This window comes from Flavobacterium sp. 316 (assembly GCF_000967805.1).
In the GTDB taxonomy this organism is placed as follows: Bacteria; Bacteroidota; Bacteroidia; order Flavobacteriales; family Flavobacteriaceae; genus Flavobacterium; species Flavobacterium sediminilitoris.
The window spans coordinates 177432-408117 of sequence record NZ_JYGZ01000001.1; the positions used below are offsets into that span (position 1 = coordinate 177432).

General features: G+C 28.8%; 197 protein-coding genes, 3 tRNA genes and 2 pseudogenes (2 of these 202 only partly in view). 83 read left to right on the plus strand and 119 right to left on the minus strand.

The features are described from left to right. The 5 genes from SY27_RS00820 to SY27_RS00840 form a co-directional block, all read left to right on the plus strand. On the plus strand, positions 1-2349 hold the end of the coding sequence (locus SY27_RS00820) for a T9SS C-terminal target domain-containing protein (protein ID WP_045966539.1). 3930 nt of this gene lie to the left of the window's left edge; the window shows 2349 of its 6279 coding nt (coding positions 3931-6279); its start codon lies off the left edge, out of view; it ends in the stop codon at positions 2347-2349. 72 nt (positions 2350-2421) lie between these two features. Continuing rightward, positions 2422-3357, plus strand: coding sequence for a type IX secretion system membrane protein PorP/SprF (locus tag SY27_RS00825; protein WP_045966541.1), 936 nt, complete (start codon positions 2422-2424; stop codon positions 3355-3357). A gap of 19 nt (positions 3358-3376) precedes the next feature. Beyond that, on the plus strand, positions 3377-5251 hold the full coding sequence (locus tag SY27_RS00830) for an OmpA family protein (protein WP_045966546.1): 1875 nt from the start codon (positions 3377-3379) through the stop codon (positions 5249-5251). Between the two features lie 100 nt (positions 5252-5351). Further along, the gene (locus tag SY27_RS00835; RefSeq protein ID WP_082084277.1) at positions 5352-9422 is read left to right on the plus strand and encodes a T9SS type B sorting domain-containing protein; all 4071 of its coding nucleotides are present in this window, start codon (positions 5352-5354) and stop codon (positions 9420-9422) included. A gap of 131 nt (positions 9423-9553) precedes the next feature. Next, entirely contained in the window at positions 9554-10306 is a 753-nt protein-coding gene (locus SY27_RS00840; RefSeq protein ID WP_045966550.1) for a sulfite exporter TauE/SafE family protein, read from the plus strand. Positions 10307-10308: 2 nt separating this feature from the next. On the opposite strand, the gene ribB is transcribed toward SY27_RS00840, so the two are convergent. The 6 genes and pseudogenes from ribB to tpx all read right to left on the minus strand — a co-directional run bounded on the left by ribB (position 10309) and on the right by tpx (position 17485). Next, complete coding sequence (gene ribB, locus SY27_RS00845) at positions 10309-11442, minus strand: 3,4-dihydroxy-2-butanone-4-phosphate synthase (RefSeq protein ID WP_152640668.1); 1134 nt, start codon at positions 11440-11442, stop codon at positions 10309-10311. Between the two features lie 573 nt (positions 11443-12015). Then, positions 12016-13446, minus strand: a pseudogene (locus SY27_RS00850) (LptF/LptG family permease); the annotation flags it as partial. A 7-nt stretch (positions 13447-13453) separates the two neighbouring features. Further along, positions 13454-14098, minus strand: coding sequence for an outer membrane lipoprotein carrier protein LolA (locus SY27_RS00855; protein ID WP_235270873.1), 645 nt, complete (start codon positions 14096-14098; stop codon positions 13454-13456). Positions 14099-14102: 4 nt separating this feature from the next. Beyond that, complete coding sequence (locus tag SY27_RS00860; RefSeq protein WP_045966556.1) at positions 14103-16574, minus strand: DNA translocase FtsK; 2472 nt, start codon at positions 16572-16574, stop codon at positions 14103-14105. 32 nt (positions 16575-16606) lie between these two features. Next, entirely contained in the window at positions 16607-16981 is a 375-nt protein-coding gene (locus SY27_RS00865; protein ID WP_045966558.1) for a diacylglycerol kinase family protein, read from the minus strand. 6 nt (positions 16982-16987) lie between these two features. Continuing rightward, the gene (gene tpx / locus SY27_RS00870; protein ID WP_045966560.1) at positions 16988-17485 is read right to left on the minus strand and encodes a thiol peroxidase; all 498 of its coding nucleotides are present in this window, start codon (positions 17483-17485) and stop codon (positions 16988-16990) included. Positions 17486-17628: 143 nt separating this feature from the next. Between tpx and SY27_RS00875 the strand changes: the two genes are divergently transcribed. Next, positions 17629-18198 (plus strand): fasciclin domain-containing protein, encoded by a 570-nt coding sequence (locus SY27_RS00875; protein ID WP_045966562.1) that lies wholly within the window; start codon positions 17629-17631, stop codon positions 18196-18198. A 102-nt stretch (positions 18199-18300) separates the two neighbouring features. On the opposite strand, the gene SY27_RS00880 is transcribed toward SY27_RS00875, so the two are convergent. The 16 genes from SY27_RS00880 to SY27_RS00960 form a co-directional block, all read right to left on the minus strand. Continuing rightward, the gene (locus tag SY27_RS00880; RefSeq protein WP_045967426.1) at positions 18301-18945 is read right to left on the minus strand and encodes an alpha/beta hydrolase; all 645 of its coding nucleotides are present in this window, start codon (positions 18943-18945) and stop codon (positions 18301-18303) included. 335 nt (positions 18946-19280) lie between these two features. Beyond that, positions 19281-19694, minus strand: a complete 414-nt coding sequence (locus tag SY27_RS00885; RefSeq protein ID WP_045966564.1) for a hypothetical protein — start codon at positions 19692-19694, stop codon at positions 19281-19283. Positions 19695-19761: 67 nt separating this feature from the next. Then, positions 19762-20208: a hypothetical protein gene (locus tag SY27_RS00890; RefSeq protein WP_045966566.1), complete on the minus strand. Its 447-nt coding sequence runs from the start codon at positions 20206-20208 to the stop codon at positions 19762-19764. Between the two features lie 4 nt (positions 20209-20212). Then, the gene (locus SY27_RS18050; RefSeq protein ID WP_052705049.1) at positions 20213-20899 is read right to left on the minus strand and encodes a BRCT domain-containing protein; all 687 of its coding nucleotides are present in this window, start codon (positions 20897-20899) and stop codon (positions 20213-20215) included. A 158-nt stretch (positions 20900-21057) separates the two neighbouring features. Then, complete coding sequence (locus tag SY27_RS00900) at positions 21058-22053, minus strand: hypothetical protein (RefSeq protein ID WP_045966568.1); 996 nt, start codon at positions 22051-22053, stop codon at positions 21058-21060. A 550-nt stretch (positions 22054-22603) separates the two neighbouring features. Further along, the gene (locus SY27_RS00905) at positions 22604-23206 is read right to left on the minus strand and encodes a hypothetical protein (protein WP_045966570.1); all 603 of its coding nucleotides are present in this window, start codon (positions 23204-23206) and stop codon (positions 22604-22606) included. A gap of 388 nt (positions 23207-23594) precedes the next feature. After that, positions 23595-24773 (minus strand): MvaI/BcnI restriction endonuclease family protein, encoded by a 1179-nt coding sequence (locus SY27_RS00910; RefSeq protein ID WP_045966572.1) that lies wholly within the window; start codon positions 24771-24773, stop codon positions 23595-23597. Beyond that, positions 24770-26977: a DNA cytosine methyltransferase gene (locus SY27_RS00915; protein ID WP_045966573.1), complete on the minus strand. Its 2208-nt coding sequence runs from the start codon at positions 26975-26977 to the stop codon at positions 24770-24772. The genes SY27_RS00910 and SY27_RS00915 overlap by 4 nt, the downstream gene beginning before the upstream one ends. An 830-nt stretch (positions 26978-27807) precedes the next feature. Then, positions 27808-29106 (minus strand): hypothetical protein, encoded by a 1299-nt coding sequence (locus SY27_RS00920; protein WP_152640669.1) that lies wholly within the window; start codon positions 29104-29106, stop codon positions 27808-27810. Positions 29107-29296: 190 nt separating this feature from the next. Beyond that, positions 29297-29809, minus strand: a complete 513-nt coding sequence (locus tag SY27_RS00925) for a HEPN family nuclease (RefSeq protein ID WP_045966575.1) — start codon at positions 29807-29809, stop codon at positions 29297-29299. Between the two features lie 309 nt (positions 29810-30118). Beyond that, positions 30119-30874 (minus strand): hypothetical protein, encoded by a 756-nt coding sequence (locus SY27_RS00930; RefSeq protein ID WP_045966576.1) that lies wholly within the window; start codon positions 30872-30874, stop codon positions 30119-30121. A gap of 240 nt (positions 30875-31114) precedes the next feature. Next, positions 31115-32059, minus strand: coding sequence for a serine hydrolase (locus SY27_RS00940; RefSeq protein ID WP_082084279.1), 945 nt, complete (start codon positions 32057-32059; stop codon positions 31115-31117). 269 nt (positions 32060-32328) lie between these two features. Continuing rightward, complete coding sequence (locus SY27_RS00945; RefSeq protein WP_082084280.1) at positions 32329-33222, minus strand: toxin-antitoxin system YwqK family antitoxin; 894 nt, start codon at positions 33220-33222, stop codon at positions 32329-32331. 161 nt (positions 33223-33383) lie between these two features. Then, positions 33384-33734: a hypothetical protein gene (locus SY27_RS00950; RefSeq protein WP_052705051.1), complete on the minus strand. Its 351-nt coding sequence runs from the start codon at positions 33732-33734 to the stop codon at positions 33384-33386. A gap of 2 nt (positions 33735-33736) precedes the next feature. Further along, complete coding sequence (locus SY27_RS00955) at positions 33737-34015, minus strand: hypothetical protein (RefSeq protein WP_152640670.1); 279 nt, start codon at positions 34013-34015, stop codon at positions 33737-33739. A 154-nt stretch (positions 34016-34169) separates the two neighbouring features. Next, positions 34170-35015 (minus strand): hypothetical protein, encoded by an 846-nt coding sequence (locus tag SY27_RS00960; RefSeq protein WP_045966580.1) that lies wholly within the window; start codon positions 35013-35015, stop codon positions 34170-34172. 1126 nt (positions 35016-36141) lie between these two features. Here SY27_RS00960 and SY27_RS00965 point away from each other — a divergent pair. Next, positions 36142-36321, plus strand: a complete 180-nt coding sequence (locus SY27_RS00965; protein ID WP_045966581.1) for a hypothetical protein — start codon at positions 36142-36144, stop codon at positions 36319-36321. A 315-nt stretch (positions 36322-36636) separates the two neighbouring features. Then, on the plus strand, positions 36637-37239 hold the full coding sequence (locus SY27_RS00970) for an NAD(P)H-dependent oxidoreductase (protein WP_045966582.1): 603 nt from the start codon (positions 36637-36639) through the stop codon (positions 37237-37239). Between the two features lie 488 nt (positions 37240-37727). Here SY27_RS00970 and SY27_RS00975 read toward each other — a convergent pair whose 3' ends face one another. The 9 genes from SY27_RS00975 to SY27_RS01025 form a co-directional block, all read right to left on the minus strand. Then, the gene (locus tag SY27_RS00975; RefSeq protein ID WP_045967430.1) at positions 37728-38663 is read right to left on the minus strand and encodes a BsuBI/PstI family type II restriction endonuclease; all 936 of its coding nucleotides are present in this window, start codon (positions 38661-38663) and stop codon (positions 37728-37730) included. A 4-nt stretch (positions 38664-38667) separates the two neighbouring features. Next, on the minus strand, positions 38668-40242 hold the full coding sequence (locus SY27_RS00980) for an Eco57I restriction-modification methylase domain-containing protein (RefSeq protein ID WP_045966583.1): 1575 nt from the start codon (positions 40240-40242) through the stop codon (positions 38668-38670). A 770-nt stretch (positions 40243-41012) separates the two neighbouring features. Next, on the minus strand, positions 41013-43343 hold the full coding sequence (locus SY27_RS00990; protein ID WP_082084281.1) for an outer membrane beta-barrel family protein: 2331 nt from the start codon (positions 43341-43343) through the stop codon (positions 41013-41015). A 100-nt stretch (positions 43344-43443) separates the two neighbouring features. Further along, positions 43444-44148 carry a response regulator transcription factor gene (locus tag SY27_RS00995; RefSeq protein ID WP_045966585.1) on the minus strand — a complete coding sequence of 235 codons (705 nt, stop codon included), beginning with the start codon at positions 44146-44148 and terminating at the stop codon, positions 43444-43446. A gap of 251 nt (positions 44149-44399) precedes the next feature. Continuing rightward, positions 44400-44996: an HNH endonuclease signature motif containing protein gene (locus SY27_RS19240; protein ID WP_045966586.1), complete on the minus strand. Its 597-nt coding sequence runs from the start codon at positions 44994-44996 to the stop codon at positions 44400-44402. Next, positions 44997-45320 (minus strand): DUF4870 domain-containing protein, encoded by a 324-nt coding sequence (locus SY27_RS01005; RefSeq protein ID WP_045966587.1) that lies wholly within the window; start codon positions 45318-45320, stop codon positions 44997-44999. Then, a complete protein-coding gene (locus SY27_RS01010) occupies positions 45320-46588 on the minus strand; it encodes a dihydroorotase family protein (protein WP_045966588.1) in 1269 nt (422 codons plus the stop codon). The genes SY27_RS01005 and SY27_RS01010 overlap by 1 nt, the downstream gene beginning before the upstream one ends. Then, positions 46585-48513 carry a BatA domain-containing protein gene (locus tag SY27_RS01015; RefSeq protein WP_045966589.1) on the minus strand — a complete coding sequence of 643 codons (1929 nt, stop codon included), beginning with the start codon at positions 48511-48513 and terminating at the stop codon, positions 46585-46587. Before SY27_RS01015 ends, SY27_RS01010 begins: the two co-directional genes overlap by 4 nt. Positions 48514-48839: 326 nt before the next feature. After that, a complete protein-coding gene (locus SY27_RS01025; protein ID WP_045966592.1) occupies positions 48840-49262 on the minus strand; it encodes a DUF1456 family protein in 423 nt (140 codons plus the stop codon). A gap of 69 nt (positions 49263-49331) precedes the next feature. On the opposite strand from SY27_RS01025, the pseudogene SY27_RS01030 reads away from it, so the two are divergent. Beyond that, positions 49332-49739 (plus strand): annotated as a pseudogene (locus tag SY27_RS01030) (TerB family tellurite resistance protein); the annotation flags it as partial. Between the two features lie 47 nt (positions 49740-49786). On the opposite strand, the gene SY27_RS01035 reads toward SY27_RS01030, so the two are convergent. Further along, complete coding sequence (locus tag SY27_RS01035; protein ID WP_045966596.1) at positions 49787-50422, minus strand: peroxiredoxin-like family protein; 636 nt, start codon at positions 50420-50422, stop codon at positions 49787-49789. A gap of 285 nt (positions 50423-50707) precedes the next feature. Here SY27_RS01035 and SY27_RS01040 point away from each other — a divergent pair, with 285 nt between their 5' ends. Further along, entirely contained in the window at positions 50708-51142 is a 435-nt protein-coding gene (locus tag SY27_RS01040) for an Hsp20/alpha crystallin family protein (RefSeq protein WP_045966598.1), read from the plus strand. A gap of 145 nt (positions 51143-51287) precedes the next feature. Here SY27_RS01040 and SY27_RS01045 read toward each other — a convergent pair whose 3' ends face one another. From SY27_RS01045 to SY27_RS01055, 3 genes are read right to left on the minus strand one after another with little or no spacing between them, the layout of a single operon-like run. Beyond that, entirely contained in the window at positions 51288-51665 is a 378-nt protein-coding gene (locus tag SY27_RS01045; protein ID WP_045966600.1) for a DUF3703 domain-containing protein, read from the minus strand. A 56-nt stretch (positions 51666-51721) separates the two neighbouring features. Further along, on the minus strand, positions 51722-52378 hold the full coding sequence (locus SY27_RS01050; protein WP_045967432.1) for a suppressor of fused domain protein: 657 nt from the start codon (positions 52376-52378) through the stop codon (positions 51722-51724). Between the two features lie 13 nt (positions 52379-52391). Next, complete coding sequence (locus SY27_RS01055; protein WP_045966602.1) at positions 52392-52910, minus strand: GNAT family N-acetyltransferase; 519 nt, start codon at positions 52908-52910, stop codon at positions 52392-52394. 466 nt (positions 52911-53376) lie between these two features. Between SY27_RS01055 and SY27_RS01060 the strand changes: the two genes are divergently transcribed. From SY27_RS01060 to SY27_RS01070, 3 genes are read left to right on the plus strand one after another with little or no spacing between them, the layout of a single operon-like run. Beyond that, the gene (locus SY27_RS01060; RefSeq protein WP_082084282.1) at positions 53377-54345 is read left to right on the plus strand and encodes a multicopper oxidase domain-containing protein; all 969 of its coding nucleotides are present in this window, start codon (positions 53377-53379) and stop codon (positions 54343-54345) included. Between the two features lie 17 nt (positions 54346-54362). Further along, complete coding sequence (locus SY27_RS01065) at positions 54363-54791, plus strand: hypothetical protein (protein ID WP_045966604.1); 429 nt, start codon at positions 54363-54365, stop codon at positions 54789-54791. A gap of 42 nt (positions 54792-54833) precedes the next feature. Continuing rightward, on the plus strand, positions 54834-56294 hold the full coding sequence (locus tag SY27_RS01070) for a tyrosinase family protein (RefSeq protein ID WP_045966606.1): 1461 nt from the start codon (positions 54834-54836) through the stop codon (positions 56292-56294). Positions 56295-56390: 96 nt separating this feature from the next. Here SY27_RS01070 and SY27_RS01075 read toward each other — a convergent pair whose 3' ends face one another. The 7 genes from SY27_RS01075 to uvrB all read right to left on the minus strand — a co-directional run bounded on the left by SY27_RS01075 (position 56391) and on the right by uvrB (position 61934). Then, complete coding sequence (locus tag SY27_RS01075; RefSeq protein ID WP_045966608.1) at positions 56391-56768, minus strand: PH domain-containing protein; 378 nt, start codon at positions 56766-56768, stop codon at positions 56391-56393. 218 nt (positions 56769-56986) lie between these two features. Continuing rightward, the gene (locus SY27_RS01080; RefSeq protein WP_045966610.1) at positions 56987-57613 is read right to left on the minus strand and encodes an FMN-dependent NADH-azoreductase; all 627 of its coding nucleotides are present in this window, start codon (positions 57611-57613) and stop codon (positions 56987-56989) included. 70 nt (positions 57614-57683) lie between these two features. Beyond that, positions 57684-58253 (minus strand): Crp/Fnr family transcriptional regulator, encoded by a 570-nt coding sequence (locus SY27_RS01085; RefSeq protein WP_045966611.1) that lies wholly within the window; start codon positions 58251-58253, stop codon positions 57684-57686. Between the two features lie 51 nt (positions 58254-58304). Beyond that, complete coding sequence (locus tag SY27_RS01090) at positions 58305-59000, minus strand: GNAT family N-acetyltransferase (RefSeq protein WP_045966613.1); 696 nt, start codon at positions 58998-59000, stop codon at positions 58305-58307. 37 nt (positions 59001-59037) lie between these two features. Next, complete coding sequence (locus SY27_RS01095; RefSeq protein WP_045966615.1) at positions 59038-59403, minus strand: DUF2200 domain-containing protein; 366 nt, start codon at positions 59401-59403, stop codon at positions 59038-59040. Positions 59404-59469: 66 nt separating this feature from the next. Continuing rightward, the gene (locus SY27_RS01100; RefSeq protein WP_045966617.1) at positions 59470-59934 is read right to left on the minus strand and encodes a DUF4375 domain-containing protein; all 465 of its coding nucleotides are present in this window, start codon (positions 59932-59934) and stop codon (positions 59470-59472) included. Positions 59935-59945: 11 nt separating this feature from the next. Then, the gene (gene uvrB / locus SY27_RS01105; protein WP_045966619.1) at positions 59946-61934 is read right to left on the minus strand and encodes an excinuclease ABC subunit UvrB; all 1989 of its coding nucleotides are present in this window, start codon (positions 61932-61934) and stop codon (positions 59946-59948) included. A 124-nt stretch (positions 61935-62058) separates the two neighbouring features. On the opposite strand from uvrB, the gene SY27_RS01110 reads away from it, so the two are divergent. Further along, on the plus strand, positions 62059-63237 hold the full coding sequence (locus SY27_RS01110) for a M28 family peptidase (protein WP_045966622.1): 1179 nt from the start codon (positions 62059-62061) through the stop codon (positions 63235-63237). 40 nt (positions 63238-63277) lie between these two features. Here the strand turns inward: SY27_RS01110 and SY27_RS01115 are convergent, their stop codons facing one another. The 3 genes from SY27_RS01115 to SY27_RS01125 are packed head-to-tail and all read right to left on the minus strand — an operon-like array spanning position 63278 to position 67208. Continuing rightward, complete coding sequence (locus SY27_RS01115; protein ID WP_045966624.1) at positions 63278-63940, minus strand: thiamine diphosphokinase; 663 nt, start codon at positions 63938-63940, stop codon at positions 63278-63280. A 58-nt stretch (positions 63941-63998) separates the two neighbouring features. Then, positions 63999-64826 (minus strand): DUF4249 domain-containing protein, encoded by an 828-nt coding sequence (locus SY27_RS01120; RefSeq protein WP_045966626.1) that lies wholly within the window; start codon positions 64824-64826, stop codon positions 63999-64001. Positions 64827-64829: 3 nt separating this feature from the next. Continuing rightward, positions 64830-67208, minus strand: a complete 2379-nt coding sequence (locus tag SY27_RS01125) for a TonB-dependent receptor (protein WP_045966628.1) — start codon at positions 67206-67208, stop codon at positions 64830-64832. Positions 67209-67323: 115 nt separating this feature from the next. Here SY27_RS01125 and SY27_RS01130 point away from each other — a divergent pair, with 115 nt between their 5' ends. After that, a complete protein-coding gene (locus SY27_RS01130; protein ID WP_052705055.1) occupies positions 67324-68025 on the plus strand; it encodes a hypothetical protein in 702 nt (233 codons plus the stop codon). 86 nt (positions 68026-68111) lie between these two features. Here the strand turns inward: SY27_RS01130 and SY27_RS01135 are convergent, their stop codons facing one another. Then, positions 68112-70334 (minus strand): NADP-dependent isocitrate dehydrogenase, encoded by a 2223-nt coding sequence (locus SY27_RS01135; protein ID WP_045966630.1) that lies wholly within the window; start codon positions 70332-70334, stop codon positions 68112-68114. A 303-nt stretch (positions 70335-70637) separates the two neighbouring features. On the opposite strand from SY27_RS01135, the gene SY27_RS01140 reads away from it, so the two are divergent. The 5 genes from SY27_RS01140 (at position 70638) to SY27_RS01160 (ending at position 77706) form a co-directional block, all read left to right on the plus strand. Beyond that, on the plus strand, positions 70638-71936 hold the full coding sequence (locus SY27_RS01140; protein WP_045966632.1) for a hypothetical protein: 1299 nt from the start codon (positions 70638-70640) through the stop codon (positions 71934-71936). 139 nt (positions 71937-72075) lie between these two features. Further along, a complete protein-coding gene (locus SY27_RS01145) occupies positions 72076-73368 on the plus strand; it encodes an anthranilate synthase component I family protein (protein WP_045966634.1) in 1293 nt (430 codons plus the stop codon). A gap of 5 nt (positions 73369-73373) precedes the next feature. Beyond that, complete coding sequence (locus tag SY27_RS01150) at positions 73374-74267, plus strand: hypothetical protein (RefSeq protein ID WP_045966636.1); 894 nt, start codon at positions 73374-73376, stop codon at positions 74265-74267. A gap of 41 nt (positions 74268-74308) precedes the next feature. Beyond that, the gene (gene tilS / locus SY27_RS01155; protein ID WP_045966638.1) at positions 74309-75616 is read left to right on the plus strand and encodes a tRNA lysidine(34) synthetase TilS; all 1308 of its coding nucleotides are present in this window, start codon (positions 74309-74311) and stop codon (positions 75614-75616) included. Beyond that, positions 75616-77706, plus strand: coding sequence for a protein-disulfide reductase DsbD (locus SY27_RS01160; protein ID WP_045966640.1), 2091 nt, complete (start codon positions 75616-75618; stop codon positions 77704-77706). Before tilS ends, SY27_RS01160 begins: the two co-directional genes overlap by 1 nt. Positions 77707-77796: 90 nt before the next feature. On the opposite strand, the gene SY27_RS01165 is transcribed toward SY27_RS01160, so the two are convergent. The 3 genes from SY27_RS01165 to SY27_RS01175 are packed head-to-tail and all read right to left on the minus strand — an operon-like array spanning position 77797 to position 81280. Continuing rightward, a complete protein-coding gene (locus SY27_RS01165; RefSeq protein WP_045966642.1) occupies positions 77797-78774 on the minus strand; it encodes a tetratricopeptide repeat protein in 978 nt (325 codons plus the stop codon). A 53-nt stretch (positions 78775-78827) separates the two neighbouring features. Then, the gene (locus SY27_RS01170; protein ID WP_045966644.1) at positions 78828-80648 is read right to left on the minus strand and encodes a chloride channel protein; all 1821 of its coding nucleotides are present in this window, start codon (positions 80646-80648) and stop codon (positions 78828-78830) included. Positions 80649-80695: 47 nt separating this feature from the next. Then, complete coding sequence (locus tag SY27_RS01175) at positions 80696-81280, minus strand: ACP phosphodiesterase (RefSeq protein ID WP_045967435.1); 585 nt, start codon at positions 81278-81280, stop codon at positions 80696-80698. A gap of 119 nt (positions 81281-81399) precedes the next feature. Here SY27_RS01175 and glmM point away from each other — a divergent pair, with 119 nt between their 5' ends. Then, the gene (glmM, locus tag SY27_RS01180; RefSeq protein ID WP_045966646.1) at positions 81400-82788 is read left to right on the plus strand and encodes a phosphoglucosamine mutase; all 1389 of its coding nucleotides are present in this window, start codon (positions 81400-81402) and stop codon (positions 82786-82788) included. Here glmM and SY27_RS01185 read toward each other — a convergent pair. Beyond that, positions 82785-83177 (minus strand): hypothetical protein, encoded by a 393-nt coding sequence (locus tag SY27_RS01185; RefSeq protein WP_052705057.1) that lies wholly within the window; start codon positions 83175-83177, stop codon positions 82785-82787. The genes glmM and SY27_RS01185 overlap by 4 nt on opposite strands. Before the next feature lie 152 nt (positions 83178-83329). Here SY27_RS01185 and SY27_RS01190 point away from each other — a divergent pair, with 152 nt between their 5' ends. From SY27_RS01190 to SY27_RS01205, 4 genes are all read left to right on the plus strand, one after another. After that, the gene (locus tag SY27_RS01190; protein WP_045966648.1) at positions 83330-84328 is read left to right on the plus strand and encodes a glycosyltransferase family 2 protein; all 999 of its coding nucleotides are present in this window, start codon (positions 83330-83332) and stop codon (positions 84326-84328) included. A 1-nt stretch (position 84329) separates the two neighbouring features. Further along, positions 84330-84917, plus strand: a complete 588-nt coding sequence (coaE, locus tag SY27_RS01195) for a dephospho-CoA kinase (RefSeq protein ID WP_045966650.1) — start codon at positions 84330-84332, stop codon at positions 84915-84917. Between the two features lie 71 nt (positions 84918-84988). Beyond that, complete coding sequence (locus tag SY27_RS01200) at positions 84989-86572, plus strand: sensor histidine kinase KdpD (protein ID WP_045966652.1); 1584 nt, start codon at positions 84989-84991, stop codon at positions 86570-86572. Positions 86573-86579: 7 nt separating this feature from the next. Beyond that, on the plus strand, positions 86580-87278 hold the full coding sequence (locus SY27_RS01205; protein WP_045966655.1) for a response regulator transcription factor: 699 nt from the start codon (positions 86580-86582) through the stop codon (positions 87276-87278). A 119-nt stretch (positions 87279-87397) separates the two neighbouring features. Here the strand turns inward: SY27_RS01205 and SY27_RS01210 are convergent, their stop codons facing one another. Genes SY27_RS01210 through SY27_RS01220 form a run of 3 tightly spaced genes read right to left on the minus strand, consistent with a single transcriptional unit; the run spans position 87398 to position 91299 of the window. After that, positions 87398-87943: a PepSY-associated TM helix domain-containing protein gene (locus SY27_RS01210; protein ID WP_045966657.1), complete on the minus strand. Its 546-nt coding sequence runs from the start codon at positions 87941-87943 to the stop codon at positions 87398-87400. 13 nt (positions 87944-87956) lie between these two features. Continuing rightward, positions 87957-89075, minus strand: coding sequence for a PepSY domain-containing protein (locus SY27_RS01215; protein WP_045966659.1), 1119 nt, complete (start codon positions 89073-89075; stop codon positions 87957-87959). A gap of 58 nt (positions 89076-89133) precedes the next feature. After that, positions 89134-91299, minus strand: a complete 2166-nt coding sequence (locus SY27_RS01220; RefSeq protein WP_045966661.1) for a TonB-dependent siderophore receptor — start codon at positions 91297-91299, stop codon at positions 89134-89136. Between the two features lie 189 nt (positions 91300-91488). On the opposite strand from SY27_RS01220, the gene prfA reads away from it, so the two are divergent. Further along, on the plus strand, positions 91489-92562 hold the full coding sequence (gene prfA, locus SY27_RS01225) for a peptide chain release factor 1 (protein ID WP_045967437.1): 1074 nt from the start codon (positions 91489-91491) through the stop codon (positions 92560-92562). A gap of 73 nt (positions 92563-92635) precedes the next feature. Continuing rightward, the gene (locus tag SY27_RS01230) at positions 92636-93934 is read left to right on the plus strand and encodes a DUF5723 family protein (protein ID WP_052705058.1); all 1299 of its coding nucleotides are present in this window, start codon (positions 92636-92638) and stop codon (positions 93932-93934) included. 72 nt (positions 93935-94006) lie between these two features. Here SY27_RS01230 and SY27_RS01235 read toward each other — a convergent pair whose 3' ends face one another. From SY27_RS01235 to SY27_RS01285, 12 genes are all read right to left on the minus strand, one after another. Further along, positions 94007-94657, minus strand: coding sequence for a hypothetical protein (locus tag SY27_RS01235; RefSeq protein ID WP_045966663.1), 651 nt, complete (start codon positions 94655-94657; stop codon positions 94007-94009). Positions 94658-94763: 106 nt separating this feature from the next. Beyond that, entirely contained in the window at positions 94764-95300 is a 537-nt protein-coding gene (locus tag SY27_RS01240; protein ID WP_045966665.1) for a hypothetical protein, read from the minus strand. Positions 95301-95310: 10 nt separating this feature from the next. Next, positions 95311-95643 carry a hypothetical protein gene (locus SY27_RS01245; RefSeq protein WP_045966667.1) on the minus strand — a complete coding sequence of 111 codons (333 nt, stop codon included), beginning with the start codon at positions 95641-95643 and terminating at the stop codon, positions 95311-95313. Next, positions 95627-96010 (minus strand): phage holin family protein, encoded by a 384-nt coding sequence (locus tag SY27_RS01250; RefSeq protein ID WP_152640671.1) that lies wholly within the window; start codon positions 96008-96010, stop codon positions 95627-95629. The genes SY27_RS01245 and SY27_RS01250 overlap by 17 nt, the downstream gene beginning before the upstream one ends. Continuing rightward, positions 96010-96276, minus strand: a complete 267-nt coding sequence (locus tag SY27_RS01255) for a YtxH domain-containing protein (protein WP_045966669.1) — start codon at positions 96274-96276, stop codon at positions 96010-96012. The genes SY27_RS01250 and SY27_RS01255 overlap by 1 nt, the downstream gene beginning before the upstream one ends. 13 nt (positions 96277-96289) lie before the next feature. Continuing rightward, entirely contained in the window at positions 96290-96445 is a 156-nt protein-coding gene (locus SY27_RS18630) for a lmo0937 family membrane protein (RefSeq protein ID WP_152640672.1), read from the minus strand. Positions 96446-96476: 31 nt separating this feature from the next. Next, entirely contained in the window at positions 96477-97106 is a 630-nt protein-coding gene (locus SY27_RS01260) for a porin family protein (RefSeq protein WP_082084283.1), read from the minus strand. 194 nt (positions 97107-97300) lie between these two features. Then, entirely contained in the window at positions 97301-97852 is a 552-nt protein-coding gene (locus tag SY27_RS01265) for a DUF4142 domain-containing protein (protein WP_045966672.1), read from the minus strand. A gap of 166 nt (positions 97853-98018) precedes the next feature. Then, on the minus strand, positions 98019-99788 hold the full coding sequence (locus SY27_RS01270; RefSeq protein WP_045966674.1) for a CHASE3 domain-containing protein: 1770 nt from the start codon (positions 99786-99788) through the stop codon (positions 98019-98021). After that, entirely contained in the window at positions 99788-100237 is a 450-nt protein-coding gene (locus SY27_RS01275) for a response regulator (protein ID WP_045966676.1), read from the minus strand. The genes SY27_RS01270 and SY27_RS01275 overlap by 1 nt, the downstream gene beginning before the upstream one ends. A gap of 14 nt (positions 100238-100251) precedes the next feature. Continuing rightward, complete coding sequence (locus SY27_RS01280; protein WP_045966678.1) at positions 100252-100815, minus strand: AraC family transcriptional regulator; 564 nt, start codon at positions 100813-100815, stop codon at positions 100252-100254. Between the two features lie 168 nt (positions 100816-100983). Continuing rightward, on the minus strand, positions 100984-101184 hold the full coding sequence (locus SY27_RS01285) for a hypothetical protein (protein ID WP_045966680.1): 201 nt from the start codon (positions 101182-101184) through the stop codon (positions 100984-100986). Between the two features lie 133 nt (positions 101185-101317). On the opposite strand from SY27_RS01285, the gene pyrF reads away from it, so the two are divergent. The 3 genes from pyrF to SY27_RS01300 are packed head-to-tail and all read left to right on the plus strand — an operon-like array spanning position 101318 to position 103462. After that, on the plus strand, positions 101318-102148 hold the full coding sequence (gene pyrF, locus SY27_RS01290) for an orotidine-5'-phosphate decarboxylase (RefSeq protein ID WP_045966681.1): 831 nt from the start codon (positions 101318-101320) through the stop codon (positions 102146-102148). Positions 102149-102152: 4 nt separating this feature from the next. Beyond that, positions 102153-102653 (plus strand): hypothetical protein, encoded by a 501-nt coding sequence (locus SY27_RS01295; RefSeq protein ID WP_152640673.1) that lies wholly within the window; start codon positions 102153-102155, stop codon positions 102651-102653. A gap of 8 nt (positions 102654-102661) precedes the next feature. Then, the gene (locus SY27_RS01300) at positions 102662-103462 is read left to right on the plus strand and encodes an ABC transporter substrate-binding protein (protein WP_045966685.1); all 801 of its coding nucleotides are present in this window, start codon (positions 102662-102664) and stop codon (positions 103460-103462) included. A gap of 184 nt (positions 103463-103646) precedes the next feature. Here the strand turns inward: SY27_RS01300 and SY27_RS01305 are convergent, their stop codons facing one another. Beyond that, entirely contained in the window at positions 103647-104357 is a 711-nt protein-coding gene (locus SY27_RS01305; RefSeq protein WP_045966687.1) for a DUF4197 domain-containing protein, read from the minus strand. A 134-nt stretch (positions 104358-104491) separates the two neighbouring features. Between SY27_RS01305 and SY27_RS01310 the strand changes: the two genes are divergently transcribed. Continuing rightward, on the plus strand, positions 104492-107917 hold the full coding sequence (locus SY27_RS01310) for a methylmalonyl-CoA mutase family protein (RefSeq protein WP_045966689.1): 3426 nt from the start codon (positions 104492-104494) through the stop codon (positions 107915-107917). A gap of 438 nt (positions 107918-108355) precedes the next feature. On the opposite strand, the gene SY27_RS18055 is transcribed toward SY27_RS01310, so the two are convergent. Beyond that, positions 108356-111094 (minus strand): choice-of-anchor I family protein, encoded by a 2739-nt coding sequence (locus tag SY27_RS18055; protein WP_052705060.1) that lies wholly within the window; start codon positions 111092-111094, stop codon positions 108356-108358. A 271-nt stretch (positions 111095-111365) separates the two neighbouring features. On the opposite strand from SY27_RS18055, the gene SY27_RS01320 reads away from it, so the two are divergent. The 6 genes from SY27_RS01320 (at position 111366) to SY27_RS01345 (ending at position 119514) form a co-directional block, all read left to right on the plus strand. After that, positions 111366-114341 carry a T9SS type A sorting domain-containing protein gene (locus SY27_RS01320; protein WP_082084284.1) on the plus strand — a complete coding sequence of 992 codons (2976 nt, stop codon included), beginning with the start codon at positions 111366-111368 and terminating at the stop codon, positions 114339-114341. A 429-nt stretch (positions 114342-114770) separates the two neighbouring features. Beyond that, a complete protein-coding gene (locus tag SY27_RS01325) occupies positions 114771-115235 on the plus strand; it encodes a hypothetical protein (protein WP_045966693.1) in 465 nt (154 codons plus the stop codon). Then, positions 115226-117001 (plus strand): sensor histidine kinase, encoded by a 1776-nt coding sequence (locus SY27_RS01330; protein ID WP_045966695.1) that lies wholly within the window; start codon positions 115226-115228, stop codon positions 116999-117001. Before SY27_RS01325 ends, SY27_RS01330 begins: the two co-directional genes overlap by 10 nt. Then, positions 116998-117609, plus strand: a complete 612-nt coding sequence (locus SY27_RS01335; protein ID WP_045966697.1) for a response regulator transcription factor — start codon at positions 116998-117000, stop codon at positions 117607-117609. The genes SY27_RS01330 and SY27_RS01335 overlap by 4 nt, the downstream gene beginning before the upstream one ends. A 342-nt stretch (positions 117610-117951) precedes the next feature. Beyond that, on the plus strand, positions 117952-118917 hold the full coding sequence (locus SY27_RS01340) for a hypothetical protein (protein WP_045966699.1): 966 nt from the start codon (positions 117952-117954) through the stop codon (positions 118915-118917). Positions 118918-118989: 72 nt separating this feature from the next. Then, positions 118990-119514 (plus strand): hypothetical protein, encoded by a 525-nt coding sequence (locus SY27_RS01345; RefSeq protein ID WP_045966701.1) that lies wholly within the window; start codon positions 118990-118992, stop codon positions 119512-119514. 48 nt (positions 119515-119562) lie between these two features. Here SY27_RS01345 and SY27_RS01350 read toward each other — a convergent pair whose 3' ends face one another. After that, positions 119563-120123 (minus strand): DUF1543 domain-containing protein, encoded by a 561-nt coding sequence (locus tag SY27_RS01350; RefSeq protein WP_045966702.1) that lies wholly within the window; start codon positions 120121-120123, stop codon positions 119563-119565. Between the two features lie 194 nt (positions 120124-120317). Here SY27_RS01350 and SY27_RS01355 point away from each other — a divergent pair, with 194 nt between their 5' ends. From SY27_RS01355 to SY27_RS01400, 10 genes are all read left to right on the plus strand, one after another. Then, positions 120318-122507 carry a glutamine synthetase III gene (locus SY27_RS01355; protein ID WP_045966704.1) on the plus strand — a complete coding sequence of 730 codons (2190 nt, stop codon included), beginning with the start codon at positions 120318-120320 and terminating at the stop codon, positions 122505-122507. A 6-nt stretch (positions 122508-122513) separates the two neighbouring features. Next, a complete protein-coding gene (locus SY27_RS01360; RefSeq protein ID WP_045966706.1) occupies positions 122514-122966 on the plus strand; it encodes a GNAT family N-acetyltransferase in 453 nt (150 codons plus the stop codon). A gap of 262 nt (positions 122967-123228) precedes the next feature. Continuing rightward, on the plus strand, positions 123229-124056 hold the full coding sequence (locus SY27_RS01365) for an OmpA family protein (RefSeq protein ID WP_045966708.1): 828 nt from the start codon (positions 123229-123231) through the stop codon (positions 124054-124056). A 2-nt stretch (positions 124057-124058) separates the two neighbouring features. After that, positions 124059-124502 (plus strand): hypothetical protein, encoded by a 444-nt coding sequence (locus SY27_RS01370; RefSeq protein ID WP_152640674.1) that lies wholly within the window; start codon positions 124059-124061, stop codon positions 124500-124502. 101 nt (positions 124503-124603) lie between these two features. After that, positions 124604-125782, plus strand: a complete 1179-nt coding sequence (locus SY27_RS01375) for an AIR synthase related protein (RefSeq protein ID WP_045966712.1) — start codon at positions 124604-124606, stop codon at positions 125780-125782. Between the two features lie 101 nt (positions 125783-125883). Further along, complete coding sequence (gene guaA, locus SY27_RS01380; RefSeq protein WP_045966714.1) at positions 125884-127416, plus strand: glutamine-hydrolyzing GMP synthase; 1533 nt, start codon at positions 125884-125886, stop codon at positions 127414-127416. A 94-nt stretch (positions 127417-127510) separates the two neighbouring features. Then, positions 127511-129217 (plus strand): LysM domain-containing protein, encoded by a 1707-nt coding sequence (locus SY27_RS01385; protein ID WP_045967442.1) that lies wholly within the window; start codon positions 127511-127513, stop codon positions 129215-129217. Positions 129218-129285: 68 nt separating this feature from the next. After that, complete coding sequence (locus SY27_RS01390; RefSeq protein ID WP_045966716.1) at positions 129286-131181, plus strand: LysM peptidoglycan-binding domain-containing protein; 1896 nt, start codon at positions 129286-129288, stop codon at positions 131179-131181. Further along, positions 131182-131586 carry an OsmC family protein gene (locus SY27_RS01395; protein WP_045966718.1) on the plus strand — a complete coding sequence of 135 codons (405 nt, stop codon included), beginning with the start codon at positions 131182-131184 and terminating at the stop codon, positions 131584-131586. Between the two features lie 80 nt (positions 131587-131666). Continuing rightward, positions 131667-131894 (plus strand): DUF3820 family protein, encoded by a 228-nt coding sequence (locus tag SY27_RS01400; protein ID WP_045966720.1) that lies wholly within the window; start codon positions 131667-131669, stop codon positions 131892-131894. A gap of 45 nt (positions 131895-131939) precedes the next feature. Here the strand turns inward: SY27_RS01400 and SY27_RS01405 are convergent, their stop codons facing one another. Next, positions 131940-132320, minus strand: a complete 381-nt coding sequence (locus SY27_RS01405) for an RDD family protein (RefSeq protein ID WP_045966722.1) — start codon at positions 132318-132320, stop codon at positions 131940-131942. A gap of 237 nt (positions 132321-132557) precedes the next feature. Between SY27_RS01405 and SY27_RS01410 the strand changes: the two genes are divergently transcribed. Genes SY27_RS01410 through proC form a run of 3 tightly spaced genes read left to right on the plus strand, consistent with a single transcriptional unit; the run spans position 132558 to position 136968 of the window. Continuing rightward, complete coding sequence (locus SY27_RS01410) at positions 132558-134174, plus strand: CTP synthase (RefSeq protein ID WP_045966723.1); 1617 nt, start codon at positions 132558-132560, stop codon at positions 134172-134174. A 36-nt stretch (positions 134175-134210) separates the two neighbouring features. Then, the gene (gene yidC / locus SY27_RS01415) at positions 134211-136112 is read left to right on the plus strand and encodes a membrane protein insertase YidC (protein WP_045966725.1); all 1902 of its coding nucleotides are present in this window, start codon (positions 134211-134213) and stop codon (positions 136110-136112) included. Positions 136113-136158: 46 nt separating this feature from the next. Beyond that, a complete protein-coding gene (gene proC, locus SY27_RS01420) occupies positions 136159-136968 on the plus strand; it encodes a pyrroline-5-carboxylate reductase (protein ID WP_045966726.1) in 810 nt (269 codons plus the stop codon). 49 nt (positions 136969-137017) lie between these two features. Here the strand turns inward: proC and SY27_RS01425 are convergent, their stop codons facing one another. Further along, entirely contained in the window at positions 137018-138019 is a 1002-nt protein-coding gene (locus SY27_RS01425; RefSeq protein ID WP_045966727.1) for a fasciclin domain-containing protein, read from the minus strand. 122 nt (positions 138020-138141) lie between these two features. Here SY27_RS01425 and SY27_RS01430 point away from each other — a divergent pair, with 122 nt between their 5' ends. Genes SY27_RS01430 through SY27_RS01470 form a run of 9 tightly spaced genes read left to right on the plus strand, consistent with a single transcriptional unit; the run spans position 138142 to position 147041 of the window. Continuing rightward, positions 138142-138912 (plus strand): toxin-antitoxin system YwqK family antitoxin, encoded by a 771-nt coding sequence (locus SY27_RS01430; RefSeq protein ID WP_045966728.1) that lies wholly within the window; start codon positions 138142-138144, stop codon positions 138910-138912. 9 nt (positions 138913-138921) lie between these two features. After that, positions 138922-140109, plus strand: a complete 1188-nt coding sequence (gene mnmA, locus SY27_RS01435; RefSeq protein WP_045966729.1) for a tRNA 2-thiouridine(34) synthase MnmA — start codon at positions 138922-138924, stop codon at positions 140107-140109. An 8-nt stretch (positions 140110-140117) separates the two neighbouring features. Further along, on the plus strand, positions 140118-141053 hold the full coding sequence (locus SY27_RS01440; protein ID WP_045966730.1) for a calcium/sodium antiporter: 936 nt from the start codon (positions 140118-140120) through the stop codon (positions 141051-141053). Positions 141054-141105: 52 nt separating this feature from the next. Continuing rightward, the gene (locus tag SY27_RS01445; RefSeq protein ID WP_045966731.1) at positions 141106-142719 is read left to right on the plus strand and encodes a S8 family serine peptidase; all 1614 of its coding nucleotides are present in this window, start codon (positions 141106-141108) and stop codon (positions 142717-142719) included. Further along, complete coding sequence (locus tag SY27_RS01450; protein WP_045966733.1) at positions 142719-143663, plus strand: nitronate monooxygenase family protein; 945 nt, start codon at positions 142719-142721, stop codon at positions 143661-143663. The genes SY27_RS01445 and SY27_RS01450 overlap by 1 nt, the downstream gene beginning before the upstream one ends. 9 nt (positions 143664-143672) lie before the next feature. After that, complete coding sequence (locus tag SY27_RS01455) at positions 143673-144083, plus strand: hypothetical protein (protein WP_045966735.1); 411 nt, start codon at positions 143673-143675, stop codon at positions 144081-144083. A 60-nt stretch (positions 144084-144143) separates the two neighbouring features. Then, positions 144144-145751 (plus strand): alkaline phosphatase PafA, encoded by a 1608-nt coding sequence (pafA, locus tag SY27_RS01460; RefSeq protein WP_045966737.1) that lies wholly within the window; start codon positions 144144-144146, stop codon positions 145749-145751. Further along, positions 145752-146393 carry a hypothetical protein gene (locus SY27_RS01465; protein WP_045966739.1) on the plus strand — a complete coding sequence of 214 codons (642 nt, stop codon included), beginning with the start codon at positions 145752-145754 and terminating at the stop codon, positions 146391-146393. After that, a complete protein-coding gene (locus SY27_RS01470; protein WP_045966740.1) occupies positions 146394-147041 on the plus strand; it encodes a M48 family metallopeptidase in 648 nt (215 codons plus the stop codon). Between the two features lie 15 nt (positions 147042-147056). On the opposite strand, the gene lysA is transcribed toward SY27_RS01470, so the two are convergent. After that, complete coding sequence (gene lysA / locus SY27_RS01475) at positions 147057-148283, minus strand: diaminopimelate decarboxylase (RefSeq protein WP_045966742.1); 1227 nt, start codon at positions 148281-148283, stop codon at positions 147057-147059. Positions 148284-148516: 233 nt separating this feature from the next. Here lysA and sucC point away from each other — a divergent pair, with 233 nt between their 5' ends. Continuing rightward, entirely contained in the window at positions 148517-149710 is a 1194-nt protein-coding gene (gene sucC / locus SY27_RS01480; protein WP_045966744.1) for an ADP-forming succinate--CoA ligase subunit beta, read from the plus strand. Positions 149711-149811: 101 nt separating this feature from the next. Here the strand turns inward: sucC and SY27_RS01485 are convergent, their stop codons facing one another. The 30 genes from SY27_RS01485 to SY27_RS01625 all read right to left on the minus strand — a co-directional run bounded on the left by SY27_RS01485 (position 149812) and on the right by SY27_RS01625 (position 184858). Further along, the gene (locus tag SY27_RS01485) at positions 149812-150213 is read right to left on the minus strand and encodes a hypothetical protein (protein ID WP_152640675.1); all 402 of its coding nucleotides are present in this window, start codon (positions 150211-150213) and stop codon (positions 149812-149814) included. A 398-nt stretch (positions 150214-150611) separates the two neighbouring features. After that, on the minus strand, positions 150612-152780 hold the full coding sequence (locus tag SY27_RS01490) for a peptidase domain-containing ABC transporter (RefSeq protein WP_052705066.1): 2169 nt from the start codon (positions 152778-152780) through the stop codon (positions 150612-150614). Next, complete coding sequence (locus tag SY27_RS01495; protein WP_045966748.1) at positions 152777-153094, minus strand: hypothetical protein; 318 nt, start codon at positions 153092-153094, stop codon at positions 152777-152779. Before SY27_RS01495 ends, SY27_RS01490 begins: the two co-directional genes overlap by 4 nt. A gap of 10 nt (positions 153095-153104) precedes the next feature. Continuing rightward, on the minus strand, positions 153105-153281 hold the full coding sequence (locus SY27_RS18755; RefSeq protein WP_161794108.1) for a hypothetical protein: 177 nt from the start codon (positions 153279-153281) through the stop codon (positions 153105-153107). A gap of 7 nt (positions 153282-153288) precedes the next feature. After that, positions 153289-154551 carry a radical SAM protein gene (locus tag SY27_RS01500; RefSeq protein ID WP_082084285.1) on the minus strand — a complete coding sequence of 421 codons (1263 nt, stop codon included), beginning with the start codon at positions 154549-154551 and terminating at the stop codon, positions 153289-153291. Between the two features lie 74 nt (positions 154552-154625). Next, positions 154626-154808, minus strand: a complete 183-nt coding sequence (locus SY27_RS01505) for a hypothetical protein (protein ID WP_045966752.1) — start codon at positions 154806-154808, stop codon at positions 154626-154628. Positions 154809-154950: 142 nt separating this feature from the next. Next, positions 154951-157335 (minus strand): TonB-dependent receptor domain-containing protein, encoded by a 2385-nt coding sequence (locus tag SY27_RS01510; RefSeq protein WP_052705067.1) that lies wholly within the window; start codon positions 157333-157335, stop codon positions 154951-154953. Positions 157336-157543: 208 nt separating this feature from the next. Continuing rightward, positions 157544-159433, minus strand: a complete 1890-nt coding sequence (locus tag SY27_RS01515; protein ID WP_045966754.1) for a DUF349 domain-containing protein — start codon at positions 159431-159433, stop codon at positions 157544-157546. Between the two features lie 86 nt (positions 159434-159519). Further along, the gene (locus tag SY27_RS01520) at positions 159520-159996 is read right to left on the minus strand and encodes a hypothetical protein (protein WP_161794109.1); all 477 of its coding nucleotides are present in this window, start codon (positions 159994-159996) and stop codon (positions 159520-159522) included. A 151-nt stretch (positions 159997-160147) separates the two neighbouring features. Continuing rightward, on the minus strand, positions 160148-160909 hold the full coding sequence (locus tag SY27_RS01525) for a shikimate dehydrogenase (RefSeq protein WP_045966758.1): 762 nt from the start codon (positions 160907-160909) through the stop codon (positions 160148-160150). A 6-nt stretch (positions 160910-160915) separates the two neighbouring features. Next, positions 160916-161884, minus strand: a complete 969-nt coding sequence (locus SY27_RS01530; protein ID WP_045966760.1) for a DUF368 domain-containing protein — start codon at positions 161882-161884, stop codon at positions 160916-160918. Positions 161885-161960: 76 nt separating this feature from the next. Then, positions 161961-163355, minus strand: coding sequence for a tetratricopeptide repeat protein (locus tag SY27_RS01535; RefSeq protein WP_045966762.1), 1395 nt, complete (start codon positions 163353-163355; stop codon positions 161961-161963). 152 nt (positions 163356-163507) lie between these two features. After that, positions 163508-164689 (minus strand): aspartate aminotransferase family protein, encoded by a 1182-nt coding sequence (locus SY27_RS01540; RefSeq protein ID WP_045967445.1) that lies wholly within the window; start codon positions 164687-164689, stop codon positions 163508-163510. 2 nt (positions 164690-164691) lie between these two features. Further along, on the minus strand, positions 164692-165696 hold the full coding sequence (locus SY27_RS01545; protein WP_052705070.1) for a S9 family peptidase: 1005 nt from the start codon (positions 165694-165696) through the stop codon (positions 164692-164694). Between the two features lie 40 nt (positions 165697-165736). Next, on the minus strand, positions 165737-167425 hold the full coding sequence (locus tag SY27_RS01550) for an OstA-like protein (RefSeq protein WP_045966764.1): 1689 nt from the start codon (positions 167423-167425) through the stop codon (positions 165737-165739). Between the two features lie 108 nt (positions 167426-167533). After that, on the minus strand, positions 167534-168805 hold the full coding sequence (locus SY27_RS01555) for an adenylosuccinate synthase (RefSeq protein ID WP_045966766.1): 1272 nt from the start codon (positions 168803-168805) through the stop codon (positions 167534-167536). A 39-nt stretch (positions 168806-168844) separates the two neighbouring features. Beyond that, positions 168845-169285 (minus strand): Fur family transcriptional regulator, encoded by a 441-nt coding sequence (locus tag SY27_RS01560; protein ID WP_045966768.1) that lies wholly within the window; start codon positions 169283-169285, stop codon positions 168845-168847. Between the two features lie 131 nt (positions 169286-169416). Beyond that, entirely contained in the window at positions 169417-171636 is a 2220-nt protein-coding gene (locus tag SY27_RS01565; RefSeq protein ID WP_045966770.1) for a bifunctional (p)ppGpp synthetase/guanosine-3',5'-bis(diphosphate) 3'-pyrophosphohydrolase, read from the minus strand. Positions 171637-171752: 116 nt separating this feature from the next. Continuing rightward, positions 171753-172544 carry an RNA methyltransferase gene (locus SY27_RS01570; RefSeq protein ID WP_045966772.1) on the minus strand — a complete coding sequence of 264 codons (792 nt, stop codon included), beginning with the start codon at positions 172542-172544 and terminating at the stop codon, positions 171753-171755. 133 nt (positions 172545-172677) lie between these two features. After that, positions 172678-173967: an amidohydrolase family protein gene (locus tag SY27_RS01575; protein ID WP_045966773.1), complete on the minus strand. Its 1290-nt coding sequence runs from the start codon at positions 173965-173967 to the stop codon at positions 172678-172680. A gap of 19 nt (positions 173968-173986) precedes the next feature. Further along, complete coding sequence (locus SY27_RS01580) at positions 173987-177007, minus strand: amidohydrolase family protein (protein WP_045966774.1); 3021 nt, start codon at positions 177005-177007, stop codon at positions 173987-173989. Positions 177008-177215: 208 nt separating this feature from the next. Continuing rightward, positions 177216-177953, minus strand: coding sequence for a DJ-1/PfpI family protein (locus tag SY27_RS01585; RefSeq protein ID WP_045966775.1), 738 nt, complete (start codon positions 177951-177953; stop codon positions 177216-177218). A 13-nt stretch (positions 177954-177966) separates the two neighbouring features. Beyond that, positions 177967-178407, minus strand: a complete 441-nt coding sequence (locus tag SY27_RS01590; protein WP_045966776.1) for a carboxymuconolactone decarboxylase family protein — start codon at positions 178405-178407, stop codon at positions 177967-177969. Positions 178408-178472: 65 nt separating this feature from the next. Then, complete coding sequence (locus SY27_RS01595) at positions 178473-179048, minus strand: Crp/Fnr family transcriptional regulator (protein ID WP_045966778.1); 576 nt, start codon at positions 179046-179048, stop codon at positions 178473-178475. A 129-nt stretch (positions 179049-179177) separates the two neighbouring features. Further along, positions 179178-180203 carry a TQO small subunit DoxD gene (locus SY27_RS01600; RefSeq protein ID WP_045966780.1) on the minus strand — a complete coding sequence of 342 codons (1026 nt, stop codon included), beginning with the start codon at positions 180201-180203 and terminating at the stop codon, positions 179178-179180. A 35-nt stretch (positions 180204-180238) separates the two neighbouring features. Beyond that, complete coding sequence (locus tag SY27_RS01605; RefSeq protein WP_045966782.1) at positions 180239-180601, minus strand: hypothetical protein; 363 nt, start codon at positions 180599-180601, stop codon at positions 180239-180241. A 256-nt stretch (positions 180602-180857) separates the two neighbouring features. Then, positions 180858-181916, minus strand: coding sequence for a nucleoid-associated protein (locus SY27_RS01610; RefSeq protein WP_045966784.1), 1059 nt, complete (start codon positions 181914-181916; stop codon positions 180858-180860). 91 nt (positions 181917-182007) lie between these two features. Continuing rightward, complete coding sequence (locus SY27_RS01615; RefSeq protein WP_045966786.1) at positions 182008-182538, minus strand: hypothetical protein; 531 nt, start codon at positions 182536-182538, stop codon at positions 182008-182010. An 84-nt stretch (positions 182539-182622) separates the two neighbouring features. Beyond that, entirely contained in the window at positions 182623-183537 is a 915-nt protein-coding gene (locus SY27_RS01620; RefSeq protein WP_045966787.1) for a glutaminase, read from the minus strand. A gap of 94 nt (positions 183538-183631) precedes the next feature. Next, positions 183632-184858 (minus strand): PKD domain-containing protein, encoded by a 1227-nt coding sequence (locus tag SY27_RS01625; RefSeq protein WP_045966788.1) that lies wholly within the window; start codon positions 184856-184858, stop codon positions 183632-183634. 151 nt (positions 184859-185009) lie between these two features. On the opposite strand from SY27_RS01625, the gene SY27_RS01630 reads away from it, so the two are divergent. From SY27_RS01630 to SY27_RS01660, 7 genes are all read left to right on the plus strand, one after another. Beyond that, a complete protein-coding gene (locus SY27_RS01630) occupies positions 185010-187163 on the plus strand; it encodes a TonB-dependent receptor (protein ID WP_045966789.1) in 2154 nt (717 codons plus the stop codon). A gap of 239 nt (positions 187164-187402) precedes the next feature. Next, positions 187403-188029, plus strand: a complete 627-nt coding sequence (locus SY27_RS01635; RefSeq protein ID WP_045966790.1) for a hypothetical protein — start codon at positions 187403-187405, stop codon at positions 188027-188029. 4 nt (positions 188030-188033) lie between these two features. Next, positions 188034-189368: a 2TM domain-containing protein gene (locus SY27_RS01640; RefSeq protein WP_045966791.1), complete on the plus strand. Its 1335-nt coding sequence runs from the start codon at positions 188034-188036 to the stop codon at positions 189366-189368. Continuing rightward, positions 189359-189691: a 2TM domain-containing protein gene (locus SY27_RS01645; protein WP_045966793.1), complete on the plus strand. Its 333-nt coding sequence runs from the start codon at positions 189359-189361 to the stop codon at positions 189689-189691. Before SY27_RS01640 ends, SY27_RS01645 begins: the two co-directional genes overlap by 10 nt. Positions 189692-189693: 2 nt before the next feature. Further along, positions 189694-189924 carry a 2TM domain-containing protein gene (locus tag SY27_RS01650; protein WP_235270875.1) on the plus strand — a complete coding sequence of 77 codons (231 nt, stop codon included), beginning with the start codon at positions 189694-189696 and terminating at the stop codon, positions 189922-189924. Positions 189925-189998: 74 nt separating this feature from the next. After that, a complete protein-coding gene (locus SY27_RS01655) occupies positions 189999-190361 on the plus strand; it encodes a 2TM domain-containing protein (RefSeq protein WP_082084286.1) in 363 nt (120 codons plus the stop codon). A 232-nt stretch (positions 190362-190593) separates the two neighbouring features. Continuing rightward, entirely contained in the window at positions 190594-191349 is a 756-nt protein-coding gene (locus SY27_RS01660) for a LytTR family DNA-binding domain-containing protein (RefSeq protein ID WP_045966795.1), read from the plus strand. Positions 191350-191375: 26 nt separating this feature from the next. On the opposite strand, the gene SY27_RS01665 is transcribed toward SY27_RS01660, so the two are convergent. Further along, on the minus strand, positions 191376-191771 hold the full coding sequence (locus SY27_RS01665) for a DUF1573 domain-containing protein (RefSeq protein WP_045966797.1): 396 nt from the start codon (positions 191769-191771) through the stop codon (positions 191376-191378). Positions 191772-192099: 328 nt separating this feature from the next. Between SY27_RS01665 and SY27_RS01670 the strand changes: the two genes are divergently transcribed. The 4 genes from SY27_RS01670 to SY27_RS01685 all read left to right on the plus strand — a co-directional run bounded on the left by SY27_RS01670 (position 192100) and on the right by SY27_RS01685 (position 201229). After that, entirely contained in the window at positions 192100-194727 is a 2628-nt protein-coding gene (locus SY27_RS01670; protein WP_045966798.1) for a valine--tRNA ligase, read from the plus strand. 160 nt (positions 194728-194887) lie between these two features. Next, a complete protein-coding gene (locus SY27_RS01675) occupies positions 194888-197968 on the plus strand; it encodes a GEVED domain-containing protein (protein WP_045966800.1) in 3081 nt (1026 codons plus the stop codon). Between the two features lie 159 nt (positions 197969-198127). Continuing rightward, positions 198128-199612 carry an aminotransferase class V-fold PLP-dependent enzyme gene (locus SY27_RS01680; protein ID WP_045966802.1) on the plus strand — a complete coding sequence of 495 codons (1485 nt, stop codon included), beginning with the start codon at positions 198128-198130 and terminating at the stop codon, positions 199610-199612. Positions 199613-199969: 357 nt separating this feature from the next. Then, complete coding sequence (locus tag SY27_RS01685) at positions 199970-201229, plus strand: pyridoxal phosphate-dependent aminotransferase family protein (protein ID WP_045967448.1); 1260 nt, start codon at positions 199970-199972, stop codon at positions 201227-201229. A gap of 74 nt (positions 201230-201303) precedes the next feature. On the opposite strand, the gene SY27_RS01690 is transcribed toward SY27_RS01685, so the two are convergent. Next, entirely contained in the window at positions 201304-202428 is a 1125-nt protein-coding gene (locus SY27_RS01690) for a hypothetical protein (protein WP_045966804.1), read from the minus strand. A gap of 3 nt (positions 202429-202431) precedes the next feature. Further along, entirely contained in the window at positions 202432-203400 is a 969-nt protein-coding gene (locus tag SY27_RS01695) for a transporter (RefSeq protein ID WP_045966805.1), read from the minus strand. A 110-nt stretch (positions 203401-203510) separates the two neighbouring features. Here SY27_RS01695 and SY27_RS01700 point away from each other — a divergent pair, with 110 nt between their 5' ends. The 5 genes from SY27_RS01700 to SY27_RS01720 all read left to right on the plus strand — a co-directional run bounded on the left by SY27_RS01700 (position 203511) and on the right by SY27_RS01720 (position 212081). Beyond that, the gene (locus SY27_RS01700; protein WP_045967449.1) at positions 203511-203783 is read left to right on the plus strand and encodes a DUF4834 family protein; all 273 of its coding nucleotides are present in this window, start codon (positions 203511-203513) and stop codon (positions 203781-203783) included. An 88-nt stretch (positions 203784-203871) separates the two neighbouring features. After that, the gene (locus SY27_RS01705) at positions 203872-206379 is read left to right on the plus strand and encodes a YfhO family protein (protein ID WP_045966807.1); all 2508 of its coding nucleotides are present in this window, start codon (positions 203872-203874) and stop codon (positions 206377-206379) included. 27 nt (positions 206380-206406) lie between these two features. Next, on the plus strand, positions 206407-207708 hold the full coding sequence (locus SY27_RS01710; RefSeq protein WP_045966809.1) for a glycosyltransferase family 4 protein: 1302 nt from the start codon (positions 206407-206409) through the stop codon (positions 207706-207708). 183 nt (positions 207709-207891) lie between these two features. Continuing rightward, positions 207892-210462 carry a T9SS type A sorting domain-containing protein gene (locus SY27_RS01715; protein WP_045966811.1) on the plus strand — a complete coding sequence of 857 codons (2571 nt, stop codon included), beginning with the start codon at positions 207892-207894 and terminating at the stop codon, positions 210460-210462. A 155-nt stretch (positions 210463-210617) separates the two neighbouring features. Then, positions 210618-212081, plus strand: a complete 1464-nt coding sequence (locus SY27_RS01720; RefSeq protein ID WP_045966814.1) for a lipopolysaccharide biosynthesis protein — start codon at positions 210618-210620, stop codon at positions 212079-212081. Positions 212082-212173: 92 nt separating this feature from the next. Here the strand turns inward: SY27_RS01720 and SY27_RS01725 are convergent, their stop codons facing one another. From SY27_RS01725 to SY27_RS01735, 3 genes are all read right to left on the minus strand, one after another. Further along, positions 212174-212854, minus strand: coding sequence for a hypothetical protein (locus SY27_RS01725; RefSeq protein ID WP_045966815.1), 681 nt, complete (start codon positions 212852-212854; stop codon positions 212174-212176). Positions 212855-213056: 202 nt separating this feature from the next. Next, positions 213057-213383, minus strand: coding sequence for a CCC motif membrane protein (locus SY27_RS01730; RefSeq protein WP_045967450.1), 327 nt, complete (start codon positions 213381-213383; stop codon positions 213057-213059). A 14-nt stretch (positions 213384-213397) separates the two neighbouring features. Then, on the minus strand, positions 213398-213673 hold the full coding sequence (locus tag SY27_RS01735; protein ID WP_045966817.1) for a DUF2752 domain-containing protein: 276 nt from the start codon (positions 213671-213673) through the stop codon (positions 213398-213400). 93 nt (positions 213674-213766) lie between these two features. Here SY27_RS01735 and SY27_RS01740 point away from each other — a divergent pair, with 93 nt between their 5' ends. Both SY27_RS01740 and SY27_RS01745 read left to right on the plus strand, forming a co-directional pair. After that, positions 213767-213946 (plus strand): hypothetical protein, encoded by a 180-nt coding sequence (locus SY27_RS01740; protein ID WP_045966819.1) that lies wholly within the window; start codon positions 213767-213769, stop codon positions 213944-213946. Then, positions 213936-214493, plus strand: a complete 558-nt coding sequence (locus SY27_RS01745) for a Smr/MutS family protein (protein ID WP_045966821.1) — start codon at positions 213936-213938, stop codon at positions 214491-214493. Before SY27_RS01740 ends, SY27_RS01745 begins: the two co-directional genes overlap by 11 nt. Positions 214494-214523: 30 nt before the next feature. On the opposite strand, the gene SY27_RS01750 is transcribed toward SY27_RS01745, so the two are convergent. Continuing rightward, the gene (locus SY27_RS01750; protein ID WP_045966823.1) at positions 214524-215057 is read right to left on the minus strand and encodes a hypothetical protein; all 534 of its coding nucleotides are present in this window, start codon (positions 215055-215057) and stop codon (positions 214524-214526) included. 109 nt (positions 215058-215166) lie between these two features. On the opposite strand from SY27_RS01750, the gene SY27_RS01755 reads away from it, so the two are divergent. After that, entirely contained in the window at positions 215167-216921 is a 1755-nt protein-coding gene (locus SY27_RS01755) for a glucose transporter (RefSeq protein ID WP_045966825.1), read from the plus strand. Positions 216922-216939: 18 nt separating this feature from the next. Here SY27_RS01755 and SY27_RS01760 read toward each other — a convergent pair whose 3' ends face one another. From SY27_RS01760 to SY27_RS01785, 6 genes are all read right to left on the minus strand, one after another. After that, a complete protein-coding gene (locus tag SY27_RS01760) occupies positions 216940-217512 on the minus strand; it encodes a hypothetical protein (protein WP_235270876.1) in 573 nt (190 codons plus the stop codon). 2 nt (positions 217513-217514) lie between these two features. Then, positions 217515-218696 carry a hypothetical protein gene (locus tag SY27_RS01765; RefSeq protein ID WP_045966827.1) on the minus strand — a complete coding sequence of 394 codons (1182 nt, stop codon included), beginning with the start codon at positions 218694-218696 and terminating at the stop codon, positions 217515-217517. Next, a complete protein-coding gene (locus SY27_RS01770) occupies positions 218696-219784 on the minus strand; it encodes an AI-2E family transporter (RefSeq protein WP_045966829.1) in 1089 nt (362 codons plus the stop codon). The genes SY27_RS01765 and SY27_RS01770 overlap by 1 nt, the downstream gene beginning before the upstream one ends. A gap of 68 nt (positions 219785-219852) precedes the next feature. After that, a complete protein-coding gene (locus tag SY27_RS01775) occupies positions 219853-220803 on the minus strand; it encodes a zinc metalloprotease (protein WP_045966831.1) in 951 nt (316 codons plus the stop codon). A 347-nt stretch (positions 220804-221150) separates the two neighbouring features. Beyond that, complete coding sequence (locus SY27_RS01780; protein WP_045966833.1) at positions 221151-221912, minus strand: C40 family peptidase; 762 nt, start codon at positions 221910-221912, stop codon at positions 221151-221153. Positions 221913-221973: 61 nt separating this feature from the next. Next, a complete protein-coding gene (locus SY27_RS01785) occupies positions 221974-223152 on the minus strand; it encodes an acetyl-CoA C-acyltransferase (protein WP_045966835.1) in 1179 nt (392 codons plus the stop codon). A gap of 265 nt (positions 223153-223417) precedes the next feature. Between SY27_RS01785 and SY27_RS01790 the strand changes: the two genes are divergently transcribed. From SY27_RS01790 to SY27_RS01800, 3 genes are all read left to right on the plus strand, one after another. Next, positions 223418-223501, plus strand: a tRNA-Ser gene (locus tag SY27_RS01790). 13 nt (positions 223502-223514) lie between these two features. Continuing rightward, positions 223515-223589: transfer RNA gene (locus tag SY27_RS01795), tRNA-Pro, on the plus strand. Between the two features lie 14 nt (positions 223590-223603). Continuing rightward, positions 223604-223677: transfer RNA gene (locus tag SY27_RS01800), tRNA-Arg, on the plus strand. A gap of 60 nt (positions 223678-223737) precedes the next feature. Here the strand turns inward: SY27_RS01800 and SY27_RS01805 are convergent. Both SY27_RS01805 and SY27_RS01810 read right to left on the minus strand, forming a co-directional pair. Beyond that, on the minus strand, positions 223738-224157 hold the full coding sequence (locus SY27_RS01805) for a thiol-disulfide oxidoreductase DCC family protein (RefSeq protein ID WP_045966837.1): 420 nt from the start codon (positions 224155-224157) through the stop codon (positions 223738-223740). A 13-nt stretch (positions 224158-224170) separates the two neighbouring features. Further along, entirely contained in the window at positions 224171-226339 is a 2169-nt protein-coding gene (locus SY27_RS01810; RefSeq protein WP_045966840.1) for a DNA mismatch repair protein MutS, read from the minus strand. 77 nt (positions 226340-226416) lie between these two features. On the opposite strand from SY27_RS01810, the gene SY27_RS01815 reads away from it, so the two are divergent. Further along, the gene (locus SY27_RS01815) at positions 226417-227085 is read left to right on the plus strand and encodes a uracil-DNA glycosylase (RefSeq protein WP_045966842.1); all 669 of its coding nucleotides are present in this window, start codon (positions 226417-226419) and stop codon (positions 227083-227085) included. A 249-nt stretch (positions 227086-227334) separates the two neighbouring features. On the opposite strand, the gene SY27_RS01820 is transcribed toward SY27_RS01815, so the two are convergent. The 3 genes in view from SY27_RS01820 to SY27_RS01830 are tightly spaced (at most 3 nt apart) and all read right to left on the minus strand, a layout consistent with a single transcriptional unit that may run on beyond the window. Beyond that, positions 227335-228513, minus strand: a complete 1179-nt coding sequence (locus tag SY27_RS01820; protein WP_045966844.1) for a serine hydrolase — start codon at positions 228511-228513, stop codon at positions 227335-227337. Then, positions 228503-228949 carry a PH domain-containing protein gene (locus tag SY27_RS01825; protein ID WP_152640679.1) on the minus strand — a complete coding sequence of 149 codons (447 nt, stop codon included), beginning with the start codon at positions 228947-228949 and terminating at the stop codon, positions 228503-228505. Before SY27_RS01825 ends, SY27_RS01820 begins: the two co-directional genes overlap by 11 nt. A gap of 3 nt (positions 228950-228952) precedes the next feature. Next, positions 228953-230686, minus strand: partial view of a GH92 family glycosyl hydrolase gene (locus SY27_RS01830; RefSeq protein WP_045966846.1) — the 3' portion only. Its footprint extends 579 nt past the window's final position; the window shows 1734 of its 2313 coding nt (coding positions 580-2313); the start codon falls outside the window, past its right edge; the stop codon is at positions 228953-228955.

Consider the following 230686-nt stretch of genomic DNA (forward strand, 5'->3'; position numbering starts at 1 on the left):
GAATCAAGTGAGTGGTCTGGACCAATTGAATTTACGACTAAATGTAGTTTTGCTAATCTTTGTGAGTATACCATTACTTTAGATAATGGTGCCCCTAATAGACCTGCTACTTCCATTGATTTAATTCAAAATGGTGAAATTGTTCAACAGCTAGTGTTCCCAACTGTAACATCTCCAGGAGTTACACCTCCACCAGCAACATACACAGTATTTTTATGTGATGGAGTAGAGTTTTCATTATTCTGGAATTCATTAGGATTTGCTCCTAATCAATATCCGAATGCTCAAGTAACAATGACTAATTCTTCAAGCGCTATCGTTTATCAAAGTCCGTTAGGTATTGGAGCAACTCAGTCAACAATTTTCACAGGAGTTACTTCATGTAGCACAGTAACTTGTCCTCAACCAACTGATTTAGCAGTCAACGAAGATGGGTCTTTAACATGGACAGCTGGTGGATCTGAAACACAATGGGAAGTATTTATTCAACCATTAGGTAATGGAACACTTCCACAAAGCGGTATTGTAGTAAATACAAATTCTTATGTGCCAGTTGATGCAGATTTTAATGATTTACAAGCAGGAACATATGAGTTTTTTGTAAGAGCTATTTGTGGTACAAATGATGAAAGTTTCTGGTCTGGTCCACAAGAGTTTGTACGAAATGATAGTTCAGCTAATGCTATCATATTAGCGGTTAATGAAACAGAAATTTGTGATAGTACAGGGATGAATGCTTCTTTCTATGGAGCAACAGTATCTTCAGAAGCTTCAACTTGTTCAGGAAGTAATAATGGAGATGTATGGTTTGAATTTATAGCTACGCAAACAGCTCACATTATTGAGTTGAATAATTTTTCTGGAAGTTATTATATAAACTCTGGAGCGCCAGCGCATCCGTTAATCACAATAACTTTATACAAAGATAATAATGGAACTTTAGAGCAATTAGCATGTTCTGATAAAAATACAATGTTAGCAGCTTATTCATCGGCTACAGAAATAGGGGCAACTTATAAAGTTAGATTAACTTTAAATAGTGCAGCTCATAATGGCTATACATTTAATATTTGTATTAAAACGCCTAATAATTTATGTTCAATAGGTACTTTAAACTCTGGGTTTGAAGCTCCAGTTGCAACGTTTGGTTTGTTAGGGAATTTTTATCGTGAAAATGTAGTTCCTACATGGCGATATAATTATCCTGGACATGATAGAGTGTTTTATATTGATGCTTTGAGTGGTAGTATAGTTCCTTATGAAGGAAATCAATGTGTTCAAGTATTAAGTCCTGAAGATGCTTACGATCCAACAGACTTTGTAAATGTTTATGGTTTGTACCAAGATTTAGATAGTTCTGAAACTGTTGAGTATGAATATAGTTATGCTCAAGCAACACGTTTTCCTGGTCTGGCTGTAGAATTATTTGCAGGACCTCCATCAGGACCATTTGTATTAATTGAAGATAATTTAAGTTTAGCAAATTGGCAATTGATTTCAGGTACTTATGCGGTTCCAACAGGTCAAAATGTTACACGATTTATTTTTAGATCAAAAAATAATGGAATTGGAAATTTATTAGATGGGGTAAGTATTACTTCTAATAATAAGATTATAACTCAAAATCAAACTTTGAATTGTACACAGAATAATGTCCAAGTTGAAGCTGTAGGGTATGGAGAATGGACAGCAGATGCTAATAATCCAGCTGTTGCTAACATAGTAGATCCAACAGCTAATAGTACTGAAATTAATGACTTCACGGCTTCTGGTGATTATATCTTTTACTGGAATACTCGTTATTGTCAGTACGCTATAACATTTACATATCAAGCAAATGAAGAAGTTCCAACAGTGATGAGCCCTATTAATTACTGCACTTCTGAAGCACCAATACAATTAACGGCTACAGTTCCTTCTGGATATACTTTACTTTGGTATACTAGTGCAACAGGAGGAGTAGGTAATGCAATAGCTCCAACACCAGATCCTACTGTTACAGGAACATCATCTTACTATGTAAGTTCTGTAGATCCTAATGGATGTGAAAGTTCTAGAGTTTTAATTGAAGTTAATATTGAATATGTATTCTGTAATCAAATCCCAAAAGGAATTTCACCAAATGGGGATGGTTCAAATGATGTATTTGATTTAACAGGATTAGGAGTTTCGAATGTAACAATATTTAATAGATACGGAAGAGAAGTATATTCTTTTTCAGGGAACTATACCAATCAATGGGATGGAAATACTAATGAAGGTGAAGAGCTACCTGATGGAACTTATTTCTATAATGTTGTTACAAACGATGGAAAATCAACAACAGGTTGGGTTTACATTATAAGATAATTAAAAAAGCAGTCTACTTATTGTTTTATTAATGAGTAGACTGTATTAATAACATAGTAATTTGAGTTTACAATGAAAAAAATATATATAACATCTTTGTTTTTGATTGTATTTGCTATAAAATCGCAAGCACAGCAAGATCCCCATTATACACAATATATGTATAATATGAATGTAATGAATCCTGCTTATGCGGGTTCAAAAGAGAATTTATCCATCGGTCTTTTATATAGACAACAATGGGTAAATGTTGACGGAGCACCTAAAACAGCTACTTTATCAGGACATAGTCCTGTGGGTAAAAATGTTGGATTAGGCCTATCTGTCATTTCAGATAAAATTGGACCAGTTGAAGAGAATAATGCTTACGCAGATTTTTCATATACTTTAAACCTAGGAGGAGAGCATCGTTTAGCTTTAGGATTAAAAGCAGGTGCAACCTTTCATAGAGTAGGACTTTATAGTGAAATTGGAAACGGATTTGTTCCAGATGAAAACGACATTGCTTTTAGTGAAAATGTGAATAATACATATTTAAACGTAGGAACAGGATTCTTTTACTATACACAAAAATATTATGTAGCCTTGTCAGTTCCAAATATGTTGAAAAGTAAATACCTTGATGTTACTAAAAATGGAAATGATTATCAATTTGGTTCAGAAACACAACATTATTTTCTTACAGGAGGATACGTTTTTAATTTATCAGATAATACAAAATTCAAACCATCATTTATGCTAAAATCAGCATTTAATGTAACTCCATCATTAGATGTTTCCGCTAATGTTATGTTTTTTGACAAGTTTGAGCTAGGAGCTACATATCGAATATATGATTCGTTTGGAGGAATGGTTAATTATGCCATAACACCAAGTATTAGAGTAGGATATGCTTATGATCATATAGTTTCAGATTTAAAAGTAACAACACCAGCATCACATGAATTTATGTTGTTATTCGATTTGAATTTCGCGAAAAAAGCATCAATATCACCTCGATATTTCTAATTTATAAAAGAATTACGTAATGAAAAGAAATTGTATAAGAATAGGATTTTTGTTAGCAATAACAATGTCTTTCGCACAAAATAAAACAACTCAAAAGGCAGATAAACTTTTTGAGAGTTATCAATATGTTAATGCTATTGAGGAATATTTGACTATAGCAAATAAAGAAGAACCAAATCAATATGTTTTTAAACAATTAGGCGATAGTTATTATAATTTGAATAATTATGAAGCAGCAGCTAAGTGGTATGCAAAAGCAGTAGAAACTAAAAAAGTAGATGCTGAAACGTATTATTATTATGCGCAAACATTAAAATCGCAAGGGAAATACAAAGAAGCTAATGCCCAAATGGATGTATTTGCATATATGATTCCTAATGACATAAGAGCAATTGAACACAAAAAGAACCCGAACTATATCCCAAGTTTAGCCAATAAATCAAAATTGTTTGATGTATTAGATACTGCAATTAGCTCAAAAGAAGCAAATGATTTTGGAGCTTATTTAACAAATGATAATACGTTATATTTTGTAAGCACTAGAAATTCTAGTGGAAAAACAGATAAATGGAATAATCAACCTTATTTGGATATTTTTAAAATTATCAGAAATTCCGACGGAACATTGTCAGAATCAACTCCTGTTAATGAGTTGAATACTCCATATCATGATGGTCCAGTTACAATTTCTGCTGATGGGAAAACTATGTTTTTTGCCAGAGATGGTCATAGTACAGGGAATTTTGTTAAAAACAAAAATACAAACGTGAAGGTTGGACAACAAGGATTATATAAGGCTATACTAATTGATGGGAAATGGAGTCAAGTAGAACCATTACCTTTTAATAGTACAGCTTATTCGGTTAGTAGTCCAAGTTTAAGTAAAGATGGAAAAACATTATACTTTGCTTCAAATATGGTAGGTGGTTTAGGCGAATCAGATATATGGAAAGTGGAAGTTCAAGAAAATGGTTTTGGAACACCAATAAATCTTGGAACATCGGTTAATACTCCAGAAAAAGAAAATTTCCCTTTTATTACAGATGATAATGAATTGTATTTCGCATCTTCTGGAAAACAAGGCTTTGGAGGATTAGATGTTTTTAAAATAGATTTAAATAAGAGTGAAGAAGCAATTAATTTAGGAAAACCTGTTAACACTGAAAAAGATGATTTTTCATTTAGTGTAAATAAGAAACTAAATATAGGATATTTTTCATCAAATAGAAACGGATTTGATGCCATATATAGCGCAACACCTGTTTGCAAGGCACAAACAATTGTATTAATTACAGATAGTAAAACAGGATATAAATTATCTAATGCAAATGTTGCAATCTTAGATAGCAAAGGAAATATTATTACTACTCAAAAATCAGATAGTCAAGGAAAAGTAATTTATGATGTTGAATGCGATTTAAATTATACAATCAAAGCAACACTAGAACATTATGAAATTGCAGATGCTAGTTTAAAAAATACAGTTTCTGGAATAAATAATGTAAACATAGAAATGGTTCCAGAGGAAGTGATTATTACAGAAACAGAAGTATTATTAAATGATGTGTATTTTGATTTTAATAAAAGTAATATAACAGATAGAGGAGCTACAGAATTAGATAAATTAGTAAGAGTAATGCTGAAAAATCCAACTATGGTTATTCAAGTAAAATCGCATACCGATTCTAAAGGAAATAAGAATTACAATTTGAAACTTTCAGAAAGAAGAGCACAATCAACAGTTCAATATATTATTTCTAAAGGTATAAATAAAGATAGAATTTCAGGAAAAGGATATGGAAGTACAATGCCAAAAATAAACTGTGATTCAAACTGTACAGATGAACAACATGCTCAAAATAGAAGATCAGAATTTATAATAGTTAAGAAATAAAATACTATTATATAATTAAGGATTTTGGAGTAATTGTAAATAAAAACAATGGCTAGTCTTATAAACAGATTAGCTATTTGTTATAAATAAATAAAATAAGATGAGAAGTATTTTAACTTTATTTTTTACGTTAATTTCAATACACTTGATGTTAGCGCAAAACGAACCAAATGATTGTGTTGATGCTATTGTAGTATGTGGAAATGGTAGTTTTAGTTCAAATGCAAATGGAGTAGGAGATATACAAGAAGTATCTGGTTGTAGCGGATTTGAACACAATTCAATTTGGCTAAAAATTAATATAGTACAATCGGGAACATTAGGCTTTGATTTAATTCCAGATGATACAAGTATAACGGTTGATTATGATTTTTGGGTTTATGGAGCTGATAGAAGTTGTAATAATTTAGGAAGTCCAATTCGATGCGCAACTACAAATCCGCAATTAGCAGGACAACCAAATAATCACACAGGAATGAATGGAGGCACAACATTAACCACAACTGGTCCAGGAGCAAATGGTAATAGTTATGTAAGATGGTTAACGGTAACAGCAGGACAATCGTATTACATAGCAATAGACAGACCTGTTGGAGACGGTGGTTTTCAAATTCAATGGACAGGAACAGCAACTCAAAACGATGGTGCTTTTCCTACACCTCCAGTAGCAAATCAGATAGAAGATTATAAAACATGTAGTAATACAGCAAACACAGGTATATTTGATTTAAATTCCGTTCGCAACGATATTAATCCTGATTTGGTTAATAATACAATCTCATTTTATACAACATTAGCAAATGCTACTGATGGAATAGATCCGCTTCCAAATATTATTAGTAATACATCAAACCCACAAACGATTTATGCTAAAGTGGTTGATAATGTAAGTGGATGTTATAATTTAATGGAATTTAATTTAAGGGTCTATTTAGTTCCAAATGCTTCCATTTCAATTTCTAATACTCAATTGTGCGATGGAGAAGATGTCACAGTTACTTTTACAGGTACACCAGGAGCAAGTATTGATTATTCAATAGATGGAGGAACAATACAATCTGCTATTTTAGATGCAATAACAGGCGATTTTGTTCTTACACAAACTGTGACAGCAACAACAACTTTTACTCTTGAAAACGTAAAAATATTAGATAGCGATAATGTAACTGTCTTATGTAATCAAGTTAAAAACGAATCGGTTACAGTTACAACTCAAACATTACCAACTGTTACTATTTTAGGAGATGTAACCATTTGTGAAAATACAAGTGCTACCATTAACTTTACAGGAACACCAAATGCAGAAATAACATATAGTGTAGATGGAGGAACAAATCAAATAATCACACTAGATAACTCAGGTCAGGCTAGTATTACAACTCCTGTATTAACATCAAATAGTGTTTATACTTTGATAAGCGCAACTTCAACAACAGCTCCTTTTTGTAGTCAAGTGCAATCAGGAACAGCAACAATCACGGTTATACCTTTACCAACTGCTACAATTATGGGGTCTACAACCTGTAGTAATTCTACAGGAACTATTGCAATAAATGGAACGCCAAATGCAGAGGTAACATATTCTGTAGATGGAGGTACAAATCAAATGATTACATTAGATGGAACAGGAGAAGCTATAATAACAACTCCAATATTAACTTCGGATAGCTTTTATACCTTACATAATGTTGCAATTGGAATATGTAACCAACCTTTAAATGAAACAGTGGCAGTCTCTGTGATTTCATCTCCTACAGCTAGTATTTCAACAACAACCCCAATTATTTGTAAAAATAATACAGGAACTATTACAATAAATGGAACGCCAAATGCTGAGGTAACTTATTCTGTAGACGGAGGAACAAATCAAATAATTACATTAGATGGAACAGGAGAAGCTATAATAACAACATCAATATTAACATCAAACGTTACGTATAATTTAGTAAACGTAGCAATAGGTACTTGTAATAATCAATTAACAGATAATATTACTATAACAGTTAATGATTTGCCTACAGCAACAATTACAGGAGATACAATTTGTGCAAATAACACAGGAACTATTACAATAAATGGAACACCAAATGCAGAGGTAACATATACTGTAGATAGTGGAACTAATCAAACGATAACATTAAATGGAACAGGACAAGCAATTATTACAACACCAGTATTAACTACAAATAGTAATTATAACTTAATAAACATTGTCTCAAATTCAAGTCCATTTTGTAGCCAAACATTAAATAGTTCAGCTCAAGTGATTGTTAATCCAAAACCCGTAGTAACAGCAACACCAAATACTCAAACTATTTGTTCAGCAAGCTTGTTTACAGCTCAATTAAATAGTAGTGTTGTTACAGGAAATATAATGTATAATTGGACAGTTGTACAAGCTATAAATGTAACAGGAGCTACCTCTGAAACTGGATTTGATGTATTAACCAATCTTTTAACGTTAGTAGATAATACTGTAAACGGATTAGTAGAATATAGTATTACCGTAACTGTAGATGGATGTATAAGTGATCCAGTTTCGGTTTTTGTTACTGTTACACCAAAACCAATAATTTCTAACGTAACTTATACAGATACTATATGTTCAGGAACAACAACTGATATTGTAGTTACGGGAAGTCAAAATTATATCTGGAATGCTACAGTGCAGAATATTGACGGAAACTATCAAATAAATGGCGATGAAACAAATATCAATCAAATAGCAACATTATTAAACACATCAGATTTAGGCTATATAACATTAAATATTATTCCAGTATTAAATGGTTGCGAAGGCGATTCTTATCCAGTATCAATAGTAGTAACTCCAATTCCTACTGTAGATACAATCAATTTTAATCTTTCCGAAATTTGTTCAGGAGATGAATTACAAGTTTCTATTTTAGAAAATCCAGCAGGAACAGTTTATGATTGGGTAGCCTTATTAAATGGAGTTACAATTCAAGGAGGCACTACTTTTGGAACAACATCTGGTTTAATAAATTTAATTGTTACAACATCTAATCCAGAAATTATAGGAACATTATCATTTGAAATCACACCGCGTAATGGAAGCTGTGTAGGAACTCCAATATTAAGTGATGAAATAACAGTATATCCGCAACCTGGAAAGCCTATTGTATTACAATCGCAAACTATTTGCAGTGGTGGAAGTCCAAATTTTGATATTATAGTTGAAAACCCAATAATAGTAGGAACAGAAGTAGAGTGGACTGTGCTTCAATCTGTAGGAGTTACAGGTGCTACAGGAGGATTTGGAGTTGCTCCAGTACAAATAAATACAGATGTTTTAGTCAATACATCAAATACACAAGGTTTTGTAATTTATCGTGCACAATCAAAATTAGGAAATTGTACAGGAGAATATACCGATTATACTGTTTATGTAGACCCATTTCCAAAACCAATATTAGAAGACGGAACAATATGTGTTGAACAAGCAACAGGTCTTGTTTTTCAAAAATACAGATTGTATGCAGGTAATTTTATTGGAACAAACTATAGTTTTACATGGTACGAATCAAGTGATCCAATAAATCATATTGCAATAACAAATGTTCCTACTTTAGAAGTAGATTCAGCAGGTAGTTATTATGTTGTAGTTGAAAATGTATTAACAGGTTGTGCAGGAACATCAAATACAGTAATAGTAACTGAAATAAATCCTGCTACAGCAATAGATTATACTGTTACCAACGCTTTTACAGATAACGCTACTATAGAAATAATATTAACAGGGGGAAATGGTGAATTTCAGTATCAAATTGATGATGGAGCATTTCAAAATTCTAACGTTTTTACTAACGTAAGTGGTGGTTTACACAATGTTTCGGTTGTTGATACACAAGGATGTACTTATTTAACGATTGATATTTTGGTTATCGATTATCCTAAATTTTTCACTCCAAATGGAGATGGAATTCATGATACATGGAACATTACTACTTTACGTGGACAATCAGATTCTAAAATACATATTTTTGATCGTTATGGTAAATTAATTAAACAAATAAGTCCAAACGGAACGGGTTGGGACGGAACTTTTAACGGTCAGCAATTACCATCAACCGATTATTGGTTTACAATTGAGTATAGCGAAAACTTACAGCAAAAAATATTTAAAGCTCATTTTTCTTTGAAACGTTAAATATCAAGATAGGATTAAAAAAGGCTCAACTTATTAAATTGAGCCTTTTTTAGTATGACTATATTATATAAAAAGAGTTGCAAGAAATATGCGAATGATTTTAAATATCTTTGCACCATTAAAAAAATATAATGGCTTTTCAATACGAATACCTTCTTTTAATTCCAATAGGTTTTATAGCTGGTTTTTTAAATACGATTGCTGGTGGTGGAACTTTATTAACGCTTCCTGCTTTAATTTTTTTGGGTTTACCAGCTCCATTAGCTAATGGAACAAATAGAATTGCTATTTTAATTCAAACATTTACTGCTGTAAAAGGGTTCAAGAGTAAAGGCATTTCAACATATCCTTTTAGTTTATATTTAGGCATTTCAGCTTTCTTAGGTTCTTTTATAGGAGCTAAAATTGCAATAGGAATTGATGGAGCATTATTTAATAGAATTTTATCTATTATTATGATTATGGTTTTACTCACTCTTCTTTTTGGACCAAAGAAAAATTATGCAGATATTGTTGAGAAAACAACAGGAAAACCATTATATATAGCCATTGGGATTTTCTTCTTTTTAGGAATCTATGGTGGTTTTATAAATGCAGGAATTGGATTTCTAATGCTTATTATTTTACCTTATTTAAATGGATTATCCCTTTTAAAATCAAATGTAACGAAAGTTTTTGTAGTATGGATATATACTATAGGAGCTGTAATTGTATTTGCACTGGAAGATAAAATTAATTACCCTTTGGCTTTTATTCTTACAATAGGAAATGCATCTGGTGCTTGGTTTGGAAGTCGATGGTCTGTAAAAAAAGATGACAAAGTAATTAAGCTATTTTTAATAATTACAGTGTCATCTTTAGCTATTAAATTGTGGTTTTTTTAATACTAGAAATTAACATATTCTGTTATTTCTAATCCATAACCAATCATTCCAACACGTTTTGTTTGATCAGGTGTATTTGATAATAATTTTATTTTTGAAATATCAATGTCGTGTAATATTTGTGCACCAATACCAAAATCTTTATTATCCATCTTCACTTGCGGAGCTTTAATTACACCATTTTCCTGTAACGATTTTAATTCCGTTAAACGAGATAATAATTCTAGGGATTTTACTTCTTGATTAATAAAAATAATCGCTCCTTTTCCTTCTTCATTAATTTTTTTGAACATTACATCAAGCTTCTTATCAGCATCATTTGTTAATGTTCCTAAAATATCATTGTTTACTAATGTAGAATTAATTCTTGTAAGTATTGCTTCTCCATTGCTCCAAGTACCTTTTGTAATAGCCAAATGCACTTGCTTATTAGTAGTTTGAAGATAAGCACGAAGTCTATATGTTCCAAAACGAGTTTGTATTTCAAAATCTTCTTTCTTCTGAATTAGACTATCATGTTGCATTCTATAAGCAACTAAATCTTCAATAGAAACTAATTTTAAGTCAAACTTTTTAGCCACTTCTACCAGTTCAGGTAAGCGAGCCATAGTTCCATCTTCATTCATAATTTCACAAATAACGCCAGCAGGTTTAAAACCCGCTAATCTTGCAAAATCAATAGCTGCTTCAGTATGTCCTGTTCTTCTTAGAACTCCACCTTGCTTTGCAATTAAAGGGAAAATATGTCCAGGTCTTGCTAAATCGTACGATTTAGTTTCTGGATTAATTAATGAAATTACAGTTTTTGCTCTATCAGCAGCAGAAATACCCGTAGTAACACCATGTCCTTTTAAATCAACAGAAACGGTAAATGCTGTTTCCATGTGATCGGTATTATTACGTACCATTGAGTGTAAATCGAGTTCTTTGCAACGACTTTCTGTAAGTGGTGTACAAATTAATCCTCTACCATGAGTTGCCATGAAGTTAATCATTTCAGGAGTACATTTTTCAGCAGCCGCTAAAAAATCACCTTCATTTTCTCTATCTTCATCATCTACTACTATAATTATTTTTCCTTGACGGATATCTTCTATAGCTTCCTCAATTGTGTTTAGTTGTATGTTGTTTGACATTATTGTAGTTTGGTTGTATTATTAGTTAAATTCAGAGATAACTTCTTTAAGTTTATTTCTATTATATAAAAAAGTTAATATGTAAAAAGGAAATCCAAAAATCAATTCAAGACCAATATGTACAAAAGGTTTTTTATTTGTTATTCTTGATATTTCATTTAAACAGGAAAATGATTTAAACAAATTCACATAAAATAAAACAAGGCTAATTAATCCAAGAATTATTAACGGACTCTTTTCGTAAATTTTTATACTAATTATAAATAGAAAAGTAAGTATATATAAAATCAATGTATTTTTACTTTTTATAAGATATTCTTCTTTATAAAATTTTAATTTTAGAAACTCACTGTTGTATAAATTGTTTTCTAATTTGAGTTGTTCCTGACTAATCCCTTTTGTTTCAAGAGCTTTTAAAGCTTTTATTCGATACTCATCTGAGTAGCCAAATTGTTCAGCATTTTTTACAATGTTTTTTAAGCTTGGAATTTCTTTCTCTAAGAGTGATGAATATTCAGTATCGTCAGAGTCTACTTTAAAAGTATCAATAGATATTAATTCTTTAGAAAACAGGTTTTCTTTTTTCTTTGAAAATAATTTCTTAAATGGATCTGTAATCCAATCAAAATTGATCATTACACCTATATCGTTAGTTGCTCTATACGTTAAAAAAACGGCTAATGGTGTAAGTATAAAAGAAGACATCCACATTCCTAAGAAAGGTGTTATTGAATCTTCTTGAGCAATTTTTCTTCCAAATGTATTAATGAAATGAAATGCTATAAAAATGATGATTGCAAATACAATAGGTAGACCAATTCCACCTTTTCTAATAATAGCACCTAATGGAGCACCAATAAAAAACATTAATAAACAAGAATATGCAATGATGAATTTTTCATGAATAACAATCCAGTGAGCATTAATATTCTTCTTTTTATATTCTAAATCTGATTTACTATTATTGATACTAAATTCTGTACTTGAAGTGTTGCTTTTTGCCATTTCTAGTATTCTCGATTTTTCAGCAAGTGTAAAAAGAGAGAGTAAATCATCTACTTTTTCTTCTTTAGTAATATTTTGTACTCTTTTTAATTGGAACACATAATCGTTTCTTTGTACAATATTATCTGTGAAAGAAACAATGTCTTTGTTGTAATTATTTTGTAGCGAATCAATAGTGTAATTTAATTCGTTTAGTGTTAACATTTTTTCTGATGTAATATCACTATCATCAGCACTATTGTTGTCTAGTTTCGTTAAATCTAAATTAAGAATGTATTTTTTAAAACTACTTTTTGCAAATGGATATTTCTTTTGATCTTCATATTTTTTAGGAATCACATTTTCATAATAATTTCCATCTAGAAGCTCTAGTTGAAGATAATTAGAATCCTTATCACTTCTTAAAATTCCATTTTTGGCTTTAATAACAGTATTAGCTCCTAAACCAGCATTTACGTTTTTAATATGCATGGTTACATCTTCAAGAAGTTCTCCGTTATCACCAGATTTTTTTTCTACTTTAATATTTATTGTAGAACCAATAGGATTAAACTGTCCTTCAGCAATTGCCATTGCAGGTCTTTGTTGTACAATGGTTTTACGTAAATTTAGAAATTTATATTGCGCTTTAGGTATTACATTATTTGCAAATATGAAAGAAACAATGCTTAATCCAAAGATTGCAAATGTTAACATTTTCATAGCTCTTTGTAATGATATTCCTGAAGATTTCATTGCTGCAAATTCATAATTCTCAGCAAAGCTTCCAAATGTCATAATAGAGGCTAATAATACAGATAGCGGTAAAACTAAAGGAACAATTGTAGGAGCATAAAACGAAAGAAATTTTATGACAGTAAAAAAATCCAAATCTTTACCCGCAAGTTCGGCTATAAATAACCATATTCCTTGTAGGATGAATATAAAAAAAAGGATTACAAATACCGAAGTAAATGTAATCATAAAGGATTTAACAATGTATTTGTCTAATAATTTCACCTTATTTTTAGTCTAATCTATTGATATAGTAATTAGGGTATTTTGATTCGGTAAAGGTAAAATGATTTTTCGATATTGGCTGATTTGTTTTAAAAGAATTAACAGTTAATGTTGTTCTTGTTCCATTTTTGCCTGTTTCAATAAGGTTGTAAATGTTTTTTGTTTGAACATCTATTCCTAATAATATTTCTTTTCTCTGATCTTTTGAGCTAATAGGAATTAATTTTACATATTGAATTTTACGCCCTTTTATATTTTGTAAAATATCCCACGAATATTTATAACCTGAATTAAAGAATGTTAGCATTTTTGAAGGTGTAACAGCACTATCATCATTTTCATCATACTTTGAAATAGAAATTTCTTCATCTTCAGGTACAATTGTGTACACTTTTTTACCGTCAAAAATTTTAGTAACACCCATAAAGTTCAAATTGTAAAGATTGTTTTTAAGTGTAACATTTCCTTTACTTTCTTGATTTATATTTTCTTTTGGATTGCTTAATGCATATTTAAATTCAATAACGATATTCTCATAAGTCTTTACCTTAGTAGTGACTTCATCTAACAAACTTTTAGCTTTAGCAGCGTCTTGTGCTTGGATTGAAAAACCAACTAAAAGAAAACATACTAATTTGAAAAATTTACTCATTGTATTAATTATTTTGTTCATTATTTAAAAATTGTTCTAATGATACTAAATCAGGAATTAAAACAGAACGTGCCTTACTTCCTTCAAATGGTCCAACAATACCAGCAGCTTCTAATTGATCAATTATTCTACCTGCTCTATTGTAACCTAATTTTAATTTTCTTTGTATTAAAGAGGCACTTCCTTGCTGAGCTGTTACTATAACTTCTGCCGCTTCTCTGAATAAAGTATCTCTGTCGGAAATGTTAATATCAAGAGTCGTGCCACTTTCTTCTCCAACATATTCAGGTAAAAGGTAAGCGTCTGGATATGCTTTTTGTCCTCCAATGAAATCACAGACTTTTTCTACTTCAGGAGTGTCTATAAACGCACATTGTACACGCACCATGTCATTTCCGTTTGTGTATAGCAAATCTCCACGACCTATTAATTGATCTGCTCCTCCTGCATCTAATATTGTTCTTGAATCTATTTTAGACATTACTCTAAAGGCAATTCGAGCAGGGAAATTGGCTTTAATCATCCCTGTAATTACATTAACAGAAGGACGTTGCGTTGCAATAATCAAATGAATACCAATTGCACGTGCAAGTTGAGCTAAACGAGCAATAGGCGTTTCTACTTCTTTTCCTGCTGTCATAATTAAATCGGCAAACTCATCAACAACAAGTACAATATAGGGTAAAAAACGATGTCCGTTTTCAGGATTTAGTTTTCGTAATTTAAATTTTTCATTATACTCTTTAATATTACGAACCATTGCATCTTTTAATAAAGAATAGCGATTGTCCATTTCAATACATAAAGAGTTTAATGTATTGATAACTTTTGTATTATCGGTTATAATGGCTTCTTCCGTATCTGGCAGTTTTGCTAAATAATGACGTTCAATTTTATTGAACAGTGTTAGTTCTACCTTCTTTGGATCTACTAATACGAATTTAACTTCTGCTGGGTGTTTTTTATAGAGCAATGAGGCTAAAATAGCATTTAATCCAACTGATTTTCCTTGTCCAGTTGCTCCAGCCATTAACAAGTGAGGCATTTTTGCTAAGTCAACAACAAAGGTTTCATTTGAAATGGTTTTACCTAATGCAATAGGTAATTCCATTTCTGCTTGTTGAAATTTAGGCGATGTAAGAACACTTTTCATAGACACCATTGTCGGATTATTGTTTGGTACTTCAATACCAATAGTTCCTTTTCCAGGAATAGGAGCAATAATACGAATACCTAGTGCTGCAAGTGATAAGGCAATATCGTCTTCTAGATTTTTAATTTTAGAAATTCTTATTCCAGCATCTGGAACAATTTCATATAAGGTTACTGTAGGTCCTACAGTTGCTTTTATTTGTGTAATACCTATACTGTAGTTTTTCAGTGTTTCTACAATTCGGTTTTTATTTTCTTCTAGTTCACTTTGGTTTATGGTAATTCCACCTGTGGCATATTCTTTTAATAATTCTATTGGTGGTACTTGATAATTTGAAAGTTCTAATGTAGGATCAAACTCTCCAAAGTCTTGTACTAATTTTGCGGCAAGATTTCCTTCTACAATTTCTTCTTCTTCCACTTTTTCAATTACAAAATCGCTTACTGGTTCTGAATCATCAGTAATTGAAGTATTTGAAACTTCAATATTTAAATCTTGCGCTTTGGTTGGTTTTGTTTCTAAAGTTAATTCGGATGAATTAGAAATAGTTGGTTTTAATGATTCTTTGTTAACTTCAAAAGTAGAAGGCTGTTTTAATTCAATTTTAGAAATTACATCATCATCTTCTTTAATTGTAAAATTATCAGTAAGATTTTCTGATGTTATATTTTCATTTTTCGATTTTGAAATGTTTTCAGCATTTTCATCAGCTAATTCCTCTTGAAATGTTTTCACAGGTTTTTCAAAGAGATTCTTTATGGTATCGGGTGATATTTTTATTTTGAATATTAAAAAAATAATGATTCCAAAAAGAAGGACTAATAATGTTCCTGCTTTTCCAATATAATCTTGAATAAATAGGTTCATTTCAAAACCAATTGTTCCTGCTAGCTGAGGAAGAATGTCCCAGAAGAAACCAAAAAGGACAGATAAAATGATGATGATATAAAAATCCCAAAAGATGGTTCTTTTTAATTTTGATACCGAAAGATCTAATATTAGATAAACTCCAGCAAGGAAAAGAAGTCTAACAAAAAGAAAAGAGGCAACACCAAATCCTTTGTATAGAAAAAAATCGGCTAAATAGGCTCCAAATTTTCCAAGCCAATTGTAGGTAACAACAGATCTATCAAGAACTTCATTAACTTGACTTTGATCGTAGTTTCCTGATGTAAAGTGTGAAACAAAAGATAATAATAGGGCAATAGCTAATAATACCAACAAGACACCAATACTGAATTTTTGTTGTCTGGATAGATTAAAAGATTTTTTTTCTTTTGTTGCAGTTGTATTTTTAGATTCTTGGTTACTTTTCTTAGCCATTTAGCGAGCACTATTTTACAAAAATAGAGAATTTAAAATAAATAAGGAATATATATTATTCCACCAATTATTATTGCAGTGAAAGCAGCAAATAAAACAGCTCCAGCAGCAATATCTTTGATGAAACCAATACGTTCATGATAATCTGGATGAATAAAGTCAGCAATTTTTTCAACAGCTGTGTTTAGACCTTCAATACTTAATACAAGACCAATGGCTAGTGTTTGAATAAGCCATTCTACTTTTGTAATATTAAAATAAAAACCAGCTATTGTTACAAGTAGAGCCAGTGATGACTGTACCATTACGCTATGTTCTGTTGTTAATAATTTAAAAGCTCCTTTTATGGCAAAAGCCATACTTTTTAGTCTGCCAGTAAAGAAAGTATTATCTTTTTCAAAGTTCATAGTAAATTATAAGGAAGCTAAAGCGGATTCGTAATTAGGCTCGTCTGCAATTTCACTTACTTGTTCGGTATATTTTACAACACCATTTTCGTCTAATACAATAACAACTCTAGAATGTAATCCTGCTAATGGACCATCTGTTATTTCTAATCCAAAGTCTTTTCCAAATTTTCCAGTATTAAAATCAGACAGGTTGATTACGTTTTCTAATCCTTCTGCTCCACAAAAACGTTTTTGAGCAAATGGTAAATCGCGAGAAATACATAATACTTTAGTGTTTTCTAGCTGACTAGCTTTTGCATTAAATTCTCTTACAGATGTAGCACATGTTCCAGTATCTATACTTGGAAAAATATTTAAAACAAGTTTGCTTCCTGAAAAATCAGATAGAGAAGCTTCTCCTAAATCGTTTTTAATTAATTTGAAATCTGGAGATTTTGAACCTACTGTTGGTAATTCTCCACTTGTATGTATTGCGTTTCCGCCTAAAGTTACTGTTGCCATAATGTCTTTTTTAATAAGGTTCAAAAGTAATAAATATTTATTGAATTGTCATTTACTGAAAGTCTTTTTAAATTTTTTTTATTTTTTTAAAACCAAAATTAAACTTCTCTCGTAAATGCAATTATAACTTAAATTCATATAACATGAAAACGAATAAAATTTTAGCAATAGGTTTAGTAACATTTAGTTTATTTTTTGGAACTCAAATGAATGCTCAAAAAATGGAAAAAACAGTTGAAGTAGGTGGAGCACCAATGTATCCAAGTAAAAACATTGTAGAAAATGCTGTAAATTCTAAAGATCATACAACTTTAGTAGCAGCGGTAAAAGCGGCTGATTTGGTAGATGTGTTAATGTCTGATGGTCCTTTTACTGTTTTTGCTCCAACGAATGAGGGTTTTGCAAAATTACCAAAGGGAACGGTTGAAACTTTGCTAAAACCAGAGAATAAAGAAATGTTGCAGACTATTTTAAAATATCATGTTGCTGCAGGAAAATGGAGTTCAAAAGATATTATGGCTGCTATTAAAAAAGGAAAAGGGAAGTTTGCTTTCAAAACGGTTAGCGGTGGAACACTAACAGCTTGGATGAAAGGAAAAAATATTTATATCACAGATGAAAATGGTAACAGTTCTAAAGTTACGATTGCCGATGTGAACCAAAAAAATGGCGTTATACATGTGGTAGATACTGTTGTTCTACCTCGCTCATAGTTGTTTAGTTTTAGTTTGTTTTTAGAAGAGCTCTACTATAAAAGTAGAGCTTTTCTTGTTTTTATATTGTATTGAAAGAGAGGAACAACGTCGTTGTTATAATTATTTTGTTTTCTCTAACCAGTTTTTAAAATCATAGAAATTTTGTGGCGCAACACCATGTCCAACAGGATATTCATTATAAGTAACCGGTAAACCTAAGTTTTCCATAAATGGTTTTGCTTTTCTAGCCCAATCTACAGGGATTACTTGATCTACTGTTCCGTGTGAGATAAAAAATTGTAGGTGTTTGTATTCTTTATTTTTGAAGTTTTCTGCAATAATGTTTTCATTTAAATAACCACTTAATGCTACTACTCTTGCAATTTTTTCAGGATAAGATAGGGCAGTGGCATAGCTTAAAATGCTTCCTTGGCTGAAACCGATTAGTGTGATTTTGTTTTTATCAATAGGATATTTTGCAATGATTTCGTCTATGAAATTGGCTATTAAATCTCTCGATTCTTTGGCTTGGTTATCATCTGAAAATTTGTTTTCATCTGCATCAAAATGTATGGCATACCAAGCGTGTCCATAAGGTTGTAAGTCGTAAGGAGCTCGAACGGAAATGACATAGTATTCTTCTGGTAATTCGGTTGCAAAAGAAAACAAGTCTTCTTCGTTGCTGCCATAACCATGTAATAAAATTAATACTGGATTTTGTTCTTGTTGTATTTTCGGTTCTCTAATGAGGTAGTGTAGATTCATTCTGATTTTATAATTTTTTTCAAAATTATTATTAAATTTTAATTTTTTGGGTTTTGATTTGATATTTTTTGTAAGTGTTCGTAAGTTACAGTCGTCTGTTTGTTGTTTTGAATTTAAAACATTATTTTGAAAAAAAGACAAGTAGTTTAAAAGTTCAAATTAAAATTTAATGTAATCATAAGGAAAAATAAATTTCCTTATGATTAATTATTGTCTAAATTTATGTACAACTTTGAATTAGTGTCAAAAATTAATTAAAATTTTATGAATTTTCATTTGGAAATATCCATAGTATTCAATTGCTACAAATGGATTTTATGTAGCTGGGGCTGGGTTCAATCTAATGGAATTGCATTAATAATTTCCCACCCTATTGAATTCACATCACTGTAGTTTTTAAGTTTTAATTCAATTGTTTTTGTTGAATTCGGAGGAAAAACTTCATAAAGTATCATTTCTTTATTTGCAATTTCAGTTTTAGTTTTAGAAAAGTATCTAATTTTTAATACAGCATCTTTATAACTAGCAAGTGTTGCATTATTTTTTACAATACAATTTATTTTTAATTTATCTCCCCAAAAATTTTCTTTATAATTTCCATCAGCTTTTAAATAATCTTGAGGAGAAACTTCTTCTTGTATTTTTAGTTCCAATTTTAATTGTTCAGCAGTTTTCGGAGTGTTAAACGAATCAAATTCTTTACAATTTGAAAAGGTTAAAAAGGTACAAATTGCTAAAAGTTTTTTCATGTTTTTCAGTTTTTATGTTATTCAAATTCTTTATAACCTTGCTATAAAAGGCTGTTAATATGCGTAATTATTGGTTAATTAACATTCCATAAATTACAAGTAAAATAATTGTTAATAAGGAAAATGTATAAAATACATATTCACAAATTTTATAAATATTTTTTGTCTTTACATTATCTGATAAAATTGATTTAAAGTCACCGCTTAGTCTTTTATTAAGAGCTTTTCTTTGAAAATCAATTGTTTGCTTCAAATTTGAAATCTGATGAAATAAAAAAGTAACACCAGTAATTACACTTATTGCTATAGAAATAAGGATACTTGAAAAAAAGTAGAATGTTAAACAATCATCAATTTTGTTTTTATTGAAAGCAACTAGAATAGTTAGTAAGCCAACTAAAATAGTTAGAATATGTCGAACCCAAATTGTAAAGCTTTCCGATTTATCTCTTTCTAAAGATTCAACCTTATCAATGTTTTTTTGAAGATAGTCTACAGTGTCTTTGTCTAGCATTTTATTATAATTTTGTTCTTAAAGGAATATCTAATAGAAGTTTTGCAAAACTTGCAGTTCCTTCTTTTTTTTCTAACCAAGTTAAATTTCCATCTAATCCTTTAATCGATTCAAAACCTTTTGCTATTGTATCTACAAATTCTTGACTATTTGCTTCTAAATTAAGATGTTTAACTATACGACATTGAAAAAATAATAAATTATCAATTTCTTCTTCAGAAAACTCATTATATAAATCCTGATAAATAAAAGGTTCTTCGACTGAAGCTGATACATGAGAATTTGAAGTTTCATGAACTAATTCAAGATATTCCTCAAGTCCGTCTATATCCAAGTTGCCGTTTTCAAATAAAGCCTTATATCTAATGATTACTAATTTTTCATCAATCTCTCCGCCATCTATTGGTGCAATATTTTCTAAACCTTCCATGAAATCCTTTTCGGATACAATTTTTAGTTTTGACTTTCGACCAATAAGTTCTTTTGCCTTAACAATTTTATTTCCGTAATCTCCATGTTTCCAGCCAACCGAAGGAATTGAACCAAGAACTAAATAATCTAATTCTTTATTTATTACTTTTTGTGAGAATCCATTTCGAGCTCTTACTTCTCTTTCAGCTTGTGTTCGTTTTAATTCAGCTAAACCACCAGTAAAACAAAAACTTTTATTTTCAAAATCTATATTTGTCATTTGCAGTTTTTTTATTATGTGCGCTAATGGATTGAATATGTGTGGTGCGGAATTTCGAGGCACTTCACTATCATATCGCTACATTGAATATTAAAGCATTTAATATTCAATTTTATTAATCACCTCACATTACGTATATTTATTGTTGGAATGCGTTATTAATTGATTATATCATGGAAGATGTTAAATTTGACATGTTTAGATTTCATATGAGCAGGTTTATATTTTTCCATCTGTTTTATTATTTCATGATCCATTTTACGACTTTTCCAAATGTTATATAAGGATTTAGATACAAACCAAGTTTCAATATGTCGAATTAAAATATCACTAATCATTTTGATTTTAGCTTTTTGATTATAATTTTTCACTTTATCTAGGTCAAGTTTTCCTCCTATATTTTTATCAGCATGGCAACCAAGTATAACTTCTAAAGCATCATTAGTCGGAATTAAATTAATGAATATCGAACTTGATATTGGAGGAAAAGTTTTCCTAATTTCTAGATTTTGTAAAAGCGTATCATTTAAAATAATTGCAGTTGGCAATGAATATACTGTTGAAGTACAAATATCAATTCGTGGTAACTGAAAGTTAATAAATTGGAAATTCTTTGATTCTCTTTTTAAATCGCTCTCCAAAAGACTTTTTGTAAATTTACCAGACTTAACAATTAATTGATATTGAATATATTTATTATTGAATCTTTTCTTACACTCTTCTGTTAGTTCACTTGATTGAAGTATTTTCACATACCATTTTAAATTATATTCTTGTTTGTAATGCTCACTTAAAAACCCTCTATATGAAAACAAAACTTGATTTCTGTAATTAGAATAATCAATTGAGTTGCATTCGATTTCTTTAAATAATTCTGTATCACATTTATTGCAGAACCCCCAAAATGTCAATACATCTCCTTTTTGTTTTATACCTTTTTCTTTAAAATACCATGAACTTGACGTGAAATAATCTGAATCTTCAACCTGTACTATTTTTCTATCTACACTTGCTATTTTCCTTATTGCACCTTCTACTTGTTGAATATGCGAACGAATTGCTAAGTTTTTACAAGAAGTATTATAGCACTTCTGTGATTTGCTTCGGACATCTTTTCTTAGTTGTTGAAGAATCTCTTTTTCTTTATTTGTCATAGTGTTTGTGTGGCCTCATTAATGCATGCGAACTTATTTATATGTATGAAAATCATACAAAGCCAACTTATATTGGTTAGGTATATGTAATAAACTATATTTTTATCCTTACAAACCTAAACTATTCTTTTTAGTCTTGCAATACGTATAAATACGTATTTTTCATGCTTTTTTATACGTATTTATACGTACTAAAGGCTAAATGGTTTGCGATTTTTCTTTTTACAATGTGTTTTGTTTGCTTTGTTTTGGTAAAAATAAGATGTTTTGTTTTATTTGTTTTACGGTTTTCCGTAAAGGGGCGTTTTTTGTGGTTCTCGATACATTTTTTATGAAATTGCTATTCGCATTTTTTTAAAAACACTCGAACTGACAACACAATCTACGTCCCTTCAGTGCGTAGCGTATCGAGAAGTTTTACTCCGATTCTCTCCGTTTAAAAATTTGAATATAAAAACGTTTTTTAAGCTATGTTGTTTTTGTAAATTACTTTAAAAAATTAGTCGTAAAGAGATGTTGCGCAATAGATACGGTTGTTGTGGGTAGTTTTTTATTTTCCTTTATTTTTTTCAGTAATCTTTTTCAACCAAATTTCATGTTTTTCTGAAAATTCTTTCATTGAGTTCGGTTCTAAGAACATTACTTTTTCTGCAAGTTCTTTATTAGAAGCTCTTAAAACATTATTGTAGGTTGAATGTTTTGTAAGTTCTTCAGGAATATCAAATTGAGTTATATCAATTTTACATTTTAATTGATTTGAATAATATATTTTGTTGTCAATTAAAAATTTGAATCTTATTTCAGTTTCAAAAGTTCCATTATACTTTTCAGTTTCAGTTTTAATTATTTTTTGGCTTGTAATTTTTTCAGATAAATAACTATTTCCACACCAAGAATAACTCCAATATTCAATCGGTTTCCATTTTCCATTTTTATTTTTTGCTTCTTGGATTAAGTATAGATGCCAATCTTGTTTGCTTAAAGTTAGAGTATCTTTAGTGTTGTTTTTTAAATATATAGAAATTATAGAATCATTTGTTATTTTAGCAATTATTTGAATTTTACTTTTAGAATTTTCATTTTCGTTAAACTCTGTTTTTAAATCTTCATTTGCAATAAATTCAAAGTCACTTTGGTTTTTATTATAATCCATAGACTTATTTTGTCCAAATAAAACGATTGACAAAAAATAAAAAAATATACCCAAATTATACTTCATAATGTTTTTTACAAATTTCTACGATAATATAACGCCCAACGGTTATTGTATGAAAAGTAGCGAATTTTTAAGCATTAAATTTTCGAATTATTGACCTTTATTTTATTATTTATCTTTCGTTTAAGCACCAAAGCCGCTTTTTTTATATACGTTGTTACTTGCTGGCTTTTTTCCGCAAACTAGTTAGTATTGGTAAAGACATACTCTTTTGCAATTTTTGGTTTGAACATTGGCTGGTGCGAAACGCAGTTCACGAACACCAAGAACCAATCGTAAAACTGTGAGTAATTGCAAAATGTGTATGGCTTTTAACGTTGGCATACTAAATCAAGTTATATTTTTCACTAGGAGGAAATAGCAAGTCAAGTCCTTTTGGTTTAATTTTAAATAGCGGTCCTTTTTCTACTACTTTTCCTTTAGAGTTTCTTTTTATCAAATGGTCAAGCGTTATTATTCCTTGGTCAACAAGAATGTCGAATTGAGAAGTAATTGGCTTTTTGGTGTGTTCCACAAATGAATACTGAAAATATTCCCGTCCATCTATGTAGGTGCTATCTGCTTCAACCCAGAATGTTTCCCTGTGTTTTTCTTTTAAACGGCTGTGAAGTGTATCTAAAGTCCAAACTACAAAATCGCCTATTTCGGGTTTATTTGAATTCTCAATGAGTTGTTTTATATCAGAGTCAAGCTTTAATGATAGTCCTTGCGAGTTTCGGGTAATTGCTGATACTGTACAATAGAGTTTAAAATCATCTTCTCTGTAATAGCCAAAAGCATCTAAAATTTCTGCTGAACTTTTGAATTTACTTAATGACCAGTCAGGTACTTGTGCAAATAGGTTTTTTCTGTTTGTTCTACTGCTTCTAAATGATTTGAGCTCTATTCCTTTGTAGTCGGGTTGTTTGGAAGAATTGATGTCAATTCCTAATATAGTTTCTAAAGTTCTTCCAACAGAAGTATCAGCTGCAACCATTGATGGAATAAGCCCTGAATTAGCAACCTTTCTCAACATTGTCAGCAGTTCAAATGCAATTTCGTTGGCTTTACCATTAATCTCTGAAACGAGTTCCTTTAAAGGATTTATAAGGTTGGAATTCAATAAAGATTCAACATTCAATTGAGTTAAATTGAAAATGTGGAACGCCCCAGAATAGAAGATTAAAGCAACAATATCATTCGGATTAGCAATTTTTGTAAGTCCAGAAAACCAGATTCTTGGGTCGCCTTTCTTAGTTTGTGGTCTGTATAGCGAAGCTGTTGAGTTTATGATTCGGAAATCTTCATAAATTTTCGTGTCAATCTGTACTTTGTTTTCAGGACCTTGTCCTTGAATGTCATAATCGTGAATGTTATTTTCCTTCAAAAAACTCCGAACAGAACCTGTGGCATCCATTATCGATTTTTTCAAGCCTGTTTCTGTTGGCTCGATAAGTGCCAAAGAAACTTGATTTTTTGTCAGTAGCTTTATTTTGGACTGTTCTGTTGGTGTTAATACTCTCATTTAATATTTTTTAGTATCTCTGTTGCTACTGCTCTTGCCAATAATGGCGGAACTGCATTCCCAACCAAAGTATATTGAGGAACTTCTGTTTTTCGATTATTCCCGCCTGTTGAACGTTTACCTTGGAAAACAAACGAATCATCAAACGATTGTAATCGAGCCATTTCACGAACCGTTAATGCTCTTGGTGAATTGTAATGGACATAGTCATCTGGAATGGTCATTATAGTGGAACTTTGTTCATCTGGCTTTAATACATTGTAATTTCTTTTATTGGAGCTTAATCCACATTCTTCTAATTTACATTGAGCTTTTTTGTAGTCTCCATTTTCCAAGATGATTTTCAGTCGTTTAACTACATCATCATTTTGATTACTTGTTTTGTGATTATTGAGAATGTCGAAATACTTTTCTCCTTTTTGAAGTCCTTCAAAATTTCGAACATAAATTGGCTTAGTTTGAGGCTTGTATCTTTCAATTAGACGACCTTCTTTTGACCATTCGGCAAATGATTTTCCAGTTTTAGTATTTTCTTTACCATCAATAGTTCTTTTCTTGAGAAGGCTTATCATTTTTTTTGCCGTACCATTAAACTGTTTTGAAATGTCTACCAGTTCGTAATGATGAGCTTCTTGGTTGTTCCCAATAAAATCTAAATCATATAAAGCTTCAAACACGGTTACTTTTTCTTCTGGTTTAACAGTAGATGGAATCTCTGAAATGAATTTTTGGTCTTTTCTACAACCAATAAAAAGTACTCGTTCACGATTTTGAGGAACGCCATAATTAGAAGCGTTTGCTACAAATGGTTTTTCAATTTTGTAAAGCCTAATGCTTTCTAAAATATTTTTCAATCCTTCTCGTTCCTTAGTAGATGAAATGCTTAAGAGAGTTTCGACAGTTTCATCAAATGATGCCGTATAAATTTTCAGTGCTGTGATTATGTCCTTACAATCTTTTTTATAGGTCGCAGATATTTTCAATTCATTGAACGCATATTCTATTTGTGCAATGATACTTTCGGAACTTATGTGTGTTAAAAATGAAGTGAATTGTTCAACAAAGGCATCACCGTCAACGTTACAGTAATCCTTTTCTTTGATGATATTACGTTTTAGTTTTTCCCATTCCTTTGTTCGAGCCAAAATATTAAATCCGTGTCTAATCGTATTTATTCTGGAATCGGTTCTACTTGTTTTATAGTCTACTATTTTCGGAGTAAGTTGTTTAAATCGAGAATCAACGAAACGTATAAATTCTTCTCGACCAGTTTCAATTTCCGCATCTCTTAGCTTTTCAATTTCAACTCGCTTTACGATACATTCAAGAAGAAAACTGTTTTTGTCAGATTTCATTTTCCTTATGAAAGAAACTAAAACGGGAACTTCGTTTGTGTCAACAATGGAATTAATTTCTTGGATAATTAAGTCTTTAATTTTCCCTTGCTCTTTTGTAAGAATGCCTTTTACATTCTCCATTACAAAGTACTTAGGCTGTAAAATCTTGATTACTTCAAGGTAATGTGAGAATAAGTCATCTTTTTTATCAAATTTCTTTCGCTTTCCAGCAAGACTAAAACTTTGACAAGGAGGTCCACCACAGACAACATCTATTTTTTTGTCTCCTATTTTTTGAAGAAAGTTGTCAAGAAAATCAGGTTCAGTAATATCCTGCCGTAAAAATTCAGCATTTAATCCAAGTTGGTGATTATAACGAACAATGTGAGTCAACTCGCAATTTTCGTTTATGTCGCTTGCAGCAATAAAATCGAAAAATTTATTATTTAATTCTGCTTGTAGAAACCCTTCACTAAACCCACCAGCTCCAGCAAATAAATCCACAAAAGTGAAAGGTTTCCCGTAAAGCGAAACTTGCTCTTTTACAATATTGACAGAATGATTCTTTTTGTATCCTTCAATGTGTTGAGTTAGTTTTTCTTTGATTTCTTCCTGTGAAAATGTTTTTTTACTAGAGTGGTGCAAAAGCTCGTCTGCACGTTCTTTTAAAAAGTTTAGATAGTGATTTATTTCAGCCGTTTCTGCAGAATAGTTTAAAGCTTTTTGATTTTTCTTGTCAAATTGTTCCGTTGCAATTTTCTGTCCAGTAGCCAATTTGATTTGACTTCCGTTACAATTAATTCGTAGATGAATAGGAGCAAGCCCTTTTTTGTCTGGTTTGTCGAGATAAAAATTAATTGTTGCCATATTTACAGACGTTTTTTACGTACACGGACAAAATTACGGACAATAATTTAATTTTCAATCAAACTATCCCGTCTTTTTGTCGAGCATTAGCAAAAAATAGCTCTTTGGGTTTTTCAGCGTTGGTTTTTGTTTCGGCAAAAAACTAAATGTGCGGCTTGTTTAAGCTTACTTATAACTTGTTTCTATTAATGATAAAGCTATACAAAATCATCTAGTTTTAGGTAAATAGGTATGATAAAGCCTGTTCGTTATTATTTATTCCTTACAAACCTAAACTATTCTTTTTAGTCTTGCAATACGTATAAATACGTATTTTTCATGCTTTTTTATACGTATTTATACGTACTAAAGGCTAAATGGTTTGCGATTTTTCTTTTTACAATGTGTTTTGTTTGCTTTGTTTTGGTAAAAATAAGATGTTTTGTTTTATTTGTTTTACGGTTTTCCGTAAAGGGGCGTTTTTTGTGGTTCTCGATACATTTTTTATGAAATTGCTATTCGCATTTCTTAAAAAACATTCGAACTGACGGAGTGGTGGTTTGGAGTATTATTTTGAGTATAATCATTCAACATAATCTACGTCCCTTCGAGTGCACAGCATATCGAGAAGTTTTACTCCGATTCTCTCCATTTAAAAACTTGAATATAAAAACGTTTTTTAAGCTATGCTGTTTTTGTAAAACTACACTAATCTCAAAAAATAAACCTCCTTTAAATCACTTTAAAAAAGGTTGGATTTTTATGATTTTGATTCTGAAGCTTCGGGATGTTTTAAAAAATGGTAGTTGTGCAACAGTTACCTGTGTTAGCAGATGGTTTTATTATTCAAGTTATCTAAAATATTTTATACTTTCACCATTATAGTATCCAATTCCATCATTTTTGGTTAGAAATATAATTTCTTTTTCACTTATAAATTCAAACTTAATCACATTTAAATGTAAACAATAGTCTTTCTCATACTCTGAATTACATATTAGTTTTGGGTTAAAAAATAGTTTTTTTGAAAATGAACAATCTAAATTATTTAAAGTATAAAAACCTTTAGAGCTAAAGAAGTATAAATTACTATCGTATTTGTTATATGAAATATAACCTAAAATATTAACTTCATTTTCGGTTAATATGTTTTCTCTTAATTCTCTATCTTTATTTTTAAAACCCATAAAATTTCTCTCAAAAGCAATCTTATATCTTTCGGCTTCAAGAATATCTTGGTCAAAACAAGATGTATAATAATCACTATCCTTATTTGTGATTTTTTTAATAGTACCATCAACAAAATAATGGAAACCATTTCTTGTTGCGTATATTGAGTTAAGGACATCACTTGAAGTGGTGAAAAGTTCACCTTTGTTATTGTAAGTAGCACCTTTGGTTACACTTGAAATACCTAAACTATAAGGATATTTATAAACTGTATCCTTTTCTATAACTTTAATTATTTCTGGATATTTTTCTTTTAATTTTGTGAAATACTCATTTCTATCTTTATAATTAATCCCATCGTCAAGTCTTAACCAATCATCGTAAATGAATTCTTTTTTATTTAAATCAAAATAATAAACATTTCCTCCCCATTCACCTTCATCATAGGCAAACCAAATAAAATTCATTCTATCTAAATAAATGAAATCAGGTTCAATTAGTTGTTTTCCAGTGTACTTTGCTCTAACTTTACCATAAAAGTTGGTTTCCTTTTTAGGTATATAATCTTTTCTATTGTAGTAAATAGATTTGTTAGAATAAATTATATATTCATCTTTTGAATTTATTAGTACAGAAAATATTTCTGCATCGATTTTCTCAATCTGGTTAACTTTATGTTTGTTATTTAGTATAAATATTCTACCATCTTTACTTCCAAATACCAATTCGTTATTTGATTTTTTTGCTATTGCAGTAATGTTATTTTTAATTAATTTGAAATTATCTTTCTTTAAATCAATTTCAATTAAATCATTATTTTGGGATATAGCATATAATTTATTTTTTACTGATACAAAATCTTTGTATTCGGAATTCAATAATTTTATTTGGGTTTTTGAAACGCTATCATTTTGAAAATTACTCTGTGCAATTCCTATAATGCTGAAGAGACAAAAAAGATATATTATATAGAATTTCATTGAGGATATTTTTTTACGTTTTTTAGGAGAAACTATCTGCTAACGTTTTGGCGCTTGGCAAAGAAGCGGATTTCGAAGCACTAAACTGTCTGCCAGCACTGAACTTGATACGAAGCACAAAACTTCATTTAAGCACTGAACCCGCTTTTTTGCCAAACGCCTGTTGGTGGTTCGTTGTTCTTTTTGTCTGCTATTTAGGTCTAACATCATTTAAATAATATTTTCCGATTTCTGCTGTAAAAAGTCCAAGGTCAAAGTGTTTCACACTTACTTCAAAGTTTTTAATATTACTTCTGTTAATGTTCCAAAATGTCCATTTTTCAGTATTAGTGTCTAATGAAAAATTAGCGTGGGCAATTGAATTTCTAAATAGCCGTAAAAACTCCAAAGTGCTAATATTTGTGTCTGTCGGTGGATTGAATGTGAATTTTTCCTTTGTCTTAAAAGGGAAATTTGTATTAGTTTTTTCCCAAATTTCTTTTGGAATTACCATCAGTCCGTACAACAAAATGATTATTGTCCCTTGGTTTTTTGTTTGATAAAAATTACATTTATTACTTCCTGGAAATGGTTCATTACAAAAGTCATTGAAAAATTCTGAAATAGTTTTACTGGGATTTTTTTCAAGTTCTTCTTGAAATTGAAATAAAAATTGTCCGTTTAGCCAAGTCCATAGTGGAATGTCGTCTCTTTCTTTATTCATTATTTTTTGCCGTTTAGGTTCTACAAATTGAATGTTATAAGCGTCTAATTATTTCCACTTAAAGTTTTCGGGGTGTCTCTTTACAACGTCCCGTGGCTTTGCGAAGTTTGGGTTTATATTGCCCCAAACCTTTCCATTTGGACTGAAGCCAAATATACAAAAAGATCATTCCATTAAGCTTTTACGCCCAAATTTCGCAAAACCGCTGTTATGCACAGGTTAATTTTTTTTCTTTAAAATCTGTTCTTTTTTTATCGAGTCAACGTATGTATAAATAAATTCTCTTATGCACAATCGTAAATCAGAAACTTACTTTTGTAGAACTTCAGATAGCAGCATATTTCCCTCTCCATAAATTATAAATTCATTTTTACCACCTCCAGCAATAACAATTCCACGCTTACTTAAATTTATTGTTCCTACGGAAACAAATTCATAGTGTGAAATTATATCTCTAACAGATTTGCGCTCTCCATCTGATAAAACAAAATCAAAATTCTGAGAATATTTTTCGTGTAATGTGATTAAAGGTTCAGCAACAATTGGACGGTTAATTTTTTTTAGAAATTCTCCAAGAGTTCTGAACGAATTATAATCTTGCATGAAATAGGAGCAAATTGCTCTTGCTAAGTAATCTAAGCATCTTCTAAAAGCTAAAATATAAGCTTGATATTCAAAGTCAAAGATTAATGTATTGCCACCGCCCATTCCTGAATTTTGGCTAATAATTTTCCTATAATTATATTTTTCAACTCCTGAAAGTAAAGAATTTTCTAAATCGACTAACTTATCAAAATGATAAAGGACGCACGGGAACGCATTTTGAACATCCCCAAGTATTCTATTCGTAAATTTATGATACCATATTTCTCTTTTTGAATCATTTCTCCAATTTGATATAAATTCTGGTTGAGGATTAGTAATGAAATTATGAAAAAACAGAAATGGTTGTTTGTCAATTGCAGATAACTTGTATCCTAAAACTGATTCAATAAATTTAAAACATTCAGTTAGCATTTCGTTTGAAGCTAATCTTTCTAATTCTTCATTTCGGTAATCTTTCATTCTTGATTATTACGATTTTTTTATAACTTGTGCATAACGAGAAAAGTATTTGCGAAGGGCGGGCTTTTACAAACATAAATTTCAACTAAAAACTGAACCGAGCAAAAAACTTTTTTTGTTAACTAAATTACTAAAAATATGGAAACAGAAAAGTTTTTGCGACAAAAAAATAATTGAGCTTCCAATTTGGAATTCAACCCCGTCTTTTGCTAATACACTGTTAGCTGTAGTGCCAATTTTTCAATTATTTTCTTTCTTTGGTAAATTGAATTTTTGATTTTTCAGTATTGAAATAATAGCATCTGAAATTTCGAAAATTTTACCTTGATAATTATTACTCAAAAGTATTATACTAAAATTACTTTCTAAGTCCGAAATCATAATTGCATCATAATTTCCAGCTCTTCCATCATGTAAATGTTCAACCAAGCGTTTGTTTTTGTATTTTGCTTCGCCTAAAGCAGACTGAACATTCTCACTATTAAAATGTTGACCAAGTTCATACAAGGACTTCTTATTTATTATTTTATTTGTATGAAGGCAATTTAAAAATTTCAATAAGTCGCTTGTAGTTATGAAAGTTCCACCCACTAAAAAATCTGGTTTGTCTTCAATTAATTTACTGTTAAATCCTTTCGCTATATTTTTTTCATTTTCAATAGGCGTAATTTCAGCCGAACTCATTTTGTATGGTTTAAAAATGTGTTTGCTTACATAATTTCTGTAGTCTTCTCCAGTTATTTTTTCAACTATAAACTGTCTAAGAAAAATGTTATTGTTATTGTAATCATATTTTGTTCCAGGTTTAAAATCTAGTGTGTCAATTAATTTTAAGTCCTCAAAAATATCTTTATTACTTTTTATTTTCTTCCAATTTACATTTGGGATTCCGCTTGTATAGCGAAGTAAATCTTTTATAGTTACTTCATTTGACCATTTTGGTAATTCAGGAAAAAATTTAGAAATCTTATCATTTAGTTCAAGTTTTCCTTTTTCTTTTAATTGCAGTAAAGCAACAGCACTAAATTCCTTTGTGATTGAGCCAATATTGAATTTATAATCGCTTCTTAGTTTTGTAGTTTTATTTGCATCTGCGTAACCAAACGAAGCGTTGTAAATAATGTCGTTATTTCTTGATACAAGGATATTTCCGTTAAACATTCCATTTTCATATGACCACTTCATCAGTGAGTCAATTTTATTTGTAATGTTTGTTTGAGCGGTTATGGAAATTGAAAAAAAGAATAGAATTATGAAAACTGGTAATAGTACTTTCTTATTGTTCATTATTTATGAATAGTAGTTTGACGGCATTACGTCCCGTGGCTTTGCGAGGTTGCGAACTTCGTAGCCGTGGACTTTCTGCTAAGATAGAGTTTCTTGCGTGAGAAAAATGTGATTTTCGCACTTTTTTCGCAATCTCGCAAAACCACTGTTAGCAGTAGCATTTAGTTTTAGAAATTTTCTCCTTTTACTTTTAAGCCATTTTTAAATGTTATTATGGCGTAGATTTTGCCTTCTTCTGTGTAATGAATAACGGTACCATTACCATTTTTTAAAGTGCCTTTATCTCTTAAGTTTCCATCTTTTGAGTAACTCCCTTTAACATTTAACAGTAATCCATTTTCATATGTCTTTTCAATCCATAATTGTCCATTTTCATAGAAATATTGATAAACACCATCTTCTTTTCCCATTTTGTAATTAAATTTTTCTTGAATATTGCCATTAGAATAATTTAATTGGTAGGGACCATCTTTTATTCCATTAATAAAACTGTGTTCTAATTCAGTTTTTCCGTTTGAATATATATAAATGTGTTTACCATCCTTTAATCCATTTTTATAAAATCTTGTTCCATATATTTTTCCATTTGGATGAAAACTTTTTATTACTCCTTCGAGTTCATTATTTTTATATTGACCTATCATTGCAAGTTTTTCATTTGGAAAGAAATATTTAAATTCACCTTCAAGAATTCCTTTATTGTAATTTACTTCTTTTTGAAGAATCTTTTTAAAAGTTAAATCTTCAATTGTATAGATCATCCACTTTTCATTTCTCTTTCCGTCTATATAATTTCCTTCCCCATATAAAAGGAAGTTTCCAAAAACCTGTTTTGGTTTAAATTCATCATTGATACAAGTAAAATCTTTTATTACTTCATAATCTTTCCAGACTCCTTGTCTTTGTTTTTGACTATCAGTTTCACCTTTTGGAATAAAATTTTTTGTAGAATAACCAGATTCCATATAGTTATCCATAATTTCATCTTTTATAAATGTCATCTTTTGACCAAAAGAACTTATTGAAATAAAAAGGAATATGATTTTAAGCGTTTTTTTCATAATGTTACTGCTAAACGGTCTAGTATATAAGTAGTAGCGGATTTCTACTCACGAACCTTTCGGTTTTGCACTGACCTTTGTTTTATGTTAACACTTTCGTTTTATGACTTAAACCGCTATTACTTATATACATCTTAAGTTAGCAAATGTTATTTTAATTATCAATGCCAATCATAACGACAAAATCTACATTGTTTTGCGTTTGGTGTACGAGCTATTTTTCCGCATTTCGGACATAAATTTAATGTCAATTCATTTTTATGTTCTTTATAAATCCTTGTTGCAGATTTTATTTTGAATTCCTCAAATCCATTTTCTAATAGCTTTAAAACATTTTTATCAGTAGAAATATGCCTATCTCTTAGCTCAATTAATTTTGGAGGTAAATTCTCTCGACTTCCCCATTTACTCATTCCGATATTATGATTTCTTGCTTTTCTCTCAAGCTCAGTATTGAATTCAGAACAGTATTGATGAATATAATCAATTAATTCAGGATAAATTTCGTCCACTTTTATTCTCTTTCGTATTTATAAATCCGATACCCATCTTTTTGCTCAAATCCTTTTGGCATATATCCTTTTTTTAAAATTCCGTCCCCTATGATTGCCATATTCATTCCCATAGCGTCATTTAATTCATCCGAAATCATTAGAATTTCTTCTTTTTCATCAAATGATTCAGTTACATAATTTCGAGCGTCTTCAAGTTTCGTAAAAGCCTCCATTTCTTTATTGTTTTCTTTACAGCCAACTAAAATCATTACTGTCAGTAAAATGTAAATATATTTCATAGTTGATTTTTAATATTTGCTAACGGTCTCGTATAATCGTTAGTTACGGATTTAAAGTTAGTAATTTTCGGTTAAGCACAGACGTTAGCAATTCCGAGTGGATTCGGACGTAGTCGAATCCGCCGTAATTGCGGTTATACATTGTTGCCACCAGTTATTTTTTTATTTTTTCTGTTAAATATTGATAGAAAAATGAATTCTGTAAATACTCTTTACATTGTTCATTATTCCCTAAATCGGAATACAAATTTATTTCATATTCAGTTCCGTCAATGTTTAATTTGATTATATTTTTTTCTTTGTCAAGAGTCAGATTAGCTATTCCATTATCTATATCCAATTTAAGTTTTTCTAAATCTTCAAATTCAGAGCAAATGGTTTCGGCTAATTCGTTTTCATCATTGCTTGGTGATACAGTTGCCCAATTCGGGTACATAGATTTATAATCATATTCAAAAGCTCTTTCAATTAATTTAGATACCGCTTTTTCCTTTTCTCCCAAATCATTTAAAAATCGGTATTTCCAAAATGCCAAATCTACTTTTTGAAAAATAAAAGAAGTTAGAGAAGTGGTTTCAAAAGTTATGTCATTGTCTGCTTTTTCAACGTAGCTCAAACCTTTTTCAAACTCTCCTTTTTTACCATAGTAACTCGCTAATCTCATAGTAGCGTGATAGCGATAATTTTTATAAGGTTTTCCAATTTCGTAGTTTTCATCTCTGTCATTTAAATCAGAATCAACTATTTTTTGATAGTATTCCAAAATATTTTTTTCATCGTCATTTTGTATGTAGTAATACAGAATATTTCCAAGCGTTGTTCCGTATGTCGATGATGGTTTGTCAGCTTTCTTTTCAATTCCTTTCCAGACCTTCAGAGCTTTCTTTTCTTTTCCATTTTGATATAATTCTATTCCTTCATCAATTTTTTCATCAAGATTTTTTTGAGCAAAAGTTTGATTTGAAAGTAGAATTATTAATATCAGCAGTATTTTTTTCATAATTGGTGGCAACACCCAAATATACGAAAGTTTTTAATAAATTAAAAAAGTGTCAACAAAATAATCAAAAACCTATAAATCGTAACTATTCAGGTCATTGCATCCTGATTATAATTTGCGTAATTGGTATATATAATTAAAAAATATTATATTTAACCTGTTGGGTGTAATTAATTTTTGATAATTTTTTTGTCAGTTCGAACTGACGACTCAAACTACGTCCCTTCGAGTGCGCAGCGTATCGAGAAGTTATACAAAAACTTCCATTGCTAATGGGATGCTTACAGCATGACAAGTTTGTGGTTCTTAATACACACATCCCTTCGAGTGCGAAGCGTATCGAGAAGTTATACAAGAACTCAACATTCTTTTCATAAAAACAACATTTATAATAGCCTTGAAAAACGGCTAATGAAACTCTTTACAGGGTAACAATTTTGAGATAAAATGTTTGAAATTTGAAGAAGAAAAGATGAAGCGTGCTACTTTTTTTAACTTCCACTAACCACTAACCACTAACCACTAACCACTAACCACTAACCACTAATTTTTTAGGTTTAGTAGCAGTCAAGTAGCAGTTTCGTTCGGAAGTTGTTGCGAAAAAGTGCCTGTTTACCGCTGCTTGACCGAAGCTTTTCCGAACAATCTCCGAACAAAGGCCTTATTTAACCCCTTTAAGTACGTCAAAACACATCAAAACACGTCAAAACCGGTCAAAACACGTCAAAACCATTCACGAGCCCTATTTTTAGTGATTTTGGCAAAGTTGTTGGATTATGATAAATAGTTTCTTTTAGTCATTAGTTAACAGTCATAAACATTTACTAAGTGCTAGTTTAGGAACTATTGTTGTTGTATAATGGTATGGTAACTAAATTTTAGGAAGTGAAAAGGCACAGAGTTTAGATCTTGTACTTTTTTAGTTTAGTATTTTTTAGGGTAGAAATATAAGATGAATCTTGTTTTAAACACAACGAATAGAAAAATTGATGTAAAATTTCAATTTTCGTTTCATAAAAAGTAAAAAATAGAATAATTAGTGTTAATTGTTGTTGTTTTAACAAATTTGTCTTATAAAATGGAATGGTTTTAGTATTTGTTTTTTGTACTTAAAAACCTTTACGTTATGAAAAAAGAAATTGAATATTTAAAAAGAAAAATTACACTTATGAAGGTTTTACTTTTAGACTTAATGCCGCATAAAGAAGAAGATTGGCTAGATAGTACGGATATTAAACAGCTTTTTAATTTTAGTGAAAGAAAAATTATACCGATTGTGCAAAGCCAATGTCATTCCTCATACTAAAATAGGGGAGTAGGTGGGGTTTAGTAGTCGTTTTCTGTTGTCTTATTCTCTATACACGTCATTTCGAGAGCAAAGCGTATTGAGAAGTATTGTTTCAGTATACGATCTCGATATTTTTTAATTCCGATTCTGATTACTCCATTCCATTATTATTAAGTATTCTTTTGCTTGTTGATTTTTTTTTAATTATTTTTTCACGTGTTTCCATTCAAATTACGTTTTTCCGAGTTTTTAGTAAGTTACTTACTAAGAGGTAAGTACTTGACAAGTATGTAGTTATTTGTCAAATTTGCAAATAAATAATAATAGTAAATAATGAAAGAATTATTAATAATACATACTCATCAAAAATATGAAGGTATCTCAGAGGGAAAATTAAACAAAACTTTAGCTGATACTACGAGACTTTTTTTTAAGAATCAAAATTGGCATTTGGAAGAAACGTTTATAGGTAAAGGTTATGATTCAAAAACTGAAGTTGAAAAACACCTTAAAGCGGATTTAATTATAATACATACTCCAATTTTTTGGTTTAATACACCTTGGATTTATAAAAGATATGTTGATGAAGTTTTCATGGAAGGGCTTTTATCTAATACTATGTTAGATGGCGATGGGAGAACTCGTTCAGATATTTCAAAGCAATATGGAACTGGAGGTCTTTTAAAAGATAAAAAAGTATTTGTTGTAGCAACATGGAATGCTCCCGAAAATTGTTTTAATGATGTAAGTCAGCAATTAATGAAAGGGAAAAAAGCTGATGATGTATTATTCAACCTTATTTTGAATTATAGATTTTGTGGTTTCCAAGATTTATCGAATTTTCATTGTTTTGATGTTGTTAAAAACCCAAATATTGAAGAGTATATTAATGGTTATGAAAAACACTTAAATTCTATTATTCAAAATATTGATTAGACTTTTATTTTTACTTGTTGCCAACTTGTAATGGTTTGCAAATTTTCTTTTTACAATGTGTTTTGTTTGCTTTGTTTTGGTAAAAATAAGATGCTTTTATTTATTTTACGGTTTTCTGTAAGGGAGTGTTTTTTGTGGTTCTCGAGTTCTCGATACTCGTCACTTCGGGTGTGGAGCGTATGGAGAAGTTATACAAGAACCTCAATATTTTTTTCATAAAAACACTCAAATTAATGTATAGTATTATAGAGTTAGTTGCTAATGGGATGCTTACAGCATGACAAGTTTGTGGTTCTCTATGTTTAAACTCGAATATAAAAAAACGTTTTTTAAGTTATGCTGTTTTATAAAATGGTACTTATTTCAAAAAAATAAGGCTCTTTTAAATGGCTTCAAAAGAGATTTATTTTATTAATTATTTTTAAAAAATAGTTTTTTAGAAGGGTTGTGCAATAGCTATGGCTGTTGTAGGTAATGCCATTTTCGGTTTATCTTGGTCCCATAAATCTATCGCCGTTGAAATGTATCATGTGGTCTGGAACTTCCATTAACCAAACTTCTGTGTCCCAAGCAATATTTGATGAGTGCTTTTTAAATTCGCTCATATCAGGAAATGCAGTTACATAGACTTTTCCAATTTTACAGTTTTTTAGAAACTCTTCTAATTCCACAATTCTTTTCGGAGAAACTGGTCCGTGAGAAGTAACTGCTTCTATTAGGAAAAGCCAACTTCTTTCAGAATCAAATATTACAACATCAGGTAATTTGCTGTGTTGGTCAATTGGAATTCCTAACTCTTTTAATTTTTCTTCATTAACATATAAGTCCTTTTTCGCTGTATCACCTAAATATAGTAAAGTACCACCATTTGCAAATCTTGGTGCGAATTGTTCTACAATTGCTGCTTGAACTTCATTATGTTTTCCTGCTGAAAGTTTTATTATATCTCCGTTTGCAAGTTTAACAGGAATTTGAATTAATTCTCTTTCCTTTAAATAAACTTCGGAAAGTTTACCAACAATTGAAATGAATTTTTTTACTGAATTATTCCAACCTTTTGTTTTATAGGTTTTTACAACTTCTAAAAATTCATTTGTAATTGCATAATGAGCTCTTGGACTATTTACTGGTAAATTAGGATTGTCAGGATTATAATCTACTAATCTTGCTTGTACAAATTGGTGTAAAACATTTCTTCGAAATGTTTCTCTTGTATTTGGAGCGTAATTTTTATTGTAATTTTCATTTACAAAAATCATTATACCTTTCGTAACACCTAAACTTTGTTTAGTTGCATTTGCCCAATTATCGTTTTCTTTTATGTTGCAAATAGCCAAAAAGGTAAGTGCTGACATTTCATTATATTGTGCTGGCGGTAAACCAATTGTTTTTAATATTTCTTGCGCTTCAAGTAATTTGCTCATAATTTTATATAAAAATATTCTCAAATTCAAAATAGGAGTTCACGATTTGGTTTACGTTTTCCATTGAATAATCATTTGTTAGTATTATTTTATTTCCTATTTCTTTTATTTCATTTAATGTTGGTATTTTCATACCTCTTAATTCTGTTGCACTTACATTTACATTTCCATTAAATATTTGGAAATATGTGTCAAATAATTCGCTATTCAGCAATGCACAAAGTCCTGCCACTTCACTTCGTTCTAAATGTCCATTTTTTCTATAAATATAATTTAATTTATTTTCCACTCCGATAAAATTAGATTTTGCATAATTGCAAAAATAAGGAGAAGCAATCAGTCTACTTTTATCATCTTTTGTACTGAAACGTCTTAAAAAAATATAATTCTTGTTAGGAAGCAAGATAGATTTTGAACTGTCTTCTATTTTGATAAATTGACCTTTATTTTTTGATGTAATTGGCCATTCTAGAAACATTTTATTTACATTGTGCAACCAAAATAAAGGTGCTAAAAAAACGGTTCCATTTTGATAGTTATTTTGGATATAATCCCAAGAACGAAATGAAACAACTGGTCCGGTCGAGATTTGTATATTGTGATCTATTAAATTATTTTTCCAAGAAGTAACTAGATTTAAAATACTTTCTTCTTTGTCATTTGTTGGTAAGTGTAATATTTTTTCTTCTGATTTCATATCAATTAATTCGGATGAAAGAAAATATTTGACAGAAGGTTCAAATATATCTTTTATTCCTAAACTCGATGATATTATAACTTGTTTGTTTGGATTTATAGGTTCATTAATTGCTTTAATAATAACGGTTTCTTGTAAAACACTATCTCTATTAAAAGTATCTTTTCGAGAATTGAATAAATGAATTTTATCAATTTGTACAGTTTTAAAAAAAAGTTGTCTAAAAGCTTTAAAATAATTTCCTGAAGCAAAGCTTCTTGGAGTAATAAAAATTAATTCTCCGTTTTCTTTTAATAATTTGGAAGCAATTCCCATAAATATGGAATAAATATTTGGTTGTCCACTTACAAGTTCTTTTGCCGCAATGGTTTTTATATCATCTTTTGCTAATTTGAAATAAGGAGGATTAGAGATTATTAAATCAAAATTATTTTTTGATAAAGTTTTTGTTTTTAATGCTTTAGCATTATCTAAAATAAAATCGTGAATATGCAAAAGATATTGAAATTTAACATTTCTTTCTTTAAGCCAAAATTTTAAATAATCTAATGCTTTTTGAGAAAATGAGATTAAATTTGGATCAGTTTCGTAAGCAACTATGTCAACAAAGTTTAGTTTTTTATTCTTATTTGTTAGGTTTTCTATTAATGCACAAGTTAAAACTGCTGCTCCACAACCTGGATCTAATATTCTTAAACTTTCACTTTTTAAATCTGAAAATGAAGCCATTAAATTTGCAATTGGAGTAGGTGTGAAAAACTGTCCGCTTTCTTTTTTATGTTTAATAGAAACTGATTTTGTATAATAAATACCTAATCTGTCAGCGTATTCACTAGGCAGTTCATCTTTTAAGGGCTCGATATTTATTTTCTCTATTATCATAGTAACAAAGGTAACAAAAATCAAATTTAATTAAGGTTATATTGTTTTGTTAAGGATTTTATTTTTCTTGTATTTTTTTTTCAGAAGATGTCGATTTCTATGATTTTTTTGGCATTGCAGATAACTTGTTTATTAAGTGTAACAAAATCATACAAAGCCAACTTGTATTGGTTAGGTATGTGTGATAAAGTATATTTTTATACTTACAAACCTAACCTATTCTTTTTACAATGTGTTTTGTTTGCTTTGGTAAAATAAGATGCTTTTTATTTATTTTACGGTTTTCTGTAAGGGAGTGTTTTTTGTGGTTCTCGAGTTCTCGATACTCGTCACTTCGAGTGCGAAGCGTATCGAGAAGTTTTATTCCATTTTATTTCATAAAAAAACTCGAACAGACGGAGTGGTGGTTTGGAGTATTATTTTCAGTATAATCATTCAACACAATCTACGTCCCTTTGGGTGTGGAGCGTATGTGGAAGTTATACAAGGACTTAACATTCTTTTCATAAAAATACCTAAACTAATGTATAGTATTATAGAGTTAGTTGCTATTGGGATGCTTACAGCATGACAAGTTTGTGGTTCTCTACGTTTAAAAACTCGAATATAAAAAAACGTTTTTTAAGTTATGCTGTTTTATAAAATAGTACTTATTTCAAAAAATAAGGCTCTTTTAAATGGCTTCAAAAGAGATTTATTTTATTAATTATTTTTAAAAAATAGTTTTTTAGAAGGGTTGTGCAATAGCTATGGCTGTTGTGTGTTGTTTTTTATCTAATTCTATTCGAGTTTTGGTCAATATCTCTTTCTTGATAATTTGAATCTTTAATCTTTCCAAATTTATAACGTATTGAAAGTGATATTTCTCTTGTATCCGTATAATATATTCCTTTAGAAGCGATATTGTTTATGGTTAAATCTTCATTAAAATTCATATTTCTGAAAACATCATTAAAGCTTACTGTGCAATCAAGATTTTTAAGTAATGTTTTAGACAAGGTTAAATTCATGATGAATAATGAATTTCGCTTAAAAATTCCTTCCTTTCTTTCTGTAAAACCCCAACCTGTAATTGAGAAATTAAATTCTTTTGGTAATTCGAAAATATGATTTGAATAATAATATAAATAAGGTTTTGATTCATTAAAAACAGCAGATTTATCTTCGATTTTGTTTACAATAAAATTAAAACTGTTTGTTGAACTCCAAATGTTATGTTTAAATGGAAGTGTAAACTCTAAATCAATACCCGATTCTTTGGTATAATTAATAGAATTGAATGTAATTAAGTTAACAGTAGAATCATATGAAAACGCAAAATTTACAGGATCTTTGCTACGATAGAAATTTAGCTTTACAGATTTGTCTTTGTACTGAAAAGTTCCCGAAATTTCATCTGTAATTGTTGGATTTAAATTAATATTTCTTGAATAAACTAAATAAGGGTTTGTATAAATTGATATTTGGCTTGTTGATGAATAATTGGGTCTTGAAATACTTTTAGCATAATTAAAGCTTATAGTTTTTGTGCTATCAATGGGAATGTCAAGCTGGATTTTAGGAAAAAAATTAGTGTAATCTTTATCGATTAATAAAAAAGTATCATTTGCATATTTTCCTTTAATGCTTGTGTTTTCTGTTCGTAAACCTAATGAGTAATTTATCTTTTTAATTTTACCAGATAATTGTGTATAACCTGATATGTTTTTCTCTTTAAAATTATAATTTGAGTTTTCATTATTATTTGAAATAAAGTCTAAAACTTCAAAATCAGTATTAGCTTCTGCTGATAAGTATAAGGCTCCAACTTCCCATTTCATTTCATTTTTAAATGTTTTTTCTAAATCAGTTCTTCCTGAAAATACATCTACATTAAATTTTTGATTTCTGTTTTGTGTTAAGTCAAATTGAGTGTTATCATAATTGTTTTGGATAATGCTATTTGATTTTTGATTAAAATTAGAGAATTGGAAACCTGTAAATAAGTTTATGTCTAAAGGTTTTATTTTTTTGTTGTAGTTAACAAATGAATTTAAAAAGTTTCTATTTTCATCATTATTATTTAATGTTTCAATTTTATTTTGAACATTGTTTTGATCATGGAAAGTATTAGTCGTGTTTTCGTCATTATCTTTTTGAATTTTTCCACTCAAATTGAATGATAAATAATCATTTTCATTAATTTGATGATAAAGACCACCTCCTAGAATAAATTGACGTCTTTTGGAGTATGATTCGGCAATAAAATTTGAAGTTATATTGTCATTTGGAATTTCAAGATTATTCGCTGCACTTTCCCAAGGATTTAATTGATTGTAGTTGAAATTAGTTTTTATTTCGGTTTTATTCTTTTTAAAATTTGAATTTATTCCTAAGTAATTATTAAATCTTTTTTTAACTGAAGCAACTTCAGAAATAGTAGTTTCAAATTTGTCTTTTTTGCTTAGTTTTCTTGTAATTAAAATTACTGCTCTTCCTTCGGCTTCATATTTAGACGAAGGGTTTTTGATAATTTCTAGTGTCTTAATATCTTCAACCGATAAAGTATTTAAATCATTTATTCCTACTCTTTGATTATCTATATAAATTAATGGGTTTCCTCTCCCAATTATAGATATGTTTTCCTGATCTCCACTTATTTGTATCCCTGGAAGTTTTGAAAGTAAATCTATTGGATTTGGAATGGCTTTAAAAATAGAATTGGCAATATCGACTTTAATGTTTCCGTTTGAATTTGTAAAAGTCTTTTTATTCCCTTTTACTACAATTTCGTTTAGTTCAGTAAAATTAATTTTAGTTAATTCTATTTTTAAAGTTAGATTTTTATTTAAAAAAACTTTTTGTTCAAATTCTTCAAACTCTTCACAAGTAATAAGAAGCGTATAATTTCCTTCGTTTAATGAAGTAAAAATTAATTGCTTATCTACAATAGATTCTGTTTTAATAATTTGGTTTGTTTTTGCATCAAATAGATAGGCATTACCTTCTTTTATAGTTTCATTTCCTGAACCTATGAGTTCTATTTTTAAAGTAAAATTATTTTGTGAAAGTCCAATTAAACAAGAGAAGAATAATGCGAATGAATAATATTTTTTAAGCATTTTATTTTAATAGTGTTTTTAATTAATACTTCTACAAATAAAAAAAAAGCACTCTTTAAAGTGCTTTTTCTGTTGTATGATTTAAGTACTAGTACTGGTACTATTTTTGAAATTTATTAATTAATTCTTTTCTATTAGAGACATTTAACTTGCTATAAATATTAGTGATGTGTGTTTTAACAGTGTTTAAACTAATAAAGAGTTCTTCTGCAATTTCTTTATTGCTTTTACCATTTAGTATATGCTCTTTAATTTTTATTTCTTGATTACTAAGTTCTTCAATAATGTTTAATCTTTTTTGAGATTTTAATGAGTAAATAGTATAGATAAGAATTGCTATTATGATTCCAAAGATAATGTTTAGGATTATGCTAAAAGTTTGTTTCTTTTCTAAATTAATCAAATAGTAGCTATTCAATTCTTTTTCTAGAAAAAAATATTCTTGATTATTTATTTCACTAGATTTTAATTCTTCAAGTAAGCGAATATAATATTCTGAATTTAGTGAAATATCTTTTTGAAGTAATTTTTTTTCATTTAATTCTTTTAGACTTAGCAGTTTTATGGCTAGTGTTTTTAAAGAATCTTTTGAGTAGGTTCTAATTTTTTCTAAATAATCTTCTGTTGTAACAGACTTTATTTGTCTTTTAAATTTTTCAAATTTTTGTTCTTCTTCATCAATAAAATCATATTCTTTAGTATATATTTCTGAAGGTGATAGTTTTTTTGTGGGTATAATTTGAGTATTGTTTTGCCCAAATAGTTTAACGGTGATAATGAATAACAGGAAAATATAATTTTTCATTTTTATCTAAAAACTTTTAATTTAAAAAAATCTCTATAAAGTTACTATTATTTAGTCTTTATTCATAAATGTGTTAATTTTTTTGGTTTTACTTCATTATAATAGACAACATTTTGCTGCTTGTGGTAGTTTGCGATTCCGAAGAACAAGACTATGAACCTGCACAAAAGTTTGATTGAAAAACTGAACTTCATTTAATCACTGAACCGCCAATTTCTTATGGGCTGTTAAAGCTCGTTTTTCTTTGTCTGTCAGTATATTGTTTTCCCATAATGTGCGTGTCTATGACAGTTTGGGCAAAGTGCAATTGCATTTTCTATTGTGTCGTCCCCATCATCTGCCAATGGAATAATATGATGAACTTCTAAATATGGTTTATTATCAACTGTAAAAATGGGTTTATTGTGGTTTTTTCTTTGCGCAACAAATTTGTAAATGGGATATTTAAACTCAGCAATTTTATTGTTAATAGTAATGTTTGTGTTAGATTTTGAAAAGGGTTCTTCTATAATTATAAATTCGTTATAATTATTTGGAATTAGGATTTGTTTGAGGAGGATTTTGTTTTTTAATGTATAAACAATGTAAATGTTTTTTTGATTGTCTGTGGCTAGTCCTTTTTTTAGGCATGGTATTACTGCTAAAATAAATAGGGCTATGAAACTGATTATGAGTGTTAAAATGTTAGATTTCTCTACTGGGCTACTCTTGTAGATACTGTAGATTGTACTTAAAATGAGTGCTAAAGGAAAGAGTAAAAGAATAATGAATATTCCTTTACTCTTTAGTTTGATTACATCGGTTAAAATGATTTTCGATTTTATTTTTTCACTTTTAGAAGTGATCATTTATAAGCTTTTAAAGCATTTTTGATAAAATTCACCTACTAGTGGTACTATTTTCTTTTCTCCATTTAGAGCGCCTAGGAAACCGTAAATCCAAAGGATAAAAATAAATAACCAAAATGCAGAGGAAACCATCCAACTATTGAAATAGCCTATAGGATAACCTAAGAAGAAGAAAGTTAAAAAAATACCTAATGCTTGACGAATGTGAAAACTGGCAAATTCACTTTTCTTTTCATCTTGATTCATAAAAATTGCAATAACGCTTCCTATTATGGTTATATAGCTTACCAGAGCTGCGTTTTTTCCTTTTTCTATATCGTTCATTATGATTGTAAATTATTAATAATTAATTTTTTATTGTTGTATATTCCATATACTTTTCCTTTTGTTTTTTGTTGTAGAAAAGCGGAGTTTTTTGATTTTGATAAAATGTTTTCTTTGGTAAATATTTTTTCTCCATCTGGATTGAAGAAGCTTAATTCTGCTTTTGTATTGATTTCTATTTTGTTTTCTTCAATTTCGAAGATTTTTTTTGCAGCGGTTAGTTTTTCAATAACCACTTCAAGTGGTAAAACAGTTAATAATGCTCCAAAAGCACTTTCTAAACCAATGGTTCCGTCTTTTGCTAAATCAAATTCTAATTTTTTATGTTCAATATCTAGCGGGTTATGATCTGATGTAATACAGTCAATTGTTCCATTAATTACGGCTTCTATTAGTGCTTTTCGCGTAACTTCATCTCGTAATGGTGGTGTTACTTTATATCGTGAATCGAATCCTGATAGTATTTCTTCATTTAAGACTAAATGATGTACGGAAACGCTACAAGTTACTTGTAATCCTTTGGCTTTAGCTTCTTTAATTAATTGTATTGATTTTTGAGTAGAAATGGTTGGAATGTGTAATTTTCCACCAGTGTATTCTAGTAAGAATAAATTGCGAGCAATGTGTAGTTCTTCTGCTAATGCGGGAATTCCTTTTAATCCTAATTTTGTAGAGGCTATTCCTTCATTCACAATTCCTTTTCCTTTTAAGGAGTAATCTTGGCAAAAGCTGATGACTAATCCGTTAAAGTCTTGTACATATTGTAAGGCTATTTTTTGAATATTTGCGTTTTGAATGGCTTTGTTGTAATCTCCAAAAGCAATAGCACCTGCATTTTTCATATCGAATAGTTCGGCCAAGTCTGTTCCTTCGCTATTTTTGGTTAGTGCTCCAATAGGGAATAGAGTAGTGGCTTGGTTTTTAGCTTTGTCGAGTACAAATTTCACTTGTGATTGATTGTCAATCACAGGAAAGCTGTTAGGTTGAAGTGCTATGGTTGTAAAACCACTTTTTGCTGCAACTTGTAATCCGTTTGCAATGGTTTCTCTGTCTTCATAGCCTGGTTCTCCGAAAGAAACGGAAGAGTCAAACCAACCTTGTGAAACATGTAGATTTTCTTTTTCTATAACTTCAATGTTGTTTTCGGAAGCTATGTTTTTTGCAATTTCAATTATGATTCCGTTTTCAATTTTTATATCAACGGTTTGGTTGTGAAACGAACTGTTTTTATCTATTATGGTTGCTTTTTTAATTAAAACGGTTGTCATTTTACGAATTTTTGAATTAGTAGTTCAATCAATAAGAAAAGTAATGTGCCAATAATAAACCATTTCCACAATGCAGTATCGGTTCGTTTTGAATGTAAATCGTTTAAAACGGTTTCAATGCTGTTTACGGTTGTGGTTTTATTGAAAAGTGTTGTGTTTGTATTGTTTAAATCGCTTTCTGTTCTTGGATAGTTGAAACTGATTTCTTCTATTGTGTTTTCAGTTTGCTTTATGTTATAGTTTCCTGCTAATTCTGGATAATCTCCAAAGGCTAGCTTTACTTTTGCATTTATAATTTGTTGCTGTGGAATGAAGCTGTTTTGTTTGTTTGTAATACTTACAACTTCGTCTTTAGATAAGATAGCATCAATAATTATAGTTTCATTTTCACCTATTGTAAATGTGTTGGTTTTTGAATTTGTTTTGGATTGTGACATATTGTAAAAAGTAGGCACAATTAAAGGTGAGTTTTGAAAATTTGAGTTTTGTTTGTTTATGGGTGCTGTAAAAACAAATAGATTTCCAATTTTGTTTGAAATTGAAATGGCAAAGTTGGTATTGTCTTCAAATTGTAAAATGGGTAATCCATTTCCTGAAGGGATAAAAGATTTTGTTACTTTAGGATATTGAAAGTTACTAACTTTTTTCTCAAATACATTTTTATAAATAGGGTGATTAAAACTTATTTTTGTGATTTGTTTTTCTGTATCAGTAGTGTTTAAAAATTTAAAAGAACCAAAATTTTTACAGAAATTATTTAAGTTTTGAATGTTGTTTTCTATTGATGGGATAAGGATAATTGTTCCTCCTTTGTTGTAAAAAGAGAGTAGAGTAGTTCCTAGTGCTTGTGGAATTTCGGAAATTTCGTTTAAAATAATAGTTTGTTGGTTTTCAATGCTACTATAGTTTAATTTTGTTAGTTCGGTATTAGTAACAACAAACTCATTTTCGGTTAGTATTTTATTTAAAAATTTGTTTTTTTCTTCTGTTCCAATGATAATTGCATTTTGTTTTTTGGGTTGTGAAATGCTAAAGTAAAATTCATTATCATATTGTAAACTATTGTCTTGTAGTGTTACTTTTCCATGAAAAGAATTTTTAGGAATATTTATTTTTAGTTCTTTTTCTGTTTTGTCAAATGTAACTTGTGATTTTGCAATTAATGCTTCTTTGTTATACACTGCAACAGGAATGGCTTCTTCTGTTTTACCATACGATTTTAAAGTGATTTTTATTTCATAAAAGGCATCTAAAACTTGTGATAGGGTAACGTTTTCTATGCTAATGTTGTTTTTGTTTTCTGCAACAGGGTTTATAAAGTAAACTTGATTTGTTTGGTTTAAATCTTCAATTTTTTTAGAATTTGTTCCAATAGCATCTGTGATTATCAGATAATCTTTTTTAGTGTTGGGTTTTTTAGAATCGATTTGTGTTAATAAAAAATCTAATTCAAATGGAAGTGCTGAATATTCTATTTTTTGTAATTCACTTTGTATGGTTTTAATGTCAACATCCCAAAAGACATTATTGTTTGTTAAAAGTGAAAAATTTTGTGTTTCTGGAAGTGATTCTAATAATTCTTGAATGCTTCTTTTTAATAGTTCTCCTTTGTTTCCTTTGGCTTGCATTGAAAAGGAGTTGTCTACTAAAATGATTAATTCATTTTCTTTGTTTTTAGCTTCTTTTGCAGTAAAAAAAGGTTGAGCAAAAGCGAATATTAATAGAGCTAAAAGAAGTAGGCGTGTTGCTAAAAGTAACCATTTTTTTAGCGTACTACTTTTTCGGGTTTCTTGTTGTAGTTGGCGTAATAGTTTTACGTTTGTAAAATATTCTTTTTTAAATTTACGGAGTTGGAATAAATGCACTAAAATTGGTATAACCAATAAAAATAGGAAGTATAAAATCTCTGGATGTTTAAACTGCATTTATTTTATTTTTATTTAGAGGGTATTCGTTTAATAATGCCCAAAAATACAAAAATCTTGTGGTTTTTAGTTAAAAGTAGATGGTTGTTCTTATTTATTTTTTTTGATGTTTTTGTAAGATAAAAAAATGAGGAATAATAATGGTATTGTAGTAATAAAAAATAGTTTGAATATTTTTAATAAAATACTTGATGCTATTATAATTAGTAGAAAATAGAAAATGTTTAGAAAACCATTTTTCCATTCTTTCTTTACAGAACTATCATATAAAAGAGCTGCTAATGGTGAGAATAGAACCAAAATTCCTATTATACCAAAAAGAAGCATTAGTCTTTTGATTTATTCTTGCCGTTTTTAAAACGTACTTTTTCCACAATAGGTTCTTTTTTAGGAAGTGGTTTCTTCTTTGGTTTTGGCTTAAAAGTTGTTGTTTGTTTTTTGAAGCTCTCTGTTTTTGGTTTTATTTCTCGTTTTTCCGTTGGAGCATCATTTTTATGGCTTTTAATTACATCCATTGGGTTTTTAGGGTTTTCCTTTGTACCACGAAGATGAATAACTAATCCATTTAGAAAATTACGTAGCAATTGATCTCCACATTCTACATAATTAGGGTGATCTTCTTTTCTAAAAATGTTACCAAGTTCGCCTTTTGAAACTCTAAAGTCTACTAATTCTAAGATTTCAACAATTTGATCGTCACGTAATTGAAGTGCAACTCTTAGTTTTTTAAATATATCGTTATTCGTCATGTTTATAAAATATAGGGTTCAAAGATATCTAATTAAATTTAGAATTATTATTTTTACAAAAAAGAATGTAATAATATGGATGATTATCAAGAAAAGATTAGCTTATTACAAGAGATGATTTCTTTTGCTTTAGTAGACGGAGAATTACACGATAGAGAGTATGATTTCATTGAAATGGTGTCGCAAGAACTTGAGATTGATAAGGCTTCTTTTTTGAAGCTTTTTGAGAAAAAAGCGCAAAAAAAGATTATTAAGGATGAGTTTAGTAGGATTTGTCAATTTTATAGGTTGTCTTTATTAATGCATTCAGATGGCATTTTGCATGAGAGAGAACAAATTAAGATAAATGAAATAGGCATTAATATGGGTTTAAATCCGTATGCTATGAAACGTGTTCTTCATTTAATGAAAAATTCTCCTAATAGAATGATTGATGGGGAAGTTTTATTATCGGTTTTTAGTGAACAGCATAATTAAAAAGATTGATTTTAAAATCAATCTTTTTAATTTGTTTATAAGGTAGTTTAAAGCGAAGCAATTATTGCTTCGGTAGAAGCTCTTAGCTTATAGTCTTCTTTTATATAATCAAAAATAATTGTACCCTTTGTATCTACTACATAAGTGGCTGCAATAGGTAGTTCTCCAAGTTGGTTGTTATTACTTTTTTCTAAATTTATTCCAAAATTCAGGTAAATATCTAGTAATTCTTTAGGTAGTTTATAAGTTAAATTAAATTTGCTAGCTGTTTTATTGTCTTTATCAGTTAGTACTTCAAATTCAAGATTGTTTTTTTCAATTGTGTTTAATGAATTATCGGGTGTTTCTGGAGTTATTGCAATTAGAGAAGCTCCTTTTTCTTTTATTTGAGGAAGAATCTCTTGTAAGGCTTTTAATTCTAAATTGCAGTATGGACACCAACCTCCTCTATAAAAAGCAATGATTACTTTACCTTTTTTTATTTGTTCTTGAATGGAAATTATTTTGCTTGTTGCATTTGGTAACTCAATTGTTGGGATTTTATCTCCTGTTTTTAATGCTTGATTGACTAAATTGCTACTTTCTAATTCTTGTATAGCATTTTTCATTATAGCTAGAACTTCTGCTGGAATTTTAGCGGCACTTTGATCTGCGTATTTCTTTAATTCGTCTGTTAAATTCATTTGTTTATTTTTTTTTGTAAAGTAAAAATCTCTAAAATTATTTTAATGTTAGTTGCCTTACAAAAGCAATGTTTTTTGATTTTTTATATCGATTTGAAGATTCTAATTCTTTTCTTTTTTTGATATTTAAAAAACTGAAATTTAGTCAGTTAAATAAAAGTTAATTATTAAAAATAAAGTCAAAATGACCTTTTTATGCTTTATGTAAATGTCATTTTGACTTTTTTATATTTTGGAATGTCTTTTGTTTGATACTAGGAAACGTATAACTTAAAAAAATAAATTATGAACATAGTAAAAACAAATCCAAAAGTATTTTTTCCTTCTATAATAGAAGAATTATTTAAGCCCGATTTTTTTGGAGGAACTCAAGATTTTACAACTAAAGTTCCTGCGGTAAATGTAAAAGAAACTCAAGTTGGTTTTTCAATAGAATTGCTTGTGCCTGGTTTTAAAAAGGAAGATTTTAAAATTGAAATTGATAATGATCTTTTAACTGTTTCATCAGAAGTTACCAAAGATTTAGAAGAAAAAATAGAAACCGATAAATATACGCGTAGAGAGTTTAGTTTTTCATCATTTAAACGTTCTTTTTCTTTACCAGAAACAGTTAATAAAGAGGCTATAAATGCAACTTATGTTGATGGAATTCTATATTTAACTCTTCCAAAAAGAGAAGAAACATTACCAGAACCAAAGCGTTTTATTAAAATTAGTTAATTTTTTTTATGTATTTAACAAAATAGCCTAATGTACTCATTAGGCTATTTTGTTGTTTTTAATATCTTCAAATCAAAAAAATAATAATTTTTGAATTTGCTTAATCTTTTTAATGCTAATAATTTAAATCCGTAATGGTTTGCGTTTATATAGGGTTTATTCCTGCTGTAATGAAAATGTTTTGTAATTCTTTTTCAATAGGAAATGGTTTTAATGGAGGTACGTTTGCTCCACCTGGATTGCCTACAGGGATTTTACCTACAAATGATTTTATTCCTCCAAAAATTAGTCTTGGAATTTGTCCCACTATTTCTTTACCATTTTTTATTTTGAATCCAAATACAAGCATTTTCCAATGAACAAGACTATGTGAATATGGATATTTTTGTCCAATGATATGTGCTCTTTCTAAATGATTCCAAGCTTTTTCTAAATTGCCTGATGCATATTCTATTTTATAATTTTCTAATTCTATTTCGAAAAAAGGTTTGAGAGATTTAGGTATTAAGGTATAAAATTTCATAATAATTGAATTAGTATTTTAAATAGAATAAGAATTATAAATTTATTTAGGGTTGTTTATTTTCTATTTAAATCGGTTATTAGTAATGGGTTGTCTTTTTTTAATTCCAATATGAGTTTTTCTACTTCGGTTGTTGTTGGATTGGCATTTAGTTTTTCTACTTCATTTTCTGTTATACCTACGAGTTGTAGAAATGATACTTCACCATGAGGAGTGTTGATTTTTCCAAGTTCAGGATCTAATGCTATTACAAAACCTGTTATTTTTGTTTCAGTGTTTAATCTTATTGGACCGTTTGCAGGAATAAAATGATTTTCTTCAAACCAGTTTCCACTTTTATAAACATATCGTGCTAGATTGTTCATGACTTGTACAGCCCATAATGGATCATTTTTATCATCTTCAAAAGGTTTTAATCTAAAAGTAAATTCAAATCCCCATTTACTAAATTCTTCGCCTGCTTTTTCTTCATTATAGTATAAATCAGACATTCCATAACTAATGATGTGTCTATGTAATTCTTGCTTTTCAGAATCATAAATGCTGGCACCATCTATAGGATCAGTTCCACCTGCAACATAGTGAAGTCCGCATAATGGACCATAGTGTCGAGGTTCTGTTTTTCCGTATATTTTTTCTAGTGAAGCATCTATTGATAACCAGCCTACTGAATCTTCTTCAGTAAATGTTTTTTTATATAGTTCTTTATCCATTATTTTAATTTTATTATGCTTTAATTTTATAAAGTAGCCATTCTTCATCATCATTAGGAAGTTTGGCTATTCCTTCTAGTTTTAAATCTAGTTTTTCTAATAGTTTTTGAGATGAAAAATTATCTTTTCTTGTAATGGCTATTATTTCTTTTAATTTAAATTCTTCAAATGCACTGTTTTTTAATTTTTCTACTGCTTCAAATGCATATCCTTTTTTTCCATATTCTGGAAGAAAGGCGAAGCCTATATCAATACCATCTAATCCTTCTCTGTCATATAAACCACAAGTTCCTATTTTAGCATTGTCTGATTTTCGTATTATAGTGTAATTAGAAAAACTGAGCTTTTCAAGTTGTGATAGCATCTTATTTTCAATATATATAGCCGCATCTTCAATAGTTCTAATATTTCTATCTCCAATATATTTTAACCAGCTAGGAGTATTAAATAATTCAAATATAAATTTTGCATCTTCTTTAGATGTTGGTCTAAGGATTAATCTTTCAGTATCAAAAGTTTTAAAATCAGTCATTTAAAATTTTTCAGGTGTGTTTTTTGTAGCTTTTTTATTATGATTTATTACAAATATAATGATTATTTTTTATAAATATAAAAGCTTTAAAATAGAGAAAAAATGAAATGATTTTTGGATGAATTTATCTTTTGAAAGTTATTAATATTTTATTTATTAAATATTCTATCTATAAAATTACATTTCTCATATAGCTCAATTTTTATTGAGGAGATTAATCGCTTTTTTAAACTAATTTGAGTAAAGTTTGGTATTTATTATTACTTATACTTTTTAGTAAAAAATAACTATTAAAGTTACAAACTAATTTTAAGAAAAATAGTTATTTATGTTTTTTAAAATCAATAAGTTAATCTTAATAAGATTATAGTATTTCTGCCAAAAAATGATAGCAAAACAGGTATTTGTACGCTGTTTTTTTAACTACCTTTAAATTAAATTTGAAAAAATTAACAAGTGTTTATATATGAGCAATCATTTACATTTACAAGTAGAAAAGAAAAGCAGATTATTAATCATAATCTTTTTCTTATGTACGAGTATATCCTTTTTTGCTCAAGAGGAATGTTTAATTATTGGTCGTACTACAGGAGAATTATCTATTAAAGAAAAATTAAATATTAGAGTATTTGGATTTAGTAGTTCTCTTTCAGGTCAAGTTACATTGCCAGGTGTTTCTATTAATGTTATTGAAGGAGATAGTGTAAACATTGATTTTTGGAATATTTCTCAAGGAAATCCTGTTTCTTTATATTGTGAAAGTATAGAATTTTTACAAAAAGAGGAGAATGGAAAAGTGATGAAAGAGAAGAAACCTATTGACCACATGGAACATGGTTTTTATTCATTTAAAGCAGAAAAACCAGGTGTTTACCTCTATTATAGTCCAGAAAATAATCCTTTTAATTTTCAAGCAGGAATGTTTGGAACTATCATTATACAACCAAAAAAGAACGATTCTTTATCTGAAAAAAAAGGGAATGAAGCATTATGGTGTAGTCATGAAATAGATACAAAATGGCATACTGATCAAATTATGAATGTGGCACATGATGATATAAATAAGCCAATAGTTCTTCCTAAATATAATCCTGATTATTTTTTGATTAATGGTAAAATGATTAAAGATATAAAAGGATTACAATCTTTAAATGATATTAAAAGTAAGGGTGTTTTATTGAGATTAGTCAATTCAGGATTATATCTTCATGAAATAGCTTTACCATCGAGTATGAAATTTAAATTAATTTTTGGAGATGCGAATCATGTATTGGTTTCATCTAAAGAAATTAAAATACAGCTTTATCCTAAAGAGTGTTTAGAACTACTTCTTTTTTTAGAGAATGTAGAGGAAAAGGAACGAATTCTTTATCGCTTTATTGATCCAATTTTGAAAAAAGTACATTTTAAAGCAAATATTCCTGTTTTTTATTAATATTCAAACCAATAATTATGAAAACAACATTATTTTATAGTATTATTCTTTTATCATTCTCACTTGCATTTTCACAAAGTAAGCCTACTTTTTCTGTAGTAGGGAATGCAATAAATAAAGAAAGTTTATCAAAAAATAAGCGATTAGATATATCAAAAATTAAAGTTGAAAATATTTCTAATAAACCAATATATCTTGTGTGGGAAACAATATATAATTCATTTCCAAAAGAATGGGATTGTTCTATGTGTCAGCATGGAGCTTGTCAAATAGGAATTCCTAAAGGTTCCGTTTTTAATAAACTAAACGCAGATCAGCAAGGCTTTATAGCAATTCATGTAATTCCGGCTAAAAAAGCAGGTAAAGGAGTTGTTAAGTTTAAAATATATGATAAAGCAAATCCTGATTATTCTGAAATTCTAACTTTTGAAGTAGAAGCACTCTAATGTAAACAAACAAATAATCAATATTCACTAAAAACAGACAAAATGAAAAAATTAATTCTTTTATTATCAACTATTTTGATTACGGGCTTAAGCTATAGTCAAAGTAAAAGCAACGTAAAATACGTGCGATTGAATGCTTCTTCTCCTGAAGCACAAGCTGATTTGGAAGCCATGAATGTTGCTTTCAAGAAAATGCGAGAGATGGACTGTAGTAATGGTATAGCTTGGTATTATCAAGGTGCTATGCATAATATTCCAAAAGAGATTAACGGAAAAAATGTACTTTGTCCGGAATATCAAACTAGTGCAGATAAATTATGGGCTTGGGGAGATTGTACACATAATGGAACACAAAATGCAAAACTACATTTTCTTCTTTGGCATAGAATGTATATTTGGTACTTAGAAAAGATAGTTAGAGAATTATCGGGGAAAGCTGATTTTGCCTTGCCATACTGGAATTATGGGCAAAATAATACGATGCCAAGTTTGTTGAGTAATAAAGAAACTTCTTTATATGAACAAGCAAGGTATAGTGTGCTTAATGAAGGGAAACCTATTCCTGCGGATAATGTGGAGCAAATTGAGTTAGCACTTAATGAGTTGAAAACAAACCCTACTTTTACAGGAGATGCTGGTTTTAGTAGAAGTTTAGAAGGTTCGCCTCATGGTTATATGCATGATTTAATAGGAGGATCATATGCTAATCCAAGTGAGACTTTTTTTAATGAAATTTATCAATTGAATGATTATTCAGGATTAATGGCAAATGTGCCTTCTGCTGGTTTTGATCCTGTTTTTTGGTTACATCACAGTATGGTGGATCGTATTTGGGAATCTTGGGATGTTACGGCTTATGGACAACGTCCTACGTTAGCAGAATTAGAAGCCAATCCTTGGGTTTATGAATTTATACAACCTGATGGAAGTCATATTACCTATACTATGAAAGAATTATATGATGTAGTGTTTAATTTAGATTATAGTTATGATAATTTACTTTATACTTCTGAACCTGCTGTTTTAGCAATCAATGAATCAATGGCAAAGAGTAAGATTACGTTTCAAGATCCAAAAACAAAAGTTATTTGGGAACAAAAAGTAGGAAAAACACTTGGAGATGATGTTTTTAAGCATAAAATAGTTAATACTTTATCGAAAAGTACTAATAAAGTTTTAAAAAGTAGCGCTAATGCTTATATAGTGTTGAATTTAGATGTAGTAGTTTATAAAGAGCCAAAAGATTATTATACGGTATATCTTCGCTATCCTGGAAAAGAAGATCAATATGTTGGAACAATGACCTTTTTTGGTGTTGCTCATGATCATGGAACAGGAGAAAACCATACTATAGGAGAAAATGGTGTAAAACTAAATTACTCTTATTATGTTTCTGATGATTTATTGGATTCTGATAAAAACTTTGAGGTAATAATCAAAAAGAAAGGTGGTGGAGATGTGAAAGTTACATTGGAGAAAATCAGTATGACAACTACCAACTAGATCTAATTTTATATTTTAAAAGCGATACTTAAATGAGTATCGCTTTTTTTATTATATAGAGTTTTTCGTAATTTTTTGAATAGATACTTAATGGTTTTACATTACCTTATTTGCTAAGTATTTTTGAACTTCATAAACATCAATGCTTTTATTGAATTTTTTACTTACAGATGGAATATCTTCACTTGAAATCCATATTTTTAATTCAGCATCTAAGTCAAACGTTCCAGCCGTTTCTAATGAAAATCTTGAGATGTTTTTGTAAGGCATTGATTTATATTCAACTTTACTTCCTGTAATACCTTGAACATCAATTAGAATTAAACGTCTGTTTGTGAATACAAAAGTATCTCGTAATAGTTGAAATCCTAATTCAATTTCTTCATTATCGGTTAATAATCGTTTGTATTTTTCATTTAATTTTTCAGGAGAAACTTCACTTGCATTTCCCAGTAATTTATTGAATAATCCCATTTTTCTAGATTTTTTAGTTTAATTATTTTCAAATAGGTTGTGTAAATAAATTTTAATGTAGAATTTATTTTGTATATCAAAATAGTTACAGTACAACTTCACAAATATAATGAAAGCAAGTATTAAGAAGAGGTGTTTTGGTAAGTTATATTAAAAAAATAACCTCATTTTTAATTAATTAAAATGAGGTTTTGGAATGTTACTTTATAGAGAATAATTTATTCAATTAGTCCAATTTTTTTATAGATTTTTTGTTTTGAATTTTCAAAAATGTCTCCTCCAAATTCTTCATTATCCAATGAAATTATGGTTATATCTTTTATTCCCATCATTCCAAAAATGAATTTCAAATATGTTGTTTGAAAATTCATGTGTTGATTTTTTTCATTCTCTCCATATCCTGTATCTCCTCGACTAGAGAGGATGAACATCTTTTTATTTTTAAGTAATCCAATGTAATCACCATCTGGTTTACCAGAACGAAATGCCCAAGTTTCATTTATTCTCATAACTTGATCTATATAGGTTTTTAATCCACTAGGAATTGACCAGTTATACATAGGTGTGCCAATCACATAAATGTCATTCTCTTTTAATTCTTTTACAAGTTCATTGCTTAATTCAACTCCTTTTTGATTGTCTTTATTTCTGTTATTGGGCTTTATAAAGGCACTTGCTATCCAATCGTTGTCAATAGGAGGAATTTTGTTTAATCCAACTTCTCTGAAAGTAAAAGAATCGTTTGGATATTTTTTTTGCCAATTCTCTACAAATAGTTTTGTAAGTTTTCTACTGTGAGAGTTTTCATCTCTAACACTTGCATTAATAATAAGTACTTTTTTCATTTGCTTCTATTTTAAAAAGCAAAATTCTATTAAAATAAAATGATAAAAATTGATCTAGTTTAATCTTTTTTTATTTTCTCTTTATACGACTTATAAATTCGGGAGAGATTCCTAAATATGAAGCGATTAAATATTGAGGAACTTTTTTCTCAATTTTTGGGTAGTTTTCTAAGAAATCATAATATCTATGTGTCGCATCATAAGAGTTATTAATTATAATTCGACGTTGTAAGCTTCCTAAATAATTTTCTAGTATAATTCTAAAATATCTTTCCAGTTTCGGTATAAGATTTAGCATTTTTTGAAATGATTGATGCTGAATTTGCAATAATTTTGTTTCTTCCAATGCTTGAATATTGTAAATTGAGGCTTTTTGCTTCTGAAAACTGTCAATATCTGTTGCCCACCAATCGTCAATAGCAAAATATAAAATTTCTTCTTTACCATTATCTGAATTTATATAAAAAGCTTTTAATGAACCTGATATGATATAGTTGTCTGTTTTGCATACTTCACCATTTCTCAATAAGTAATCTCCTTTGGTTATTGTTTTTTCTGTCCAAAAAGTCTCGAATAAACGTTCTTCTTCCAAATTCAATTCAATATATTTTGATATATTTTTTATTAGTTGAGAATACATTCAGCGTTTTTTAATTATAAGGTATTGCTTATTAGTCTAGCTATTTGTTGTTTATGTTTCAGAGTTGTCATTGATTGTAAGATTCCAAAAACTAATTTTTCGTCTTGTTAAAAAACCAAGTTTTTCATATAATTTTATGGCACCAATATTATTTTCTACAACATGTAAATATGGAATTTTATTCTCGTTTAATATCTTATTAGTCACATGAGCAATTAGTTGTTTTGCATATCCTTTACCTGTATGTTCAGGGTGAGTTACAATAGCACTGACTTCTGTATAAGTATTCATCTTCATTCGTTCACCGGCAACTGCCACTAATTGATTATCTTTATATATTCCATAATAACTACCTAGTTGTGATGTTTCTTTTTTGAAATAACCGGGTTGAACTAAATTAACCAGATTAAATAAATCCGTTTCGTTATTTGTTTGCAATTCAATAATTGTTTCTTTTATTTCAATATTTATTGGTGTTGAAGTTATCATTTGATTGCAAACTAATTCCTTATTTATTTTTAAAGATTCACTAAATTCTGGCTTAGGACCAACAATATAAAAATTAGTAGTCAATGTTGAATATTGATCACATCCTGCTAATGTTTTATCTAAATCTGTAAAACCTCCAAATGAGCAATAATTTGGTTTATAAAACTTTATATTATTATATTCAACAGCAAATGGCATTTGGGTCTCTGTCAAAGAATACCAAACAGGGTTGTCTAATTTTTGTTCTTCATTTTTCATTACAAATCAATCTTAAGATTATAGTAAAAAAATAGTTTTATTCGTTTCTTAAAATTTTTTCTATTTTTTTACCTTTTGCTAATTCGTCTACTAATTTGTCTAAATATCTTACGTTTTGTGTTAAAGGATTTTCGATTTCTTCTATGCGGTAACCGCAAATTAAGCCTTTAATAAGATGAGCATTTGGGTGTATTTTAGCCTTTTTAAAAAACGTTTCAAAAGTTACATTTTCTTCGATAAGTTTTTGTGTTTTCTTTTCATTTAAGCCTGTTAACCATTCAATTACCTGATGTAGCTCTTCTTTTGTTCTGCCTTTTTTTTCCACTTTTGCTAAATAATGTGGATACACAGAACCAAAAGTCATTTTAGCTATGCGTTCATTGTGTTCGGGAGTTGTTTTCATATAATTAAGGTTTTATTTTTTATATTAAAACAAGGAAGAATACTTTGTTGAAAAGATATTTTTAAATTAATAATCAAATTGAGTTTGATTCTTTTTTATATAGGCTACTATTAGAGCAACGATGTCTTCTTCTTGTTCGTCGTTAAAGAATAATTCGTCTAAATCTTCCCAACCAGAAAGTGCTTTTTCGTCAAGTTTATTAATCGCATTTTGTCTTTTTCCAGTTTCGTCAAAGTAGTTATTAATACCGAATAAGCCAATTGCTTTTGCAATGATATTTGCCGTTTTTGGTGCTTCAATATTTTTGTAAGCCTCTAATATTTCTCTAGCAAAACTTCCTGTTTCCCCATTAAAGAAATAGTAAAAACCGCCTTCGTTCATGGCTCCTTCAAATATGTCGATAAGGACAAAAGTGGTTTCGGCTTCTGTAAGATTGTCACTTTCTTGTTTCTTATTCCAAACGTGTGAGCCTATAGCTTCAATGATTTCAATCTCGTCTGTGAGTTGTAGTATCTGAGCGGTGTTTTTCATTAGTTTTATTGTTATATCTTTTCCTGTAATGCTTTAATTTCGTCTCTTAATCTGGCTGCTTGCATAAAGTCGAGTTCTTTTGCTGCTTTTTCCATTGCTTTTCGTTTTTCACGAATTTTCTTTTCAATTTCGGGTTTACTTAGGTATTCACTTTCAGGTTCGGCTGCTTTGTATTCTAAGTTGTCATAATATTGTGTTGAAACAGAGTTTCCGCTTAATGCATTACCTAGGCTCTTATTTAGTGCCTTTGGTTCTAGTCCATGTTTAAGGTTATATGCCATTTGTTTTTCACGTCGATATGTGGTTTCATCGATGGTTTTTTGCATGCTTTTAGTTATTTTATCTGCATACATAATGGCTTTTCCGTTTACGTTTCGGGCAGCACGTCCTACTGTCTGCGTGAGTGAACGATGGCTACGTAAAAAACCTTCTTTGTCTGCATCTAAAATAGCTACAAGGGATACTTCGGGTAAATCAAGTCCTTCACGTAGTAGGTTAACACCAATTAGTACATCAAAAATTCCTTTTCGTAGATCTTGCATAATTTCTACACGTTCTAAAGTGTCTACATCAGAATGAATATAGCGACAGCGAATAGCTACTTTGGTTAAGTATTTAGTTAATTCTTCTGCCATTCTCTTAGTAAGTGTTGTAACAAGTACTCGTTCATCGGCTTCGCAACGAATTTGTATTTCTTCTATTAGATCATCTATTTGGTTTTCACTTGGACGAATTTCAATTATTGGGTCTAATAATCCTGTAGGTCTAATAACTTGTTCTACGTATATACCTTCTGTTTTTTGTAGTTCGTAATCAGCAGGTGTAGCGGAAACGTAAACAACTTGATTTTGTAAGGCTTCAAATTCTTCAAATTTTAATGGCCTGTTGTCCATTGCTGCGGGTAATCGAAATCCATATTCTACTAGGTTTTCTTTTCGACTTCTGTCTCCACCATACATAGCGTGTACTTGTGATATGGTAACATGGCTTTCATCAACTACCATTAAGAAATCATCTGGGAAATAGTCTAATAAACAGAAAGGTCTTGTTCCTGCTTCTCTACCATCAAGGTAACGAGAATAATTTTCAATTCCTGAGCAATAACCTAGTTCACGTATCATTTCTAAATCGAAGTTAGTACGTTCTTCTAATCGTTTTGCTTCTAAATGTTTGCCTATTTCTTTGAAATAATCTACTTGTTTCACCATATCTTGCTGTATTTCCCAAATTGCTTTTTGAAGTACATCGGGAGATGTTACGAACATATTGGCAGGATATATATTTAGTGTTTCATATTTTTCAATGACTTGGGCTGTTCTTGGGTCAAAAGCTTCGATTTCTTCAATTTCATCTCCAAAGAAATGTACACGAAAAGGATCGTCTGCATAACTTGGAAAAATCTCTACAGTATCTCCTTTTATTCTAAAGGTTCCTGGTGTGAATTCAGCTTCTGTACGAGCATATAAGCTTTGTACAAGTCTATGTAATAGTTTTGTTCGTGATATTACTTGGTCACGTTCTATGGTAATGACATTCTTTTGAAATTCTACAGGGTTTCCAATACCATATAAACAAGAAACAGATGAAATAACGACAATGTCTCTTCGTCCTGAAAGTAGGGCAGAAGTGGTGCTTAATCGTAATTTTTCTAATTCGTCATTAATTGAAAGATCTTTTTCTATATAAGTTCCAGTAACAGGTATAAACGCTTCTGGTTGATAATAATCATAGTAGGATACAAAGTATTGTACGGAATTATTAGGGAAAAATTGTTTAAACTCAGAGTATAATTGAGCAGCTAAGGTTTTATTGTGCGCTAAAATTAGAGTAGGTTTCTGTACTTCTTGTATCATATTAGCTACAGTAAAAGTTTTTCCTGATCCTGTAACTCCTAATAATGTTTGGTACTTTTCACCATTTATAATTCCATTAGATAATTTTTCAATGGCTTGCGGTTGATCTCCTGTTGGTTTATAATCTGATACGACTTGGAATTTCATTTAGAATAGATACGTTTTTTAATAATGGTAAAGTTACAAAGTTAATCTAAGATTTTTTGATTGCAGAATAAATTATATATTTGTTACTAATGCTTTAGCCCTAATATACTATAAATTATAATGTATGAAAAAAAGAATACACTTAGTTGCACTGTTATTATTGTTTATCAATGGGTTATTTGGACAGAATTTTATACAAGCCTATGCAGATATTGCGAATCAAGTTTCACAGTCAAATATTACTAACGCTTTAACTGACTTTGAAAATTTAGGAGTTAAAAGAAGAGGTACTCAAGAGCTAGAAGATACTTATAATTGGCTTCGAAATAAGTACCTGAGTTTTGGCTATACGGCTGCTCAACTTGAGGAAGATACTTTTGCAAATGGTAGTTATACTTGTAAAAATTTAATTGTGACTAAAGTAGGAAGCGTTTATCCAGATACTTATGTTATTATTTGTGGACATTATGATTCATTAAATGGAGTAGGAACAAATGATAATGGTAGTGGAGTGGCAACTATTCTTGAAGTAGCAAGATTATTGCAAAATGTTGAAACAGAATATTCTATAAAGTTTATTAATTTTAGTGGAGAAGAAGATGGATTATTAGGAAGTCAACATTATGTAAATAATGTGGTAAATGGAACTACTCCTAAATTAGATATAAAATTAGTTTTTAATATTGATCAGGTTGGAGGAGTAGCAGGAGAAACAAACAATACAATTACTTGCGAACGCGATACAAGCTCTCCAACAAGTAATAATGCAGCGTCAAATACTGTTACAAATGAATTAATGACTTGTGTAACGCTTTATTCTCCATTAAATACAAATTTAGCTCATGCATATTCATCTGACTATATTCCTTTTGAAAATAATGAAGAAGTGATTACAGGTTTTTATGAAACGAATGAAACAACTCATGGTCATTCGGCTACTGATTTATTAGTAAATATGGATCCTGTGTATAATTATAATGTTGCTAAAGCTGCCACAGGAGCTATGTTGCATTTTGCAGTTGCTTATACTACTTTAAGTGATAATCTTTTTAATAAGGTTAATTTAGTAAGGTTTTTTCCTAATCCTGTGAAACAATATCTAACCATTGATTTAGGAACTTCACCAGAAGAGAATTACACTTTACAATTGTATGATTTACAAGGAAAAGTTGTTTTTTCTGAAGCTGTGATTGGAAATAAACAATTAACAATGATTAATGTTAGCGCATTATCTAAAGGGATGTATTTAGCTACTTTAATTTCTGAGAAAGACGTTGTAAAAAAGAAAATAGTACTTGAATAATTTTAAATAATGATTCATTAAAAAAGGGAATAAAAAATATCTAATCCCAACATTCCATTAATAATAAATCACCTTTTTGGTGTTCAATAGTTACAATTCCATCTTCAATTACATGATTGCTGCTACCTGTTTTATAGCCAATAGTTAATGTGTCATTTTGTAATGGGTAAAAGAGATTTTTAGAAGAAATACCAAATACTTCACCTATGGGAATTAATGAAATAGGCGTTTTCTTTGGATACCATTTTTCAAATTTTTTAGGTAGTAGATGTATTTTAGAATGATCGTCTAAAATAACTATTTTAAGCATTGTCCTATAACGAACAATATTTGTGATGTTTGTAATAGTATGATCGGCCCTTTTTCCAGTTGCCCAAACTACATTTGCAGCAGGAATTCCTCTTGCAATTAAATAATCAAATGCTTTTTCTAAATCAGTTTTATCTTGATTTGGAGTATGAACAATTTCAATAGGATATTGACTTTCTTTATAATAATTTGGATCAAACCCTCTGTCAAAATCGCCTAAAAGGACATCAACCTTTATTCCTAATTCTAAAACCCGTTCGATTGCAGAATCTAGAACAATTACTAATGGAGACCATTCTAATAATTGGCCTAATAGTTCTTGATTGCATGCTAATCCGTTTGCAATAATTAATGCGGGTTCTTGATCGTCACGTACAATATGATGAGAGGACATGGTAAATTATGAATTACATATTATGAGTTACGAATGTAGGAATTTTAATTTCAAATTGCTATTGCACTACATAAGTTTCCGTGTCAATTTCACCTAAACTAAAATATCCAAAAGGGAAATTGTTAGTATTGGTTTGGTTGATAATATTTCCTCTTAAAGTAGCTGGAGGAGAAGAGAAAGGATTTCCTCCATTACTTCCTGCAATATTTAAAAGTTTATTCATATAATTAAAATAGCGTTCAGAAATACCTTGAAGCGATAGATTAAGAACATCATTAGCCGCTAACTCATCATCTACATAAAGTCCAAACATTTGATTTCCTTGAAAGAATTCATCATCAACAGCTCCATATTCTGGATAAGCTATGGTATTATTTTTGAATCCAATTAAATAAAAATTGTCTTCAGCTCCATTGTCTTGATAAAAGAATTTAATTTCAATAGCATCTTCTCCTCCAAAACCTGTTATTACCGATTGTTCTACTGTGTCAATATCTGGTGTTGGATATAAAGTATCTGTTGATGTGTAAGTTTCTCCTTTATATATAATGGTTAAAGTGTATGTTCCATTTATAACAGGGTTAAAATTAGTACAAATATAATTTCCAGTTCCAAAATCTTCTATAAAATCATAAGTAGTTGTTCCATCAAAGATGGTTACTATTGCTCCTGTAGCATTTGGAATTAAATTGGTATAATAATCTGTAGTAGTAGTTAAACGAATTACTTGTTCGTTTCCTGCTGTTCCTTTTTCCCATTTAATAGAAGCATCAATTACAAGTTTAGGTTCCGCAGTATCTAAGTTGATATCTACCACATCTTCACAGGCTACCATAGTAACTAAGGTGATTATTGCTATTGTTATTTTTGTTATGACTTTTATCATGACTTAAAATTTAAAATTATATGTTACGCTTGGAACTATTCCAAAAATTGAAAGGCGAACGGCTTCATTTCTACCAGTATCAGCATTTTGTCTGAAACTTATAGAAGCAGCATTTTTACGACTATATACGTTATAGATTCCAAAAACCCATTCTCCTTTAAATTTTTTATTAGCACTATTTCTAGGAGTTAATGTTGCTGAAATGTCTAAACGATGGTAAGCAGGTAAATTATTAGCATTTCTTTCTCCATAACTAGGTACTGAAAGTCCTTGGTAAATATATTGTCCGTTTGGATAAGTTACTGGTTGACCTGTTTGTAATGAAAAAATACTTCCAAAGCTCCATTTTTCATTTAATTCATATATTCCTGTTACAGATAGATTATGTGTTTTGTCCCAACCTGTTTTGTACCAGTTTCCGTTATTTATTCCTATTTCCGTTGCAGTTCTTCCTGCTGTTTGTTGTTCTGAACGAGACAGTGTATAAGAAATCCAACCGTTTAATTTACCTTCATTTTTTCGGGCTAAAACTTCTAAACCATACGCTCTAGATTTTCCTGCTAAGACTACTTGTTCAATAGCATTATTTGCAATTAAATTTGCGCCATCAATATAATCTAAACGATTTTTTACGTCTTTATAGAACGTTTCTATTTCAAACGAATATTTTCCATTTTTGATGTTTTTTTGATAACCAATAGCATATTGATCTAAAATTTGAGGTTTTAAGAAATTATCACTTGGAGCCCAAACGTCTAATGGAGTAGGTGATTGTGTGTTTGATATAAGGTGTAAGTATTGACTCATTCTATTATAACTTGCTTTTACAGATTGATTCTCATCAATAATATAGGCAATGGAAAGTCTTGGTTCTAAATTGTCAAAACTGGCAATAGTTTCATTTTTGCCATATTTTTTTGTTCCAATAGGTGTTGCCTTTTCATAAATTTTTAAATCTTCATCATAAGTAACAGCCTGATTGTTCTCATAAATATTAATTTCTTGTGATCCTAAACGATAAAACATGCTATATCGTAAACCATAGTTAATGGCTAATTTATCTGTAATTTTTTGCTCAGCATCAATATAAATAGCTGGCTCAAAGGCATATTTCTTATCTAATTGCTTAGGATTAATTCCAGAATCGGAACCTGTAGGCTCAATTTTTCCAGGATTAAAATCATAGTATACAGTATTTATACCATAAGTTAGTTTTGTTTTATTACTTAAATAATGTTTAAAATCATACTTTAAATTGTAATTCTTGATACCACTATCCCAATTGAATCCTACAAAATCTAAAGTTAAACCATAATAATAATCACTATAGATTAATGATAAGTTGGAAAATAATTTATCATTAAATAAATGATTCCAACGTAGATTTAAAACCGAATTACCATATGTATTTATAAAACTTTCGCTTAAACTAAAAACGTCTCTGCCAAAATATCCAGAAACATATAAATTATTGTTATCGTTAAGTTTATAACTCAATTTCGTATTTAAATCATAAAAATAGGCTGAGTTTTCATTACCAGAAAGTTTTAAGAAAAGATGTGCATAAGAACTTCTTCCTGCTACAAGGAAAGATCCTTTGTCTTTTACAATAGGTCCTTCTGCTAAAATTCTACTAGAAATAAGTCCTATTCCTCCATTCATATGGAATTTATTGCTATTTCCATCTTTTTGGTAAATATCTAGTACAGAGGCTACTCTTCCTCCAAAACGCGCAGGAACACCACCTTTATACAATTTTAAATCTTTAATAGCATCAGCATTGAAAACAGAGAAAAAGCCGAATAAGTGAGAAGAATTATAAATAGTAGCTTCATCTAATAAAATAAGATTTTGATCTACTGCGCCACCACGTACATTGAATCCTGATTGTCCTTCACCAGCATTAGTAACTCCAGGTAAGGTAAGAATAGACTTTAATACGTCTGTTTCACCTAAAACTGCGGGCATTTTTTTAATAGTATTAACAGAAATTTTGTTAACACTCATTTCAGGTTTTTCAATATTTGGTTTATATTGATTTTCAGTAACAATAATTTCGTTTAGTTGAACATTACTCTCTTTTATTGTTATGTTTTTTCGAATATTTTCTTGTAGGGAAATTTGTTCTACTTTGTCTTCAAAACCTATATAAGTATATCGTACAGTATAATTTCCTTTCGGTAATGTTATAGAATAATAACCATATTCATTTGTTGTAGTTCCAGTTTTTAATTCTTCAATAATTATAGTTACACCAATTAAAGTTTCATTAGTATTTTCATCTGAAATCGTTCCACTTAAAGAGAACTTTTCTTGTGCCTGATTACTATTTAAATAGAATATTGTTATAAATAGTAAAACAAATTTTATAGATTTGCTCATAGTCTGATTTTTGTTAAGCAAATGTGAAATTTTTTTTTGAAAAATTTACTACAAAAATTGTTAATGTATGGTTAATTATTGTAATTAATTCTGTACTAAATTATAGGTTTGTTATATGAAATTTAAAAAAGAGAGATTAGTTGTTGTTGTATTATTGTTTAGTATTAGCTTGTTTTCACAAGTTGATAAAAAGAAACGTACTTTTGATATACAACTTAAAAATCCTTTTGAGACAGAAAAATCAAATACATCTTCGTCATTACCTTCCTTAGAATATAAGAGTATCTTGAATGAAGATAATAGTTATTTGAAAAGATACTCCATTTTAAATAAAAAGACAGATTCTAAAAGTATCTTAGAAAATGATAAAAAATTTATTAATCCAGGTGATGAGATAAGAGATAATCTAAATAAAAAACATCACGATAAACCTATTGATGAAAGTTTTAAAAGTAATCAATTCTTAGGGCAATTTAGTACTAAAGCTAAATATATAAAAATAGTATGTAGAGATCATGAATATCCTGATGGAGATAGAGTGCGAATATTGGTTAATGATGCTATTTTAATTCCTGATGTTCTATTAGAATCGGCATCAAAAGAATTTTATTTAGATTTATCAAAAGGATTTAATAAAATTGAATTTTTAGCTTTAAATCAAGGAACTTCTGGGCCAAATACTGCTGCTTTTTCTGTTTATGATGATAAAGGTGTTTTAATTACTAAAAATGAATGGAATTTAACAACGGGAGTGCTAGCTAAAATTGTAGTAGTTAAGGATGAAGATGGTACTAGCGAAGAAGAAAAGAAAGAATAAAGTTTATTAACTTGATTAAAGTAAAATTATTGAGAAATAAAAAAAGCGACCAAATAGTCGCTTTTTTATTTCTATTAGTTTGAATTTTAATTCAATTTTGCTAAAATAGTATTCAAAGTAGCACTTGGACGCATTGCTTTGTCAGTAGCATCAAAATTTGGATGATAATAACCACCAATAGTTTGTGGTTTACCTTGTGCAGTGATTAATTCTTCATTAATTTTAGCTTCATTTGCATTTAATTCTGTAGCTATAGGAGAGAAGATTGCTTTTAGTTCAGCATCTTTATCCTGATTTGCTAATGCATTTGCCCAATATAATGCTAAATAAAAATGAGAACCTCTGTTATCTATACCTCCAATTTTTCTAGCTGGAGATTTATCGTTTTCTAAGAATTTTTCCGTAGCTTCATCTAGTGTTTCAGATAATACTAATGCTTTAGGGTTATTGAAAACATTACCTAAATGTTCATAAGAAACGCCTAATGCTAAAAATTCACCTAATGAATCCCAACGTAAATATCCTTCTTCAATGAATTGTTCAATATGCTTTGGAGCAGAACCACCAGCACCCGTTTCAAACAATCCACCACCATTCATTAAAGGAACAATAGATAACATTTTTGCAGATGTTCCTACTTCTAAAATAGGAAATAAGTCTGTTAAATAATCGCGTAAAACATTTCCTGTTACAGAAACAGTATCTAATCCTTTTACTATTCTTTCTAGTGAGAATTTTGTAGCATCAACAGGATTCATAATGCGAATATCTAAACCAGCAGTGTCATGATCTTTTAAATATAAATTTACTTTTTCTATAATTTGTCTATCATGTGCTCTGTTTTCATCTAACCAGAAAATTGTAGGAATTCCAGTAGCTCTTGCTCTATTAACTGCTAGTTTAACCCAGTCTTGAATAGGAGCATCTTTTACTTGGCACATTCTAAAAATATCACCAGCTTCAACAGCTTGTTCCATTAATATTGTTCCATTTGCATCTTTTATCACAACAGTTCCGTTAGTTGACATTTGGAATGTTTTGTCATGTGATCCGTATTCTTCGGCTTTTTGAGCCATTAAACCTACATTTGGAACACTTCCCATTGTTTTAGGATCTAATGCACCATTTTGTTTACAAAAATCTATGGTTGCTTGATAAATTCCTGCATAACATCTGTCTGGAATAATTGCTTTAGTATCTTGAGATTTTCCTGCTGCATTCCACATTTGTCCTGAATTACGGATCATTGCAGGCATAGAAGCATCAATAATTACATCAGATGGAACATGTAGATTTGTAATTCCTTTATCTGAATTTACCATTGCTAAAGCTGGTCCATTTTCTATTGCAGTTGTTAAATCGGCTTCAATTTCAGCTTTTTTTGCATGACCTTGAATTTTAGCATATACATCTCCTAAACCATTGCGAGTGTCTATTCCTAATTCTTCAAACAATGTTGCATATTTTTCAAATACTGCTTTGAAATAAACTTCTACAAAAGCTCCAAATAATAATGGATCTGAAATTTTCATCATGGTTGCTTTTAAATGCACCGAAAATAAAACACCTTTTGCTTTTGCATCGTCAATTTGTTCTGCAATGAATTTTTTAAGTTTCCCCATGTTCATTACAGAGCTATCAATGATTTCTCCTGCTTTTAGAGGAGAATTTTCTTTTAAAATATTAGTAGCTCCATTAGCATCAGTAAATTCAATAGTGAAACTACCAGCATCTTTTATTGTAACCGATTTTTCTGTACCATAAAAATCACCATCATTCATGTGCGAAACATGTGATTTTGAATCTGAAGACCAAGCTCCCATTGAATGTGGATGTGCTTTTGCATAGTTTTTAACTGCTTTAGGAGCTCTTCTATCTGAGTTTCCTTCACGTAAAACAGGGTTAACAGCCGATCCTAAAACTTTAGCATATTTTGCTTTTATTGTTTTTTCTTCTTCGTTTTGTGGTTCCTCAGGGAAATTAGGAATTGCATAACCTTGTGATTGTAACTCTGCAATAGCTTCTTTAAGTTGAGGTACAGAAGCAGAAATATTTGGAAGTTTTATGATATTTGCTTCTGGAGTTGTTGCTAATTGACCTAGTTCGGTTAAAGCATCAGCTATTTTTTGGTTTTCATTTAAAAATTCTGGAAAATTTGCCAAAATTCTTCCTGCTAATGAAATATCTCTTGTTTCTATTGTAATATTTGCAGGCTTTGAGAAAGCTTTTACTATTGGTAAAAATGAATGAGTTGCTAGCATTGGTGCCTCATCTGTAATAGTGTAAATAATCTTAGGTTGGTTTGACATGAAATATATATTTTATGTTTATTTAAAATTTTTTTAAGCCTCGCAAATATAGTAAATTAAGCTGTTTTTTTTAAGTGTTCTTGGGTTGAAATCATCTGATTTTAGAATTTGATAATAAATAAGGGCTATTTTGATGAAATTATTGTTTTAATCATAATATATTAATTAGTTTATTTTTTTTCTCATTGCATTTAAGGTCATTTTAATAACATTGTTTTACTTATAGTGCTATAAATAAAAGTAATAGGTGGAGTGAAAATCGTATTTGTGTTTTATATACTTTTGCGCCCAAAAAAATAGAACATGAAAAAAACATTGCTATTAACCATTGCATTTTGTTTTAGTCGTTTTTTATTTTCTCAAGTTGGCATTGGAACTACGTCTCCAGATGTTTCCTCAGCTTTGGATATAAAAAGCAATAATTCAGGATTATTAATACCTAGGGTAAACTTATTATCTTCAACAGATAAGACAACAATTAGCAACCCAGCTATTAGTTTATTAGTTTACAATACTTCTACAATTTCAGATGTGACTCCTGGGTTTTACTATTGGGACACTGTTTGGAAAAAAATGAATAATGCTGCAGGAGCGATAGGAACAACTAGTGGTTGGGCTTTTAATGGTAACACATTAACTACAGGAAGCGAATATTTAGGAACCAATAATTATCATTCATTAGCGTTTAAAATAAATAACTCAAATTTTGGAAGATTTCATCCTAATGGAGGAATTTCAATTGGTAGAGGTTCTACTTCAAATGATGAACATTCTATAGCAATAGGAACATCTGCAAATTCTTCAGCTTCAAATGAGGCTATTGCAATAGGGAGAAATTCTTCAGCATCTGGTTATAGATCTGTTGCGTTAGGATTCAATAGTTCATCTTCAAATAACAACTCAATAGCATTGGGGAATTTTTCAACAGCTTCAGGAGAACAAGCAACAGCTATAGGAACAGGAGCTACTTCAAGTGGTCAGAATGCTACAGCTATTGGTTATCAAGCAACGGCAAGTCAGGCAAATTCAATAATTTTAGGAAATTCAACTAGTAGTAATAATAAGATAGGAATTGGTACTAATTCACCAGACGAACGATTACATGTTAATGGTTCAATAAAAATAGTTGATGGAAATCAAGGTTTAGGGAAAGTACTTGTTTCTAATGAAAGTGGAAAAGCAAGTTGGGCAGATTTGAATGATTTGAAACTATATGGTGAAATCTATAAAAATTCAAGTAGCGTTTTATCTTCAGGAGCCATTAATTTGGGAACAAATGGAGTTAGTAATGGAATGTCATTAAATGCTTCTAGTATTCAAGTACAAAAAACAGGATTATATAGAATTTCATATACAGTTTCATTGAGAAAAAGTTCAGGATCTGCAATTCATCCAGAATTTTATTTAGGAATTTACGGAACTGAAATTCCAGGAACAAGAACATATAGTACTATTTCTGGAAATGATACAAGAACTGTATCTTTAGTGAAATTGGTTAATCTTACTGCTTATGAAGCCGTTTCTATTTATTCATCATTATCTAATACTAATACAAATTTATTAGCAAACGGATGTAGTCTAGTTATAGAATTAATTAAATAGATTAAAGTATCAATAATAAGGTGGTTTAAGCATTTTTGATTGACAGGAAAACGTTATTTTTTGTCTCAATTAAAAAAGTTTAAACCACTTCTGTTTTTAAATCGTAATTTTGAGCTTTAAAAAATTATAATTTCAAAATTTGAGAACTTCTATTTTTAAAACTATCTCTGATCCTAAAGAATTTAAATCACAACTTTTACATTGGTCTAGTCAATTTAGAGAAGTTACGTTTTTAGATTCAAACGACTATAGTCAAAAATATTCTAGTTATGATTGTATTTTAGCTGTTGAAGCTTTCACATCTATTAAAACAGATTATCATAATGTATTTGAAGATTTGCATCAATATCAATCACATGCTAAAGATTGGTTGTTTGGTTATATTTCTTATGATGTAAAGAATGATGTTGAATTACTAAAATCAGAAAACTTTGACGGATTAGAATTTCCTGATTTATATTTTTTTCAACCTAAAAAGTTGTTTTTTTTAAGAGATAATGATTTGGAAATTAGATATTTGAATATGTGTGATGATGAAGTTGAAACAGATTTTATCGAAATTTCGCAATGCTCTTACGCTAAATCTGAAGAAATAGTTATAGATGCTATTAAACAAAGAATTTCAAAAGAAGAATATCTTTCAAAAGTTAATAAGATATTAGAATACATTCATAAAGGAGATATTTATGAAACTAATTTTTGCATGGAATTTTTTGCAAAAAATGCTGTTATTAATCCAGTAGCAATATATCAAGAATTAAATGCTATTTCAGAACCACCTTTTGCAACTTATTTTAAAAATGATAATCATTATTTACTTTCTGCTTCACCAGAACGATATTTAAAAAAAGAAAATAATAAAGTAATTTCCCAGCCAATAAAAGGAACAGCAAGAAGAAGTTTTGATATTGAACAAGATAATCAATTAAAAACGGAGCTTTCTAAAAATGAAAAAGAGCGATCAGAAAACATTATGATTGTTGATTTGGTACGAAATGATTTGTCTCATACAGCTAAAAAAGGAAGCGTAACTGTTGAAGAATTATGTGGAATTTATACTTTTAAACAAGTACATCAAATGATTTCTACGGTTGTTTCGGAAGTTGAAAACACAATATCTCCAATAGAAATTATTAAGTCTACCTTTCCTATGGGAAGCATGACAGGAGCGCCAAAAATTTCAGCTATGAAAATTATTGAAAATCTAGAAGAAACGAAACGAGGATTATATAGTGGAGCAGTTGGTTATTTTAGTCCAACAGGAGATTTCGATTTTAATGTTGTAATAAGAAGTATCCTATATAATGCTAAAAAACAATATTTATCTTTCTCTGTAGGAAGCGCAATAACATCTCAATCTATTCCTGAAAACGAATATGAAGAGTGTTTATTAAAAGCAAAAGCAATGTTTGAAGTTTTACGATTAAGATAATAGTTATGAAAAAGAAGATTATTATTCTAGTTTTGTGTTTGCTGCAAATTAGTTGTAAAGCAAAATCGAATACTTATGAGCATATTATTGAGCCAGAATATGAACTATTTAAAGTAAATCAGCAAAAAGCAATATTGGTTTTATTTCCTTGTTTTCCTTGCGATATAGAAAATACAAAAAATGAGTTCCCAATAATTGATTACGCTACAAGTCAAGGTGTTTCTGTACTATTAATGAATTATAATCAGAAGTTGTATTTAAATGAAAGTGAGTTTGTAGCATTGTCAGATTTATTCAATTCTATTTTTGAAACACAGAATGTGAAAACAGAAAATGTGCATATTGGAGGTTTTTCAAGTGGAGGAAATGTAAGCTTATTATGGAGTAATTATTTATTGAAAACGCATAATAAAATTGTACCAAAAGGTGTTTTTATAGTTGATTCACCAGTTGATATATTAGGATTATACTATGTTGCAAAGAAGAATATTAGTATGAATATATCAAGTGATAGTGTTGAAGAATCTAATTGGATTATTCAAAAACTTCAATCAGATTTAGGAAATCCAAATGATAGCATTAATTTGTATGAAAAAAAAGCCCCTTTTACACTAGAAACAAAAAATATTGGTAATGCTAAGTATTTAAAAAATATTAAGATTAGATTTTATACAGAACCAGATATAGATTGGTGGAAAGAAACAAAGAACAATGAAGAAAAAGATTTGAATTCATATTTTATTCAACAATTTTATAAAGAATTGAAGCAAGGTGAGTTTAAAAAAGTATCCTTAGTTTTAACAAAGAATAAAGGATATAGAAAAAACGGAGATCGTCATCCACATTCATGGTCAATAGTTGATAAAGACAATCTTATAAAATGGATTTTAGATAATTAATTTGTTGAAAAACCTTAAATTCGTGATTCTATATTTTTACAATGTTAGAAAAATTTAAAAATCATTTAGATCAAAATTTTCCACATTTATATGGGAAGAAATTACTATTGACTGTTAGTGGAGGAATTGATAGTGTTGTATTAGTTCATTTATGTAAAAAAATACAGTTAGAAATAGGTGTTGCACATTGTAATTTTCAGTTAAGAGATACTGAAAGTGACGAAGATGAGCTTTTTGTACAAGAATTGTGTACGCAATATAATATTCCCATTTTTATCCAAAAATTTTCTACAAGTGATTATGCAGTTCAGCGTAAACTTTCTACACAATTAGCTGCGAGAGAATTAAGATATAATTGGTTTAATGAAATTATAGAAAATAACAACTATGATTATATTGTAACAGCTCATCATTTAGATGATCAAATAGAAACATTTCTAATAAACTTAACTAGAGGAACAGGTCTAGAAGGATTAACAGGAATTCCAGAGCAAAATGATAAGATAATAAGACCTTTGCTAATTTTTTCTAGAAATGAGATTGAAAATTTTGCAAATAAAAATCAAATAGATTGGCGTGAAGATTCTAGCAATGCATCAGATAAATATTTAAGAAATAAAATCCGTCATGCAGTTGTTCCTGTTTTAAAACAATTGAACCCTAGCTTTTTAACATCATTTCAAGAAACGTTGAATCATTTGAAGCAATCTGTTGAGCTAGTTGAAGATGTTACTGCAATTATGTATGAAAGAATAGTAACTCAATTAGATCATAAAATTCAAATCAACATAGAAGAATTATTAAAACTAAAGAATTATAAAAGTTATTTGTATCAATGGTTGAAAGAGTATGGTTTTACAGCTTGGGATGATATTTATAATTTACCACATACACAATCTGGAAAACAAGTTTTTTCAAATTCTTACATACTTTTAAAAGACAGAAATTATTTATTATTATCTCCAAAAGAAAAAGAAGAACTAAAAGAGTCTTTTTTTATTAATGAAAACTTAAAAAATCATAAAGTTCCCTTAAATCTCTCTTTTTGTAACATAAGTTACATTTCAAACTCAGATAACAATATTATATTTGTTGATGAAGATAAATTACAGTTTCCTTTAGAGATAAGAAAGAAAAAAGAAGGTGATAGTTTTTATCCTTCAGGAATGAATGGAAAGAAAAAATTGAGCAAATATTTTAAAGATGAAAAATATTCACTTTTAGAAAAAGAAGAACAATGGTTACTTGTTTCAAACAATGAAATTGTTTGGGTAATAGGCAAGCGAGCAGATCAACGTTTTTTAGCAAATGAAAACACACAAAACACCCTAAAAATAGAACTTAAATAATGAAAAAAATTTTTACTTTTTTAATAATAATATTTTCCTTAACGGGAAATTCTCAAATATTAGACCCTGTAAAATGGACTACTAAAGTTATTCAAAAGTCAAATACAGAGTTTGAATTAATAATAGATGCTACAATTGACTATAATTGGCATCTATATTCTCAAAATACACCAGATGGAGGTTCTCAGCCGCTTGTTTTTGAATTTAAAAATGCAAAAGGAAATTATACTTTAGTAGGAAAAACAACAGAAGGCAAATATATAAAGGAATACAACGAAATATTTGAAGTAGATGAATACTTTTTTGTTAATAAAGCACAATTTAAACAGCTTATAAAAGTTACAAATACAAACCTTAAAGAAATAAAAATAGCATTATCAGGACAAGTTTGTATCGATGGAAAATGTATTCAAGAAGATGATAATTTAACAATCAAATTACCAGAAATTAAACAAGAAGCGATAGTAGAAAAAGTTGAAGAAAAAGCAATAATTACTGATACAAAAGACGATAAAAAGACTACCGAAGAAATTATAACAAAAGTAGACGAAGTTATAACAGATTCAACATATTCTAATGTAGAAGAAGTTAAGAAAGTTGAGACTACTACAGCTACTAAAAAAGAGATAAAAAAAGAGAAAACTGAGGAAGAAATAAGTAAGTGGACTTTATTTTTAATTACTCTGTTAGCAGGAATTTTTGTGACATTTACACCATGTGTTTTTCCAATGATTCCAATGACTGTTAGTTTCTTTTTAAAACAAAGCGCAAATGGAAATAAAAAGAAAGGAAGAATAAATGCTTTAATGTATGGTTTCTTTATAGTTTTAATCTATGTAATTATTTCACTTCCTTTTCATTTATTTCAAAGTCTAAGTCCTACTATTTTTTATGAGATTTCTACAAATCCATATTTAAATATTTTCTTCTTTATCGTATTTGTGATTTTTTCAATTTCATTTTTAGGAGCTTTTGAAATTACAATGCCTTCAAGTTTGGCAAATAAAGTGGATACTGCTTCAAATAAAGGAGGATTTGTTGGAATCTTTTTTATGGCTTTAACTTTAATTATAGTATCTTTTTCTTGTACAGGACCAGCATTAGGAGCTGTTATAGGCGGTGTGTTGTCAACAGATGGAGGAGCAACATTATTAACAATTGCAATGTTAGGTTTTGGTTTTGGTTTAGCATTTCCATTTATGACATTTGCTCTATTCCCTAGCATGATGGGGAATTTACCAAAATCTGGAGGATGGTTAAATACAGTTAAAGTCGTATTCGGATTTGTAGAATTAGCTTTAGCTTTTAAATTCTTATCTATGGCAGATTTAGTAATGGATTGGCATATTTTGGAAAGAGAGACTTTTATCGCAATTTGGATTGCTATTTTTGGAAGTTTAGCACTTTATCTTTTTGGAAAAATCACATTACCACACGATAGTCCATTATCTAATATTTCAGTAGGAAGACTGCTATTAGGAGTATTATCTTTAGCTTTCACAGTATATTTAATTCCAGGACTTTGGGGAGCGCCATTAAATATAATTAGCGGATTTCCACCACCAATGAGTTATAGTGAAAGTCCTTATGGAGTAGGAAATTCTCAAGGAGGTGGAGGAGAAGTTACTTCAGTTTTACCAGCGCATGCCCATTATGGGCCACATAAAATTATCGCTTTTCATGATTATGATAAAGGTTTGGCATATGCAAAAAGTGTAGGGAAGCCTATTATGATAGATTTTACAGGTGTTACTTGTGTAAATTGTAGAAGAATGGAAGAATTGGTATGGTCAGAACATGAAATTCTTCATATTTTAAAGAATGATATTGTTTTAATTTCTCTATATGTTGATGATAGAACTCCTTTACCAGAAGATGAGGTTTATACTACCTTAAATGGAAAAGAAATAGACACTTATGGTAAAAAATGGAGCGATCTAGGAATCACAAAATATAAAGCAAATATTCAACCTTATTATATATTAATGGGACATGATGAAGAAAATCTAAATAATCCAGTAGGTTATACACCAGATGTTGAAGAATATAAAACATGGTTAAAAGAAGGTATTGCTAATTTTAAGAAATAACTTGTTTTAAAGTCTGATATAGTTAGATAAAAAAAGCAGCATCAAAAACGTTTTTGATGCTGCTTTTTACTATATATTATTCCATAATAACTAATTTGTTTTGATGCGATTTTTTTCTAAAATTGAATTAAAATCGTTTAGTTTATTTTGTTTTTTAAATTCACTATGAAGCATTTGAATAAATTGTTCAGCATCTGTTCTATAAGGTGATTTTTGTGCTACATAAATTAAATATGCTTTACACATATTATCTAATCCTTTTTCAAGATCATTTAAATTTTGAGCATAAATAGAACCAAGGCCATAAAATACTTCGGGATTATTAGGTTGAATTTCGCCTAATCTTTCATAAGCTTTTATAGCATTTTTATATTCTTTTTTATAGATATAAACAACACCAATATTTTGTAGAGGCATTAAGCCATTCGGATCTATTTTTAATGATTTTTCATAGGCTTTTATAGCTTCGTCATAATTTTCTAATCTTCTATAGCAAATTCCCATATTGTCATAAGCAAAAGCAAATTCAGGATCTATTTCAACGGCTTTTTTATAATAATTGATAGCTCCTTCAAAATCATTTTCTTTTGTAGCATCTAAACCTTTATTGTAATATTCTAATGCTAAACTATTTTTAGATAATGACTTGGCACTTAGCTTATCGTTTGATTTCATTTTAGATTTTATAACATCACAATTCTCGTTTAAATATCTTTCAATTTCATAGTAGTATTCTTTATATTCCTTAGAATTTGGGTTGAAATTGATAGAAATATCAATTTGTTTTTTACCATCAACTGTTTTTGCTTCTTTTTCTAAGTCTTTAATTTTATCAATTTTAATTCCCATTTGATAAGCGCCAACTTGATTGTCGATACATTTGCTGATTTCTGAAGCTATACTATCTTTAATTTTGTCAAATGTGTTTATTGAATCAATACATATACATGCGTTGTCTGATAGTTCTTTTAAAAATTTTTGTTTGTCAAATTTTATATCTTTTTTTTCTTGAGAAAATGAAATATTCAGAATACAGCAAATAAAAATTGTAAATGCTAATTTTTTCATGTAAAAAGGAATTTAAGATATTAAAAATAGCTTATTTAAATGAATTATAAAAATTATTCAATTACCATTTCTTTAAGTTGATCTCTATATTTTTCAAGAATCATTGTTTTGTAGATAAAACCATAAAAAAGACCATTCTTGAATACAGGTAAAATCGAAGTATCTGTTTTTTCAAATTTTTCCATTACTATTTCCAAACTATCATTATGTAAAACGATTTCTTTTGGAGATTGCATTACTTCATGTGTGGAAGTGTATTTTATTTTAAATGGAGAAAATATAATCGGACGTATATTGTCTAAATAAATTAATCCTAAAAATTCTTTCTCTTCATTTAATACTGGAAATACAATATTGTCAGTATGCTTTACAATTTCTACTAACTCTTCTAGAGACTTAGATTCTTGAATAGGTTTGTAATTTGTTAGAATAAAAGTAGATATATCTAAACAGGTTAGAATATTTTTATCCTTATTATTAGTGAAAACTTCTCCTTTATCAGCCAAATGCTTAATGTCAAAAGAATAAGGCTCAAAACGTTTTGAAATAGCAAAACTTACAGAAGAAACAATCATTAATGGAACCATTAGATTATATCCACCTGTAATTTCAGCGATTAAGAATATTGAAGTAAGCGGAGCATGAAATAAACCACTTAAAACACCAGCCATTCCAACTAAAGTGAAATTACTCACAGATAACGGTTTTGTTATTCCTATAAGGTTAAAAAATTTGGCCACAAAAAAACCTAAATATGAACCCACAAAAAGGGAAGGAGCAAAGTTACCTCCATTTCCACCAGAACCAAGAGTTAGACCTGTTGCGTATACTTTAACCATCATTGTTATTCCTACAAAAGCTAGCAATATCCAGTTATTATCTTTAAAATTATCTAATAATGTATTGTCGAGTATTTTTTCAGGATGCGAATTTGCTAAAATTTTGATACTTTCATATCCTTCACCAAATAATGAAGGGAAGAAGAAAATTAAAATGGCTAATAACGAAGCGCCATATAGTGCTTTTCTATAGTTTCCAAGTTTTGAATTAGCAAAATGATTTTCAATTTTTCTAAAAGTTCGAGCATAATTTATGGATACAAAGCCAGATAATAAACCAAGTAGTACATATTGAGGAATATTATGATAATCCATAACCTCACCTTGTTTAAAGGTCAATAAAATATCTTCATTAAGAATAATAGTTGAAACTAATGCTCCAGTTGCGGCACTAATCATAATAGGAATAAAAGCTGTAATACTAATTTCTGCTAATACAACTTCTATTGCAAAAAGTACACCAGCAATTGGCGCATTAAAAGCAGCTGCAATTCCAGCAGCAACTCCACAAGCCAATAATAGTGATCTATCTTTATGACTTAATCTATAATTTTGCGCATAATTACTTCCAAATGCTGCTCCAGTAATGGTAATTGGAGATTCTAAACCAGCACTTCCACCAAGACCAACAGTGAAAGAACTAGTGATTATTTGAGAATACATCTGCTTAAAAGGCATCATTCCTCCCTTTCTAGCAACAGCATACATAATATGAGAGGTTCCTTTTTGTATAGATCCATCTAAGAGCTTTGTAACTACTAAAACGGTTAATAAAATACCAATTATAGGCAAAAGACTATTACTATATGGTAAATGAAGTATACCGTCTAAATATTGAGCAAAATTATAAACCCAGTGTGCAAATGTTTTTAAAAGAATTACAGCTAATGCAGATGAAATTCCAACTAAGACACAAGAAAAATAGATAAATTGCCTAGGTGTAACTAATAATTTTAAAATGAAAACGAATCGTTCTAAACGCTTAAAGCCTTTGCTCAATAATCGAATAATAAGATTGGTTTTTTTTGGCGACATTAGAAGATTAAAATTTCTGCGAAGTTAGCCTTTAATTGAAAAATACACTAATCATTCTGTAGTTTTTCTATGCTCATTTTTCTAACTTCTTCAAAGAAAAGGGTAAATTCATTTTCAAAATCATTATAGTAAAGTTTTAATTCGTCTGTAGCAAATTGCATCTTAGATTTAAATTTTGTTCGATAGTCCATTTGATATAAAATAGTACCAATTCCTTCAACTGTTGCATAGCTTAGTAACCAATTTTGATTAACCATGCTAGGTAACATCTTTTGAGTTTTTAGCGTAAGTAATTTAAAATTAGTATCTAATAGTTTGTAAAATGTGTTTATATAAGTTGCTAATGGAACTGAAGAATACGTTTCCCAATTTTTAGCTAAAAAATGATCATAGAAAATATCAATAATTACACCTGAATAATGACCATATCTTTCATGCAAGCGATGCTTACTTTTTCTAAAAATAGGATGCGCATCTGTAAAAGTGTCAATTTCTCGATGAAGCATAATTCCTTTTCGAATTTCATCAGGGAATTTTAAATAATCATTTCCGCGAATACCATCTGCCATAAAATTACCAATTTTAATCATGTCATTATTTCCAGAAAGATAGATATGGGCTAAGAAATTCATTTTGTCTTTTTTTAAAGTTCCTTTAGATTTTAAAAGGTCAATTACTATATTTGTTTGCAATTTATAATTTATTAATTAAATATTGTAAATCAAAGTTTATAAATCGTATATAAAATAATATGACTTTAATAAAATCAATTTCAGGAATTAGAGGAACAATAGGTGGGAAAGTAGGAGATAATCTTACACCGTTAGATGCTGTAAAATTTGCATCTGCTTATGGAACATTCTTAAAACAAAATAGTAATAAAGAAAAGTTAACAGTTGTTATTGGTAGAGACGCTCGTATTTCAGGACCAATGATTCATAATTTAGTTGTAAACACATTAATAGGATTAGGAATAAATGTTATTGATTTAGGGTTATCTACAACACCAACAGTTGAAATAGCTGTTCCTTTAGAAAAAGCCGATGGAGGTATTATTTTAACAGCTTCACATAATCCAAAACAATGGAATGCTTTAAAGTTGCTAAACGAAAAAGGGGAGTTTTTAAACGGAGATGACGGTGCTGTAATATTAGAAATTGCTGAAGCAGAATCTTTCTACTTTTCAGATGTTGATTCATTAGGAGAAGTTACAGAGAACGACGCATATATGGATATTCATATAGATGAAGTTTTAAATTTGCCTTTAGTTGATGCAGAAATAGTTGCTAAAAGAAAATTTAAAGTAGTTGTAGATGGAGTAAATTCTTCTGGAGGTATTATTATTCCTAAGTTGTTAGAACAAATGGGAGTTGAAGTAGTAGAATTATATTGCGAGCCAAATGGACATTTTCCACATAATCCAGAACCTTTAAAAGAACACTTAGGAGATATTTGTAAACTAGTTATTGAAGAAAAAGCTGATTTTGGAATTGTAGTCGATCCAGATGTTGACCGATTAGCTTTTATTTCAAATGATGGAGAAATGTTTGGAGAAGAGTATACATTAGTTGCTTGTGCAGATTATGTTTTAAGTAAAACAAAAGGAAACACCGTTTCAAATATGTCTTCTTCTCGCGCATTAAAAGATATTACAGAAAAACATGGAGGAAAATATGAAGCAAGTGCTGTTGGAGAAGTAAATGTTGTTACCTTAATGAAAGAAACAAATGCAATTATTGGAGGAGAAGGAAATGGAGGAATTATTTACCCAGAAAGTCATTACGGAAGAGATAGTTTAGTAGGAGTTGCCTTGTTTTTAACTCATTTGGCTAATTTAGATATTACAGTTGCAGCATTAAGAGCAAGTTATCCACAATATTTTATGAGTAAAAATAAAATTGAATTAACACCTCAAATAGATGTAGATTTAATATTGAAATCAATGACTGAGAAATATAAGAATGAAAATATTTCTATTATTGATGGTGTAAAAATTGATTTTCCAACAGAATGGGTACATTTAAGAAAATCAAATACAGAACCGATTATTCGTATTTATACAGAAGCGCCTTCTCAAAATGAAGCAGACGTTTTAGCAGAGCGATTTGTATCTGAAATAAAAGAAATAGCTGGAATTTAATGTTTACGCTCCTTAACTTTTTTCTGTTTTTTCTCTTTTTTAGGTTTTTTATAGGCAATAATATGTTTGTCGTTATATTGGTATGGGGTGTGTCCACCAATTTCTAATTCTACTTTACGAGCTGTGTTTAAATTGATACGACCAAATATAGAAGGAAGGGAAACAGAAACTGACCAATTGCCATTATTTAAATAAAGATAGACACCTTTTTCAATATCATAGTAAAAATTTTGATCAGGGAAATAGATGTGTTTTGTTTTGGCTCTATATCCATGAGCTGGCGCCCAAGGTGGTGGTCCTTGTGAAAAAAGGTCTTGAGGAATGCAAAATAACAGTAGGAATGCTAAAATCAGGAACTGCTTTTTTGTTTTTAATGGGAACATTTTCATAGATTATATTTTATATTTAATTTTCTAGCGTGTATAAAGGTACAAATTTATAATTATAAGAGATAATTTTTAAAAAATTGTGGATTAAAATCTAATTCTATTTTTTAGAAATGCATTTTATAAAGAGTATCTTTGTTAAAAAAATTACAAGGATGCTTTTTTCGTTTATTATACCCGTTTATAACCGTCCAGATGAAATAGATGAGTTGTTACAAAGTCTAACACAATTAAGCTTTCAATATGCATTTGAAATAGTTGTTATAGAAGATGGTTCAACTATAAAATGTAATCAAATAGTTGAAAAATATAAAGATAAATTAGATATAAGCTATTTCTTTAAGTCAAATTCAGGACCAGGAGATTCTAGAAATTTCGGAATGAGAAATGCTAAAGGGGATTATTTCATTATTCTAGATTCAGATTGTATTATACCTAAAGACTATTTGCAAAAAGTTTCAGATTCTTTGACTTTAGAATTTGTTGACTGCTTTGGTGGTCCAGACAAAGCATTAGATACTTTTTCAGATATTCAAAAAGCGATAAATTTTACTATGACTTCTTTTATTACAACGGGAGGAATAAGAGGAGGAAGCGAAAAAATAGACAAATTTCAACCTAGAAGTTTTAACATGGGACTTTCCAAAAAAGCATTTGAAGCTTCAAAAGGTTTTGGAAATATTCATCCTGGAGAAGACCCAGATTTATCAATTCGATTATGGAAAATGAACTTTAAAACAAAGTTGATTTCAGACGCTTATGTTTATCATAAAAGAAGAATAGATTGGAATAAGTTTTATACTCAGGTAAATAAATTTGGAAAAGCCAGACCAATATTGAATTTTTGGTATCCAGAATATGCAAAAATAACATTTTGGTTTCCTAGTCTATTCTTACTAGGGTTTATATTTAGTATCCTTTTTGCTGTTTTTTCATTTCCTTACTTTTTATTTTGTTATGTATTCTATTTTGGAATGATTTTTGTGAGTGCATTATTACAAAATAAAAGTGTTAAAATAGGATGTTACGCTGTTCTTGCAAGCTTAATTCAATTCTATGGTTATGGAAAAGGATTTATTCAGGCTTTTACAAATTTATTTGTACTAAAAAAGAAACCAGAAGAAGCTCACCCAGAATTATTTTTTAAGAAGTAATATGACAAAAATTATTGGACTTACCGGAGGAATTGGAAGCGGAAAAAGTACCGTTGCAAAATATATTGCTTCGAAAAATATTCCTGTATATATAGCTGATGATGAAGCAAAAAAAATAATGGACGATGAAAACGTTGTTGTTGAAGTTCAGTTGCTTTTTGAAGAAAATATATTAAACGATAAACATAAATTAGACAGAAAAAAAATTGCTTCAATTGTTTTTCAAAATCCTGAAAAATTAAATCAGTTAAATCAGTTAATTCATCCAAAAGTAAAGCAACATTTTAAAGATTGGTTAAAAACACACAAGAATGCTCCATTTATTATTAAAGAAGTTGCTATACTATTTGAGACAGGTGGAGATAAAGAATGTGATAAAGTAATATTAATTACAGCACCTGAAAATGTGAAAATGGATAGGATAATGAAAAGAGATAATATTGATAAAAATGAAATATTAAAAAGAATGAAAAATCAACTTTCTGATGATGAAAAATCAAAGAAAAGCGATTTTATTGTGCAGAATATTAATTTAAATGATACTTTTTTGGAAATTGATAAAATTCTTAAAATTTTAAAAATATCGTAATAAATTCTGTTAATGTTAATCTTTGGTTAATGTTTTCACTAAGTAAATGTTAAAATACTAATTTTGTATTGATGAATAAAAAAAGGTTTCGCTTATTGGTTTTTTTAATGAGTCTATCTTTGGTAGGGATAATAATTGTTCAATTATATTGGATAAATACGTCATTAAAAAAGAGTGAAGAGGAGTTTAAGCTTCATGTTCAGCAAATTATAGGTAATGTCGCAGATGCAATAGATAATAAAGAACTGGTTTCATTTTACCAACAATACAATAAAATTAAAGATAGTATAGGTAAAGAACCAGAAACAAACACGTTAAAAGAATTCTTTTTTTTAGAAAGAAATAGAAAAACAAATGAAACAATAATTTATACAAGTTCATTAGTTGCTGAAAATTATGGAATAAATGGATCTTTTTTTGATAAAAATGCAGATACAATAAATGTAGGAAGTCTAGTTTCAAATAGAAAGACAGAAATTTATGCAGGAACTTCAATTGATAATCCTTCGATTGAAATGACTAGAAAGCCAGATGTTACAATAGAAAAATCGGGTAGTTTATCCTCTTTAGATAAAGTTAATTTTCAACTTTTTTTTAAAGATATTGTATCGCAAAGAGCTATTCAAGACAGAATAGGCAAACAGGAACTTGAAAAATATTTAAAAGACGAGTTAGATAAATATCAAATAAAAACACCATTTGAGTTTGGTATTTATAGTAATGGTCTTGCAACAAAAATACGTTCAGATAAATTTAAGTATGATAAAAGATCTACTTATGGAATTCCTATCTTTCAGGATAATGAAGGAATGAGTCAATATCAATTATTGGTTACATTTCCTCAAAAGAGTAAATTCTTTTTCTCATCAATATTAGGAATTACAATGTTGTCTTTATTATTTACATTAATAATTGTTTTAACCTATTCAAGTGCTTTAAATCAATTAATTAAACAAAAACAAATTTCGGAAATTAAAACCGATTTTATAAATAATATGACGCACGAGTTTAAGACACCTATTGCAACAATAAATCTTGCACTCGACGCCATTAAGAATCCTAAAATTATTGAAGATAAAGATAAAGTACAACGTTATCTTCAAATGATTAAGGAAGAAAATAAAAGAATGCATGCACAGGTGGAAAATGTTTTACGAATTTCTAAATTAGAAAAAAATGAATTAGATATTTCCAAAGAACCTGTAGATGTTTTACAAATAATAGAAGATGCAATTGAACATATTAGTTTGATAATTGAAGATAGAGAAGGACAAATAAAAACGCATTTTGAAGCGACTAGAACAACAATATTGTTAAACGATGTACATTTTACAAATGTTTTAGTAAATGTTTTGGATAATGCAGTTAAATATTCAGTAGGAGCACCTATAATTGATGTATTTACTGAGAATATTAAAGATTTTATTATAATTAAAATACAAGATCAAGGATCTGGAATGAGTAAAGTAGCTCAAAAAAGAGTCTTTGAGAAATTTTATAGAGAGCATACAGGAGATTTGCATAATGTAAAAGGACATGGTCTAGGTTTGTCTTATGTTAAACAAATAGTTGAAGACCATAATGGGCAAATTTTTGTTGAAAGTGAAAAAGGAAAAGGAAGTACATTTATATTAAAAATGCCATTAATAAATTAAAAAAAATATGGAAGCTAGAAAAATTTTATTAGTTGAAGATGACCCAAATTTTGGAGCTATATTAAAGGATTACCTAATCATTAATGATTTTGATGTAACCTTAGCAAAGAACGGAATGGAAGGGTTTGAAAAATTTAAAAAAGATATTTACGATTTATGTATATTAGATGTGATGATGCCGTATAAAGATGGATATACATTAGCAAGAGAAATTCGTGAAAAAAATCAAGAAGTACCTATTATATTTTTAACAGCTAAAACATTAAAAGAAGATGTTTTAAAAGGATACAAAGTAGGAGCAGATGATTATTTAAATAAACCATTTGACTCTGAAGTACTTTTAATGAAAATTAAAGCTATTATTCAAAGAAAAGCAACAGAAGTTAAACCAGATAATACAAAATTTGAATTTGAAATTGGAAAGTTTCATTTAAATTCTAAACTTCGTTTCTTATCATTTGAAAATGAAGAACCAGTTAAATTATCGCCAAAAGAGTGTGAATTACTAAAAATGTTAGCATTACATGAAAATGATTTAATGCCTAGAGAGTTAGCATTAACAAAAATATGGAGAGATGATAATTATTTTACATCTAGAAGTATGGACGTTTACATAGCTAAACTTAGAAAATACATGAAACGTGATGAGAATGTTGAGATTCTTAACATTCACGGTGAAGGATTTAGATTAGTAGTTAAGAAATAATACAAGATATTTCGTCATAAAAAAATGAGTTCAATATGTAATTGAACTCATTTTTTTATGGCTGTATTTTCTGAATTTTTGTTTTTAGAGTCAGCATTATTTAAATGCTTTAGTTCTTTTTACGAAAGTATTAAAAACAAAATTGGAAACACAATTCCAGCTAAAGCGAGTTTCCAACCACGTCTCTTAAATGTATGTTTACCATGTTTAACCATCATTGCTCCAGAAATAGCGATAAAGATTAAAGATAAACCAAAAATATCAGAGAAATAAATCCACCAGTTTGAAGTGTTCTTATGGAGAAACATAGCCTGATTTATTATAGGTGTTTTAATAAAAGAGATAATCTCACCTTTTCCAGTTTCTATATCAATCTCTACCTCAGTATTTTCAAATTGAATTTTAAATGTTCCTTTTCTAATATTATGTCTTTTAACTTTATCCGTAATTTTTAATTCGGTTGTTATTTTTTGTGCATAATCATCATTAAAATTCTTTTCATCGGGTAATGCAACTTGAATTTCTTTTGTTTCTAAAGTATATTTTTCAGGATGCCAATCATTTCTATGATTCATTAATATTCCAGAAAATGCAAAAGAAATGATTAATCCTACATAGAAATAACCAAAATCACGATGTAGATTTCTTAAATTCAATTTTTTCATATATCAATTTATGTTACTTATATTTTTTTCCCCACCAAATTAAAAAACCAGTAATGGGTAAACTTGCAATTAATAAACTAATTAAAAAAGCGAATATTTTTCCAGGTAAACCAATAATTGCACCTGTATGAATGTCATAGTTCATGCGTAATAATTTATCGGCAAATTTAGCTTTTGATAATCGGCCGTAAATATGCGAAACATTTTTCTCTTCTAATGTATATTGATCAAAATATCGATAATCGGTTTGCCAATAAGTACCATCACCTATATTTGCATTTGCTGCAATAGGTGAAGTATCGGTTTCTACAGGGTGTACTTCAATAGATTTTGCATTTGGATATTCTTCTTGCATAATTAAAAAGACTTTGTCTAAAGGATATTCTATCGCTTTTTTATCAATAGATTTTACAGAAATAGGCTCTTCATATAACAATGATTTTTCACCTCCAACAACTGTATAATAGCAATATGCAAACCATGGAAATCCCCAAACTAAACCTGTAATTGCAAAAATTAATGCAATAGCCATTACATAAAACCCTGTTATGTTGTGTAAATCATAATTTTTTCTCTTCCATTTTATTCCTTCTTTCCATCTAAACCAAAAACGTTGTTTGGCTGCTTTTCTATTTTTAGGATACCAAAGAATGAAGCCACTTATAATAATAAGTATAAAAATTAAGGTTGCAGAAGCAATTATTGTTTGTCCGATTTCATGAGGAAGCCATAAATAGAAATGTCCATCTAAGATAAATCTAAAAAAACCAGAAAATTCATCAACTGTTTTTAAAACTTCTCCAGTATAAGGATTTATGTAGCAAATATCATAGTAAAGAGGATCTTCATTGTAAAAAATAGCTTCGGCAGCAACATTTGATTCTCTATATTGAATGGCGTGCAAATGTTTATTAGGAAGTTCTTGTTTTGCGATTTTTTCTATTTGAGATGGAAGAATATATGGTTTGTTTTGTTTTTCTACAAAGCGATAATCTTCGGTAAGATTTAAAATTTCTTCTTGAAAAGCATATAAACAACCAGTTACTGCTATTATAAAAACAATAATCCCCGATGCTAATCCAAGCCAAAGATGAATTTGTCTGATGATTTTTTTAAGATTTTTCTTTTTCATTTTTAAACGATAAAAACTCCTCATCTAAAATGAGGAGTTTGATTAAAACTAAAATAAATTAAAATTTATAGGTTAACCCTGCTGTTAATGTTCGTAACTGTTGAGGCGTAACGGTTGACCAACCTGAATAATATTTTTCATTAAGAATATTGTTTAATTTTAATGTTATATTAAACTGATTAGAATCATACGATAAAGCCGAATTTAAAATGGTATAACTTGGTATTTCAAAAGTTCCAATGTTTGCTCTATTTAAAGTTTTGTTTTTGCTGGCATGGTTTTGACCTAAACCAAATCCAAATCCTTTTAAAGTTCCTTTTGTAATAGTATAACTTGCCCAAAAATTTATTAAGGTTTCAGGTCCGGATTCTTCAGGTCTAAGTCCAACATATCCATCAGCAAGATTTCCTTTTGTATATTTTGCTTTGTTATTACTAATTCCTAAAATCATATTTAAACCATCAATTGGATTTGCAATGATACTTACTTCTACACCTTTACTTTCAATCTCTTCACCTTGAATGGAATTGTTAATATTATCAGGATCGGTCATTACTCTATCTTTTACATTAATATTGTAATAACTTACTGTAGCTGAAATTTTATCTTTTAATAAATTTGTTTTTACACCTACTTCAATTTGATTTGCATGTTCTGGATCAAAAGTTTTTAATCTAGGATTTGAACCATCAATGTTTGAAACTTCTTTAGGAGATATGTTTGTAAACCCGTTCATGTAGTTCGCAAAAAGGGAAACTTTGTCTAAAACAGGTTGATAAACTAAACCAAATTTTGGAGATATTGCAGTTTGTCCATTTACTTCTTCATCAATAAAATAAGCTGTTTTCCCTTTGAAATGATCTATTCTAACACTAGCCATTACAGATAGTTTTTGAGTAATATTTATTAAATCAGAAACGTAAGCGCTATAGACTTCATTTTCTGCATTAGAATTTCCATCAAAAGAATCTATTAATAAGTTGTCAACACCAGCTCTAGTTAAATCACCAGTATCATTTCCATCATGAAGTGTAACAGCACCGTTAGAAACCCAACCTGTGCTTCCGTTTTTAATGCTCGATTTATAATAATCTAATCCAGCAACTAATCTATTTCTAAATTTCCCAATTTTAAAGTCTCCTATGAAGTTTTGTTGAATATCTGTTGTATAAGTTTCTCCATTTCTTTTAGATATTGATCTTCCAAAAGCAGTTCCGTTTGAAGCATCAAATAAATATGAATAATAACCATCAGTTTTAGTGTTTCCTCTTGAAAGAACGGTTTGTGAAGTCCAATTTTTAGATAATTTATATACCATTTGTGCCTGAATACTAAAAGTAGGATTGCTAATTGTTAATTCATTTGAAGTAAACGATTTCTTATAATTTTTTTCGAATAAAGAAATGTCATTAAAAGAAAGTGGAGCATATCTACTTAAGAAAAGCATTGGTGCATTTGCAGATTCTCTTTGTGTAAATTCAGTATTAATTAAAAAAGAGAGTTTATCATTTACAATATAGTTTAAAGATGGAGCAATAAAGAATGATTTATTAAATCCTGCATCTTGAAATGAATTCTGCTTTTGATAAGCTGCATTTACTCTTAATAAAACATTTTTTTCTTCATTAAGAGGTGTATTTATATCTACAGTTACTCTATCTGATCCATAAGTTCCAGAATTGTATCCTATTTCACCTCCAAAAAGGTGTTTAGGTTTTTTAGTCACAATATTAATTAAACCACCATAAGAAATTAAACTACTTCCAAATAATGTTCCTGAAGGACCTTTTATAACTTCTATACTTTCAATATTTGCAGGATCAATGATTCCATTATTAAGTGCAGGAAAACCGTTAACCATTGTAGGTTGAACGCTAAATCCTCTCATTGTGTAAAATTCACCACCGTCGCCACCACGACCGGTTGATTCCCAAACCCTAGTTATTCCGGTTGCATTTTTTATAGCGTCATTAAAATTTGTAGCAACTTGGTCTTTTAGCAAAGCAGCAGAGATAGAATTATAAACTTGTGGATTTTCTAATTCTTTTAAGTTCATTTTTGAAACAGTTGAACTAGTTTCCTTTGTGTATTTGATCTCTTTTTTACCTTCTATAATTACTTCTTTGAGTTGTTTAATCGTATCTGTTTCACGATTTTTTTTCTCTTGTGCATTTATTGTTTGAAGCACTATAAAAGCAGATAGGGTTAATAGTGTTTTATACATTTTTATTTAGATTTAATTAAAATAGTAGAGCAAAAATAAATAGTTTCTCGATATTCTCAAAACTTATTTAGACTAATTTTAAATAAAATAAAGTAACTATTTGATTAATAAGTAGTAAAAACTATAAATTAAGCATAAACAAGTAATTACTATTTTTGTTAACTTTGCAATCCAAAATAAATGACAGCTATGTTAGATAGATTACAATATGTAAAGCAACGTTTTGACGAGATATCGGATTTGATTATTCAGCCTGATGTTATTGCTGATCAGAAGCGTTATGTACAATTAAATAAAGAATATAAAGACCTTAAAGGATTAGTTGAAAAACGTGAAGAATATATAGTTCTTGATGGTAATATTAAAGAAGCTAATGAGATTATTGCAGATGGATCTGATGCTGAAATGGTTGAAATGGCTAAAATGCAACTTGAAGAAGCAAAAGAGCGTTTGCCACAATTAGAAGAGGAAATTAAATTTATGTTGATTCCTAAAGATCCTGAAGATGCTAAGAATGTAATGGTTGAAATTCGTGCTGGTACAGGAGGAGATGAGGCTTCTATTTTTGCAGGTGATTTATATAGAATGTATACTAAATATTGCGAATCTAGAAACTGGAGAACTTCTGTTGTAGATATGAATGAAGGAACTTCAGGAGGATTTAAAGAGGTTATTTTTGAAGTAACAGGGGAAGATGTTTATGGAACTTTAAAGTTTGAAGCAGGTGTTCATCGTGTTCAACGTGTTCCTCAAACAGAAACACAAGGACGTGTTCATACATCAGCCGCTACTGTTATGGTATTACCAGAAGCAGAAGAATTTGATGTGCAAATTGATATGAATGATGTTCGTGTAGATTTTTTCTGTTCATCAGGACCAGGAGGACAATCTGTAAATACTACAAAATCAGCAGTGCGTTTAACGCATATTCCAACTGGTTTAGTAGCACAATGTCAGGATCAAAAATCGCAACATAAAAACAAAGACAAAGCATTAAATGTACTTCGTTCTCGTTTATATGAAATGGAGTTAGCTAAAAAAGAAGCTGAAGATGCTACGAAGAGAACATCGCAAGTGAGTAGTGGTGACCGCTCTGCAAAAATTAGAACTTATAATTATGCTCAAGGTCGTGTAACAGATCATAGAATTGGTTTAACATTGTATGATTTGGGTAATATTATGAATGGTGATATTCAAAAAATTGTTGAAGAATTACAGCTTGTTGCTAATACTGAAAAATTAAAAGAATCAGAAGTTTTTTAAAATAAAATACAGTATTTTTGAGGTTATAAACGTTTAGTTTATAACCTTTTTTGTTTTAAAAAATATTTATGATATGAAAAAATGTTTATTTGTATTTATTGTTTCTATTACGAGTTTTTATGGTTATTCACAATCTTTTTTTGGAACCCAATATGATAATTATTCAGGAATAAATAGTGTTATTTCTAATCCTGCAAATATTATAAATTCTCGTTTTAAAACAGATATTAATTTATCATCAGCTAGTTTATTTGCTGGAAACGATTACTATTCTGTGAAATTAGGAGATTTACTATCAAATGATTATGATTTTGAAAAACAATCAACAAAACACCCAAAGGCAAATAATAATTTTTATACTAATATTGATGCTCTAGGACCTTCTTTTATGGTGAATATTAATGATAAAAGTGCAGTTGCTTTCTTTTCAAGAGTAAGAGCCATTACTCATGTGAGTAAGATAAGTGGTTTGTTTTTAAATCAAATTCAAGATGAGGTTAATGAAGACTTTTATTTTGAAAATCAAAATTTTAGTGGAGCTTCAAATGCTTGGATTGAGTATGGATTGAGTTATGCTAGGGTTTTAATTGATAATGATACTCATAGTTTAAAAGGAGGAATATCAATTAAGTATTTAAATGGAATATCATCGGGTTATATAAAAGCTAGAAATTTATCTGTTAATTATGATTATACAGGTTTGGATGTAACAGATAGAACCACTACAACAGGAAATATAGAAACAGGAAATATTAGTAGTTTAAATGATTTTGATGATCCATTTGACAATAGAGGATCTGGTTTTGGAGTAGATCTAGGTGTTACATACGAACTGAAATCGAAGGATTTTGATGATTATTTATTGAAATTTGGATTATCGGTTACTGATTTAGGAAAGCTTAAATATAAAAATGCTACAAAGGTATATTATGATGCCAATGCTTCATACACAGATGCAGAGTTTGCTCTAAATGATGATTTTGATTCATATTATACAAGAATAAGTGAAAGTAAATCATTTAACGTTTCATTACCAAGTACTTTGCATTTAAATGCAGATTGGCATTTGAGTAAGAAATTCTTTTTAAATTTAAATTCGGATTTAAACCTTATAAGTGTTGATAATACAAATTCAAATTTTGTAAATAATACTTTTTCTTTAACACCAAGATTTGAAACTAAATGGTTGAGTATATATGCTCCTTTAAGTAGTGTTCAGAATTCAGGATTTCAAGCAGGTTTTGGTTTTAGAGCAGGACCATTATTAATTGGTTCAGGTTCGGTTGTTTCTGCTTTATTTGACGAGACGGATGCAATAGATGTTCATGTAGGATTAAAAATTCCTATTTATAAAGGAAGTAAGAATAATTAAAAATAAAAACAGCGAGAATTTTCTCGCTGTTTTTTGTCAATCAAAACTAAACCAATCACATATTACTAACTTTTACTCTTTTGCTTCAGCGTTTTCATCTGATTTTGCACCCATTCTATTAACAGTATACATTGGAGCAAATTTTATTTTTAAAGCGGCAATCTTTTTATTGTCTTCAGAAGATAAACCTTCATTCTCTACTGTATTCTTTCTAGTATCTAAAGCTTCATATAATAACTTAATTTCATCCCAATCTTCTCTAGAATAAGAATCTTTGTTTTTATCAACTGTAGTAACAAAACGTTCGTAGATTGCGGCAATATTATCTTTATTTACCCAGCTAAATGTTTTGTCTTTGCCTATTATTTCTTCTCCAAATAATGATTTTTTGAAGTTTTCTTCTTCTATTTCGGCTTTGTTCATTATTGCTTTAGCTTTGTATTCCTCATACTTTAAAGTTGATTCATTTAAAGTTGCTTCAACATCTGATTTATTTTCTAGCTCACTTGTTGCATTTTCGGCATTCATTTTTTTAACGTCATAGTTTGCTTGAATTTTATCCCAATCTTGAATTGTTTCGCTTGTTTCAATTGCACTAATAGAATCTACATACATTATATACTCATCTATTTTATTTTGTGCTATTTCCTGTTTTTCATTTTTACAAGAGGTTATTCCAATTGCAATTATTGCAAATCCTAATATTACTTTTAAATTTTTCATGTTTTTAAATTTTAATTGTTAGTATTTCTTTTGTAAAGATATTGTGGTTGTTAAACTTTTATGTTACATAATATTCTTAGAATGTTATATAATTTTAAATTAGCTATTAAAGTTTAAATCCGTAAGCTAATCGAAGTGCAATTTGTCCTAATCCTTTATCTAATGTATTGTTACTGATTGTTGGAAAATCAGGTAAATATTCATATCGAACACTTATATCAATGTATTTTGTTGCATAACCAAAAGTTGGGCTTAGCAATAATGATGTTTTATTATAATCATTTGTTACAGCAAAAGCAGCTCCTGCTTCTCCCATTACATAGAACTGATCTTTAAAAATAAAGGCTTTAAATCCAGCTTTTACAGGAATATATCCTAAATCATTATCATCGCCACTTACAAATAAATTGTTGAAACCTGTTGTTAAGGTTAGAGAATAGACTTTAGAAAAATCATATTGTAAACGAACGTCTCCACCAATATTTAAATCGTATGGTTCACTAAATGGATAACCAGCAGTTAAACCAAAACCTAATTTAAATTTTTGATCATAACTTCCAGAAGTACTCTTTTGTGAAAATGATTTTGAAGTTCCAATGAATACTAGCATTATTACTAGAATGCTTTTAATTAATTTTTTCATGATTACATTACTATTTATTTTCGACTTTATTTGTTATCAGATTTGTTATTATATATTGTAGAACATTTCCTGATATTTTTTTAAATGGATTATTTGAATTCCCAAAAAGTACTTTCTTGGATATATAACCACCTAAAATTCCTAATGATGTTTTAAAAATATTTGTTTTGATTTCCGAATCGTGTTTTATTTCGTTGAACGTTTCTTTAATCAGGTTTATAGGTTTTAGGCTTTCGTATGTTATTTCAAACTGATTTTTTAATATAATAAAATCGGTTTCTTGCTTTGCTTTTAAAAGTTCAATTCTATTTGCTAGTTGAACTCTTTTATCTTTCTTTTTCATTTTCTTCAAGTTTATTTTTTAGCAAAGTATTTATCATTAATTCGTTTATTGGATTCTCAATAGTTTTCTTCTTATACTTATATATAAGTAATCCTAAGAGTAAATAAACAAATGAAACAATTAAGAAACCGATGTAATATTCACCAATTAATTTTCCAATCCATAGGCTTATGCCAATATTGATAAAAAATAGAAAGAAGGCTACTAAAACTATAATTGCAATGTGTGATACTAAAACGGATATTGCTTCTGAAATTTTTTCAATTGCGCTTAGTTTTATAAGCTCAACACTTGTTTTGGTATAGTTTTCTGCTTTTTCAAATAGATTCTCTATTGCAGTAGCTTTATCTTCTATTTTTGTTTTCATTATTGCATTTTTTTAAGTTCGCTCTCTATTCTTGACTTTCCTTCTTCTATAATTGACTTTGCATTTTCTGAAACAGACTGATATTTTTCTTCCATTTCAAGCAGGAAAGAATCAAAATCTTCTTTTAGATTATCTTTCAAATCTTTTGACTTGTCTTTGATTTTTTTTCTTGTGTTTTTTCCTTTGTCTGGAGCAAAAAGTACGCCTAATACAGCTCCTGCTGCTAATCCTCCAATTACTCCTAATACTACATTACTTGTTTTCATAATTTTTTATTTTTTAAATATTCTTACTTTTTTTAATTATTTTTAATAATACTGCTATTACTGCTATAACAAGTAGGATATGAATTAGATTTCCAAAACTTCCTACATATAATCCTAAGGCCCATAATATTACCAATACCACAGCGACCAGATACAAAATGTTTCCCATGATGTTACTTTTTAAATGTTACTATTGTTTTTTATAGACGAAAACCTACATACAAACTAAGTGCACTATTTTTTGCATCTGGAAAAGTGTAAGTTGTTCCACCAAAAGATTGTTCTTTACCAATAGTTTGTAAACCATAGTTGTATCGAACACCTATTGAAGCAGATTCAAAGTCAAATCCAACTCCACCAGATAAACCGTAATCAAATTTGTTTAAATCGTCATTACTAATGTTCTCTTCAAAGTCAAAAACGCCATTACTTGTTTCGTTTGTTGCTTTTCCATCAATTAAGTAAGCGACATAAGGTCCAAAATGAAGATTGAAGTTTCGGGTTACGTTTAATTTTAATAAAAGAGGTACTTCTAAATAGTTTAATTTTAATCGAGATGTACCAGATGCGAATGCATTGTCATAAACCAATTCGGCTCCTTTTCTAGAGAAGTTAAACTCTGGTTGAATAGATACCGCATCTGAAACAGGTAAATTTGCATAAAGACCCAGATTAAAACTGGTTAAAATATTATTGTCGTCAACTTCTTCCGCATATAAATTAGTAAAATTTACACCACCTTTAATTCCTACTGAAGGATTTTTTGTTTGCGCATTGGTAACATTTAAAAATGCAACACAAGCCATTCCTGTTAAAAATAATTTCTTCATTTTGTTTGATTTTTTTTTAAGTTACTATAATTTGTTTTTGTAGCTTTTCTTATACTACATTACAAAGGTGCAACTTATCTAAAGCTTTTGTGTTACATGATAATAAGAGAGATTTATACAATTCCCACATCTCTTATATTAGACATAAAAAAACTCCTTGTAAGAAAGGAGTTTATTAAGATTTTAGGTTATATTTATTCAAGTCTCTGTTCTATTTTTTTCAGATTCTTATTTAGTATTGCAATTGTTTTTACTGAAAAAACTTTTAAATCTATGTTTGATGATGATTTTGTAATTGTCTCAAACGTATTGATTTCTTCTTTTAATGAACTTTCTAATTCAGATAAATAAATATAATCACGATTTGTATTTTCAGTTATTGTATCTAATTCTTCATTGATATCATAAAGTGTATCTGGAATTATAATTAAATTTTCTTTTGCAATTTTTTTTATCGATTTTTTAATTTCAATATGTTGCTTTTCTATGTCTTTTAATAAATGTTTTGTTGTAGTATTTAAATCTTTAGTTTGAGCAATGCTAGATAATTCAATTACTTTTAAATTAGATTCAACAACTTCAGTTAGTATTTGAGAATCAATTTTAGTATCAATATTTTGATTAATTAATTCAAGTATAGATTTGTTTTCGTCATTACTTTTCTTTACACATGATGCTACACTAAAAAAGGCTAGTAAAGTTAAAGCTAAGTAAAATGAAAAGATTCTGATTTTTAGCTTTTTCATTTTTATTTTATATTTATTACGAAACAAAGTTCTAAAAAACGGTTTGAAAAGATGTTATATAACTTTCCTTAAGTGTTATATAATTTTAATATAAATGTTTCTCTATAAATAAATATTGAAAAAAAAGATTGAATTAATTGGAATATTTCAAACTCTAATATAATTTTTATTTAGGAAGATAAATAATAAACGTAGCGCCTTCATTTAGAACACCTTCTGCAAAAATGTAACCTTTATGATTTTCGACAATTTTTTTACAAATTGCTAAACCAACACCAGTTCCTGGAAATTCATTTTTACTATGTAATCTATTAAATAATAGGAATATTTTGTGTGCATAAGCTTGATCAAAACCTAATCCGTTATCAGTAAATATAATTTTGATATACTCTTTATTTGATGAGTCATTAAGTAAAGGTTCGTTTATGGCTTTTACCTTTTTAGAACGTATTGTTATTATTGGAGGAACATCCTTTTTCGCATATTTTAAAGAGTTGCCAATAATATTAATAAACAATTGTTGTAATTGAAATTTTACCGCTTTAATTGTGTGTAATTTTCCAATGTTAATAGTCGCTTTTTGCTCTTCGATGCTTTCAGATAATTCTATTTTACTTTCTTCAGCTATTTCATTAAGATTAATTTTGCTAAAGACCTTTTCAGAACGATTAGTTCTGGAATATTGTAATAAATCATCAATTAAAACACGCATTCTACTAGAAGCCTGTTTTATTTTTTCAAAGTATATTTTGCCAGATTCGGATAAGCTATCTTGTTCTTTTTCTGAAATTCTAGAAATAAAAGTCTGAATTTTTCGCAAAGGCTCTTGTAAATCATGACTGGCTACTTGATTAAATTCATTAAGTTCTTTATTATTTTGCTCCAGTTCTTTATTACGTTGTTTAATTAGTTCTTTTTTATTAAAATCATCAGTAATATCTTGAGTTGTTCCAATCATATTTTTATGACCTAAACTATCAATAAATATTTTACCAATTGTTCTGAAATGTCGTATTTCATTATTGTTTTTACGAATAATTCGATAATGAATTAATGGTAATGATTCATCTTTTAGAATGCTATCATTAGCTTCAATTAAAATATGTTTATCATCTGGATGAACAAACTCTAATAAATTAGCTATTGTAGGATTAAAAGATTGCGGTTCACAGCCTAAGAGACGAAATTTATTATCAGAATAAGAAAATTGGTGGTTTTCAAAATTGAGTACCCAACTTCCATAATTTCCTAAAATTTCTGCTTGTCTACTTGATTCGTCGAAAATTTTAAGTTCAATATTTTGCTTTATAAGTGATTTATAGTTTTTAATAATTCGTAAATAACCTAAAACTAAAATAAGAATTGAAATTAAAAATGATGAAAATATGATTAAAGGAGTATTTGAATTATTGTATTTGTAAATTTTCTCATGAACATATAAAAGCTTGTTTTCTAATGTAATCATTTTACTAACTTCACGTCTAATAGAATCCATTACAACTTTGCCTTCTTTAAAAATAGTATTAAATTCTCTTTGTGTTTTAAAATCTTTCTTAAAATAAGAGAATCGTTTATCAACAAGATTGTATATTTTTTTTAAGTGTTTTTGCTGATTTTGGTTGTTTTTTGTGCTATTGTTTAATATTTCAAAAGAAATATTAATATTGTTTCGAGCATTAATATAAGGATCAAGATAAATAGAATCTCCACCTGTTATTACAAAACCTCTATGACCTGTTTCAGCATCTTTTATATAAGACATTAACTGTTCTAATTCTAATGAAATTTCATAAGTATTCATCAAAACAGCACTGGTTTTGTCTAAATCTTTAATATGTCTATACGTAATAGAAGCTAAAAGAATTAGAATAAATAGAGCAATTAGAAAAACAGCTCTAATAAAAGCGATTGATTTGAAGAATTTTGATTGGAACATTATAATATTCGTAATAAAAAATTTTCTTTATTTAATCCAGATGTGTGATATTGCCAATTCAATGTTACAACTTCATTTAAAACCTTCTTTAAAGTATTAAAATCGCTTGGTTTCTTAATATAAATATTTGCGCCTAATACAAAAGTATTTTCCACATCTTCATCAGAAGAAGAAGTAGAATAAATAGCAATGGCAATATCTTTAAACCTATCATTTTGTTTAATTTCTTTTAAACAATCAATACCAGATTTTATAGGCATATTTAAATCGAGAAAAATGATATTTGGCAAAACACTTTCAGGATTATTAAGAAAATCCATCAATTGTACACCATTATTTACTGTGTTAACAACAGTATTAATTTTTAATTCATCGAAAGCATCAGTAAAGAACAGTCTATCATCTTCATCATCATCGGCTAATGTTATTAGAATAAAATCTTTTTGCATATAAAATAATGGAATTAATTAATGTTTTGAGTTGTAATTTCGCGTCGTTTTGTTATAATTCTTTGAAACGCTGACGGAGTTATTCCAGTAGTGTTTTTAAATTGTGTACTTAAATGTGCAACACTAGAATAGTTTAATTTAAAAGCGATTTCAGTCAAAGTTAAATTATTATTTGTAATTAGCTGTTTTGCATATTCTATTTTTTGAATGATAATAAAATTTTCAATAGAAGTATAAGTTATTTCAGAAAACAAATTTGATAAATAACCATAGCTATGATCTAATTTCTCGGCTAAATACACTGAACTTTTTACATTAGGAACTTCTTCATTAAAAATCATTTCAACAATAGCATCTTTAATCTTTTGAACAATTATATTTTTTTGATTTTCAATAATTTCAAAACCATATTCCTTTAAAATTAAAGAGATAGCATCATATTTTTCAGATGAAATATTTTCTAAAAAAAGAACTTCATTTAAGTTAACTAAAGTATATTTAATATTAAACGTATTAAGTTTTTCTTCTAGAATTTTTTTAGCTAAAAAAGCAGTGTCAATTTTTAAAAAAAGTTTCATAAATGAGTGTTTAATGGTAAAGATAATGAATTGTTACTAATACTCTAGTTCGTTTAATTGAATTAAAAACGTAATATTTCTCTTTTATTTCATCTTAGTTTTAATTTATATTAATTATTAAATGAAAAAAAGTATAAATATAGAAATGAAATATTTCCAATTTTTAACTCATTGTAAAATTTTAAGGAATGATACACTATAATTTAAATTAGAACTTACACTAGTTTTTAATTCAATTGCAAAAGCAATAAGAAACATTTCAAAATAATTTACCTGTTTCGCATGTACAACTAAGTCATTAGTACAAGTCGATGTGAATAATTTGAAAGCAGAAATAAAAGTGTTTTGAATAATACATATTGTTTTCATAATCTAAGGCTTTGATAATTCAAATGTATTGTAAGCAAGAACAAAACATGTTACAAAATTTCAATAGATATTTATACAATATTTAGTTAAGACGTTTAAACTTTGTAACTTTGCACTTTGTAAAGCAAAAACAATGACAACACAACAACTAATTAACCAAATTGAGTCTAAAAAATCGTTTTTATGTATTGGACTTGATGTTGATCTGAATAAAATTCCGCAACACCTTTTAGAAACAGAAGATCCTATTTTTGAATTTAATAAATCCATTATTGATGCCACACACGACTTGTGTGTATCCTATAAACCCAATACAGCATTTTATGAAGCGTATGGAATAAAAGGATGGAAATCACTTCAAAAAACAATTGAATATATTAATGAAAAACATCCTGAAATATTTACAATTGCCGATGCAAAACGTGGCGATATAGGAAACACTTCATCAATGTATGCAAAAGCATTTTTTGAAGACCTAGATTTTGATTCGGTTACAGTTGCACCTTATATGGGAAAAGATTCTGTAGAACCATTTTTAGCATTTGAAGGAAAACATACTATTATGTTAGCATTAACATCAAATGAAGGCGCTTTTGATTTTCAAACTCTTCAAACAGAAGGAATCCATGGAGAAACTAAAGAATTATATAAAACCGTTTTAGAAACATCAAAAACATGGAAAAATTCTGAAAAATTAATGTATGTTGTAGGAGCTACCAAAGCAGAATATTTTACTGAAATTAGAAAAATTGTACCAGATAGTTTTCTTTTAGTTCCAGGAGTAGGAGCACAAGGAGGAAGTTTATCAGAAGTTTGTAAATATGGAATGAACAAAAACATAGGATTACTTATCAATTCTTCAAGAGGGATTATATATGCTTCAAATGGTGTTGATTTTGCTCAGAAAGCCAGAATAGAAGCACTGAAATTGCAAAACGAAATGGAGCAAATCCTAACCCAATAAAAGAATGACAAAAAAAGATTTCTTTAGATTATTAATCAAGGTTTTCGGATTATATAATTTAGTAACTGTTTTGTTTTATTTTGTACCTCAAGTATTTTCTACTTATTTGTATGGTTTTGATTTATCCTATTTTTTAATGGTTCTAGGTAGTTTATTATTGATTATAGCTTTGTTTTTATTCTCTGTTTTTAATACAGATTTAATCATTAAAATATTAAAGTTAGATAAGAATTTTGATGATGATAAAATTATATTTGGTAATTTAAATTCATATTCAATTATTTTGATTTCTGTTTCAATGATTTCACTATTATTGATTGCTAACTCATTACCAAGCTTTTTATTTAGTATTCTTAATATATTTAAAAAAGAAGTTAGTACCTATGTTATAGCCAATAATGAAATTGATTATTTGGCACTAATAACAGACGGATTAAGTATTATTTTAGGATACTTGTTCTTAACTAATAACAAAAGAATAGCTAAGTTTTTAGATAAAAATTAATTAAAAAAATGAGACAATTAATAGATCAACTTGGCGTAAATCATACTTTTGAAGCAACACCAAAACGAATTATTTCATTAGTTCCTTCACAAACAGAACTATTGGTTGATTTAGGATTAGAAGAATCAATTGTAGGAATTACAAAATTTTGTATTCATCCTTATTATTTAAAATCGACTAAAAAAAGAATAGGAGGAACTAAAAAAGTAAATTTTGACAAAATAAAAGAACTTCAACCCGATATCATAATTGCCAATAAAGAAGAAAACACAAAAGAAATAGTTGAAGAATTAAGTAAAATTTGTCCAGTTTGGGTTACAGATATTTACACTATTGAAGACAATAACAAAATGATTCAAGATTTTGGAGAAATTTTCAATAAAAGGACCAACGCTCAAAAATGGATTGATAAAATTAATTTTGCGCACAACGATTTTAAAAACTTCATAAAAGATATACCATTAAAAAAAGCAGCATATTTCATTTGGGCAAATCCCTATATGGTAGCAGGAAATAATAACTTTATTAATGAATTGTTAAGAATAAATCATTTTAAAAATATATACGAAGATAAAGAAGGTCGCTACCCAGAAATAGAATTGAAAAAAATGAGATTAGAAGGTGATCCAGATTATGTACTATTATCTTCAGAACCATTTCCGTTTAAAGACGAACACGCTTTTGAAATAGGTAGATTCAGCCATCATGCTAAAACTATTTTTGTAGATGGAGAAATGTTCTCTTGGTATGGAAGTAGACTAGTAAAAGCATTTGATTATTTTAAATTACTACATAGTAAAATAAGATAAAATAATAGTCATTAGAAGATTTATCACATAAAAAAACCACGTCCTAAAGACGTGGTAATTTTTTTAACTAACCTTAATCCAAATATATGATATATTAACAGTACAAATATCCGACTATTTTAAGCTAACTCATGTTAACAATTTGTTATATATATGTTATAGTATATTAAAGTTTTTAACGTTATTATTTTTTATCCTGTAAAGCAAAAACCTTCTTTAATAAATCAGAGCTTCTTGAGCTAAAATTAGTTCTAATATTTTGTTCTTCAACAGCAATCATTTTAAAAACACCTTCCATTGCTTTATTAGTAGTATAATCTGTAATATCAGGATTTACTTTACTTACAAAAGGAATACTATTATACTTTGTAATAATATTAGTCCACACCTTATCAGCACCTACTTTAGCAAACGAATTTTTAATCACCGGATTAAACTTTCCATACAAAGCAGTAGAAGTAGAATTTTGTAAATAACTAGTTGCCGCAGAATTATCACCCATTAAAATATTTTTAGCATCATTAAAAGTCATTTGTTTCACAGCGTCAACAAAAATAGGAGTAGCCTCTTTTACAGCATCTTCAGCAGCTCTATTAATAACCTTTAATCCTTCATCTGCTAGACTAGATAAACCAATGTCACGCAATCCTTTATCTACCTTTTTTAATTCCTCAGGAAGTAATATTTTAACCGCTTCATTTTTAAAAAAACCATCAGTAGCTGTTAATTTAGATACTTGTTTATCAATTCCTTTGTCCAAAGCTTCCTTCAATCCATTAGCAATATCTAATTGACTTAATCCAGGAGTACCTTGAGGTAATTGGTCAACAACTTGTTGTAATTCAGCACAACTAAATAATGTGAAAGCAAAAACGCTTAATACAATTTTCTTCATAATATTTTAATATTTCTTTCTAAGAGATCAAAGATAATGCCTTTTTTTAAAAACAGATAAAATCTACAAAATAAACGTGTTGAAAATTTATTAAATTCGTAAATTGCGCTACATAATTTGATATATAATTAGAAATGGAACAACAACAACCTTATATTCCTAATAATAAAGTAAGAATTGTTACTGCCGCTTCTCTCTTTGACGGACATGATGCAGCTATTAATATAATGAGAAGAATTATTCAATCTACTGGTTGTGAAGTAATTCATCTAGGACACGATAGAAGCGTAGAAGAAGTAGTAAATACAGCAATTCAAGAAGATGCGAATGCCATTGCAATGACTTCTTATCAAGGAGGGCATACAGAATATTTAAAATATATGTTTGATTTACTTAACGAAAAAGGAGCAAGTCATATTAAAATATTCGCAGGTGGTGGAGGAGTAATTCTTCCTGTAGAAATAGAAGAACTACATGCTTATGGAATAGAAAAAGTATATTCTCCAGATGATGGCCGTGCAATGGGACTTCAAGGGATGATTAATGATTTAGTAAAACGTTCTGATTTTCCTATTGGAAATGTATTAAATGGAGAAGCAAATCATTTAGAAAATAAAAATCCAAGAGAAATTGCACGTGTTATTTCAGCAGCCGAGAATTTCCCAGAAATAGCAAAAGAAACACTAGATAAAATACACAAAGAAAACGAAACCTCTAAAATTCCAGTTCTTGGAATCACAGGAACAGGTGGAGCAGGAAAATCATCTTTAGTAGATGAATTAGTACGTCGTTTTTTAATCGATTTTCCAGAGAAAACAATCGGATTAATTTCAGTCGATCCTTCAAAACGTAAAACAGGAGGAGCACTTTTAGGAGATAGAATTCGTATGAATGCCATTAACAATTCTAGAGTGTATATGCGTTCGTTGGCTACACGTCAATCTAACTTAGCTTTATCAAAATATGTAGCGGAAGCCATTCAAGTATTAAAAGCAGCTAAATATGATTTAATTGTATTAGAAACTTCTGGAATTGGTCAATCGGATACTGAAATTATGGATCATTCTGATGTTTCTTTATATGTAATGACACCAGAATTTGGTGCAGCAACACAATTAGAGAAAATCGACATGTTAGATTTTGCCGATTTAGTAGCGTTAAACAAATTTGACAAACGAGGAGCTTTAGATGCTATTCGCGATGTGAAAAAACAATACCAACGCAATCACAATCTTTGGGATGTAAATCCAGATGAAATGCCTGTTTTCGGAACCATTGCTTCGCAATTCAACGATCCAGGAATGAATACGTTGTACAAATCTATAATGGACAAAATTGTAGAAAAAACAGAATCAGATTTAAAGTCTACATTTGAAATTACGCGTGAAATGAGTGAAAAAATCTTTGTGATTCCACCTCATAGAACACGTTACTTATCTGAAATTGCAGAAAACAATCGTAAATATGACGAAACCGTTTTAACGCAAGTTGAAGTAGCACAAAAATTATACGGAATTTTCAAAACAATTGAATCAGTTCAAGGAAACTTTCCTCAAATTGACAAAGCTGGAATCATTGAAGAATCCTTGCAAATTAATGATTCAAACAAAGAATTCGTTTCATTATTAGTAAAAGAATTTGACCGAGTAAAAATGAACTTAGATCCATTCAATTGGTTAATCATTCAAACTTGGGACGAAAAAGTAAACAAATACAAAAATCCAATTTACAGCTTTAAAGTTCGTGATAAGGAGATAAAAATTCAAACCCATACAGAATCACTTTCACATTCACAAATTCCTAAAATTGCCTTACCAAAGTATCAAGCTTGGGGTGATATTTTACGTTGGAATTTACAAGAAAATGTACCAGGAGAATTCCCTTTTGCATCAGGATTGTATCCATTTAAGCGTGAAGGAGAAGATCCAACACGTATGTTTGCAGGAGAAGGAGGTCCAGAAAGAACAAACAGACGTTTTCACTATGTTTCATTAGGAATGCCAGCAAAACGTTTATCAACAGCATTTGATTCTGTTACCTTATACGGAAACGATCCAGATCATAGACCCGATATCTATGGTAAAATTGGAAATGCAGGAGTTTCAATCTGCTGTTTAGATGATGCTAAGAAATTATATTCTGGTTTCGATTTAAGTCATCCAGCCACTTCGGTTTCCATGACGATTAATGGACCAGCACCTATGTTGCTTGGTTTCTTTATGAATGCTGCAATTGATCAAAACTGTGAAAAATATATTAAAGAAAATGAATTAGAAGCTGAGGTTGAAGCAAAAATCAAAGCAATCTATGCAGCAAAAGGTACAGAAAGACCTATTTATAACGGAGCTTTACCAGAAGGGAACGATGGTTTAGGATTAATGTTGTTAGGCGTTACAGGTGATCAAGTATTACCAGCTGATGTATATAATGATATTAAAATAAAAACATTAGCACAAGTTCGTGGAACAGTTCAGGCCGATATTCTAAAAGAAGATCAAGCGCAAAATACTTGTATTTTTTCTACTGAATTTGCCTTGCGTTTAATGGGAGATGTTCAAGAATATTTCATTAAAGAAAATGTTCGTAATTTCTATTCCGTTTCCATTTCAGGATATCACATTGCAGAAGCAGGAGCAAACCCTATTACACAATTGGCTTTTACTTTAGCAAATGGTTTCACTTATGTGGAATATTACTTAAGTAGAGGAATGAACATCAACGATTTCGGGCCTAATTTATCGTTCTTTTTCTCAAACGGAATTGATCCAGAATATGCAGTAATTGGTCGTGTAGCACGTAAAATTTGGGCAAAAGCCTTAAAATTAAAATACGGAGCCAATGAAAGAGCGCAAATGTTGAAATACCATATTCAAACATCAGGACGTTCTTTACATGCACAAGAAATTGACTTTAATGATATTCGTACAACATTACAAGCTTTATATGCCATTTACGATAACTGTAATTCTTTACATACAAATGCGTATGACGAAGCAATTACAACACCAACAGAAGAATCGGTACGTAGAGCAATGGCAATTCAGTTAATTATCAATAAAGAATTAGGATTAGCGAAAAACGAAAACCCAATTCAAGGTTCATTTATTATTGAAGAATTAACCGATTTAGTAGAAGAAGCAGTTTTAACAGAATTTGACAGAATTACAGAAAGAGGAGGCGTTCTTGGAGCAATGGAAACCATGTATCAAAGAAGTAAAATCCAAGAAGAATCATTGTATTATGAGACGTTGAAGCATACAGGTGAATTCCCAATCATTGGTGTGAATACTTTCTTAAGTTCTAAAGGTTCACCAACAGTTATTCCAGCAGAAGTAATTCGTGCAACAGAAGAAGAAAAGTTGTTCCAAATAAAAACATTAGAAAATCTTCACAAAGGAAATGCTGATAAAGTAAAAGAACAAATTAACTTATTGCAAGAAGCAGCTATTAAAAATCAAAACATTTTTGAATTATTAATGGATGCTACTAAATACTGTACGCTAGGTCAAATTACTTCAGGATTATTTGAAGTAGGAGGACAGTATAGACGAAATATGTAGTTTGTAGAAAATAGAACAAAAAATAGAGTAAAGACCTTCCAGAAATGGAAGGTTTTTTATTTGATTAATAGCTAAACTATATTAGTTATAACCTAAAAGCTATTAAATATAATCTCAGAGGTATTAAATATAATTTTAGAGCTATTAAATATAACCTCAGAGATATTAATTATAATCTCAGAGATATTAATTATAATCTCAGAGCTATTAATTATAAGCTGTTAGGTGTAATTATTAGAAATGTCAGTTCAGGAGATGTCTTTTAGGCTAAAAAAGCTAATCAAAAACTAATTATACCTAACGAGTTCAATTTAAACCTATTGATAATTAAAAATTTAAAGATTTATATTGTTGATTTTATTTATGTATAATTTTATGTAAAATCAAAAGACCTTCCAATTTGGAAGGTCTTTTTGGAATCAACAATAACACATTTTATTATTCAACAACTACTTTTTGACTGATTCCTTCTTTTGTTTTAATGAAATATATCCCTTTTGGATAATTCATTTCTAATAATTTTGTATTCTCTTTTTCAGTTATTTTTCTTCCTAAACTATCAAATACACCTACAGTAACAGTTTGGTTAAAATGAAGTATTCCATTTTTTACAGGATTTGGATAAGCTACAAAACCTTTTTCTTGACTAAATGATGGATTAGATAAAACATCATTTGTTATTTCATAAATACTAAGAGTAGCACTCACTTCATTTGCCATTATAACTAATCCTTTAGTGTTTGGACTGTTTTCAGGAGTAATGTAAATAATTCCTTCCGGACCTAGATCACCACCAACACCAGTTGTACTTCTACTATTTTTGTATGAAACAAATGTTGGAGCCATTGGATTTGTAATATCATACGTCATAAGTCCGCCAATTCTTTCTAAAGTGATGAATGCATAAGTAGCTCCATTAATTTCAGCAACTGTGATTCCTTCTGGTTCAGGACCTTTATTATCACTTCTATTTTTCAAGTTATTATTATCATTACTAGCATTGAAAAAAGAACCAAAAATAGGATCAGCAGCCGTAATTTTTTCAAAATCAGAACCACTATCATAGACTAATGCACCTGTTGAAGCATTCCAAATACTAAAAGAACGCGTTCCAAAAACATGAATCTCATCAAAGTCCCCATCTCCATCTGTATCGCCAGTAGCATTAGTAACGGTTAATCGACCTAAATTTTTATTGTTTTTATAAAAAGAAGCATCAGGAAAAACAGTATCATCTAAAACATAACTATTACTATTTATTCTTGTTTCTTCAGATAAGCCATTATAATCTCTAGAATCACCTTCATTAGCTGTTACTAAATACGTTGTACCATTTACAGTATAATTTGCAATAGCATCAGGCATATACATACCTTTTATTGGCCAGTTACTCATAAAAATAGTACCAAATTGATCGGAAGTGTCTAATTTATTACCAGAAATAGCATGATCTTTTAATCCGAGAGGAATGATATCAGTAATTTCATTTGTTACTAAATTTATAATAGCCAAAGCATTGTTTTCTTGTAAAGTAACCCAAGCAGTTAAACCATCATCAGCAATAGTAATATATTCAGGTTCTACATCTTTTGAAACAGAAGCATTAACACCATAAATTCTAACACCTGCTGTTTTTAAAGAAGCTAATTGACTATCAAAAGCATTAAAATTCAATGTCGTTACATTAGATTGTTGGATAGCATTGAATCCAGAAGAAATATCAATAATCGAAATACTTCCTTCTGGATCTATTGTATAATCATCATTTGGTTGTCCTTCATTAGCTGTTAAAACCTTTGTACCATCAGGAGAAAAAGTAATCATATCAGGTAAAACACCCACTTCTACTACAGAACCAATGGTTCCATTAATGTCCATGAAAATCACTTTTCCATTGGCAAAATTGGCACTTTCAACAGTTGCAGCAACAATACCGTTTTTTACTGCAACGCTAGTTCCACCAATTCCATAACTTGATAAATCGATTGATTGAATAGACGTAATAGCAGAAACATTTGAAAAATCTAAAACCTCAATTTTAGAAGCAGTAGAATTCATCACAAATAATCGTTGAGAAACAGGATCATGAGCAACAATTTCAGCCGAACCAGTCGCATCAACTAAATAACTTGATAAGTAGTTAATATCTAAAGAAGTAGAAGTAGAAGGAACAGACTCTTCATCATCTAAAATATAGATAGTTTTTTGAGAAATACCAGATATAGTTCCATCAACAGCATTTGCTAACTCTAGGACAAAATAAGAATCTCCATTAAAAGAAGCGTCATTTGTTATCGGAATTGTAATTGTTTGTTGTGTTGAATTTACAGGAAAAGAAACCGTTTCATTTGTAAATACATATTGAGAACCATTTGCAGCTGTTCCTAATACTGTTGAAACCATTACATCTACAGCAGTTGTTCCAGTTGACGGATTCGTTAATGTAATAACAACATCAACACCAGCATTACTTTCATCTATAATTGAAAACTCCGTAGAAAAAGATATATCTGAAGCAGTTGAATTAAATGTTGTTGAATTAAAAGGCAAATCGGGAATTGTGCCATTATTACTATCATTAGCACCTGTATTTTCTATTTGCCAATTAGACATCGTATTTATAGCTGTTAGATAGTCATGCATTGCAAGTCCAGTTCTTGGACCATTATAATTAGCTATATCAGTTCCTTCAGGTAATAAAATAGCTGTTGAACCAATTGTTAATCCAGAATTTGTTAAATCACCAAAACCAGTTGATGAATTAGATATAGCAGCTAACAGTGTAGTTACCGTTCTTGGAGAAGTACCTAAAAAGGCAAACATAGCATCTGCTGTAGCAGAGATTCCACCAGCATTATTAACTGTAATAGATCCTATAGAAGGCAAAATAGAAGCACTAATATTATTAATACTTATAACCGTTCCAGCAGGAATACTATTTGCTCCAGAAGACCAAGTAAAATCGCCTTCATCTGTTCCAAAGCTAGTTCCGTTCCATTCAGAATCACAAAAAATAATCGTAGAATTTGCAGGAATATCTTTAAAAGTAACAAATGCAATATCATCATCGCCATCAGCATTAAAACCTATAAATGCAATATCTCCAGCATTTGAAAGTTGAGCACTAACTAAATGAGAAATAAAGATTAGTAATACAAAAGTAATTTTTAACTTCATGGATAAAATGTTAATAGTTTATCCTACAAACTTACTTTCTAAAACAGGGTAAGCAGGTTAATTAAAAATCATTATTTCATATAGAAAACATTACTATTTAGTTTCGTTAATATTAAAAAGTAAACTTAATGTTAACTCAACAAAACCATGTTTTTTGATGATCAAAAAATAAGTAGAAGTAGAAATATAAATGATTTTTCTTTATATGTTAAAAAAAGGTTAAATTTGTTTCTTTAAAAATAAATTAAGCCCTAACCAAATACTATTTAAAATGAAACATTATTACATTAGTTTACTATTTATCATCTGTTTTACCTTTCCCACTTGGTCTCAGGAATATAAAGAGATGATAATAAAATCAACGTATTCAGTTCAAGAAATTCAAGCCAAAGCAGAAGAACATTTTGCAATTGTAGGAAAAGAAAGAGGAAAAGGATATAAACCCTATAAAAGATGGGAATACAACGCATTAAGAAATATGGACGAGAGTGGACACCTTAAATCGCCAGATTTTTATTATAGCGAATTAGAAAGGTATAATAGATACAGAAACAACAACAATGTTTTAGCAAGAAACAATCAAGGAGGTTGGGAAGAACTAGGCCCAACATATTGGGATGATACTAGTGGATGGAATCCAGGAGTTGGAAGAATTACTTCAGTTAGTGTAGAAAGCAATAATGCAAACCATATTATTGTAGGAGGAGCTTCTGGAGGAGTATGGAAAACAATAGATGGAGGAGCAAACTGGACTGTTTTAACAGATAACATGTCTAATCTAATCGTTTCCTCTTTAACAATTAACCCTTTAGATAATACTAATTATTTTTGGGGATCTTCAAACGGAACTATTTTTACTTCTACAGATTCAGGAAGCACATGGACTTTATTATCAGACACAGGTTCAGGTAATGTTAATAAAATATTGATAGACCCTACAGATGCCACAAAAATGTTTTGTAGTGTTCAAGGAGGAGGAATCTATAAGTCAACTGATTCGGGAGTAAATTGGACAATAATTCACCCTTTGGCGACTAACGGATATGATGTAGAATTTAAACCAGGAAATACAAATATTATTTATGCAACAGGGAGTAAATTCTTTAAATCTATAGATGGAGGAGTAACTTTTACAACAGAAGATGATGTATTAAGTGTTTATCAACAACAATATGTATCTGGAGCAACGAGTTGGCAATTTGCTACTTCAAATTTAGATAATAGTGTAACACCAAAAACAGGAAATGGTTTAGGATTATTTTATATAACGGATTTTACTAATCCAGTAACACGTTTAATTCCTCCAGCAGTAAATTTAACAGGAGCTACAGCTCCAAAACTTAAGTTTTCTTATACTAATGTAAATTGGGATGACGATATAGATGAGTTAAGAGTTTTATATAAAACATCTGTAGGAGGAACTTGGACAGTATTAGCAACTTATACTACAGAAGCAAGTACATGGCAAGATATTACCATAGATTTACCAAATCAGTCTTCGGAATACTATGTTGCTCTTGAAGGAAAATCAAATTATGGTAGAGGAGTAACGCTAGATGATATAAGTATTGTTGATGTAACATTAGGAACACTTTTTGAAAATGGTTTTGAGTCAAATTTACCACTTTCAACTGGACCAAAAATGATGGGAGTTTCACCTAATGATCCTAATATAGTATATATCCTAGAAGCTAAAAATGGAAAATTTGGAGCATTTTACAAATCTATAAATAGTGGAGATACATTTGTTAAATTAAATCATGGTAACAAAAATTATTTTGGTTATAGTTCTCTAGCAGATGACGATAGAGGACAAGCACCAAGAGACATGGATATAGCAGTAAATCCTAATGACGCTAATGATGTACATATAGCAGGTATTTTATCTTGGAGATCTACAAATGGAGGTCAAAATTTTAGTATTACATCACAATGGGTTCCTCAAGACGCTGCAAATCAAAATATAGGATATTGTCATGCAGATATTGATATAATGGAATATGTAGGAGAAAAACTATATGTTGGAAGCGATGGAGGTATCTTTGTAGCAGAAAATCCATTAGTGGTAAATAGCAATTATTTTACAGATTTATCAACAGGACTAGGAATCAAACAGTTTTACAAAATTGGAGTTAGTCAAACAAGCCCTGAAGTAATAAGTGCAGGATCACAAGATAATGGATCATCAGTTTATAATAGTTTAGGAAATTGGAAAGATTGGTTAGGAGCAGACGGAATGGAATCTTTCGTGGATAAGAATAATAGTAATATCTTATACGGAACCACTCAACAAGGATCTTTATACAAATCAACAAATCAAGGAACATCTTATTTCGGATTAGCCTCTCCAGAAGATAAATCGGGAAATTGGATTACTCCTTTTGAACAAGACCCAATTGTACAAAACACAATATACTCTGGATACGATAAAGTATATAAATCTACAAATGGAGGCAATAGCTGGGTATCGATTTCTCAACTATTCGCAGGAAATTTAGACCATTTAAAAATTGCACCATCAAATAACAATATTATGTTTGTTGCAATAGGTGGTTCATTATATAAAACTATTGATGGAGGAGCAACAAACTGGGTTGCATTAAACGGTTTCGCAGGAAGCATTAATTCAATAGCAATACATCCTACAGACGCTAACAAAATAGCAATAGCAACAACAGGAAATCAGAAAGTATATATCAGTACAGATGGAGGAACAAACTGGACAAGCTATTTAAAGAACTTACCAAACTTCAGTGCCTTAGCCTTAGTATGGACAAATTATCAACAAGAAGGCTTATATGTAGGAATGAATTACGGTGTATTTTATATTGCAACGGCAGATCCTTTAGCAGAATGGCAACCTTTTAGCAACAATTTACCTAATGTACAAATTAGCGAATTAGAAATAAACACAGCAAATAATAAAATATATGCAGGAACATTTGGAAGAGGATTATGGAAATCAAATCTTTTTGAAACAGCATTGAGTATTGATAACTTTGATGCATTAAACACAATAACACTATTCCCAAATCCAGCAACTAACAAGGTAAACTTAAAATGGAATGAAAACGAAAATGTAACCATAAAAATATATGATGCATCAGGTAAATTAGTGTACTATACTAAAGATAAAAACCTAATAAATACATTTGAAGTAAATACATCTAGTTTTACATCTGGATTATATTTTGTAAACATTAATACTATAGACAAATTCGTGATAAAAAAGCTAATAATAGAATAAATCACCTTTTTAAATAGTTAATAAAGTAAGCCCAATACTAGATTTTTATTTCTAGTATTGGGCTTTTTTTATTCAGAAAATATTATTTTGAACCCGTTGGGTGCAATTATTAAAAACGGTAGTTTGAGTGTTTTTTGTGCAGTAAAACAGAACAAAAAATGTATCGAGAACCGTTTTTAATGAAATTTTTCTTGTTCTCGATACGATTTTCTATCGAAAAACACTCGAACTAACAAAAAAAATCATCAAAAAATAATTACACCCAACGGTTTTTTTTGATAATAAATACACTATAACAATTTATATTCTTTAAGTTTTGAAAAAGAATTAGTTAAACGTAAAACAGATACTTAAAATCCCCATTGTTAGGTATTTTATTCTTATTTTAGAGTGTTAAATTAGCACTATAGAAATCAAAAAATATAAAACATGAAAACGTATGAATCTTGCGGAAAAATAAACTTCAACAACGATATAAAAACAGTTGAAGTAAGAACAGCACTTCCAGAAACATTAGAAAACGGACAGTATAAATACATAAAGTATTATAACATTTCAAATGATAAACATTACGGAATTTTAGGAATCTTAATTATAGAAGGAGGATCAAACAAAGATTTGAGAGATTCAAATTCACCACTAGGAAAAATACAAGTAGATAAAAACCTTATTAAGTTAGACGATCTAAAACCATTTAACAATGGGAAAGACTTTTCAAAATTAGAAAAAGATGACATCATTTATTTTATGTGTTTTCATGATGAAGAATTTTATGGCTCTGAAAAAGAACTAAAAATATTCCAAGAAAGCTTGCCAAAATTTCCCGATTTTGGATTAATAGAAGAACCAAAAGTAGGAAATGGAGGCGTATTAACATTTGAAGGATGCTTATAATAAACACAAATAAAACACTATTAACCATAGCAGCAATCTTAATTGTTGCTTTTTCGTTTAGTCAAAATTTAGAACTAAATAAACTAAAAGAGAATATAAACAAAGCAGACATAGAATCGTCAAAAAATAATATTGAAAAAATAGAAAAAATCCCCTTAAATAAACATCAAAAAGCAACTTTCAATTATTTAAAAGCCAATTACTTTAAACTCATAAACGAAGATAATCTAGCATATGAAAACTATTTAAAATCTAAAAAAAACTATTTAGAATTAGATAGTTTAGCCAAAGTAGCCACAATAAACATTGAAATGGTTTCATTATTATTAGCCATAAACAATAATAAAATAGACTACAATTTATATATCAAAGAATTCTTAGACTACGCAGAAAAAACAAATGATTCAAAAAGACTAAGCGAAGCATACATGCAATTAGGAAAATCATTTTACACCTCAAACCCAGAATTATCAATACAATACTTCTTTAAAGCACTACATGAAAATAGCAAACAAAAAAACACTATTTATAGTGCAAGAATCATGCAAAACATCGGAGCAACATACGCTTCAGATAAAATATTAAAATTAGATTCAGCCCTCTTTTTCTATGATAAAGCAATGAGAATTTATGAAAAAGAGACATTAAATGAATACAAATCATATATCTACATAAACAGAGGAGTCGTTTTTACCAAAAAAAAACAATTCGAAAAAGCAATAGAAAGCTTTCACAAAGCCGATTCAATTCCAGTAAAAGAATTTAAAAACAAAAACAAAGAAATAATATACGGATTCTTAGCAAATGCATACAAAGAAAATGGAGACTATAAAAAAGCAATAGAATACCTCGAAAAACAAAAAGTATATCAAGATATTTTAGGCGAGAAAGAACAAAATAAAGCCATTATTGAAATAGATACCAAATACAAAACAATTGAAAAAGAAAAAGAAAATAAAGCACTAAAAAAAATAAACTTCAAAAGTAAAATAACAATTATAATCATTGTAACACTCCTATTATTATCCATTCTCATAGGATTATTATCATTTAAAAATATCATAAATAAAAAGAAAATAATAGAACAACAAAAAACAATCGAAGTAAACCTATTAGAAAATAGACTAAAAGAAAACCAACTTAACGAAATTGACAAAATGCTAGAAGTTCAAGAAAAAGAAAGACAAAAAATAGCAGATGAACTACACGATAACTTAGGAAGTCTATTAGCAACCTTAAAAATAAACTTTGAAACCATACAAAACCAACAAATAACAGACAAAGCATTATACTCAAAAACAAATGAAATAATAAACGAAACATATCAAGAAGTTAGAAATATAGCCCACCTAAAAAATAGCGGAGTAATAGGAAGAGAAGGATTATTGGCATCAGTAAAAAAAATGGCAGAAAAAATGTCCATTCCAAACAAAATTATTTTTAATGTTATCCCATCCGGACTAAATGAAAGAATAGACAACACTATAGAAGTACTACTATTTAGAATCATCCAAGAACTATCCGCAAATAGCATAAAACACGCAAAAGCAACAGAAGTAAATATTTATCTAAATCAATACAATAAAAAAGAAATTAATATAATGATTGAAGACAACGGTTGCGGCTTTAATCCTGAAAATATAAATAAAAATGGAGGAATAGGACTAAAAAATATAGAAAGAAAAATAGAACAATTAAATGGAGTATTTACAATTGATAGTAAAATTTCAAAAGGAACAACCATAATAATAGACTTACCAATATGATACGAATAGTTATAGCAGAAGATCATCAAGCTCTAATAGATGGAATAAAACTAGCATTAGAATATGAAGAAGACATAACAGTAATAGGAGAAGCATTAGATGGAGAAATGCTAATAGAACTAGTTAAAAATAAAAAAACCGACATTGTTGTAACCGATATAAGAATGCCCAAATGCGATGGCATTACAGCAACTCGAATAATTAAAAAAGAATTTCCAAATATAAACATAATAGCCTTTAGCATGTTTGACCAAGATGAAGCAATTGAACAAATGAAAAATGCAGGAGCAATAGGATATATCATGAAAAATTCATCCCTAAAAAAACTAGTAGAAGCAATAAAAAGCGTAGCCAAGAACACTCCATTCTATGATGATGCTATAATTACAAAAGACACCACAACCAAAGAAGAAATCATTCTAAGCACAAGAGAAAAAGAAATACTTAGATTAGTAGGAGAAGGAAAAACATCACAAGAAATAGCCGACATACTATTTGTTGCCAAAAGCACAATAGACACACATAGAAAAAACATTTTAAAAAAAATGAATATTTACGGAAAAACCGATTTAATCCGATTTGCAATTGAAAGAAAATACGACTTTTAACCTCTTAAACACTATATAATAAAAAGTATAAAACCAAATAAATAAAATAGTATCCTAACCAAACAAAGCAATGTCTCAACAAGATAAGACAGTGGCTCAATCAAATAAAGCTTTGGCACAATCAGAAAAATAAACATAAAATAATAGTATTAAAAAAACAGATTAAAAACCTGTTAAGCATAAAAAATCCCCATTGTTGGGGATTTTTTTATGAATATAAATAAAGAATTTTACCATGTAGTTAGCTAACCAATAAACAAATTAAAATGGAGATTAGAAACCAGAATAAAAACAAGGCGTAACCGAAAAGCCAAACGAGTAGGAAAACTAAAACTAAAAATCATGGAAAATAAAGAAAATTTAAACGACATTATAAAAGGATTAACAGGATATGTGTCAAAACCATTTAAATATACAGTTTCCTATTTTAATGGAGAACAAACATATACAGAAAAATTTGTAGTCCTTACAATAGGGAAAGAATTCACAGGAAACACCTCAAAAGGATTAGATGTTATAATTGACCAAGTATCAACAGCACTTGGAGCAGCTGTAGGAACTGCAACAGGAGGTTTAGGTTTAGCTTTAGGACCACTTACTAATATTGCACTACACTGGATAAAAGACCAAATATTCAATGCAGATGGAACCATTACAATTATGCTAGCAAATCATTATATAGGAACAAAAAACGGAGGAATAGATCCTACCTTTTGGCCAGGAGGCTTAGAAACAGCACATTGGGAAGGAATTGTAAATAGTATTATGGTAGCTTTAAATGCGCTAGGAAGTAAGTTTGATGGAAAAGAAGAACTTACCCATTCTGAAAACATAACTGTTCAAGGAAATTATTCAGAAGAAACTAATATTCCAGCAGTAGAAAGAGTTAAAGAATATTTTTCAAATCAAGAAATATTTACAAGAGAATCTATCTCAGTAAATAATTTTTCAAACCAAAACTTTTATAAAATGGGATTACCAACTTTAGTAAATAATAAAGGATTTGAAACATTTCTAAATGAATCTTTAGGGCAAATGAGTATTAGCTCATCTAATGTATCCACTTACGGATTAAGTTGCTTGGCTTGTAAATCAGTTGCTTATGCAACAGCAGGAGTTTTAGTAGTAATGAGTGCTGTAGCATTAGCAGAAATAGCAGTTACTTCAAGCATTGTAGGCTCATTAGCATCAGCATTAGGAATATCACCAGCATTAGCACTTCAATGCATTAGAGTAGCAGTAAATTCAATTGCTTTTGGAGCATCAGTAGTAGCAAATGAAATATGTTCAGCAGCAGGATTTTGTTAAAAAAATAAATAAACTAAAATATTGGCACGACTATTGTTTATCTTTATATAGAAAATAAAAATAAAAAAAGATATGAAAAAAGTGACCTTAATTCTAGCTTTAATCGGAATGATTACGCTACAAAGTTGTGTTAAAGAAGAAGTAATTGTAGATGATAACTTTGATAATGATACCATTAGTGAAGTGTTTGAATACGAAAATGTTGATTTCAATAACGGGAATAATTATAGTGTTTCTCTTAATTATCCTTATCAAATTTTTAATTCTGATATGGTATTAGTTTATCATTTGTATGACATTGTTAATGGTCAAGATGTATGGAGATTAATGCCTCAAACTTATTATGATGGGAATTTGGAAATTGATTATAATTTTCAATTTACAACTCTTAGTGCAAGTGTAATAATGGATTCTAATTTTTCATTAGATACTGTGCCATCTGTTTGGACACAAGATCAAATTTTTAGAGTAGTAGTTATTCCAGCTGCTTTTGCAAATAAAGCAGCTAGCCCAGTTGACTTAAGCAACTATAATGAAGTTCTAAACTATTACAATATTGATGATAAAAATAGAACTAAAATTAGATTAAAAGAATAAAAATACACTATTAATAATAATTAGAAATAGTCCTGAAATTTTTCAGGACTATTTTATTTTATCAAATTTTAAATAACCAATGTGTTTCTCATCAGTAATTAAATCATTTTGTTTTGTGATTCTTAATTGATATAAAGATTTAAATTTTGGTAATAAAATATCTTCAATATTGTGAATATCATCAACATCAACACCATATTGATCGTCAATGTGAGAAACAGCCCCTTTAAAATCATAATGCTTATAAAAAGCAGTTTGTTTAGCTTTTTTTATAGCTTCAGCCTTACTTTTAGCAACAGTTAAAACTTTATAATGATATTCTTCAAATTCATTTTCTTTATAACCGCCTAAATTCAAAAAGAAAAGCTTCTCTTCTTGCTCATTTTTTTCATTTCTAGCAATAACTTCAATAGAATACTCATCTACACTAGTTACTTTTTGCCAAGCATCAACATGAATCTTACCATTAGCTTCAGGCCAAAAATCGACCATATCTTCCTTTAATTCAACTAGAGTAGTACCAATGCCAAAAAAAATATCATGTTGTTCCGTTAATCTACTTTTTGGAGTACAACCTAACATGATCATGTGTAAATAAGATGTCTTCATATATCAAAGATAAAAAAAGACCACAAAATAGAAAGCTAAACAACTTATTTTTAGTTTTATTTCTCAAAAAAGCTTAGTAAAAGTTTTTATTTTGTGATTAGCCCTATTTTTTTAGGGGTTACTTTTAAAATGTAATAAAAAATAAATATATTTGCATCGTAAAACAAGGGGTATAACTTTTAAAACACAACTTTATGTCAACATTTCGTTTTAATGCATTAAAAGAAACAGCAGGTAGAAAACCAGTAGTTGTTGAAAAACTAGAAAAAAAATCTATCATTTTTGGAAGCAATGTTTTTAATGATAAATCAATGCGCCAATTTTTAACACCAGATGCTTATAAAGCAGTACAGAATGCAATTCAGTTAGGGACAAAAATTGATCGTAATATAGCGGAATATGTTGCAATGGGAATGAAAGAATGGGCATTAAATAAAGGAGTAACCCATTATACACACTGGTTTCAACCATTAACAGGGACAACAGCAGAAAAACACGATGCCTTTTTTGAAACCTCATTTGATGGATCTGATCCAGTAGAAAAATTTGGAGGAAGTCAATTAGTACAACAAGAACCAGATGCATCTTCATTTCCAAATGGAGGAATTAGAAACACATTTGAAGCAAGAGGATACACAGCTTGGGATCCTACATCTCCAGCTTTTATATACGGAACCACTTTATGTATTCCTACAATCTTCGTTTCTTATACAGGAGAAGCATTAGATAATAAAACACCACTATTAAAAGCATTACAAGCTATCGATCATGCTGCAACCGAAGTAGCAAAATACTTTGACAAAAACGTAAAAAAAATTACACCAACATTAGGTTGGGAACAGGAATATTTCCTAGTTGATAGAGCATTGGCGAACGCTAGACCGGATTTATTAGCTACAGGAAGAACACTTTTGGGACACACAGCGGCAAAAGGACAACAATTAGACGATCATTACTTTGGATCAATTCCTTCAAGAGTGCTAACATATATGCGAGATTTAGAAAACGAATGTATGCTATTAGGTATTCCAGTAAAAACACGTCACAATGAAGTTGCGCCAAGTCAATTTGAATTAGCACCAATTTTTGAAGAAACAAACTTAGCGGTAGATCACAACTCTTTATTAATGGATGTAATGCAAAAAGTAGCAGAACGTCACGATTATAAAGTACTATTTCATGAAAAACCATTTAAAGGAGTAAACGGATCAGGAAAACATAATAACTGGTCACTAGCAACCGATACAGGAGTAAACTTATTATCACCAGGAAAAACTCCTATGAGTAACTTACAATTTCTAACATTCTTTATTAATACCATTAAAGCCGTTCATGATTACGAAGAACTAATGCGTGCATCAATTGCATCAGCAAGTAATGATCACCGTTTAGGAGCAAATGAAGCACCACCAGCAATTATTTCGGTATTCATCGGACAACAATTAACAAAAGTATTAGCAGAACTAGAAGGTGTAACAAAAGGAAAATTATCACCAGAAGAAAAAACAGACTTAAAATTAAATGTAGTAGGAAAACTACCAGATGTCTTATTAGATAATACAGATAGAAACAGAACATCACCTTTTGCATTTACAGGAAATAAATTTGAATTTAGAGCAGTAGGATCAACAGCGAATTGTGCTACTTCAATGACAACATTAAATGCAATTGTAGCAAAACAATTAAGAGACTTTAAAAAAGAAGTAGACACATTAATTGATACAAAAGAATTAAAGAAAGACGAAGCAATCTTTAATGTATTAAGAGAATATATAAAACAAACGAAAAATATCCTTTTTGAAGGAGATGGATATAGTGAAGCTTGGGAAAAAGAAGCTAAAAAACGTGGATTAAGCAACCATAAAACGACTCCAGAAGCATTAAAAGCTAAAGTTTCTAAAAAAGCAATTGAATTGTTTGAGGAATTAGAAATAATGAACCATGTTGAGGTAGAAGCTCGCTACGAAATAGAATTAGAAGAATATACTAAAAAAATTCAAATTGAAGGAAGAGTTTTAGGAGATATTGCTCGCAATCATGTAGTTCCAACAGCAATTCGTTACCAAAACACATTAATTGAAAACGTAAAAGGACTAAAAGAAATTTTCGGAAAAGAATTTGAAAAAATCGGAAAAGAACAAATCACTTTAATTAAAGAAATTTCAGAACACATTGAAGGAATTAATACAAAAGTAGAAGCAATGATAGAAGAGCGTAAGAAAGCAAATAATATTTCAGACGCAGTGAAAATGGCAGAAGCATATTGTAATAAAGTAAAACCATATTTTGAAGAAATTCGTTATCACGCAGACAAGTTAGAACTACTTATTGATGACGAAATGTGGACTTTAGTAAAATACAGAGAATTATTATTTGTAAGATAATAATAAATGATTGAAATTGTAAGAACAGACTCTAAGAATACTAATTTCATAGCATTAGTACAATTATTAGACGTGTATCTTGCTGAAAAAGACGGGGAAGAACATGATTTTTATGATCAGTTTAATAAAATAGACACAATAAATAATGTAATTGTCCTATTTGAAAACAACATAGCTGTTGCTTGCGGTGCAATAAAACCGTTTGATAAACAAACTATGGAAATAAAAAGAATGTTCACAAAAACAGAAGCAAGGAAAAAAGGATTTGCTAAAATGATTATTAATGAATTAGAAAAATGGGCTTTCGAATTATCTTATAATAAATGTATCTTAGAAACAGGAATAAGACAAATAGAAGCAATACAATTCTATCATAAAAACAATTATCAAGTAATTCCTAATTACGGACAATACAAAGGAATTGAAAACAGTATATGTTTTCAAAAAAAACTTAGATAGTTCTTCAAAAAATATTAAAAACCTATTCGTTATGAATAGGTTTTTAACTTTTATAAAAATTTAGGGATTATAAATTCAAGTAACACCAAAGAGCCTACCTCTATATTGATAATGTAACTATGCCTGATTGGAAATAAAAAAATAAAATCAATTAAAAACAAACGTGTATATTCTAAAAAATAACCACGTTTTTTATATTTTTACACTTTAGCACACTTTTATATATAATTTAAAAGTTGTTACTTCGTAAAAAAATACAATTATGAGAGTTCGCTTTTTAATAATATTTATACTTCTTATTAATACACTTTTTGCACAAGAGCAATTTTCTGTATTTTTTGAAAGTGATAAGTATGATTTAACAACTCAAGAAGAAATAAAACTAAAAGATTGGATTGCAAAAAATAAAACATCAAAAATTGTAGCTATAAACGGTTACACAGATGAAGTAGGATCTTCTAGTTATAATGATAGTTTAGCACAAAAAAGAGTCAGTTTTATCCATAATTTTATAAAGAAAGAAGTTCAAATAAGAGAAGACTTTAAAACAAGAAGTTTTGGAGAAAAATTTGCCCATTCAGGAAATAAAGCAGAAAACAGAAAAGCTACTATTTATTATATTCTTGAAGAAGATCTGCATAAAGAAAACGAAATCCTAGGAATTGAAGAAAAAGAAATAGATACAGTTGCAATAGTTGTTGATGAAAATGCACCACTTCATGAAAAAGTAAAGCATGCAAAAGTAGGAGATAAAATAATTTTAAAAAACATCAATTTTTATCAAAATACATTTGCAATTACACAAGAGTCAAATGCAGCACTATATGATTTATTATTTGTAATGCAAAACAATCCAAGTTTAAAAATACAGATACAAGGACATATTTGTTGTGTAGATGAAGACAGAAGGAACCTATCATTAGAAAGAGCCAAACAAGTAAGGCGATTTTTAGTTGTCAAAGGAGTATCACAACAAAGAATATTAGTTACAGGATTTGGAGTCACTCAACCTATGTATCCAATTCCTGAAAAAAATGAAGAACAAGCAGCAGCAAATAGAAGAGTAGAAATAGAAATTATAAGAAAATAATTATGAAAAAAATATTTTGTATAACATTAATAAGCATACTTTTTTTAAGTTGTTCAGATAAATGTTTGGAAGGAAAACATCCAGTTCCAGCTACTTTTTTTGTCGAAATTATAGATGAGACAACAAATGAAAATGTTTTTGAAAACGAAACATTTGCAGAAAGCGATATTAAAATAACAGATGTAATAGGAAACGAAGTACCTTATAATTTTATTGAAGGAATTAACACAATTCAACTCTATCCTAAAACAACAATTAATGCTAATAATATTGATGTTAAGATTACGTTGAATAATCAAACTACAATGCTAATAAAAGAAGTAAACTTAAAATATAATGTAGAATCTAAACAGGAAGAATGCTATACTTCATTTAGTTTCACTAATATTTTATTTCCTGATAATGACTCAGAATTAGTTGGAGGAGTCTTTAAAGTAAAAATTTAAACAGTTTTCTAATTTCAAATTTCTAAGTTTTGATTTAAAAAACTATCTTTGCACAACAACTACAAACTGAAGAATTTCAGTTTAAAACAACACTACTTTCAATGAGTTCTGAAACGAGCCAACGCTACAATCTTAGAGGAGTTTCTGCTTCTAAGGAAGATGTGCATAATGCCATCAAAAACATTGACAAAGGATTGTTCCCAAAAGCATTCTGTAAAATCATTCCTGATTACTTAACAAATGACGAGGATTACTGTATTATTATGCACGCAGATGGTGCTGGTACAAAATCAGCATTAGCGTACATGTATTGGAAAGAAACAGGTGATATTTCGGTTTGGAAAGGAATTGCGCAAGATGCATTAATCATGAATATTGACGATTTATTATGTGTAGGAGCAACAGATAATATTTTACTTTCTTCAACAATTGGAAGAAATAAAAGTGTTATTCCTGCGGAAGTTTTGTCAGCAATTATTAATGGAACAGAAGAATTAATCTCAGATTTAAAACAACATGGTGTAACTATTCATTCAACAGGAGGAGAAACAGCCGATGTAGGTGATTTAGTAAGAACAATAATTGTAGATTCTACTGTTACAGCAAGAATAAAACGTACCGATGTTATCGATAATGCAAACATTCAAGCAGGAGATGTAATTGTAGGTTTAGCCTCTTACGGACAAGCTACCTATGAAAAGGAATATAATGGAGGAATGGGAAGCAACGGATTAACCTCTGCTCGTCATGATGTATTTGCTAAATATTTAGCCGAAAAATATCCTGAAAGCTATGATGCATCTGTTCCTAATGAATTAGTATATTCGGGTGAAGCCCAATTAACCGATGTAGTGGAAAATAGCCCAATCGATGCAGGAAAATTAGTATTGTCACCTACAAGAACCTATGCACCAGTAATTAAGAAAATTTTATCAAAATATAAATCAGATAAGATTCATGGAATGGTACATTGTAGTGGTGGAGCACAAACAAAAGTACTTCATTTTGTAGATAATGTTCATGTTATAAAAGATAATTTATTTCCTGTACCACCATTATTTAAGTTAATACAAGAACAATCGAAAACCAATTGGAAAGAAATGTATCAAGTATTCAATTGTGGTCATCGTATGGAAATTTATGTTCCTGCTGACATAGCAACTGACATCATTGAAATTTCTAAATCATTTAATATAGAAGCTCAAATTGTAGGAAGAGTTGAAGCTTCAAATGAGAAAAAATTGACTATAAATAGTGAATACGGAACTTTTGAATACTAAAAGAATTTCATGCTGAACTTGTTTCAGCATCTTTTTTAATATTCGAATGTATTTAAAAAAAAACAATAACAACTCAAAACTTTTAAAATAAAAGTACAACAATGCAACACAACGTATTAATTTTAGATTTTGGTTCACAATACACGCAATTAATAGCGAGAAGAGTAAGAGAGCTAAATATTTTTTGTGAAATTTTTCCATATAATAATCCTCCAAAAGATTTATCAAGCTATAAAGCAGTAATCCTTTCAGGAAGCCCATTCTCTGTTCGTGCAGAAGATGCTCCTCATCCAGATTTGTCAGAAATTAGAGGTAAAAAACCATTATTGGCAGTTTGTTATGGTGCACAATATTTAGCGCATTTTTCAGGAGGAGAAGTAGCGCCTTCAAATATTCGTGAGTACGGAAGAGCTAATTTATCTTATATTAAAGAAAACGAAACATTCTTAGAAGGAGTTGGTGCAGGAAGCCAAGTTTGGATGAGTCATTCCGATACAATTAAAGTACTTCCAACAGGAGCAGTACGTTTAGCGAGTACAAAAGATGTTGAAAATGCAGCTTATAAAATAGAAGGAGAAACTACTTATGCGATTCAGTTTCACCCAGAAGTATATCATTCAACAGACGGAAAACAAATGTTAGAAAACTTCTTAGTGAAAATTGCAGAAGTGCCACAAACCTTTACACCAAATGCTTTTGTTGAGGAAATTGTTGCCGAAATGAAAGAAAAAATCGGTAATGATAAAGTAGTTCTAGGATTGTCTGGAGGAGTAGATTCTACTGTTGCAGCAGTTTTATTAAATAAAGCCATTGGTGAAAACCTATATTGCATATTTGTAAATAATGGACTTTTACGTAAAAACGAATTCCAAAGTGTATTAGATCAATATAAAGGAATGGGATTAAACGTAAAAGGGGTTGATGCATCTAAACGTTTTTATGATGCTTTAGCAGGATTAGATGATCCAGAAGCAAAACGTAAAGCAATTGGTAATGCTTTTATTGAAGTTTTTGATGATGAAGCTCATCAATTAACTGATGTTAAATTTTTAGGGCAAGGAACAATATATCCTGATGTTATAGAATCAGTTTCAGCTACTGGCGGACCAAGTGCTACAATAAAATCACATCATAACGTAGGTGGTTTACCTGATTTTATGAAATTGAAAATCGTAGAACCATTGCGTATGTTGTTTAAAGATGAAGTACGTAGAGTAGGAGCAACTTTAGGAATTGATCCAGAATTATTAGGGCGTCATCCTTTCCCAGGTCCAGGTTTAGCAATTCGTATTTTAGGTGATATCACTCCAGAAAAAGTAGCTATCCTTCAAGAAGTAGATGCTATTTTTATAAACGGATTAAAAGAACATGGCTTATATGATAAAGTATGGCAAGCAGGAGCTATTTTACTTCCAGTAAATAGTGTTGGTGTAATGGGAGATGAGCGTACTTATGAAAAAGTAGTTGCACTTAGAGCGGTTGAATCTACAGATGGAATGACGGCAGACTGGGTACATTTACCATATGATTTCTTAATGAAAACTTCAAATGAAATTATTAATAAAGTAAAAGGCGTAAATAGAGTCGTTTATGATATCAGTTCAAAACCACCAGCAACTATTGAATGGGAATAAGAATAATATTTAGTTGAAAAAACTTTGAAAAGTCATTACAATAAATAACTTTGTAATGACTTTCTTAATTTTTAAAACAAACAAACATTCATTCATGAAATACATTTTAATTTTATTAGCATGCTCTAACCTCCTTTTTGCCCAAGAAATTAAAACAAATAACTACACAATACAACCTAAAGAAACATTGTATTCTATTTCAAAGAAATTTAATGTTTCAGTTGATGAAATCAAAAAGATTAATACAGATCTTACAGATAATTCACTTAAAATAGGGCAAGTAATTTTAATTCCAGAAAAACTTCAAAAAAAACAATCAAAATTAAATTCAAATAAGAATGAACACATTGTTCAATCACAAGAAACCCTATTTGGAATTGCTAGAAACTATAATGTATCTGTTCAAGACTTAGAAGATATAAACAAAGAGGTGTTAACAGAAGGATTACGAACAGGGCAAAAAATTAAAATTCCTAACAAGAAAAAAACATTAGATGGAAAACCAAGAATAATTACAAATGAAACAGTATTTCATAAAGTTATACTTGGTGAAACAAAATATTCAATTTCAAAAACCTATAAAATTTCTATAGAACAATTAGAAATACAAAATCCAGAAATTATAAACGGACTTGTTGAAGGAACTATATTAGCAATCAATTCGTCGGGTATAAAACCTAAGAATGAACGTGAAGAATTAATGGTTGCATTAGCCGAAAAGCAAGCTATAATTGAAAAGAGTAAAGCACAAAACTCTAAAATAGAAGATTTAGAAGATAAATTAATTGTGCAAAAAGAAATGAATCAAAAAATTATAAAATTGAATTCATTAGACGTTGATCTGAAAGAAATTGATGAATCAAAAGGGAACTCAGTTGAAAAACTAAAATTAATATTAGAATCAAATAAAAACGTTCAAGACATTCTATCATCAAAATTAGATTCATTAGTAGTGAATATGTATAATGATTTAGATAATTTAAAAAAATCAAACATAGATGATGTAGATACTTATAAAAAGCTTCAAAAAGAATCTCAAGCCAATAGAATAGAAACAAATAAAATGATTGTTCAATTAAAAAGAGACTTAAATGAATCTAGAAAGAATTATGTCGATTTAATGAACAAAGTACAACGAGTAAACGTACAACAAGAACAAGAATTAAAAAGACGTAGCAAAAGTGTAAAACAAGCCGAAGCTGAACGTGAAGCTGAATTAGAACAAATAAGAAAGATACAAGAATTACACGCAAATAGTGATAAAACAAATGAATCTCTTTTCTTTAAAATGGAAAGATTAGAAAAAGAAAAAGAATATGAGATCACAAAACGTATAGAAAAAGCAACATTTTACAGTGCTTCAGCTAGAGAATACGATGATAGACTTGCACTTCAAAAATTGATACGTTATCAAAATAAAATAAGGCAAGATAAAAAAATAATAGAAGTAGTTGAAGAACCAATGTTACTGGAAGATATTAGAATGGAAATTAAGAAGAGTAATTTTAATAAAGACAGAGTTCCAGCTATGGAAACCATTACAAATTTAAAAGATGAAGAAAATGGGTTTTATTTAGTATTGAAGATTACACAAGATACGGAGGAAAGAGATCGTTTTACAAGAGCATTGTCAGACGAAGGTGACCTAAAAACAAGCTTTTTCTATGACATCAATACTTTTTCATATTACATATATTCTCAAAAATTTAAAACATTTGAAGAAACTTTATACACAATAAAAAAGAAAGAAAGTTTACCTTTGTACGCCCAAACTACAATTGTCGAATTAAAATTGGAATAGATTTTGACAATTAAAATATAATAAAAAGTAAATAGACAAGTTATTTAATAAGATTAATAATTAAAATTATGAGAATTTTCAAGCTTTTATTTGTTTTGTTCATTTTTTCTTCATGTGTTGCAAAAACAAAACAAGACTCATTTTTAAAGCACAATGTTGAAAAAGGAGAAACAATTTTTAGTATTGCAAAAAAATACCAAATAACACCATTTGATATTTATAGACTAAATCCAGATGCTAAAAATGGTATTCAAGAAAACACGGTATTATTAATCCCGAAAAGAACAGTTAAAGAAACAAAAGCAGAAGCAGAAACAAAAAATATTGTTCATGAAGTAAAATCAAAAGAAACACTATATAGTATTGCAAAAGAATATGAAGTTACTGTAGCTCAAATTCAAGAATGGAATTCAGAACTTTTAAAGGATGGATTAAAAAAAGGACAAGAAATAATTGTTGGAAAAGAAAAGTCAGCCGTAAGTGAGAATTATGTAGAAGTGCAAAACACGAAAAATACAGTAGAAACTTTTTCTCATAAAGTACTGCCAAAAGAAACATTATACGGAATTGCAACAAAATATAATATTTCAATTGATGAAATTATAGCACAAAATCCAGATAGTAAAGATGGATTAAAAGAAGGAACAATTTTAACACTTAAAAAAGCTTCTTCAAAAACAATAACACAGGTTAACGACGCAAAATTATATACTGTAAAACCAAAGCAAACTTTATATAGTTTATCAAAAGAACTAAAACTATCACAAAAAGAACTTATAAAGCTTAATCCAGAACTTGAAGAAGGATTAAAAGAAGGCATGGTTTTAAAATTACCAAATGATTCAAAACAAGACTCTCTTTTTATAGAAAAACCATTAGTTAACTTATTAAGTACAATTAAGAAAGATAAAAAAAGAAATTTAGTACTATTATTACCATTCAATTTAAGTAAAATAGATGAAAATACAGCGTCTATTCGTCAACAAATTAAAGATACACCTCTTCTAAATTTAACTTTAGATTTTTATGCAGGAGCAATGATGGCGATAGATTCTGCAAAAGTATTAGGATTGCCAGTAAATGTGAAAATTCTAAATGTTGAAAGTACTAGAACATCATCTAATATTGCACAATTAATAAAAGATAATGATTTTTCAAATGTAGATGCAGTAATTGGACCTTTCCAAAATTCTCATGCAGAGACAACAGCAGAACTTTTATTAAAATATAATACACCAGTAATTTCTCCTCTATCTAAAGAAGTTGGTATGAAATTACCAAACCTTTATAATGCAGTTCCATCAGAAGAATATATGATAAGTAAGCTTTTTGCATACTTTAAAGAAAAGGAAGGAAATGTAGTTTCAGTAATAAGTGCTAAGAAAAAATCTACAAAAGATTTTCTAATCAAAAATTATCCTGAAGTTAAACATACTGCTTTTAATGAAAGTGGAGCAGTTGATTTAAATAACTTAAAAGCATTACTTGTAAAAGGTAAAAAGAATTTTGTAATTATAGAATCACAAACTACAAATCAAATATTGAATACAACTAATTTTTTAATGAAAATTAAAGGAGATTATGATGTTCAACTAGTTGTTTTTAAACTGAATGATTCTTTTGAATATATAGATATTCCAATTGCAAACTTAACAGAATTAAATATGTTATTCCCTTCAACTAAAAATGAAGAAGAGTTAGAAGCAGATAAAATATTTGATAAAAAATATAGAAACGAAAATGGTATTTCACCAAGCGTTCCAGCTTCAAAAGGATTTGATATTACATTTGATACAATATTGCGAATTTGCCAAGAAGAAGGATTTGCAAAATCTGTAGAGAATTATAAAACCGAATATTTTGAAAATTCATTTGATTATATAAATGACAATGGAAATATAATAAACAATGGAGTCTATTTAATGTATTATGATACTGATTTAACAATTAAACAAGTAAAATAGATGGCAACCTCAAAAATAACATATCTAGGAGAATTAAGAACTTCGTCTATACATGTAAGTTCTAATTCAGAAATTATTTCAGATGCTCCATTAGATAATAATGGTAAAGGAGAAGCCTTTTCACCAACTGATACCGTTGCAAACGCATTAGGAAGTTGTATGTTTACCGTAATGGGAATAAAAGCTCGCGATTTGAATGTTGATTTATCAGGTTCAACTGCTGAAGTAACAAAAATAATGGGAACAGAACCTAGAAGAATTACAGAAATTCATATAACTTTTAATATGAATATCAACCCAGAAGATAAAACAAAGACTATTTTAGAACGTACAGCAAATACTTGTCCTGTTCATTATAGCTTACATCCAGACATTAAAAAAGAAATTATTTTCAACTGGAAATAATGAGTCATAAATAAGGAATATTTAAAAGAGATTAGAATTATTTTTTAATCTCTTTTCTTTATATAAAATTTTAAATTGAAATGACTAACCAAGAACAACTCGTAAAATTAGCACATGCTAAAATGCCTTTTGGAAAATATAAAGATTACTATCTTATTGATTTACCAGAATATTATATTGTTTGGTATAGTAACAAAGGATTTCCAAAAGGTCAACTAGGCGAACAATTAAAACTAATTCATGAACTAAAATTAAACGGATTAGAAGAATTAATTAGAAATATTCGAAGAAATTTTCCAAAAAAATAAGCTCCATGAAGGAGCTTTATTTTTGTATATAGATGGTTTTTAAAACTATACGTTAACAACTTTTGTTTTTGCAATATTATCACCTAATCTTGGTTTGTCAGTAATAACAAGGAATGCCTCAAAAAGATTTAATAAAGGAACAGCAATTGTTACATTTCTCATTAAGCTAGTCATGAAATCTCCATCTAAAGATGAACCGTCTTCTTTTACAGCTTTGTATTTCATTATTTTTTTGCCAATACTTTGCCCTCCAAATAATGCATCTTTAAATAAGATATATCCTAATTGCAAAATATATACTATATAAATTAACCAAGACATTCCTCCTACAATTCCAGCTAAGAGACCTAATATAAGTGATGGGATAGCTAAAACTAGTCCATCAATAAATAATGCTAAAAATCTGTTTAACTTTGATACTTCCATTTTTTATAGTTTTAATTGTTAGTTCGCCAAATATAGAAAAAAAAGTTAATTTTTAATACTTTAATTTTAGAAATAAAGCCCAATTTTCATATTTATAAATTATCAAAATCCCAAATTAAGTTGTACTTTTGCCACGTTTTTTAATAAAGAAGATAGTAACTATCATATCATCTAAATGATTTGCAATTATTTACAATTATATTAGATGAGCAGAACACAACTACAAACCACAACACAATGAATCAAACAAAGTATATTTTTGTTACAGGAGGTGTAACTTCTTCCCTAGGAAAAGGAATTATAGCAGCTTCTTTAGCTAAATTGCTACAAGCAAGAGGATATAGGGCAACAATTCAAAAATTTGATCCCTATATAAATGTAGATCCAGGGACATTGAACCCTTATGAACATGGGGAATGTTATGTAACAGATGATGGAGCAGAAACAGATTTAGATTTAGGGCATTATGAGCGTTTTCTAAATGTACCAACTTCTCAAGCTAATAATGTAACTACTGGAAGAGTATATTTATCGGTCATTGAAAAAGAAAGAAGGGGAGAGTTTTTAGGAAAAACAGTTCAAGTTGTACCTCATATTACAAATGAGATTAAGCAACGTATGCAACTATTAGGACAAAGTGGCGATTATGATATTGTAATTACTGAAATTGGAGGAACAGTAGGAGATATAGAATCTCTACCTTATATAGAATCTGTACGTCAATTATTATGGGAATTAGGAGAAGAAAATGGAATTGTAATTCATTTAACATTAGTTCCTTTTTTAGCAGCAGCAGGAGAATTAAAAACAAAGCCAACACAACATTCTGTTAAAACATTAATGGAAAGTGGTATAAAAGCGGATATTCTTGTATGTAGAACAGAACACGAACTGTCTGATGATTTACGTCAAAAATTAGCATTATTTTGTAATGTTAAAAAAGAAGCAGTTATTCAATCTATAGATGCATCAACAATTTATGATGTTCCAAATTTAATGCTTGAAGAAGGATTAGATAAAGTTACCCTTAAAAAATTAGGATTACCTGAAAAGAATACTCCGGATTTAAAAAATTGGAATGAATTTTTACAAAAGCATAAAAACCCTAAACATGTAGTAAATATTGGTTTAGTAGGGAAATATGTAGAATTACAAGATTCTTATAAATCAATACTAGAAGCATTTATACATGCAGGTGCTGCCAATGAAACAAAAGTTAATGTCATTTCAATACATTCAGAGTATTTAGATGTCAAAACGGCAGAAAAACAATTAAAAGGATTAGATGGCATATTAGTTGCTCCTGGATTTGGAAATAGAGGGATTGAAGGAAAAATAGAAACAGTTAAATATGCACGTGAAAATAATATTCCATTTTTAGGAATTTGTTTAGGAATGCAAATGGCAGTTATAGAGTTTGCCAGAAATGTATTAGGATATGCAGATGCAAACTCAATTGAAATGAATGATAGTACAACTCATCCAGTTATTAATTTAATGGAAGAGCAAAAAAATATTGAAAATAAAGGAGGAACCATGCGATTAGGAGCATGGAAATGTAATTTGAAAGAAAATACGTTGGCACATACTATTTATGGAAAAACAGAAATATTAGAACGTCATCGTCATCGTTACGAATATAACGGAAAGTATTTAAACGAATTAGAAAATGCTGGTTTAAAAGCTTCAGGATTAAATCCAGACACGGGCTTAGTTGAAGTAGTAGAAATACAAAATCACCCATTTTTTATAGGAGTTCAATACCATCCAGAATATAAAAGTACTGTTGCAAACCCACACCCACTTTTTGTGAGTTTAGTTGCTGCTGCGGTTCAACATAAAAATAAAAAATAACTGTTTACTACTACTGTAAACTGAATACTATTTTAAATGGAAGAAAAAAAGTTTGATTTTAAATCAATTATCGGATTTGTATTAATCTCTGGAGTTTTAATGTGGATGATGTATTCAAATACACCAACTGCTGAAGAATTAAAGGAAAAAGAAAAATTAGAACAAGCAAAGAAAGAGCAAAAACAAGAAGTTGAAACAATTGCAGACAAAGCCATTGAAACAATTTCTTCTGGAACGGATTCATTATCGCAAGCAAAAGCAAAAGAAACACTAGGATCATTTGCTTATTCAGCTACTTTGCCTTCAGCAAAAAACGATTTTACAGAAATTAAAAACGATGTTCTTTCCTTAAAAATAGCAAATAAAGGTGGATATATTGTAGAAGCTACAGTACTAGGATTTGATCAATTTGAACAAGATTCAAAAAAACCAATTAAACTTATACAAGAAAATAATGCTAATTTTGATTTAGCAATTAGCACAGCAGATAATCGTGTGTTACATACAAAAGATTTATTCTTTGAGCCTAAACTCTCAAAAGAAGGAGAAAATCAAGTAGTAACAATGCGTTTAAAAGCAGGCCCAAATCAATTTTTAGAATATAGATATGTTTTAAAACCAGGAGAATACATGTTAGACTTTGCAATTCGCTCGCAAGGTTTAGAAAATGTGATCAATCCATCAAAAGCTATTGATTTAGAATGGCAATTAAAATCATATCGTAATGAAAAAAGTATTTCTTACGAAAACAGATATACAGAATTAGTTTTTGAATATGAAAACGGAAAAGATGATTATTTAAATGCAGCAAAAGATTCAGAAGATGAAGCAATTGACGTTTCTTATATAGCTTTTAAACAACATTTATTCACGTCAATTCTTTTAACAGATACGCCTTTTAAAACAGCAAAATTCAAATCAGATAATTTAGTAGAAGACACAGAAAAAGATACTATTTTTACAAAGAATTTTGTAGCTCAATTACCATTAGAAGTTAAAAATGGAGCTGTAAACTATAATATGAATTGGTATTATGGACCATCTAAATACGATATTTTAAATAAATATGATAAAAATTTAGATGAAATAATGCCATTAGGTTGGGGAATTTTCGGATGGATAAACCGTTATATTTTTATTCCAGTATTTGGATTTATTAGCGGATTTTTACCATTTGGTATTGCAATCATTGTTTTTACTATTTTAGTACGTATAGCAATGTCACCTGTTACATATAAATCTTATGTTTCTCAAGCTAAAATGAAGGTTTTACGACCAGAAATTGCAGAATTGAATGAAAAATTCAAAGACAATGCAATGAAGAAACAACAAGAAACAATGAAATTATATTCAAAAGCAGGAGTAAACCCTATGGCAGGATGTTTACCAGCATTAATGCAAATGCCTGTTTTCTATGCATTGTTTCAGTTCTTCCCATCTATGTTTGATTTAAGACAACAAGGATTCCTTTGGGCAGATGATTTATCTTCGTATGATGCTATTTTAACTTGGAAACAACATATTCCAGTTATTACATTCATTACAGGAAATCATATAAGTTTGTTTGCATTATTAGCAGCTATAGCAATTTTCTTTTATATGAAAATGACAACAGGAGATCAGCAAATGAGCGCACCTACACAAGAAGGAATGCCTGATATGGGGAAAATAATGAAAGTAATGCTCTATATTTCACCATTAATGATGTTGTTCTTCTTTAATAGCTACGCATCTGGTTTATCATTATATTATTTTGTGTCAAATTTAATTACTATTGGAATTATGTTAGTAATTAAAAATTACATTGTAAAAGAAGATAAAATTTTAGCTAAAATTCAAGAAAATAAATCAAAACCCAAAAAGGAAAGTAAGTTCCAAAGAAAAATGAGGGAAATGATGGAACAAGCTGAAGCGCAAAAAAACGCAAATAAAAAATAATTTTGAAAGCCCTGCATATTGCAGGGTTTTTTATTACAAACAAAACATGAAAACACTTATAATAGGTTATGGAAATATGGGGCAAACTTACGCGAATAGTTTTGTAAGTTCAGGCTTTGTATCTTCAAAAGATATTTTTATTCTAAGCAGAAGCGAAGTTGATAAGAAGCAACGACTTTCAATTGATAAAGCAAATTTTCATCTTATTCCTTCATTCATTACTTTTGATGTTGATATTATTATTTTAGCTGTTAAACCTCAAGATTTTAATGATTTAGTAATAAATATTAAACCTTTTATAAAAGAAGAACACGTTATTCTATCTGTTATGGCAGGAATTACAATAGAGACAATTCAAAATAAATTGAACTGTAAGAAAGTAGTGCGATCAATGCCTAATATTCCAACTCAAATTGGCTTAGGAATGACTGTTTTTTCAGCCTCATCAAACGTTGATAGAAAGGAACTTTTCATTATTCAAAATTTAATAAATACTACAGGTAAATCAATTTATATTGAAAAAGAAGAAATGTTAAATGCAGCTACAGCAGTTTCAGGAAGTGGACCAGCTTATGTTTTTTATTTTATGAATGCTATGATTCAAGCAGCAATTGAATTAGGTTTTACACAATCGGAAGCAGAGTTCTTAGTAAATCAAACATTTATAGGAGCTGTTCAATTGCAAAATCGAAGTAAAATTGAATTAAAAGAATGGATTGTTAAAGTTTCATCTAAAGGAGGAACTACCGAAGCGGCTTTAGAAATTTTTAATCAAAATAAAATTCAAAACAATATTCAAAAAGGAATTAAATCAGCAAATAAAAGAGCGGAAGAACTTGGGAAAAATCAAGCATAAAAAAATCTCGATTTAGATTCTAAATCGAGATTTTTTCATTTTTTATACATTATAAATTTGGCTGTAATACTTTGTCAATTGTATGAATAATTCCATTTGAGCATTGTATATTAACAGGAGCTATAATATTAGCTTGTGTTGTAGCCTGATCTGTTATTTTAGGAATAGAAGGCTCGCTTAAATCAATTGTAATATCTTGTGATGGATCAGTAATCATAGATATTACTTGTTCATCAGTTAAAGATGTAGATAATATATTTCCAAGTGAAGTAACATGATATTGTAAAATTGTAGAAACTTGAGATGGAGTTGCTCCAACCGCAAAGCCACTTCCAGTTGTAGCAGTTGTAAAGGCATCATTTGTAGGAGCAAATATTGTTAAAGGTATTGTGTTTTCTGTTAAAGCATTTGAAACAGCACTTTGATTTCCAAATCCATTTCCATTGCTATCTGTGCTTGTTACAGCAGTTGCTAAAGTAGAAAATGTTGGATTTGCCTTTATATGATCAATTATAGTTGCTAAATTTATTATTTTATCAACTTCATGAATAACACCGTTTGAAGCTAAAATATCAGTTCTTATAATCATTGAAATTCCATTTATCTTTGTGTTTTCTCCGTTCTCTCCAGTATCAAGATATATACTTAAATTATTTGTAGAAGAAGCAAAACCTTTGGCTAATGAATTTATATAACCTGTTGTAAATGTTGTTGAAAGCATTTTTTCATTAGCAACATGATTTAATATTATTTCTTTTAATGTGTTAACAGGTATATCATTTATGGAAGAAAAACCGTTATCTAGTAAAAAAGTATCAAAAGCATCATTTGTAGGAGCAAAAAAAGTAAAAGGCCCATTTTGGTCTAATGTTTGTGTTAAACCAGTTTTGTCTAAAGCTTCAATTAACGTGCTGAATTGAGGGTTTTTAGATGTGATCGCTGAAATACTATTTCTAACAGGTGTAACAATGTCATCATCAGAGCAAGAAAACATCATTATAAATGTTATAGCGATTAAAGTTAATTTGATTAATTTTGCAAAGTTTTTCATAGTAATTCAATTGTTTAAGCAAATCTAAAAATATTAAATAAAAAAAAGCTATTTAATGTATAAAAGAGTGTGTCAAATATAGTTTATACTTTCACATTCTAAACCAATAAAAATATAGATAAATGTTAATAAAAAAAATAATTTCCAGTTTTATCCTTCTTATGTGTTGTTTTACAACTTTTTCTCAGGAAGAAATAAACAAATTTGATGATAAAGGTGACCGCCATGGCTTGTGGAAAGGAAATCATGAAAAATCTAAAAGACCACGATATGAAGGTAGCTTTAATCATGGAAAAGAAATAGGAGTTTTTAATTATTTTGATGATACTAAAGAAGGAACAATCATTGCTACACGCGATTTCTCTAAAGGAGATGGTTCATGTTATGTTATTTTTTACAATCAAAAGAAAGATAAAGTTAGCGAAGGGAAATTAGTAAATAAAGTACCAGAAGGAGAATGGAAATACTATCATTTTGAAAGTAAACAATTGATGACAATTGAAAACTATAAATCAGGAAAATTGAACGGTAAAAAGAAAATTTTTTATAAAGATGGAAGTTTAGCAGAAGAATCAAATTATTTAGATGGAAAATTAGAGGGAACTTATAAAAAGTATGCAGAAAATGAAACCATTTTAGAAGAGATAAATTATAAAAAAGGACAATTGAATGGTGTTGCAATTTATTATGATGGAGAAGGGAAGATAAGTTTGAAAGGACAATACAAGAATGATAAAAAATGGGGATATTGGGAAACATATGAAAACGGAAAATTAAGCAAGAAAGAAAAAATATCAAAGGATACCAGAAAGACTTTTAAATTAAAAAGTGGCGATGATGGAAAATTATATCCTTCAGATTTGAAAGTGAAAAATGAAAGTGAAAAAAAATAATTTTAAAAGATGAAAAGAGTAGTAGTAGGACTTTCAGGAGGAGTAGATTCTAGTGTAGCAGCATATTTATTACAAGAACAAGGATATGAAGTAATAGGACTTTTTATGAAAAATTGGCACGATGATTCAGTGACCATTTCAAATGAATGTCCATGGTTAGAAGATAGTAATGATGCACTTTTAGTTGCTGAAAAGCTAGGAATACCTTTTCAAACAGTAGATTTATCAGAAGAATACAAAGAAAAAATTGTTGATTACATGTTCAAAGAGTATGAACAAGGAAGAACACCAAATCCAGATGTATTATGCAATAGAGAAATTAAATTTGATGTATTCATGAAAATTGCAATGTCATTAGGAGCTGATTATGTAGCAACAGGACATTACTGTAGAAAAGGAATTATAGAAAATAATGGAGAAGAAGTATATCAATTATTAGCAGGAAAAGACGACAATAAAGATCAATCTTATTTCTTATGTCAGTTGTCACAAGAACAACTATCAAAAGCATTATTTCCTATTGGTGAATTAACAAAACCTGAAGTAAGAGAAATTGCAGCTAAATTAGACTTGATTACAGCAGAAAAGAAAGATTCACAAGGACTTTGCTTTATTGGGAAAGTACGTTTACCAGAATTTTTACAGCAAAAATTACAACCAAAAGAAGGAATAATCATAGAAGTATCATCAGATGCCGATATTTTTAATGAAACGACTATGAAATTTTCAAATGAAGAAGAAGCATTTGCATTCGAATCGAGAAATAGAGATTACACGAATGAAAGAGGAAAAGTAGTAGGAAAACACCAAGGTGCTCACTATTTTACAAAAGGACAAAGAAAAGGATTAAATGTAGGAGGAACAAAAGAAGCACTATTTGTTATTGAAACAGATGTTGAAAAAAACATTATTTATACAGGTCAAGGAAGCAGTCATCCAGGATTATATAAAAAAGCATTATTCATCAAAAACGAAGAAGTACATTGGATACGAGAAGACCTTTCTTTACAACCTAATGAAACAATGGAAGTAATGGCTCGTATTCGTTATCGTCAACCTTTACAAAAAGCGACATTACATCAATTTGAAAATGGAATGTATGTTGTGTTTAATGAACCTCAATCAGCAATTACTGAAGGACAATTTGTAGCTTGGCACAAAGATGACGAAGTTTTAGGTAGTGGTGTAATTTCTTAAATTTTTATATGAACGTATTATTTATTATTGTAGGACTAGTATTATTAGTCGTGGGAGGAAATTGGTTATTAAAATCATCAGTAGGACTTTCCTTACGACTTAATATATCTAAAATTATCGTTGGTTTAACCGTTGTTTCATTTGCAACTTCTGCACCAGAAATGATCGTGAGTGTTCAAGCAGCATTAGATGGTTTCCCAGATATTGCATTAGGAAATGTTATCGGATCAAACATTGGAAATATAGGTTTAGTATTAGGAGTTGTTTTATTGATTAATACCATTCAAGTTGATAATAGTTTTTATGTTACCGATTGGCCTACAAAAATGCTTGCTTCAACACTATTATTCATTTTTTTAATAATTGATGGAGGTTTAACACGTATTGATGGTTTAATATTTATTTTTGTTTTAGCTATATTTCTAATAATATTGATAAAGAAGAACAAAAGAGTACAGGTAGAGCTAGAAGTTTCAGAAGAAGAAAACATGCCATATCTGAAAATTATTGGATTTCTTGCTTTAGGAGGTGTAGCATTATGGGGTGGTTCTGAACTTTTAGTAAAAGGAGCTGTTAATTTGGCGGAAAATGTAGGAGTAAGTAAACGAGTAATTGCTGTAACAGTAGTTTCAATAGGAACAAGTATTCCAGAATTAGCATCATCAATAATTGCTGCAATTAAAAAAGAAAATGATATTTCAATTGGAAATATCATAGGATCAAATATTTTTAATATACTAAGCGTGTTAGGTGTTACGGCAATAATTAAACCTATTGAAAAAGTAGATGTAAGAATTGTTGAACAAGATATTTATTGGATGTTAGGTTTCGCATTTATTTTATTGCCACTAGTAATATTTCCTAAGCGTGGAAGTTTAAGCTTTAAAGAAGGTATTTTATTATTAATGGCTTATGGTACCTTTTTATATTTTACAGTTATTTAGCAATCTAATGCTCAGATTTTCATATATTTGATTGTGAATAATATATGTAAACATGAATATAAAATTACAATTACTATTTGTTTTTTTTACAGGAATAATAATAGCACAAGAAGATGCATGGGTTTATTTTACAGATAAGCCTGATGCATCTTATTATATGAATAATCCACTTGAAATGCTTTCTCAAAGAGCATTAGATAGAAGAACAAACCAAAATATTCAATTAGACGATTTAGATATCCCTATTTCAATAATATATATAAATGAAATTGAAAATACTTCAGGAATCTCGGTTTTAGCCAAGTCAAAATGGTTAAATGCATTACATATTAGAGGAACACAAACAGATATTCAAGCGCTAACAAATTATAACTTTGTAGATCATATTCAGTTTGCAAATCATACATTAAATCCATCAAATAGATCGTCAAATGCTCAAAGAGCGAATAATATTTATGATAAATTTGAAGTCTTAGCAGATTTTAATTACGGGAACTCAAATAATCAAATTCAAATGTTAAACGGACATTTACTACACGAACAAGATTATACAGGTCAAGGAAAAATAATTGCTATTCTTGATGCTGGATTTCCAGGAGTTAATACTGCACAACCATTTCAAAGACTTTTTGATAATAATTTAATTTTAGGAGGATACAATTTTCCTGATAGAGATACAAATATTTATACTAGACACTATCATGGGACAAATGTACTTTCTACAATGGGAGGATTTTCTGATGGAGAACTTGTAGGAACAGCTCCTGATGCTCAATATTATTTGTTTATTACAGAAGATTCAACATCAGAAAATCCTGTTGAAGAATCGTATTGGGTAGAAGCACTAGAAATGGCTGATAGTTTAGGAGTTGACATAATAAACTCATCATTAGGCTATACTAATTATGATAACATAAATTATAGTTATGATTATTCAAAACGCAATGGTGAAATAGGATTTGCATCTCGTGGTGCTTCTTTAGCTATGTCAAAAGGAATTGTTTGTGTAGTGAGCGCAGGTAATGACGGAAATAAACAAGAAAAGCATATTAGTATTCCTGCTGATGCAGAGAATATATTAGCAGTAGGAGCAGTAACTAATACAGAAAGTTACGCTTCCTTTAGTTCAATTGGAACTTCATTTGATGGAAGAGTAAAACCCGATGTATGTGCTAAAGGGCAAGGAGTAACAATAAGTAATCCATCGGGAAATATACTTTCTAATGGAAATGGAACTTCTTTTGCTAGCCCTATTTTGGCAGGAATGATTGCTTCATTTTGGTCTGCTGTTCCAAATTTAACAGCATCTCAAGTTATAAAATATGTAAAAGAGTCAGCCGATCAATTTTCAACACCAGATCAATACAAAGGATACGGAGTTCCAGACTTTCAGTTAGCAATTACAAATGTACTATCATCTCAAAACGTAACTCTTTCTGTTGTTTCAATTTATCCAAATCCATTTACTAATGTATTGAAGATTAAACAAAATAAAAATGTAATAGGAAAGTTTGTTTTGTATAATAATTTGGGAATGAAAGTTTTAGATGTTAATGTTATTAATGACGAACAAGATATTCAATTAGAAACATTATCATCAGGAATTTATCTCTATGATTTTTCTTCTAATAATATTAACTTGCAAGGAAAATTAATCAAACAATAATGAATAAAATCACACAACTTTTCAATATAAAATATCCAATAATACAAGGAGGAATGATATGGAACAGTGGCTATAAATTAGCAAGTGCTGTTAGTAATGCAGGAGGATTAGGGTTAATTGGAGCAGGATCAATGTATCCTGATGTTTTAAGAGAACATATTCAAAAATGTAAAAAAGCAACCAATAAACCTTTTGGCATAAATGTTCCAATGTTATATCCAAACATTGAAGAAATTATGCAAATTATAATAGAAGAAGGAGTTAAAATAGTATTCACTTCGGCTGGAAATCCTAAAACATGGACTTCATTTTTAAAAGAAAATAATATTACAGTTGTACATGTTGTAAGTAGCTCAAAGTTTGCACTAAAAGCGCAAGAAGCAGGAGTTGATGCAGTTGTTGCTGAAGGATTTGAAGCAGGAGGACACAATGGAAGAGAAGAAACGACTACATTAACATTAATTCCTATGGTGAGAGAAAAAATTTCTATACCATTAATTGCTGCGGGAGGAATAGCAACAGGAAGAGGAATGTTGGCCGCTATGACATTAGGAGCAGATGGAGTTCAAATGGGAAGTAGATTTGCAGCTTCAATAGAATCTAGTTCACATGACAATTTTAAAAATACAATCATAGAAACAAACGAAGGAGATACTGTATTAACATTGAAAGAATTAGCTCCAGTACGTTTAATAAAGAATAAATTTTTCAATGAAGTTCAAGAATTATATGCTAAATGTCCAACTCCAGAAGAATTGAAAACATTATTAGGAAGAGCAAGAGCAAAAAGAGGGATGTTTGAAGGGGATTTAGAAGATGGAGAATTAGAAATCGGACAAATAGCTGGATTAATTCATGATATTTTACCTGTTGAAACTATTGTTGATAATGTAATGAGTGAATTTCGTCTTGCAAAAAAAGAAATAAGTAATTTTGATTTTTAAATTATCCAGATGAAATTATTAAAATATATAGTCTTCGTAGTATTATTTTCTGTAAATTTTTTAAATGCACAGCAATTTAATTTTAAAACCACATCTTTATCTGTTCTTCAAAAAAATAGAAATGGTGATTGGGGAAAATGGACAACACCAAAACCAACAAATATTATCGTAAAGTTAGATTATGAAAAGAATAAAATTGTAATCTATTCAAGCGAAATCCAACACTATAGAATCGTAGAATATCTTCCAAAAGAAACTTCAAAAACAGATGAAATCAATTCTTATTTATGTAAAAATATAGAAAGTATTCCTGTGAAAATTTCATTTATAGTACGAAAAGATTTGAAAAATAAAACACAATTATACGTTTACAATGAAGACTTTATCTTTTGTTATGATATAGTTGAAATGATAGAGTAACGTTTACTTTATATAACTTTACACAAAATTTAATTCCCAAAATATTTATACTTTTTAATTATGAAAAAGTTTTTAGTATTTCTTGCATTCACTTATTTATCATGTATCAATGCACAAGAGAAACCCAAACTTGTTGTTGGTATTGTAGTTGACCAAATGAAAATGGAATATTTATATCGATTTTCAAATGATTTTTCAGAAAATGGATTCAAACGTTTAATGAACAAAGGATTTACTTTTCATAATATGCACTATAATTATATGCCTACATACACTGGTCCAGGTCATGCAGCTGTTTACACAGGAACAACACCAAGTGTAAATGGAATTGTAGGAAATACATGGTTTAATAAAGCCATTGGAAAAGATATGTATTGTACTGATGATGCAGATGTAATTACTATTGGAAATGGAACAGAAAGTGAAGGGAAAATGTCTCCAAAAAATTTATTAAGTACAACCATCACTGACGAGCTAAAATTGTCAACTAATTTTAAAGGAAAAGTAATTGGAATAAGTTTAAAAGATAGAGGAGCAATTCTTCCGGCCGGACATTTTGCAGATTGGGCATTTTGGTACAGTAAAACCGGTTCTTTTATTTCAAGTACTTTTTATGGTACTACTTTGCCAGATTGGGTTTCTAAATTTAATGAAGAGAAAAACTACGAAAAATATTTAAACACAAAATGGGAATTATTTAAACCTAAAGAAGTCTATAATGAAAGTTTAAACGATAATAATCCTTATGAAGGGAAAATGTTTAAAAAAACACCATTTTTTCCATACAACATGAAGGAAATGTATGAAAATAATGATGCGGGTGTTTTACGATCAACACCTTTTGGAAATAATCTATTAGCTGATTTTGCAATGAAAGCTATTGAAAAAGAGAATTTAGGAAAAGATGAAATAACCGATTTTCTAACAGTTAGTTTTTCTTCAACAGATTATATCGGACATCTTTTAGGACCAAGATCTATTGAATTACAAGATGCTTATTTACGCTTAGATCAAACCATTGCTGATTTTTTAGCATATTTAGACAAAACAGTAGGAAAGAATAATTATTTAGTATTTTTAACAGCAGATCACGCAGGAGCAGAAAATGTAACGTATTTAAAAGACAATAAATACGATGTATCTACTATTAATTCTAGAAAATTTAAAAATGATTTAGAAGCGTTTTCTAAAGAAAAATATGGAGAAAATATTGTTTTAGATTATTCAAATTCAAATATATTTTTCAATAAAGAACTTATAAAGATTAATGATCTTGATTTAGATGAAGTTAAAAAAACATTTAAAGAATTCATATACAAACAAAAATTCATTAGAAGAGTATACACAGACGATGAAATTCTAAATGCTTCAGGAAGTGATATGTATTTAAAGTTTATCGCAAATGGATATGATCCTATACAAAATGGAGAATTAGTAATCTTAGAAAAGCCAGCATTTTTAGAATATGGTGCAACAGGAACAACTCACGGTTCTCCTTATACTTATGACACACACGTACCACTGTTGTTTTATGGATGGAATATTACGCCAGGAAAATCGTATGATAAAAAAGAAATCACTCAAATTGCACCTACATTAGCTTTAAAATTAAAAATTACTCTTCCAAACGGAACAGAGGCTAAAGTTTTGGAAGAAATATTAGATTAAATGGAATTTGTAACCTATAGAAAATATCCAAATCAAGAATCAGCAATTTATGTAGTAAATCTTCTTAAAAAGAATGATATAGCTAATGAGTTTATTGAAAATAAATCCACATTAGACGCTAATTTTAGTAGTAGTTTATTAGATGAATTTGAAGTGAAAATTGCACAAGAAGATTTTGTTAAAGCAGATGAAATAATAGTAAAAGATTCTGAAGAATATTTAAAAACATTACCGCAAGATTATTATTTGTATTCATTCTCAAATGAAGAACTAAAAGAAATTATTGAAAAAAGAGATGAATGGAATGATTTAGATTATACATTAGCCATCAATCTTTTAAAATCTAGAGGAGTTGAAATAACAGAACAAGAAATATTAGAAGTAAAAAATAAAAGAATTGAGGAACTAAGAAAACCAGAAAAGCGTTCAACTATATGGATTAACGTAGGATATTGTTCTGCAATTCTTGGTGGGTTTTTAGGTTTTGTAATTGGATATTTACTTTTGACACAGAAAAAAACACTTCCTAATGGAGAGCGCATTTTTGCACACACATTAGAAGATAGAAAACACGGAAAAAAAATATTATATTTTGGTATGTTTTTTTTCATGTTTTATATTTTTTATTATTTTGTAGTGTAGATGAAGCTAAAAGTAATTAGAATTTTTGCAATTGTTTTTTTGGTGGTTACTTCTATTAGTATTTTAACAACTTTTATAATATGGATTGTTAGTTTTTCATACGCTTCAAAGTACAATTCTGTTGATTCTATAGAGAAGGATGAAAAATTTTTATATGAAGAAAAAGTTAAGATTTATTCTTTAAAATTGGATAGTTTATTAGAAGTAAATCCTTTACAGGCTGAATTATTTGCAGATAAACTTCATGGTAAATTTAAAAAAGAGTTTGCTTTTTTAAACTATAAAGCACTCTCTTTATATAAACAAAAGAAATATCAAGAAGCTTTAGTAGTTTTGAAAGAGAGTAGGGAAAGTTCTTATTTTAGGTACTTAGAAGATCAAGATTTAAATGCGAATAATATAGCTGCTTGTTTTGAAGTATTAAAAGAATATGATTCTGCGATTGTTTATTATAAAAAAGTGAAAAGAAATGACGTTTTATTTGAATTAGGGAGATGTTATAGTATAATAAAACAAAAAGATAGTGCTTTATTTTATTATGGGAAGAAACTCGAACAAATTGAAAAGTTCGATAATAAAATCAACTACATTAATGAGATGGATTTTCTTAAATATAAAATAGATTCTATAAAAAAAGCTTCTCATTAAAGAAGCTTTTTTCATTTATACTAGAATGTTTTCATTGAAAACATCGATTTCAACTTGATTACGAAGAATATCTTCAAATGTTTCTCTTTGTCTTATTAGATGTCCTTTTCCGTTTAACCAAAGTACTTCTGCTGGTTTCACTCTAGAATTATAATTAGATGCCATAGAAAAACAATACGCACCTGCATTATGAAAAGATAAGATATCACCTTCATGAATTTCAGAAATTCTTCTATTATTTGCAAAAGTATCTGTTTCACAAATATAACCCACAACAGAGTAGTAACGCTCTTTTCCTTTTGGATTAGAAATATTTTCAATATGATGTTGAGAACCGTAAAGCATTGGTCTAATCAAATGATTAAAACCACTATCAATTCCTGCAAAAACAGTAGAAGTTGTTTGTTTTACTACATTTACTTTCGCTAAAAAATAACCAGCTTCACTTACTAAAAATTTTCCAGGTTCAAAAGCTAATGTTAATGGTCTTCCATATTCTTTTTCAAATGCTAAAAAGCGTTTTGTCAATTTTTTACCAAATTCCTCTACATTCGTTTCAATATCACCTTTTTTGTAAGGTACTTTAAAACCACTACCAAAGTCGATAAATTCTAATTCCTTGAAGTTTTTTGCTGTTTCAAATAGAATTTCAGCAGCATATAAAAAGACATCAACATCAAGAATATCAGAACCAGTATGCATGTGAATTCCATTGATATTCATTTTTGTATTTTCAATTATCCTTAGAAGATGAGGCAATTGATGTATAGAAATACCAAATTTACTATCAATATGTCCTACAGATATGTTAGCGTTTCCACCAGCCATTACATGCGGATTTATTCTTACGCAAACAGGTGTTTTTGGGTGTTTTGTTCCAAATTGTTCTAATATGGATAAATTATCAATATTAATTTGAACACCTAGTTCAGCAACTCTTTCAATTTCTTCTAAAGAAACACCATTTGGAGTATACATAATTTCACTAGGATCAAAACCAGCATGTAAACCTAACATTACTTCTTCAAACGAAACGGTATCTAAACCTGAACCAAGGTTTTTTAATACCTTTAATACAGATAAATTTGATAATGCTTTTACAGCATAGTGTATTTTAAACTGCTCAACTTTTGAAAAAGCTTGCGTTAATCTGTTATATTGAGATTCTATTTTCTCAGCATTATAAACATATAATGGAGAGCTATGTTCTTCTACTAATTGTAATAAATCTTGATTTTTCATTCTAATATTTTTTGCAAATTAAAGGTATTTTTACTTTTTACTTCAAAAATAAAACATAATTAAACAAAAAATAACAAATTGTTTTAAATATAACATTTTATTAATGTGTTGTTCAACCAAAATTAGAAGATTAGATTGTTATGCTTTTAAATAATACTTAAAAATGTTAGCCAATTAAAAATTAGTTTCCTATTTTTGTGGCACTTTTTAAAAAGAAAAAAACCTATTATATTATGAATTTACACGAATATCAAGGTAAAGAAATATTAGCAAGTTACGGTGTTAGAATACAACGTGGTCATGTTGCAAATAATGCAGAAGAAGCTGTAGCTGCTGCAAAACAATTAACTGCTGAAACAGGAACAGGTTGGCATGTAATTAAAGCACAAATTCACGCTGGTGGTCGTGGAAAAGGTGGTGGTGTTAAATTAGCAAAAAATTTAGATCAAGTTGCAGAAATTGCAGGTCAAATTATTGGTATGGATTTAATTACACCTCAAACTCCTCCTACAGGTAAAAGAGTTCATAAAGTTTTAGTAGCTGAAGATGTTTATTATCCAGGTGAAAGTGAAACGTCTGAATTTTATATGTCTGTTTTGTTAAATAGAGGTAAAGGTAGAAATATGATTATGTATTCTACTGAAGGAGGAATGGATATTGAAGAAGTTGCTGAACATACTCCACATTTAATCTTTACAGAAGAAATTGATCCAGCAGTAGGACTGCAAGGATTTCAAGCAAGAAGAATTGCATTTAACCTTGGTTTATCAGGGAATGCTTTTAAAGAAATGGTGAAATTTGTAGATTCATTATACAAAGCTTATATCGGTTCTGATGCTTCAATGTTTGAAATTAATCCAGTTTTAAAAACATCTGATGATAAAATTATTGCTGTTGATGCAAAAGTAGATTTAGATGACAATGCATTATTCCGTCATAAAGATTTAGCTGATTTACGTGATGTTCGTGAAGAAAATCCAATTGAAGTTGAAGCTAAAGAAGTAGGATTAAACTATGTTGATCTTGATGGAACAGTAGGATGTATGGTTAATGGTGCTGGATTAGCAATGGCAACTATGGATTTAATTAAATATGCAGGTTTTGAACCAGCTAACTTCCTAGATGTAGGAGGAACAGCCGATGCAAAACGTGTTGAAACAGCTTTCCGTATTATCTTAAAAGATCCTAACGTAAAAGCTATTTTAATTAACATCTTTGGTGGAATTGTTCGTTGTGATAGAGTTGCGCAAGGTGTAGTTGATGCATATAAAAACATGGGTGATGCAATTAAAGTGCCAATTATTGTAAGATTACAAGGTACTAATGCTGAAATTGCTAAAGAATTAATTGATAATTCTGGAATGCCAATTTTATCTGCTGTTCAATTTCAAGAAGCAGCTGATCAAGTAAAAGCAGCTTTGTCTTAATAATAAAAGATAAGAATACATATATAAAATCCCAAGTATAGTACATACTTGGGATTTTTGTATTTTAAATAAGAATGAGATATAAGTGATTAATTGTTAATCTATGAACTTATAGAGTAATAAGTATTATTTGTTTGAGCCTGTAACGTAAATAATTTAGTGTCTATATTTTGATTGTATTTATTTAAGAACTCTTTAATTTTATCCTTGAAGTAAGAAGGTACTATATTATCAGCAATTTTATTGAATTCTTTAATACACATATTCTTCCCTATAATATATTGCACATGATTATCATTATCTAATTTAAAATTTAGAATGATAACATTTTTCTTATTATATCCTTTGATTGCAATTTCATTTTGAACAGTACTATCATATTTAATATTAAAATTATTATAATTATCTGTTACTTTATCTAAATCGAAAGTAATATATAATCCTTCTATAATTTCTCTATCAATTTTAAACCCTATAGTTTTTCCATTATTTTTTATACTCATTTTTAAAGTTCTCATACTTTTTCGTATTATATGTTTTATTTAATTTTATAGGTTTAGTTATAAAATTATTGTTTATGACTTAACCTGTACTTCCAAAGTTAAGTTATCATATAACACGAGTCAATACGTATAAATACGTATTTTTAGTGTTTTTTTATACGTATAAATACGTACTTTTTCAAAAACAGGGTCTTTTTTTGTGTTTGTAGCGATGTGAAAATTAATAAATAATATGGTGAGAATTAAAAAGATTAACCGTATTATTTATAATTGAGTTAGCTAATAAAATAATATTTTAAAAGCTAAAATAATTGAAAGGATACTAAAAATAGATATAATAATTCCTATTACTGTAAATTTAGGTGAAATTTTTCCAAGGATGTCATTGTTATTTTTCATTATTCTCCTAGTTCTAATTGATTTTTAATTAAGCTATAATATTTCCCTCTTAATTGTATTAATTCATCATGCGTTCCTCGTTCAATTAAGTCTCCATTGTCCAATACAATTATTTGATCAGCATTTTTTACAGTTGATAATCTATGAGCAACAATTATCATGGTTTTATTTTGAAAATAAGAATCTATATTATTAACAATTATTTTTTCATTTTCAGCATCTAATGCATTAGTTGCTTCATCAAAGAATAAATAGTCTGGGTTTTTATAGATAGCTCTAGCAATAAACATTCTCTGTTTTTGACCTTGACTTATTCCAACTCCTTCTGGACCAATTATTGTGTTCTCTTTTAATGGAAGTCCATCTACAAATGATTTTATATTTGCTAATTCTAATGCTTTATTGAATTTATTTAGATCGGGTTCTTCGTTTAAAGTAATATTATATTTTATTGTGTCTGAAAAAATAACACTATCTTGAAGAATTACACCGCATTTATTTCGCCATAATTGGTTATTTATTTCGTTGATATCGTGTTCGCCAACTTTAATATTACCGCTTCTTTGTTTGTGAAATTTTAATAATAATTTTAGAAGAGATGTTTTTCCGCTTCCACTAACTCCTACAATGGCAGTAGTTTTGTTTTTTGGAATGGTTAAATTAATATTTTTTAAGATAAGTGTTTTGTTGTCATATGAGAAATCAACGTTTTCTAATTGTAAATCTAGAATATTGTTTAATTCATTTATTTCAGATAAATTTTCTTCATCCTTTTTATTGTGAATTTCGTTTAGCCTTTCAAAACTTACTTTTACAAGCTGAAACTGTAAAACAAAATTAATAAATTGACCTATTGGACCATTTAAGCCTCCTAGAATAAACATTATAGACAACATTGTTCCTATTGTTAAACTTCCGTTCATAACGGCTATTGAAGCAAAAAACACAACTAAAATTGTTTGAAAGAAACTAACAAATCTATAGCTTTCATATTTTTGTGTAATTTTTAATTTTTCAATATTGTTAAGATATAAATTCTTTTGAATTTTTTGCCACTGTTCTGTTTTTTGTTTTTCTAGATTATTTAATTTAATTTCCTGTATTGAGGAGATTAATTCATATATTTTATTTTGATCATTAGACTGAAGAGCAAAATTTTTATGATCATTAATTCTTATTTTTTCTAAAAAACTAAAAATCCATATTAACTCTATAATTGTACCAATAACAACAACTAAAAAGATGCTTAAATTAAAGTAAAATAATATTGATGTATATATTAATATACTAAAGAAAGAGAATATAGTTTGAATTAAATCTTTTGATAAAAAACCTTCAATTCGTTTATGATCTTGTATTCTTTGTATTAAATCACCTATATTTTTTGAATTAAAGAATCGAATGGGTAATTTCATTAATTTAATAAGAAAATCAGAAATGATAGATAAACTAATTCTACTACTTATATGAATAAAGAGCCATGATCTATAAAATTCTAATGATATTTTGCTTATAAAAACAATTACTTGTGCTAATAGAACTAAATATATAAAGTTTAGGTCTTTAAATAACACACCTTTATCTATAATTTTTTGTGTAAAAAAAGGGAAAATAAGTTCTATACAAGAAGATAGTAATAGAGTTAATGAAATTAATACTAATTGTATCTTATGGTTTCTTAAATACTTAGTTACATAATTTAAATTTACTTTTTTATCTCCGTTAGTATTAGTATTATTAAATATAGCTTCAGTAGGTTCTAATAATAGAATTATACCTTCTTTTTCGTTTTGTGTCCAACCTTTTAAGAATTCATCTTTTTTGTATACTGTTTTCCCAAAAGCAGGATCAGCAACATAAATTTTATTTTTTTCAATTTTATATACAACTACAAAATGATTTTGATTCCAAAAAAAGATAGCTGGAGTAGAAATATTTTCTACTGCTTTTACTAAATCTAATTTTACAGTTAAAGTTTTAAAACCTAATTCTTTTGATGTTTTTTCTAAATCTGATATGGATATGCCTTGTTTAAGTAAATTTGAATTTATAATAGTATCATTATCAATACCAAAATTATTATTATAATATTTACCTATCATTTTTAGGCATGCGAAACCGCAATCTTGACTATCTAATTGTTTAAAGAAAGGAAATTTTTTTATCATTTTATTACTGGGCAAACTTTACATATTTTAATACCTTCTTGATAATACCATCTGCATTTGTCTCTTATTATGCAGTTTTCAGAATTATAAATTATTGTATTTTTAATATTGTTTAAAATTTTAGATGGAATTGAACATTCTTTTCCTGTCCAATTAGTACATTCTTTTGTTTCACAGGTAGCAGATAATCGAGCATTATTTCTGGATAAATTACTTTTTGAACTTGAATCAAGATAAATAAGAATACCATCTTTATTGTAATATCCTATTACTTCATTTGAATTTTTGCTATCATTATTAGGACATTTTTTCATACTATTTATTTTATTCTCGGATCATTTTTTCAAAACCAACTCTTTCAAATATTAATTCTCTATATTGTGTGAGTATTGTATTTTTAGTGTCTAATGCGTTAATAGAGTTCTTGATAATATTATTTTTAATATTATTTTTACAGCCATTTAATAGCTCTAAATCGTTGTTTGAGAATATTACTTTCATTTTTTTTTTAATTAGTTATTAATTCATTTTTCCTAAAACTTTCTAATAAATCCATATATCCAGTAGGCTCTATATTAGGAATATTATTTTCAATCATCTCTAAAGCTTCTTCATAAGTAACTTTTTTTACTCCTGATTCCTCGATTATTTCATTTGGAATATCATCAATTATTACATTTTGTATATGTGTAATTACTTTTAATAAATCTTTGCAATAAATAGATGGGTTATTAAATCCATTTTTTGAATTATATCTATGTGGTAAATAACCTCCTCCACAAACTTCATTTACAGGACAGGCTAAACATTTTTTGGCTAAATATTTTTTACTATTATAATATGCTTTTATTAAATCGCTATGAAATACGTCGTCTAACTCATTTGTAGCAAGATTAAATTTATGTTTTGTAAATTCTTCACCACATATTTTTAAAACATCTAAAGGCTCTATATCTCCATTTGTTTCTACAACGGCAATCTTATTTTCTCCTTTTCCAGCACTTTCTGTTCCTCTTTCACTTCCAAGAATATAACTAATTATATCTTCAAACTTTCTTATTCGAAGTCTTTCCTTATCATCTAATTTATACCAATAATCAAATAATTCAATCAGCCAATTTGAATTTTTAAGATCTGATATTATGGTATCATCATTACTTAAAGTATCATAGTTTTCATCTAATAATAAAAAGTTTATACCAGTAAAACTTAAACTTTTGAATGTTTCATAAGATTCAATAGGAGATGCTTCTAAATTTACTACAGATAAGCAACCTATGGGGTGATTGAGATGTTTTTTTGCAACTTCAATTCCTTTTTTTACATTTTCAAAGGTTCCATTTCCTTTTTTATCAACTCTATATTGATTATTAATTTTTTCATTTCCATCTAAACTTATGCCAACACCTACATTATATTCATTAAGTAATTTACAATGCTCTTCACTAATTAATATACCATTAGTTTGTACTGCAAAATTTATATTTATTGAAGATTCCTTATCTAAACTACTAAGTGTTTCTAAAAAATACCTTAAATCATTAACATCAGTTAGTAAAGGTTCTCCCCCATGAAGTATTATATAAAACTTCTTCAATTCATGTTTTACACAATGATTTTTTATTTTATTTTTTAAGTTTAATATTGTTTCTTTCGACATAAACTTTGGTTGCGATTTATATGATTGATCAGCATGATTATACATATAACAATAAGTGCAATTTATATTACATCTACTAGCGATTTTGACAACTAAGGCTTCTATATTCATAATTTAGATATATAAGGTTATTGAATAAGAAGTAGAGTCTGCATAAATATATACAGACTCTACTCTAATTAGAATTAATTTATCTCATGAATTATTTTTTCGAAAATATATCTTTCATAAGCTAGTTCTCGGTAGCCTGTAAAACCTCCTACTGCTTCATTTTCAAGATCTAAAATTGCATTTTTTAAAGCCTCATTTTCAATTAATCCAGACTTTTTCACTAATAAATTAGTGTCTTTTTTTCTAAATGTAAACATAATTTTATAATTTTTGTGTTAAACATTGAATCATAGTTTATAGAGATTAATTCTTTTGTTTTCACTCTTTTGCTTGCAAGCAATGGTCTATTTAAAAAATCTATTTTTACATTGTACACTGTAAAAATAGATTATCAAATACTTATTTAATTCTTTGTTTTTCTTCTTTATTACTACCAACTCTATTCTTAATTTTTAGTTCTTTACCAAAACTGTATACTAGTGATATTCTTATTCTTCTAACATCTCTATAGTCAAGGTTAACTTGTTTAATGTTATTTACATATTGTGTAAATGTTTGTTTATCCGTTTTTAAAATATCTATAGCATTAATAGATAATTGTAAATTCTTATTGAGAAAATTTGTTTTAAATCCTAAATTTAAGCGATAAAAGCTAGATAGTTTGTAACTTCCTGCTATTGAAGGTAAATTATACATGAAGCCTAAGCTTAATTTATATTTTTTTTCTTCATCTAAAATAAAAGTATTGTTAGTGTTAAAACTACCAGACCAGTTAGATATATCAGGAATAATAGAGTCAATATCTGAATCCGTTTTATAATAAAAGATAGAAATATCACTATTATTTTCCCAGTAACTTTTTACTTTAAAGGAATAGGCTTCTAGAAAGCCATAGTTAATTTGATTATAAAAATTATTTGGAGTAACTCTTTGAATAATTGAGTTAGGATCTGTATAAGTAACTTGATCAAATCCATTTTTTATATGAGAAATATATAGTAAAGAATATGATTTTTTATAGATATATGCTAATTCGAAGTTATTAGTCATATATGGTTGTAAAAAAGGGTTTCCTTCTGAATAGTTAAAAGAAGTTGAATAAAATCTAAAAGGGTTTAAGTTGTTATATGATGGTCTATTAATTCTTTTATTGTAATTCAATGAAATGATTTTATAATCATTAATCATGTAATTTAGATATAGGGTGGGAAATAGTTTGAAGTAATCATTTTTGTTTACTTGACTTAAAGTTTGAGAAGTTCCTTTCGTTTGAGTGTTTTCAGCTCTAAGTCCAAATTGAATGTCAAGTTTTTCGGTTAAATTTTTTGTTCCTGAAAAGTATAGAGCCTGTATTCTTTCTTTATAGTTAAATGTATTAGATTGTAATGGATCTTCGACAGGCGTCCCTGAAGTTGTATTGTAAAATTGTACTTCACTATTATTTTCAATGAAAGTTAATTTTGTTCCAAAATTTAGATTAATCCACTTAGTAGGATAATCAAAATCTAATCGAGTTGTAACAATGTCAATTTTTAAATCACTAAAATTATTAGCAGCAAAATAGTTATTGGGTTTTATTGTTCCATTAGGGAAAAAGGAATTACTATAAAAATCATTATTTGTTTCAGATTCATAGTTTACATAATCAATGTCAAAATTTATTTTTCGTCCTAGTGTGTCTAAATGGGTTATATAATATGCATTATATGTATTTGTCTTTCTTTTTATTTCAATTCTAGATTCATTTTTTATTAAAGAATCTAACATTTTTGAATTATTATAAATAAATGAATTGTTTTTAGTTTTTATTAATGGTAAACTATTTGAAAATGAATATTCTCCGCCAATTCTTGTTTTTGAGGAAATTTTATAATCAATAGTAGATCTGGTACTTAATGAATTTGAAAAGCTTTTTCTAAAACTTTCTTCTTCCCAAATATAGTTTGGATATTTAATTGTATACTCTTGATATGGTTTCATACTTCCATTAGAATAATTTACATCCGAAGTTAGCGTTAAATTGTTTTTTCTATAGTTTAAATTTAAACCACCAGAACCTATTGATGTTTTTGATTGAGAAAGAGAACTATTTAGGTTCCCATTAAAAGTATTATTTTTTACTTTTTTTGTTACAATATTTATTAATCCACTATTCCCTTGTGCATCATATTTTGCAGGCGGACTTGTGATTACTTCAATTTTTTTAATTTCGTCAGATTTTAGATTTTTTAAAAAACTAGTTAAATCTTCTCCTGATAAATTGATTAGTCTATCATTAATCATTACGTTCATACTACTTTTTCCAATCATTGATATTTGATCATTGTTTACTCTTAGACCAGGTGTTATCTTTAAAGCCTCTAAACCATCTCCACCGCTTGCAGAAACACTATTTTCAACATTAAAAACTAATCGATCAACTTTTCTCTCAATTAATTTCTTGTCTAAAGTGACTACAACTTCTTGTAAAGATTTTGTTGTATTAATTTTAATTATTCCTATATTACTATTACTGCTCATTTGAAACTCTTTGTTATATAAAATATCTCCTATTTGTCTTATTTGTAAAATGAAACTCTCTCTTTCACTTTCTATAGTAAACATTCCATTTTCATCGGATAATTCACTTTTTAAAGGTATGCTATCTTTTGAAACTAATATTATTTCTGCAAAAGGAACGGGAATATTTTCATTACTATGGATTTGTCCAGTAATTTTTATTTGTCCATTGATGTTGAAAGCAATTAATAAAAAGATTATTAAAGTTAAAGTTTTGATTTTCATGTTTTAACACTCTCTTGTTTAGGCTTAATATAAAATTTACGAGTTATATATAAAGTTTTTATTGTTTATTTGTTTAACCCAAATGTATTATATTAGAATGTTAAAAAGATACACATTTATTATATATTTTGTTAAAGTTTTGCATTTATTACGTAAAAAACCCGTTATGGTATATCATAACGGGTTTTTTAAAAGTTTAATGTATTCTTTATATGTCTCTAAGCTTTCTTAGCTTTTCTTTCCATAATTTTAATTCATCTTTATGTCGTTCAATACTTTTTTGTACCTCTTTAATAAAAGGATTTTCTCCTTTTGAACTACTACTTATAAATTGAATATTATTTTCTAATTGGAAGATTTCATTTTGTACTTCGTCTATTTTCTTTCTAATAAAAAATTGTTCTTTTTCAATTGATCTATCATCTTCATTAGAAACCCACTGGTCTAACTTAGCGTTAAACTTCATCATTTCAGTATCTTTTTTAGAAAGACTAAGTTTTTCAAATAAGGCATCTAAAATTTTATTAAACTTTCCTTCAATATGTCTTCTATTAAATGGAACTTTTCCTATAGATTTCCATGTTTCAATATGATCTTTTATTGCATCTAAATCGATTTTATGATCACCAGTTAGTTCAAATGTTTTTAAGTTTTCTAAATATTCTTTTTTATTATCAAATGCAGTAACTTCTTCTTCATTTTCTGCATTTCTCATTTTGTGCATGCGATCAAAATAGTGATTACAAGCATCTTTAAAATCTTTCCAAATTTTATCTGAATATTTACGAGGTACATGTCCTATTTTTTTCCAGTCATCTTGGATTTTTTTCATTACAGGAGTTGTACCTCCAAAATCTTCACTATCTTTTAAAGATTGGGCTTTTTCAACAAGGGCTAGTTTTTTGTTTAGATTTTCTTGTTGTTCGTGTTTTATATCTTTATAAAATGCATTTTTATTTGCATTAAATGCTCTTACTTCGGTTTTGAATTCACTCCATGTTTGTTCGGTAACTTCAACAGGAATTTTCCCAGCCTTAAAAAAGTTTTCACGAAGCGCTTCCATTTTCTTTATTTGCGTTTGCCAACCACTATGTGAATGTATCTTTTCGTTTCCTAAAAGATTAATTTGTTTTATAATCTCTTTTTTTCGTGCTAAATTTTCAACTTCACGTTCTTTTGCTTGTCCAAAATAGATTTCACGTTTGTCATGAATTTGTTTTGTTATTTCACTAAATTCATTCCAAATAATTTCGCGATGTTCTCTATCTACAGGTCCAATTTCTTCTTTCCAAACACGATGTAATAATTGTAACTCACGAAACGCTTTCATTATATCGGTTTCACTCAATAATTCTTTTGCTCGCTCTATTATTCCTTGTTTTTGCTCTAAATTGTTTTTAAGGTCTTGATCTCGTGCTTCTTTATCTAAATGCATTAAATCATAAAAACGCTCAATGTGGAAATGGAAGTTGTTCCAAACAATGTTGTATTTATCTCTTGGAATTGCTCCTGCAGCTTTCCATTGTTCCCGAATTTCATTTAATTTTTTAAACATATCACTTATAGAAAGTGATTCGTCGTTACCATCAACAAGTAATTTTAAATCTTCAATTATCTCGTTTCGAATGGTTAAATTGTTTTTTAAGTTTTTTTGAAGCTGATTATAATGATTATTTCTATTTGTTTTATAATCATCATATACACTATCAAATTTATTTTTTAAAGGGAAATGATATTCAAAAGTTGAATTCTCATCAGTATTTGAACTATTAAATTCATCTCTTTTTTCATCAATAAGGTCGTGATATTGATTCATGAAAGATTTTCTAATTTCTTCTACATGATCTTTAATTGCCATTACCTTATGATTGTGAACTAACTTATCTAATTCAGCAGTAAGTTCTTCCATAGAAAGAGAATCATAGTCCAGCATGGGTATGATATGTTTATCCTGAATCGAGTCGTCTTCATTCTCTTCTGCATTGGAATTGTCAATCTCATCTAATGCTGWTTGATTGATTTTAATTACATTTTCCTGTGACTCTTGTTTTTCTTGTCCGTCTGCTTGAGGCAGGTTATCATTCTTTTCTTCTAACATTTTTAAATGCTTAAGGTTACTAATTGTGTTCGAAGATAATAAAGGCTATGCAAAATTCAAAAGAAAAATCAATAAATATATAGGTTCTATCTTTTAAATAATAGACTTAATCCAATAAAACCAAAACTTGTAAAGTAAATTAACCAACTTAATTTTGCAATTATCGGGTTATATGGATAGTTATTGATTATGAATATAAAATTCACGATAGACTCTATTATTAAATAAAAGGTTATTATAATTAATCCTTTTTTAAACTTATATAATTTTGAAATTTTTTCAAAATCAAAACATAAAAAGAAAAGACCTAGAATACCTATTGGCAGTGTAAATAAGGATTGGAACATATTTAGATCATCCCATTCATTAGAAAAGTTTATTACACCTAAAGAAGAATAAAATATTCCGGAGATTAATAAACAAATTTTTCCAGTTATGTTTGTCTCGGAATTATCTGTGTTTTTAATTAATGAAATATTAAAAAATACAATTAATAAGCCAGTGAAAAAGTATGCAATATATTTTATAAAATCTTTCCCAGGTATATTTTCAATATTATACATGATAATGGGGGTTTCGTCTATTAAAAACGGAGGTATAAAAAATATATATATAATACTGAAAGATAAAATAAAAGAGATGGAGATTATTATTCCAAAGAAACCAGTAATTCTTTCTTGCTTTTTATATTTTTTATAGTTAATTATGGTAGAATCATCCATTCCAAATTTCCCATGCTTTTTCGGCTTGAAAAATAAGCATTTCATAGCCATTTTTAATGATTGCTCCATTTTCTTTAGCTTTCTTTAAAAACATTGTTTCTTCAGGATTATAGACTAAATCGTATGCAATATGATTAGTAGTAAATAGAGAATAATCTAAATTTGGAGCTTCTTCAATATTTGGATGAGTTCCTAGAGGAGTAGTGTTGATGATGATTTGATAGTCATCAAATATTTCTTTATTTATTTCTTCATAGGATAATTCAAACTCAGAAGGATTTCTAGAAACAAAATCAAATTCAATTTTTAATTTTCTAAGAGCAAAAGCAATTGCTTTACTTACTCCTCCAGTCCCTAGAATTAATGCTTTTTTATGTTGTTCTGTTAATAATGGTTTTAATGTTTTTTTAAATCCATAATAATCCGTGTTGTAGCCTTTTAGTTTTTTCTTTTTTGAAATAATAATAGTGTTTACGGCACCTATTTTTTTAGCGTTTTTAGATAGCTTATCTAAATATGGAATTATTTCTTCTTTGTATGGAATGGTTACATTTAATCCTTTTAACCCCTTTGTTTCTAGATAAACTTCAGGAAATTCTTTAATAGATTTAATATCAAAATTTAAATATTCACAATTATCATAATGAAGGAGTTTAAATTTATCGTTGAAATATTTTTTAGAAAAAGAATAGCTAATGTTTTTACCAATTAGTCCAAATTTTACTTGTTTTTTATTTTTCTTCTTCTTTGACATAATGTTTTAATTTTTGCCTAAGCGATTTGCAATTTTTTCTAATCCGAAAATTAAAACAAATCCAAAAACTGACATAATTATAGCCGTTAAAATTTGTGGATTTCCTTCAAAATGTTGTGGTAAAATACTTTTCTCTAAAAACGGAACAATTTCCCCATGACTATTTACTCGAGTTTCCAGTATTTTTTTCCATGGCCAAATTTTATTTAAAGAACCAATCATAAATCCTATTAGAACGGTAAGTGTTGTGTTTTTATGATGATTAAACATCCAAGTAAGTATCTTAGAAAATAGTTTTAATCCTAAAATTGCTCCTAATCCGAAAGTCATTAATTTTATCATTGCATGACCAATAATATCAAAATTCATAGTTGCTAGTCCTTCTCTAAATTGATTTATGGTTCCAATTACAACTTCATATGAGCCCATTAAAAGTAAAATAAAAGCACCTGAAACACCTGGTAAAATCATAGCAATTATAGCTAAAAATCCAGATAAAAATAAGTAAGGAAAACTATCAGGTGATTCTACTGGTTTTGCAATTGTTATATAATATGAAATAAGAATACCAATGATAAGAGTTATATATGTTTTTAAACTCCATTTTGTTATTTCTTTCCATATAAATGCAATACTAGCTATTACAAGACCAAAAAAGAAAGACCAAACTAATATAGGTTGAGTATCTAAAAGATGTGTAATTACTTTAGAAAAGGTTAAAATACTAATTCCTATTCCAAGGATTAAAGCAAATAAGAAATTACCATTTATTGAAGCCCAAGTAGCTTTTAAACCATTTTTTTTGACATTTTTTAGTACAGAAAAATTAATTTTATTAATACTATCAATTAGTTCTTGGTAAATTCCAGATATAAAAGCAATTGTGCCTCCAGAAACTCCTGGAACTACATCAGCAGCTCCCATTGCAATTCCTTTTAATGTTATAAGTAGATAATCGGGGAAAAATTTTCTCATGCTTGTAAAATAAATGTCATTCAGAAAATAATTATTTTATTAGATTCTGAATGACAAATTTATATAAACTATTTGTTTAATTTCTATATTTTTCAATGATGTTTTGAACTGTCTTTTTTTTCCACATTAATGGGAAAATTTCTTGAATAATAGTGTGATTTTTAAAGTTTAGTCGTAAACCATTATTTAGATGAAAATTTCCTTTTTTAGGATTTGCTGTAAGATGATATAATCCGGCTAAACGATATTCTATTTCATATTCTTCTGGAAAAACTTCAGTTGCTTGTAATAAAATTTCAATTGCAGTTTCATATTCACCTAATTCTTGTAACATATTGGTCCATAGAACAAAAGTGTCAAGATGAATGTCTCCAGCTTCAAATGCTTTTCTATAGCCTAATTCTGCTTCTTCGTAAAATTGCATTCCTTGATAAATAGCAGCATATCTCTTCCAATACAAACTATTGTCACCATCAATTCCTATAGCTTTGTTTACATAATAAATAGCTTTTTGGAAGTTTTTTTGACGAATATAAAAATCGGTTATTGCAATCCAAGCTTTATCTAATAATGGATCTTCATGTACCGTTCTTAGGTAAAACTTAAGAGCTAAATCTTTATTTCCTAATTTTTCATGACATTTTCCAATTCTTAATAAAGCAAATGATGTTGGATCATCTAATTCCATTGTAATGTTATAACATTCAATAGCTTCTTTGTATTGTTTTAATTTTTCTAATCCTTTTGCTTTTTCTAAATAAGCACCTAAAAAGTTTTCATCAATTAAAGTAGCGTAATCAAAAGCCCAAACTGATTTTTCATAATTTTTAAGGGAATAGAATTGTCTTCCTAATTGATGCCAAGCAACTTCACTATATGGTTTTTTATTAATAAATTGTTCTAAATATTGAATAGCTTCTTCGTTTTGATCTAAGAAATCGAAACAATATACAATATTATATAGCGCAGAATAATCTTCATTGTCTTCTTCTAAACATTTAATGAAGTATTGTTTTKCTTTCTCTAAATTATCCATGAATAGATATTCCATGCCTATCATTGAATATACATCTGCTAAATCATCAGTAAAATCTAATGCAATTTTTAATGAATCTATAGCTTTTTCATGTTGATCTCGTTTGGAATAAATATTAGCTTGTTGAATGTATATTTCTTCATTGTTTGGTTCAATGGCATATAATTCTGTAAGTAATTTTTGTGCGATGTCTAATCTATCTTCATAGACTAACATTTCAACTTGAACGAGCCTTAATCCTGTTGATTTAGGATGTTGTTCTAGACCAAGTTTTAGCGCTTTTTTAGCTAAATTCATTCGACCTGTATCCATATAATGAAGTATAATGTCTTCAAATTCTTCTGAATCAAAGAAAAAAACTTTATTTGTTTTTAACATAGATTCAAATTTTGATAAGGATAAGTTGTTTTCTTCTTCATCGTGACTCAATCTCATAGCAATAATTTTATGGGTTTTGTCCTTTATTAAAATTAAGAATTTTAAAGGGACAATTTTTTTTGTGCTTGAATTGTTTTAAACAATTTAATTAACACTTTTATATAATAGCTTTATGATTATAAACATCACTTAATTTAAGATGATTTAGATTATAAAGTTATAGTATTTAGAACTTCAAGAATGATGCCACATCCTTTTTTTATTTCTTCTTTTGATATTGTTAGAGGAGGAGTTATGCGTATTGCTTTACCTTCAAACAGTAGCCAGAAAAGGATGACGCCCTTTTTATGACATTCTAGGATAACTTGATTTGTTATTTCAGGACTTTCTGTCATGACTGCTAACATTAATCCTTTTCCTCTTATTTCTTTTATTAATGGGTGGATTAATAATTCTCTAAAAAGTTGTTCTTTTTCTAGAGTTTCTTGCATTAAATTCGTTTCTGTTATTTCTTGAAGTGTCGCTAATGCTGCTGCTGCTATAACTGGATGACCTCCAAAAGTGGTAATGTGTCCTAATTTTGGATCGTGACTTAATAAATTCATCATTTCAGAAGAAGCAGTAAATGCACCAACTGGCATTCCGCTAGCCATTCCTTTTCCCATTACAACAACATCAGGAATCATATTATAATTTTGAAAACCAAATAGTTTACCTGTTCGACCAAATCCTGGTTGGATTTCGTCTAAAATCATAATTGCACCAACTTCATTACATTTTTGACGTACTTTAAGTAAGAAGTCATTTTCAGGTTGTATAAAACCAGCTCCGCCTTGAATGGTTTCTAAAATGATACCAGCAGTTTTAGTGGTTATTTTATCTAAATCGGATTCGTTATTAAAGGTAATAAAATCTACATCAGGTATTAATGGACGAAAAATTTGTTTGCGTTCTTCAAAACCCATTACACTCATACTTCCCATTGTATTCCCATGATATGCATGATGACAAGAAATAAGTTGACTTCGACCTGTAACTCTTCGTGCTAATTTTAAAGCGCCTTCAATAGCTTCTGTTCCTGAATTTACTAAATAGGTTTTATTTAATGGTTCAGGTAGGAGAGAGGCTAATAATTTACAAAACTGAGTTGCTGGTTGTTGAGCATATTCACCATAGACCATTACGTGTGAATATAGGTCTAATTGAGTTTTTATTGCATCATTTACACGTTTTGGTTGATGACCTAAAGTGTTTGCAGAAACGCCTGCTACAAAATCTAAATATTCATTTCCTTCAGTATCATATATATAGCTTCCTTTTGCATGAGATATTTCCATAGCTAATGGATGTGGGGAAGTTTGAGCTTGGTATTTGAAAAAATCTTCAATCATTTTTAATTTGTTTTTAGCCAATTAATCCAATCATTAGCAACCTTATCCCAATTAAAAATAGCATAATTAGGTTTTCCATTCTCTAATAAAGGAAAAAAGTTATGTTCTAAGCCAATATATGGGTTATATGTAAAGTTTGTTTTATGCTTTCTTATAAAGTCTACTCTCATGAAGTCTATAAAAGGTGCACACCAGTCTTTTGTTCCGTAAGAAATGAGAATAGGGATTTTTATTTTTTCTAAGTACTGAATAGGTGGATTTGAAAATTGATACGATGCTTTGTTTGTATCTCCAAAATCGTCATTTAAATTGTCTTTATCATTAACAACATGTTCCCAATATTTGATTTCATCTTCCGCAAGTTTTAGGGAATCACTTTCTATAGCTCTATTTTGATTTATCATTGACATTATTCTACCCATTGGATTTCCACTTGCGTAAATTAAATGGGTTATTTTAGGATAAATTTCTGTCAATTTCGCTGCTATTGTACTTCCTTCAGAATGTCCTGCAACAACTAGTTTTCTGTTTGATACCCATTTTTGTTTTATTAAAAAATTTAGAATAAATTTATTTCTTTTTACATAATAATCAAGAAGGTTTTTGTTTGAATATTCTGTTGGGAATTTACCATTTTTATCTAAATAAGTACTGTTTTTACCGAGGTTTTCTTTACTTGATAGTAGAGGTATGTTAGGTTTTCCAATTATAATTAAATGAAAATCTTCGCAAATTAAATCGGTATTAAAAGGAGTTATACCATAATTTCCTTTTTTATCATATTTTAACAGCGGAATAGGTAAACTTCCTTGACAAAATAGAAAAATAGGTTTTTGTTTTTGTTCATCACCTTTTTTCGATTTAATAATTATATCTACTGTGTCTTTTTGAAATATAATTTCAAGATGTCTTACTCCAAAATCTTCAATAGATGGTCTATTTTGAGAATAGATAAAAAAAGGCATATTAGTAAAAACTAATAAAATTACTCTAATTATTATCTGCATTTTTAAATTTTATTTAAATTCATAATATAAAGAACTTAAATTACTCTTTCTTCTTAGGCTTAGGATTTTTTTTATCATATTCTAAGGTTTCTTTTAAGACTTCCATTGGAATGTCTTCTTCAAGCGCTTTCTTTTTACTTTCAATAAGTATTTTTTCATGTAGAATATTTTCATCTTCAGGGAAAATATCTTCTTTTGAGTGTATTCTTTCATCTCCTCTCCAAACAAATCCTCTTAATTTCCTAGCATTTTCAGGGAATTCGGATTCGGGATAAGTATTAGCTTCGACTTGATTAAAAGCTGTTTGAGAGATTATTTGATCATCTTCAAATTCAAAATTCAATTTACTACATACTTTTTTATCGATACCTACTAATTCGTTATTATCATTGTACATATAATAAATAACTTCAGCATTTTTGATAACATCTACTTGGCTTAGTTTATTATCTTTAAATTTTCCGTATAAATTTTGTCCTTTAATTTGGTTGTATCCATTTTCACTTAATGTGTCTTTTTGAACTATAAAGGCGTTGTTTAATACCTTTAAAGAATCTAATTTTTCTGTTTTATTGTTTCCTATTAGGTGCATTACATCACCAGTCATTTGATTGTCATTATTCCATAGAACAGGTTTGCCTATTAATTGTGTAATCCCTGTTTTGTTGTTAGAATGTATAGAGTCACATTTTCCGCTCATGTCTGTTTTATAAAAACGTACATTATTAAAAGCTCTTATTACTCTATCTTCTGGTGGACCAGTTACTAATATCTTTTTTCCATGCATGTATAGAGAATCGTTTTCTACTTTCGTAATAACAACTGCTCTTTTGGTTAAAATAATGGAATCTTTTCTGGTTTGAGTATTACGATACATTTCAGCATAATGACCTTTTGCAACCATATTGTTTATAGTATCTGTAATCTTTACATTGTTTATGCCTTTTGAAAAGTTCCTTTTTTGATCATAATATAAATCGTCTCCTTCTATAATTTTATTATTATAAGTTATTTTACTATTTTTTTGAAGTTTTCCAACATCATTTTTAGTGTCATAAAATCCATTTTCTGTATAAATAACATTGTCATTACTGGTTATGGTTGATGGTCCGAAAACGTATGCATGACCAGAGTTTTCATAATAGTCTAAATGATTTGTTTTAATTGTGCTTTTAGGGTTTGTAACTGTAACAGCAGATGTAAATTGATACTTTTTTGAGTTTAAGAAATATCTTCCAGATTTGCTTTTTAAGGTGTTTTCTTTATTAACAATGGTTCCATAGCTATTGTAATAAGCTATTTGTTTTTTCTTGTCAAAGAAAATAGTGTCAGTTGTTAAAGTTGATTCAGGAGAATGAAGGTTTACATCTCCAGTTGCAAAAGCAAATTCATCTTTTCCGTCATATTCTGCATATCGACTGTTCATTGTTATGGTATCACCTTGATTGATTTGTACATTTCCAAAGGCTTTTACGTAGTTTTCCTCTGTGAAGTAATAGGCTTTGTTACAGTTGATTTTTGTACCATTATGCAATACTCTTACATTTCCTGTGAAAACAGTTGCTCCAGGTATTTCATATTGGTTCATGTCAATAAAATCAGAATGTTCAATTATGATTTTTTTTGTTTGTTCCTTTTCTGTTAGATCTGTCTTTTTTCCTTTTTCTTGCGCGTTTGTAAGTGTTCCAAACAGTAAAAAGCAAATAATATAGTACGCTATTTTTTTCAACTGAATTTATTTTGTGTCAAAAATAAGTAAAAAGTAGAATAAGACTTCTCTATTAAGATTTTTTTATAATAAAAAACGCTTTCTCTTTTGAAAGCGTTTTAATTTAATTTATTTGGTAATCGTTTGTTTCCTGTCTGGGCCAACCGATATAACTTTAATTGGTACTTCAACTTCTTTTTCAATGAATTCTATATAATTTTTCAATTCTATTGGCAATTCATCATAGTTTGTCATTCCTGTTAAATCAGCTTTCCATCCTTTCATTTCTGTAAAAATAGGAGTGATGTTTTCTGGTTCAATGTTATATGGAAGATGATTTATTTCTTTTCCTTTATATTTATAAGCTGTACAAACTTTTAAGGTTTCAAATCCAGAAAGTACATCGCCTTTCATCATGTATAATTGAGTAACACCATTAACTTGAACAGCATATTTTAATGCTACTAAATCTAACCAACCACAACGACGGGCACGACCAGTAACAGAACCAAATTCGTTTCCTACTTTTGCCATTGTATCTCCATCATTGTCAAATAACTCTGTAGGGAATGGTCCGCTACCTACTCTTGTGGTGTAAGCTTTAAAAATTCCATAAACATCTTTTACTTTGTTTGGGGCAATTCCTAACCCTGTACAAGCACCAGCAGCAGTTGTATTTGAAGATGTAACAAATGGATAAGTTCCAAAATCAACATCTAATAATGAGCCTTGAGCACCTTCTGCAAGAATTGATTTTCCGCTTTTTAATGCGTTATTTAGATATTCTTCGCTATCTATAAAAGTTAGTTTCTTTAAATCTTCAATAGACTTAAAGAATTCTTCTTCCATTTCTTTTAAATCATATTGTAAATCTACATTATAAAAAGAAATCATAGCTTCATGTTTGTCGGCTAGAGTTCTATATCTAAGTTTAAAATCTTCTAGTTCAATATCACCAACTCTTAATCCATTTCTACCAGTTTTGTCCATATAAGTTGGACCAATACCTTTTAGTGTAGAACCAATTTTAGCTTTTCCTTTTGAAGCTTCAGAAGCAGCATCAAGTAAACGGTGCGTTGGTAAAATTAAATGAGCTTTTCTAGAAATAAGCAATTTAGATGTGACATCCATTTTGAATTTTTCTAGTCCTTCTAACTCTTTTTGAAAAACAACTGGGTCAATTACGACTCCATTACCAATAATATTGATTGCATTTTTATGAAATATTCCTGAAGGAATTGTTCTAAGGACATGTTTAATTCCGTCAAATTCTAAAGTATGTCCAGCATTTGGACCTCCTTGAAAACGAGCAATAATATCATAATTTGAAGTTAATACATCGACGATTTTTCCTTTACCTTCGTCTCCCCATTGAAGCCCTAGTAGTAAATCTACAGTCATTTTTAGTAGTTAATTTATATTAATATTGTATGTGTGTTGTTATTTTTCTTTTTTGGTTCCATAAAAATACAATGAATGAGTATGTATTTCAATATCAAACATTTCTTCCATGGTTTTTTTGATTTGTTGAATTCGTGGATCACAAAATTCTATAACTTCCCCAGAATCTGTTAAAATGATGTGGTCGTGTTGTTTATCAAAATAGGATTTTTCGTAGTGTGCTTGGTTTTGTCCAAACTGATGACGACGAACTAATCCACATTCTAATAATAATTCTATTGTATTGTATAGAGTAGCTCTACTAACACGATAGTTTTTGTTTTTCATTTTAATATATAGCGATTCAATATCAAAATGTTCCTTAGAATTGTAAATTTCTTGTAGTATAGCATAGCGCTCTGGAGTTTTGCGATGTGCTTTTTCCTCAAGGTATTTAGTGAATACGTTTTTTACAATTTCTTGATTTTTATTGTCTTCCATTTGGATTAACTGAATAATTGCAAAGATAAGTAAACTTAGAACTTTGATGTTAGAAGTTTTGCTTTTTTTTCAACAATTAGTATTTATAATGTTTTATTTATGAGTAATTAGATTTTTTATTTCTTCAGAGTTTAGTTTTGATAAATACGTGACACTTTATCAATTCCATCAACTTTTTTAATATTATCAATAAGTCTTTTTAAAATAGTATTGTTAGGAACAATAACAGTTATTTTTCCATTAAAAATTCCAGCTTCTCCACTTAAAGTAATATTTTGGATGTTTACATGCATTTGATTTGAAATTACTTTGGTGAGTTCATTGGTTAAACCTAATGTATCCATTCCAGTTATGTTTAACATAGCTTTAAATTCTTCTTGGCTAGAATCTATCCATTTAGCAGGAATGATTCTATAGGCATAGTTAGATTGAAGGCTTATAGCATTTGGACAGTCTTTTCTATGTACTTTAATACCTTCATTAATTGTGATGAAACCGAAAACATCGTCACCTGGTATAGGATTACAGCAAGTAGATAGTTTATAGTCTAATTTATCTTGTTCAACTCCAAAAACCAGCATATCATATTTTTTACTGATTTCGTTTTTTTGTATTTGTTCAGGTTTTACAGATGGAGTTCTGTTAAAAGGCTTTTTAAGGAAATTAACTAAAGTATTACTTTTTTGGGCAGCAAAATCTTTTAATTGTTGATTTTCAATTGCTCCAATTCCTACGCGATAAAATAAATCTAGGCTAGTTTGTAATTTAAAATAATTGACTAGTTCATTTGTAGAAGCTTCATTTAATGTGATTTTTAGATGGCGTAGTTTACGATTTAAAATTTCTTTTCCGTCTTCTGCTATTTTTTTAGTGTTTTCGTTTAAAGAGTTCTTGATTTTATTTTTTGCTCTTGACGTTGTTACATAATCTAGCCATTGTACACTTGGTTTTTGATTTACAGAGGTAATAATTTCAACTTGATCTCCACTATTTAAAACATGATTTAAAGGGACTAATTTTCCATTAACTCTTGTCCCTCTTGTTTTTACTCCAATATCTGTATGAATACTAAATGCAAAATCAAGCGTTGTTGCTCCTTTTGGAAGAGATTTTATATCTCCTTTAGGAGTAAAAATATAGATTTCTTTAGAATACAAGTTTAGTTTAAAATCTTCAACAAAATCAACAGCATTTGCAGCTTGGCTTTCTAGTGCTTCTTTTAATTGATTTAACCAAACTTCCAATCCGTGTTCTTCAGAATTTCCGTTTTTATATTTATAATGAGCTGCATATCCTTTTTCAGCAATTTCATCCATACGCTCACTACGTACTTGTATTTCTACCCATCTTCCTTTTGGTCCCATAACAGTAATATGTAATGCTTCATAACCTGTAGATTTTGGAGATGATATCCAATCGCGAAGACGACTAGGACTAGGACGATAATGATCTGTAACTACAGAATATATTTTCCAAGCTAGAAATTTTTCATCATGTGGATTTGATTTGTAAATGATTCTTAAAGCAAATTTATCATAGACTTCATCAAAAGTAACGCCTTGATTTTTCATTTTCCTGCGAATAGAATAAATAGATTTTGGTCTACCTTTTATACTATATTCTATTCCTTCTTCATTTAATGATTCGGATAAAACACTAGAAATTGTTTTAATATATTCGTCTTGCTCTTGTTTAGTTTCTTTTATTTTGCTTATAATTTCTTTAAAAATTTCGGGTTCGGTATATTTCAGACCTAAATCCTCTAATTGCGTTTTAATATTATATAAACCTAAACGATGTGCTAAAGGTGCATAAATATATAACGTTTCTGAAGCAATTTTGGCTTGTTTATATTCTGCCATGCTGTCCATAGTTTGCATGTTGTGCAATCTATCGGCAATTTTTATAAGAATTACTCTTACATCATCATTTAATGTAAGTAGCATTTTACGAAAATTTTCAGCCTGAACAGATACATCTTGATCGGTTTTTACTTTTGCAATTTTGGTTAACCCTTCTACGATTTTTGCAATTTTAGGATTAAACATTTTTGCAATATCATCAACTGTAATGTCTGTGTCTTCAACAACATCATGCATTAAAGCAGCCGCAATAGAAGTTGCTCCAAGGCCTATTTCTGAGGCTACAATTTTTGCAACAGCAATAGGGTGGAAGATATAGGCTTCACCCGATTTCCTTCTTTGTTCTTTATGAGCGTCAACAGCTACATCAAAGGCTTTACGAATGAGTTTTTTGTCTTCATCTGTTAACGTTTGGTAACTAATGCGAAGGAGTTCTTTGTATTCTTGGGCAATGGCTTTGTTTTCGGCTTCTAAATCAATTTCTGTCATATGGCAACTTTAATATTCATAAAGTTATAACAAAGTTATGGATTGTGCAAGAGATAGGTTTAACTTCAATTATAATAATTAGATTAAGAGAAGAAAAGTAATATTTAAGAGCAGGTTTAAAAACCTCTTTGTCTCTTTGCTTCAAATAATAATATGGCTGCTGCAACGGAAACATTCATAGAATCAATTTCTCCTTGCATTGGAATTATAATATTTTGATTGCTGTTTTTTCTCCAAATTTCAGTTAATCCTGTAGCTTCTGTTCCTACAATCATTGCAGTAGGAGTTGTATAATTTTGAGAATGATATTGTGTTGAATCTTGTAATGTAGCACAATAAATAGCAATATTATTTTCTTTAAGAAAAGCAATTGTTTCTTCGGAAGTTGCTGTTGCAATTTGTCTTGTAAATAAACATCCTACACTTGATCGTACTATATTTGGATTATACATATCACTTTTAGGATTAGCAATAATTACAGCGTCAATATTTGCTGCATCTGCTGTACGAAGTAATGCTCCAATATTCCCAGGTTTTTCTGGTGCTTCAGCAACAAGAATTAAAGGGTTTTGTGATAATTTTAAATTAGATAATTGTAATGGTTTTGTTTTGGCTATAGCTAAGATTCCTTCGGTACTGTCTCTGTATGCTAACTTTTGATATACTTCTTTTGATATTTCAATTTTTTCGGTTTTGCTTGAAAAAATAAAGTTATGTAGTTCTTTTTCAGAGATTAATTCGGGATAGAATAGAACAGTCTCAATTTCATAATTTCCTTTTATAGCTAATTCAATTTCGCGTTTTCCTTCAATTAAAAATGTACCTGTTTGTTTTCTAACTTTTGCTTTTTCTTGAAGTTGAACAAGTGATTTTATGTAAGGATTTTGTATAGAAGTTATTTGTTTCATGAAATTGATTTATTTTGCAAATCTACAAAAGTTATTCATGAATCTATTTACAAGAAAAGGCTTTATAAAACAAAAATCTCATAAAACTAAATTATTTAGTTTTATGAGATTTTTGTTTTAAATAAATATAATTTTATTTTTCTGCGTTATATTTCTCTTTGTATCTATCGTATAATTCAGTTTGATGACTTTCTAAACTAATTTGTCTACCATCTATAAATGCGTTTGTTACTTTATTTGTTCTCATGTCTAATGCATCTCCTTCTGATATAAATAAAGTAGCACTTTTACCTGTTTCAAGTGTGCCGTAATTAGCATCAATTCCTAAGATTTTAGCAGTATTTGATGTTATTAGCTTTAATGCATCTTCTTTATCTATTCCCCAAGCTGCACAAGTACCTGCATAAAAAGGTAGGTTTCGTATTTGCATACGTTCCATATCTCCAGCATTTTGTAATCCTACAATAATTCCAGCATCATAAAGGATTTTTGCATTTTTATAAGGTAAGTTTACATCTTCATCTTCTAATAATGGTAAATCGTGTATTCTTCTTAATAATACAGAAACATTGTTTTCTTTTAATAATGCTACATTTTTGTAAGCATAATAACCACCTACAAGTGTCATCTTTTTGATGTTGTTTTTCTTTTTAAAGAGTATAGCATCAATTATTTCTTTTTCGCCATCTACATGTACAAAAAGTTGTTTTTCACCAGTATCAAGTCCTTTCATTGCTTCATAAGGAATATCTCTAACATTAGGATTTGATGCAACATAAGCATTTGCATCATTTAAAAAATCTTGAATTTCTGTGATTTGTTGATCATATTTTTTATTGGGTTCAATTCCTCCTGGTTCTGCCCACCATCCTGATCTTGAGTAACTTCTTGGCCAGCTTAAATGTATGCCATCGTTTTCTTTTACAATTGCATCTTCCCAGTTCCATGCATCTAATTGAACAACAGAAGATGTACCTGATATTCTACCTCCTCTTGGCGCAATTTGTGCAACTAAAACACCATTAGGTCTTGCGGCTTCTACTAATCCAGATTCTGAGTTATATGCAATTATACTTCTAATGTGCGGATTCATTTGTCCCATTTCATTTTCATCATTAGAGGCTTTAACAGCGTCAATTTCTACTAATCCAAGTGTTGCATTTGCAGCAATAAATCCTGGATAAATGTGTTTCCCAGATGCATCAATATAGATGTCGTGCTTTTCAGGTCTAACATTTGTAGCGTCAGTTATTGTTGTAATTTTTCCGTTTGAGATAGAAATTAAACTATTTTCAATAACTTTTCCATTTCCAATGTGAGCTTTTCCACCAGTAATTAGAATACTTTTAGTTTGTTTGGGAGCTGGTGTTTGTTGGGCAAAGGCAACACAACTAATTAATAATGATAATATATATTTTTTCATTTTGTCTAAATTTAGAAGATTATTGATATTTAGAATGTGCTACTTTACAATTTTCGCCTACAGTATCACAATGATAATGACCAATTTCTTTTTTCTTTGGAGCTTGTGTTTTTAATCCTTTATTTTTAGCTTCGAGTAACTTATTTGTAAGTTCGCTACGTTGTTTTTGAATTGTAGCTAAAGTTTCTTTTTCTTTTTCTAAATCATAAAAAATAATTCCATCTACAATTGTTTTTTCTGCTTTAGCATAAATTGATAAAGGATTGTCTGTCCAAAGTACGATATCTGCATCTTTACCTACTTTTATACTTCCAATTTTATCATCAACTTGTAATAATTTAGCAGGATTTAGTGTTACAAAATTCCAAGCAACTTCTTCTGAAATATTTCCATATTTTACTGCTTTTGCAGCTTCTTGATTTAGTCTTCTTGACATTTCAGCATCATCAGAATTGATTGAAACAACAACTCCTTGTCCATTCATTAATGCTGCATTGTATGGAATTGCATCTTTTACTTCGTATTTATAACCCCACCAATCTGCAAATGTTGAGCCTCCTACACCGTGTTCAGCCATTTTATCAGCTAATTTGTATCCTTCTAAGATGTGCGTGAAAGTTTGAATTTTAAAATTAAAACGATCTGCTAGTTTCATTAGCATATTAATTTCTGATTGTACATAAGAATGACAAGTAATGAAGCGTTTTTTATTTAAGATTTCTCCTAAAACTTCCATTTCAATGTCAAATCGAGGCATTACCTTGTTTTTCGATTTATTTGATTTGTAATCACTCCATTCTTTTTGGTATTCTAATGCTCTTGTAAAATAGTCTTCATAAACTTGTTCAACACCCATTCTAGTTTGTGGAAAACGACCACTTCCCCAGTTTGATTGCTTTACGTTTTCTCCTAATGCAAATTTGATGTATTTAGGAGCGTCTTCTACAATCATTTCTTCTGGTGAATAACCCCATTTTAATTTAATTAGAGCTGCACGACCACCAATAGGATTAGCAGAACCATGAAGTAAATTTGAGGATGTAACTCCTCCAGATAAGTTTCTGTAAATATTAATATCATCAGAGTTTACTACATCTTCGATAGTTACTTCTGCTGAAGAATTTTGTCCTCCTTCATTAACTCCTCTTGATATTGCAATATGCGAATGTTCGTCGATGATTCCAGCGGTTAAATGTTTTCCTGTTGCATCTACAATTTTTGCATTTGATGCGGAAATGTTTTTTCCAATTTTGGAGATTTTCCCATTTTCTATTAAAACATCTGTTTCTGTTAGATTTCCTTCTTTTTCACCTGTCCAAACAGTTGCATTTTTGAATAAAATTTGTTCTTGTTTTGGTTTTTCAGTATTTCCATAAGCAATATTTGGGAATGTAACAGGAATCATTTCAGGTATTTTCTGTTCGTCTTTTTTGTTATCTTTTTTATCTTCTTTTGTTTCTGTTATTTCTTTTTTAACAGCTTTCCAAGTAGTTTCGTTCCCATTTTCTAAGACAGCTTTCCCTTCTAATGTTGTATTGTTTTTAGTCCCAGTTAATCTGAAATAGGCATTTTTAATAGTATCTTTAGATTTAATAACTAAGTTTATCCATGGTTCTTTATAAGTTATTTTAGTTCCATAATCGATACTGTCTTTAGAAGTTTTAGCTTCTAATTTATCTAGTTCACCCGAAATTTTTAAATCAAAAGTATTGTTGTTAAATGTCACGTTATATTCTCCTCGAATATCTTGAACGTTCATTTTGTCAATAATATTTCTTGTTCCTTGAACCCAATTTTCATGAATGGTATTTTTTTCATCAAATAGATCACCTGAAACTATGATAAAATTAGCCCAAGAGTCTTTATTTAATGATCCAATTTGCGTAGATTGATTTAATAATTTTGCAGGAGTTTCAGTCAATGCAGCTAATGCTTTTTCTTTTGGTAAACCATATTGTACTGCTTTTCTTAAATTGGTCAAAAAATCTTTTGCATTTTTATTATCATAAGCTGTTAATACAAAATTAATGTTGTTTTCAGCCAAAATTTTTAAATTGAAAGGAGCTTGATTCCAAAATCTCATATCACTTAAACTAACTTGTTGTGCTAAATATGGATCAGATACATCGTAAGCATCAGGAAAATCTAAAGGAATAATGTATGTTGCTCCTGTATTTTTAATTTCGGTTATTTTTTCAAATTCATTTCCACTTCCTTTGATTAAATAATTTATTCCAAATTCTTTAGCTATTTTACTTGCTCGTAAGCTGTTTAATTTGTCTCCAGCATTGAAAATTTGGATTAAATTTTTATTTGCATTAAAGCTTTCTAATGATAAATCTTTTGTTTTTGAATTTCCTTGTCCATACCATTTTGCATCATGATATACTTGGCGTATTAATGCCATTCCACCCATTAGTGACGATGGATAGCTTTGTTTAGTGAATTTACTTCTATTAAAAGTGAAATGTTGGGAAACTTTCGTGTTTAAAATTCGTTTCGCATTATTATCATCATCATTTAATGTCCAAAGTAAACCTGTTCCTGCAATGATTCCGTCATTGTGATGACTTACTATAGTTCCAAAACCAATTTCACGAAGTGATTCGGCAGATTTGGCATCATATTTTAAATTTTCGTAAGCATTATATTCTGGTTTTATATGATCATTCCAGTAATAACCTTCTCTTTCAGTATCATATTGAGGTGTGAAGTTTCCATTTGGTCTAGGTTGCGGTTTATCAATTCCAAATTCACTATAAATATCAATGAAAGAAGGATAAATTGTTTTTCCAGTAGCATCAATTATAGTTGCATTTTTTGGTAATGTGATGTTTGTTCCTATATCAGTAATTTTCCCATCCTTAAATACTAAAGTAGCATTTTCTAATTTTTGATTGGATGAAACGTATATGGTTGCATTCTTTATTGCAACGTAGTTTTTAAAAGATTGTTTTACACCATCATTTTTTGGGAAGTAATCTTGGGCATTACTCAATAATGATAAGCAAAAAACAACTAAAAGAGTATAAAATCTCATAGATATTATGGTTTAGGTTGTTAGAAGCTTTAAATATAATGAGAATTACTATTTCGGATTTAAAAACGATTTTAATTTTAGTTTTTTTTAACGTTTTAGTTTTTATTTAAGAAAAAACAAGGAATTTGTTAAATTTTATGAATAGATATAAATGAAAAGAAGTTGAGATTATTAATAATTTCAACTTCTTTCTTAAATTATGATCGTTTTATTTTTTCCAATTTTGTAATCGATCAAGGTATAAATAAGATTCAACAAATTTTCTATGCTCTTTATTTGTCATTTTTTCTAATAGTTCTAAAGATGAAATGTAACTGGCTAAATTTCCATTTGAAGAAAGAAATTTTCCATCTTCAATATAGCTTACTAATGAATCGTTCTGCACAATTAGATTAGGATAATTTTTTTGAAGTTCTTTTCCTCCTCCAATCCAAGTTACAATTTTTTTACCATTAGCAATTCCTGATTCTCCTATTAATTGAGCTCCTGCACAATTACTAACTGTGAAATTGGTGTTTTCATTTTGTGTTTTTATAAATGCTATTGTGTTTTTGTTTTTTACTTGACTGCTTACGTCATAGGCACTAGGAACGAATATAACATTTAGTTTTGGAGCATTTTCAAAAGTATAATCGGGTTGGATTTTTAATCCTTCTTCACTAATAATTATGTTTTTATTTTCTGCAATAGTAATTACATTAAAAAGTTTTTTTCCATCAATAGTTGGCTTTGTAAAAACATCTAATGGAGCTGTGACTTCTGTTGTAAGAACGCCATTATACATTAATAATCCTATTGTAGGTAAATTTTCATCGATAGTTTTTAATATTTCTATTTCAGTGTCTTGTTTTTTGATTTCAACAGTTGTGCTGTTTTCTTCTTTTTTTGTATTGCAACTTAATAAGAGTGTTAATATTGTAAAAAGAACAATATTTTTAATTTTCATAATTGTTTAGGTTTTAATTTTCAATTGGTTTATTTGTACTTATTGCAATTCTATTCCAAGTATTAATGGTAATAACTGCAATTATAATTTGAGATAAATAGTTTTCATCAAATATTTTTATTGCTTTTTTATATGTTTCATCAGATAGTCCTTGTTGATGAATTAATGTAATTTCTTCTGTGATTTGTAAGAGTGTTTTTTCTTCTTCTGTAAACAAATCTGTTTCTTTCCATGCGTTTAATAAAAAAAGTCTTTGTTGTGTTTCTCCATATTTTAAAGCATCTTTTGTATGCATATCTATGCAAAATGCACAACTGTTAATTTGGGAAGCTCTTATTTTAATAAGTTCTTTATGTGTGTTACTTAGATTACTTTTTTGGAGATAATTTTCTAATGCGAATATAGCTTTATATGCTTCCGGTTCTATAACATCAATTTGAATTCTTTTTTCCATTTTGTATTGTATTTTAAATTTGATGTAAAGATATTCGCTAATAATAAGAAAAAAGTTAAGCTAGTTTAAGAACGTTTTTTTCGTCTAATTTCGCTAACATATTCTGGTGTTAATCCTAGAAATGATGCTATTAAATATTGAGGTACTTGTTGTATAAATTCTGGAAACTCTTCACTAAATCGAAAAAATATTTCTTCTTTTGAATAATCGAAATGTTTTTTAACTCTCATAATTGAAGCACCATAAGCAATTTGATAAATATTTCTGAAGTAGCCTTCTAAACTAGGAAATTTTATTAATAGTTCATTTTGGTTTTCATAATCTATTGAAAGAATATGAGTGTTTTGAACTGCTTGGATGTAAAAATCGGTTTTTTGTCTATTATATAATGCTAAATAATCGGATAACCACCAATTTTTTATCGCAAATTGTACTGTTTTTTCAATTCCTTTATCATTAATATAATACATGTGTAAACATCCTTCAAGTACAAAATAATTATAATTGCATAGTTCTCCTGCTTTCATTATAATTTCTTTTTTGCTTAATTCTTTTTGATCAAAATAAGAAAGTACTTTTGAGAAATGTTCTTCTTCGAAAGCGATAAATTGGTTTATGTGTTTGTATAATTGTTTCGTCATTTTCAATATTTTATAAAATATTTAAATGGTTTATATTGTTTTATGTGTCAGTTTTAACAAAGATAGATTAAATTTTAAACCTTAGGTTAATATACTTTGCTAACCTAAGGTTTTAATGTTATTTTGAATTTATAATTTAATAATATCAGACCAAGTTGCACCACTAATATCTGTTAAGGTTAAGTGGTATTCTCCTTTTGGTAATGTTGATAATTTTTCTTCTTTTATAAGTAATTTTGCTTTTGCTCCTAGTGGAATTATCATGCTGTGTTTTCCATTTTTAACTTTTGTAACATATTGATTGTGAATGTTCTCTTTTGGGAATTTTGAAAGTGCTTTTCCATCTAATTCTATAATGGAGTTTCTTTTAGAATCTGAAAGATTTATACCAATTAAAAATGAACCATAAACATCGGCACCTTCAACTCTAAATACTTGAAAAGAGAGTGTATTGTTTATTATTTCAGTATGTTTTATTTCGATTTTTGGTTTAACAGATTTGTTATGCAATGTTCCCCAAACTCCTCCATGAAAATATTGATTGGTAAATAATGTGATGAATAAGATGGAAATTGAGCCTATAAGTACTATACGGTGTAATATGTTTAATTTTATTTTTAAGACACCTGAACCTAGCCAATTAAAGTATTTAAAGTTTGTTATTTTAAATTCTTTCTTAAGTAAAAGATAGTCTAAAGAATATTTCCCACTACCTGATAAGAATAATGTAAATCCTGATGCTATTCCTAAAACGCCTATTTGCCATTCATCTAAACAAGTTGTTCCCAACCATCCTGATCCTAATAATATACCCATGGCTAAACTAAAAACACCTATACTCATTAATCGAGTAAAAAGGCCTAGCATTATGCATAAACCAACGATTGCTTCAATAATAGTAAAGGTTGCCATTGCCCACCATAAAGAATCGGGATTGCTTACAAGGTGTTCAATTATAGGTTTTATTAGTAGTGCATTAGGTAGAAAGTGATTAAATTTTTCGCCAATGTATCCTGAAGTTTCTGGATCTAACTTATTTTCTAATATTAATCTTCGCCAGAATGCAGAAAAATAAGTCCAGCCAATAACTAATCGTAATGATAATGTGAAAAGTCCAGCCATATTATATGACTGCAATAATTTTTGATTTTGCATTTTAATGTAATTTTATATAAAAAGATTTTTAAATTTTAAACGGTAATATTTGTTGTTAAAATCATGTATTTTAATCTTTTATATAAAATGTAAAATGGAATAGAAATTTTCGAATTTCTATTTGAGTTTAAGAAAAAAGTATTTGTAAGAAAGTTAAAAGAATAGGAGTGAAAATAATTATATGATTTTAATATAAAATCTTTTTTGATTTCTTTTTTACTTATTTCAATACCAGATTTTTGAACTGCATTTTCCCAAGATGTACAATTACTTGTTTGGGGAATTGTTGCTTTATTTTTGTTTAAAGGTTTAGTGTTTTCTACACCTAATGTTGTTTCTATATGATTTCGAACAGAACAAGGCGCTATTAACAATAAGATTGCCAATAAAGGAATCATTATAGATATAATAGAATTTAGTTTCACCAATTTGTTCATGTATCTGAAATGTGTTTTAACAGTCTAATACTGTTTTTTTTGGAGTTCAAACAAATATAAATCAAATTTTAAATATAGTCAGTTAATTTAAAAATTGTTTTTTGAGATTAAAGGTAAACTTTTACTTTTTCTGATAAAAGGGATTTAATTAACAATATGATATAAAAAAATCCTCAACTATTTCAAATTGAGGATCTATTTAATTTTTATTTAAGGATTAACTTTTTTGTTCTTTGTTGAAGTAAACTAAGTAGTAATACATTTGTTTTTCTTCATCCCAACCTTTTTCTACAAATTTTTCTGCGCTTTCTGGATTTATAAAATCAAGTTTAATTTGTATGTTGGTATCAAGTTGAATAGTATTTTTCATTTTCTTTCTTGCATCTGTTACAGCAGCATTTGCAATTGGAAAACTTGAAACGTCTTCAATACTATATTTTGCTCCTTTGTCTACTTTATAATTTTTAAATTCAGGAATAAATTCAGGATTTTGCATTACTTCATTTAAAAAAGCTGTTTCTTCAAATTCATCATTTTTAGCGAAATGATTTACAGCTCTATTCATAAATAATACTTCTTGTTGTTTATCTTCAGCAGGTAAAACAACATCTTTAGCAAAATCTTGACAAAATTTTAAATATTTCTTTGTCATAAAATTTTCATCTTGAAATACATCTACTGATAAGAAATGTTCTAACCAATAACGAGCGTCATAACGGTTACTATCAACAGTTAAAATTTTGTAACCTTCTTCTTTTTTATGATTAAAGATGATACACCCTTTGTCTAACTTATTTAAATTAATTCCTTGTTGTAATATCATTTCAAGATTACTTCCTTTTTCTTCAAATTGAAGGAAATCACTTTTTATTTCACTTTTGAAAACACCTATTGCATCTACTACATTATTGTCTATTGAAACATTTGTAAAATAAGTTACATATACTTCTCCATTTTTAATATGTGGATGATTTGATTGTTCAAAAAGGTGGTGCGTAATTTTTTTAGAAACAGCATGTATTTCACTAGGGTTCTCAAAAACGCTCGTAGCTAAATTATACATTTCGTTATATTCTAAATCTACTTCGTGTGCAAATTGATAGTAATTTTCTTCTTTTTCACGAAAAGGTTTAAAAAAGTATTCTTTCAATAATGGCATTATTTCATCATTTAAACCATATGGGTTTTCAGATAAAAAAATAGCTTCGTTTCTGCTTTTATTTCCAACTCTGTGAATAGAAAGGTTTTCTATATGTGTATTAAATAAGTTTATCATTATTTTAGAATATAGAACAAAAATAAGAGCATAAGTACGCTTATTTTGTTTCTAATTATTTTTTAAAAGTTATTATCTGTATTTTTAGAAATTAATTCCAGTTTTCTTCAAATCCGAAATCTTCAAAGCTATCATCTCCTTCAAACATATCTAAATCGTCTTCGTCATAATCATCATTAAAATCTGATCCAAAATCATCAGCTTCAAATGATTTGTCAGGAGCATTTGCAGGAATCTGTCCATGAGAAAATAATAATGCAGGATAGGTTTCTCCTTCTTGTTTTTCTTCGATAGCAGCTAATTCAACTAAGAATGTCCACATATTGAAGAAATCATATACATATATAATTTTAGTTTGATATTGATCTAAGTTATCTTCTAAGATAAAATCATTCATTATTCTCATTTCTCCAGGAACATCTCCAGTATCAAATAATGGAATTTCGTCTTCTTGTGTCCAGTTCTCATCACAAGTATAAAAAGCAGCCATTTCGGTGCCATCAAAACCAAAAGCATTTACAATAGCATTATGTAAATCTTCTAGTGTAGCTTCTTTTTCAATTGCAATATCTCTAAAAATATCTTCTTCTGCATCGAGAATAGCTCGGAACTTATAAATCATAATCTTGAAATTTTAGGAAATGCAAAAGTAAGGATTATTTGCGATATAACTTTTTTGAAATAGTTTTTATTCATTAGAATTTATTTAAAAGATTGAAGCTTCGGTAATTGTAGTCAATCGTTCTAATGTTTCTAATCCGTAATAAGAATTTCCTTTTTTGTTTAATTTTGGGCTCCAAACTGCTACAGTATAATGGTTTGGAAAAATAGCAACAACGCCACCACCAACACCACTTTTTCCAGGTAAACCTACTTTAAATGTAAATTCTCCTGCTTGATCGTAAAAACCACACATTTGCATTAATGCATTTATTCGTTTGCATTGACTAGTGGTTAAAAATTGAAATTTACTTTTTGGAACTATTCCATTATTTGCAAATACTTGAAATAATTTAGCTAAATCTTCACAGCTCATTTCTATTGAACATTGATAAAAATAAAAATCCAAAACATCATCTGGGTGATTTTTTATGTTGTTGAATGATTTTATAAAGTTTACTAAAGCTGCATTTCTGTATCCATTTTCTCTTTCAGATTGGGCTACTTTTTCATTATAATTGATGGTATTGTTTTCCGCTAATTCTCTAATAAAAGTTAAAAAATATTCTTTCGGATTTTCGAAATGTTCCAGCATTAAATCGGCAATAACTAAAGCTCCAGCATTAATAAAAGGGTTTCTTGGAATTCCGTTTTCATATTCTAATTGGACTAAAGAATTAAAAGAATTTCCTGATGGTTCAAAACCAACTCTTTTCCATAGTTCGTTTCCTATTTTAGAAAAAATTAATGCTGTTGAAAGTACCTTTGATATACTTTGTATCGAAAAATGTTCGTTTGCATCTCCAGTTCTGTATATATTCTGTTTATTATCTATTAGAGCAATTCCAAATTTATTAGCGTTAACTTTTGCTAATTCAGGAATGTAATCAGCAATATTTCCTTTATCTTTTAATTGCTTCACTTCATCAAAAATGGTATTGATGATTTTTTGGTATTCCATTCTTCTATATTTTAAGTAAAAGTAATAAAATGTATTTTTCTATTTAATGGAGAAGTACTATTTCTTTTATGAATGTAAAATGCAAAAATGATTTTTACTTTTTTATAATTTTTAGTTTTTGATTATGACTCGTAATAATATAGTATATTCCCGTATTTAAGTTTGATATATTGATAGAATAATCCTTACTATTTGATGTATTTTCGTAAACAACTTGTTCTAAAGAATTAATTATTTTGAATGAAAAGTTTTCTCTGTCAGATATGTGTAATACATCAACAAAGGGATTTGGGTATAACATTATTTTATTTGCATGGAAGATTTCATTAGAAAGCGTTCCTATCGTAATTTGTTTAGTAATTGTTTCTTCACAGCCATTTTTTATAGCTTTTAACTGAATCGTTTTTATTCCATTTGATATAAATGTATGTGTTGGATTTTCTTCCGTTGAAGTAGTTCCGTCTCCAAAATCCCATTCTATACTGTCAAAATTTGTAGATTGATTTGTGAAATCTACCGTAAAATTGTTCGTTATTGCATTAAAATCAGCATAGAGATTATAAATGTTAATTACCCAATCTGTTTTATTAGGTAAAACAACTTGGTCAGCAATATCTTGGAAATAAGTTGCATTGGTTTGGGTAATTCCTCCCAAATAATTTGACATACTTACTTCTTCTTGATATATAGCTGCAAACATAGAACAAGCTACTAAATATGAACCATTAAGATTTGGATGAACATCATTATAATTATTATGTAATAATAAATCTTGTTGATTGGTTAAATGCATTCTAGCAGATTCTCCAGCAGGAACGAAAGGGATTTCAAGAGCATTAGCCATTTTTGTTATGGAATCCTTAATTTTAGTTTGTATGCTTTGATAATCATTATAATCAGGTATATTGTTTGTTGCTTTTATGCCATAAGGAATTTCATAAAGAAAAATTTTAGCACATGGGCTATATTTTTTTATAGAATCAATTAATTTTTCACCTCTTTCAATAGTTGTATTAACTGGCCAAGAAGCCCCAGCAGATTCACCTGTTCCAGGTTGTAAGACTACAACATCCCAAATGTTATTTTTAAATAAATTATACACATTATTATCTACATAATGATTCACAAATCCTGTCCCACCTGGAGCATAATATTGTGCTTCAACATTTTTCCCTTTATGGTTCGCAATTTCTTGAAAAAGATTTGGCATATCATTATAGTATGTCATACTGTTTCCTACAAAAAGTACTTTTTCTTGTGAAAAAGAAATTTGAAAAGAAAGAAGAATTATAAATATAGAGAAGTAGTTTTTTAATTTCATAATAGCTTGTTAATAAGTGTTTTGATTTTCAAATGTAATTTTTTTTAAAAGAATGGAAAACATTTCAGTTAAAGAATTCAACAATTGAGTAATTATAAATTTTATAACCTCTGTTTCTGCATCAATTTTGTCTAATCAAAAATGTAAGAAAATGAAAATATTGTTTAGTTTATTAGTATCAATTTTTAGTTTTATTTGTTTTTCACAAACCACTATTTCTGGAAAGATTATAGATGAGTTTGGTACCTCTTTTTCAGGAGCAAATGTCTATATTAAAGGATCTTATGATGGAGCGATTTCCGATGATAATGGGAATTTTAAATTTGTAACAAATGCATCTGGAGAACAAATATTACATATAAGTTTTGTGTCTTATGAAACATTAACTCAAGTAATTGTTATTGAAAATTATAAAGAAAAGACATTTACATTAAGAGAAAATATAAATACGCTCGATGCGGTAGTAGTTTCAGCAGGAACTTTTAAAGCAGGAGATAATAGTAAAGTAACCGCTTTAAAACCTCTTGATATTGTTACTACAGCAGGTTCTGTGGGTAATATAATTGGAGCTTTAGAAACTTTACCAGGAACGCAAACAGTAGGAGAGAGTGGTCGTTTATTTGTGCGTGGAGGAGAATCTGATGAAACGCAAACTTTTGTTGATGGAATTCGTGTGGCTCAACCTTATGGAGCAACAGCAAATAATTTACCAACAAGAAGTCGATTTTCTCCTTTTTTGTTTGAAGGAATGACTTTTTCAACAGGAGGTTATAGTGTAGAATTTGGAAATGCTTTATCTAGTGTTTTATTGTTAAATACTATTGATGAACCAAAACAAAATCAAACCGATATTTCGATTATGTCTTTAGGTGTTGGTTTAGGAAAAACGCAAAAATGGAAGAAAAGCTCATTAACATTTAATACAAGTTATATTAATTTGGCTCCATATCAATTAATTGTTCCTCAAAAGATAGACTGGAATAAACCTGTGCAAGCACTTTCAGGTGAAAGTATCTATAGGCAAAAAATTAAAGATGGATTATTGAAAGTTTATGCTGCTTTTGATTATACAACATTCGATTTAAATCAAGATAACGTTGATTTTTTTACTAAAACCCGATTAGAATTGAAAAACAATAATTTTTATTTTAATACAAGTTATAAAGGATATTTGAATGATAATTTACAATTGCAAACAGGTTTAGGTTTAGGATATGGTCAAAATAAAATTACGATAGTGAATGATGATTTAGAAAATAATGAAAGAGCATTACATTATAAATTAAAACTTCGTCAAACCATTACAAGCAGGATAAAATTGAATGTAGGAAGTGAGTTTTTTTATACTGATTTTGATGAGAATTTTACAAGATTTCAATCAGATAGATTTGATTACGGTTTTAAAAACAACATACTTGCTATTTTTACTGAAGCAGAGGTTTTTTTCTCAAAAAAAATGGCGATGAATGTAGGAATTCGCACATCCAATGCATCAGTTGTACAGCAATATACATTTGAACCAAGACTTTCATTTGCATATAAAATAACAAATAATAGTCAGTTTTCACTTGCTTATGGGAACTTTAATCAAACTGCAAATCAAGATTATTTAAAGTTTAAATCTGATTTAGATTACGAAAAAACAGCTCATTACATATTTAATTATATGTACAACAAAGAAGGGAAAATGTTTAGAGCAGAAGCTTATTTTAAAGATTATAAAGATTTAGTAAAGTATGATGGAATGCAACCAAGCTATTTCAGTAACTATGACAATACAGGAAAAGGGTATGCTAAAGGTATAGACTTATTTTGGAGAGATAGTAAGACAATTAAAAATTTAGATTATTGGATTTCATATTCATTTATAGATTCAAAAAGAGATTATAAAAATTATTTACAAGAAGCTACTCCTAGTTTTATTGCAAATCACAATTTTTCTATTGTAACAAAATATTTTTCTCAAAAATTAAAGTCACAAATAAGTGCTACATATACTTTCAATTCGGGAAGACCTTATAATAATCCAAATAGGGTAGAATTTATGAGTGAGAAAACAAAATCATATAATAATTTAAGTTTAAGTTGGGCATATTTACTTTCACAACAAAAAATACTATTCTTCTCAATAGGTAATATTCTAAACGCTAATAATGTTTTTGGTTATCAGTATACAAATACTCCAGATTTGAATGGTCAATTTCAGAGACAAGCTATAACTCAACCTGCTAATCAATTCTTTTTTGTAGGATTGTTTTGGACAATTAGTGATAATAATAAGACAAATAATTTGGATAATTTATAAAATAGTGATTAGTCCTTAGCGATTAGTAAAAAGCTATTAAAAGGAAGCTTAAAGTAAACAATTTAGATGTTAAATGAATTTCTAAATTCGTTTATTACTAAGGACTAATCACTAAAAAAAGCAATTCATCATCAAAAAACAACAGTTCGGTAATAATCAATTTTAAAATTAGCAGTTCTAACCGAAATTTGTTTCATCAAAATATATAAAATAATATTAACAAATTCAAAATGAAAATCATGACAAAAATTATCACTTTTATTGCACTATTTATAGCTTCAATAGTTTTAGGACAAACAAATTATGAAAAAGGAATGCAAGATGCATTATCACTTTGGAAAAACAAAAAGCCATCAGAAGCAACAGCTATATTAGAAAGAATAGCTTCAGTTGAAGAAGGAAATTGGTTACCAAACTATTATATTGCTTTAATTAATACCACACAATCATTTCGTTATATGGATGACAAATCAAAAGTTAAAATACTTTTAGAAACAGCTCAAAAAGCACAAGACAAGATTAATATAATAGCACCAGATAATCCAGAAGTTTTAGTAATGCAGGCTATGATTCATACAGCTTGGATTGTTTATGATCCAATGGCAAACGGACAAAAGTTATCAGGTGATATTATGTATATTTATAATAAAGCATATAAATTGGCACCAGAAAATCCTAGAGTAGTTTTTAGTAAAGCTGATTTTGAAATGGGAATGGCTTCTTATTTTGGTCAAGATACAAAACCGATGTGTGCTGAAATAGAGAAATCATTAGAACTTTTTGCTAACTTTATCCCTAAAACACCTTTTCATCCAACTTGGGGCTTAGACAGAGCAAATGAAACATCAGAAAAATGCAAAAAATAATTGAATGAATTATATAAAAGAAATAGCAAAATCAATAATACTAGGATTTTTAATATTTATCATATTACAAGGTGTTAATTTAATTGTTAATCAACAATTACCAAGTTTTGATACATTAAAATGGAATTTTATATATACAATGTTATATTCAGTTGTATTGTATATGTCAAATGCTCTTGTTTTTGTTCAACTAGATAAGCATTTTGAAAAAAACAGATTTCATTTAAAAAGATTAATCATTGGGTTTTTATCATCACTCTTTATTTCAGGATTTGTTATTTTTTTATTAAGAATCCTTGAAGATGTTGGATTCGAAAATAAAACGATTAATCAATTTTTAAAAACAGAGAAAGCTTCAAATTATTTAGTTGCAATGATTATTACAATAATAGTAACACTAGCAATTCATTTAATTTATTTTTATAAAGCCTATCAAGAAAGTAAACTTAAAGAGCAGAAAATAATAGCAGGGAATGCTTCTGCGAAGTTTGAAAGTTTAAAAAATCAGTTAGATCCTCATTTTTTATTTAATAGTTTAAATGTTTTAAGTTCATTAATAGAAGAAAATCCAGAAAACGCTCAAAAATTCACAACCTCATTATCTAAAATATATAGATACGTATTAGAACAAAGAGATAAAGAATTGGTTTCTGTTGATGAAGAATTAAAGTTTGCCAAAACTTATATGAATTTATTAAAAATGCGATTTGAAAATAGTATCACATTTGATTTACCAGAAGGCCTAGGTAATGAAGAAGCAAAAGTAGTACCATTATCACTTCAATTATTATTAGAAAATTGCATCAAACACAATGTAGTAAGTGAATCAAGACCACTACACATAAAAATTGCAATAGAAGAAAACCAATTAACAGTAAGTAATAATTTTCAAACGAAAGAAGTATTACAAAGCAGAAAAGGAGTTGGTTTACAAAATATAGTAAACCGTTATGCGATATTAACAAAAAGAAATGTATTAGTGGAAGAAAACGAAAATCATTTTAAAGTTTTTTTACCCATATTAACAAAACAAATTTCAATTATGGAATCAAAAAATATATATAATGAAAACATGGCCTATGTTAGAGCCAAAGAAAGAGTGGAAAAGTTAAAAGGATTTTATGGTAATTTAATTTCGTATTGCAGTGTTATTCCAATATTAATTATTATTAACCTAAATACATCAAAATTTCAATGGTTTTGGTTTCCAATGCTAGGTTGGGGAATGGGATTAATATTTCATGGAATTGAAACATTTGGATATGGTAAATCTTGGGAAGAAAGAAAAATTCAAGAAATATTAGAAAAAGAAAGTAAAGAACAATCAAAATGGAGGTAATAATGGAGCAGAATATTGAAAATCAGATTTTAGAACAAATAGCAAGAAAAAGAGTAAAAAAAATAAAGCAGTTTTATAGTCATTTGTTCATTTTTACAATAGGAGTAATAATTTACATTCTAAAAAAATATTTTGGATTATCAATTAATTTTTGGCCAATACGATTTATTAACGATTTTTTTATGTTGTGTTGGACTTTTGTAATAGTAGTACAAGGTGCGCAATTATTTCTTAGTGAAAGAATACTTGGAAAAAATTGGGAAGAACAAAAAATTAAAAGAATTCTTGAGGAAGAAAAGATAGAAAAACAAAATTGGAGATAATTATGAAAACGAATGATGAATTTGAACGTTATCAAAAAGCTCAAAAGAAAGTAAAAGAACTAAAAGGTTTCTACAGACATTTATTAGTTTTTGTAATAGTAATGATCGGATTAATTTATATTAATCTAAAATACACACCTGAGGTTTTATGGTTTATTTGGCCTATGATTGGTTCAATAGTTCCGTTGGTTTTTCATGGAGCGAAAATTTCTAATTCTTTTCCTTCTTTTTAATAAAGATTGGGAAGAGAAAAAAATTAAGCAATTTATAGAAGAAGAAAAAACGCATAACAATAAATTTGAATAACATGAGTATAGAAAACAGAATAAATAAAAGAACAGAAACAGAAGAAAGTAATAATTTTGTTTCTATAGATTCAGAAGAAATAAAATATCAAAATGCTTTGAAGAAAGTTAAAAGAATAAAAAGTTTTTATTCTCATGCTTTAGTCTACATAGTAATTAATATTATGATAATAATTATTAACATTCAAAGCTTAAATGAAGGAGAAAGTTATTTCCAATTTAAAAATTTTATGACTGCTATTTTTTGGGGAATTGGTTTATTAGCACATGGCTTATCGGTTTTTTTACCTGAAATGATTTTAGGAAATAACTGGGAAGAACGTAAAATTAGAGAATTGATGGATAAAAATAATAAATGGGAATAAAAAGATTGAATGATTTAGTAATATTTAAAACAAATACAAGTTTATTTTTAATGTAAGAATAACACATTAATCATAAAATAAACAAAACGTATTTCGTTTATCTTTTGCATACTAAAGAAGAATTATATCAAAAGATTTATGTTTATAGAAGAACAAAACAAAGTATTAAGAAAGTGAAAACACTTTTAAAAATAGAATATTTGAATAGTCGATTTATACAAAAAATAGAATAATGAATATCATAATCATAGAAGACGAAAAACCAGCAGCAAGATTATTACAACGAAAAGTAGAAAAATTGGGATTGCAAATCAAGCAAATGTTGCATTCTGTTGAAGAATCATTAAATTGGTTTCAAAATAATGAACATCCTGATTTAATTTTTCTCGATATTCAATTATCAGACGGATTGTCTTTTGAAATTTTTGAACAAATAGATATAAAAAGCGCTGTCATTTTCACTACAGCTTATGATGAATATGCATTAAGAGCCTTCAAACTTAATAGTATTGATTATTTATTAAAACCAATTGATGAAGATGATTTAGAAGTTGCAGTTGCTAAGTTTAAAGCCAGAGCATCAATAAATACTTCAGTAAGTTTAGATTTTGAAGCCATAAAAAGAATGTTAGTAAACCCTGTTGAAAGACAATATAAAACCCGTTTTTCAGTTAAAATAGGTCACCAAATAAAAGTAATTTCCATTCAAGAAGTAGAATGTTTTTTTAGCGAAAACAAAGGTACATATATTCATACTTTCGATAATCGCGATTATTTGTTAGATATTACAATGGAACAACTAGAAAATGAATTAAATCCAAAAGATTTTTTTAGAATAAATAGAAAATACATTCTACCGTTAAAAGGAATTAAAGAAATCCAAATACATACAAATTCTCGTTTAAAAATACTTTTATCATCTTATAAAACAGATGAAGTAATAGTTGCAAGAGAAAAAGTAAACGATTTTAAAAATTGGATTGGGTAAAACTATTTACCCAATCCATAAAAAAATTATTTTTTGTCTTTAACAACAATTACAGTTCCTTTAATTCTCAAAGGCACAACACCATTAGGTTTATTAACAGCATTACTTTCAACAGTAATTGTTTTACTAATTGGCCCAGGGTTCATATTATATTTAACAGTAATTTTATCCGATTTTCCAGGTAAAATTGCTTCAGAAGGTTTCGTTGGTATTGTACAACCACAAGTAGAAGTAACATTTTTAATAACTAATGGAGCATTTCCTGTATTTGTGAATTCAAAAACACGTATACCATCATCAACACCTTTTACAACTTCACCATAATTTATTGTTTCTTCTTTAAACTCAATTTTAGGGCCATCTTGAGCAAAAGAATTAACGTTAAATAAAACTACAACTAGTAAGATAAGTAAATTTTTCATCATATTTTAGATTAAGTGTTTATGTAAAAATATATGTTTTAATAAGAAAGAACAAATAAATTAACTTTTTTTATTTTAGCATATATCGTTACTTTTGCAAAATAGTAAAATCAAAAATAGTACCAAACTTTTATGAAAGCGAAAAGATTGGTTATACTTGCTATCCATTTCCCTGCTGTTCGTTTTAGTTTCTGAAACAAGTTCAGAAAGCTACCACTTCCATCAGGGCTATATAGTAAACCATATGTGTTTTTGTAAATAAATAAGAACAAAATAATGGGTAAAATATATATATTTACCTATTAAAATATATAATAACTAAAATTAGATGATACCAGCACAGTTTAACCCAAAAGATGTAGAACAAAAATGGTACGATTACTGGATGAAAAATAAATATTTTCATTCCACTCCAGATAATCGTACACCTTATACAATAGTAATTCCACCACCTAATGTAACAGGCGTCTTGCACATGGGACACATGCTGAATAATACTATTCAAGATGTTTTAATTCGTCGTGCTCGTTTAAAAGGATTCAATGCTTGTTGGGTACCAGGAACGGACCACGCTTCTATTGCTACAGAAGCCAAAGTAGTAGCAAAATTAAAATCGGAAGGAATTAATAAATCCGATTTAACACGTGAAGAGTTTTTAAAGCACGCTTACGACTGGACCGATAAATACGGTGGTACTATCTTGGAACAATTGAAACAATTAGGTTGTTCTTGCGATTGGGAAAGAACCAAGTTTACGATGGACGAAGATATGTCGGCATCGGTTATCAAATCGTTTGTAGATTTGTACAACAAAGGAATGATTTACCGCGGTTTCCGTATGGTTAACTGGGACCCAGAAGCAAAAACTACTTTGTCGGATGAAGAAGTAATTCACGAAGAGCGTCAAGGTAAATTGTATTTTATCAATTATAAAATCGAAGGTAGTAACGACACTTTAACTATTGCAACAACACGTCCAGAAACTATTTTTGGAGATACTGCGGTTTGTATCAACCCAAATGATGAGCGTTTTACGCATTTGAAAGGCAAAAAAGCTATTGTACCTATCTGTAACCGCGTTATTCCAATTATTGAAGATGAGTATGTAGATGTTGAATTTGGAACAGGTTGTTTAAAAGTAACACCAGCACATGATGTTAATGATAAAGAATTAGGTAACAAGCACAATTTAGAGATTATCGATATCTTCAACGAAGATGCTACATTAAACACTTTCGGATTGCAATTTGCAGGAAAAGATCGTTTTGTTGCGCGTGAGGAAGTTGCAAAAGAGTTAGAAACAATTGGAGCTTTGGTGAAAACTGAAGTCCATATGAATAAAGTAGGAACTTCTGAACGTACAAAAGCAGTTATTGAGCCACGTTTGTCAGATCAATGGTTCCTTAAAATGGAAGAGTTGGTTAAACCAGCTATAAAAGCAGTTTTAGAGACAGAAGAAGTAAAATTATATCCAAGTAAATTCAACAATACGTACCGTCACTGGATGGAAAATATTCGCGATTGGAACATTTCGAGACAATTATGGTGGGGACAACAAATTCCTGCGTATTACTATGGTGAAGGTAAAGAAGATTTCGTAGTTGCTGAAAACCCAACAGCTGCTCTAGCTTTGGCACAAACCAAAACTGGAAATCCTAACTTAACAGCTGCAGATTTAACACAAGATGCAGATGCATTGGATACTTGGTTCTCGTCATGGTTATGGCCGATGGCGGTTTTTGGAGGCGTTTTAGATCCAGAAAATGAAGATTTTAAATATTATTATCCAACAAACGATTTGGTAACAGGTCCGGATATTTTATTTTTCTGGGTGGCACGTATGATTATTGCAGGTTATGAGTATACGGGTAAAAAACCTTTTAATAATGTATATTTAACGGGATTGGTTCGTGATAAACAACGTCGTAAGATGTCAAAATCGTTAGGAAATTCTCCAGATCCACTAGATTTAATAGAGAAGTTTGGTGCCGATGGTGTTCGTGTAGGTTTACTATTGAGTGCCTCTGCAGGAAATGATATCATGTTTGACGAAGAGTTGTGTAACAATGGTAAAGCTTTTGCCAATAAAATTTGGAATGCATTCCGTTTGATTAAAGGATGGGAAGTAGCGGATATAGCACAACCAGAAGCTTCAAAAATTGCGATTGATTGGTATGAAGCGAAGTTGCAACAAACTTTAGCTGAAATTGAGGATAATTTTGAAAAATACCGTTTATCAGACGCTTTAATGGCAATTTACAAACTGGTATGGGACGATTTCTGTTCGTGGTTATTAGAGATTATTAAGCCAGGTTACCAACAGCCAATTGACCGTGCTACATTTGACAAAGCAATCGAATTGTTGGAAGCAAACTTGAAATTGTTACATCCTTTTATGCCATTCTTAACGGAAGAAATTTGGCAATATATTGCTGATAGAACTCCAGAGCAAGCTTTAATTGTTTCGGAATGGCCAACAATGAAGGATACTAATGCTGATTTAATTCCAGCGTTTGATTTTGCATCAGAAGTAATTTCAGGTATTCGTACCATTCGTAAAGAAAAGAACATTTCGTTTAAAGATACTATCGACTTAAAAGTAATCAACAATGAAAAAGTAGCTACTACTTTTGATGCGGTTATTTTGAAATTGGGTAATGTAGAAAGTTTAGAATATGTAACGGAGGCTGTTGACGGGTCGTTGACGTTCCGTGTGAAATCAAATGAGTATTTTATTCCAATTTCAGGTAATATTGATGTAGAAGCAGAAGTTGCGAAGCTTGAGGAAGAATTAAAATATATTCAAGGTTTCTTGCGTTCGGTACAAGGAAAGTTGAGCAATGAGAAATTTGTGAACGGTGCGCCTGAACAAGTAATTGCTAACGAACGTAAAAAAGAGGCTGATGCTTTAGCAAAGATTGCTACTATTGAACAAAGTTTGTTGAGTTTAAAATAACATTTTTTATATAGTTAAACAAGCCAGATTTGTTAAATAACAAGTCTGGCTTGTTTTTTGTCTATGTTTTTAACCTTTCGTCGATATTTATTTGGTAAAAACTATAAATAGTCTAAATTATATATATATTAGCATTTACTTAACAAATTCTTAATATATTATGAAAAAAATTACGCTATCGTTTTTTTTGTTCTTTATTTATTTGATTGGCTTTAGTCAGATATCAATTGGAAATGGAACAAATGAATCGCAATCTTTTCCTTTTGATCCTTTTTTTGGATATTCTTATACGCAAAGTATATATTTATCATCAGAAATTAATGCTTCAGGAGATATAACAGGATTGCAGTGGTACTATAGTGGTACTTCACTATTAACAAATAACCAAGAATTAACTATTTATTTAGGGCATACAACAAAAACAGTATTTAATGGAACTCAATCTACTAGTTGGGAACCTGTGTCAAATTTAACAGATGTTTATACAGGTGGTATTCCTGTAACTGGTCCAGGATGGGTAAGCATTACATTTGATACACCGTTTACATATAATGGAACAGATAATTTAATAATTGCTGTTGATGAAAATATGTCAGGTTATAATAGTTCTTCGGATGATTTTTATAATACTTCTGTAATTGGAAACAGAAGTATAAATTATAGAAGTGACTCTGTAAATCCAGATCCATCGACACCTCCTACAGCTTCATTAGTTGCTTCTTATGTGGCAAATGTAGTTTTAGAAGGAATTACAGAATCATGTCCACTTCCTACAGATGTTACAGTGATTAATATTACAGAATCAACTGCTGATTTAAGTTGGACAGAAAATGGAACATCATTTGATTGGGAATATGTTATACAGCCTGTTGGAACAGGTGCTCCAACAGGTTCAGGGTTAAGTGTAGATCTTAATCCTTGGCTTGTGGCTGATGGTAATGGAATAACTGGTTTAATGCCGTTTACAGAATATGAAATATATTTTAGATCTTTTTGTAGTTTTTCAGATCAAAGTGCTTGGGTTGGACCTGTAAATTTTAAAACTAAATGTGATGTGTTTGCAGTACCTAGTTTAGAAAACTTTTCAACTTATGTTCCTGATTGTTGGGAAGAAGCAGATAATGGTGATTTAACAGCAGGGCCTGATACTTATGGAACTAGTGGATGGGTTGCTGATGGTTTTGGTAATAATGGTTCAACAGGTTCTGCTAGATATGAAATTTGGCAAGCAACAGCAAATGATTGGTTAATTTCTCCAGCTTATTTAATTTCTGCTACAGGTTATGAGTTGAAATTTGATGCTGCGGTAACACAATGGAATACATCTAATGCACCTACTGGTCCTTGGGAATCAGATGACTATGTTGAGGTTTTAATCTCTACTACAGGAACTAATAATTGGACAGTTTTATATACTTACAATGATACAAATGTACCTGCTCCTACAGGAACAACTAATATAATTGATTTGAGTGCTTATGTAGGTCAGAATGTTAAAATTGCGTTTAGAGTAGTTGAAGGGACTGCTAATGGATCAACGGATCTTAATTTTTACGTTGATAATTTTGAAATTCGTTTAACTCCTATAAACCCACCAGATTGTGTTACAAATTTAGTTGCTACTCCAGATGCTTCATGTGGTAATGAAGCAACAACAATTACTTGGGATGCTGTAAGTGGTGCTGATGGGTATAAAATTACAATAGGAACAACATCTGGAGGAAATGATGTTTTGGATAATGTAGATTTAGGTGTAAACGTTACTTATGATTATATAGGTTTGGTTAATACAAACTATTTTGTTACTGTTACTCCTTATAATCAGAACGGTGATGCTATTGCTTGTTCAGAGATTACTTTTGCTACTAATGTTAATGGTTGTTATTGTCCATCATTGCCAACAAGTAATGATGGTAATGGTATTTCAAATGTTCAATTGGGAGCAACAGATTTTCCAACAGGAGATGTTTTCTATTTTGATCATACAGGAACTACAGTAGATTTAGCAATAGGAATAAATTCAAACGTTCAAATTACTTTTGTTACAGGATATACTTATGATACAAATATTTGGATTGATTTTAACGATAATTATGTTTTTGAAGCATCGGAATTAGTTAAAACAGGAATTGCATCTACTAATGCTAATCCAACTACATTAGATGCTTCATTTATTATGCCAGCATCTGCTAATTTAGGATTACATAGAATGAGAATTGCGACTGCTGATTCTGGTCAATCTACTCCTAATCCTTGTTATTCGGGAACTTATGGTGTTACTTTAGATTTTAATGTAAATGTTGTTACACCACCGTGTTCTCCACTTACATTTGCATCTACAACTTTAGCAAATTGTTCAGGAACAGATTATTTTATAGCTATAGATGTTACAAATTTAGGAGATGGAACACCTTCTATATCAGACGGAACTACAAGTTGGCCTGTTACTGCAACTGGAGTAATTAATGTTGGTCCATTTGCTTTAGGAACTCCTATATCGTTAACAGCTTTACATGGTTCTAGTGCTATTTGTGATGTGCCAGTAGGAACATATAATTATGCGGTATGTCCTCCAGCAAATGATGATTGTGTAAATGCACAAGTATTAATTCCTGGTGGAGTATTTGCAGATAATGCTATTGTAGGAACAAATGTTGGCGCAAGTGATTCTAATGAAACAGCTCCTGGGTGTGCGCTTTATGATGGTGGTGATGTTTGGTATCAAGTAACTGTTCCTGCTTCTGGAAGTTTAACTTTTGAAAATAATACACAAGTAGGAGGAATTACTGATTCTGCTGGTGCAGTTTATAGTGGTTCATGTGGTTCTTTAGTTCTAATTGACTGCGATGATTCTGGAAGTGATGGAGCTAATGATCATCCATTAATTACTGTTTCAGGTAGAACTCCTGGAGAAGTACTTTACTATAGAGTTTGGGAATATAATAATGATTCATTTGGAGAATTTCAAGTTTCAGTTTATGATGCTAGTTTAAGTTCATCTGCTTTTGATTTAACAGGTTTTAGAGCATATCCAAATCCAGTGAAAAATATTCTTAATTTAGAATACAAATCGAATATAACTTCTATAAGTGTATATAATTTATTAGGACAAGAAGTTTTATCAAGAACTATTAATGCTACATCAACAAATGTTGATATGTCTCAATTAAATAGTGGAGCTTATATTGTGAATGTTTCTATAGATGGAGCATTACAAACAATAAAAGTTATAAAAGAATAATATTTGGAATTGATTTAATTTTATTTTAAGAGCTCCAATTTATTGGAGCTCTTTTTGTTTTGTTAAAATCACGATAAATTTTAGCATAATATTATTAAATCTTCATACAAGGAAAATTTTTAAATTTCTGTATCTTTGAAACCACAAATCAGTACTACTATGCTTACTACAGAAACGACAACAACATTAGAATTATATTTTAAGAAATTTAGAGATAATATAATTGGTATAAATCAAACTTTTGATTCTCCTTTTGGTGAGAAAAAAATTATTTATACAGACTGGACAGCTAGTGGCCGTTTATATCGTCCGATAGAAGAAAAGTTAATAAATAAATTTGGACCATTTGTAGCAAATACGCATACAGAAACTACTGTTTCAGGTACAGCTATGACAATGGCATATCATAAAGCAAGACATATCATTAAAAAACATGTAAATGCTAATGAAAATGATATTTTGATTACAGATGGAACTGGAATGACAGGTGTTGTAAATAAATTGCAAAGAATTTTAGGGCTTAGAGTCGCAGAAAATTTAAAACAGTTTACTAATATTCCTAAAGAATTAAAACCAATTGTTTTTATATCTCATATGGAACATCATTCTAATCAAACATCATGGTTAGAAACAATTGCGGATGTGGTTGTGGTTCCAGCAAATGAAGAAGGGTTGTTTTGTTTGGAAAATTTTAAAGTTCTTCTTGAAGAATATAAAGATAGGAGTTTTAAAATAGCGTCAATAACATCTTGCTCTAATGTAACAGGAATAGAAACACCTTATTATGAAGTAGCAAAAATTATGCATCAAAATAATGGGGTTTGTTTTGTTGATTTTGCTTGTTCAGGCCCTTATGTTAATATTAATATGCATTCAGATGATGAAGAAGCATATTTAGATGCAATCTTTTTTTCGCCACATAAATTTTTAGGTGGGCCTGGAACATGTGGAGTACTTGTTTTTAATAAAAATTTATATAAAAATAATATTCCTGATTGTCCTGGTGGAGGAACTGTGAGATGGACAAATCCATGGGGAGAGCATCATTATATAGATAATATTGAGGATAGAGAAGACGGAGGTACTCCAGGTTTCTTGCAGGTTATAAGAACAGCTCTTTCAATTCAATTGAAAGAAGAAATGGGGATAAAAAATATCTTAGATAGAGAACATGAGATTACAGAGTATATTTTTGATTCATTAGGAGATATTGAGAATATTAATATTTTAGCCCCTCAACATCAAAATAGATTAGGTGTAATCTCCTTTTATATTAATGATTTGCATTATAATTTAGGAGTAAAAATATTAAACGATAAATTTGGAATTCAAACAAGAGGTGGATGTAGTTGTGCAGGAACTTACGGTCATTACTTATTACATGTAGATCAAGAAACATCAAATAATATTGTTTGTAAAATTTCAGCAGGAGATTTAGAAATGAAGCCAGGTTGGATAAGAATGTCTATTCATCCAACAACAACAAATGATGAAATAAAGTTTGTATGTGATGCTATTAAAGAATTAGCAAAAAATCATGTAGAATGGAAAAAAGATTATTTATATAATACTAAATCAAACGAATTTATACATAAAAATGCAACAAAATTTGAAGAAAAAATAGTTGAAAATTGGTTTAATTAATATTAAACCTTTTTTTATTTCTTTAAAGTAAAGTTTTGAAATAAATATACGAAAGTATATAAAAGTATAAAAGTCAGGGTGGAGCCCCTGACTTCTATGATGAATGTGTAACCACATTTCTGTGTCATTCGGGTACAAATGTAAGTCATTTTTTTTAAATGATATTCTATTTCTTTATTTTTTTGTAAAAAATGAAATTAATTTATAATAAACCTAATGTGTGTTTTTTATAAAATGCTCTTTATTAGTTGTTTTCTTCTATATTAAGAGAAAATCTTCATTATGAACTTCTAAAAATAAATTATGTTAGAAACTATTTAATTCTTATTTTTGCACGTTTTCAAAATGAAAAATATTATGGTAAAAGATTTATTTGAGAGAATACAAAATAATAAAGGTCCTTTAGGGAAGTGGGCATCACAAGCAGAAGGATATTATGTTTTTCCTAAATTAGAAGGAGAATTAGGTCCAAGAATGAAATTTCATGGAAAAGAAATTTTAAATTGGAGTCTTAATGATTATTTAGGTTTAGCTAATCATCCAGAAGTTAGAAAAGTTGATGCGGAAGCAGCTACTCAATATGGTGCAGCATATCCTATGGGAGCTCGTATGATGAGTGGTCACACAGATATACATGAGCAATTAGAACAAGAACTAGCTGCTTTTGTAAAAAAAGAGTCTGCATATTTATTGAATTTTGGTTATCAAGGAATAATGTCATGTATTGATGCTTTAGTAACTAAAAATGATATTATTGTTTATGATGTAGATGCTCATGCATGTATTATAGATGGTGTACGCTTACATATGGGAAAACGCTTTACATATAAGCATAATGATCTTGAAAGTATGGAGAAAAACCTTCAGAGGGCTACTAAAATGGCTGAAGAAACTGGAGGAGGAATTCTATTCATTACTGAAGGTGTTTTTGGGATGAGGGGACAACAAGGTAAATTAAAAGAAATCGTAGCATTAAAAGAAAAATATAATTTTAGATTATTAGTAGATGATGCTCATGGTTTTGGTACACTTGGAAAAACTGGAGCAGGAGCAGGAGAAGAGCAAGGATGTCAAGACGGTATTGATGTTTATTTTTCTACTTTCGCAAAATCAATGGCAAGTATTGGTGCTTTCTTAGCAGCAGATAAAGACATTATTGATTATTTAAAATATAATTTGCGTTCTCAAATGTTTGCTAAATCATTACCAATGATTCAAACAGTTGGTGCACTAAAACGTTTACAATTATTAAGAGATAATCCTAGTTTAAAAGATAAACTTTGGGAAAATGTAAACGCATTGCAAAATGGATTGAAAGAGAAAGGATTTAATATTGGAGACACAAATACTTGTGTAACGCCTGTATATCTTGAAGGGTCAATTCCAGAAGCTATGGTAATGGTAAATGATTTGAGAGAGAATTATGGTATTTTCTTATCAATTGTTGTTTATCCAGTAATACCTAAAGGAATAATCTTATTAAGAATGATTCCTACAGCATCTCACACTTTAAATGATGTAAATGAAACATTAACTGCTTTTGAAGCAATTAGAGAAAAACTAGTTAATGGAACATACAAGAAAATTGCTGAAGCAACAACAGTAGATGTATCTTAAGTAAGATTCTAATATATTAAAAAAATCCATTCAATTAATTGAATGGATTTTTTTATTGTAGTAAAGAAAAATAACTAACTTTTTAAAAGTTTGCTATAAGTTCTTCTACGTTTAGTAATTTTAGTATTGAAATGTTTCCAAAGGTTTTGAATAGCTGTGTTTTCCTCTAATTCAGGAGTTCTAACGCAAGTTTCTATACCTTTTGCTGAACAAACTTTGTAATATTCTTCAAAGATAATAGAAGTAACCCCTTTACTTTGATATTCAGGAGTAACACCAATTAAATAAAAAACAGCTTCTTTAGAATTTTTCCTAGCTTTTAGTAAATGATAAAATCCAAAAGGAAATAATTTCCCGTTTGCTTTTTTCAAAGCTTCACTAAATCCAGGCATAACAATAGCAAAAGCAACCATTTTATGATCTTTATCAACAATAAATTTTATAAATTCAGGATTAATAAAACTAATGTATTTTTTCTTAAAATATTCTTTTTGGACATCATTTATAGCTACAAAAGATTGAAGTTTTGAGTATGTTTCATTAAATAATTCGAACATTTCATCAACATAAGGCATTATGTCTTTCGTTTTAGTAAAATTTAATGATTTTAAGCCATAACGTTGTTGAATTAAAGTACTTATTTTATTAAAAGGAGTCGGATCGATATTACTAAATGAAAAACTACTTTCTATATACTCTTTCTCTTTTGTTAGGCCTAATTTTTCAAAGTGATCTTTATAGTAAGGCATACTATACCATGTTACCATATTTCCCATTTCTTCAAAGCCTTCAATTAGAACTCCAACTTTATCAAGATTTGAGAAACCAATAGGTCCTTCAACCATCTCTAAGTTATGTTTGTTTCCTAATTCATAAACTTTATCTAGTAAAGCTTTTGTAACTTCTATATCGTCAATTACATCAAACCATCCAAAACGAACTTTACTTTTCTTTAGAATATTTACTTCGTCCCAATTAATAATCGCAGCAATTTTGCCAACTATTTTATTGTTCTTATAGGCTAAGTAAAAATATGCTTCAGCACTTTGAAATGCAGGATTTTTAGTCTTGTCAAACGTTTCTAATTCTTCAGAAATTATAGGAGGAATCCAATAAGGATTATTTTTATATAAATCAAAAGAGAATAAAATGTACTCTTTTAAATCTTTTTTCGTAACAGCTTCTTTTATTGTTATCATAGTTTATTTAACTTCAACTTCGTCTTTGCGTTTTCTTTTTTCTTTTTCAGCTTTTTTCTTCATTTTCTTATCCATTTTGCTGCCATTATCCTTTTCAATTTTTACTTCATTGTAATTTTTGTCAAAACGCCATGAAAAACCTACTCCTGCATTGAAAAGACTAGGAGTATTTTTAATATTTGTACCAATAGATGCATCTATTTGCATTGATTTATTGAATAAATACGCAGCTCCAACTCTAAAAATACCATCAGAATAATAATCACCATTATAACCTTGATTTTCAACAAATCCAGACCATTTATCATTAAATCCTCTCGTTAGCGTTATTACATAATTTATGGAAGCTAAATCAGAACCTATTTTGTCATACATTATGTTTGTAACAAAAACCCATTGTCTTCCAAAATGATTTTGTGCAATAATCATTGCTTTCGGGCTTACAGTTGGTTCTTCAATGTAAGATGGTGCAAAATTAAATGGATTATCAGATAAGTTAAAGTTTACACCAGCATAAGCTGCAACAGCAGGAATAAATTGTCTCCATTTGAATTTATTATTTGCTTTCCAACTGTATAAGTTTACTTTTTCTTCATAATTTTTAAAAGGATCATAAATTAAATATTTAGCTCCTATAATTGTTTTTTTTAGTGCAGAACGATTTTTGTCTTCAAATGAAGAGGCATAACTATCGTTTTGATATTGTAATTCAGCTATAAATTCTAATTCTTCAAAGAATAATCCCCATCTAAGATCTAATTCTCCAATAAAACCATTTGCAGTATACTTTAATTTAGCATGATCTTCATTCTGAAAATTTAAACCAATCTCTGTTTGAATCACAGATTTACCAACAGAAAAAGCCATCATAGATTTCCCTGGACGATTTGAATTGATTTCGTCCGTATATTGTGCAAACAAAACTTGTGAGCCAAAGAGAAATAAAAAGAAGAATAGTTTAGTGTATTTCATTATGCAAAAAATTTATTTCCAAAAATAGTATTTTTATAATAATTTTAAGAAACAATAATAGGGTTTTATCTACTATTATGTATACTTTTGAACTATTAAATGAATTTAAAATGGAAATAGCATCATTTACAGGGTTTCTTAAGACCTTAGTTTATATTATTTTGTTTTGGTATTTATTCAAATTTCTGATTAAAATATTTGCACCAATATTAATGCAAAAAGCAGTAAATAAAGTGCAACAAAAAATGGAAGAACAAATGAATGGGCAATTTGGACAACAAAATGCGTATACAAATAGAAATACTCAACAAAATAATGAGAAAAAAATGCCTACAGAGAAAAAGAAAGTAGGAGAATATGTCGATTTTGAAGAAATTGACTAAAAATACTTTATCAAGTTGTTAAAAAGGATATTATTGCAATATCCTTTTTTTATTTACCTTAGCGTTTTATTTCAGATATATCTTACCAATGAAAAAAATTCAGTTTTTATTACCTCATTTTATTGCTATTGTTGGATTTGTACTTGTAGCTATTATTTATTTTTATCCAGTTCTTGAAGGAAAGAAAATCTATCAATCTGATATCGCGCAATATACAGGAATGGCAAAAGAGCAGAATGATTTTAGAAAAGAGAATAATGCTGAACCTTACTGGACAAATAGCGCTTTTGGAGGTATGCCAACCTATCAATTAGGGGCAAATTATCCGCATAATTATGTTAAAAAATTAGATACTGTTTTACGATTTTTACCTAGACCCGCAGATTATTTATTTTTATATTTTATAGGGTTTTATATTCTATTAATGGTATTAAAAATAGATCCATTAAAAGCTTTTTTTGGAGCATTAGCATTTGGTTTTTCAACTTATCTTATAATTATTTTAGGTGTTGGTCATAATGCAAAAGCACATGCAATTGCTTATATGCCAATGGTTTTAGCAGGTATTTTGTTGGTTTTTCAAAGAAAATATATCATTGGAGGAATCTTAACGATGATTGCTGCTGCATTGGAGATTCAGGCAAATCATTTTCAAATGACTTATTACTTGTTAATTTTATTATTGGTTGTAGCCGGATTTTATATCTACCAATTTATAAAAGAGAAAGCATTCACTGAATTAGGTAAAGTTATAGGCGTTTTTGCTGTAGCCGGACTTTTAGCAATAGGAGCAAATGCAACTAATTTATTGGCAACATCAGAATATGCCGATTATAGTATTAGAGGGAAGAGTGAATTAACTTTTAATCCTGATGGATCACAAAACACTACAAATTCTTCCATGAAATATGAATATATTACAGAATATAGTTATGGAATAGGAGAAAGTTTTAATTTAATTGCTCCAAAGCTTTTTGGAGGAGGAAATAATGAAACTCTTGATGAAAAATCTTCATTATATAATTTTTTAATTAATTACGGTGCTTCTCACAATGAAGCTCTTCAAACAGTGAGTTATTATGGGAAAACATATTGGGGAGATCAACCTATAGTTGCTGCTCCAGCATATATAGGCGCAATTGTTTTTTTCTTAGCTGTTTTAGGATTATTTAATGATAAAAGAAAAATAAAATATGCCTTTCTAATAGGTGCAATCATTTCATTACTGCTATCATGGGGAAAAAATTTCGACTTTTTAACTCGCTTTTTTATAGATTATGTTCCTTTATACGATAAGTTTCGTGCTGTTTCTTCAATACAAGTCGTATTAGAATTGTGTATTCCTATTCTTGCTTTAATGGGACTACAATCGTTCTTTAATGAAGATAAAGAAAAACAATTAAAGAGTTTGATGAAAGCTTCAGCAGTGAGTTTAGGATTGATTCTCTTTTTACTACTTTTTAAAGGGATCTTCTTTAATTTTTCTGGTTCTGTTGATCAAAGATTAATTGAAATGTTTGCAGAAGCACAAGACAGATCATTTGCGATAGATTTTATTAAGGCATTAAAAGAGGATAGAAAAAGTATGTATGTGAACGATTTAATGCGTTCAGGGGGATTTATATTGATCGTAGGAGCTATTTTATGGCTGTTTATTAAAAATAAATTAGGAAAAACAACCGCAATAGTTATGGTTGGTGTTTTAATGGTTTCTGATTTATTCCTGATAGATAAAAACTATGTAAGTGCAAAAGATTTTATTAGCGCAAGACAGGTTGATACTCCTTTTGAAGCAAGCGAAGTAGACAATCAAATATTGAAAGATACTTCAGTTTATAGAGTATATGAAATACAAGGAAGATTACAAGCAAGAACGTCATACTTCCATAAATCTGTAGGAGGTTACAGCGCAGTAAGACCAAGACGATTTGATCAATTATTCGAATATAATATAGAAAACAACATTAATGAATTAGGAAGTTCCATTGATTTTGAAACATTGAGTTTTACCAAAAACAATGCTACTTTAGATGCATTAAATGTTAAATATGTAATTGTTCCAACTGGGAAAGGTGATATTGCAATAACTAATCCTTTTGCAAACGGAAATGCTTGGTTTGTAGAAAAGATTAAAATGGTTAATTCTGCTGACGAAGAAATGAAAGCCTTAGACAATTTAGACACAAAGAAAACAGCTATAATTAATACAAACGAATTAAAAGTAAAAGGTAATCTTCCAAATGAGTTTAGAAAAGATTCTTTAGCCTCTATAAAGTTGAATATCTACAAACCTAATTATTTAAAATATACAACTAATAATACAAATGATGGTTTTGCAGTATTTTCTGAAACTTATTATAAAAATGGATGGAAAGCTACTATTGATGGAAAAAATGCATCAATTTTTAAAGTAGACTATGTTTTAAGAGGATTACAGATACCAGCAGGAAAGCACACAATTGAATTTACATTTGACCCACAAGTAGTAAAAACAGGAAGTTCAATTGCTTTAATGAGTTCAATAGGTATGATTCTTTTAATTTTAGGAGGTGTTTATTTTGAAGTGAAAAGAAACAAGATAGAAGTAAAAAAATAGAGATATTTATAAACAAAATTGCTAAAATTGAATCCTAAAAAAGTACTCATTGTTTCCTATTATTGGCCACCAGCAGGAGGACCAGGAGTACAACGATGGCTGAAATTTGTGAAATATTTGCCTGAATTTGGAATCGAACCACATGTTTATATTCCAGAAAACCCAACATATCCATTATTAGATGAAAAATTATTGAATGAGGTTTCAAGTGATGCAATTATTGTAAAAAATAAAATTTTTGAACCTTACGGATTAGCTTCTATTTTCTCGAAAAAAAAAGCTAAAAAAATTAGTTCTGGTATAATTCCAAATCAGAAAAAACAATCATTTGTAGAAAAAGCAATGCTATGGATTAGGGGAAATCTTTTTATTCCTGATGCACGTGTTTTTTGGGTAAAACCATCTGTCAAATTTTTAAAAAAGTATCTTTTAGAGAATCAAATAGATATTGTTATAACAACTGGTCCACCACACAGTTTGCATCTTATTGGATTACATCTTAAAAAAGAAATTGATATTAATTGGATTGCCGATTTTCGAGATCCTTGGACAACAATAGGATACCACAAACAATTAAAATTGAGTAATTGGGCAAAAGAAAGACATAAAACCTTAGAGAGGGAAGTTTTAAATACTTGTGATGGAATTATAGTTACATCTGAAAATACAAAAAAGGAATTTGAAAAAATTACAACTAAACCAATTGACGTTATTACAAATGGATATGATATTGAAAAAGTAGTAAAAAAACCATTAGATAAAAAATTTACTTTAGCACATATTGGTTCGTTTTTATCAGAAAGAAACCCTCAAATTCTTTGGCAAGTTTTATCAGAATTAATAAGTGAAAATATAGACTTTGCTAATGCATTTCAACTAAAATTGATAGGGGCGGTAAGCAATGAAGTCTTAGAAAGTATAGCTAATTATAATTTAAATTCATTTGTGAATTATTTAGGTTATGTTTCACACGAAATAGCACTACAAGAACAAAGATGTTCACAAATATTACTCTTAATCGAAATAAATTCTGAGGAAACCAAATGTATTATTCCAGGTAAATTATTTGAATATATGGTTTCAGAGCGTCCTATAATAGCTATTGGACCAAATGATACTGACTTTGAAAAAATTATAAAAGAAACAAATTCAGGATTGTTTTTTAATTATTCAGACAAAGATATTTTAAAGACAGAAATATTAAGATTGTTTAAATTATATTTAGAATGTAATTTAAAAACTTACCCTGTTGGTTTACAGAAGTATAGTAGACTAAAGTTGACAGAAACTTTAGCAAAAAAACTCAAGGTTTCTTCTCTAGATTTTTAAATAATTTTAATTTTGTTATAATTATATTATTAATTCGTTTTTTTGTGTTATTACCTGTTTTTTGACTAGTCTATTTGTGTTTTATTTGTTTTTTAACAACAAATATATTTTTTCAATAATCTAAGATTGTTTTTTTATTTTATGTTTGCTAATCAACAAATTAACAAATTAACAAATTAAAACATGAAAAACTTTATTAAATTTTGGATTACAGTCTTGTTTGTAGGCCAGTCTTATGGTCAGGAAATTGAAAAAAATGATGAATTTTTTGGAATAATAGAAAACACAAATTTATCTATTGAAGAAATTGAGAAAATTGGGAATGCTCGATTTAAAAAGGATGAAACAGGTAAAACAACTGTAGATACTGGTCGTGGAAGTGGGTATAAACAATTTCAACGATTTTTATATGAGCGTTATTTCCATTTAAATGAAGGTGGATATTTAGTTTCACCTGTTGTAGAACAAGAAAACTATTCAAGAGCAGTTACTGATCCAGAAAACCTTTTAAAAGCAGCAGCAGGAACATGGACAAATGATGGACCTTATAGTTGGAATAGAACATCTGGTTGGAATCCAGGAAATGGAAGATTAACCACAATGGCTATTCATCCTTCTTATCCAAATACTATCTATGTAGGTTCTCCTGGAGGAGGAGTTTGGAAAACAACAAATGGAGGAAGTTCTTGGCAGCCATTAACAGATTACAACTCTTCATGGATGAATATTTATTCTTTAGCAATTGATCCAGCAAATGCAAATATTATTTATGCAGGAACATCGAGTGGCGTTATTTTTAAATCTACAAATGGAGGATCTAGTTGGTCTAATTTAGGAACTGGTCCTAGCGGTAATATTAAAAAAATAGTAGTTCATCCATCAAACTCAAGCATTGTATTTGCATGTGCAGCAAATGGATTATGGCGTTCTACAAACAGTGGATTAACTTGGACAGTGACAACAGGAACTCAAAATTTACGAACAGAAGATGTAGAGTTTAAACCTGGAAATCCAAATACAATGTATGCTTCAGGAGACTATATTTGGTTGTCTACAGACAATGGTCAAACATGGCAAAGACTCGATTCTACACATGGAATTTCAGATTTTAGAAGTAGAATCCTTTTAGCAGTTACACCAAATAATCCAAATGTTGTTTATGCTGTTCAGGCAAGTTCAAATAGAAACACTTTTGGTAAACTATATAGATCTACAAATAGCGGAGCTAGTTATTCAACAATGGTTACAGGAAATACAACTGGAAAAAACTATTTTGGATACAATACAAATGGTATTGATACTAGAGGTCAAGCTTATTATGATATGGCAATTTGTGTTTCTCCATCTAATTATAATGAAGTTCATATAGGTGGGATTATTACATGGAAATCAACTAATGGAGGAACTTCGTTTACAGCTACTACAGAGTGGAGTTTACCAAATTCAACAGGATATAATCATGCAGATATACATGGTTTAGAATTTATGGGAAATACTTTATACTCATTATCTGATGGAGGTATTTATAAAAGTACAAATAATGCTAGCGATTGGATTAATATTTCAAACGGACTTTCTATTAGACAATTTTATAGAATGGGAAGTTCTGCTACCGATTCAAATATTTATACTGGTGGAGCACAAGATAATGGTTCAGTAGCCAAAAATGCATCAGGTTATAGAGATTGGTTAGGTGCAGATGGAATGGAAGGAATGGTAGCTCCTAATAATCCAAATTATATATACGGAACCTCTCAAAACGGCCAATTGTATTCTTCAAGTAATGGAGGTTCAACAAGGAGTACTTTATTTAATATGGGAACATATGGAGGTGCTTGGGTAACTCCTTTTGTAATGCATCCAACAAGTAATTCTATAATTTATTCAGGAGCAAATGGTATTTATAAATCGATAAATGGAGGAAGTAGTTTTAGTAAAATTTCAGGAACTAGCGTTGTAGGAACAGTATCTGATTTAGCATTGTCTCCATCTAATCCTTCGGTTATTTATGGATGTGTAGGAACTAAAATTTATTACTCTAATAATGATGGTACAAATTGGTATACTTATACTAGCCCTAAAGGAAGTGTAACAGATATTGCTGTAGATCCAAATTTATCGAATGTTATTTATTATACTACAAATAATGCTACTACAACAGGAGGAAGAGTTTTTAAATTAGATGTAAATACTGCTACAACTACAGATATTTCAGGGACATTGCCTAAAATTGCATTCAGATCGATAGCTATTGAATCTACAACGGGAAAAATATATGCAGCAGGCAATATAGGAGTGTATGCTTCTGCAAATAATGGAACTTCTTGGACAAATATTACATATAATTTACCATCAGTTGCTATTAATGAAATTGATATTCAGAAAAGTACTGGAAAATTGAGAGTAGCTACTTATGGAAGAGGTATTTGGACATATTCTTTATCTGCAAAAGTAGCATCAAAATTATCAAGTGAAGATGATATTAAAATCATAGACAATATAGATACTGAAAGGAACATTTTTCCTAATCCAGCTACAAATAACTTAAATATTAATATTGCTAAATATGATAATATAGCAACTATTATTATTTCAGATATTCACGGTAGAGTGGTAAATAGAATCGATAATTTAACTAAGTTGACTAATGATATCTTAGAAGTTGATATTACTACATATGAAAAAGGAGTGTATATTATACAATTCTATGATTCAAATGGAATATTAGATTCGGCTAAATTCTTGAAAGAATAAAAAAAGGATATTAGATAAAAAATATAAATAGCTTGATTTTTTTCAAGCTATTTTTTTGTGCTTCATTTTATAAGTAAAAAAATTAAAAACGTTTTCTTTTGTTTTAAAGTATTATTTTTGAAGTCTTGTACTTAGATATAAATCCTAAAAATTTTATGGGAATAGTAATTAATCAATCTATAAAAAACACTATAATAACTTACATTGGTTTTGCTATTGGAGCATTGAATACCTTGTTTATGTATGTGCAATTCCTTGGTGATACATATTATGGTTTAGTAGGATACATTCTTTCAGCAGCTAATATAATGATGCCTTTAATGGCTTTTGGAGTACACAATACATTAGTTAAATTTTATAACGAATTTGAAACTGAAAAACAAAAATCGCAGTTTCTTACCTTCATTTTGTTTTTACCTTTTATTTTAATTATTCCATTTTCATTAATTGGGTATTTTGGATATCATCAAATAGCTTCACTTTTATCTAAAAAGAATTTTATAGTTTATGATTATGTATGGCAAATTCCAGTAATCGCTTTATGTATGGGCTATTTTGAAATTTTTTATGCTTGGGTAAAAGTACATTTGCAATCTGTTTTTGGGAATTTTATTAAAGAAGTTTTCCTTCGAATATTAATTACAATATCACTTTTGGCTGTTTATTATAATTTTATAACACCTGTTCAATTTGTATTTGCTTTAATGGGAATTTATCTAACAATGACAATTATAATGAAGTTATATGCTTTAAGAGTTAAAATGCCTTCATTTCAATTGGTTATTCCAAAAAATGTAAAAGCAATTATTTGGTATTGTATCTTTATTATTTTATCTGGAAGTGTGGCAAATTTACTATTAGAAATTGATAAATTTATGTTGAATTTCTATATTAAAATTGAAAATATAGCATATTATTCAGTAGCCATTTTTATCGCAACAGTCATTGCAGTTCCAAGTAGAGCAATGCACCAAATTACTTATCCAATTACAGCAAAATTAATGAGTGAAAATAAACACGATGATTTAAATAATTTATATAAAAAAACATCTATAACCTTGCAAATTATAGGTGGTCTTATATTTATAGGCATCATTCTTAATATTCATGAATTATATAAAATAATGCCTGCTGATTATTCTGAAGGTATTTTTGTGGTTTTTGTAATAGGATTATCTAAATATTTCGATTTAATTTTAGGGAATAATAATGCCATTATTTTTAATTCTAAATATTTTAGTGCGGTTTTAATTTTAGGGTTATTATTGATAGGTGTTACAATTTCACTAAATATAGTTTTTATTCCAAAATTCGGAATAAAAGGAGCTGCTTTTGCTACATTAATTTCAATAACATTATATAGTTTATCAAAATTACTTTTTGTTGTTTTTAAAATGAAGTTGTATCCATTTACAATAGCTACTCTTAAATCGTTTGCTCTTTTAATAGTCACTTTTGTATTGTTTTATTTTTGGGATTTCGGATTTAATCCTGTTTTAAATATCGTATTAAAATCAATTTTAATAACCGCTTTTTATTTAGGATTATCATACTATTTGAAATTATCTTCAGATATAAATTATATTATAAATAGTGTTTTTAAGAAAATTAGAAATTAAAAATCCTGCTTCGCATTTCTGCTTCACAGGATTTTAACAAACTAAACCAACTAAACTATTTTATGAAATTTTTATTCTAAATTAACTAAACTCTATTTTTTTAATTCCTTTATATCTTCTTTAGACATTTTTGTTTTTGTACCATCTTGACGATAGTAGTAGTAATCATTTTCGTTATCATTTGATCCATTTCCATATTCATAATGATTAGTTGCTTGATAATGATTGTTACTTTGGTAGCTGTTTGAACGATTTGAAGCGTTTACAAAACCTACTATATCTATAATACAACCATGTCTGTCATACATTATTCTTAAACCACCTATTTGTGAAAGAGCAAAACTATTATATCTCATATATACAGATCCAATTCTTTTTACTCTACCTGTACTATCATAATTTATAAATACATTTCCAACTCTTCTAACTCGTCCCATATAATCATGTTCAATTTTTGTACCATTATTTCTTGGACTGTTATAGTAAGTATTTCCCCTTGTACGAACGCCAGGTGCTCCATACGTTCTGTTTACATTTCTTCTTGAATAAATTCCAGATGAAGTCGTTTCAACAGTATTAAAATCAAGTTCTCCATTTGGAAAAACATAAAATTCAATTCCTCTTTCCATAAAAACAATTGGTTCTGCAAATCGATAATCTACAGGAGGATAAATTCTATTAACATCATCAAAAACCTTTTTTTCTGATGCTTTTGCAGAACTAAATCCTAAACTTAAAACTGCAATAACTAATAGTTGAGTAATTTTTTTCATAACACATCAATTTAAGGTTAAACTTTCAACATTCAGTAGAATTAATTTTCTAATGATGTTGCTCGATTAGTTATAAACAATTTGTGTGCCAAAAAAATAAAATTAATTTTATTTCTATTTATGTTTTTGATTATCAGGTGTTTATTTGTAATAAAAAAATCCAGCATATAGCTGGATTTCTTTTAAATTATATATTGAAAAATTATCTGTTTTGCATTTCCTCAATCATTCTCATAAGTTTTTCGTTTGATTCTGCATATTTACCAGTTGCTATAAGATATATTAAATAGATAACAAAAACAGCACTAATTGCTAAACTAACTATGTTAACAATTTTCCAAGTGTTTAAAGAGCCAAGACTATATTGTTCAGGATTTGCATAATATAATTTTTCTGATTGATTAGCTAAATATAATCCAATGGCAGATAATACTAACCCAAGTATTCCATTTGTACAGCAACAGCCAATGAATGATAAAATTCCTAAGATCATTACAGCTTGTTCATTTGGTAATTTTTGTTTTTCCATAATTATAGTTTTTATTAATTGTTTATTTTTATCAGGTAAGAAGTAATCATTATAATTCCATTTATAATAGCAAACCATTTTATATAAGAAGTATATTTTCTTGATTTATCAATAAAATGTAATGAAATGAATAAAAAGAATGGAATAAGTGTATAAATAGCTGGATACATTTTAAAAGCAGCAATAAACTCTCCTTTTAATATCAAAATAAATGCTCTTTGAGTACCACAACCTAAACATTCAACACCAAAAAGTGTTTTACTAAAGCAAGGAATCATATATTCTTCCATAATTTGTAAAAAATTTATACAAGTTTACAAAAAATAATAATGTAAAAAAACTAGCTTTTATTTTTTAGTTTATATTTGAAGAAATAAAATAAAATGACGAAATTTTTATATGTAGTATTATTTTTTGCTTTTGGACTATTTGCATTGTATGAACAATCGCAACCAGAACCAAATAAATTTTTAATGATTGGATCATTAGTTATCTTTATGGTTGGACTCTACAAGATAATGAATAAAATTCCAAGTAAAAACGATAGTGAAGATGATGAATAATTTTGAAATAGGGGATAAGGTTTCAGTTATTGATGATGCAATTGATGGTGTAGTTCTGAAAATAAATAATAATGAAATTACAATAACGACAAATGATGACTTTGTTTTAACTTATAAAAAAGAAGAATTAGTTAAAATCAATAAAGAATCATTGACGAATCTATTTTCTTCAAAAAATGTTTCCCAAGTATTATCAGAAAAAGCAGAACCTATAAAACGCTCTTTTACTAAAGAGAAAAAATCAAAGAAAGAAGATTTTGTTTTAGAAGTGGATTTACATATAGAAAAATTAGTTCCTTCTAAAAAAGGATTATCTAACCATGAGATTTTGAATATTCAAATGGATACAGCAAAAGGACAATTAGAATTTGCAATAAGAAATAGAATGCAAAAATTAGTCTTCATACATGGAGTAGGAGAAGGAGTTTTAAAATCTGAACTAGAATTTCTGCTAGGACGATACGAACAAGTGAGTTTTCAAGAAGCTAGTTTTCAGAAATATGGCTTTGGTGCAACAGAAATATATATCAAACAAAATATAAGATAATAAAACAAAACAAATTGTTGTCTTGTTTTATTATATGTCTATTCTATAATCTCCAAAAATGTAGTTTGAAAAGCTAAATGAATTATCACTACTTGAAAAATTTACATTCGTAAATGTAATATTGTGAATATGTGCAATAACTTCATTTGTATTTGGATCTCTAACTTCATTTGTTTCTACAGAGATTGTTCCACCAGTAGCTACCCATTCTTTAGCTACAGTAGGAGACGAAACAGGAATAGTAGAACAAACAGTTGATCTTGATACTGTTCCAGTATATTTTCTATAAATTACTTGACTATTTGAATTAATTGGAACAGTTCTAGGTCCAGCATCTCCAGTTTCTTCGGGTATAAAAAGTGTATTATAGCTTGTGTTTAATAAATTAATTAATAATAATTCATCATTTTTTGTTTTAAACAATAAATTTTCTTCTAATAAATCATTTGCATCGCAATCTAAAATAGTTTGACCTTCAAAATTAAAAGATTCTAAAGTTATATCTCCATCATCACAAGATGTTAAAAGTACCAAAATAGATAGTATAGAAAATAGTTTTCTCATTATTTAATAATTTTAGCAAATTTAAACGAATAATTTTATATTTGACAAAATCTTTACAATTTCATAAAATAGAATATCTTTAATTTTTTATAATCTAACAACGCAACCTATGGATCCTAATCTTACAAAAACCAATTATCCTGCTTTATATACACTTATTACGGTTTTCTTTTTTTGGGGATTTATAGCGGCAGGAAATAGTATTTTTATTCCATTTTGTAAAGATTATTTTTCGTTAGATCAATTTCAATCTCAATTAGTAGATTTTGCATTTTATACAGCTTATTATATTGGAGCTTTGTTGTTATTTGCTTTTGGAAATGTAAATGGAAAAGATATAGTAGGGAAATGGGGTTATAAAAAAAGTATTGTTTATGGTTTGTTATTTTCAGCATTAGGAGCAGGAGCTATGATTATTGCTGTAGAAGCAAGTGTTTATGTAGGAATGTTGGTAGGATTATTTATAGTAGCTCTTGGTTTTTCACTACAACAAACAGCAGCAAATCCGTTTGCAATTTTATTAGGAAACCCAAAAACAGGTGCTAGTAGAGTAAATCTTGGTGGCGGAATTAACTCATTTGGAACTACTATTGGACCAATAGTTGTTGCTTTAGCATTGTTTGGAACTACAGCTTCAGTCTCAGATGAGCAAATTAAAGCTTTAGAATTAAATAAAGTAGTGTTATTATATATAGCAGTCGGGCTTTTATTTGTTGCAGCAGCAGCATTGTTTTATTTTTCTAAAAAAGTACCAAGTGGAATTGTTAGCGAACCAATAGAAAAAGCGAATAAAGCATTAAAAACTTTAATTGTTATGACTATTTTATTGGGAGCTATGTTTACACCAATATTTCAAAGTTATAAAAGTGATGAAGCGATAGCTATTGTTAAATTGGAAAAACAATTAAACGAATTAAAGAAAAACTTAAAAGAAGCTAAAACGAGTGAAGTTAATGACATTGTTTTAATAGAAAATGAAATAAAAACGATTAAAGAGCCATTAGAACAAGAAAGAATGTTATGGCTTTCGGGTGCTTTATTAGTTATTTTGGGAGGCATATTATTTTCTTATACATCTGCAAGAAAAAAAGCAGAAGGTTGGGGTGCTATGCAATATCCTCAATTAGTATTGGGAATGTTAGCAATCTTTACCTATGTTGGAGTAGAAGTAGCTATTGGAAGTAATTTAGGAGAACTATTAAAATTAGAGGAGTTTGGAAGCATGCAATCGTCAGATATTGCTCCTTATATTTCTATGTATTGGGGAAGTTTAATGATTGGTCGTTGGGCTGGAGCAATAAGTGTTTTTAATTTAACAGGAACTAAAAAAACGATCGCATTGATAATTGTTCCTTTAATTGCATTTGCAATAATTTTAGGTGTTAATATTATTTCAGGAAAAGATATGAAACCATTGTATTATTATGTTTTATGTGTTTTTGCTCAGATTATGGCTTTCTTTTTAAGTAAAGACAAACCAGCTCGTACTTTAATTATCTTTGGACTATTTGGTGTTATAGCTATGTTAGTTGGACTTTTTTCAACAGGAATTGTCGCAATTTATGCTTTTCTAGCAGGTGGATTAGCATGTAGTATTATGTGGCCATCGATCTTTAGTTTATCAATTATTGGATTAGGAAAATATACATCGCAAGGATCTGCTTTTTTAATTATGATGATTTTAGGAGGTGGAATTATACCTCCTATCCAAGGAAAATTATCTGATATTATAGGAATTCATCAATCTTATATTGTAGCTGTTATTTGCTTTGCATATTTAACATTATTTGCTGTTTTAGTAAAAGGGATTTTGAAAAAACAAAACATTGATGTTGATGTAATAGAAACCGAAGCTAGTCATTAAGAAAAAATAAAGTACTTTTTATTCAACGCAATGTAAATTTTCTATAAAATATTTATTTGGATGAAAAGTACTTTTTAATAGTTCAGATTGAATTTCTTTTTCAATTACATAATCTTTTGATCCTCCTAAATATTGAATTCTCATTAAACTAATAGGAGAGCGTTTCAATTCTTCATAATTTGTTTTAGTAAAAACAAAATAACCTGTTATAATTCTAATATTACTTTTATCTTCTTCATTATATGCAAGAGCAGAGCAAACATCTTCATTTGCACTTAAAAGACTTATAATTTTACCGTTTTCTAATTGTACAATTATTCTTGAAGATTTATTTAAACAGTTTGTAGTAATAAAATCCTGACTTTTTTGAATTTGCTGAATTATTAATGTAGGAACTCCATTATTATTCATTAAACTAAACTGTAAAAACTCTCTAGAGCTACCAAAGACTTTCTCATAAATTAATTCTTTAGGTAATATTTTAACAGATGTAGAGTCTGTTTTTTCCTCATATTCGTATGTACATGTTTTTGTCTGAGCAAAATGCATAAAAGGAATTAGTATAAACAAGTAAATTAAATTTTTCATCATTTTTATATTTTAGAGCAAAGTAAGATTATTTTATCGTTATTAATGTTTGTTGTAAAAAAAGCAAAAACTGTTCCACCATCTTTAATTTTATATTTTTTCTTTATTTCTTCAGGTTTTAATGGGAAATTTCGTGTTGATACATTCATTTTCGAATTCACAATTTCATCTTTAATTTCTTTCTTTTGAAAAGGAATTATTTTATTAACCTTAAAAGACCTTCCTGGAAAAGAAATTTTGTTATTTGAAGTGTATAAATGAGAATGTTGATGTAATTTATTAATACTAAAAATTTCAGATATAGCATTAAAATTTCCAGATTTTAAAAGAGCAGCATTTGGTTCGTATAGATAAAGTTTAGGTAATGAAAAAGTAGCTAAATAAGTTTTGTTGAAAATTGTTTTGATACTCGAAACAGTGTCTTTTTCAATATTTGTAGCAATTAAGGTTATCTCTCCTATGTAGTCTTTCTCAATTTCCCAAAGTAATTCTTTTACCTCATTTTCAATTGCAACAATATGAATATTTTTAACAAATTGTAATTCAGATAAACCAGCTTGAATATCTAATATTGGAGCTGTTTTAATTAAAATGAAAGAAGTATATTTAAAATAAAAATCTAATAATTTAGGAACATTTGGCTCACAATCTTCCAAAAGAAAAACTTTTCCTTTTTTATCATTCCGTCTAGAAGGATCAATATATATGCAATTAAAAGTTGTATTTAAATTTTCTAATATTGTTGAGCTATTACCAGAAAAGCATTCAATATTTTTTTTATTTAATTGTGTATAATTATGTTTTACAATAGTTGAAAGTTCATCGTTTATCTCACAATGAAAAACTTCTTCAAAAGAATTTGAAAAGTAATAATCGTCTATTCCAAAACCGCCAGATAAATCAATCAAATTTTTTCCTTTAATGATTGATGCTTTGTATTTTGCAGCTTTTTCAGATGAAGTTTGTTCAATTGATATTTTTGAAGGATATATAATATTTTTTGTAGCAAACCAAGTGGGTAATTTTTCTTTTGCTTTTTGTTTTGCTGCAATCTGATTTATTATTTCAGGATATTCAATAGAAGTAAAAACATTTTTTTGTAAGGCAAGTTTATTTATATTATTATCGATATTCTGAGTAATGAAATCCTGAACTTCATTATTTAATAATAATTCTATGTTATTCATTAAATATTTTTAGTTAAAGCTTTTATAATTCTATTATCAGGTAGAAATTCTTTCCCAATTACTTTTAAAGCAGTATAACTTGGAACAGCAATAATCATTCCTGTTACACCAAATAAAATCCCTGAACATAAAATGACTAAGAAAATTTCTAATGGATGCGATTTTGTACTTTTTGAAAAGATGATAGGCTGACTGATATTATTATCAATTAATTGAACAATGAACATTCCTGTTAACACATAAAGAGTTGTTGGTAAAGTTTCATTTATAAAATCCTGACCAATTCCACTTATCATTATTAATATTGAAGCTACTATTATACCAAGTAAAGGACCTAAATATGGAATAATATTTAAAATAGCACAAAGTAATGCAATAATAAAGGCATTCTCAATACCAAATATCAAGAAAACAATTAAATACAGAACTAATATTATAAATAATTGTATAAGTAAACCAATAAAATATCTAGAAAGAAGATGTTGAATTTTATCTATTGATATTAAAATTTTATTTTTTTGATTCCTTGGTAAAACGAATTTAAATATTTTAAATGCTTGGTCTTTTTCTTTTAAAAGGAAAAAAGAGATGAAAAGAACAGAAGCTAACCCCATTCCAAAATTTCCTACAAGATTTACAATACTATTAAAAATATCTGGAATAAAATTAAAATTGATTTTTGAAGTAATATCAGAAGTAGATATTAATTGTTTAAAATTAATATTATGAGATTCTAAATAAATGTCAATATTACTAATTATTTCATTATAACTGTTTTCTAATGTATTTATATCTAAAAGAGATAAATTATCACCTTGAGAAATTAAAAGAGGAACAAATAATAATATAAAGCTAATAATAAAAAGGATGAAAAGAATAAGTGTCGTGATTACAGCTAATGTGCTTTTAAATTTTAATTTCAACTTTAAAAACTCTACTAAAGGGTTTGCTATTAAAGAAAAAACAACTGATACAACACAATATACTATTAATGTGGATAGTTTGTAGCATAAAAAGAGAGTAAATAAAACTCCTGCTAAAATAAATATAGTCCTTAATAATCCGTTTGATAATTCTTTTGAAGTCATAAATCAAAAGTATAAAAAAACTCGCTATTTCAAAGCGAGTTTTTATTTATTAAAATATTTTTTCTAATTTATCTAAATGAAGCTCTTGGTCCTGAAGTTGAAAAAGTAGCTAAAATTCTGCTTTTTTGTCCGTTAGAAAACATATACATTCCTCTATCATCAGTATAATCCATATAATTCATATACATTTCTAAAGGCGTTCCAGARCATGTACTTCTATGTCCTACAGCAGGAACACCATAATTTGCAGTATTATGTACTGGAGTGTCGCTCACTAAGTCATTTCCACAAGTTGTATCACCCCAAATATGACGTAAATTCATCCAATGTCCYACTTCGTGAGTTCCTGTTCTACCTAAGTTAAAWGGRTAAGTTGCAGTTCCTGTAGTTCCAGTGTATCTAGAATCAGCTACAACACCATCAGTTGCTGATGATCCGCCGGGAAATTGTGCATATCCTAAAATTCCACCACCTATTGTACATATCCAATAGTTTAATTTTGTAGTAGGAGAAGTAGGAGCAATACCACCTGTACTTGTTTTTTTCATRGCATYATTTGTTCCCCAAGATGTTTTAGTAGTAGATTTTCTAATRACTCTATCTAAAACAAARCGRATTCCTACATTAGCTCTTACRCTRCTATATGGRTTRTTWGSAGTRTTATAATCTGAATTTTGAGCATTAAAATCTTTGTTTAATACATCAATTTGAGATTGTAATTGCGCTTGCGAAATATTTTCTGCTGAAGTTCTATAAAGAACATTAAATACAACAGGAATTTCYAATACACCATTTACTATTCTACCTTGAGTAATAGCATTATCAATTTTTGATTCAATTTCTGCCATTCTGCTTGCTAAAGTAGGGTCTTCTTTTAATTGTCTGTCAAGAACGTCATGAGAAGCACAACCTCTATGAGCAGTTGTATTTGCTTCTGGTGTGTCTGTAATTGTGTTTTCTTCATTGTTACATGAAATCATAAGCAATAAAGCTGCTGCTGATAATAAGAATTTTTTCATAATGTTAATTTGTTTGGTTGTTGAATTGTTATTAACATTGCAATTATATGATGAAAAAATTATGTTTTTAACTAAAATATAGAATTAATTATGTTTTTTTATAATTATTTTTTCTATATAATTGTTTTTTTAGTTATTTGATAAAATTAACATGAAAATTCTTCTTGATTCTTACAAAAAAAGAAAGATCTAGTTATAGAAAAGACCTGTTTTGGTAATATTGATATTTTTTATGTATATATAGTTAAAATCAAAATTTTATTTTTAAAGTGAAAATTTGTGCTAATCTATATGTAGATTAGATTGAAATTATATAAAAAAAGACCTCTAATTTTAGAGGTCTTTTTTTATATAATTTTCTTTATAACTCTTAATTTATGGGTATGACGATTAATTTCAGCATTATAAATTCCAAGATGATCTAATCTGTCTATCCTAACTTTTCCAGAAGCATGAATAATATAATTGTTATCCATCATTATGCCTACATGTATAATGTTTCCTTCGTCATTATCAAAAAAGGCTAAATCACCAGGTTCACTTTCTTCAATAAAACTTAGTGCTTCTCCTTGTGATGATTGTTGAGAAGCATCTCTGAGAATTTTGTATCCGTTTAATTTATAAACCATTTGTGTAAAACCAGAACAGTCAATACCAAAAGGACTTTTTCCTCCCCACAAGTAAGGAGTATTTAAGTACATAAATGCGGTTTTAATGATATTAGATTTATCTTTAATTCCAGATATCCTAGATCCTTCAAAAAGGAAATTAGGAGTGTTGATAATTTTTGAGTCAATAGATGAAACACAACTTCCTAACGGAATTGGAATTAGTTGATTATCATTTGTAGTAATATATTCAATAAAATCACCATTAAGTACTACATCAGAGTTTTCAATTAAATTGAATTGATCTTCATTAATATTTAGAAATTGTTTATTATCAATCCAACCAATGTAACTATCAAAGGCTGTTTCGATTTTGACCCATTTTTCAATTTGTTCTAATATTTTGAAATGATCACCAAATAGTAATTGCGAAACTTGTTCGCTTCTATCTGAAGGTTCAAGTCTTATCGGTACAATTGCCAAGTTAGAAATTCCAAACATCTAAATTAAGATATATTGTGTTTTTTTAAGTTTTAAAGATAAATGATTAAAGAATAATAAATTATGCTTTTTCAATAATTATAGCTGAAGCACCACCACCACCATTACAAATAGCTGCAGCTCCAAGTTTTGCATTATTTTGATTTAATACACTTAATAAGGTTACAATAATTCGAGCACCAGAACAACCTAGAGGGTGACCTAGTGAAACGGCACCACCATTAACATTAACTTTATCATTATCTAAACCTAATATTTTAGTATTTACTAAACCAACTACTGAAAAAGCTTCATTTAATTCAAAGTATTCAATATCTGATAATGATAAACCAGCTTTGTCTAATGCTTTTGGTAATGCTTTTGCAGGAGCAGTTGTAAACCATTTTGGTTCTTGTGCAGCATCTGCATATGATTTTATATAAGCAAGTGGTTTTAACCCTAATGCATTGGCTTTTTCTTCGCTCATTAGTACTAATGCAGCAGCACCATCGTTTATTGTAGAGGCATTTGCAGCAGTAACAGTACCTTCTTTAGTAAAAACAGCCGATAAAGCAGGTATTTTTTCTAGTTTAACATTTGTGTATTCTTCATCTTTAGAAACAATGATTGCATCACCACGTCTTTGAGGTACTTCAACAGGAACTATTTCTGAGTCAAATTTTCCAGCTTCCCATGCAGTAGCAGAACGTGTATAAGACTGAATAGCATAATTATCTTGTTCTTCTCTAGAAATCTTATGTTCAGTAGCACATAAGTCAGCAAATACTCCCATTGCATTATTATCATAAGCATCTACTAATCCATCTTTTTGCATTCCATCAACTAATGACGTTGGTCCGAATTTCACACCATTTCTCATGTGTACATAATGAGGAATCAAGCTCATGTTTTCCATTCCTCCAGCAATAACAACATCAGCATCTCCACTCATAATAGCTTGTGCACCTTGCATAACAGCTTTCATTCCACTAGCACAAACTTTATTAATAGTAGTACAAGGTACATCATCAGAAATACCCGCAAAAAGAGCAGCTTGTCTTGCAGGAGCTTGACCATTTCCTGCCTGTACAACATTACCCATTAGAACTTCATCAACTTCTTTAGGGTCTAAGTTTATTTTATTTAAAGCGCCTTTTATTGCAGTTGCTCCTAATTTTGTAGCAGGAACACTTGATAATGCACCCATAAAACTTCCTATAGGTGTTCTTACAGCAGAAACTATGACAACTTTCTTATTCATGATTTATTTTTTTAGATTGAATTGCGAATTTACTATTTTTATTGGTAAATTTGCATGATTTCTGATTTTAGAATTAAAAATCTTATTAGGTAAAGTTAATAAAAGCTTTTAGGATAAAAATATTTTTACTGTATATTATTGATTAATAGTTTGTTCTGAAAAATATATAAAAAATATTAAAAATTTATTGTAAAAATGTTGTGAATAGCAATATAATGTCATAGATTTGCAACCGCAAAAAAGATGAGTTCTTTATCAGATTATTGGAGAGGTGCCGGAGTGGTAACGGAGCAGATTGCTAATCTGTCATCGGGTAACCGATGCCAGGGTTCGAATCCCTGTCTCTCCGCTTTTTTGTTTTTCGGGGTGTAGCGTAGCCCGGTTATCGCGCCTGCTTTGGGAGCAGGAGGTCGCAGGTTCGAATCCTGCCACCCCGACGAAAATAAATTTTGGTTGCGTAGCTCAGCTGGATAGAGCAACTCACTTCTAATGAGTAGGTCCCAGGTTCGAATCCTGGCGCGATCACAAAAAGCCTTGCATTTGCAAGGCTTTTTTGTTTTAAATTCCCTTCTATAAAAGATATTCTTATAAAAATTTAGCTTTTAATTCTGGTGTAGGAATCATGCAGGCTTCTTTTTTCCCATACCATTTATATCTATTCTTAGCTATATAATCATAAACACCATTTTTTATCACTTTTGGAAGGAAATTAAGGTAACTTATAAGTTTGTAGATACCTTTTAGTTCTCTCGCAATTAAAAGAGCTGCTTCTGCTTTATAGTAATAGGCAATTCTAGGTTCATATAATATAATAGAATCAATAGATTCAGTATTAATACCAGTATGTTTTATGATTTCTTGTCCTATTTCTGACTGTATGGCTGTGAATCTAAATATATCTTTTTTATCATGCTTTATTATAAATTGTACGGATGAATCACAAAGGTTGCAAACTCCATCAAATAAGATGACTTTTTTATTTTTAGGGATGTCTTTAATTTCCATAATGTTTTTTATTTTAGAGAGGTTGAATGTATTCTAATTGATCTAAGCTTACTTTTGATGTGAAAATACCATAGTTAACAATAGCTTTATTTTTTTCTATTTTGTCAATTGTACCTATCGCTTTTCCTTCACTCATTCGAACTCTATCTCCAACTTTTAGAAGAACTTTTGGTTTTTCAGCTTCTATTTTTTGAGCTTTAATTTTTTTCTCTTTTTTCTCAATTCTAATTTCTTCTACTTTTTCTTTTACTTCTTCAATAATCTTTTTTTCTACAATTTCTTTTACTTTTTTTTCTTTAGCTGAAATTTTCTTTCTTTTTGAATTTTCAATTTCAACCATTTTTAAGAAGTCGCCAATTAATGTTTTTTTATCCTTATTATTAAAATATTTTTCGGAAATATCATCTAATCGTTGCCCTAAATAAATTAATCGTTGGTTAGCATCATACAATTCTTGATAACGTTCCAGTTTATCTTGAATTTTCGCATTGATATTCTCCATTTTTTTACTTTCTTCACGAGCTTTAGATTCTTCTTCTTTTAAATTTTGTGAAGTTTTTTCTAATTTAGAACGCTCTTTTTGAAGTGTTGCTATTGTTTTATCAAAACGAACTTTACTTCTTTCTATTTTCTTTTTAGCTCGATTAATTAAACCAAAAGGAATTCCGTTTTTTTGTGCTACTTCAAAGGTGAAGGAACTTCCGGCTTGTCCTAAATGTAATTTATATAAAGGTTCTAATGTTTTTTCATCAAAAAGCATGTTTGCATTAATAGCGCATGGTAATTCGTTTGCTAAAATTTTTAGATTAGTATAATGCGTGGTAATAATTCCAAAAGCTTCTCTAGCATAGAACTCTTCTAAAAAAGTTTCAGCTAAAGCACCACCTAATTCAGGATCAGAACCTGTCCCAAATTCGTCAATTAAGAATAAAGTTTTAGCATTACATTTCTTTAAAAAGTAATTCATGTTTTTTAATCTATAGCTATAGGTACTTAAATGATTCTCAATAGATTGGTTATCGCCAATATCTGTTAGAATACGGTCGAATAAAAAAGTCTCACTACGTTCATGAACTGGAATTAAGATACCTGATTGTAGCATTAATTGTAATAAACCTATGGTTTTCAATGAAATGGTTTTTCCTCCAGCATTTGGTCCAGAAATAACAATAATCCTACTTTCGTTATCTAATTCAATAGTTTGTGGATGCACTATTTCGTTTTTAGCTTTATTATTTAGATATAAAATAGGATGAAAAGCATCTCTCAAATACAAATGTTTTTCTTCAGTAATTTTAGGTAAAATACCATTAATAGCATTAGCATATTTGGCTTTAGCTGAAATCAAATCAATATCAGCTAAGAAGTTCTGATATTCTTCTAATAAGCTTTTATAAGGGCGAATAACATTGGTTAATTGTTTTAAAATGCGAATAATTTCCTCTCTTTCATCTTGTTCTAATTCGCTTAACTCTCTAGAATAGCGTAATGTTGCTTCAGGTTCAATATAAACAATACTTCCTGTTTTTGAACTGCCTAATAATGAGCCTTTTACTTTTTTTCGATACATAGCTAAAACAGCTAAAACTCTACGATTTTCAACAACTGATTCTCGAATGTCATCTAAATAACCTGATGAATTATATTGAGAAAGTGCAAAACCAAAACTTTGATTTATTTTTCCGCGAACTAATTGCATACTTTTTCTAATATTTACTAAATCAGGTGAAGCACTATCTTTTATTTCTCCATATTTATCAAAAATAGTATCAATGGCTTTGTTGATTTCTTTAGTACTTTCAATTGTTAGTGCTTTTTGATTTAATTTTGGATAATAATCATGAAACTTTTTTAGAAAGTGTAAAAGCGTATTGGCAGTTTCTGCAACATGAGCAATTTTCTTAAAGCTATTAATATCTAGAAAGCTATCTTCAATGCCTAGAAAATGTAAATCTTTAGTAATGGTTTCAAAACCATGATTAGGAATTGCATTATTATTAGAATAAGATGCAACATATTCTGAAGTTTGATGTAATTCAATTATTAATTGTTCTTTGTTTTTAAAGGGAACAATTTGTTGTGCTTTTTCTTGACCTATTTCGGTATTACATTTATTAGAAATAGTTTCTAAAATAGTATGGAATTCTAAATCTTGTAAGGTTTTATCGGTAACTGAAATCATTCTTTTTATATCGATTTTATATGCAAATTTACATTCAATTGAACTATAAATGTATATTTTTGGTAAAATTTTATACTATGTTCCCAAAAATTGAAGCTTCTTGGCAAACGCACTTGCAAAACGAGTTGGAAAATGATTATTTTAAAACTTTATTGCAAAATGTGGAAACCGAATATGCAACTTACGAATGTTATCCACCAAAAGAATTAATTTTTAATGCTTTTAATCAATGTTCGTTTCAAAATACAAAGATTGTTATTTTAGGACAAGATCCTTATCATGGAATTGGTGAGGCAAACGGTTTGGCTTTTTCTGTGAATGATACTATAAAAATTCCACCTTCTTTGCGAAATATTTATAGAGAAATTAATACTGATTTTGATGTTGTTTTTGAACCTACATCAGGAAATTTGGAACGTTGGGCAAAACAAGGAATTTTGTTATTAAATGCTACATTAACCGTAAGAAAAGATACACCAAATAGTCACAAACATTTGCATTGGCAACAATTTACAGATAAAGTAATAGAAATATTGTCTAATAAAAAAGAGCATTTAGTTTTCTTACTTTGGGGTGCTTTCGCGCAAAAAAAAGCTAAGTTTATAGATGCATCCAAACATTTGATTTTAACTTCGGGTCATCCTTCACCTATGAGTGCTAATCAGGGTAAATGGTTTGGGAATAAGCATTTTAGTAAGGCAAATGAATATTTAAAAAGTATTGGGAAACCAGAAATAGATTGGTAGACTATTTCTTTTTACCAAGTATTATTTTTAAATCAATAATGAGATATGTTATAGCTATGGAAATTCCAAAAATAGCATTTGTATTAAAATTGCCATCTATTAAATTATAAAGTAAAAAGAATATTATAAAAAGACAAAAAGGATAAATAAGTAATCTTCTTAATGTCATTTTTATACCAAATTCAGTTTATCATAACACCTTAAAAATCTACGTAAATTATTTAGAGGTAAGGTAAACATTAATACTATTTATTCTTCTTCAACCTCAAAAGGATAATTTCCGAATAAAGAAGATAATCGCTTTGTTTGATAAACTTTTCGAGTATATTTATTTGATAAAGCTATCATTGTAACAGTGTCTTTTTTCAATGTAATATATGCCGAAGTATTGCCATGCCACCAGCCATTATGATAATATAATGTTGTATAATCATCCCATTCGTTCAAACGTATACCTAATCCATAATTTTTGACTCCTTTTTTTTCATAGCTATATCCTTTGTAAGCAAGCTCTTTAATTTCTTTACTTAAAAAGGTATTTGAATATGTTGCTAAATCAAATTGAAGTATATCTTGAGGTGTTGAATAAATGTTTTTATCACCATAAATAGCATCTAAATGATCAAAAGGAATTTCTTGCCATGTGCTTTTATAAGATTTAGAAATAGTATCTTTTTGCTTGTTTAATTCAAAAACAAAAGTATTTTTCATTCCAATAGGTTCAAAAAGCAATTTATTCATAGCTTCAGGAAATGATTGCTTTGAAATTTTCTCAATGACTAATGCTAATAAAGCATAATTTGTATTACAATAACTAAATTTAGTATTAGGAGTAAAATCGAGTTTAATATTCTTGGTGGATAGTAATGATAAAATATCAGTATTTTTAAGTGTTTTTGTTTTATCCCAAATGGAATCATTCTCACTAAAATAAGCATAATTAGCTAAGCCACTTCTATGATTTAAAAGAGATTCAATAGTTATGTCTTTATATGGGAATTCAGGAAATATCGATTTTAATGTTGTGTTTAGTTTTAACTTATGATCGTCAATTAATCGTAAGATAACAGATGCAGTCATAACTTTACTTACAGATGCTAAATGTAATGGAGTAGAAGCTGAAATCTTCTCTTTCTTATTATAATTAGAAAAACCTTGGTAATCTTCAAATATTATTTTTCCATTTTTTGCTACTAAAAACGAACCGCTGAAGTTGTCTATATTAATATTTGTATCATAAAAGTGTTTTATTTCAGTTTGTTTTAGTTTGGAATAGTCTTTATCTAAATTGAGGAAAGAAGGAATATAATTTATTGTAGAATTGATCTTATTTATAGGAGCTATATTTTTTATTTTCTTCTCTTGACATGAAAAAAAGGTAGTACTAATTATAAAAATAAGCAGTACTGAACGAAAATTAGAATGCATTTTCAGAATTTAGTATTAGTATATTGGGGTTAATTTCGAGTAGGCTTTTCAGAAAGGCTTCTTCATTTGAAGGCGATATATATATATCATCGTAGGTATTATAAGTAATAATTAAACCTTTTGAATTTAGTGCTAATTTCCATGTTACGGGAACAATAATACCATTATGATTTTGAATTTTTTTTATTGATTTTATATCAATTTCTTTATTAAATGGACCAGATACACAAAATAAGGTTGAATGCTTTATTTTATATTTAGTATGCAATAAAATCCAAATCAATAGTACTACACTTAAATAATTTATTGTAGCTACAATAATGAAACTCAGAATATCTTTAGTAGAAAAGGCAGGATAAGTAACCCCAATAAGCATTATAACTATACTAAAAAATATAGTCTTATTAAAAGTGCTTATTGAGGATCTAAATTGCAAAAATTATTTTTTTATGAATTTTTTATTTGGCTTAGAACTCATATAAAAGATAAGTTCACTACCATTTTCAATATCTTCGTGGCGCAAAGATAGAGTATTAATTAATTTTCCATTTAACTTAATTTTATTTACATAGATATTCTTATCATTATTATTGATCGTTTTTATAGTGAATTTATTGCCATTTTCTAAAGAAATAATAGCTGATTTTATGGATGGACTTCCTATTGAATATTCAGTAGAACCTGGGTTTACAGGATAGAATCCTAATGTGCTAAAAATATACCAAGCACTCATTTGTCCAGCATCATCATTGCCACATAAACCGTCTTCTTTATTGCTATACATTGTATTTAAAATCATTCTAACTCTTGATTGCGTTTTCCAAGGTTCGTTAGTAAAATTATATAAATATGGAATATGATGACCTGGCTCATTTCCATGAACATAATTTCCAATTATTCCATCTCGTGTAATATCTTCATTATGTTCTATGTATTTATCTTCTATAGGAGTTGTAAAAATTTTATCAAGATGTTTTGAGAATGCATCTTTTCCATCCATCATTTGAATCATTTTATCTATTTGATGTGGAACATAAAGTCCATAATTCCATGCGTTTCCTTCTATAAAGCCTTGTCCATGTGTGTCTAACGGATCAAATTCTTTTCTCCAATTTCCATTAGCTAATTTTGGTCTCATGTAACCAATTTCTTTGTCGTAAACGTTTAAATAATTTTCAGAACGTTTTAAATATTCATTATATTTTTCAGTATTATTTGCTTTTTTTGCAATTTGAGCAATACACCAATCATTATAAGCATATTCTAACGTTTTTGAAACAGAAGAAGAACTTTTATCTTCAGGAACATATCCTAAATTCATATAATATTCTAAACCATCAAAATAAGGAACTGTTGCTGTATTTGATGAAGCTAAAAGTGCTTTGTTTAAATCAACATCTGTTGTCCCTTTTGCTATAGCATCAGCAATTACTGAAACAGCATGATAACCAACCATACACCAATTTTCGTTAGCATAATGACTCCAAATAGGTAACATATTATGCACACTTTGATCGTGATGTGCTAACATAGACTTAATCATATCATTATTCTTTTTAGGTTGAATAATGTTGTATAACGGATGTAAAGCTCTGTAAGTGTCCCAAAGAGAAAAGACAGTATGATTTACAAAACCATCTGATTTATGTATGTTTTGATCTAAACCTCTATAGCTTCCATCTACATCTTCATAAATTATAGGACTTAACATACTATGATACATAGCAGTATAAAATGTTTCTTTTTGTTCTAATGTTTCAGTTTCAATGTCAATTTTTGAAAGTTCTTTATTCCATTTTTCTTTTGTTTCATTTTTAATTTTCTCAAAGTCCCAATGTGGTAATTCGGTATTTAGATTTAATAAAGCTCCGTTAGTACTAACTGAAGACAAAGCAAATTTAATTTTGATTTTTTCATTTTCCTCTGTCTTAAAATTAAAGTAAGCTCTTAAATTTTTTCCAGCCATTTCTGGAAAATTGTGCTCTTCATTAAATTTTCTATAGAAACCATTATACTTTGTTTTATCATATTTTTTATGACCATAACTTGTAAATGGTCTTGAAAATTGCATAGCAAAGTACACAAATTTAGTTCTTGCCCAGCCATTGGTTTGTTTGTAACCTGTAATTAAAGAATCATTCTCTACTCGAATAAATGTCCAAGTATTTTTATC

What these genes read in the sequence shown, in the direction of transcription:
- SY27_RS01695 (WP_045966805.1), bottom strand. Translation starts at nt 203,400, where the DNA reads ATGAAATACACTAAACTATTCTTCTTTTTATTTCTCTTTGGCTCACAA.
- SY27_RS01265 (WP_045966672.1), bottom strand. Translation starts at nt 97,852, where the DNA reads ATGAAAAAGCTAAAAATCAGAATCTTTTCATTTTACTTAGCTTTAACT.
- SY27_RS01395 (WP_045966718.1), top strand. Translation starts at nt 131,182, where the DNA reads ATGGCAACCTCAAAAATAACATATCTAGGAGAATTAAGAACTTCGTCT.
- SY27_RS00830 (WP_045966546.1), top strand. Translation starts at nt 3,377, where the DNA reads ATGAAAAGAAATTGTATAAGAATAGGATTTTTGTTAGCAATAACAATG.
- SY27_RS01615 (WP_045966786.1), bottom strand. Translation starts at nt 182,538, where the DNA reads ATGATTTATAAGTTCCGAGCTATTCTCGATGCAGAAGAAGATATTTTT.
- SY27_RS01140 (WP_045966632.1), top strand. Translation starts at nt 70,638, where the DNA reads ATGAAAAAAACATTGCTATTAACCATTGCATTTTGTTTTAGTCGTTTT.
- SY27_RS01705 (WP_045966807.1), top strand. Translation starts at nt 203,872, where the DNA reads ATGAAAAAAATTCAGTTTTTATTACCTCATTTTATTGCTATTGTTGGA.
- SY27_RS01345 (WP_045966701.1), top strand. Translation starts at nt 118,990, where the DNA reads ATGAAAAAAGTGACCTTAATTCTAGCTTTAATCGGAATGATTACGCTA.
- SY27_RS01700 (WP_045967449.1), top strand. Translation starts at nt 203,511, where the DNA reads ATGGAAATAGCATCATTTACAGGGTTTCTTAAGACCTTAGTTTATATT.
- SY27_RS01820 (WP_045966844.1), bottom strand. Translation starts at nt 228,513, where the DNA reads ATGCATTCTAATTTTCGTTCAGTACTGCTTATTTTTATAATTAGTACT.
- SY27_RS01190 (WP_045966648.1), top strand. Translation starts at nt 83,330, where the DNA reads ATGCTTTTTTCGTTTATTATACCCGTTTATAACCGTCCAGATGAAATA.
- SY27_RS00940 (WP_082084279.1), bottom strand. Translation starts at nt 32,059, where the DNA reads ATGAAGTGGTCATATGAAAATGGAATGTTTAACGGAAATATCCTTGTA.
- SY27_RS01210 (WP_045966657.1), bottom strand. Translation starts at nt 87,943, where the DNA reads ATGAAAAAATTGAATTTAAGAAATCTACATCGTGATTTTGGTTATTTC.
- SY27_RS01715 (WP_045966811.1), top strand. Translation starts at nt 207,892, where the DNA reads ATGAAAAACTTTATTAAATTTTGGATTACAGTCTTGTTTGTAGGCCAG.
- SY27_RS01080 (WP_045966610.1), bottom strand. Translation starts at nt 57,613, where the DNA reads ATGAAAAAAGTACTTATTATTAATGCAAGTGTTAGAGATGAAAACTCT.
- SY27_RS01450 (WP_045966733.1), top strand. Translation starts at nt 142,719, where the DNA reads ATGAATAAAATCACACAACTTTTCAATATAAAATATCCAATAATACAA.
- SY27_RS01340 (WP_045966699.1), top strand. Translation starts at nt 117,952, where the DNA reads ATGGAAAATAAAGAAAATTTAAACGACATTATAAAAGGATTAACAGGA.
- SY27_RS01580 (WP_045966774.1), bottom strand. Translation starts at nt 177,007, where the DNA reads ATGAGATTTTATACTCTTTTAGTTGTTTTTTGCTTATCATTATTGAGT.
- tilS (WP_045966638.1), top strand. Translation starts at nt 74,309, where the DNA reads ATGTTAGAAAAATTTAAAAATCATTTAGATCAAAATTTTCCACATTTA.
- SY27_RS01215 (WP_045966659.1), bottom strand. Translation starts at nt 89,075, where the DNA reads ATGAAAAAGAAAAATCTTAAAAAAATCATCAGACAAATTCATCTTTGG.
- SY27_RS01760 (WP_235270876.1), bottom strand. Translation starts at nt 217,512, where the DNA reads ATGATGAAAAATTTAATTTACTTGTTTATACTAATTCCTTTTATGCAT.
- SY27_RS01635 (WP_045966790.1), top strand. Translation starts at nt 187,403, where the DNA reads ATGACAAAAATTATCACTTTTATTGCACTATTTATAGCTTCAATAGTT.
- SY27_RS01510 (WP_052705067.1), bottom strand. Translation starts at nt 157,335, where the DNA reads ATGAAAATCAAAACTTTAACTTTAATAATCTTTTTATTAATTGCTTTC.
- SY27_RS01815 (WP_045966842.1), top strand. Translation starts at nt 226,417, where the DNA reads ATGTTCCCAAAAATTGAAGCTTCTTGGCAAACGCACTTGCAAAACGAG.
- ribB (WP_152640668.1), bottom strand. Translation starts at nt 11,442, where the DNA reads ATGTCAAACAACATACAACTAAACACAATTGAGGAAGCTATAGAAGAT.
- SY27_RS01230 (WP_052705058.1), top strand. Translation starts at nt 92,636, where the DNA reads ATGAAAAAATGTTTATTTGTATTTATTGTTTCTATTACGAGTTTTTAT.
- SY27_RS01305 (WP_045966687.1), bottom strand. Translation starts at nt 104,357, where the DNA reads ATGAAGAAAATTGTATTAAGCGTTTTTGCTTTCACATTATTTAGTTGT.
- SY27_RS01045 (WP_045966600.1), bottom strand. Translation starts at nt 51,665, where the DNA reads ATGAAATTTTATACCTTAATACCTAAATCTCTCAAACCTTTTTTCGAA.
- SY27_RS01555 (WP_045966766.1), bottom strand. Translation starts at nt 168,805, where the DNA reads ATGACTGTAGATTTACTACTAGGGCTTCAATGGGGAGACGAAGGTAAA.
- glmM (WP_045966646.1), top strand. Translation starts at nt 81,400, where the DNA reads ATGACTTTAATAAAATCAATTTCAGGAATTAGAGGAACAATAGGTGGG.
- SY27_RS00965 (WP_045966581.1), top strand. Translation starts at nt 36,142, where the DNA reads ATGAAAAAAGAAATTGAATATTTAAAAAGAAAAATTACACTTATGAAG.
- SY27_RS01780 (WP_045966833.1), bottom strand. Translation starts at nt 221,912, where the DNA reads ATGTTTGGAATTTCTAACTTGGCAATTGTACCGATAAGACTTGAACCT.
- tpx (WP_045966560.1), bottom strand. Translation starts at nt 17,485, where the DNA reads ATGGCAACAGTAACTTTAGGCGGAAACGCAATACATACAAGTGGAGAA.
- SY27_RS01185 (WP_052705057.1), bottom strand. Translation starts at nt 83,177, where the DNA reads ATGAAAATGTTCCCATTAAAAACAAAAAAGCAGTTCCTGATTTTAGCA.
- SY27_RS00855 (WP_235270873.1), bottom strand. Translation starts at nt 14,098, where the DNA reads ATGAGTAAATTTTTCAAATTAGTATGTTTTCTTTTAGTTGGTTTTTCA.
- SY27_RS01160 (WP_045966640.1), top strand. Translation starts at nt 75,616, where the DNA reads ATGAAAAAAATTTTTACTTTTTTAATAATAATATTTTCCTTAACGGGA.
- SY27_RS01585 (WP_045966775.1), bottom strand. Translation starts at nt 177,953, where the DNA reads ATGAAAATTAAAAATATTGTTCTTTTTACAATATTAACACTCTTATTA.
- SY27_RS01540 (WP_045967445.1), bottom strand. Translation starts at nt 164,689, where the DNA reads ATGATTGAAGATTTTTTCAAATACCAAGCTCAAACTTCCCCACATCCA.
- SY27_RS00990 (WP_082084281.1), bottom strand. Translation starts at nt 43,343, where the DNA reads ATGCTTAAAAAATATTATTCATTCGCATTATTCTTCTCTTGTTTAATT.
- SY27_RS01645 (WP_045966793.1), top strand. Translation starts at nt 189,359, where the DNA reads ATGGAGGTAATAATGGAGCAGAATATTGAAAATCAGATTTTAGAACAA.
- uvrB (WP_045966619.1), bottom strand. Translation starts at nt 61,934, where the DNA reads ATGAAATTCCAAGTCGTATCAGATTATAAACCAACAGGAGATCAACCG.
- SY27_RS01005 (WP_045966587.1), bottom strand. Translation starts at nt 45,320, where the DNA reads ATGAACGATATAGAAAAAGGAAAAAACGCAGCTCTGGTAAGCTATATA.
- guaA (WP_045966714.1), top strand. Translation starts at nt 125,884, where the DNA reads ATGCAACACAACGTATTAATTTTAGATTTTGGTTCACAATACACGCAA.
- SY27_RS01370 (WP_152640674.1), top strand. Translation starts at nt 124,059, where the DNA reads ATGAAAAAAATATTTTGTATAACATTAATAAGCATACTTTTTTTAAGT.
- SY27_RS01320 (WP_082084284.1), top strand. Translation starts at nt 111,366, where the DNA reads ATGAAACATTATTACATTAGTTTACTATTTATCATCTGTTTTACCTTT.
- SY27_RS01365 (WP_045966708.1), top strand. Translation starts at nt 123,229, where the DNA reads ATGAGAGTTCGCTTTTTAATAATATTTATACTTCTTATTAATACACTT.
- SY27_RS00975 (WP_045967430.1), bottom strand. Translation starts at nt 38,663, where the DNA reads ATGAGCAAATTACTTGAAGCGCAAGAAATATTAAAAACAATTGGTTTA.
- SY27_RS01135 (WP_045966630.1), bottom strand. Translation starts at nt 70,334, where the DNA reads ATGTCAAACCAACCTAAGATTATTTACACTATTACAGATGAGGCACCA.
- proC (WP_045966726.1), top strand. Translation starts at nt 136,159, where the DNA reads ATGAAAACACTTATAATAGGTTATGGAAATATGGGGCAAACTTACGCG.
- SY27_RS00945 (WP_082084280.1), bottom strand. Translation starts at nt 33,222, where the DNA reads ATGAAAAAAACGCTTAAAATCATATTCCTTTTTATTTCAATAAGTTCT.
- SY27_RS01385 (WP_045967442.1), top strand. Translation starts at nt 127,511, where the DNA reads ATGAAATACATTTTAATTTTATTAGCATGCTCTAACCTCCTTTTTGCC.
- SY27_RS01355 (WP_045966704.1), top strand. Translation starts at nt 120,318, where the DNA reads ATGTCAACATTTCGTTTTAATGCATTAAAAGAAACAGCAGGTAGAAAA.
- SY27_RS01235 (WP_045966663.1), bottom strand. Translation starts at nt 94,657, where the DNA reads ATGAAAAATTTAAAAGTAATATTAGGATTTGCAATAATTGCAATTGGA.
- SY27_RS01100 (WP_045966617.1), bottom strand. Translation starts at nt 59,934, where the DNA reads ATGAAAAACACCGCTCAGATACTACAACTCACAGACGAGATTGAAATC.
- SY27_RS01690 (WP_045966804.1), bottom strand. Translation starts at nt 202,428, where the DNA reads ATGATAACAATAAAAGAAGCTGTTACGAAAAAAGATTTAAAAGAGTAC.
- SY27_RS00920 (WP_152640669.1), bottom strand. Translation starts at nt 29,106, where the DNA reads ATGAAATTCTATATAATATATCTTTTTTGTCTCTTCAGCATTATAGGA.
- SY27_RS18755 (WP_161794108.1), bottom strand. Translation starts at nt 153,281, where the DNA reads ATGAAAGTAATATTCTCAAACAACGATTTAGAGCTATTAAATGGCTGT.
- SY27_RS01545 (WP_052705070.1), bottom strand. Translation starts at nt 165,696, where the DNA reads ATGCAGATAATAATTAGAGTAATTTTATTAGTTTTTACTAATATGCCT.
- SY27_RS01335 (WP_045966697.1), top strand. Translation starts at nt 116,998, where the DNA reads ATGATACGAATAGTTATAGCAGAAGATCATCAAGCTCTAATAGATGGA.
- SY27_RS01590 (WP_045966776.1), bottom strand. Translation starts at nt 178,407, where the DNA reads ATGGAAAAAAGAATTCAAATTGATGTTATAGAACCGGAAGCATATAAA.
- SY27_RS01300 (WP_045966685.1), top strand. Translation starts at nt 102,662, where the DNA reads ATGAGACAATTAATAGATCAACTTGGCGTAAATCATACTTTTGAAGCA.
- SY27_RS01730 (WP_045967450.1), bottom strand. Translation starts at nt 213,383, where the DNA reads ATGGAAAAACAAAAATTACCAAATGAACAAGCTGTAATGATCTTAGGA.
- SY27_RS01520 (WP_161794109.1), bottom strand. Translation starts at nt 159,996, where the DNA reads ATGTATAATATTGAAAATATACCTGGGAAAGATTTTATAAAATATATT.
- SY27_RS00885 (WP_045966564.1), bottom strand. Translation starts at nt 19,694, where the DNA reads ATGAAAAAACTTTTAGCAATTTGTACCTTTTTAACCTTTTCAAATTGT.
- SY27_RS01115 (WP_045966624.1), bottom strand. Translation starts at nt 63,940, where the DNA reads ATGTCCTCTCATCATATTGTACGTGACGATCAAGAACCCGCATTAATT.
- SY27_RS01565 (WP_045966770.1), bottom strand. Translation starts at nt 171,636, where the DNA reads ATGACAGAAATTGATTTAGAAGCCGAAAACAAAGCCATTGCCCAAGAA.
- coaE (WP_045966650.1), top strand. Translation starts at nt 84,330, where the DNA reads ATGACAAAAATTATTGGACTTACCGGAGGAATTGGAAGCGGAAAAAGT.
- SY27_RS01410 (WP_045966723.1), top strand. Translation starts at nt 132,558, where the DNA reads ATGAATCAAACAAAGTATATTTTTGTTACAGGAGGTGTAACTTCTTCC.
- SY27_RS01425 (WP_045966727.1), bottom strand. Translation starts at nt 138,019, where the DNA reads ATGAAAAACTTTGCAAAATTAATCAAATTAACTTTAATCGCTATAACA.
- SY27_RS01275 (WP_045966676.1), bottom strand. Translation starts at nt 100,237, where the DNA reads ATGCAAAAAGATTTTATTCTAATAACATTAGCCGATGATGATGAAGAT.
- SY27_RS00840 (WP_045966550.1), top strand. Translation starts at nt 9,554, where the DNA reads ATGGCTTTTCAATACGAATACCTTCTTTTAATTCCAATAGGTTTTATA.
- SY27_RS01490 (WP_052705066.1), bottom strand. Translation starts at nt 152,780, where the DNA reads ATGATAAAAAAATTTCCTTTCTTTAAACAATTAGATAGTCAAGATTGC.
- SY27_RS01270 (WP_045966674.1), bottom strand. Translation starts at nt 99,788, where the DNA reads ATGTTCCAATCAAAATTCTTCAAATCAATCGCTTTTATTAGAGCTGTT.
- SY27_RS01040 (WP_045966598.1), top strand. Translation starts at nt 50,708, where the DNA reads ATGAACATAGTAAAAACAAATCCAAAAGTATTTTTTCCTTCTATAATA.
- SY27_RS01350 (WP_045966702.1), bottom strand. Translation starts at nt 120,123, where the DNA reads ATGAAGACATCTTATTTACACATGATCATGTTAGGTTGTACTCCAAAA.
- SY27_RS01130 (WP_052705055.1), top strand. Translation starts at nt 67,324, where the DNA reads ATGAAATTTAAAAAAGAGAGATTAGTTGTTGTTGTATTATTGTTTAGT.
- SY27_RS01285 (WP_045966680.1), bottom strand. Translation starts at nt 101,184, where the DNA reads ATGAAAACAATATGTATTATTCAAAACACTTTTATTTCTGCTTTCAAA.
- SY27_RS01390 (WP_045966716.1), top strand. Translation starts at nt 129,286, where the DNA reads ATGAGAATTTTCAAGCTTTTATTTGTTTTGTTCATTTTTTCTTCATGT.
- SY27_RS18630 (WP_152640672.1), bottom strand. Translation starts at nt 96,445, where the DNA reads ATGGGAAACATTTTGTATCTGGTCGCTGTGGTATTGGTAATATTATGG.
- prfA (WP_045967437.1), top strand. Translation starts at nt 91,489, where the DNA reads ATGTTAGATAGATTACAATATGTAAAGCAACGTTTTGACGAGATATCG.
- SY27_RS01445 (WP_045966731.1), top strand. Translation starts at nt 141,106, where the DNA reads ATGAATATAAAATTACAATTACTATTTGTTTTTTTTACAGGAATAATA.
- SY27_RS01505 (WP_045966752.1), bottom strand. Translation starts at nt 154,808, where the DNA reads ATGTTTACATTTAGAAAAAAAGACACTAATTTATTAGTGAAAAAGTCT.
- SY27_RS01625 (WP_045966788.1), bottom strand. Translation starts at nt 184,858, where the DNA reads ATGAAATTAAAAAACTACTTCTCTATATTTATAATTCTTCTTTCTTTT.
- SY27_RS01530 (WP_045966760.1), bottom strand. Translation starts at nt 161,884, where the DNA reads ATGAGAAAATTTTTCCCCGATTATCTACTTATAACATTAAAAGGAATT.
- SY27_RS19240 (WP_045966586.1), bottom strand. Translation starts at nt 44,996, where the DNA reads ATGATCACTTCTAAAAGTGAAAAAATAAAATCGAAAATCATTTTAACC.
- SY27_RS01255 (WP_045966669.1), bottom strand. Translation starts at nt 96,276, where the DNA reads ATGAAAACAAGTAATGTAGTATTAGGAGTAATTGGAGGATTAGCAGCA.
- SY27_RS01200 (WP_045966652.1), top strand. Translation starts at nt 84,989, where the DNA reads ATGAATAAAAAAAGGTTTCGCTTATTGGTTTTTTTAATGAGTCTATCT.
- SY27_RS01755 (WP_045966825.1), top strand. Translation starts at nt 215,167, where the DNA reads ATGGATCCTAATCTTACAAAAACCAATTATCCTGCTTTATATACACTT.
- SY27_RS01575 (WP_045966773.1), bottom strand. Translation starts at nt 173,967, where the DNA reads ATGAAAAAATATATATTATCATTATTAATTAGTTGTGTTGCCTTTGCC.
- SY27_RS01325 (WP_045966693.1), top strand. Translation starts at nt 114,771, where the DNA reads ATGAAAACGTATGAATCTTGCGGAAAAATAAACTTCAACAACGATATA.
- SY27_RS01405 (WP_045966722.1), bottom strand. Translation starts at nt 132,320, where the DNA reads ATGGAAGTATCAAAGTTAAACAGATTTTTAGCATTATTTATTGATGGA.
- SY27_RS01050 (WP_045967432.1), bottom strand. Translation starts at nt 52,378, where the DNA reads ATGGATAAAGAACTATATAAAAAAACATTTACTGAAGAAGATTCAGTA.
- SY27_RS18050 (WP_052705049.1), bottom strand. Translation starts at nt 20,899, where the DNA reads ATGACAAATATAGATTTTGAAAATAAAAGTTTTTGTTTTACTGGTGGT.
- SY27_RS00875 (WP_045966562.1), top strand. Translation starts at nt 17,629, where the DNA reads ATGAAAACGAATAAAATTTTAGCAATAGGTTTAGTAACATTTAGTTTA.
- SY27_RS01430 (WP_045966728.1), top strand. Translation starts at nt 138,142, where the DNA reads ATGTTAATAAAAAAAATAATTTCCAGTTTTATCCTTCTTATGTGTTGT.
- SY27_RS00825 (WP_045966541.1), top strand. Translation starts at nt 2,422, where the DNA reads ATGAAAAAAATATATATAACATCTTTGTTTTTGATTGTATTTGCTATA.
- SY27_RS01015 (WP_045966589.1), bottom strand. Translation starts at nt 48,513, where the DNA reads ATGCAGTTTAAACATCCAGAGATTTTATACTTCCTATTTTTATTGGTT.
- SY27_RS01240 (WP_045966665.1), bottom strand. Translation starts at nt 95,300, where the DNA reads ATGAAAAAATTAATTAAAAGCATTCTAGTAATAATGCTAGTATTCATT.
- pyrF (WP_045966681.1), top strand. Translation starts at nt 101,318, where the DNA reads ATGACAACACAACAACTAATTAACCAAATTGAGTCTAAAAAATCGTTT.
- SY27_RS01675 (WP_045966800.1), top strand. Translation starts at nt 194,888, where the DNA reads ATGAAAAAAATTACGCTATCGTTTTTTTTGTTCTTTATTTATTTGATT.
- SY27_RS01810 (WP_045966840.1), bottom strand. Translation starts at nt 226,339, where the DNA reads ATGATTTCAGTTACCGATAAAACCTTACAAGATTTAGAATTCCATACT.
- SY27_RS01025 (WP_045966592.1), bottom strand. Translation starts at nt 49,262, where the DNA reads ATGACGAATAACGATATATTTAAAAAACTAAGAGTTGCACTTCAATTA.
- SY27_RS00890 (WP_045966566.1), bottom strand. Translation starts at nt 20,208, where the DNA reads ATGCTAGACAAAGACACTGTAGACTATCTTCAAAAAAACATTGATAAG.
- SY27_RS01125 (WP_045966628.1), bottom strand. Translation starts at nt 67,208, where the DNA reads ATGAGCAAATCTATAAAATTTGTTTTACTATTTATAACAATATTCTAT.
- SY27_RS01055 (WP_045966602.1), bottom strand. Translation starts at nt 52,910, where the DNA reads ATGACTGATTTTAAAACTTTTGATACTGAAAGATTAATCCTTAGACCA.
- SY27_RS00900 (WP_045966568.1), bottom strand. Translation starts at nt 22,053, where the DNA reads ATGACAAATAAAGAAAAAGAGATTCTTCAACAACTAAGAAAAGATGTC.
- SY27_RS00970 (WP_045966582.1), top strand. Translation starts at nt 36,637, where the DNA reads ATGAAAGAATTATTAATAATACATACTCATCAAAAATATGAAGGTATC.
- SY27_RS01295 (WP_152640673.1), top strand. Translation starts at nt 102,153, where the DNA reads ATGACAAAAAAAGATTTCTTTAGATTATTAATCAAGGTTTTCGGATTA.
- SY27_RS01720 (WP_045966814.1), top strand. Translation starts at nt 210,618, where the DNA reads ATGGGAATAGTAATTAATCAATCTATAAAAAACACTATAATAACTTAC.
- SY27_RS01605 (WP_045966782.1), bottom strand. Translation starts at nt 180,601, where the DNA reads ATGATTCCTTTATTGGCAATCTTATTGTTAATAGCGCCTTGTTCTGTT.
- SY27_RS01640 (WP_045966791.1), top strand. Translation starts at nt 188,034, where the DNA reads ATGAATTATATAAAAGAAATAGCAAAATCAATAATACTAGGATTTTTA.
- SY27_RS01655 (WP_082084286.1), top strand. Translation starts at nt 189,999, where the DNA reads ATGAGTATAGAAAACAGAATAAATAAAAGAACAGAAACAGAAGAAAGT.
- SY27_RS00955 (WP_152640670.1), bottom strand. Translation starts at nt 34,015, where the DNA reads ATGAAATATATTTACATTTTACTGACAGTAATGATTTTAGTTGGCTGT.
- SY27_RS01175 (WP_045967435.1), bottom strand. Translation starts at nt 81,280, where the DNA reads ATGAATTTCTTAGCCCATATCTATCTTTCTGGAAATAATGACATGATT.
- SY27_RS01485 (WP_152640675.1), bottom strand. Translation starts at nt 150,213, where the DNA reads ATGAGTATAAAAAATAATGGAAAAACTATAGGGTTTAAAATTGATAGA.
- SY27_RS01310 (WP_045966689.1), top strand. Translation starts at nt 104,492, where the DNA reads ATGGAACAACAACAACCTTATATTCCTAATAATAAAGTAAGAATTGTT.
- SY27_RS01770 (WP_045966829.1), bottom strand. Translation starts at nt 219,784, where the DNA reads ATGACTTCAAAAGAATTATCAAACGGATTATTAAGGACTATATTTATT.
- SY27_RS01740 (WP_045966819.1), top strand. Translation starts at nt 213,767, where the DNA reads ATGACGAAATTTTTATATGTAGTATTATTTTTTGCTTTTGGACTATTT.
- SY27_RS01785 (WP_045966835.1), bottom strand. Translation starts at nt 223,152, where the DNA reads ATGAATAAGAAAGTTGTCATAGTTTCTGCTGTAAGAACACCTATAGGA.
- SY27_RS01280 (WP_045966678.1), bottom strand. Translation starts at nt 100,815, where the DNA reads ATGAAACTTTTTTTAAAAATTGACACTGCTTTTTTAGCTAAAAAAATT.
- SY27_RS01620 (WP_045966787.1), bottom strand. Translation starts at nt 183,537, where the DNA reads ATGGAATACCAAAAAATCATCAATACCATTTTTGATGAAGTGAAGCAA.
- SY27_RS01095 (WP_045966615.1), bottom strand. Translation starts at nt 59,403, where the DNA reads ATGAAAACAACTCCCGAACACAATGAACGCATAGCTAAAATGACTTTT.
- SY27_RS01010 (WP_045966588.1), bottom strand. Translation starts at nt 46,588, where the DNA reads ATGACAACCGTTTTAATTAAAAAAGCAACCATAATAGATAAAAACAGT.
- SY27_RS01170 (WP_045966644.1), bottom strand. Translation starts at nt 80,648, where the DNA reads ATGTCGCCAAAAAAAACCAATCTTATTATTCGATTATTGAGCAAAGGC.
- SY27_RS01735 (WP_045966817.1), bottom strand. Translation starts at nt 213,673, where the DNA reads ATGGAAGAATATATGATTCCTTGCTTTAGTAAAACACTTTTTGGTGTT.
- SY27_RS01065 (WP_045966604.1), top strand. Translation starts at nt 54,363, where the DNA reads ATGAAAACAACATTATTTTATAGTATTATTCTTTTATCATTCTCACTT.
- SY27_RS01070 (WP_045966606.1), top strand. Translation starts at nt 54,834, where the DNA reads ATGAAAAAATTAATTCTTTTATTATCAACTATTTTGATTACGGGCTTA.
- SY27_RS01610 (WP_045966784.1), bottom strand. Translation starts at nt 181,916, where the DNA reads ATGATAAACTTATTTAATACACATATAGAAAACCTTTCTATTCACAGA.
- SY27_RS01745 (WP_045966821.1), top strand. Translation starts at nt 213,936, where the DNA reads ATGATGAATAATTTTGAAATAGGGGATAAGGTTTCAGTTATTGATGAT.
- SY27_RS00960 (WP_045966580.1), bottom strand. Translation starts at nt 35,015, where the DNA reads ATGAAAAAAATACTGCTGATATTAATAATTCTACTTTCAAATCAAACT.
- SY27_RS01570 (WP_045966772.1), bottom strand. Translation starts at nt 172,544, where the DNA reads ATGAAACAAATAACTTCTATACAAAATCCTTACATAAAATCACTTGTT.
- SY27_RS01110 (WP_045966622.1), top strand. Translation starts at nt 62,059, where the DNA reads ATGAAAAAAAGAATACACTTAGTTGCACTGTTATTATTGTTTATCAAT.
- SY27_RS01075 (WP_045966608.1), bottom strand. Translation starts at nt 56,768, where the DNA reads ATGGGATTATTCAATAAATTACTGGGAAATGCAAGTGAAGTTTCTCCT.
- SY27_RS00905 (WP_045966570.1), bottom strand. Translation starts at nt 23,206, where the DNA reads ATGGATTATAATAAAAACCAAAGTGACTTTGAATTTATTGCAAATGAA.
- SY27_RS01500 (WP_082084285.1), bottom strand. Translation starts at nt 154,551, where the DNA reads ATGAATATAGAAGCCTTAGTTGTCAAAATCGCTAGTAGATGTAATATA.
- SY27_RS01470 (WP_045966740.1), top strand. Translation starts at nt 146,394, where the DNA reads ATGAAGCTAAAAGTAATTAGAATTTTTGCAATTGTTTTTTTGGTGGTT.
- SY27_RS01650 (WP_235270875.1), top strand. Translation starts at nt 189,694, where the DNA reads ATGAAAACGAATGATGAATTTGAACGTTATCAAAAAGCTCAAAAGAAA.
- SY27_RS01595 (WP_045966778.1), bottom strand. Translation starts at nt 179,048, where the DNA reads ATGACGAAACAATTATACAAACACATAAACCAATTTATCGCTTTCGAA.
- SY27_RS01375 (WP_045966712.1), top strand. Translation starts at nt 124,604, where the DNA reads ATGAGTTCTGAAACGAGCCAACGCTACAATCTTAGAGGAGTTTCTGCT.
- SY27_RS01260 (WP_082084283.1), bottom strand. Translation starts at nt 97,106, where the DNA reads ATGAAGAAATTATTTTTAACAGGAATGGCTTGTGTTGCATTTTTAAAT.
- SY27_RS00925 (WP_045966575.1), bottom strand. Translation starts at nt 29,809, where the DNA reads ATGAATAAAGAAAGAGACGACATTCCACTATGGACTTGGCTAAACGGA.
- SY27_RS01750 (WP_045966823.1), bottom strand. Translation starts at nt 215,057, where the DNA reads ATGAGAAAACTATTTTCTATACTATCTATTTTGGTACTTTTAACATCT.
- SY27_RS00980 (WP_045966583.1), bottom strand. Translation starts at nt 40,242, where the DNA reads ATGATAATAGAGAAAATAAATATCGAGCCCTTAAAAGATGAACTGCCT.
- SY27_RS00865 (WP_045966558.1), bottom strand. Translation starts at nt 16,981, where the DNA reads ATGAACTTTGAAAAAGATAATACTTTCTTTACTGGCAGACTAAAAAGT.
- SY27_RS00930 (WP_045966576.1), bottom strand. Translation starts at nt 30,874, where the DNA reads ATGAAAGATTACCGAAATGAAGAATTAGAAAGATTAGCTTCAAACGAA.
- SY27_RS01245 (WP_045966667.1), bottom strand. Translation starts at nt 95,643, where the DNA reads ATGAAAAAGAAAGATAAAAGAGTTCAACTAGCAAATAGAATTGAACTT.
- SY27_RS01455 (WP_045966735.1), top strand. Translation starts at nt 143,673, where the DNA reads ATGAAATTATTAAAATATATAGTCTTCGTAGTATTATTTTCTGTAAAT.
- SY27_RS01360 (WP_045966706.1), top strand. Translation starts at nt 122,514, where the DNA reads ATGATTGAAATTGTAAGAACAGACTCTAAGAATACTAATTTCATAGCA.
- SY27_RS01525 (WP_045966758.1), bottom strand. Translation starts at nt 160,909, where the DNA reads ATGTCAAAGAAGAAGAAAAATAAAAAACAAGTAAAATTTGGACTAATT.
- mnmA (WP_045966729.1), top strand. Translation starts at nt 138,922, where the DNA reads ATGAAAAGAGTAGTAGTAGGACTTTCAGGAGGAGTAGATTCTAGTGTA.
- SY27_RS01330 (WP_045966695.1), top strand. Translation starts at nt 115,226, where the DNA reads ATGCTTATAATAAACACAAATAAAACACTATTAACCATAGCAGCAATC.
- SY27_RS00880 (WP_045967426.1), bottom strand. Translation starts at nt 18,945, where the DNA reads ATGAATCTACACTACCTCATTAGAGAACCGAAAATACAACAAGAACAA.
- SY27_RS01495 (WP_045966748.1), bottom strand. Translation starts at nt 153,094, where the DNA reads ATGAAAAAATGTCCTAATAATGATAGCAAAAATTCAAATGAAGTAATA.
- SY27_RS01090 (WP_045966613.1), bottom strand. Translation starts at nt 59,000, where the DNA reads ATGAAAAATGAAGAACAAAAATTAGACAACCCTGTTTGGTATTCTTTG.
- SY27_RS01165 (WP_045966642.1), bottom strand. Translation starts at nt 78,774, where the DNA reads ATGAAAAAATTAGCATTTACAATTTTTATTTGCTGTATTCTGAATATT.
- SY27_RS01665 (WP_045966797.1), bottom strand. Translation starts at nt 191,771, where the DNA reads ATGAAAAATTTACTTATCTTACTAGTTGTAGTTTTATTTAACGTTAAT.
- SY27_RS01440 (WP_045966730.1), top strand. Translation starts at nt 140,118, where the DNA reads ATGAACGTATTATTTATTATTGTAGGACTAGTATTATTAGTCGTGGGA.
- SY27_RS01120 (WP_045966626.1), bottom strand. Translation starts at nt 64,826, where the DNA reads ATGATAAAAGTCATAACAAAAATAACAATAGCAATAATCACCTTAGTT.
- SY27_RS01680 (WP_045966802.1), top strand. Translation starts at nt 198,128, where the DNA reads ATGCTTACTACAGAAACGACAACAACATTAGAATTATATTTTAAGAAA.
- SY27_RS01250 (WP_152640671.1), bottom strand. Translation starts at nt 96,010, where the DNA reads ATGAAAACAAAAATAGAAGATAAAGCTACTGCAATAGAGAATCTATTT.
- yidC (WP_045966725.1), top strand. Translation starts at nt 134,211, where the DNA reads ATGGAAGAAAAAAAGTTTGATTTTAAATCAATTATCGGATTTGTATTA.
- SY27_RS01085 (WP_045966611.1), bottom strand. Translation starts at nt 58,253, where the DNA reads ATGTATTCTCAACTAATAAAAAATATATCAAAATATATTGAATTGAAT.
- SY27_RS01560 (WP_045966768.1), bottom strand. Translation starts at nt 169,285, where the DNA reads ATGGAAGACAATAAAAATCAAGAAATTGTAAAAAACGTATTCACTAAA.
- SY27_RS18055 (WP_052705060.1), bottom strand. Translation starts at nt 111,094, where the DNA reads ATGAAGTTAAAAATTACTTTTGTATTACTAATCTTTATTTCTCATTTA.
- SY27_RS01220 (WP_045966661.1), bottom strand. Translation starts at nt 91,299, where the DNA reads ATGTATAAAACACTATTAACCCTATCTGCTTTTATAGTGCTTCAAACA.
- SY27_RS01465 (WP_045966739.1), top strand. Translation starts at nt 145,752, where the DNA reads ATGGAATTTGTAACCTATAGAAAATATCCAAATCAAGAATCAGCAATT.
- sucC (WP_045966744.1), top strand. Translation starts at nt 148,517, where the DNA reads ATGAATTTACACGAATATCAAGGTAAAGAAATATTAGCAAGTTACGGT.
- SY27_RS00860 (WP_045966556.1), bottom strand. Translation starts at nt 16,574, where the DNA reads ATGGCTAAGAAAAGTAACCAAGAATCTAAAAATACAACTGCAACAAAA.
- SY27_RS01150 (WP_045966636.1), top strand. Translation starts at nt 73,374, where the DNA reads ATGAAAAAGAAGATTATTATTCTAGTTTTGTGTTTGCTGCAAATTAGT.
- SY27_RS01660 (WP_045966795.1), top strand. Translation starts at nt 190,594, where the DNA reads ATGAATATCATAATCATAGAAGACGAAAAACCAGCAGCAAGATTATTA.
- SY27_RS01400 (WP_045966720.1), top strand. Translation starts at nt 131,667, where the DNA reads ATGACTAACCAAGAACAACTCGTAAAATTAGCACATGCTAAAATGCCT.
- SY27_RS01035 (WP_045966596.1), bottom strand. Translation starts at nt 50,422, where the DNA reads ATGAATTTAACAGACGAATTAAAGAAATACGCAGATCAAAGTGCCGCT.
- SY27_RS01670 (WP_045966798.1), top strand. Translation starts at nt 192,100, where the DNA reads ATGATACCAGCACAGTTTAACCCAAAAGATGTAGAACAAAAATGGTAC.
- SY27_RS00835 (WP_082084277.1), top strand. Translation starts at nt 5,352, where the DNA reads ATGAGAAGTATTTTAACTTTATTTTTTACGTTAATTTCAATACACTTG.
- SY27_RS01060 (WP_082084282.1), top strand. Translation starts at nt 53,377, where the DNA reads ATGAGCAATCATTTACATTTACAAGTAGAAAAGAAAAGCAGATTATTA.
- SY27_RS00910 (WP_045966572.1), bottom strand. Translation starts at nt 24,773, where the DNA reads ATGAGAGTATTAACACCAACAGAACAGTCCAAAATAAAGCTACTGACA.
- SY27_RS01600 (WP_045966780.1), bottom strand. Translation starts at nt 180,203, where the DNA reads ATGCAAAATCAAAAATTATTGCAGTCATATAATATGGCTGGACTTTTC.
- SY27_RS01685 (WP_045967448.1), top strand. Translation starts at nt 199,970, where the DNA reads ATGGTAAAAGATTTATTTGAGAGAATACAAAATAATAAAGGTCCTTTA.
- SY27_RS01725 (WP_045966815.1), bottom strand. Translation starts at nt 212,854, where the DNA reads ATGAAAAAAATTACTCAACTATTAGTTATTGCAGTTTTAAGTTTAGGA.
- SY27_RS00995 (WP_045966585.1), bottom strand. Translation starts at nt 44,148, where the DNA reads ATGAAAAATTATATTTTCCTGTTATTCATTATCACCGTTAAACTATTT.
- lysA (WP_045966742.1), bottom strand. Translation starts at nt 148,283, where the DNA reads ATGAAAAATCAAGATTTATTACAATTAGTAGAAGAACATAGCTCTCCA.
- SY27_RS01205 (WP_045966655.1), top strand. Translation starts at nt 86,580, where the DNA reads ATGGAAGCTAGAAAAATTTTATTAGTTGAAGATGACCCAAATTTTGGA.
- SY27_RS01630 (WP_045966789.1), top strand. Translation starts at nt 185,010, where the DNA reads ATGAAAATATTGTTTAGTTTATTAGTATCAATTTTTAGTTTTATTTGT.
- pafA (WP_045966737.1), top strand. Translation starts at nt 144,144, where the DNA reads ATGAAAAAGTTTTTAGTATTTCTTGCATTCACTTATTTATCATGTATC.
- SY27_RS00915 (WP_045966573.1), bottom strand. Translation starts at nt 26,977, where the DNA reads ATGGCAACAATTAATTTTTATCTCGACAAACCAGACAAAAAAGGGCTT.
- SY27_RS01765 (WP_045966827.1), bottom strand. Translation starts at nt 218,696, where the DNA reads ATGAATAACATAGAATTATTATTAAATAATGAAGTTCAGGATTTCATT.
- SY27_RS01805 (WP_045966837.1), bottom strand. Translation starts at nt 224,157, where the DNA reads ATGGAAATTAAAGACATCCCTAAAAATAAAAAAGTCATCTTATTTGAT.